This window comes from Streptomyces sp. NPDC005551 (genome assembly GCF_042871785.1).
Lineage (GTDB): Bacteria > Actinomycetota > Actinomycetes > Streptomycetales > Streptomycetaceae > Streptomyces.
This window is the reverse complement of the sequence record NZ_JBIAJE010000009.1, coordinates 57,447-284,354: the sequence shown is the minus strand read 5'-3', so window position 1 is coordinate 284,354 and position 226,908 is coordinate 57,447. Positions and strand designations below refer to the sequence as shown.

At 72.2% G+C, this 226,908-nt stretch carries 196 protein-coding genes, 4 tRNA genes, 5 pseudogenes and 1 riboswitch (3 of these 206 only partly in view); of the genes and pseudogenes, 114 read left to right on the top strand and 91 right to left on the bottom strand.

The window, feature by feature from the left end; translation table 11 throughout:
* Nucleotides 1-38: the 3' end of a Zn-ribbon domain-containing OB-fold protein gene (locus tag ACFYP4_RS26440; RefSeq protein ID WP_388788807.1), read on the top strand. The gene continues 466 nt to the left of window position 1, outside the view; 38 of the gene's 504 nt are visible here — the last part of the coding sequence; its start codon lies off the left edge, out of view; its stop codon occupies nt 36-38.
* Nucleotides 1-646, top strand: the 3' portion of a protein-coding gene (locus ACFYP4_RS26435; protein ID WP_388788569.1) for a GNAT family N-acetyltransferase. Its footprint begins 11 nt before the window's first position; 646 of the gene's 657 nt are visible here — the last part of the coding sequence; its start codon lies beyond the left edge, outside the window; the stop codon is at nt 644-646. Before ACFYP4_RS26440 ends, ACFYP4_RS26435 begins: the two co-directional genes overlap by 49 nt.
* Nucleotides 647-781: 135 nt before the next feature.
* On the opposite strand, the gene ACFYP4_RS26430 is transcribed toward ACFYP4_RS26435, so the two are convergent.
* Both ACFYP4_RS26430 and ACFYP4_RS26425 read right to left on the bottom strand, forming a co-directional pair.
* The gene (locus tag ACFYP4_RS26430) at nt 782-1,438 is read right to left on the bottom strand and encodes a pyridoxal 5'-phosphate synthase (protein WP_388788566.1); all 657 of its coding nucleotides are present in this window, start codon (nt 1,436-1,438) and stop codon (nt 782-784) included.
* Nucleotides 1,439-1,507: 69 nt separating this feature from the next.
* The gene (locus ACFYP4_RS26425; RefSeq protein ID WP_388788563.1) at nt 1,508-2,716 is read right to left on the bottom strand and encodes an acetyl-CoA acetyltransferase; all 1,209 of its coding nucleotides are present in this window, start codon (nt 2,714-2,716) and stop codon (nt 1,508-1,510) included.
* Nucleotides 2,717-2,985: 269 nt separating this feature from the next.
* Here ACFYP4_RS26425 and ACFYP4_RS26420 point away from each other — a divergent pair, with 269 nt between their 5' ends.
* Both ACFYP4_RS26420 and ACFYP4_RS26415 read left to right on the top strand, forming a co-directional pair.
* Nucleotides 2,986-4,248, top strand: a complete 1,263-nt coding sequence (locus ACFYP4_RS26420; RefSeq protein WP_358849961.1) for an acyl-CoA dehydrogenase family protein — start codon at nt 2,986-2,988, stop codon at nt 4,246-4,248.
* A 259-nt stretch (nt 4,249-4,507) separates the two neighbouring features.
* Entirely contained in the window at nt 4,508-4,969 is a 462-nt protein-coding gene (locus ACFYP4_RS26415; protein WP_388788560.1) for a nitroreductase family deazaflavin-dependent oxidoreductase, read from the top strand.
* A 147-nt stretch (nt 4,970-5,116) separates the two neighbouring features.
* On the opposite strand, the gene ACFYP4_RS26410 is transcribed toward ACFYP4_RS26415, so the two are convergent.
* A complete protein-coding gene (locus ACFYP4_RS26410) occupies nt 5,117-5,752 on the bottom strand; it encodes a TetR family transcriptional regulator (RefSeq protein ID WP_358850119.1) in 636 nt (211 codons plus the stop codon).
* Nucleotides 5,753-5,896: 144 nt separating this feature from the next.
* On the opposite strand from ACFYP4_RS26410, the gene ACFYP4_RS26405 reads away from it, so the two are divergent.
* Nucleotides 5,897-6,667, top strand: coding sequence for a VOC family protein (locus tag ACFYP4_RS26405; protein WP_358849963.1), 771 nt, complete (start codon nt 5,897-5,899; stop codon nt 6,665-6,667).
* 220 nt (nt 6,668-6,887) lie between these two features.
* On the top strand, nt 6,888-9,221 hold the full coding sequence (locus ACFYP4_RS26400) for a PQQ-binding-like beta-propeller repeat protein (RefSeq protein WP_388788557.1): 2,334 nt from the start codon (nt 6,888-6,890) through the stop codon (nt 9,219-9,221).
* Nucleotides 9,222-9,242: 21 nt separating this feature from the next.
* On the opposite strand, the gene ACFYP4_RS26395 is transcribed toward ACFYP4_RS26400, so the two are convergent.
* Nucleotides 9,243-10,037, bottom strand: a complete 795-nt coding sequence (locus ACFYP4_RS26395; RefSeq protein ID WP_388788554.1) for a hypothetical protein — start codon at nt 10,035-10,037, stop codon at nt 9,243-9,245.
* A gap of 131 nt (nt 10,038-10,168) precedes the next feature.
* On the opposite strand from ACFYP4_RS26395, the gene ACFYP4_RS26390 reads away from it, so the two are divergent.
* The gene (locus ACFYP4_RS26390; RefSeq protein ID WP_358849966.1) at nt 10,169-10,792 is read left to right on the top strand and encodes a hypothetical protein; all 624 of its coding nucleotides are present in this window, start codon (nt 10,169-10,171) and stop codon (nt 10,790-10,792) included.
* A gap of 79 nt (nt 10,793-10,871) precedes the next feature.
* On the opposite strand, the gene ACFYP4_RS26385 is transcribed toward ACFYP4_RS26390, so the two are convergent.
* The 3 genes from ACFYP4_RS26385 to ACFYP4_RS26375 are packed head-to-tail and all read right to left on the bottom strand — an operon-like array spanning nt 10,872 to nt 13,288.
* Entirely contained in the window at nt 10,872-11,651 is a 780-nt protein-coding gene (locus ACFYP4_RS26385; RefSeq protein WP_388788551.1) for an enoyl-CoA hydratase/isomerase family protein, read from the bottom strand.
* A complete protein-coding gene (locus ACFYP4_RS26380; RefSeq protein ID WP_358849968.1) occupies nt 11,648-12,106 on the bottom strand; it encodes an OB-fold domain-containing protein in 459 nt (152 codons plus the stop codon). Before ACFYP4_RS26380 ends, ACFYP4_RS26385 begins: the two co-directional genes overlap by 4 nt.
* Before the next feature lie 9 nt (nt 12,107-12,115).
* Nucleotides 12,116-13,288, bottom strand: a complete 1,173-nt coding sequence (locus ACFYP4_RS26375; RefSeq protein ID WP_388788548.1) for a lipid-transfer protein — start codon at nt 13,286-13,288, stop codon at nt 12,116-12,118.
* 112 nt (nt 13,289-13,400) lie between these two features.
* Here ACFYP4_RS26375 and ACFYP4_RS26370 point away from each other — a divergent pair, with 112 nt between their 5' ends.
* On the top strand, nt 13,401-15,068 hold the full coding sequence (locus tag ACFYP4_RS26370) for a FadD3 family acyl-CoA ligase (protein ID WP_388788545.1): 1,668 nt from the start codon (nt 13,401-13,403) through the stop codon (nt 15,066-15,068).
* Between the two features lie 97 nt (nt 15,069-15,165).
* Here ACFYP4_RS26370 and ACFYP4_RS26365 read toward each other — a convergent pair whose 3' ends face one another.
* Entirely contained in the window at nt 15,166-15,369 is a 204-nt protein-coding gene (locus ACFYP4_RS26365; RefSeq protein ID WP_358849971.1) for a hypothetical protein, read from the bottom strand.
* Between the two features lie 196 nt (nt 15,370-15,565).
* Nucleotides 15,566-18,517, bottom strand: coding sequence for a BTAD domain-containing putative transcriptional regulator (locus ACFYP4_RS26360; RefSeq protein ID WP_388788804.1), 2,952 nt, complete (start codon nt 18,515-18,517; stop codon nt 15,566-15,568).
* Nucleotides 18,518-18,740: 223 nt separating this feature from the next.
* Here ACFYP4_RS26360 and ACFYP4_RS26355 point away from each other — a divergent pair, with 223 nt between their 5' ends.
* From ACFYP4_RS26355 to ACFYP4_RS26330, 6 genes are all read left to right on the top strand, one after another.
* Nucleotides 18,741-19,988 (top strand): amidohydrolase family protein, encoded by a 1,248-nt coding sequence (locus ACFYP4_RS26355; protein ID WP_358849972.1) that lies wholly within the window; start codon nt 18,741-18,743, stop codon nt 19,986-19,988.
* 117 nt (nt 19,989-20,105) lie between these two features.
* The gene (locus ACFYP4_RS26350) at nt 20,106-21,050 is read left to right on the top strand and encodes an LLM class F420-dependent oxidoreductase (RefSeq protein ID WP_358850121.1); all 945 of its coding nucleotides are present in this window, start codon (nt 20,106-20,108) and stop codon (nt 21,048-21,050) included.
* Nucleotides 21,020-21,796: a glucose 1-dehydrogenase gene (locus ACFYP4_RS26345; RefSeq protein ID WP_358849973.1), complete on the top strand. Its 777-nt coding sequence runs from the start codon at nt 21,020-21,022 to the stop codon at nt 21,794-21,796. Before ACFYP4_RS26350 ends, ACFYP4_RS26345 begins: the two co-directional genes overlap by 31 nt.
* Nucleotides 21,797-21,930: 134 nt before the next feature.
* Complete coding sequence (locus ACFYP4_RS26340) at nt 21,931-23,049, top strand: LLM class flavin-dependent oxidoreductase (RefSeq protein ID WP_358849974.1); 1,119 nt, start codon at nt 21,931-21,933, stop codon at nt 23,047-23,049.
* 31 nt (nt 23,050-23,080) lie between these two features.
* The gene (locus ACFYP4_RS26335) at nt 23,081-24,811 is read left to right on the top strand and encodes a D-aminoacylase (RefSeq protein ID WP_358850122.1); all 1,731 of its coding nucleotides are present in this window, start codon (nt 23,081-23,083) and stop codon (nt 24,809-24,811) included.
* A 37-nt stretch (nt 24,812-24,848) separates the two neighbouring features.
* The gene (locus ACFYP4_RS26330) at nt 24,849-26,300 is read left to right on the top strand and encodes an aldehyde dehydrogenase family protein (protein ID WP_358849975.1); all 1,452 of its coding nucleotides are present in this window, start codon (nt 24,849-24,851) and stop codon (nt 26,298-26,300) included.
* Nucleotides 26,301-26,410: 110 nt separating this feature from the next.
* Here ACFYP4_RS26330 and ACFYP4_RS26325 read toward each other — a convergent pair whose 3' ends face one another.
* Nucleotides 26,411-26,806, bottom strand: a complete 396-nt coding sequence (locus tag ACFYP4_RS26325) for a nitroreductase/quinone reductase family protein (RefSeq protein WP_358849976.1) — start codon at nt 26,804-26,806, stop codon at nt 26,411-26,413.
* A gap of 158 nt (nt 26,807-26,964) precedes the next feature.
* Between ACFYP4_RS26325 and ACFYP4_RS26320 the strand changes: the two genes are divergently transcribed.
* Together ACFYP4_RS26320 and ACFYP4_RS26315 are read left to right on the top strand one after the other, a co-directional pair.
* Nucleotides 26,965-27,723 carry an SDR family oxidoreductase gene (locus tag ACFYP4_RS26320; protein WP_358849977.1) on the top strand — a complete coding sequence of 253 codons (759 nt, stop codon included), beginning with the start codon at nt 26,965-26,967 and terminating at the stop codon, nt 27,721-27,723.
* An 86-nt stretch (nt 27,724-27,809) separates the two neighbouring features.
* Complete coding sequence (locus ACFYP4_RS26315; protein WP_358849978.1) at nt 27,810-28,526, top strand: TetR/AcrR family transcriptional regulator; 717 nt, start codon at nt 27,810-27,812, stop codon at nt 28,524-28,526.
* 68 nt (nt 28,527-28,594) lie between these two features.
* On the opposite strand, the gene ACFYP4_RS26310 is transcribed toward ACFYP4_RS26315, so the two are convergent.
* Nucleotides 28,595-30,103: a CehA/McbA family metallohydrolase gene (locus ACFYP4_RS26310; RefSeq protein ID WP_358849979.1), complete on the bottom strand. Its 1,509-nt coding sequence runs from the start codon at nt 30,101-30,103 to the stop codon at nt 28,595-28,597.
* Nucleotides 30,104-30,414: 311 nt separating this feature from the next.
* Here ACFYP4_RS26310 and ACFYP4_RS26305 point away from each other — a divergent pair, with 311 nt between their 5' ends.
* Nucleotides 30,415-33,009: a bifunctional FO biosynthesis protein CofGH gene (locus ACFYP4_RS26305; protein ID WP_358849980.1), complete on the top strand. Its 2,595-nt coding sequence runs from the start codon at nt 30,415-30,417 to the stop codon at nt 33,007-33,009.
* 43 nt (nt 33,010-33,052) lie between these two features.
* Here ACFYP4_RS26305 and ACFYP4_RS26300 read toward each other — a convergent pair whose 3' ends face one another.
* The gene (locus ACFYP4_RS26300; protein ID WP_388788537.1) at nt 33,053-33,583 is read right to left on the bottom strand and encodes a DUF2165 domain-containing protein; all 531 of its coding nucleotides are present in this window, start codon (nt 33,581-33,583) and stop codon (nt 33,053-33,055) included.
* Between the two features lie 103 nt (nt 33,584-33,686).
* Here ACFYP4_RS26300 and ACFYP4_RS26295 point away from each other — a divergent pair, with 103 nt between their 5' ends.
* Nucleotides 33,687-36,344, top strand: a complete 2,658-nt coding sequence (locus ACFYP4_RS26295) for a tetratricopeptide repeat protein (RefSeq protein ID WP_388788534.1) — start codon at nt 33,687-33,689, stop codon at nt 36,342-36,344.
* 6 nt (nt 36,345-36,350) lie between these two features.
* Here the strand turns inward: ACFYP4_RS26295 and ACFYP4_RS26290 are convergent, their stop codons facing one another.
* Entirely contained in the window at nt 36,351-37,757 is a 1,407-nt protein-coding gene (locus tag ACFYP4_RS26290; RefSeq protein ID WP_388788531.1) for an FG-GAP-like repeat-containing protein, read from the bottom strand.
* Nucleotides 37,758-37,911: 154 nt separating this feature from the next.
* On the opposite strand from ACFYP4_RS26290, the gene ACFYP4_RS26285 reads away from it, so the two are divergent.
* Complete coding sequence (locus tag ACFYP4_RS26285; RefSeq protein WP_358849984.1) at nt 37,912-39,027, top strand: ADP-ribosylglycohydrolase family protein; 1,116 nt, start codon at nt 37,912-37,914, stop codon at nt 39,025-39,027.
* 32 nt (nt 39,028-39,059) lie between these two features.
* On the opposite strand, the gene ACFYP4_RS26280 is transcribed toward ACFYP4_RS26285, so the two are convergent.
* Both ACFYP4_RS26280 and ACFYP4_RS26275 read right to left on the bottom strand, forming a co-directional pair.
* Nucleotides 39,060-40,637: a sodium:solute symporter family protein gene (locus ACFYP4_RS26280; RefSeq protein ID WP_358849985.1), complete on the bottom strand. Its 1,578-nt coding sequence runs from the start codon at nt 40,635-40,637 to the stop codon at nt 39,060-39,062.
* A 364-nt stretch (nt 40,638-41,001) separates the two neighbouring features.
* On the bottom strand, nt 41,002-41,787 hold the full coding sequence (locus tag ACFYP4_RS26275) for an SDR family oxidoreductase (protein ID WP_358849986.1): 786 nt from the start codon (nt 41,785-41,787) through the stop codon (nt 41,002-41,004).
* 105 nt (nt 41,788-41,892) lie between these two features.
* Here ACFYP4_RS26275 and ACFYP4_RS26270 point away from each other — a divergent pair, with 105 nt between their 5' ends.
* Nucleotides 41,893-42,732, top strand: coding sequence for a hypothetical protein (locus ACFYP4_RS26270; protein ID WP_358849987.1), 840 nt, complete (start codon nt 41,893-41,895; stop codon nt 42,730-42,732).
* A gap of 143 nt (nt 42,733-42,875) precedes the next feature.
* Here ACFYP4_RS26270 and ACFYP4_RS26265 read toward each other — a convergent pair whose 3' ends face one another.
* From ACFYP4_RS26265 to ACFYP4_RS26255, 3 genes are all read right to left on the bottom strand, one after another.
* Nucleotides 42,876-43,085 carry a DUF397 domain-containing protein gene (locus ACFYP4_RS26265; protein WP_358849988.1) on the bottom strand — a complete coding sequence of 70 codons (210 nt, stop codon included), beginning with the start codon at nt 43,083-43,085 and terminating at the stop codon, nt 42,876-42,878.
* A 272-nt stretch (nt 43,086-43,357) separates the two neighbouring features.
* Nucleotides 43,358-44,215, bottom strand: a complete 858-nt coding sequence (locus tag ACFYP4_RS26260; RefSeq protein ID WP_388788525.1) for a helix-turn-helix domain-containing protein — start codon at nt 44,213-44,215, stop codon at nt 43,358-43,360.
* A gap of 318 nt (nt 44,216-44,533) precedes the next feature.
* Nucleotides 44,534-45,289: a GPP34 family phosphoprotein gene (locus tag ACFYP4_RS26255; protein WP_358849990.1), complete on the bottom strand. Its 756-nt coding sequence runs from the start codon at nt 45,287-45,289 to the stop codon at nt 44,534-44,536.
* Nucleotides 45,290-45,520: 231 nt separating this feature from the next.
* Here ACFYP4_RS26255 and ACFYP4_RS26250 point away from each other — a divergent pair, with 231 nt between their 5' ends.
* Complete coding sequence (locus ACFYP4_RS26250) at nt 45,521-48,325, top strand: serine hydrolase (protein WP_388788522.1); 2,805 nt, start codon at nt 45,521-45,523, stop codon at nt 48,323-48,325.
* Between the two features lie 368 nt (nt 48,326-48,693).
* Entirely contained in the window at nt 48,694-50,616 is a 1,923-nt protein-coding gene (locus ACFYP4_RS26245) for an MFS transporter (RefSeq protein WP_388788519.1), read from the top strand.
* A 264-nt stretch (nt 50,617-50,880) separates the two neighbouring features.
* Here ACFYP4_RS26245 and ACFYP4_RS26240 read toward each other — a convergent pair whose 3' ends face one another.
* The 3 genes from ACFYP4_RS26240 to ACFYP4_RS26230 form a co-directional block, all read right to left on the bottom strand.
* Nucleotides 50,881-51,729 (bottom strand): MerR family transcriptional regulator, encoded by an 849-nt coding sequence (locus ACFYP4_RS26240; protein WP_358849993.1) that lies wholly within the window; start codon nt 51,727-51,729, stop codon nt 50,881-50,883.
* A gap of 163 nt (nt 51,730-51,892) precedes the next feature.
* Nucleotides 51,893-52,399 carry a glutathione peroxidase gene (locus ACFYP4_RS26235; protein WP_358849994.1) on the bottom strand — a complete coding sequence of 169 codons (507 nt, stop codon included), beginning with the start codon at nt 52,397-52,399 and terminating at the stop codon, nt 51,893-51,895.
* Between the two features lie 117 nt (nt 52,400-52,516).
* Nucleotides 52,517-53,518, bottom strand: a complete 1,002-nt coding sequence (locus tag ACFYP4_RS26230) for an ArsR/SmtB family transcription factor (protein ID WP_388788515.1) — start codon at nt 53,516-53,518, stop codon at nt 52,517-52,519.
* 97 nt (nt 53,519-53,615) lie between these two features.
* Here ACFYP4_RS26230 and ACFYP4_RS26225 point away from each other — a divergent pair, with 97 nt between their 5' ends.
* Nucleotides 53,616-54,848, top strand: a complete 1,233-nt coding sequence (locus ACFYP4_RS26225; protein WP_388788512.1) for an MFS transporter — start codon at nt 53,616-53,618, stop codon at nt 54,846-54,848.
* Here ACFYP4_RS26225 and ACFYP4_RS26220 read toward each other — a convergent pair.
* Together ACFYP4_RS26220 and ACFYP4_RS26215 are read right to left on the bottom strand one after the other, a co-directional pair.
* A pseudogene (locus ACFYP4_RS26220) lies at nt 54,819-54,929 on the bottom strand (DUF397 domain-containing protein); the annotation flags it as partial. The gene ACFYP4_RS26225 and the pseudogene ACFYP4_RS26220 overlap by 30 nt on opposite strands.
* Nucleotides 54,926-55,750, bottom strand: a complete 825-nt coding sequence (locus tag ACFYP4_RS26215; protein ID WP_388788509.1) for a helix-turn-helix domain-containing protein — start codon at nt 55,748-55,750, stop codon at nt 54,926-54,928. The gene ACFYP4_RS26215 and the pseudogene ACFYP4_RS26220, both read right to left, overlap by 4 nt.
* An 85-nt stretch (nt 55,751-55,835) precedes the next feature.
* On the opposite strand from ACFYP4_RS26215, the gene ACFYP4_RS26210 reads away from it, so the two are divergent.
* The gene (locus ACFYP4_RS26210; protein ID WP_388788507.1) at nt 55,836-56,336 is read left to right on the top strand and encodes an ATP-binding protein; all 501 of its coding nucleotides are present in this window, start codon (nt 55,836-55,838) and stop codon (nt 56,334-56,336) included.
* 5 nt (nt 56,337-56,341) lie between these two features.
* Here ACFYP4_RS26210 and ACFYP4_RS26205 read toward each other — a convergent pair whose 3' ends face one another.
* Nucleotides 56,342-56,788, bottom strand: coding sequence for a hypothetical protein (locus ACFYP4_RS26205; RefSeq protein WP_388788504.1), 447 nt, complete (start codon nt 56,786-56,788; stop codon nt 56,342-56,344).
* Nucleotides 56,789-57,038: 250 nt separating this feature from the next.
* Here ACFYP4_RS26205 and ACFYP4_RS26200 point away from each other — a divergent pair, with 250 nt between their 5' ends.
* Nucleotides 57,039-57,848, top strand: coding sequence for a hypothetical protein (locus ACFYP4_RS26200; RefSeq protein WP_388788501.1), 810 nt, complete (start codon nt 57,039-57,041; stop codon nt 57,846-57,848).
* Between the two features lie 15 nt (nt 57,849-57,863).
* Here the strand turns inward: ACFYP4_RS26200 and ACFYP4_RS26195 are convergent, their stop codons facing one another.
* Complete coding sequence (locus ACFYP4_RS26195; RefSeq protein WP_388788799.1) at nt 57,864-58,409, bottom strand: GNAT family N-acetyltransferase; 546 nt, start codon at nt 58,407-58,409, stop codon at nt 57,864-57,866.
* Between the two features lie 396 nt (nt 58,410-58,805).
* Here ACFYP4_RS26195 and ACFYP4_RS26190 point away from each other — a divergent pair, with 396 nt between their 5' ends.
* On the top strand, nt 58,806-59,315 hold the full coding sequence (locus ACFYP4_RS26190) for a hypothetical protein (protein WP_388788498.1): 510 nt from the start codon (nt 58,806-58,808) through the stop codon (nt 59,313-59,315).
* Between the two features lie 136 nt (nt 59,316-59,451).
* Here ACFYP4_RS26190 and ACFYP4_RS26185 read toward each other — a convergent pair whose 3' ends face one another.
* The 3 genes from ACFYP4_RS26185 to ACFYP4_RS26175 all read right to left on the bottom strand — a co-directional run bounded on the left by ACFYP4_RS26185 (nt 59,452) and on the right by ACFYP4_RS26175 (nt 61,363).
* Entirely contained in the window at nt 59,452-59,916 is a 465-nt protein-coding gene (locus ACFYP4_RS26185) for a hypothetical protein (protein ID WP_388788495.1), read from the bottom strand.
* A 175-nt stretch (nt 59,917-60,091) separates the two neighbouring features.
* Nucleotides 60,092-60,763, bottom strand: a complete 672-nt coding sequence (locus ACFYP4_RS26180) for a class F sortase (protein WP_388788492.1) — start codon at nt 60,761-60,763, stop codon at nt 60,092-60,094.
* A gap of 99 nt (nt 60,764-60,862) precedes the next feature.
* Nucleotides 60,863-61,363: a sortase gene (locus ACFYP4_RS26175; protein ID WP_388788489.1), complete on the bottom strand. Its 501-nt coding sequence runs from the start codon at nt 61,361-61,363 to the stop codon at nt 60,863-60,865.
* Nucleotides 61,364-61,725: 362 nt separating this feature from the next.
* Between ACFYP4_RS26175 and ACFYP4_RS26170 the strand changes: the two genes are divergently transcribed.
* A complete protein-coding gene (locus tag ACFYP4_RS26170) occupies nt 61,726-62,292 on the top strand; it encodes a hypothetical protein (RefSeq protein WP_388788486.1) in 567 nt (188 codons plus the stop codon).
* 254 nt (nt 62,293-62,546) lie between these two features.
* On the opposite strand, the gene ACFYP4_RS26165 is transcribed toward ACFYP4_RS26170, so the two are convergent.
* Entirely contained in the window at nt 62,547-63,116 is a 570-nt protein-coding gene (locus ACFYP4_RS26165) for a DinB family protein (protein WP_358850006.1), read from the bottom strand.
* Between the two features lie 268 nt (nt 63,117-63,384).
* Here ACFYP4_RS26165 and ACFYP4_RS26160 point away from each other — a divergent pair.
* Both ACFYP4_RS26160 and ACFYP4_RS26155 read left to right on the top strand, forming a co-directional pair.
* Nucleotides 63,385-63,525: pseudogene (locus ACFYP4_RS26160) on the top strand (conjugal transfer protein TraS); the annotation flags it as partial.
* Nucleotides 63,523-63,705 (top strand): annotated as a pseudogene (locus ACFYP4_RS26155) (site-specific integrase); the annotation flags it as partial. The pseudogenes ACFYP4_RS26160 and ACFYP4_RS26155, both read left to right, overlap by 3 nt.
* 70 nt (nt 63,706-63,775) lie before the next feature.
* Here the strand turns inward: ACFYP4_RS26155 and ACFYP4_RS26150 are convergent.
* A tRNA-Arg gene (locus ACFYP4_RS26150) sits at nt 63,776-63,848 on the bottom strand.
* A 399-nt stretch (nt 63,849-64,247) separates the two neighbouring features.
* Between ACFYP4_RS26150 and ACFYP4_RS26145 the strand changes: the two genes are divergently transcribed.
* Complete coding sequence (locus ACFYP4_RS26145) at nt 64,248-65,117, top strand: TetR family transcriptional regulator (RefSeq protein WP_358850007.1); 870 nt, start codon at nt 64,248-64,250, stop codon at nt 65,115-65,117.
* Nucleotides 65,118-65,187: 70 nt separating this feature from the next.
* Here ACFYP4_RS26145 and ACFYP4_RS26140 read toward each other — a convergent pair whose 3' ends face one another.
* Complete coding sequence (locus tag ACFYP4_RS26140) at nt 65,188-67,113, bottom strand: IclR family transcriptional regulator C-terminal domain-containing protein (RefSeq protein WP_388788482.1); 1,926 nt, start codon at nt 67,111-67,113, stop codon at nt 65,188-65,190.
* A 117-nt stretch (nt 67,114-67,230) separates the two neighbouring features.
* Nucleotides 67,231-68,505: a M6 family metalloprotease domain-containing protein gene (locus tag ACFYP4_RS26135; RefSeq protein WP_358850009.1), complete on the bottom strand. Its 1,275-nt coding sequence runs from the start codon at nt 68,503-68,505 to the stop codon at nt 67,231-67,233.
* 557 nt (nt 68,506-69,062) lie between these two features.
* Between ACFYP4_RS26135 and ACFYP4_RS26130 the strand changes: the two genes are divergently transcribed.
* Complete coding sequence (locus ACFYP4_RS26130) at nt 69,063-69,707, top strand: helix-turn-helix domain-containing protein (RefSeq protein WP_358850010.1); 645 nt, start codon at nt 69,063-69,065, stop codon at nt 69,705-69,707.
* 185 nt (nt 69,708-69,892) lie between these two features.
* Entirely contained in the window at nt 69,893-71,440 is a 1,548-nt protein-coding gene (locus ACFYP4_RS26125; RefSeq protein ID WP_358850011.1) for an MFS transporter, read from the top strand.
* 246 nt (nt 71,441-71,686) lie between these two features.
* Here the strand turns inward: ACFYP4_RS26125 and ACFYP4_RS26120 are convergent, their stop codons facing one another.
* Nucleotides 71,687-72,190, bottom strand: coding sequence for a MarR family transcriptional regulator (locus tag ACFYP4_RS26120; RefSeq protein ID WP_358850012.1), 504 nt, complete (start codon nt 72,188-72,190; stop codon nt 71,687-71,689).
* A 161-nt stretch (nt 72,191-72,351) separates the two neighbouring features.
* Here ACFYP4_RS26120 and ACFYP4_RS26115 point away from each other — a divergent pair, with 161 nt between their 5' ends.
* Nucleotides 72,352-73,149 carry a class III extradiol ring-cleavage dioxygenase gene (locus tag ACFYP4_RS26115; protein WP_358850013.1) on the top strand — a complete coding sequence of 266 codons (798 nt, stop codon included), beginning with the start codon at nt 72,352-72,354 and terminating at the stop codon, nt 73,147-73,149.
* A 140-nt stretch (nt 73,150-73,289) separates the two neighbouring features.
* Here the strand turns inward: ACFYP4_RS26115 and ACFYP4_RS26110 are convergent, their stop codons facing one another.
* On the bottom strand, nt 73,290-73,808 hold the full coding sequence (locus ACFYP4_RS26110; protein ID WP_358850014.1) for an N-acetyltransferase family protein: 519 nt from the start codon (nt 73,806-73,808) through the stop codon (nt 73,290-73,292).
* Nucleotides 73,809-73,977: 169 nt separating this feature from the next.
* Between ACFYP4_RS26110 and ACFYP4_RS26105 the strand changes: the two genes are divergently transcribed.
* Nucleotides 73,978-74,976 (top strand): sigma-70 family RNA polymerase sigma factor, encoded by a 999-nt coding sequence (locus tag ACFYP4_RS26105; RefSeq protein ID WP_358850015.1) that lies wholly within the window; start codon nt 73,978-73,980, stop codon nt 74,974-74,976.
* Nucleotides 74,977-75,293: 317 nt separating this feature from the next.
* Here ACFYP4_RS26105 and ACFYP4_RS26100 read toward each other — a convergent pair whose 3' ends face one another.
* Nucleotides 75,294-76,286: a YafY family protein gene (locus ACFYP4_RS26100; protein ID WP_358850016.1), complete on the bottom strand. Its 993-nt coding sequence runs from the start codon at nt 76,284-76,286 to the stop codon at nt 75,294-75,296.
* Nucleotides 76,287-76,374: 88 nt separating this feature from the next.
* Here ACFYP4_RS26100 and ACFYP4_RS26095 point away from each other — a divergent pair, with 88 nt between their 5' ends.
* From ACFYP4_RS26095 to ACFYP4_RS26075, 5 genes are all read left to right on the top strand, one after another.
* Nucleotides 76,375-77,904 (top strand): MFS transporter, encoded by a 1,530-nt coding sequence (locus ACFYP4_RS26095; protein ID WP_388788475.1) that lies wholly within the window; start codon nt 76,375-76,377, stop codon nt 77,902-77,904.
* A 195-nt stretch (nt 77,905-78,099) separates the two neighbouring features.
* Nucleotides 78,100-78,861 carry a DeoR/GlpR family DNA-binding transcription regulator gene (locus ACFYP4_RS26090; RefSeq protein WP_358850018.1) on the top strand — a complete coding sequence of 254 codons (762 nt, stop codon included), beginning with the start codon at nt 78,100-78,102 and terminating at the stop codon, nt 78,859-78,861.
* 12 nt (nt 78,862-78,873) lie between these two features.
* A complete protein-coding gene (gene pfkB, locus ACFYP4_RS26085; protein ID WP_358850019.1) occupies nt 78,874-79,827 on the top strand; it encodes a 1-phosphofructokinase in 954 nt (317 codons plus the stop codon).
* A 169-nt stretch (nt 79,828-79,996) separates the two neighbouring features.
* Nucleotides 79,997-82,189 (top strand): fructose-specific PTS transporter subunit EIIC, encoded by a 2,193-nt coding sequence (locus tag ACFYP4_RS26080; RefSeq protein ID WP_358850020.1) that lies wholly within the window; start codon nt 79,997-79,999, stop codon nt 82,187-82,189.
* 130 nt (nt 82,190-82,319) lie between these two features.
* The gene (locus ACFYP4_RS26075; protein ID WP_358850021.1) at nt 82,320-82,577 is read left to right on the top strand and encodes a hypothetical protein; all 258 of its coding nucleotides are present in this window, start codon (nt 82,320-82,322) and stop codon (nt 82,575-82,577) included.
* 39 nt (nt 82,578-82,616) lie between these two features.
* Here ACFYP4_RS26075 and ACFYP4_RS26070 read toward each other — a convergent pair whose 3' ends face one another.
* Nucleotides 82,617-83,369: a DUF6227 family protein gene (locus ACFYP4_RS26070; RefSeq protein WP_358850022.1), complete on the bottom strand. Its 753-nt coding sequence runs from the start codon at nt 83,367-83,369 to the stop codon at nt 82,617-82,619.
* A 157-nt stretch (nt 83,370-83,526) separates the two neighbouring features.
* Nucleotides 83,527-84,747, bottom strand: coding sequence for an Ig-like domain-containing protein (locus ACFYP4_RS26065; RefSeq protein ID WP_358850023.1), 1,221 nt, complete (start codon nt 84,745-84,747; stop codon nt 83,527-83,529).
* Nucleotides 84,748-85,001: 254 nt separating this feature from the next.
* Here ACFYP4_RS26065 and ACFYP4_RS26060 point away from each other — a divergent pair, with 254 nt between their 5' ends.
* Nucleotides 85,002-85,343 carry a beta/gamma crystallin domain-containing protein gene (locus tag ACFYP4_RS26060; protein ID WP_358850024.1) on the top strand — a complete coding sequence of 114 codons (342 nt, stop codon included), beginning with the start codon at nt 85,002-85,004 and terminating at the stop codon, nt 85,341-85,343.
* Nucleotides 85,344-85,526: 183 nt separating this feature from the next.
* On the opposite strand, the gene ACFYP4_RS26055 is transcribed toward ACFYP4_RS26060, so the two are convergent.
* Nucleotides 85,527-86,555: a P1 family peptidase gene (locus ACFYP4_RS26055; RefSeq protein ID WP_358850025.1), complete on the bottom strand. Its 1,029-nt coding sequence runs from the start codon at nt 86,553-86,555 to the stop codon at nt 85,527-85,529.
* An 86-nt stretch (nt 86,556-86,641) separates the two neighbouring features.
* Complete coding sequence (locus tag ACFYP4_RS26050; RefSeq protein WP_388788468.1) at nt 86,642-87,964, bottom strand: low temperature requirement protein A; 1,323 nt, start codon at nt 87,962-87,964, stop codon at nt 86,642-86,644.
* A gap of 124 nt (nt 87,965-88,088) precedes the next feature.
* Between ACFYP4_RS26050 and ACFYP4_RS26045 the strand changes: the two genes are divergently transcribed.
* Nucleotides 88,089-88,271 carry a hypothetical protein gene (locus tag ACFYP4_RS26045; protein ID WP_358850027.1) on the top strand — a complete coding sequence of 61 codons (183 nt, stop codon included), beginning with the start codon at nt 88,089-88,091 and terminating at the stop codon, nt 88,269-88,271.
* Nucleotides 88,272-88,419: 148 nt separating this feature from the next.
* On the opposite strand, the gene ACFYP4_RS26040 is transcribed toward ACFYP4_RS26045, so the two are convergent.
* The 6 genes from ACFYP4_RS26040 to ACFYP4_RS26015 all read right to left on the bottom strand — a co-directional run bounded on the left by ACFYP4_RS26040 (nt 88,420) and on the right by ACFYP4_RS26015 (nt 94,345).
* Entirely contained in the window at nt 88,420-88,896 is a 477-nt protein-coding gene (locus ACFYP4_RS26040; protein ID WP_388788464.1) for an MscL family protein, read from the bottom strand.
* 150 nt (nt 88,897-89,046) lie between these two features.
* The gene (locus ACFYP4_RS26035; RefSeq protein WP_388788461.1) at nt 89,047-89,310 is read right to left on the bottom strand and encodes a hypothetical protein; all 264 of its coding nucleotides are present in this window, start codon (nt 89,308-89,310) and stop codon (nt 89,047-89,049) included.
* 551 nt (nt 89,311-89,861) lie between these two features.
* Nucleotides 89,862-90,767, bottom strand: coding sequence for an S-methyl-5'-thioadenosine phosphorylase (locus ACFYP4_RS26030; protein ID WP_358850030.1), 906 nt, complete (start codon nt 90,765-90,767; stop codon nt 89,862-89,864).
* A gap of 74 nt (nt 90,768-90,841) precedes the next feature.
* Nucleotides 90,842-91,186 (bottom strand): FmdB family zinc ribbon protein, encoded by a 345-nt coding sequence (locus ACFYP4_RS26025; protein ID WP_358850031.1) that lies wholly within the window; start codon nt 91,184-91,186, stop codon nt 90,842-90,844.
* Between the two features lie 68 nt (nt 91,187-91,254).
* The gene (locus tag ACFYP4_RS26020) at nt 91,255-92,523 is read right to left on the bottom strand and encodes an MFS transporter (RefSeq protein ID WP_358850032.1); all 1,269 of its coding nucleotides are present in this window, start codon (nt 92,521-92,523) and stop codon (nt 91,255-91,257) included.
* A gap of 304 nt (nt 92,524-92,827) precedes the next feature.
* A complete protein-coding gene (locus ACFYP4_RS26015; protein WP_358850124.1) occupies nt 92,828-94,345 on the bottom strand; it encodes a potassium/proton antiporter in 1,518 nt (505 codons plus the stop codon).
* A 245-nt stretch (nt 94,346-94,590) separates the two neighbouring features.
* On the opposite strand from ACFYP4_RS26015, the gene ACFYP4_RS26010 reads away from it, so the two are divergent.
* Nucleotides 94,591-97,356, top strand: a complete 2,766-nt coding sequence (locus ACFYP4_RS26010; protein ID WP_358850033.1) for a penicillin acylase family protein — start codon at nt 94,591-94,593, stop codon at nt 97,354-97,356.
* Between the two features lie 85 nt (nt 97,357-97,441).
* On the opposite strand, the gene ACFYP4_RS26005 is transcribed toward ACFYP4_RS26010, so the two are convergent.
* On the bottom strand, nt 97,442-98,056 hold the full coding sequence (locus ACFYP4_RS26005; protein ID WP_358850034.1) for a 5-formyltetrahydrofolate cyclo-ligase: 615 nt from the start codon (nt 98,054-98,056) through the stop codon (nt 97,442-97,444).
* Between the two features lie 94 nt (nt 98,057-98,150).
* Here ACFYP4_RS26005 and galU point away from each other — a divergent pair, with 94 nt between their 5' ends.
* From galU to ACFYP4_RS25970, 7 genes are all read left to right on the top strand, one after another.
* On the top strand, nt 98,151-99,053 hold the full coding sequence (galU, locus tag ACFYP4_RS26000; RefSeq protein WP_358850035.1) for a UTP--glucose-1-phosphate uridylyltransferase GalU: 903 nt from the start codon (nt 98,151-98,153) through the stop codon (nt 99,051-99,053).
* Nucleotides 99,054-99,057: 4 nt separating this feature from the next.
* Nucleotides 99,058-100,380: a gephyrin-like molybdotransferase Glp gene (gene glp, locus ACFYP4_RS25995; RefSeq protein ID WP_358850036.1), complete on the top strand. Its 1,323-nt coding sequence runs from the start codon at nt 99,058-99,060 to the stop codon at nt 100,378-100,380.
* Nucleotides 100,381-100,561: 181 nt separating this feature from the next.
* Nucleotides 100,562-101,041 (top strand): cyclic pyranopterin monophosphate synthase MoaC, encoded by a 480-nt coding sequence (moaC, locus tag ACFYP4_RS25990; RefSeq protein WP_358850037.1) that lies wholly within the window; start codon nt 100,562-100,564, stop codon nt 101,039-101,041.
* Entirely contained in the window at nt 101,038-101,550 is a 513-nt protein-coding gene (locus ACFYP4_RS25985) for a MogA/MoaB family molybdenum cofactor biosynthesis protein (protein WP_358850038.1), read from the top strand. Before moaC ends, ACFYP4_RS25985 begins: the two co-directional genes overlap by 4 nt.
* The gene (locus ACFYP4_RS25980) at nt 101,547-102,218 is read left to right on the top strand and encodes a GNAT family protein (protein ID WP_358850125.1); all 672 of its coding nucleotides are present in this window, start codon (nt 101,547-101,549) and stop codon (nt 102,216-102,218) included. Before ACFYP4_RS25985 ends, ACFYP4_RS25980 begins: the two co-directional genes overlap by 4 nt.
* A 225-nt stretch (nt 102,219-102,443) precedes the next feature.
* Nucleotides 102,444-103,742 (top strand): gephyrin-like molybdotransferase receptor GlpR, encoded by a 1,299-nt coding sequence (gene glpR, locus ACFYP4_RS25975; RefSeq protein ID WP_388788453.1) that lies wholly within the window; start codon nt 102,444-102,446, stop codon nt 103,740-103,742.
* A gap of 89 nt (nt 103,743-103,831) precedes the next feature.
* A tRNA-Ala gene (locus ACFYP4_RS25970) sits at nt 103,832-103,905 on the top strand.
* Between the two features lie 57 nt (nt 103,906-103,962).
* Here the strand turns inward: ACFYP4_RS25970 and ACFYP4_RS25965 are convergent.
* Entirely contained in the window at nt 103,963-104,439 is a 477-nt protein-coding gene (locus ACFYP4_RS25965; RefSeq protein ID WP_358850040.1) for a GNAT family N-acetyltransferase, read from the bottom strand.
* A gap of 58 nt (nt 104,440-104,497) precedes the next feature.
* On the opposite strand from ACFYP4_RS25965, the gene ACFYP4_RS25960 reads away from it, so the two are divergent.
* Nucleotides 104,498-105,298, top strand: a complete 801-nt coding sequence (locus tag ACFYP4_RS25960; protein WP_358850041.1) for an exodeoxyribonuclease III — start codon at nt 104,498-104,500, stop codon at nt 105,296-105,298.
* A gap of 27 nt (nt 105,299-105,325) precedes the next feature.
* On the opposite strand, the gene ACFYP4_RS25955 is transcribed toward ACFYP4_RS25960, so the two are convergent.
* Entirely contained in the window at nt 105,326-105,958 is a 633-nt protein-coding gene (locus ACFYP4_RS25955; RefSeq protein ID WP_388788796.1) for a MerR family transcriptional regulator, read from the bottom strand.
* A gap of 212 nt (nt 105,959-106,170) precedes the next feature.
* Here ACFYP4_RS25955 and ACFYP4_RS25950 point away from each other — a divergent pair, with 212 nt between their 5' ends.
* From ACFYP4_RS25950 to ACFYP4_RS25935, 4 genes are all read left to right on the top strand, one after another.
* The gene (locus ACFYP4_RS25950; RefSeq protein ID WP_388788449.1) at nt 106,171-107,688 is read left to right on the top strand and encodes a flavin-containing monooxygenase; all 1,518 of its coding nucleotides are present in this window, start codon (nt 106,171-106,173) and stop codon (nt 107,686-107,688) included.
* Nucleotides 107,685-108,641: an alpha/beta hydrolase gene (locus ACFYP4_RS25945; RefSeq protein WP_358850043.1), complete on the top strand. Its 957-nt coding sequence runs from the start codon at nt 107,685-107,687 to the stop codon at nt 108,639-108,641. Before ACFYP4_RS25950 ends, ACFYP4_RS25945 begins: the two co-directional genes overlap by 4 nt.
* Nucleotides 108,638-109,522 (top strand): SDR family oxidoreductase, encoded by an 885-nt coding sequence (locus ACFYP4_RS25940; RefSeq protein ID WP_358850044.1) that lies wholly within the window; start codon nt 108,638-108,640, stop codon nt 109,520-109,522. The genes ACFYP4_RS25945 and ACFYP4_RS25940 overlap by 4 nt, the downstream gene beginning before the upstream one ends.
* An 84-nt stretch (nt 109,523-109,606) precedes the next feature.
* Nucleotides 109,607-109,798 carry a hypothetical protein gene (locus ACFYP4_RS25935; protein ID WP_358850045.1) on the top strand — a complete coding sequence of 64 codons (192 nt, stop codon included), beginning with the start codon at nt 109,607-109,609 and terminating at the stop codon, nt 109,796-109,798.
* 183 nt (nt 109,799-109,981) lie between these two features.
* Here ACFYP4_RS25935 and ACFYP4_RS25930 read toward each other — a convergent pair whose 3' ends face one another.
* Nucleotides 109,982-113,302: a S41 family peptidase gene (locus ACFYP4_RS25930; RefSeq protein ID WP_388788444.1), complete on the bottom strand. Its 3,321-nt coding sequence runs from the start codon at nt 113,300-113,302 to the stop codon at nt 109,982-109,984.
* Nucleotides 113,303-113,480: 178 nt separating this feature from the next.
* On the opposite strand from ACFYP4_RS25930, the gene ACFYP4_RS25925 reads away from it, so the two are divergent.
* Both ACFYP4_RS25925 and ACFYP4_RS25920 read left to right on the top strand, forming a co-directional pair.
* Nucleotides 113,481-114,074, top strand: a complete 594-nt coding sequence (locus ACFYP4_RS25925; protein ID WP_358850047.1) for a TetR/AcrR family transcriptional regulator — start codon at nt 113,481-113,483, stop codon at nt 114,072-114,074.
* Nucleotides 114,075-114,254: 180 nt separating this feature from the next.
* Nucleotides 114,255-116,486 carry an MMPL family transporter gene (locus ACFYP4_RS25920; protein WP_358850048.1) on the top strand — a complete coding sequence of 744 codons (2,232 nt, stop codon included), beginning with the start codon at nt 114,255-114,257 and terminating at the stop codon, nt 116,484-116,486.
* Nucleotides 116,487-116,540: 54 nt separating this feature from the next.
* Here ACFYP4_RS25920 and ACFYP4_RS25915 read toward each other — a convergent pair whose 3' ends face one another.
* A complete protein-coding gene (locus tag ACFYP4_RS25915; RefSeq protein ID WP_358850049.1) occupies nt 116,541-117,008 on the bottom strand; it encodes an ATP-binding protein in 468 nt (155 codons plus the stop codon).
* A 138-nt stretch (nt 117,009-117,146) separates the two neighbouring features.
* Between ACFYP4_RS25915 and ACFYP4_RS25910 the strand changes: the two genes are divergently transcribed.
* The 3 genes from ACFYP4_RS25910 to ACFYP4_RS25900 are packed head-to-tail and all read left to right on the top strand — an operon-like array spanning nt 117,147 to nt 118,933.
* A complete protein-coding gene (locus ACFYP4_RS25910; RefSeq protein ID WP_388788439.1) occupies nt 117,147-118,052 on the top strand; it encodes a helix-turn-helix domain-containing protein in 906 nt (301 codons plus the stop codon).
* Nucleotides 118,049-118,258, top strand: a complete 210-nt coding sequence (locus ACFYP4_RS25905) for a DUF397 domain-containing protein (RefSeq protein ID WP_358850051.1) — start codon at nt 118,049-118,051, stop codon at nt 118,256-118,258. Before ACFYP4_RS25910 ends, ACFYP4_RS25905 begins: the two co-directional genes overlap by 4 nt.
* A gap of 42 nt (nt 118,259-118,300) precedes the next feature.
* Nucleotides 118,301-118,933 (top strand): hypothetical protein, encoded by a 633-nt coding sequence (locus tag ACFYP4_RS25900; protein WP_388788793.1) that lies wholly within the window; start codon nt 118,301-118,303, stop codon nt 118,931-118,933.
* A 215-nt stretch (nt 118,934-119,148) separates the two neighbouring features.
* Here the strand turns inward: ACFYP4_RS25900 and ACFYP4_RS25895 are convergent, their stop codons facing one another.
* Complete coding sequence (locus ACFYP4_RS25895) at nt 119,149-119,496, bottom strand: SsgA family sporulation/cell division regulator (RefSeq protein ID WP_358850052.1); 348 nt, start codon at nt 119,494-119,496, stop codon at nt 119,149-119,151.
* Nucleotides 119,497-119,679: 183 nt separating this feature from the next.
* Here ACFYP4_RS25895 and ACFYP4_RS25890 point away from each other — a divergent pair, with 183 nt between their 5' ends.
* The 6 genes from ACFYP4_RS25890 to ACFYP4_RS25865 all read left to right on the top strand — a co-directional run bounded on the left by ACFYP4_RS25890 (nt 119,680) and on the right by ACFYP4_RS25865 (nt 124,769).
* A complete protein-coding gene (locus ACFYP4_RS25890; RefSeq protein ID WP_388788435.1) occupies nt 119,680-120,732 on the top strand; it encodes an energy-coupling factor ABC transporter permease in 1,053 nt (350 codons plus the stop codon).
* Between the two features lies 1 nt (nt 120,733).
* Entirely contained in the window at nt 120,734-121,495 is a 762-nt protein-coding gene (cbiQ, locus tag ACFYP4_RS25885; protein ID WP_358850054.1) for a cobalt ECF transporter T component CbiQ, read from the top strand.
* Nucleotides 121,496-121,505: 10 nt separating this feature from the next.
* Nucleotides 121,506-122,279 carry an ABC transporter ATP-binding protein gene (locus ACFYP4_RS25880; RefSeq protein ID WP_358850055.1) on the top strand — a complete coding sequence of 258 codons (774 nt, stop codon included), beginning with the start codon at nt 121,506-121,508 and terminating at the stop codon, nt 122,277-122,279.
* A gap of 86 nt (nt 122,280-122,365) precedes the next feature.
* A complete protein-coding gene (locus ACFYP4_RS25875; RefSeq protein WP_358850128.1) occupies nt 122,366-122,800 on the top strand; it encodes a MarR family transcriptional regulator in 435 nt (144 codons plus the stop codon).
* Nucleotides 122,801-123,055: 255 nt separating this feature from the next.
* A complete protein-coding gene (locus ACFYP4_RS25870; RefSeq protein WP_358850056.1) occupies nt 123,056-123,502 on the top strand; it encodes an organic hydroperoxide resistance protein in 447 nt (148 codons plus the stop codon).
* Between the two features lie 103 nt (nt 123,503-123,605).
* Complete coding sequence (locus ACFYP4_RS25865) at nt 123,606-124,769, top strand: serine hydrolase domain-containing protein (RefSeq protein WP_388788430.1); 1,164 nt, start codon at nt 123,606-123,608, stop codon at nt 124,767-124,769.
* A 37-nt stretch (nt 124,770-124,806) separates the two neighbouring features.
* On the opposite strand, the gene ACFYP4_RS25860 is transcribed toward ACFYP4_RS25865, so the two are convergent.
* The 5 genes from ACFYP4_RS25860 to ACFYP4_RS25840 form a co-directional block, all read right to left on the bottom strand.
* Complete coding sequence (locus tag ACFYP4_RS25860; protein WP_358850058.1) at nt 124,807-125,652, bottom strand: EamA family transporter; 846 nt, start codon at nt 125,650-125,652, stop codon at nt 124,807-124,809.
* Nucleotides 125,649-126,251 (bottom strand): YbaK/EbsC family protein, encoded by a 603-nt coding sequence (locus ACFYP4_RS25855; protein ID WP_388788427.1) that lies wholly within the window; start codon nt 126,249-126,251, stop codon nt 125,649-125,651. The genes ACFYP4_RS25860 and ACFYP4_RS25855 overlap by 4 nt, the downstream gene beginning before the upstream one ends.
* Nucleotides 126,252-126,377: 126 nt before the next feature.
* The gene (locus tag ACFYP4_RS25850) at nt 126,378-128,039 is read right to left on the bottom strand and encodes a penicillin-binding transpeptidase domain-containing protein (protein ID WP_388788424.1); all 1,662 of its coding nucleotides are present in this window, start codon (nt 128,037-128,039) and stop codon (nt 126,378-126,380) included.
* A 93-nt stretch (nt 128,040-128,132) separates the two neighbouring features.
* Nucleotides 128,133-129,761, bottom strand: a complete 1,629-nt coding sequence (locus tag ACFYP4_RS25845) for a penicillin-binding transpeptidase domain-containing protein (RefSeq protein ID WP_388788421.1) — start codon at nt 129,759-129,761, stop codon at nt 128,133-128,135.
* Between the two features lie 73 nt (nt 129,762-129,834).
* The gene (locus tag ACFYP4_RS25840) at nt 129,835-131,574 is read right to left on the bottom strand and encodes a dolichyl-phosphate-mannose--protein mannosyltransferase (RefSeq protein WP_388788418.1); all 1,740 of its coding nucleotides are present in this window, start codon (nt 131,572-131,574) and stop codon (nt 129,835-129,837) included.
* A 62-nt stretch (nt 131,575-131,636) separates the two neighbouring features.
* Here ACFYP4_RS25840 and rsmI point away from each other — a divergent pair, with 62 nt between their 5' ends.
* The 10 genes from rsmI to ACFYP4_RS25790 all read left to right on the top strand — a co-directional run bounded on the left by rsmI (nt 131,637) and on the right by ACFYP4_RS25790 (nt 144,636).
* Nucleotides 131,637-132,494: a 16S rRNA (cytidine(1402)-2'-O)-methyltransferase gene (gene rsmI / locus ACFYP4_RS25835; protein ID WP_358850063.1), complete on the top strand. Its 858-nt coding sequence runs from the start codon at nt 131,637-131,639 to the stop codon at nt 132,492-132,494.
* 229 nt (nt 132,495-132,723) lie between these two features.
* On the top strand, nt 132,724-133,137 hold the full coding sequence (locus ACFYP4_RS25830) for a hypothetical protein (RefSeq protein WP_358850064.1): 414 nt from the start codon (nt 132,724-132,726) through the stop codon (nt 133,135-133,137).
* 103 nt (nt 133,138-133,240) lie between these two features.
* A complete protein-coding gene (locus ACFYP4_RS25825; RefSeq protein ID WP_358850065.1) occupies nt 133,241-134,113 on the top strand; it encodes a TatD family hydrolase in 873 nt (290 codons plus the stop codon).
* Nucleotides 134,114-134,245: 132 nt separating this feature from the next.
* The gene (locus ACFYP4_RS25820) at nt 134,246-135,826 is read left to right on the top strand and encodes a ubiquitin-like domain-containing protein (protein WP_388788413.1); all 1,581 of its coding nucleotides are present in this window, start codon (nt 134,246-134,248) and stop codon (nt 135,824-135,826) included.
* Between the two features lie 181 nt (nt 135,827-136,007).
* Nucleotides 136,008-136,919: a 16S rRNA (adenine(1518)-N(6)/adenine(1519)-N(6))-dimethyltransferase RsmA gene (rsmA, locus tag ACFYP4_RS25815; RefSeq protein WP_388788410.1), complete on the top strand. Its 912-nt coding sequence runs from the start codon at nt 136,008-136,010 to the stop codon at nt 136,917-136,919.
* On the top strand, nt 136,916-137,809 hold the full coding sequence (locus ACFYP4_RS25810; RefSeq protein ID WP_388788407.1) for a 4-(cytidine 5'-diphospho)-2-C-methyl-D-erythritol kinase: 894 nt from the start codon (nt 136,916-136,918) through the stop codon (nt 137,807-137,809). Before rsmA ends, ACFYP4_RS25810 begins: the two co-directional genes overlap by 4 nt.
* Nucleotides 137,810-137,879: 70 nt before the next feature.
* On the top strand, nt 137,880-139,685 hold the full coding sequence (locus ACFYP4_RS25805; RefSeq protein ID WP_388788404.1) for an ABC-F family ATP-binding cassette domain-containing protein: 1,806 nt from the start codon (nt 137,880-137,882) through the stop codon (nt 139,683-139,685).
* A 208-nt stretch (nt 139,686-139,893) separates the two neighbouring features.
* A complete protein-coding gene (locus ACFYP4_RS25800; RefSeq protein WP_388788401.1) occupies nt 139,894-141,723 on the top strand; it encodes a PQQ-binding-like beta-propeller repeat protein in 1,830 nt (609 codons plus the stop codon).
* Between the two features lie 86 nt (nt 141,724-141,809).
* On the top strand, nt 141,810-143,651 hold the full coding sequence (locus tag ACFYP4_RS25795; protein ID WP_358850071.1) for a PQQ-binding-like beta-propeller repeat protein: 1,842 nt from the start codon (nt 141,810-141,812) through the stop codon (nt 143,649-143,651).
* A gap of 280 nt (nt 143,652-143,931) precedes the next feature.
* Entirely contained in the window at nt 143,932-144,636 is a 705-nt protein-coding gene (locus tag ACFYP4_RS25790) for a LuxR C-terminal-related transcriptional regulator (RefSeq protein ID WP_358850072.1), read from the top strand.
* Nucleotides 144,637-144,689: 53 nt separating this feature from the next.
* Here the strand turns inward: ACFYP4_RS25790 and ACFYP4_RS25785 are convergent, their stop codons facing one another.
* Together ACFYP4_RS25785 and ACFYP4_RS25780 are read right to left on the bottom strand one after the other, a co-directional pair.
* Nucleotides 144,690-144,986: a hypothetical protein gene (locus ACFYP4_RS25785; protein WP_358850073.1), complete on the bottom strand. Its 297-nt coding sequence runs from the start codon at nt 144,984-144,986 to the stop codon at nt 144,690-144,692.
* Nucleotides 144,987-145,006: 20 nt separating this feature from the next.
* A complete protein-coding gene (locus ACFYP4_RS25780; protein WP_358850074.1) occupies nt 145,007-146,704 on the bottom strand; it encodes a sodium:solute symporter family protein in 1,698 nt (565 codons plus the stop codon).
* 170 nt (nt 146,705-146,874) lie between these two features.
* Here ACFYP4_RS25780 and galT point away from each other — a divergent pair, with 170 nt between their 5' ends.
* Genes galT through galK form a run of 3 tightly spaced genes read left to right on the top strand, consistent with a single transcriptional unit; the run spans nt 146,875 to nt 150,073 of the window.
* Nucleotides 146,875-147,963 (top strand): galactose-1-phosphate uridylyltransferase, encoded by a 1,089-nt coding sequence (gene galT, locus ACFYP4_RS25775; RefSeq protein WP_358850075.1) that lies wholly within the window; start codon nt 146,875-146,877, stop codon nt 147,961-147,963.
* Nucleotides 147,960-148,919: a UDP-glucose 4-epimerase GalE gene (gene galE / locus ACFYP4_RS25770; protein ID WP_358850076.1), complete on the top strand. Its 960-nt coding sequence runs from the start codon at nt 147,960-147,962 to the stop codon at nt 148,917-148,919. The genes galT and galE overlap by 4 nt, the downstream gene beginning before the upstream one ends.
* Nucleotides 148,920-148,930: 11 nt before the next feature.
* The gene (gene galK, locus ACFYP4_RS25765; protein ID WP_358850077.1) at nt 148,931-150,073 is read left to right on the top strand and encodes a galactokinase; all 1,143 of its coding nucleotides are present in this window, start codon (nt 148,931-148,933) and stop codon (nt 150,071-150,073) included.
* Between the two features lie 92 nt (nt 150,074-150,165).
* Here galK and ACFYP4_RS25760 read toward each other — a convergent pair whose 3' ends face one another.
* The gene (locus ACFYP4_RS25760) at nt 150,166-150,624 is read right to left on the bottom strand and encodes a GNAT family N-acetyltransferase (RefSeq protein WP_388788394.1); all 459 of its coding nucleotides are present in this window, start codon (nt 150,622-150,624) and stop codon (nt 150,166-150,168) included.
* 254 nt (nt 150,625-150,878) lie between these two features.
* On the opposite strand from ACFYP4_RS25760, the gene ACFYP4_RS25755 reads away from it, so the two are divergent.
* Nucleotides 150,879-151,646 (top strand): response regulator transcription factor, encoded by a 768-nt coding sequence (locus tag ACFYP4_RS25755; RefSeq protein ID WP_358850079.1) that lies wholly within the window; start codon nt 150,879-150,881, stop codon nt 151,644-151,646.
* On the opposite strand, the gene ACFYP4_RS25750 is transcribed toward ACFYP4_RS25755, so the two are convergent.
* Nucleotides 151,605-152,102, bottom strand: a complete 498-nt coding sequence (locus ACFYP4_RS25750) for a MarR family transcriptional regulator (RefSeq protein WP_358850080.1) — start codon at nt 152,100-152,102, stop codon at nt 151,605-151,607. The genes ACFYP4_RS25755 and ACFYP4_RS25750 overlap by 42 nt on opposite strands.
* Nucleotides 152,103-152,237: 135 nt before the next feature.
* Between ACFYP4_RS25750 and ACFYP4_RS25745 the strand changes: the two genes are divergently transcribed.
* Entirely contained in the window at nt 152,238-153,047 is an 810-nt protein-coding gene (locus ACFYP4_RS25745; protein ID WP_388788390.1) for a trans-aconitate 2-methyltransferase, read from the top strand.
* A 1-nt stretch (nt 153,048) separates the two neighbouring features.
* Nucleotides 153,049-153,426 carry a glyoxalase gene (locus tag ACFYP4_RS25740; protein WP_358850082.1) on the top strand — a complete coding sequence of 126 codons (378 nt, stop codon included), beginning with the start codon at nt 153,049-153,051 and terminating at the stop codon, nt 153,424-153,426.
* A 19-nt stretch (nt 153,427-153,445) separates the two neighbouring features.
* Here ACFYP4_RS25740 and ACFYP4_RS25735 read toward each other — a convergent pair whose 3' ends face one another.
* Nucleotides 153,446-154,120, bottom strand: a complete 675-nt coding sequence (locus ACFYP4_RS25735; RefSeq protein ID WP_355790251.1) for a TetR/AcrR family transcriptional regulator — start codon at nt 154,118-154,120, stop codon at nt 153,446-153,448.
* The gene (locus tag ACFYP4_RS25730; RefSeq protein WP_358850083.1) at nt 154,117-155,127 is read right to left on the bottom strand and encodes a fatty acid desaturase; all 1,011 of its coding nucleotides are present in this window, start codon (nt 155,125-155,127) and stop codon (nt 154,117-154,119) included. The genes ACFYP4_RS25735 and ACFYP4_RS25730 overlap by 4 nt, the downstream gene beginning before the upstream one ends.
* Nucleotides 155,128-155,452: 325 nt before the next feature.
* Between ACFYP4_RS25730 and ppc the strand changes: the two genes are divergently transcribed.
* The gene (ppc, locus tag ACFYP4_RS25725) at nt 155,453-158,185 is read left to right on the top strand and encodes a phosphoenolpyruvate carboxylase (RefSeq protein WP_358850084.1); all 2,733 of its coding nucleotides are present in this window, start codon (nt 155,453-155,455) and stop codon (nt 158,183-158,185) included.
* Between the two features lie 111 nt (nt 158,186-158,296).
* Here the strand turns inward: ppc and ACFYP4_RS25720 are convergent, their stop codons facing one another.
* From ACFYP4_RS25720 to ACFYP4_RS25690, 7 genes are all read right to left on the bottom strand, one after another.
* The gene (locus ACFYP4_RS25720) at nt 158,297-158,785 is read right to left on the bottom strand and encodes a hypothetical protein (RefSeq protein WP_358850085.1); all 489 of its coding nucleotides are present in this window, start codon (nt 158,783-158,785) and stop codon (nt 158,297-158,299) included.
* A 98-nt stretch (nt 158,786-158,883) separates the two neighbouring features.
* Nucleotides 158,884-159,495 (bottom strand): aminoacyl-tRNA hydrolase, encoded by a 612-nt coding sequence (gene pth, locus ACFYP4_RS25715; RefSeq protein WP_388788384.1) that lies wholly within the window; start codon nt 159,493-159,495, stop codon nt 158,884-158,886.
* A gap of 70 nt (nt 159,496-159,565) precedes the next feature.
* Nucleotides 159,566-160,159, bottom strand: coding sequence for a 50S ribosomal protein L25/general stress protein Ctc (locus tag ACFYP4_RS25710; RefSeq protein WP_358850087.1), 594 nt, complete (start codon nt 160,157-160,159; stop codon nt 159,566-159,568).
* A gap of 186 nt (nt 160,160-160,345) precedes the next feature.
* Nucleotides 160,346-161,320: a ribose-phosphate diphosphokinase gene (locus ACFYP4_RS25705; protein ID WP_121402468.1), complete on the bottom strand. Its 975-nt coding sequence runs from the start codon at nt 161,318-161,320 to the stop codon at nt 160,346-160,348.
* A gap of 110 nt (nt 161,321-161,430) precedes the next feature.
* A complete protein-coding gene (gene glmU / locus ACFYP4_RS25700) occupies nt 161,431-162,879 on the bottom strand; it encodes a bifunctional UDP-N-acetylglucosamine diphosphorylase/glucosamine-1-phosphate N-acetyltransferase GlmU (RefSeq protein WP_388788380.1) in 1,449 nt (482 codons plus the stop codon).
* Between the two features lie 115 nt (nt 162,880-162,994).
* A tRNA-Gln gene (locus tag ACFYP4_RS25695) sits at nt 162,995-163,066 on the bottom strand.
* 27 nt (nt 163,067-163,093) lie between these two features.
* Nucleotides 163,094-163,951, bottom strand: a complete 858-nt coding sequence (locus tag ACFYP4_RS25690) for a hypothetical protein (protein ID WP_388788377.1) — start codon at nt 163,949-163,951, stop codon at nt 163,094-163,096.
* 168 nt (nt 163,952-164,119) lie between these two features.
* Here ACFYP4_RS25690 and ACFYP4_RS25685 point away from each other — a divergent pair, with 168 nt between their 5' ends.
* A complete protein-coding gene (locus ACFYP4_RS25685) occupies nt 164,120-165,436 on the top strand; it encodes a histidine kinase (RefSeq protein WP_358850089.1) in 1,317 nt (438 codons plus the stop codon).
* Nucleotides 165,437-165,566: 130 nt separating this feature from the next.
* On the opposite strand, the gene ACFYP4_RS25680 is transcribed toward ACFYP4_RS25685, so the two are convergent.
* The gene (locus tag ACFYP4_RS25680) at nt 165,567-166,061 is read right to left on the bottom strand and encodes an SUKH-3 domain-containing protein (RefSeq protein WP_358850090.1); all 495 of its coding nucleotides are present in this window, start codon (nt 166,059-166,061) and stop codon (nt 165,567-165,569) included.
* Between the two features lie 53 nt (nt 166,062-166,114).
* Nucleotides 166,115-166,618, bottom strand: a complete 504-nt coding sequence (locus ACFYP4_RS25675; protein WP_388788372.1) for a YwqJ-related putative deaminase — start codon at nt 166,616-166,618, stop codon at nt 166,115-166,117.
* 256 nt (nt 166,619-166,874) lie between these two features.
* Between ACFYP4_RS25675 and ACFYP4_RS25670 the strand changes: the two genes are divergently transcribed.
* From ACFYP4_RS25670 to ACFYP4_RS25660, 3 genes are all read left to right on the top strand, one after another.
* A complete protein-coding gene (locus ACFYP4_RS25670; protein WP_358850092.1) occupies nt 166,875-167,861 on the top strand; it encodes an SMI1/KNR4 family protein in 987 nt (328 codons plus the stop codon).
* Nucleotides 167,862-167,868: 7 nt separating this feature from the next.
* Nucleotides 167,869-171,015, top strand: coding sequence for an SUKH-4 family immunity protein (locus ACFYP4_RS25665; protein WP_388788369.1), 3,147 nt, complete (start codon nt 167,869-167,871; stop codon nt 171,013-171,015).
* Nucleotides 171,016-171,210: 195 nt separating this feature from the next.
* The gene (locus ACFYP4_RS25660; RefSeq protein WP_388788366.1) at nt 171,211-172,095 is read left to right on the top strand and encodes a DivIVA domain-containing protein; all 885 of its coding nucleotides are present in this window, start codon (nt 171,211-171,213) and stop codon (nt 172,093-172,095) included.
* A 291-nt stretch (nt 172,096-172,386) separates the two neighbouring features.
* Here ACFYP4_RS25660 and ACFYP4_RS25655 read toward each other — a convergent pair whose 3' ends face one another.
* From ACFYP4_RS25655 to ACFYP4_RS25645, 3 genes are all read right to left on the bottom strand, one after another.
* Nucleotides 172,387-173,997 (bottom strand): cation acetate symporter, encoded by a 1,611-nt coding sequence (locus tag ACFYP4_RS25655; protein ID WP_358850095.1) that lies wholly within the window; start codon nt 173,995-173,997, stop codon nt 172,387-172,389.
* Nucleotides 173,994-174,446 carry a DUF485 domain-containing protein gene (locus ACFYP4_RS25650; RefSeq protein WP_358850096.1) on the bottom strand — a complete coding sequence of 151 codons (453 nt, stop codon included), beginning with the start codon at nt 174,444-174,446 and terminating at the stop codon, nt 173,994-173,996. The genes ACFYP4_RS25655 and ACFYP4_RS25650 overlap by 4 nt, the downstream gene beginning before the upstream one ends.
* A gap of 280 nt (nt 174,447-174,726) precedes the next feature.
* A complete protein-coding gene (locus ACFYP4_RS25645; protein WP_388788790.1) occupies nt 174,727-176,217 on the bottom strand; it encodes an MFS transporter in 1,491 nt (496 codons plus the stop codon).
* A 468-nt stretch (nt 176,218-176,685) separates the two neighbouring features.
* On the opposite strand from ACFYP4_RS25645, the gene ACFYP4_RS25640 reads away from it, so the two are divergent.
* The 3 genes from ACFYP4_RS25640 to mfd all read left to right on the top strand — a co-directional run bounded on the left by ACFYP4_RS25640 (nt 176,686) and on the right by mfd (nt 183,884).
* A complete protein-coding gene (locus tag ACFYP4_RS25640) occupies nt 176,686-177,474 on the top strand; it encodes an ABC transporter ATP-binding protein (RefSeq protein WP_358850097.1) in 789 nt (262 codons plus the stop codon).
* Complete coding sequence (locus tag ACFYP4_RS25635; RefSeq protein WP_388788361.1) at nt 177,471-180,035, top strand: ABC transporter permease; 2,565 nt, start codon at nt 177,471-177,473, stop codon at nt 180,033-180,035. The genes ACFYP4_RS25640 and ACFYP4_RS25635 overlap by 4 nt, the downstream gene beginning before the upstream one ends.
* 315 nt (nt 180,036-180,350) lie before the next feature.
* A complete protein-coding gene (mfd, locus tag ACFYP4_RS25630) occupies nt 180,351-183,884 on the top strand; it encodes a transcription-repair coupling factor (protein WP_388788358.1) in 3,534 nt (1,177 codons plus the stop codon).
* A gap of 188 nt (nt 183,885-184,072) precedes the next feature.
* On the opposite strand, the gene ACFYP4_RS25625 is transcribed toward mfd, so the two are convergent.
* Nucleotides 184,073-184,252, bottom strand: a complete 180-nt coding sequence (locus ACFYP4_RS25625; RefSeq protein WP_358850100.1) for an antitoxin — start codon at nt 184,250-184,252, stop codon at nt 184,073-184,075.
* A gap of 159 nt (nt 184,253-184,411) precedes the next feature.
* On the opposite strand from ACFYP4_RS25625, the gene ACFYP4_RS25620 reads away from it, so the two are divergent.
* Nucleotides 184,412-185,125: an HNH endonuclease family protein gene (locus ACFYP4_RS25620; RefSeq protein WP_388788354.1), complete on the top strand. Its 714-nt coding sequence runs from the start codon at nt 184,412-184,414 to the stop codon at nt 185,123-185,125.
* Nucleotides 185,126-185,215: 90 nt separating this feature from the next.
* On the opposite strand, the gene ACFYP4_RS25615 is transcribed toward ACFYP4_RS25620, so the two are convergent.
* Entirely contained in the window at nt 185,216-185,947 is a 732-nt protein-coding gene (locus tag ACFYP4_RS25615) for a hypothetical protein (RefSeq protein ID WP_388788351.1), read from the bottom strand.
* A 222-nt stretch (nt 185,948-186,169) separates the two neighbouring features.
* Between ACFYP4_RS25615 and ACFYP4_RS25610 the strand changes: the two genes are divergently transcribed.
* The 5 genes from ACFYP4_RS25610 (at nt 186,170) to ACFYP4_RS25590 (ending at nt 192,600) form a co-directional block, all read left to right on the top strand.
* Nucleotides 186,170-188,245, top strand: a complete 2,076-nt coding sequence (locus tag ACFYP4_RS25610; protein WP_358850103.1) for an N-6 DNA methylase — start codon at nt 186,170-186,172, stop codon at nt 188,243-188,245.
* A gap of 121 nt (nt 188,246-188,366) precedes the next feature.
* Entirely contained in the window at nt 188,367-188,966 is a 600-nt protein-coding gene (locus ACFYP4_RS25605) for a hypothetical protein (protein WP_388788348.1), read from the top strand.
* Nucleotides 188,963-190,495, top strand: a complete 1,533-nt coding sequence (locus tag ACFYP4_RS25600) for a serine/threonine-protein kinase (RefSeq protein WP_358850105.1) — start codon at nt 188,963-188,965, stop codon at nt 190,493-190,495. The genes ACFYP4_RS25605 and ACFYP4_RS25600 overlap by 4 nt, the downstream gene beginning before the upstream one ends.
* 236 nt (nt 190,496-190,731) lie before the next feature.
* Nucleotides 190,732-191,391, top strand: coding sequence for a SurA N-terminal domain-containing protein (locus ACFYP4_RS25595; protein ID WP_388788344.1), 660 nt, complete (start codon nt 190,732-190,734; stop codon nt 191,389-191,391).
* A gap of 129 nt (nt 191,392-191,520) precedes the next feature.
* Nucleotides 191,521-192,600, top strand: coding sequence for a nucleoside triphosphate pyrophosphohydrolase (locus ACFYP4_RS25590; RefSeq protein WP_388788342.1), 1,080 nt, complete (start codon nt 191,521-191,523; stop codon nt 192,598-192,600).
* 188 nt (nt 192,601-192,788) lie between these two features.
* Here the strand turns inward: ACFYP4_RS25590 and ACFYP4_RS25585 are convergent, their stop codons facing one another.
* On the bottom strand, nt 192,789-194,072 hold the full coding sequence (locus ACFYP4_RS25585; protein WP_358850108.1) for a globin domain-containing protein: 1,284 nt from the start codon (nt 194,070-194,072) through the stop codon (nt 192,789-192,791).
* 417 nt (nt 194,073-194,489) lie between these two features.
* On the opposite strand from ACFYP4_RS25585, the gene ACFYP4_RS25580 reads away from it, so the two are divergent.
* From ACFYP4_RS25580 to ACFYP4_RS25550, 7 genes are all read left to right on the top strand, one after another.
* Complete coding sequence (locus ACFYP4_RS25580; protein ID WP_358850130.1) at nt 194,490-195,773, top strand: cytochrome P450; 1,284 nt, start codon at nt 194,490-194,492, stop codon at nt 195,771-195,773.
* A 255-nt stretch (nt 195,774-196,028) separates the two neighbouring features.
* Entirely contained in the window at nt 196,029-197,039 is a 1,011-nt protein-coding gene (locus tag ACFYP4_RS25575; protein ID WP_358850109.1) for a transglycosylase family protein, read from the top strand.
* A 215-nt stretch (nt 197,040-197,254) separates the two neighbouring features.
* Nucleotides 197,255-197,425, top strand: a riboswitch (cyclic di-AMP (ydaO/yuaA leader).
* 4 nt (nt 197,426-197,429) lie between these two features.
* Nucleotides 197,430-198,155: a transglycosylase family protein gene (locus ACFYP4_RS25570; RefSeq protein ID WP_388788338.1), complete on the top strand. Its 726-nt coding sequence runs from the start codon at nt 197,430-197,432 to the stop codon at nt 198,153-198,155.
* 360 nt (nt 198,156-198,515) lie between these two features.
* Nucleotides 198,516-199,802 carry a phosphopyruvate hydratase gene (eno, locus tag ACFYP4_RS25565; protein WP_358850111.1) on the top strand — a complete coding sequence of 429 codons (1,287 nt, stop codon included), beginning with the start codon at nt 198,516-198,518 and terminating at the stop codon, nt 199,800-199,802.
* 97 nt (nt 199,803-199,899) lie between these two features.
* Nucleotides 199,900-200,376 carry a septum formation initiator family protein gene (locus ACFYP4_RS25560; RefSeq protein ID WP_358850112.1) on the top strand — a complete coding sequence of 159 codons (477 nt, stop codon included), beginning with the start codon at nt 199,900-199,902 and terminating at the stop codon, nt 200,374-200,376.
* A 26-nt stretch (nt 200,377-200,402) separates the two neighbouring features.
* Complete coding sequence (locus ACFYP4_RS25555) at nt 200,403-200,942, top strand: DUF501 domain-containing protein (protein ID WP_358850113.1); 540 nt, start codon at nt 200,403-200,405, stop codon at nt 200,940-200,942.
* A 262-nt stretch (nt 200,943-201,204) separates the two neighbouring features.
* Nucleotides 201,205-202,146: a Ppx/GppA phosphatase family protein gene (locus tag ACFYP4_RS25550; RefSeq protein WP_358850114.1), complete on the top strand. Its 942-nt coding sequence runs from the start codon at nt 201,205-201,207 to the stop codon at nt 202,144-202,146.
* 4 nt (nt 202,147-202,150) lie between these two features.
* On the opposite strand, the gene ACFYP4_RS25545 is transcribed toward ACFYP4_RS25550, so the two are convergent.
* A complete protein-coding gene (locus ACFYP4_RS25545; RefSeq protein ID WP_358850115.1) occupies nt 202,151-202,420 on the bottom strand; it encodes a type II toxin-antitoxin system RelE/ParE family toxin in 270 nt (89 codons plus the stop codon).
* Nucleotides 202,417-202,689, bottom strand: a complete 273-nt coding sequence (locus tag ACFYP4_RS25540; RefSeq protein WP_164409767.1) for a type II toxin-antitoxin system Phd/YefM family antitoxin — start codon at nt 202,687-202,689, stop codon at nt 202,417-202,419. Before ACFYP4_RS25540 ends, ACFYP4_RS25545 begins: the two co-directional genes overlap by 4 nt.
* A gap of 556 nt (nt 202,690-203,245) precedes the next feature.
* Between ACFYP4_RS25540 and ACFYP4_RS25535 the strand changes: the two genes are divergently transcribed.
* Complete coding sequence (locus ACFYP4_RS25535; RefSeq protein WP_358850116.1) at nt 203,246-204,652, top strand: NAD(P)/FAD-dependent oxidoreductase; 1,407 nt, start codon at nt 203,246-203,248, stop codon at nt 204,650-204,652.
* A gap of 269 nt (nt 204,653-204,921) precedes the next feature.
* Nucleotides 204,922-206,217 (top strand): class I SAM-dependent methyltransferase, encoded by a 1,296-nt coding sequence (locus ACFYP4_RS25530; RefSeq protein ID WP_388788332.1) that lies wholly within the window; start codon nt 204,922-204,924, stop codon nt 206,215-206,217.
* 66 nt (nt 206,218-206,283) lie between these two features.
* Here the strand turns inward: ACFYP4_RS25530 and ACFYP4_RS25525 are convergent.
* Both ACFYP4_RS25525 and ACFYP4_RS25520 read right to left on the bottom strand, forming a co-directional pair.
* Nucleotides 206,284-206,679, bottom strand: a pseudogene (locus ACFYP4_RS25525) (ABC transporter permease); the annotation flags it as partial.
* Nucleotides 206,679-207,257, bottom strand: a pseudogene (locus ACFYP4_RS25520) (ABC transporter ATP-binding protein); the annotation flags it as partial. The pseudogenes ACFYP4_RS25525 and ACFYP4_RS25520, both read right to left, overlap by 1 nt.
* Nucleotides 207,258-207,643: 386 nt before the next feature.
* On the opposite strand from ACFYP4_RS25520, the gene ACFYP4_RS25515 reads away from it, so the two are divergent.
* From ACFYP4_RS25515 to ACFYP4_RS25505, 3 genes are all read left to right on the top strand, one after another.
* Nucleotides 207,644-207,729: transfer RNA gene (locus tag ACFYP4_RS25515), tRNA-Leu, on the top strand.
* A gap of 606 nt (nt 207,730-208,335) precedes the next feature.
* Nucleotides 208,336-209,511 carry a 4-hydroxybenzoate 3-monooxygenase gene (locus tag ACFYP4_RS25510; RefSeq protein WP_388788329.1) on the top strand — a complete coding sequence of 392 codons (1,176 nt, stop codon included), beginning with the start codon at nt 208,336-208,338 and terminating at the stop codon, nt 209,509-209,511.
* 148 nt (nt 209,512-209,659) lie between these two features.
* Nucleotides 209,660-210,541 (top strand): Bax inhibitor-1/YccA family protein, encoded by an 882-nt coding sequence (locus ACFYP4_RS25505; RefSeq protein ID WP_388788326.1) that lies wholly within the window; start codon nt 209,660-209,662, stop codon nt 210,539-210,541.
* A gap of 127 nt (nt 210,542-210,668) precedes the next feature.
* Here ACFYP4_RS25505 and ACFYP4_RS25500 read toward each other — a convergent pair whose 3' ends face one another.
* Nucleotides 210,669-210,899, bottom strand: a complete 231-nt coding sequence (locus ACFYP4_RS25500; protein WP_358855383.1) for a DUF4287 domain-containing protein — start codon at nt 210,897-210,899, stop codon at nt 210,669-210,671.
* A gap of 101 nt (nt 210,900-211,000) precedes the next feature.
* Between ACFYP4_RS25500 and ACFYP4_RS25495 the strand changes: the two genes are divergently transcribed.
* On the top strand, nt 211,001-211,312 hold the full coding sequence (locus tag ACFYP4_RS25495) for a hypothetical protein (RefSeq protein WP_358855384.1): 312 nt from the start codon (nt 211,001-211,003) through the stop codon (nt 211,310-211,312).
* A 43-nt stretch (nt 211,313-211,355) separates the two neighbouring features.
* Here the strand turns inward: ACFYP4_RS25495 and ACFYP4_RS25490 are convergent, their stop codons facing one another.
* The 3 genes from ACFYP4_RS25490 to ACFYP4_RS25480 form a co-directional block, all read right to left on the bottom strand.
* Nucleotides 211,356-212,138, bottom strand: a complete 783-nt coding sequence (locus tag ACFYP4_RS25490; RefSeq protein ID WP_358855385.1) for a hypothetical protein — start codon at nt 212,136-212,138, stop codon at nt 211,356-211,358.
* Between the two features lie 356 nt (nt 212,139-212,494).
* A complete protein-coding gene (locus tag ACFYP4_RS25485; RefSeq protein ID WP_358855386.1) occupies nt 212,495-213,715 on the bottom strand; it encodes an acetyl-CoA C-acetyltransferase in 1,221 nt (406 codons plus the stop codon).
* 414 nt (nt 213,716-214,129) lie between these two features.
* Nucleotides 214,130-215,155, bottom strand: a complete 1,026-nt coding sequence (locus tag ACFYP4_RS25480) for an SGNH/GDSL hydrolase family protein (RefSeq protein ID WP_388788321.1) — start codon at nt 215,153-215,155, stop codon at nt 214,130-214,132.
* 171 nt (nt 215,156-215,326) lie between these two features.
* On the opposite strand from ACFYP4_RS25480, the gene ACFYP4_RS25475 reads away from it, so the two are divergent.
* Nucleotides 215,327-216,721 carry a cystathionine beta-synthase gene (locus ACFYP4_RS25475; RefSeq protein ID WP_358855388.1) on the top strand — a complete coding sequence of 465 codons (1,395 nt, stop codon included), beginning with the start codon at nt 215,327-215,329 and terminating at the stop codon, nt 216,719-216,721.
* 434 nt (nt 216,722-217,155) lie between these two features.
* On the opposite strand, the gene ACFYP4_RS25470 is transcribed toward ACFYP4_RS25475, so the two are convergent.
* The gene (locus tag ACFYP4_RS25470) at nt 217,156-217,584 is read right to left on the bottom strand and encodes a hypothetical protein (RefSeq protein ID WP_358855389.1); all 429 of its coding nucleotides are present in this window, start codon (nt 217,582-217,584) and stop codon (nt 217,156-217,158) included.
* 246 nt (nt 217,585-217,830) lie between these two features.
* Between ACFYP4_RS25470 and ACFYP4_RS25465 the strand changes: the two genes are divergently transcribed.
* The gene (locus tag ACFYP4_RS25465) at nt 217,831-218,673 is read left to right on the top strand and encodes a MurR/RpiR family transcriptional regulator (RefSeq protein ID WP_358855390.1); all 843 of its coding nucleotides are present in this window, start codon (nt 217,831-217,833) and stop codon (nt 218,671-218,673) included.
* A gap of 122 nt (nt 218,674-218,795) precedes the next feature.
* Nucleotides 218,796-219,380 carry a hypothetical protein gene (locus tag ACFYP4_RS25460; protein WP_358855391.1) on the top strand — a complete coding sequence of 195 codons (585 nt, stop codon included), beginning with the start codon at nt 218,796-218,798 and terminating at the stop codon, nt 219,378-219,380.
* A gap of 33 nt (nt 219,381-219,413) precedes the next feature.
* On the opposite strand, the gene ACFYP4_RS25455 is transcribed toward ACFYP4_RS25460, so the two are convergent.
* The 5 genes from ACFYP4_RS25455 to ACFYP4_RS25435 all read right to left on the bottom strand — a co-directional run bounded on the left by ACFYP4_RS25455 (nt 219,414) and on the right by ACFYP4_RS25435 (nt 223,393).
* A complete protein-coding gene (locus ACFYP4_RS25455; protein ID WP_358855392.1) occupies nt 219,414-219,788 on the bottom strand; it encodes a hypothetical protein in 375 nt (124 codons plus the stop codon).
* Nucleotides 219,789-219,804: 16 nt separating this feature from the next.
* The gene (locus tag ACFYP4_RS25450) at nt 219,805-220,362 is read right to left on the bottom strand and encodes a roadblock/LC7 domain-containing protein (RefSeq protein WP_388788316.1); all 558 of its coding nucleotides are present in this window, start codon (nt 220,360-220,362) and stop codon (nt 219,805-219,807) included.
* A gap of 56 nt (nt 220,363-220,418) precedes the next feature.
* Entirely contained in the window at nt 220,419-221,156 is a 738-nt protein-coding gene (locus ACFYP4_RS25445; protein WP_358855400.1) for a transcriptional regulator, read from the bottom strand.
* Nucleotides 221,157-221,275: 119 nt separating this feature from the next.
* Complete coding sequence (locus ACFYP4_RS25440) at nt 221,276-221,674, bottom strand: hypothetical protein (protein ID WP_388788313.1); 399 nt, start codon at nt 221,672-221,674, stop codon at nt 221,276-221,278.
* 297 nt (nt 221,675-221,971) lie between these two features.
* Entirely contained in the window at nt 221,972-223,393 is a 1,422-nt protein-coding gene (locus ACFYP4_RS25435) for a diaminopimelate decarboxylase (protein ID WP_388788310.1), read from the bottom strand.
* 143 nt (nt 223,394-223,536) lie between these two features.
* On the opposite strand from ACFYP4_RS25435, the gene hutU reads away from it, so the two are divergent.
* The 3 genes in view from hutU to ACFYP4_RS25420 are tightly spaced (each overlapping or abutting the next) and all read left to right on the top strand, a layout consistent with a single transcriptional unit that may run on beyond the window.
* Nucleotides 223,537-225,201, top strand: coding sequence for a urocanate hydratase (gene hutU, locus ACFYP4_RS25430; protein WP_358855396.1), 1,665 nt, complete (start codon nt 223,537-223,539; stop codon nt 225,199-225,201).
* Nucleotides 225,198-226,421 carry an allantoate amidohydrolase gene (locus ACFYP4_RS25425; protein ID WP_388788307.1) on the top strand — a complete coding sequence of 408 codons (1,224 nt, stop codon included), beginning with the start codon at nt 225,198-225,200 and terminating at the stop codon, nt 226,419-226,421. Before hutU ends, ACFYP4_RS25425 begins: the two co-directional genes overlap by 4 nt.
* A protein-coding gene (locus ACFYP4_RS25420; RefSeq protein WP_388788304.1) for a formimidoylglutamate deiminase crosses the window boundary here: on the top strand, nt 226,418-226,908 show its beginning. 844 nt of this gene lie beyond the right edge of the window; the window shows 491 of its 1,335 coding nt (coding positions 1-491); the start codon lies at nt 226,418-226,420; its stop codon lies beyond the right edge, outside the window. The genes ACFYP4_RS25425 and ACFYP4_RS25420 overlap by 4 nt, the downstream gene beginning before the upstream one ends.

Sequence of the window (226,908 nt, the reverse complement as noted above, 5' to 3'; positions counted from 1 at the left end):
GCACGAGCAGTACCCCGCCTACCCCTTCCGCGAGCTGACCGGTCACGGTCTGCGGCTGCGCCCCTGGAACGCCGCCTCGGACGCGGATGTCAGGGCCTGGCTGCACGGGCTGTCCGACCCGGAGTTCCAGCGGTGGAACACGCCGCTCACGGCGGTCCGGGACATCGACGCCGCGCGGGAGTCGCTCCGCACGCGGGCCGAGAGCGCGGTGGACGGTACCGCGGCCTCGTTCTGCGTCACGGACGCCGTGAGCGGGGAGATCCTCGGGCACATCGGGGTCAACGAGATCGACCACGTCATGAGCTGCGCCCGCGTCGGCTACTGGGTGCTGCCCGAGGCGCGCGGCCGCGGGGTCGCCACCCGCGCCCTCGCGACGACCGCCCGCTTCGCCTTCACCGACCTGGGCCTGCACCGGCTGGAGCTGGGGCACGCGCTCGGGCACGACGTCTCCTGCCGGGTCGCGGAGCGGTGCGGGTTCCGGTACGAGGGGACGCTGCGGGGCGCGATGTTCGAGGCGGGGCGGCAGGACGCGTTCCGGGACGTCCACCTGCACGCGCGGCTCGCCACGGACGCGGAGCCGGAACCGTGGCCGGACCCGGAACAGGGATCGCAGCCGGACCCGGAACCGCAGTCCGAGCCGACGTAACCCCGTCACCCCGAACGAGGCAACCCGGCAACGGGGCAGCTGGGCAACGGGGCAACCGGGCAACCCGGCAACCGGGTGGCCGCCCGTGGCCGTCGCTCAAGGCCGTTGCGGACGGCCGGTGCTCACGGCCGGTGCTCACGGCCAGAGCAGCTCCTTGAGCCAGCCGTCCGCCGTGCGGCGGTAGTTCAGCCGCACGTGCCGCCTGCGGGCGTCTCCCTGGAAGAACTCCACCTCGTCGGGACGGAGCCGGTACAGGGTCCAGGTCGGGGCGGGGGCCTCCGGCTCGCGCTCGGCGTGGGCCCAGGCCGACTCCGAGGCCCGCTCCAGCTCCTCCCGCGAGGGCAGGACCTCGCTCTGCCGGCCCACCAGGGCGGCGGCGAGCGCGCCGGTGGAACGGGCGTGCAGATCGGCCTGCCCCTCCTGCGCGGGAGCGACCGCGACGGGGCCGCGGAGGCGGATCTGACGGCCCTGGGCGGGCCAGTAGAAGCCGAGGGCGGCGTACGGGCGGGCGGCCAGCTGGCGGCCCTTGCGGCTGGTCGCGTGCGTGGCGAAGGACCAGCCGTCCGCGTCCGCGCCGTGCAGCATCACCGTGCGGGTGTCCGGCAGTCCGTCCGCGTCCGCCGTGGCTAGGGACATGGTGTGCGGCTCGGTCTGGCCCGCGGCCACCACCTCGGCGAACCAGCGCCCGAACAGCGTCAGCGGGTCCCCGGGTGCCTCGTCCGGCGTGAAGCCGGGCAGGTCGGTGTCCCACACCCGCAGCGATCGCAGCAGCTCATGAAGATCCGGTTCCATGAGGCGAGTATGTCCCGGGGCCCCGCCGGCGACCGCCCCGGCGCCACCGCGCGGCAGTCCCGGCGGCGGTCAGTCCCGCCCCAGCACCACCGTCCCCGAGGAGCAGAACCAGCCACCGGTCCCGGACGCCACCGCCAGACGCGGGAGCCCCCCGTCGGCCCTGCGCACCTGCCGCCCCTCGCCCGCCTCGCCGCGCAGCTGCCGTACCGCCTCGACGAGCAGGAACAGTCCGCGCATGCCCGGGTGCTGGGCCGAGAGGCCGCCCCCGTCGGTGTTGACCGGCAACTCCCCGCCCAGTGTCAGCCGGCCCCTCTCCACGAACGCGCCCCCCTCGCCCTTCCCGCAGAACCCGAGGTCCTCCAGCGTCAGGAGGGTCATGTAGGTGAAGGCGTCGTAGATCTCCGCGAGGTCCATCTCGTCCGGGCGCAGGCCGGCGCGCCCGAAGGCGAGGCGTCCGCTCACGGCGGCCGGGGACACGGTGAAGTCGGCCCACTCGGACATCGTCGTGTGCGAGACGTGCTCCCCGGTGCCGAGGATCCACACCGGTCCTGTGCGGCAGTCGCGTACGTACTCCTCGGCGGCGAGCAGCACGGCCGCGCCGCCGTCGGAGCGGATGCAGCAGTGCAGCTTGGTGAAGGGGTCCGCGATCATCGGGCCGGACAGGACGTCGTCGACCGTGATCGGGTCGCGGAACATCGCCTCCGGGTTGTGCGCGGCGTTCGCCCGGGCCTGGACGGCGACGGAGGCGAGCTGTTCGAGGGTGGTGCCGTACTGGTGCATGTGGCGGCGGGCGGCCATCGCGTACTTGGCGACGAGCGTGTGGCCGTACGGGACCTCGAACTGGAGCGGGCCCCGGGCGCCGAACGAGAGATCTCCGGTGCGGCGCCCCGCCCTGATGTCGGCGCGGGCGGTGGAGCCGTAGACCAGCAGGACCGCGTTCGCGTGGCCCGCCGCTATGGCGTCGGCCGCGTGGGCGGCCATCACCTCCCAGGTGGCCCCGCCGACCGAGGTGGAGTCGACCCACGTGGGCCTGAGCCCCAGGTATTCGGCGACTTCCGCGGGGGCGAGGATGCCGAGGCCCGCGGAGGCGAGGCCGTCGACGGCCTCGCGGCCCAGTCCCGAGTCGGCCAGTGCGCGGCGGGCCGCCTGGGCGTGCAGTGCGTACGGGGTCGCCGCCTCCACCCGGCCGCAGTCGGCGAGGGCGGCGCCCACGACGGCGACCCTGCGCCGGCCCGGGGCGCCGGCCGTCCGCTGCGCGACGGCGCTGCGTCGGGTCACGCCACCGCGTGCGGTCACGGCACTGCGTGGGGTGGCGGTGCTGCGTGCGGTCACGGCACTGCGTGGGGTGGCGGGCACATATCTGACGGTACATCAGATATGGCGGGACGCGGGAGGGTGCGGCGCCGCGCGACGCGGGAGGGTGCCGCGGCCCTGGGCTTCCGTCCGGCCCGGGCCTAACATGACGGTCCGTCAGATCCGGCAGCGGGAGATCGGGCCCGGGGGAGCAGCCCCCGGGCCGGGGACCGCCCCGGGGGAGGAGCCCGCCCATGGACGCCCGCTTCACCGCCGAGCAGGACGAGATCCGTCGTACGGTGCGGGAGTTGCTGAACAAGCGCTGTGGTCCCGAGGGGCTGCGGGCCGCCGTGCGGACCCCCGCCGGGCATGACGCGGCACTGTGGGAGACGCTTGCGCACCAGCTCGGACTGCCCGGCCTCGCCCTCCCCGAGGCGTACGGCGGCGTCGGCTGCTCGATGACCGAACTGGCTCTCGCCTGCGAGGAGTCGGGACGCTTCCTCGCCCCTTCGCCGCTGCTGGCCACGGCCGTGCTCGCCGCCCCGCTGATCCTGGCGCTCGGCACCGGTGCCCAGCGCGCCGGCCTGTTGCCCCGGATCGCCGCCGGGGAACTGACCGCGGCTCTCGCCGTGCCCGGTCCCGGCCTCGCCGCCGCCCTCGGTCTGGTCGGCGGCCACCGGGGGGACTGGGCCGGCGGCGGCCGGGCGGGCGGCGTGCAGGCCAGGCGCACCGACGGCGGGTGGCGTCTCTACGGTCAGGCGGCCCAGGTGCTCGACGGACACAGTGCGCGGCTTCTGGTGGTGGCCGCGCACACCGGGGGGTTCACGCGGTCGCGGACCCTGCTGTTCCTCGTCCGGCCCGCTCCCCGGAGGCGTACGGGCGAGGGGGCCGCGCCCGGGCCGGGCGGGGAGCTCGTGCGGGTGCGGCAGACCGCGCTGGACGGGACGCGGCCCCAGGCCAGGATCGAACTGCGCCACGTGGAAGCGGAGTTGCTCGGGGGTGAGGACGCCGACGTGCTCGGCCCGCTCGCCGCCGCCGGGGACGCGGCGGCCGCCGTACTCGCCGCGGAGGCCGTCGGAGCCGCGGACCGTGCGCTGGAGCGGACCGTGGAGTACGTCCGGCAGCGGCAGCAGTTCGGGCGGCCGATCGGGTCCTTCCAGGCGGTCAAGCACCGGCTCGCGGATGTCCACGTGCAGGTCCAGGCGGCGCGGTCGGCGGCGTACTACGCGGCCTGGGCGTGCGGCGCGGGCGGTGAGCGGGCGGGCGGGCTGGCGCTCGCGCAGGCGCTCGAGGCGTTGCGGACCGCCGCGTCCGAGGGCATCCAGCTGCACGGAGGCATCGGGTTCACCTGGGAGCACGAGGCGCACCTGTACTTCAAGCGGGCGGCGGGCGACGAGCTGCTGTTCGGGCCGGTACACCGCCTGCGGGCGCACGCGGCCGACGCGGCACGGATCTTCGACGGGGAGAGGCGGCGGTCTGATGGCTCGGCGACAGGGCAGAGGCGGCGGGCAGTCTGATGACGCCTCGGGACGTGGGAGAGGTGGCGGTCTGATGGCCCGGCGACGTGGGCGAGGTGGCGGTCTGATGGCCCGGCGACGTGGGCGAGGTGGCGGTCTGATGGCCCGGCGACGTGGGCGAGGTGGCGGTCTGATGGCCCGGTGGCAGGGGAGCGGCGGCGGTCCGACGGCCCCGGGACGCGGGAAGCGCGGCGGTCCGGTGGTGCCGCGAGGCCGGAGTGGGGGTGATCGGGTCGCCCCGGGCCTCCGGCTGGTGCGGATGGTGTCCTCGACCCGGGTCTTCGCCCGGATCGCGCCCCACGTGATCCCCGCCCTCGACCGCGCCGTGCACCGGCTGACGCGCGGCAGGGTGCTGCTCAGCGCGCGACTGCTGCCGGGCGTGATCCTGACGGCGCTCGGCGCCAGGAGCGGTCTGCCGCGGCGTACGCCCCTGGCCTGCATGCCGGAAGGCCGGTCCGGCGGCGCGCTGCCCGGCAGCTGGGTCCTCGTCGGATCCAACTTCGGCCGGACGGGACACCCCGCGTGGACCGCCAACCTGCTGGCCCACCCGGACGCCGAGATCAGCTGGCAGGGCCGGGACGTGCCCGTCACCGCCCGCCTCCTCCAGGGGGACGAGCGGGCGGCGGCATGGCAGGCGGCGCTCGCGTTCTGGCCGCCGTACGCCACGTACCAGCGGCGGGTCAGCCGGGAGATCCGCCTGTTCCGGATCGTGCCGCGTTAGGACCGGGCGCCGGCGCGGTGGCCGGACCCGCCCCGAGGGTCCCTCCGGCACGGTGCGGGACGGCCCCGCACAGCGCAGCGGGCGGCAGTCCACACCGGTGGACTGCCGCCCGCCTGACAGGAATTGTGCCGGGGGAAAGGAAGGGCGCTACTTCGTCGGCTTTTTGCCCGTGACGCCGAGGTGCACCAACATCGCCAGGTTCGGCTTGAGTTCAGCCTGCTTGACGCCCCACGTCTGGAAGCCCTTCTGGTGCGAGGCGACCGCGGCGAGCATGGCGACGATCGAACCGGCCATCGCCGCCGGATTCACGTCCTTGTCGACCTTGCCCTTGGACTGCAGCTCGGCGACCGTGTCCGTGAGGGAGTTGTTCACCGAGTTCAGGATCTTCATCCGGATCTTGTAGAACCGCTTGTCGCCCTCGGCGGCGCCCAGGTCGACGACGCGCAGGATCGCGTCGTTCCTGCGCCAGAACTCCAGGAATCCGTCCACGAGTTCCTGGGCGGTCTGCCATCCGGCCTTGCCGACCCAGGAGCGCCCTTCGAGCAGTTGGGTCAGCCCGGCGCCCTCCGCGGCCATGCGCTCGGCGATCTCCAGGACGGCGCCTTCGACGTCCGGAAAGTACTGGTAGAAAGTCGCCGGTGACGTGCCCGCCTTCCGGGCGACATCAATGACTTTGACGTCCCGGTAGGGCGAGGAGCTGAGCATTTCGCTGAGGCAGTCGAGCAGTTTCTGCCTGGTCGCCTGCCCACGCCGTCCGGCCACACGGCCGTCGACGGTACGCACTTGTCCTGTCATGCCGTCAGCTTACCGAGGGGTGATCGGAGCGCGATTCGGCCGACTGCAAATGGGGAGTACGGCCATTTCCGGGCCCCGGGACAGGGGTGCGCCCACCGTGCGCGGTGCGTGCGGGGCCGTTAGCTTGGCGGCATGGCCGAATCCACGGCATCTGCCGCATCCGCCGCGTTCGCGGAGGGCGTCCCCTGCTGGACGGACGCCCAGCTCTCCGACGTCGAGGCGGGCAAGCGCTTCTACGGCGAACTGTTCGGATGGACCTTCGAGGAGGCGTACGGCACCCCGCGCACCCCTCGTACCGCCTCCTCCCGTACCGCCTCCTCCGCGCCGCGCGGCACCTCCGTGTGGGCCCACCGGGACGGGCAGCCCGTCGCGGGCCTCACGCCCAAGCGGGACGGCCGGATGCCCACCGTGTGGACGGTGTACTTCGCCACCTCCGACGCGGCGGCCCTCGCCCGGCGGACCGGGGCGGCCGGCGGGCAGGTGATCACGGGCCCGCTGCCCGTGGACTCGCTCGGCACGACCGTGCTCGCCGCCGACCCCGAGGGCGCCGTCTTCGGCCTCTGGCAGGCCGAAGGACACCCCGGCTTCGGCCGCCGCCACCAGCAGGGCTCCTTCTGCTGGGCCGAGCTGTACGCCAGGGATCCGTCCGGCTCCTTCTACGAGGACCTCTTCGGCACCCCCGCCCAGCCCGACGTCGGCCGGGCCGCGGTGTCCGACATCTTCCCGGCCGAGATGCCCCCGCACTTCCTCGTCCACTTCGGCGTCCGGGACTGCGAGGACGCGCTGGAGACGGTCCGGCGGCTCGGCGGCCGGGTACAGGCACCCCCGTTCGACACCTCGTACGGACGGGTGGCGGTGGTCACGGACAATCAGGGGGCGTCGTTCGCGGTGATGCAGCGCTGACCGGGCCGCTGCCCGCGTTCCAGCATCCGGCCGCCGCTTTGCAGAAGCCGCCCGACATGGTTTTGTCCTGAGACACCCCGATCCGCACCCGGGTTCGCAACCGGTGGCCCGGACAGGAAGAATCGGGGTGCGTGCCGCTGTGGCGGTTCGGTGGTGAGACGCTGCACGGGGCCGCGTTCATACGTGGATGGCGCGGCCCGTACGGGGAGGTGGCAGGCAAGTGGTGGATCAGCTGACGCAGCACGATCCGCGGCGGATCGGGCCGTTCGAGGTGCTGGGACGGCTGGGTGCGGGCGGCATGGGGCTGGTCTATCTCGCGCGCTCGGCGTCCGGCCGGCGCGTGGCGATCAAGACGGTCAGGACGGAACTCGCGGAGGACCAGCTCTTCCGGGTCCGCTTCACCCGTGAGGTGGAGGCCGCGCGGGCCGTCTCCGGCTTCTACACGGCGGCCGTCGTCGACGCCGACCCGCGCGCGGCGGTGCCGTGGCTCGCCACCGCGTACGTCCCCGCGCCCTCGCTCGAGGAAATAGTGAACGAGTGCGGGCCGCTCCCGGCCCAGGCGGTGCGCTGGCTCGCTGCCGGTGTCGCCGAGGCCCTGCAGTCCATCCACGGCGCCGGGCTGGTCCACCGCGACCTGAAGCCCTCCAACGTCCTCGTCGTCGAGGACGGCCCCCGGGTGATCGACTTCGGCATCGCGTCCGGGGTCTCCAACACCCGGCTGACCATGACGAACGTCGCGGTCGGCACCCCCGCCTACATGTCGCCCGAGCAGGCCAAGGACTCGCGCAGCGTGACCGGCGCCAGCGACGTCTTCTCGCTCGGCTCGATGCTCGTCTTCGCCGCCACCGGCCACGCGCCCTTCCACGGCGCGAACCCGGTCGAGACCGTCTTCATGCTGCTCCGGGAGGGGCCGGACCTGGCGGGCCTCCCGGACGAGCTGCGGCCCCTCATCGAGTCCTGCATGCAGATGGACGCGACGGCCCGGCCCAACCCCGCCGACCTCCAGGCGCAGCTGGCACCGCACCTCTTCGGCTCCGGCTCCGACGACAGCGGTACGGCGTCGGCGTGGCTGCCCGAACGGGCGGTGGGCCTGATCGAGACGCGCCGCGGCGGCCGTCCCCCGGTGCAGCCTGCGCCCGGCCGCGGCGGCGGAGCCAGGGGCGGTGCCGCGCTGCCACCCGTCCCGCAGCACGCCCCTGCCCCGTCGGCCGTCGGCGCGCCCGACACCGGTCCCGTGCGGCTGGCCGGCGCCCGGGTGCCGATCGGGCCGGGACCGCGCGTCGCCGACGCCCGCGCCGCCGCGGTGAAGGCGCCTCCTCCCGAGGCGGGCCTCGCCGCGTCCTGGTCCCGGCCGCGCCCCGGCGTGAACGGCGCCGACCCGGCCCCCGTCGTCGCGCCGCCCGCCCGGGCCCCGGAGTCCCCGTCCGGCTGGCGCCCCTGGCGTTTCCGCATGTCGAACGACGTGTGGGGCACGCCCGCCGTCGCCGACGACCTCGTCTACGTCACCTCCTTCGAGGTCCACGCGCTGGACGTGGCCACCGGCCGGCGCCGCTTCAAGACCCGCGACGTCGCCTGGTCGATGGCGGTCGCGGACGGACGTATCCACGCCTCCGACGGCCCCACGCTGTTCGCCCTGGACTCCCGCGAGGGCGCGGACCTGTGGCGGCTGTCCACCGACGCCTGGGTCTACTCCCTGAAGGCCGACCGCGGCACCGTCGTCACCGGCACCCGCGGCGGCGGCGTCCAGGCCTGGGAGGCCGCGAACGGCCGCAAGCTCTGGGAGATCACCGGCGCGCAGACGGACTTCGAGACCCCCGAGGCCGGACCCGCGGTCCACGACGGCACGGTCTACGTGTGGAAGGACGCGCGGCTGCGCGCCCTGGACTCCCGGACCGGCGAGGAGCGCTGGTCGTACCCCATCGGCGACGCGGCCTCCTGCGGCGGCGTCCCGGTCCGGCTGACCCCGGCACCCGACGGATACGTGTACGTCTCCGCCGGCACCCGTGTCCTCGCCATCGACGTGACCAGCGGCCACGTCCGCTGGCACTTCGAGGCACCCGCGGTCTTCCTCTGCCCGCCCACGTTCGCCCCCGGCCCCGCCGTGACGGGCGGCGGCGTCTACCTGGCCGACTACCTCGGCACGGTGTACGCGCTCGACGCCACCGACAGCCGCGACCGCTGGCGCATCGCGACGGAGTCCCGCGCCTCCGCGGAGCCGGTCCTGGTCGTCGCGGGCCACGTCCACGTCGGCAGCGGCAAGGGCCTGTACACGCTCGACGCCGTCACCGGCACCCCGAAGTGGCGCTTCCAGGCGGGTGGCGACATCGTCGGCGCCCCCGCCGTCGCCGAGGGTCGCATCCACTTCGGCTCCACCGACCATCTCCTCTACACCCTGAAGGCCGACGACGGCCGTCTGCGCTGGAAGCTCGCCACCGGCGGCGAGATCACCGGCGCGCCCGTCGTCAAGGACGGCGTCGTCTACGCCTGCAGCAAGGACAGATGCGTCTACGCCCTGGACGCGGAGAAGGGCACGGGCACAGCGAGAACGACGTGAGGGGAACGTAAGGGGAAGGCGTCAGTACTGATCCGGCGGACGCCGCCACGTGGCCGTCGGCTCGTCCTCCGCCGCACCCGTGCCGCCGCGCCCCCGCGGCTGGGGCCGGTCCGGCGCCGGATCCGCCGGCCCGGACTGCCAGGAGCCGGGCTCCTCCTGGGGCGGGTACTGCGAGGACCGGGGCTCCCCGGCCGGCCCGGACTGCCACGACCCGGGTTCCTCCGGGGGCGCGGACTGCCGTGACCGGGACTCCTCTTCCGGTGGGGACTGCCAGGACCTGGGCTCCTCCTGACGCGGGGACTGCCAGGACCGGGGCTCCTCCTGGCGCTGGGACTGCCACGACCGGTGCTCCTCCGGGGGCGCGGACCGCTCGGACGGCGGCAGCGTCGCCATGCGCTCGCGCCGCCCCCGCATCACGGCCGCGCCGAGCAGCAGCAGCGCCCCACCGGCGAGGGCGGCCGCGACACCGGTGCCGAGGCCGTTACCGTCGCTGTCGACGGTCAGGCCGGACTCGGCCTGACCCACGCGCACCATCCACAGCACGGCAAAGCCGAGCACGACGACGCCCGCGAGCGCGACCAGCAGCCGCGAGCGCAGCAGCACCCCGATGACCGCCAGGACCGCCGCCGCGAGGAGGGGGAGGAAGAGCGAGGCGAACAGCCCGGCCCGGGCGTCGCCGACGCCGGCTCCGGAGAACAGGTCACCGACGCGGTAGTACCGGCCGTGACGACCGCCGTACCAGGCACGGAAAGGGCTCCAGACGGCGGCCGCCGCTCCGAGGAGGGCGAGCACCGACCCGAGAACGTTGCGGACCATCGCGGGCCTCCTCACTGCTCTCCCCACCGACGCTACGCCGCGAAGTGCGCACCTGCCATGCGGTGTGGAGAATGCGCGGCCGTCTCCGTCATGCGGTGTGACCGGGAGCGAGCGGTGAGTAGTCTGATCACATGCATACACGGGGGCGCAGTCTCAAATTCGCAGCGGTTCTGGTCATGGTGGTGCTCGCGTTGACCGGCTTCTCGTCGGGGCGCGGTCGCGGTGGCGGCAGCCACAGTGGTGGCGGGGGCGGCGGTTGCAGCAGTTCCAGCCAGAACCACGACAGTTCGTCGTCGTCGACGTCGGGCGGAGGGTCGTACAGCTCCGGCTCGACGAGTTCCGGCTCGACGAGTTCCAGCGACGACTACGACGATGACGACACGTACGGAAGCAGCAGCACCAGCGGCGGCAGCACCAGCGGCGGCTACCACCGGCGTCCGAACCACCGCTCCACCTCCTCCTCGGGCAGCGGCTCGAAGTCGCTGGAGGACGCGAAGGCGCGGCTGGTGAGCTGCGCGACGAAGAAGACTCCGTACGCGACCGTCGAGGTGTCCAACCCGAACGCCCGCAAGGGCACGTTCACGGTGGCGGTCGAGTTCCTCGACGAGAACGACATCTCCGTCACCTCCGGCTACGAGCGCGTCACGATCCCCGCGAGCGGCAAGGAGACCGTCCGCGTGAAGGTCGGCGGCTCGGGCCTCGTCGACTCGGTGGACCACTGCGAGGTCGACCCGGCGGCCCGGCCGGGAAGCTGACACCGGGCCGGCCGACCGAGCGGCCGGGGCGGACCGGCCGAGCGGCCGGGTCGGACCGGCCGAACAGCCGGGGGCGGGCTCACCGCATCCGGTACCCGTCCGGCCGCCGTGCGGCGAACAGTTCGGCCTGCCGCGGCGGCGGCAGATTGCCCAGCGCGATGAGGTGCGGCGCCTGCGCGAACGCGTGGGCGCGCGCCGCCTCCCGTGCCGCCCACAGGGCGCGGACGGTGCCCTGTACGGCCGCGGCCGGGTAGGAGGCCATGACGGCGGCACACCGCACGGCGGCCTCCAACGCCTCTCCGGGGGGCGTGAGTTCGGACACCAGGCCGATCTCGTACGCCCGGCGGGCCGAGAGCCGCTCGGCGGTTCCCATGAGCGCCGTCCGCGCGGCTTCCCCGTACGGCATCCGGTGCGCCATGTGGACGGCCTCGTACGCGCTGACCATGCCGTACGTCGTGTGCGGGTCGAAGAAGGCCGCCGTCCCGCCCGCGACGACGAACTCCGCCTCGCCCAGCAGGTAGAACGCGCCGCCGCAGGCCATCCCCTCGACCGCGGCGACCACCGGCTTCCACAGGTCGTTCGCCTTCGGGCCGACCGTGAGCAGCGGATCGTCCGTCATGTAGGGCGAGTCGGGCTGGGGTACGTCCACGCTCCGGTCGATCCCCGTGCAGAAGGCGCGGTCGCCCGCTCCGGTGAGGACGACGGCCCGTACGGAGTCGTCGAGCCGCAGCTCCCGCCAGGCGGCGGCGAGTTCGGCGGCGAGTGCGAGGTCGATCGCGTTGAGCTTGTCGGGCCGGTCGAGGGTGAGGACGGCGACGCCGGTGTCCTGGTCGGTGCTCGTGCGCAGGCCGCCGCTCACGGCCGCTCCAGTACCCAGCGGGGCACGGTCATGCCGGTCCCGGCCGGGTCGCCGGGCCCGGCGCCGGTGAAGACCACGTGCACCCGCGCCCCGATCCGGATGCGGCCGGGGTCGACGGAGTCGAGCCGTGCGTCCGGTGCGCTGACCAGGTTCCCGACGAGCCGGATCCGCGGCGCCTCCGCCAGCTCCACGACGATCGCGTTGTACGGGGCCTGCTCCGCGTAGGCCGGGAGCAGCGGCGGATGCGCGACGACGTAGGACCAGATCCGTCCGCGCCCGCTCGTCCTGCGCCACTCGGCGGCGAAGGAGTGGCAGTGCGGGCAGCAGGGGCGCGGCGGGAAGCGCGGCTCGCCGCAGCCGGGTCCGGCGCAGGTCTGGACGCGCAGTTCGCCTTGGGCGGCGTACCGCCAGAAGGGGGCGCCGTCGTCGTCGGGGACGGGGGGCAGCAGGGGCATGGCGGCTCCTCAGTTCCTGAGCAGGAGGGCGGAGGTCGGAACGCCTTCCCCGGCCGTGACCAGGCAGGTGGCGGCGCCGGGGACCTGGGCGGTGCTGGTGCCCCGCAGCTGCTTGACGCCCTCGTTGATGAGGTTGAAGCCGTGCACGTACGCCTCGGAGAGGCCGCCGCCGCCGGTGTTGAGGGGCAGCCGGCCGCCGGTCTCCAGCGCGCCGCCCTCGGTGAAGGCACCGCCCTCGCCCCGTCCGCAGAAGCCGTAGCCCTCGAGCGAGAGCGGTACGAGGGGGGTGAAGGCGTCGTAGATCTGGGCGACGTCGACGTCCTCGGGGGTGAGGTCGGCGTGCTTCCACAGATGCCGGGCGGCGGTCCAGGCGGGGCCGGTGAGGGGGTCGTCGTTCCAGTAGTTGACCATGCCGTGGTGCTGGGCGGGCAGGCCCTGGGCGGCGGAGTGGACGTAGACGGGCCGGTGGCGGCAGTCGCGCGCCCGCTCGGCCGGGACGACCACGCAGGCGAGCGCGCCGTCCGTCTCCAGGCAGTTGTCGAACAGGCAGAGGGGCTCGCTGATCCAGCGGGAGGTCATGTACATCTCGCGGGTCAGCGGGCGCTCGTACATCATGGCGGCCGGGTTCTGGTTGGCGCGGTTGCGGCAGGCGAGGGCGACGTTGAACAGGTGGTCGCGGGTGGCGCCGTACTCGTGCATGTAGCGGCGGGCCAGCATGGCGATCTCGTCGGCCGGTCTGAGCAGCCCGAAGGGCCGGGTCCACTGGGCAGGGGTGGGGAGCTGGACGGTGGTGTTCCGCCACGGGCGGGGCCCGCTGCCCCGTTTGCGTGAGCGCCAGGCGACGCCGACGGTGGCCTGTCCGGTGGCGACGGCGGCGGCGAGATGGGCGACGGTGGCGCACGAACCGCCGCCCCCGTAGCCCACTTTGCTGAAGTGGGTGAGGTCGCCGAACCCGACCGCCTTGGCGACCTCGACCTCGTCCGTCTCCTCCATGGTGTAGGAGGCGAGTCCGTCGACCTCGGCGGGTGCGATCCCGGCGTCGTCCAGGGCGGAAAGGATCGCCCGGCAGGCCAGCGTCTTCTCGGATTCGGCCAGTTCTTTCGCGAAGGCCGTCTGTCCGATGCCGACGACGGCGGTGGCGTCCTTGATTCCCGCCGGGCTTCCCGTCCCCTTGCCCGCCATGGGCACACCTCCGCGCGCGGTCACGGCTGCTGACAGAGCGTCAGGCTACAGCTAATCTGACGGACAGTCAGCCAGTGGTACGTCCGGTCGTCCGGTCATGGGGAGGCGTGCGATGCGCGGGGACCTGGAATGGGGCAGCGTCCCGGGGCTGGTGCGGGCCGCGGCCGACCGGTACGGCGACGCCGAGGCGGTCGTCGAGGGCCGTACGCGCCTCTCGTACGCGGAGCTGGGCGCGCGCGTGGAGCGGGCGGCGGCGGCCTGTCTGGCGAACGGGGTGCGGGCCGGCGACCGGGTGGCGGTCTGGGCGCCCAACACCCTGGACTGGATCGTCTCGGCCCTCGGCGCCGTGTGCGCCGGTGCGGTGCTGGTCCCGCTGAACACCCGGTTCAAGGGCGCGGAGGCGGCGTACGTGCTGTCCCGGAGCCGGGCCAGGCTGCTGTTCGTGACCGGCACGTTCCTCGGGACGTCGTACGTGGCGTCCCTGCGGCGGGCCGCGGGGCAGGGCGCGGGGCGGGGCCCGCTGCCGGGGCTGCCGCACCTGGAGCAGGTCGTGGTGCTCTCGGACGACGCCCCCGCCGACTTCCGTACCTTCGGGGACTTCCTGGCGAGCGGGCAGCAGGTCGGGGCGGCGGACGTCCGGGCGCGCGGGGACGCCCTCGACGGCTCCTCGCCCTCCGACCTCGTCTACACGTCCGGGACGACGGGCCGGCCCAGGGGCGTGGTGATCACCCACGCCCAGACGCTGCGCGCCTACGCCGTGTGGTGCGAGCTGTCCGGGCTGCGGGAGGGCGACCGCTATCTGATCGTGAACCCGTTCTTCCACACCTTCGGTTACAAGGCGGGCATCGTGGCATGCCTCATGCGGGGCGCGACGATGATCCCGCAGCCCGTCTTCGACGTGGACACGGTGCTGGCGAACGTCGCCGCTGAACGCGTCTCGGTCCTGCCCGGGCCGCCCACCCTCCTCCAGTCCCTCCTGGACCACCCGTTTCGGGACGCCCACGACCTCTCGGCGCTGCGGCTCGTGGTGACGGGAGCGGCGGTGGTCCCGCTGCGCCTGGTGGAGCGGCTGAGGACGGAGCTGAGGATCGACACGGTGCTGACTGCGTACGGGCTCTCGGAGGCGAGCGGGATCGTCACCATGTGCCGGCGCGGCGACGCGGCGGCGGTGATCGCCTCGACGTCGGGGCGGGCCGTCCCCGGCACGGAGGTACGGGTGGTGGACGCGTCCGGTGCCGGGGCGGCGGCCGGTTCCCCCGGCGAGGTCCTGGTCCGCGGCTTCAACGTCATGCGGGGCTACTTCGAGGACGCGCCCGCCACGGAGGCCGTGCTCACCCCGGACGGCTGGCTGCGCACCGGTGACGTCGGCGTCCTGGACCCCGACGGCAACCTCCGCATCACGGACCGCATCAAGGACATGTTCATCGTCGGCGGCTTCAACGCGTACCCGGCGGAGATCGAGCAACTGCTGGGCCTGCACCCCGACGTGGCCGACGTCGCCGTCGTCGGCGTCCCGGACGCCCGCCTCGGCGAGGTCGGCAAGGCCTACGTCGTGCGCCACCCGCACGCCACCCTGACCGCCGACGACCTGATCGCCTGGTCCCGCCGCGAGATGGCCAACTACAAGGTCCCACGCACGGTGGAATTCGTCCCGAGTCTCCCCCGCAACGCGAGCGGGAAGGTGGTGAAGGGGGAGTTGCGGGGGCGGGGAGAGGACACCCGCCCGCCGGCCCCCGTCCCCGCCGTCCGCAAGGCCAACCGGCCCGGCTCCAGGAGCTGAGCCGGGCCCGGTCCCCCGGACGTCCCCCGGACACGCCTCGGCCGCGACGGCGCCCCCTCCGCGCCGCCGCGGCCGATCCCCCTCGACGGGTGGCTTGTCAGGCCTTCACGTCGGTGATGTGCGTGTCGAGCGGCTTCACCGTGCCGGCGTCGGCATCGGTGATGTGCGTGTCGAGCGGCTTCACCGTGCCGGCGTCGGCATCGGTGATGTGCGTGTCCAGCGGCTTCACCGTGCCGGCGTCCGCGTCGGTGATGTGCGTGTCGAGCGGCTTGACGGTGCCGTCTGTCTTCTTCTGGGCCATCGTGTTCAACTCCCCGTTAAGTGTGGTGAGACAGCCCGCCCGGCGACTCCCCCGAGGCCGCCGGGCGGGCTGACAAGGCCGTTCACCATATGTGATGGGCCTCGTGGCGGTCCGTCTGCCCCCCGACGCGACGGATCGACGAACTCAGAGTGGCGCAGCGCGATAAACGAACGATGAACGTCCGTGCGGCAGGGACCTACGCGGCCGCCAGCGGTGAGAGCAGGCTCCGTACCTCCGCGGACTCGGGCGAGCCCAGGTCCTCGTAGATGGTAAGGGCCTCCCGCCAGCAGGCCTGGCCGCGGTCGGTCTGGCCGATCGCGCTGAGCGCCCGCCCGAGGACGGTCAGCACGTTCCCGCGTCGCCAGTCGCCGCCGATGCCCCGCAGCACGGCGAGCGACTGCTCGGCCAGCGCGGCGGCCAGCGCGGGCTTGCCCTGGGTCAGGCGGACCTCGGCCACGCGGAAGATGGACATGCCCTCCCACAGCCGCTGACGGCTGTCCCGGAAGACGTCGAGTGCCTCGGTCAGCTGGGCGACGGCCTTGCCGAGGTCGCCTGCCTGGGCGAGCGCGAGCCCGAGGGCGTAGCGTCCGTTGGCGCCGCGCAGGGTGTGCCCGAGCCGGTCGTAGACGCCGATGCCCTGCTCCGCGAGGGCGATCGCGCTGGCCGTCTGCCCCATCGCGAGGTGGGCGCGTGACAGGTTGCACAGGGCGCTGGCCTCACCCGCGAGATTGCCGTCGGCCCGGAAGCAGGTGATCGCCTGCTGGAGGTACGCGGCGCCCGCCCCGTGCTGCCCGCGGTAGACCGCGGTGACGCCGAGGTGGTTGGGCACCCAGCAGTTGAGGGCGGGGTCGTCGATCCGGCGGACGAGGGCCTCGGCGTGCTCCGCCTCCTCCGCCGCCCGGTCGAAGCGGCCGCCGGCCAGGTGCGCCTCGGTGAGGGCCGTGCGGGCCCGGGCCTCGGCGCGCGGATCGCCCGCGCGTTCGGCGGCGTCGCGCGCGAGGACGGCGTTGGTGCCGTAGTCACGGGCGTTCGCGCCGGACTCCGCGAGGTCCTTCGCGGCCCAGAGGAGATCCACGGCTCTGCTCAGCCTGTCGTCTCCGAGGGACTGGTGGACGCAGGCCAGCAGGCAGTTGGCCTCGGCGTACAGCCAGTCCAGGGCGGCGTGGCGGTCGGCGAACCGCACCCCCGGGTACTTGGTCGGCTCCAGGTGATCCACCAGCCGGTCCCCCGGCCGTTCGATCGCGTAGACGCCCGCCGCCGTCGCCAGGTAGAAGTCCAGGAGCCGCGACATCGCCGCGTCCCGCTCGGTCGGCGGGTGTTCGTCGCGTTCGGCGCAGGCACGCGCGTAGAGGCGGACCAGGTCGTGGTAGCGGTAGCGGCCGGGGGCGGCGGACTCCAGGAGGGACGTGTCGACGAGGGACTCCAGGAGGTCCTCCGTGTCCTCGGCCGGGAGGTCCAGCACCGCGGCGGCGGCCGCGAGCGAGATGTCGGGGCCGTCGGCGAGGCCCAGCAGCCGGAAGGCGCGGGCCTGGGCCGGCTCCAGCTGGCCGTAGCCGAGCTCGAAGGTGGCCTTCACCGCGAGGTCGCCGGCCTGGAGCTCGTCCAGGCGGCCGCGTTCGTCGGCGAGCTTCGCGGCCAGCACCGAGACGGTCCAGGTGCGCCGCGCGGCCAGCCGGGAGGCGGCGATCCGGATGGCGAGCGGGAGGAACCCGCAGGCGGCGACCACGTCCAGCGCGGCCTCCCGCTCCGACGTCACCCGCTCCGCGCCGACGATCCGCGTGAAGAGCTGGAGGGCCTCCTCGGGGGACATGACGTCCAGGTCCACCAAGTGCGCCCCGGCCAGGTCCACCATGCGCACCCGGGAGGTGACCAGCGCCGCGCACCCCTCCGTCCCGGGCAGCAGCGGACGTACCTGCGCGGCGTCGCGCGCGTTGTCCAGCAGCACCAGGACGCGGCGGCCGTCCAGGGCCGACCGGTACAGCGCGGCGCGCTCCTCCAGGGAGTCGGGGATGGCGGAGTCCGGGGTGCCGAGGGCGCGCAGGAACGCCCCCAGGACCGTTTCGGGCTCGGCCGCGCGTGCTCCGGCGCCCTGGAGGTCCACGTACAGCTGCCCGTCCGGGAAGGCGCCGCGTGTGCGGTGCGCGACGTGCACGGCCAGGGTCGTCTTGCCGACGCCGCCGATGCCCGCGAGCGCCGAGACCGCCATCACCCGGCCCTCGGCCGTCGACGCCGCGGCCAGCACGTCGCCCAGTTCCTGGACGAAGGACGCGCGGCCGGTGAAGTCGGTGACCGAGGCGGGAAGCTGGGCGGGACGGACGGGCGCCGGGGGAGGCTCCGCCGGCGAGGCGGAGGGTTCCGTGAGCCCGGGGTCGGCGCGGAGGATGCGCTGCTGGAGCTCCTGGAGGTCCGCCCGGGGGTCGACGCCGAGCTCGTCGGCGAGCAGGCGCCGGGTGTCGGCGAACACCGCGAGGGCCTCGGCCTGCCGCCCGGAGCGGTACAGCGCCAGCATGAGCAGTTCCCGCAGGCGTTCGCGCAGCGGGTGGGCGGCGGTCAGCGCGGTCAGCTCGGACACGGCCTCCGCGTGGCAGCCCTGCTCCAGGTCCATGTCGAGGCGGGTTTCGAGGAGTTGGAGCCGCCACTCCTCCAGCCGGGTCCGCTGGGTGTCGGCGTAGGGGCCGGGGACGCTCGCCAGCGGTTCCCCGTCCCACAGGCCGAGCGCCTCGTTGAGCAGGGCGCGGGCCCGGCACAGGTCCCCGGTGTGCTTGGCCTTCTCGGCGTCGGCGGCCAGCTGCTGGGCCCGGGCGAGGTCGAGTGCGCCGGGGTCCGGGAGGCGGACGGCGTAGCCGCCGGACTCGCTGACGAGCACCCCGGGGTTGAGGACCTTCCTGAGCCGGGAGGCGTAGGTGCGGACGGCGGCCAGGGCCTGGGGCGGGGACTTCTCGCCCCACAGCGCGTCGATGAGTTCGGGGGCCGTCGCCGTCCGTCCCTCGCGCAGCAACAGCGCGACGAGCAGCGCGCGTTGCTGCGGTGATCCCATGGGCAGGGGTTCCGGCCCGCGCCAGGCGCGCACCGGTCCGAGCACGCCGAAGCGCAGCGCCGCCGAATCCTCGGGGCTCCGCTGCTCCGGCACTCGCGGTACACCGTCCATCGCCGTCCCCCTGCCGACCGTCATGACAACGAGGCCAGTTTGCCTTGTTCATGGCGGATGCGTCAGCCGTGGGAGACAGCCATCACAGGGGGGCGCACGGTACGGCACAAGGTCCTCACACGCTCTCCTCACGGATCGGTGCGGAGCCGGCCGCGTCGAGCGGCGGTACGGCAGGCACGACAGGGAGCTGACGGGGCGTCAGATCGGCGCTACGGTGATTCGTATGGAGACCACGCGAAGCGCGGACAGCCCCTCGCCCCCCTTCCCCAGGATCATCTCGGTGGACGACCACACCGTGGAGCCGCCGGGCGTCTGGCAGGACCGGCTCCCGGCGAGGTACCGGGACCGCGGCCCGCGCGTCGTCCGGGCGCCGCTGAAGGAGATGACGTTCCTCGGCGGCAGGTTCGCGCCCGTCATGGGCGCTCCGGGCGACGACGGGCCCATCGGCGACTGGTGGGTGTACGAGGACCTGCGCCGCCCGCTCACCCGCCTCGACACCGCCGTCGGCTACGCACGCGACGAGATCAAGCTGGAGATCATCACCTACGAGCAGATGCGGCCCGGGTCGTACGACGTGGCGCACCGGCTGGCCGACATGGACGTCAACCACGTCCAGTCGGCGCTCTGTTTCCCCACCTTCCCGCGCTTTTGCGGTCAGACGTTCACCGAGGCCGAGGACCGCGAGCTGGGCCTGCTCGGGGTCAGGGCCTACAACGACTGGATGGTGGAGGAGTGGTGCGGTCCGGCCGCGGCGGGACGGCTGATACCGCTGACGCTCATCCCGCTCTGGGACGCGGAAGTCGCGGCCCGGGAGGTGCGCCGCAACGCGGCCCGCGGAGTCCGCGCCGTGGCCTTCTCCGAGATCCCGCCCCACCTCGGGCTCCCCTCCGTCCACACCGACGACTGGGACCCCTTCCTCGCCGCCTGCGACGAGACCGGCACGGTCATCGCCATGCACATCGGCTCCAGCAGCCGCATGCCCTCGACCTCCGCCGACGCCCCGCCCGCCGTCGGCTCCACCATCACCTTCGCCAACTGCTGCTTCTCGATGGTCGACTGGCTGATGAGCGGCAAGTTCGAGCGTTTCCCGAACCTGAAGGTGATGTACGCCGAGGGCCAGATCGGCTGGATCCCCTACATCCTCGAACGCGCCGACGTCGTGTGGGAGGAGAACCGCGCCTGGGGCGGCGTCGCCGACAAGGTCCACCGGCCGCCGTCCGAGCTCTTCGCGGAACACGTGTACGGCTGCTTCTTCGACGACGCCTTCGGCCTGCGGAACCTGGACGCGATCGGCGTCGGCAACGTCCTGTACGAGACCGACTACCCGCACTCCGACTCCACCTGGCCCAGGTCCCGCGAGGTCGGCGAGGCCCAGATGGGCCACCTCGGCCCGGACGTGGTCGACCGGATCGTGCGGCGCAACGCGATCGAGCTGCTGGGACTGACGGAGGACGGGCTCTGGGCCGCCTGAGACCCGGCCCGCACCGAGTCCGGTGAACCACCGGACGACACCACGAGCGCCCACATGACGGCACGTCGGGAAGGTTGTGCCTTGGAGAATCCGCCGCACGGGCGACCGGTCTACGGGATGCAGCTTCCCGTCCAGTCGCAGAGCACCCTCTACGCCGAGCCCTGGGAGGCGCACGCGGGCCCCGGCGACCTCGTCGAGATCGCCCGCGCCGCCGACCGCCACGGCTTCGCCTACCTCGCGAGCTGCGACCACGTGGCCATCCCGCGCCGTCTCGCGGACGCCATGGGCACCGTCTGGTACGACCCCGTCGCGACGCTGGCCTTCCTGGCGGGCGTGACCGAACGCGTCCGGCTGCTCAGCCACGTCGCCGTCGTCGGGCTGCGCCACCCCCTGGTCACCGCGAAGCAGTACGCGACCCTCGACCATCTGTCGGGCGGCCGGCTGATCCTCGGCGTCGGCGCCGGTCACGTACGGGAGGAGTTCGAGGCGCTGGGCGCGGACTTCGAGCGGCGCGGCCCGGTGCTCGACGAGTGCGTCGAGGCCCTGCGCGCCGCGCTCGGGCCCGACGAGTACCCCGCGCACCACGGCGAGGCGTACGACTTCGAGGGCCTCGGGCAGCGCCCCCGGCCCGCGCAGGACCGGGTCCCCGTCTGGATCGGCGGCTCCTCGCCCGCCGCGGTGCGCCGGGCGGCGCTCCGGGGTGACGGCTGGCTGCCGCAGGGCGATCCGCGCGGCCGGCTCCCGGAGCGGATCGCGAGAGTGCGCCGGCTCCGGGCGGACGCGGGCATCACCGGGCCCTTCGTCGTCGGGGCCATCACCGAGCCGCTGTACGTGGGCGAGCCCGTGTGGGACGTCGGGCGGCGGACGCTGAGCGGGACGCCGGAGGCGCTCGCCGAGTCGCTGCGGGCCTATCCCGCCATGGGGGTGCACCAGATCCAGGTGCGGTTCCGCTCCCGCGGCCGGAACGAACTCCTCGACCAGATGGCCGCTTTCGGCGCGGAGGTCGCGCCCCACCTCGACCAGGGAGAGCCATGGGCAAGCTGGACGGACGCGTCGTCCTGATCACCGGCGCCGCACGCGGGCAGGGCGAGCAGGAGGCGCGGCTCTTCGCCGGGGAGGGCGCCGAGGTGGTCCTCGCGGACGTGCTCGACGACCGGGGCGAGGCGCTCGCCGAGGAGATCGGGGCGCGCTACGTCCACCTCGACGTCGGCCGGGAGGGCGACTGGCGGGCCGCCGTCGAGGCCGCGAAGAACGCGTACGGACGGATCGACGGGCTGGTCAACAACGCCGGCATCCTGCGCTTCAACGAGCTGGTCAGCACCCCGCTGGAGGAGTTCCTGCAGGTGGTGCAGGTCAACCAGGTCGGTGTCTTCCTCGGGATCAGGACCGTCGCGCCGGAGCTGGCCGCGGCGGGCGGCGGGACGATCGTGAACACGGCCTCGTACGCGGGACTGACCGGGATGGCGTACGTCGGGGCCTACGCGGCGACCAAGCACGCCATCGTCGGGCTGACCCGGGTGGCCGCCCTTGAACTGGCCGCGAAGGGGATCCGCGTGAACGCCGTCTGCCCGGGCGCCGTCGACACGGCGATGAGCGACCCGTCCCAGCTGGACCCGGCCGCGGACAACGCGGTGAGTGCCAGGGCGCTGGAGGAGCTGTACGGCAGGCTCGTGCCGCTCGGCCGGATCGGCAGGCCGGAGGAGGTGGCACGGCTCGCCCTCTTCCTGACCTGCGAGGACTCCTCGTACATCACCGGGCAGCCGTTCGTGATCGACGGCGGCTGGCTGGCGGGCGTGAGCGTCGTGTGAGGTACCGGGTCGCGGGCCGTGGCTGACGCGTCGTCAGCTCTTGACGGTCCAGGGGTCCGGTGGAACAGTCGCACCCAACATATCTGACGGTGCGTCAGAAACACCGTCGTCAGTGACAGGGACGGTGAACCGCCGTGGAATTCGGGATCTTTGTACAGGGATACGTGGGCAAACGCGCCGAGACCGACCCCCTCGCGGAGCACAAGGCGCTGATGGAGGAGACCGAGTACGTCATCCAGGCGGACAAGTCCGGCTTCAAGTACGCCTGGGCGTCCGAGCACCACTTCCTGGAGGAGTACTCGCACCTCTCCGCCAACGACGTCTTCCTCGGCTACCTGGCCCACGCCACCGAGCGCATCCACCTCGGCTCCGGGATCTTCAACCCGCTGGCCCAGGTCAACCACCCGGTGAAGGTCGCCGAGAAGGTCGCCATGCTCGACCACCTCTCCGAAGGCCGCTTCGAGTTCGGGTCCGGCCGGGGCGCCGGCTCGCACGAGATCCTCGGCTTCATCCCCGGCGTCACCGACATGAATTACACGAAGGAGATCTGGGAGGAGACCATCGCCGAGTTCCCGAAGATGTGGCTCCAGGACGAGTACGCCGGGTTCCGGGGCAAGCACTGGCAGCTCCCGCCGCGCAAGATCCTTCCGAAGCCGTACGGGAAGTCGCACCCCGCCATGTGGTACGCCGCCGGGTCGCCGCCCTCGTACGCCATGGCCGCCCGCAAGGGCCTCGGCGTGCTCGGCTTCAGCGTGCAGAAGGTCTCCGACATGGAGTGGGTGCTGGAGCAGTACAAGACCGCGATCGTCGACGCGCGGCCCGTGGGGGACTTCGTCAACGACAACGTGATGGTGACCTCGACGGCCGTCTGCGCGCCCACGCACCAGGAGGCCGTGCGCATCGCCGCCGGCGGCGGGCTGCACTACCTCCAGTCCCTCGTCTTCCGCTACCACGACACCTTCCCGCGGCCCGAGGGCTTCCCCGTCTGGCCCGAGACGCTGCCCGAGTTCAACGAGGAGATCATCGAACTCCTCATCGCCGAGGAGCTGTTGATCTGCGGCGACCCCGACGAGGTGCTGACCCAGTGCAAGCGCTGGGAGCAGGCGGGCGCCGACCAGCTCTCCTTCGGACTGCCCATCGGCATCTCCTCCGAGGAGACGCTCCAGACGATCAGGCTGGTCGGCGAGCACGTCATTCCGAAGATCGACACGGATCCGGTGCACCGCACGACCCGGTTCCGCCGGTCCGCGTGAGACGGCACGGACGCGAGGAAGGGACGTGGCCATGCTCGACCACCTGATCAGGGGCGCGACCGTCGTGGACGGGACGGGCGCACCCGCGTACACCGCCGACGTCGGCGTCCGCGACGGCCGGATCGCCGCCGTCGGACGGATCACCGAGCGGGCGAGGACCGCCGAGGACGCGCACGGCCTCGTCCTCGCCCCCGGCTTCGTCGACCCGCACACCCACTACGACGCCCAGCTGTTCTGGGACCCCTACGCGACCCCGTCCCTGAACCACGGCGTGACGACCGTCGCGGGCGGCAACTGCGGCTTCACGCTCGCCCCGCTCCACCCGGACCGCCCCGAGGACGCCGACTACACCCGGCGCATGATGTCCAGGGTCGAGGGCATGTCCCTGGTCGCCCTGGAGGAGGGGGCACCCTGGAACTGGCACTCCTTCGGCGAGTACCTGGACGCTTTGGAGGGGCGGATCGCCGTCAACGCGGGCTTCATGGTCGGACACTGCGCGCTGCGCCGGTACGTCATGGGCCCGGACGCGGTGGGCGGGCAGCCGACCCCGGAACAGCTGGCCCGGATGCTCACCCTCTTCCACGAGGCGATGGAGGCGGGCGCCTGGGGCCTGTCGACCACCCAGTCGTCCACGCACTCGGACGGCGACGGGAAGCCGGTCGCCTCACGCCACGCCCGGCCCGCCGAACTCCTCGCGCTGGCCCGGGCGGTGGCGGACCACGAGGGCACCCAGATCGAGGCGATCGTGGCCGGCTGCCTCGACCGGTTCGACGACGACGAGATCGACCTGCTCGTGGGGATGAGCGCGGCGGCGGGACGGCCCCTGAACTGGAACGTCCTGACGATCGACGCCGCCGTGCCCGAGCGCGTCCCCCGCCAGCTGGAGGCGAGCGAACGCGCGCGCCGGGCCGGCGGCCGGATCGTCGCGCTGACCATGCCGATCCTCACCCCCATGAACATGTCGCTCGGCACCTTCTGCGCCCTGAACCTGATCCCCGGCTGGGGCGAGGTCCTCGGCCTGCCCGTGCCCGAGCGCATCGCGCGGCTGCGCGACCCCGGGGTCCGGGCGGAGCTGCTGCGGCGGGCGGACAGCAGGGAGGCCGGCGTCTTCCGCAGGCTCGCCCACTTCGGGCGGTACGTCATCGGGGACACCTACAGCCCCGCGAACGAGGGCCTCACCGGCCGGGTCGTGCGGGACATCGCGGCCGAACGCGGCCAGGAACCCTTCGAGTGCCTCGTCGAGATCTGCGCCCACGACGACCTGCGCACGGTGCTGTGGCCGATGCCGAGCGACAACGACCCGGACTCCTGGGCGCTGCGGGCGAAGACCTGGCAGCACCCGGACGTCCTGCTCGGCGGCTCCGACGCGGGCGCCCACCTGGACCGCATGTGCGGAGCGCCGTACACCACCCGCTTCCTCGGGGACTGCCTGCGCGGACGCAGGCTGGTGCCGCTGGAGCAGGCGGTGCGGATGCTCACGGACGACCCGGCGCGGCTCTTCGGGCTGCGCGGGCGCGGCCGGATCGAGGAGGGCTTCCACGCCGACCTGGTGCTCTTCGACCCGGCGCGGATCGACGCGGGCAAGGCCACGCTGGTGCACGACCTCCCGGGAGACGGCCCCCGGCTCGACTCGAGGGCGATCGGGATCACGGCCGTGTGGGTCAACGGAGTCGAGTCGATCCGCGACGACGTGGTGACCGGTGCCGTACCGGGCAGGGTGCTGCGCTCCGGGCGCGACACCCGGACGGTGAGCACCCGGTGAGCGCCCGCGGGCCACGGCCGCGCTCCGAGGGGGCCGGGTGAGCGAGGGGCAGCGGCTGTTCGTCGGGGGCTCGTGGGTCCCGCCCGACGACGGGTTCTACGAGGTGACCGACCCGGCGACCGAGGGAGTCGTCGGGCTGGCCCCGGAGGCGTCGCGGGAGCAGGTGTACGCGGCGGCGGCCGCCGCCCGCGAGGCCTTCGGCGCGTGGTCCCGCACGCCCGCCGAGGAGCGGGCCGCCGTTCTCGCCCGGGCCGCCGGGCTCATCCGGCGCGACCTCATGTCCTGCGCGGAGCTCGCGCAGGCGGAGAGCGGCGCCACGACGGGCACGGCGCGCGCCATGCAGGTGGGGGTCGCCGCGGCCCGTTTCCAGCGGTACGCGCGCGTGGAGCCGGTGGAGCAGCCGCTGTTGCCGCAGGTCAACGAGGCCGGGCCGTTCGGTCCTGCGGCGGTGATGGGTGCGCTGGCCGCGCGCCGGCCGGTCGGCGTGGTCAGCTGCGTCACCTCGTACAACAACCCCTGGGCGAACGCCGCTGGCAAGGTCGCGCCCGCCCTGGCCATGGGCAACACGGTGGTCGTGAAGCCCGCCCCGCAGGACCCGCTCTCGGTCTACCGGATGGCCGAGGCGCTGGAGGCGGCGGGCGTGCCGCCGGGGGTGGTGAACGTGGTCGGCGGCTCGCGGGCGGAGGCCGGGCAGGCGGCCGTGGACTCGCCCGAGGTGGACATGGTGAGCTTCACCGGCTCCACCGCCGTCGGGCAGCGCATCGCCGAGGTGTGCGGGCGCGGGATGAAACGGCAGCTGATGGAGCTGGGCGGCAAAGGGGCGGCGGTCGTCTTCGACGACGCGGACCTGGAGTCGGCGGTGGCCGGGATCGGCACGACGTTCTCGTTCTACAGCGGGCAGATCTGCACGGCGCCGACCCGGGTGCTGGTGCAGCGGTCCGTGCACGACCGGCTGGTCGAGCGTCTCGCCGCGTACGCCGGGCACTTGACGATCGGGGATCCGCGCGAGTCCGGCACGGTGGTCGGACCGGTGATCTCGGCGGCCCACCGGGACCGGGTCGAGTCGTACGTGGAACTGGGGCGCGAGGAGGGGGCGCGGGTCGTCACGGGAGGCCGCCGGCCGCCCCACGCACGCGGGTTCTACGTCGCCCCGACCCTGCTCGCCGACTGCACCCCCGGCATGCGGGTGGTCCGTGAGGAGATCTTCGGGCCGGTGGTCGTGGTGGTGCCCTTCGACGACGAGGACGAGGGGGTCGGGCTGGCCAACGACAGCGACTACGGCCTGATCGACTACGTCTGGTCCGGCGACGTGGCCCGGGCCTTCCGGGTGGCCCGCGGGCTGCGGGCGGGCGGCGTCGGCGTCAACACCGTGGGCCGCAACATGGAGGCGCCGTTCGGCGGCTTCAAGAAGAGCGGAGTGGGACGGGACGCGGGGTCGTACGCGCTGCACGCGTACAGCGAGGTGCAGTCGATCGTCTGGGCGGGGTGAGGGGCCGGATCCCGGGGAGCGCACCGGAGCGGGCTCCCGCCGGGCCGGCACCGGGCCGGGCGTCCGCTCGGGCACGCCGGACGGGCGAGCGGTCCGCGCCGGGGCCGCGCTCAGTCGGTCAGGTCGACGCGTACCGTCAGCAGACGCGTGCCGAGGGCGCGGACCGCGGTGCTGTTCAGGCGCGGCAGGGTCCTCAGCCGCGCCCGGGTGTCGTCCGCCGGCATCGGGTGGGCGACGCCGTGGTGCCAACGGCCGTGGATCCGGACTCTGACCCGCGGGTCCGCCCGGATGTTCCGTACGTACTGCGACTTCTCCCCGTATTCGGAGACGAGCCAGAACGTCCGCCCGGTCCTGCGCCCGCCGACCGGTGTCCGGCGCGGCAGGCCCGAGGTCCGTCCAGTGGTCTCCAGCAGCGTCTGGAACGGCAGCCGCCGCAGCAGCGGGTTGGCGACCCGCCGCTGGAAGGCCGTGACCGCCCGGAACTTGACCTCGTCGTACCGCGACATCCCGCGTCTCTCCCGTCCCCGGCTCCTTGCCGCCGAAGGTACTCCCCGTGCCGCCCGTAGCGTTGCTACGAGCGTAGGTAGCGTTGCTACGCATAAGGTGTTAGCGTTGCTTTCATCGGGGCGCCGCACCGCTGCCCCACCGAGACGAGGAGAGCGCCATGAGCGAGCAGCCCACCACCGCCACGGCCACCGGCACCCGCGTCGCGATCGTCACCGGCGGCTCGCGCGGGATCGGCCGGGAGACCGCCGAGCGCCTGGCCGCCGACGGATACGCCGTCGTCGTCAACTACGCGGGCAACCGGGCCGAGGCCGACAAGGCCGTCGCCGCCATCACCGGCAAGGGCGGCCGGGCCGTCGCCTTCCGCGCCGACGTGGCCGAGGAGACCGAGGTGGCGGCCCTCTTCGACGCCGCCGAAACCGCCTTCGGCGGCATCGACGTGGTCGTCCACGCGGCGGGCGTCATGACCCTCGCCCCGCTCGCCGACACCGACCTCGACGCCCTGGACCGGATGCACCGCACCAACATCCGCGGCACGTTCGTCGTCGACCAGCAGGCCGCGCGACGGCTGCGCGCGGGCGGCGCCCTCATCAACTTCTCCAGCTCGGTGGTGGGCCTCGCCCTCCCCGGCTACGCCGCGTACGCCGCCACCAAGGGCGCCGTCGAAGCCATGACCCTGATCCTGGCCCGCGAGCTGCGCGGGCGGGACATCACCGTCAACGCGGTGGCCCCCGGACCCACCGCCACCGCGCTGTTCCTGGACGGCAAGGACGAGGAGACCGTCGCACGGATGGCCGCCCAGGCACCGCTGGAGCGCCTCGGCACCCCGGGGGACATCGCCGAGGCCGTCGCCTTCCTCGCGGGCCCCGGACGCTGGGTGAACGGCCAGGTGCTGCGCGCCAACGGCGGCATCGTCTGAGCGCCGGGCCCCCGCCACCCCGGTCCGCCCTGATGAGAGGCGCTGCCGCGGGTAACGCCGCTACGGGGGCGGGTAGCGTCGCTCCCGTGAGTACCAGAGCGCGCATTCTCGAAGTGGCGGCCGCCCTCGTCGCCGAATCCCCGGACGGGGACGTCTCCACCCGCGCCGTGTGCGAGGCGGCCGGGGTCGGGGCGCCCGCGCTCTACCGGCACTTCGGGGACAAGGAGGGACTGCTCTCGGCCGTCGTCGACCACGGCTTCGGCCGGTACCTGGCGACCAAACGCGAGCGCACCCCCGGCACGGACCCCGTCGAGGACCTGCGCGACGGCTGGGACACCCACACCGACTTCGCGCTGCGCAACCCCAGCCTCTACCGGCTGATGAACTCCCCGGCGATGCGCACACCCCCGGCCGCCGCCCTGGAGTCCCACCGGATCCTCACCTCGGACCTGCGCCGGGCCGCCGAACAGGGCAAGCTGCGGCTCTCCCCGGAACTGGCCGCCCAGATGATCATGTCCGCCAACGTCGGGGTCTCCCTGATGCTGGTGTCCCGGCCGGCGACCTTCGACGACCCGGGCATCTCCCGGCGCGTCCGGGACGCCGTGCACGCGGCCGTCTTCACAGCCGAGGCCATGGCCGGCGCCCCCGCGGACGACCCCGGCGCCGACAGTGCCGCGGTCCCGTCCTCGGCGGCCCGGCTGGCCGCCGTCCTGCGCCGCGCCCCGAGCCCGTCGCTCACCCCGGCCGAGGGCGCCCTCCTCACCGAATGGCTGACCCGCCTGGCCGACGACCCGCAGACCTGACCCGCCTGGCCGACGACCCGCAGACCTGACCCCCGGCCCGCCGGGAACCCCCGCCGTCGGCCCGCCCCTCACCGCCGCCCCAGGAACACCGGATTGGTGAACGCGGCCAGGGCGCCCGGCAGGCCCGGTGCCGTAGGAGCGTGCCGGACCTCGGCCCGTACGTAGGCCGCGTAGGCCGGCGTCGTCCGCCACTCGGTGGTGCCGGAACCGGAGTCCGGCACGGCCGAGGTGAGCAGCACGCCCTGGTCGGTGACGAGGCGGACCGTGCAGCCCGCGGCGCCCGTCACCTCCAGCCGGACGGTCACCGGGGCGTCCCGGTCCACCCGCAGCCGCTCGCCGATCCCGGCGTGCTCGCCCCTCGGGCCGCTCGCCGTGAACGCGAGCGACACCGACCGGGACTCGGCGACGTAGCAGCGGCCGGCGCGGATGCCGTCCTGGACCGCCTCGCGGGTCAGGTCGTCGGCGAGGACGACGGTCTGCGGCAGGCCGACCCGGTCGGGGTCGCGGTGGGCGTCGCTGTTGCCCATCGCGGGGATCCAGGCGTCGCCCGCCCGCACGGAGGCGACCAGCATCGCGTCCCAGTCGGCCAGCGCGATCTCGTCGTCCGGCGTGTAGGGGCCGTTCCACACCTCGATCGCGTCCGCCTCGCCGAAGCCGAACTTCCAGCCGCAGCCGATGCACGTCGCGTGCGGGTGGGCGGGCACCACCAGGCCGCCGGCCCGCCGGATCCGCCGGGCGAATCTGCCGAAGCGGTTGTCGCGGGCCCGGTAGCGCCAGTCGACGAAGGTGCCCGGGTCGGTGCCGAGGGCCACCACGTGACCGTTGCGGGTCGTCACCTCCTCACCGAGCATGATCAGCAGGTCGTCGCCCGCCACGTCCGCCCAATGGGGGTGTGCGGCATGGGTGTTGTGGTCGGAGGAGTTGATGAAGTCCAGGCCCGCGGCACGCGCGAGCGCGGCGATCTCCGCCGGGGTGCGGCGGCCGTCCGAGTACCAGGAGTGCAGGTGGCAGTCGCCGCGGTACCAGGCCCTGCCGCGCCCCCTGGCACGGGCGGGCGGGTACACCGGTTTCACCGCGGCGCCCGGCTCGCCGTAGGTGAGCGTGACGGTGACCTCGTAGCGCAGGCCCTGCGGCGCCACCGTGTACGGGCCGAGGGCGATGTGCCAGGTGCCCTCGCGGACCGGCCCCGGGAGGTAGCCCGGTGTCGCGTCGTCCGCCCGGACGAAGAACTCCGAGCGGGCGCCGCCCGACCAGCCGCGGAAGCCCTCGCCGCCCAGCTCGGTGCCGCGCTCGTCGAACAGCCCGATGTCCAGGGCGTTGCCCGGAGTGCCGGCCGGCACCGACGGCTTCTCGTAGGTGTACGCGACCCTGAACTCCCGTACCCCCGACGGGACGTCGACCGGCAGATACACGAAATCGGGTGAGCCGGCGGGCAGGGTGCCCCGGACGGTCCTGGTCTCCTGACCGTCCGCCGCGTGGGCGCCGCTCGGGAACTCCACATTTCCCAGCGTGAGCGCGGCGGCGGCTCCCGCCACGAACAGCGCGCGTCTGCCGATGCCGTGGTCGTCGTCGCACATGCTGCTGCTCCCGGGGTGTGTTGAGGGACGGGGGTGGCGCGAACCACCGTGCTATTCACCCGTGAACTCCGGTGCAAGGGAAGGGGATACGCGGCCATCGGGCCGACGGCAGGCGTAGGTGACCGGCTCCGGACCCGCGGCGCCCGGCGACGCGCGTACGGCGCCCCGTCCCGGACCGGCGGCATCCGGTGCAACCCGGACCGGCGGCATCCGGTGCAACCCGGTCCGGCGGCATCCGGTGGAACCCGGTCCGGCGGCACGAATCGGACAGTCCCGGTTTCCGCTGATCACGCCGATCGTATGCTCGACGGATGACGACTTCCGCGACTTCCGAGGCCTCCGGAACCGGGCCGACCGCGAACTCCATGCGGCGCGCGCTCAAACGCGCGCGTGACGGCGTCGCGCTCGACGTCACCGAGGCGGCCGTCCTGCTCCGGGCCCGCGGCGCGGACCTGGACGACCTGGCCGCGTCCGCCGCCCGCGTGCGGGACGCCGGGCTCGCCGCGGCGGGCCGCCCGGGCGTCATCACGTACTCCAAGAGCGTCTTCGTCCCGCTGACCCGGCTGTGCCGCGACAAGTGCCACTACTGCACGTTCGTCACCGTGCCGGGCAAACTGCGCCGGGCCGGGCACGGCATGTTCATGTCCCCGGACGAGGTGCTGGACATCGCCCGCCGGGGCGCCGCACTCGGCTGCAAGGAAGCCCTGATCACCCTCGGCGACAAGCCCGAGGACCGCTGGCCCGAGGCCCGCGAGTGGCTGGACGCGCACGGCTACGACGACACGATCGCCTACGTACGGGCCGTCTCCGTCCGGATCCTGGAAGAGACGGGCCTGCTGCCGCACCTCAACCCGGGCGTGCTGTCGTGGACCGACTTCCAGCGGCTGAAGCCGGTCGCCCCGTCCATGGGGATGATGCTGGAGACCACCGCCACCCGGCTGTGGAGCGAGCCGGGCGGCCCCCACCACGGGTCGCCCGACAAGGAACCCGCCGTCCGGCTGCGGGTCCTGGAGGACGCGGGCCGCTCCTCGGTCCCCTTCACCAGCGGGCTGCTGATCGGAATCGGCGAGACGTACGAGGAGCGGGCCGACTCGCTGTTCGCGCTGCGCCGCGTCTCCCGCGCCTACCACGGCATCCAGGAGCTGATCATCCAGAACTTCCGCGCCAAGCCGGACACCGCGATGCGCGGGATGCCGGACGCGGAGCTGGACGAGCTGATCGCCACGGTCGCGGTCGCCCGGCACATCATGGGACCGTCCGCCTGCCTCCAGGCGCCGCCCAACCTGGTGGACTCCGAGTACGGGCGGCTGATCGGCGCCGGCATCGACGACTGGGGCGGGGTCTCACCGCTCACGATCGACCACGTCAACCCCGAGCGGCCGTGGCCGCGGATCGACGCGCTCGCCGAGCAGTCCGCGGCGGCGGGCTTCGAACTTTGCGAACGGCTGTGCGTCTACCCGGAGTTCGTGCGGCGCGGCGAACCGTGGCTGGACCCGCGGCTGCTGCCGCACGTACGGGCGCTGGCGGACCCGGAGACGGGTCTCGCCCGTACGGACGCGGTCGTCGAGGGGCACCCGTGGCAGGAGCCCGACGAGGCGTTCACGGCGACGGGCCGCACCGACCTGCACCGCACCATCGACACAGAGGGGCGCACCGGCGACCGGCGCGAGGACTTCGACCTCGTGTACGGCGACTGGGCGGAACTGCGGGAGGCGGCGGCGCCCGGGATGGTGCCGTCCCGCATCGACACCGACGTACGCCAGGCCCTCGCGACGGCCGCCGACGACCCGACGAGGCTCACCGACGACGAGGCCCTCGCCCTGCTGCACGCGGACGGCCCCGCCCTGGACGCGCTCTGCCGGATCGCGGACGACGTCCGCAGGTCCGCGGTCGGTGACGACGTCACGTACATCGTCACGCGGAACATCAACTTCACCAACGTCTGCTACACCGGCTGCCGCTTCTGCGCCTTCGCCCAGCGCCGCACGGACGCCGACGCGTACACGCTCTCGCTCGACCAGGTCGCCGACCGCGCCCAGCAGGCCTGGGAGGTGGGCGCCGTGGAGGTCTGCATGCAGGGCGGCATCCATCCCGACCTGCCCGGCACGGCCTACTTCGACATCGCCAGGGCGGTGAAGGAGCGCGTCCCCGGCATGCACGTCCACGCCTTCTCCCCGATGGAGGTGGTGAACGGTGCCACCCGCACCGGCCTGTCCGTCCGCGAGTGGCTGACGGCGGCCAGGGAGGCGGGGCTCGACTCCATCCCGGGCACCGCCGCGGAGATCCTCGACGACGAGGTCCGCTGGATCCTGACCAAGGGCAAGCTGCCCACGGCGACCTGGATCGACGTCGTCACCACCGCCCACGAGCTCGGCATCCGCTCGTCCTCCACGATGATGTACGGCCACGTGGACCAGCCCCGGCACTGGCTCGGCCACTTCCGCACGCTGTCCCGGATCCAGCAACAAACGGGCGGGTTCACGGAGTTCGTGACGCTCCCGTTCATCCACACCAACGCGCCGGTGTACCTGGCGGGCATCGCCCGGCCCGGCCCCACCGTCCGCGACAACCGCGCGGTGACCGCGATGGCGCGCCTGCTCCTGCACCCCCACATCCCCAACATCCAGACCAGCTGGGTGAAGCTGGGCACGGAAGGCGCCGCCGAGATGCTCCGCTCGGGCGCCAACGACGTCGGCGGCACCCTGATGGAGGAGACCATCTCCCGGATGGCCGGATCGAGTTACGGCTCCTACAAGTCCGTCAAGGACCTGATCGCGGTGGCCGAGGCGGCGGGCCGCCCGGCGAAGCCGCGCACGACGCTGTACGGCGAGGTCCCGCAGGAGCGGCAGCGGGCCGCCGCCGCCTCCGACGGCCACCTGCCCGAGCTGCTGCCCGTCCTGGAGTGAAAGCCGCGGGGCCGCCTCCCGCCGGAGGCGGCCCCGCGGTGCGCTAAGCCCCGCCGTCCGCCGACGAGGACGCCCGTCCGCCGAACGGCAGGTGCACGACCAGCAACACGACCCCGCTCAGCGTGAAGACGCGGGTCGCGGCGTCGAGCCCGTTCCAGGTGTCCGACTGCCACATCGCGAACCACTCGCCGCCGACCCCGATGAAACCGGCGCCGAACAGCAGCATCACCATCACCAGCCCGTACGTCGACCACCGCCGCGCCTCGGTGTTCCCGCGCCGCGCCCACAGCCAGGTGGCGGCGACCAGCACGAGCGCGGAGAGCGTCTCCCACACGATGATCGCCACATAGGCCGTGTCCTGCAGCGCCCTGGACTCGACGGCGTGCCACATCAGGTCGTCGTCCTTGAACGTGGTGTCCATCGCGAGGACATGCCGCACGAACTGCTGGTTGGTCCCGAAGTCGGTGATGTTCCCGAAGGCGACGAGCGCCATGTAGAGCGCGACGGTGGCGGTGAGGAGGGTGGCGGCGAGGGAGAGGGGCGAGAGAGCGCGAGAGGGGCGTGAGGCGGCCATGCTTCCACTATGTCGTCGGGGACGGGGTGACTCCCAGGCGTTTTCCGGCGCGTTGAGCCAGACTGGGGCCGTCTGACCGGCGGACGGGCGGAGGGAACGGCTAATGGCGCGGGCGCGGTCCTCGACGCAGCAGGTGATCAGCGAGCGCAGTCGGCGCGCGTTCGTCGGACGGGACGCCGAACGTGCGCTGTTCCGGGCCAACTTGGAGCACGGGCCGCAGGACGAACGGCACACGTTCCTGTTCCACGTGCACGGCAACGCGGGCGTCGGCAAGACCTGCCTGGTGCGGGAGTGGGAGCAGATCGCGCGGGAGTGCGGGGCGCTGACCGTGTACGCCGACGAGGCCGTGGGCAGTGTGCCGGAGGCGATGGCGGCCATCAGCGCCCGGTTCGCCCGCCAGGGGCACCGGACGAAGGACCTCGACCGGCTGCTGACCGCCCACCGCGAGCGCCGCCACGAGGCGGAGACGGCGGTCGCGGCGGCCCTCGGACCAGCGATCGGCGGGACCGGAGACCCGCAGGGACCGGACGCACCGGCCCAGCCGTCACAGCTCGCCCTCGCGGCGACCCGCGCCGGACTCGTGGGCCTCGGCCTCGTGCCCGGCGTCGGCGCCCTCGCCGGAGCCGTCGACCCGGTGCAACTCGCCCAGGGCGCCGACCGGTTGCGCGCCTCGGTCGGTACCCGCATGCGCAACCAGGAGGACCTGCGGCTGGTCCTCGCCCCCGAGGAGGTCCTCACCCCGGTGCTGCTGGACGAGCTGACCGGGATCGCCGCCGAGGTCCCCTGGATCGTCCTGTTCTTCGACACCTACGAGCGCACCGGGCCCTTCCTCGACGGCTGGCTGCACGACGTGCTGGGCACGGACCGCCACGGCGCGGCCCTCCCGGACAACGTCGTGGTCGTCACGGCCGGCCAGCGTCCCCTGGACACCGCACGCTGGGCCGGGTTCGCGGACTCCGTCACGGACGTGCCGCTTGGGCCCTTCACCGAGACCGAGGCGCGCCTGCTGCTCGCCCGCCGGGACGTCGTCGCCGAACCGGTCGTGCGGCAGGTGCTGCGGCTGACGGGCGGGCTGCCGGTGCTCGTCTCCACCCTGGCCGCGCACCGGCCCGCCGCACCGGACGAGGTGGGCGACCCCAGCGGCACCGCCGTGGACCGCTTCCTGAAGTGGGAGCAGGACCCCGTACGCCGGGCCGTGGTGCTGGCCTGCGCGCTGCCCCGGCGGCTGGACGCGGACGTGTTCCAGGCGGCCGCCCAGTGTGCGGACGAGGAGGCCGACGCGCTGTTCGCCTGGCTGCGGGAGCTGCCCTTCGTCGGTGACCGCGGGGACCGGGTGCAGTACCACGACGTCGTACGGGCACCGATGCTGCGCCTCCAGCGGCACCGTTCGCCGCGCGGCTGGACCGAGCGGCACACCCGCCTGGCGCGGACGTTCGCCCAGTGGCGCGGCGAGACGGAGACGGGCCCGGACGCCGGACGGCCGTGGGCCGACGCGCGGTGGCGGGAGCTGCGACTCGCGGAGTCCTACCACCTGCTGTGCGCCCGCCCGCGGGTCGCGCTGCCCGAGGTGCTGGCGGACGCGGTCCTCGCGTGCGACCTGGGCGAGGCCGTGGCCGGGCGGTGGGCGCGGGTCCTCGTCGACGCGGGCGAGGACGCGGACGCCGCGGACGTGGCGCGCTGGGGACACGAGCTGTCCGAGGCACTCGCCGGTACCGATGCGTCCGCCGGGAGCGGGGCGGACGCCGGAAGCGATGCGCCCGCCGGTACTCGTGTGCCCGCCGGCACCGGTGTGCCCGCCGGTACCAGTGCGCCCGCCGGTACCGATGCGCCCGCCGGGAGCAGGGCGGACGCCGGAAGCGGTGCGCATGCCCGTACCGATGTGCCCGCCGCGGGAGCGGGGAACGCCGGCGCGGGGGCTGCGGACACCGGCGTCGTCGCCGCGCTGGGCCTGCTGCTGAACCGGGCCGTGCTCGACCCGCCCCGGCAGGCCCTCGCCCGGACCGCCCGCGGCGCCGCCCTGCGGCGTGCGGGCGCCCACGCCAGGGCGCTGGCGGAGTACGACCGGGCACTCGCCCTCGATCCGGAACTGGCCCGCGCCCACCGGGGCAGGGCGATGAGCCGGGGCGAACTGGCCGACTACGAGGGCGCCCTCGCCGACCTGGACCGCGCCGTGACGCTGGCCCCCGACGACGGCCGGGCCTTCTCCGTGCGCGGGGAGTACCGGCGGATCCTGCGCGACTACGACGCCGCGATCCGGGACCTGGACCGGGGGATCGCCCTCGAACCTGCGCGGGCCTTCGCCTGGGCGTCCAGGGGGGCCACGCGGCTCAGCCGCGGCGAGCTCGACGCGGCCCTCGCGGATCTCGACCAGGCGCTGGAACTCAACCCGGAGTACGGGTGGGCGCTGGCCCGCCGGGCCCGCGTGTGGCGCGCCCGCGGCGAGCACGCCCGGCAGCTCGCCGACCTCGACCGGGCGGTGCGGGCCCAGCCGGACTGGGCGTGGGGCGCCTGCGAGCGCGGCGACGCCCTGCGCGTCGCCGGCCGGTACGAGGACGCTCTGGCCGACTACGACAGGGCCCTCGCGCTGGACGGCGCGTACGCGTCGGCGTACGCGAGCCGCGGCGCCTGCCTGAACGCCCTCGGCCGCCACGCCGACGCACTCGCGGACCTGAACCGCGCCCTGGAACTCAGGCCGGGCTACGCGTGGGCACTGGAGCAGCGGGCCGCCGTCCACGAACGGCGGGCCGAGGGCGGGGAGTGAGACGGCTCAGTGGGCGAGTTCGGTCCCGAAGAACGCCTCCTTCTCGGGGGCGCCGAGCGCACCCGGGCCGAAGGACGCGATGCGGGTCGTCGTCAGCCCCGTCTTCGAGCCGCGCAGCACCCAGGCCGCGCCGGAGTCCTGGTAGGTGCCGTCCTCGAAGGGGGCGGCGGCGACGAGGTCGGCCCGGTCGTTGGCGTTGACGTCCGCCAGCAGGACCGTACGGCCGAAGCCGTCGCTCGTCTCGGACGCGCCGGGGACACCGGCCGTCGACTGGTGGAAGGCTTGGGCGCCGGACCCGGTCAGGCCCCGCGGGCCGCCCTTCAGCAGGACCACCGCGCCCGCCTCGCGGACGGAGCCCACGTCCTCGCCGGGGACGCCGGCCGCGATGTCCGGGTAGCCGTCGCCGGTCACATCGCCCGCGGCCAGCGCGTAGCCGAACTGGTCGCCGAAGTCACGGCGGTTGTCGCCCGCCTCGTCCTTGCCGGGCACGCCCGCCGTGTTCTGGGTGATCTTCGCGGTACGGGTGGAGGGACCGTTCGCCGAGCCGTAGACGACGCGGACCGCGCCCGCCTCGAACTCGCTCATCTCGGACACCTGGCCGACCTGGCGGGCCACGAGGTCGCCGTAGCCGTCCTGGTCCACGTCGGCGACGACACCGCCCACCGTGTAGTAGCCGGTGCTCCTGTAGGTCGTGCCGAGGCCGGTCGACGTGCCCTTGTAGAAGCGGGACCGGTACTGCATCTCCTCGAACCCGTGGGTGGTGACGACGTCGTCCTTGCCGTCGCCGTCCATGTCGCCCACGGCCATCCGCTGCGGGCCGGACTCGTCCGCGATGACGAGCGTGTCGGTCCGGGCGGGGACGCCCGCCCGGGTGAACGGGCCGAAACGGACCTCCAGATTGCCGTTGCCGTTCGCGACGAGGTCGGCGTGGCCGTCGCCGTCGATGTCGCCCGCCGCCACACGGTGGGCGGCGTCGGCGAGCGGTGCGCCGCCGCTCAGGCCGTGGGCGGAGCCCCACAGGACCATGGGGGCGTAGTAGCTGCCGACGGCCAGGTCGGTGTAGCCGTCCCCGTCGAAGTCGCGGGCGGCGGTGCTGATGCCGAAGGTGCCGTACTCCATGAGATCGCCCGGCACGCCGTCGGTGGCCTGCGTGATCAGCTGAGGGTGCGCGCTGTCGGCGCCCGCGGCGGAGCCGTACACCACGGAGACCGAACCGGCCTGGTGGACGCCGGACACGGTGGCATGGGGGGCGCTGACCGCGAGGTCGGCGAAGCCGTCGCCGTCGAAGTCCACGACGGGGGTCGTCGGGGCGGCCGCGGCGGCCGGTCCCGCGGTCAGGACGAGGGGGGCGGCCAGCAGGGCGGCCAGCGCCGCGCACCGGGCGGCGCCGCGACGGCTCCTGGGATGAGGCATGGAGGTCTCCGAAAGTTGGGGCCGGGTACGTCGGTCGTTCAGCTGGACCCGCCGGGGGCGGAAACGGTTGTGGCGCAGGCGACCGATCGTGGCCCTGAACCGACCGTTCCCGTTCGATTACAGTGCTGAGCGACGCGGACCGGAGGAGGGCGTGGTGGGTGCGACATCCGGTGCCGTCTGGGGCCGCAGAGAGCAGCAGGACTTCCGCAGCCGGGTCCGCGGGACGCTGCTGGGCGCCGCCGCGGGCGACGCACTGGGCGCCCCGCTCGACGGGCTCACCCTGGCGGAGATCCGGGAGGCGCACGGCGCGGCCGGTCTCACCGACCTCACCACCGGGTCCGGCGGACGCGGCACCGTCTCCCACCTCACCCAGCTGACGCTCTTCACCTTCGACGGGCTGATCCGCGCGCAGGTGCGCCGGGACACCGGCGCCTGGCACCCGCCCACCGACCTCCACCGGGCCTACCGCCGCTGGGCCGCGACCCAGAGCGACTGGGGGCCCGACGAGCGCCGCAAGGACGACGGCTGGCTGGCCCGCGAGGAGTGGCTGTACGCCCGGCGCGCGCCGGCCCGCGCCTGCCTGCTCGGCCTCGGCGACGAGACCATGGGCACGCTCGACGCACCCAAGAACCCGGGTGAGCTGGGCGCCGAGGCCGCCGCCCGGTCGGCGCCCTTCGGGCTTCTGGTCGGCTGGGAGCCGCAGTTGGTGATGCAGCTCGCCGTGGAGTGCGCGGTGCAGACGCACGGGCACCCGCTGGCCTACCTGTCGGCGGGGGCGTACGCGGTGGTCGTGCACGCGCTGGCGCGCGGGGAAAGCCTCGACGGTGCCGTGCGGCGGGCGTTGGGGCTGCTGGCCGCGCGCCCGGGGCAGCAGCCCGTCACGGACGCGCTCCAGCACGCCCTGGGCGCCGTGCGGCAGGGGATGCCGACGCCTGCCCGGGTCGAGGAGCTGGCCGGGGAGGGCACGGCGGAGGGGCTGCTGGCGGCGGCCGTGTACTGCGCGCTGGTCGGCGAGGACGTACGGCACGGCCTGTCCCTCGCGGTGAACCACGGCGGGCCCTCGGGTGCGGCGGGCGCCCTCACCGGGGGACTGCTCGGCGCCCTGCACGGCGAGACGGCCCTCCCGCCGGCCTGGCTGGCCGAGCTGGAGGGCCGTCCCACGATGCTCGTCCTCGCGGACGACTTCGCGATGGAGATGACCCAGGGGCCCGCACTGCACGGGCCCGCCGGATCCTCGCCGGGCTGGCTCGCCCGGTACCCGCGCGCCTGACCGGCCGGGTGCGGCGGCCGGCCGGGCGCCGGTCAGTCCTTGACGGGCGTGCCCACCACCCCGTCCGCCGCCCGGGCCGGGCCGGGGAGCGTGGCCGCCGTCGGTCCGGAGCCGTCGTCGTCCGTGTTGATGATCTCGATGATCGCGTCGCGCTCCGGGGTGTCCTCGGGCTTGAGGAAGCCGATGAGGATGTACAGGACGAGGGAGATCGCCATCGGTACGGAGACCTGGTACTCCAGCTTCACGTCCGTGCGCTGCGCGAAGTCCAGGTGGTAGTTCATCAGGAAGAACGCCACCAGACCGCAGGCCCAGCTGGTGAGCGCCGCCGTCGGACCGGACTTACGGAACGGCCGGAGCAGGCCGAGGATGAACGGGATCGCGATCGGTCCCATGAGCCCCGCCACCCACTTGATGACGACGGTGATGATGTCCTTGAAGGTGGGGGAGTTGACCTGCGTGGCCACCGCCATGGAGAGGCCGAGGAAGGCGACGGTGGTGACGCGTCCGGCGATCAGCCCGGCCCGGGTGTCCCAGGCCCGCGCCGCCTTCGAGAGCACCGGCATGATGTCGCGGGTGAACACGGCGGCGATGGCGTTCGCGTCCGAGGAGCACATGGCCATCGTGTGGGAGAAGAACCCGACGACCACCAGGCCGAGCAGGCCGTGCGGCAGCAGCTGTTCGGTCATCAGCCCGTACGCGTCGGAGCCGTCGGGCTTCTTCGCCGTCACCAGGAGCGGGGACAGCCACATCGGGATGAAGAGGATGACCGGCCACACGAACCACAGCGTGGCGGACAGGAACGCGGACCGCGTGGCCTCCTTGGCGCTGCCCGTCGCCATGTAGCGCTGCGCCTGGTTCCACATGCCGCCGTTGTACTCGAACAGCTTGATGAAGAGGTACGCGATGAAGAAGACGGTCATGTACGGGCCCGCGAACCCGTCCGCGTGACCGTCCAGCTTCGGCGAGTCGAGCGCCTTGGACAGACCGCCCTGCTCGGAGATCTTGTTCAGGGCGATGACCAGCATCGCGACGCCGGCCAGCAACTGGATGACGAACTGGCCGAGTTCGGTCAGCGCGTCGGCCCAGAGCCCGCCGATCGTGCAGTACACGGCCGTGATGCCGCCGGTGATGAGGATGCCCTGGGTGAGCGAGACCCCGGTGAAGACGCTGAGCAGGGTGGCGATGGCGGCCCACTTGGCGCCGACGTCCACGATCTTCAGCAGGATGCCGGACCAGGCGAGCGCCTGCTGGGTCGGCAGGTTGTAGCGGTCCTTCAGGTATTCCAGCGGCGAGGCGACGTGCAGTCGCGAGCGCAGCCGGTTGAGCCGGGGCGCGAAGGCCTTGGCGCCGATCGCGATGCCGATGGCGATGGGCAGCGACCAGGTGACGTACGAGGTGATGCCGTAGGTGTACGCGATGCCGGCGTAGCCGGTGAACATCACCGCGCTGTAGCCCGACATGTGGTGCGAGATGCCGGACAGCCACCACGGCATCTTGCCGCCCGCGGTGAAGAAGTCGCTTACGTCGTCCACGCGCTTGTGGGACCAGATGCCGATCGCGGTCATCACGCCGAAGTACGCGACCAGGACGGCCCAGTCGAGACCGTTCATGTGCCCCCTCCAGGGGTCCGCCTTGTGAATGCAGGTACCGGAAGGCACTTCGCCAGTACGCCTGGGGTCCCCCTGCTCGGGCGGAGCCGAGAGCCCGGGGGAGGGCGGAGCCCCCGTGCGGGTGCGGGGACTTCCGGGATTGAACCGCCGGTTCGACCGGCCGGTCAAGACCCGCACGATCACGGATATGAACACAGATCAGAAAGCAGAACGATTTTACTTTCTCTTGACCTGCTGGGATGTTGTCGTGCTCGTGGCGTGAACCACACGATGAGCGGGCACTTCGCCAGACGGACCAGCGACAACGAGACAGGCGTACGGGATGCGGGTCCCGTGCGGCCCGGAAAGGAGGCGCCCGCCGCGACTAGCGCATGAGTTCGCCGGCGTTCACCAGCAGGGACTGCCCGGTGATCGCCCGCGCCCGGTCGGACGCCAGGAACACCACGGCGTCCGCCACATCCCCGTCCGTGGCCAGCTCGGGGAGCGCCATCCGTTCGGTGAGCCGCTCGCGCACGACCGCCTCCGGCACGCCCTCGGTGTGCGCCGTGAACCGGACGTACGCCTCGACGGGCGGACCCCACATCCAGCCCGGCAGCACGGTGTTGACCCGGATCCGGTACGGGCCCAGTTCCCGGGCCAGTGAGTACATCGCGCTGGTCAGCGCGCCCTTCGACGCCGCGTACGCCGCCTGCCGCACCTGCGAGGGGGCGGCCACCGACGACTGGGTGCCGATGACGACGACCGAGCCGCCGCCCTCCTTGAGGGCGGGCAGGCAGGCGCGGGTCATCCGCAGCGTGCCGAGCAGGTTCACATCGATGACCGACTGCCAGGTGGCGAAGTCGGCGTCCTCCAGACCGCCGAAGCAGCTGTCCAGGGCCGCGACATGGACGACGGCGTCGATCCCGCCGAACCGCTCCCGGGCGAGCGCCGCCAGCGCCTCGCACCGCCGCTCGTCGGTGATGTCCGTCGCCCGGTACGCCGAGTGGGCGCCGCCCGGGTCGACTTCGGCGGCCGACTTCGCGAGGTTCGCCTCCGTACGCGCGCCGAGCACCGCGTTGCCGCCGTCGCGCACGACGGCCGCCGCGACCCGGTGACCGAGCCCGGGACCGACCCCCGACACGACGACGGTCTTCCCCGCGAGCAGCGACATCGGAAACCCCCGGCTCTGGCGCATTGTCTGACGGGGCGTCAGAGTATGGGCTGCCGCCGCAGGAGGGAAGTCCCGCGCGGAGCCCGCACCGGAAGGGGGAGCGACATGAGCGAGGACACCCGCAGCGAGGTGTACGCCGAACTGGCCGCCCTCGGCCCGTACGGAGTGCACCCGGGCCATGCCCTGATCACCATGGTCGAGCCGCACCCGGGCCACGAGCACGCGTACAACCGCTGGTACGAGGACGACCACTACTACGCGGGCGCGATGGCGATGCCGTGGATGTTCGCCGGCCGCCGCTGGGTGGCCACCCGTGATCTCCAACTCCTGCGCTACCCCCAGGAGTCGGCCGTCGCCCGGCCCGTCACCGCGGGCTGCTACCTCTCCACGTACTGGGTCACCGAGGGCCGCTACGACGACCACATGCGGTGGACCGTCGGCATCAACAGGCGCCTGAACCGCGACCACCGCGTCCACCGGGAGCGCACACACGTCTTCACCGCGTTCCAGCACCACGAGACCACCGTCTACCGCGACGGCGCGGCCGGCCCCCGCGACTTCCACGCCCTCGACCACCCGTACGCGGGCCTGGTCCTGGAGGTCGTCGACGCCGACTCCACCGAGCGGCGCGCCGGGTTGCTGGAGTGGCTGCGCTCCCGTCATCTCCCCGGCCGGCTGACCGGCTCCCCGTCCGCCCTGGTCACCGTCTTCTCGCCGACCCCCCTGCCCGGTGACCGGATGACCTACGTCAAGCAGGTCGAGGGCGTCGGCACCCGGCTGACCCTGCTGTGGTTCCTGGAGACGGACCCGCGGGAGTGCTGGCAGGCGTGGTTCACGGGCTTGGACGAGGCGGTGGCGGCCTCGGGTCTCGGCCGCGTGGAACTGGTCGCCCCCTTCGTCCCGACGGTGCCCGGCACGGACACCTACGTGGACCGCCTCAGGTGACCGGGCGGCCGGGGGAGGAGGGATGGAGGCAAGGGCCGAGCCCCCTCGGCCAGGACGGCGGGCCGGACGAGAGGGCTCTGTCTGTGGTGCGTATGCGGTTGGTCGGTGCGGTTGTGGGTGAATCGGTGGAACGTTGCATCAGGTCAGGCGAGGTCGAGGGCTCCCCGGCCGACCTCGGCCACGAAGGTGTTCCACGAGCGTGCGGGGAACGCCAGCGTGGGACCCTCGGGGACCTTGGAGTCCCGGACGGCCATCGCCGCGAGAAGCGGGGACCTGACCTCGACGCACGCGCCGTTGCCGGTGGAGTACGAGGACTTCGTCCAGGTGTCCGTGGCGCCTTGCTGGATTGCCATTTTTGCTCCGGTAGCCAGTCGTTGAGTTGCTGTCACCGCGCCGCGGGTTCCTTCCGGAGCCCGCGGTACGGATTGCGCCACCGTTGTTGCTCGATGGCGTGATCGACGCTACTCGCCCGCACCGGTGGGCGAAGCGACTATTCACTCGACTGGATGGCATATTCCAGGAGGGTCTTCCATCCCGGTCCAACGAAGGTGTACTGTCCGCGCCTTCGCCTCGGGAAGCCGGTCTCAGGGTGCCTGCGCATCCCGCCGGGACCCCGGCGCGCGGCTCAGCGCGCGTACTCCTTCGCGATGTCCGCGATGAACTGACGGGACTGCTCCACGTTCAGTGCCTGCGCCCGCAGATGCTCGTACATCACGCTGTACTTCTGGACGTCGTTCGCCTTCTCCAGGTACAGGTCGCTCGTGACGCCCTCGATGTAGACGACGCTCGCGTCCGCCGCGTCCGGGAACTCCAGGATCGCGTACTGCCCGTTGAGACCGGGATGCGCGCCCATGTCGAAGGGGATCACCTGCACGGTGACGTGCGGCAGCTGGGACTGCCCGACCAGGTGCTCCAACTGGTCCCGCATCAGGGAGCGGTTGCCGACGGTGCGGCGCAGCGCCGCCTCGTCGAGCACCGTCCACAGGCGCAGCGGGTTCTCCGGGGCGGAGATTCGTTCCTGCCGGCGCAGGCGCACCTGCACGCGCTTGTCGATGTCGCCCGGGGCCGTCTCCGGCAGGGCGCCGGCGATCAGGGCCTCCGCGTACGGCCGGGTCTGGAGCAGGCCGGGGACGACCTGCGGATCGTAGACCCGCAGCGAGGCGGCGTCGGTCTCCAGGCCGATGTAGACGCTGTACGGGATGTCGCCGAACGAGTGCCACCAGCCCTGCTGGCGCGAGTCCTTGGCCATCTGCATCAGCGAGTCGACGATCCGGTGGTCCTCGACCTCGTAGACCCCGCACAGGTCGCGGACGTCGCGCTGGCTGATACTGCGCCGCCCGTTCTCCAGCCGGCTGATCTTCGACTGCGAGACCAGCAGCCGCTCGGCGACCTCTTCCGCGGTCATGCCCTTGAGTTCACGGAGCCGTCGCAGCTCCTGGCCCAGTCGGCGGCGCCGGACGGTGGGATTGACATTGGACGCCACGGGACGTGCACCTCCGGCTGCGTGCCTCTACTTTGCGTATCTGCTGCTGAGCAGACTGCCACCAAGGTGCTTGATACCGCTGGGAAACGGCGGATATGCGCTGCGTACACGACAGTTCGGGACTCGGCCGTACACGCGGCCGCGCGGGACGGCGGGGCCGTGCCGCCGTCCGGACGGACGTCGTACGGTCCCACCGCCCCGCGCGGACCAGCGGCTCCCGGACCGGGTCGTGGGGACTGCGGTGCGGCGCTGACGTGCTGGTGATGCGGTGGTGGTGCGGTGGTGGTGCGGGTCGTGCCGGTGCCGGGGTGCCGTCGATCAGTGGACCACGGCGCGCGCCATGGAACCGTGGCGCGGTTGCATCGGGACGCCGCCTGCGGCCTCCGGTGCGGACCTGACGCCGGCGGTGGCCGGACGGCCTGCCGGTGCCGGGCTGCGGCGCGGCTGAGCGGCCACGCCGTTCTGGACGTCCATGACCGCGTGCGCCACGAGGCCGCCCATGGGGTCGTGCCTGATCAGGTCCCGGAGCCTGGAGCGGGACGAACGTCCCTCATTCCCCGGGTAGAGGTGCTTGCCGAGACCGACCGCGTGGGCCAGCGCGGCGAGCGCCGCGGTCCGCGGGTCCGGCGGTACGCCGGTGCGGATCGCACTGTCCAGCCGGGCCCTGATCTCCCGGCTGATCTCCGTGTCCGTCGCCTGGTAGCGAGTCGTCGGAAGCACCCCGCACATCTGGCCGGCCACGGCATGGACCATGCCGCACCTCTCCAGATGCGAGAGGTAGGTCTGGCGCAGCCCCAGGCGGGGTCCGCCAATCCAGTTGACCGCGCGTACGGGTGCTCCGCGTCGGCGAAGCAGTTCCAACGCACAGTCCAGTGTCGGATCTCCTGTCGGCCGTGGTACCACCACGGCGATACGATCCCCGTCTGGGGCTATCCGTCCGGCCAGCGCCAGCTCCACTAGCTGTGCTCCGGCCAGACCGAGGTCGAGCGACTGCGGCTGTGCGGTGGTACCCGTGGTCGGGTCCAGCGCCAGCAACAGAAGCTCCTCCGGAATTGTTCTGCGGCTCCTGCCCATCCATGCCTCCCCGCGTGGATGAATGACAGGGTGACCCCTCTCACATTGGTCTGTCGAGGGCACGTGACCAGTTCGTAGTGGAACCGGTAGGTATGTCGTTCTCGTCTACCGCGGAGGGCAGGCCCGCACACAGGACACTGGTACATGGTTCGGACAGCGGTGTCCGGGCGGCGGTTTCGAGGGTTCACGGTTCGGTTGGGCGCCGCTGGGCGGCGCATGGAGGAGGCATCGGTGGCGGGCGAGTCCCCCGACAGGTCGAAGCAGCACGAGTCGTCGGCGTCGTCGGCAGAAGCGACGTCGGGGACCCCGGCCGCGGTTCCGGGGCCGACGCGGGGGTCGGCGTCGACCCCGGCCGACCCCCGGATGGCGGTGGCCCGGGAACGGGCCGCCACGGTACGGGTCGACCAGGCGACGGCGGTCTTCTCGACCCGGGCGCTGAAGGAGGCCGAGGGCTCCCCCGAGGCTGCCGGGAAGCCGGAGGCCGGCGCGGCTCCGTCGGAGAGCGCCGGGAAGGGCGCCCCGGGCGACGCGCGGCTGCGGGCCGCGGTCGCCGCGTGGGTGGCGACCGCGGACGACCCCGAGGACGCGGCACCGGACCCGGACGCCGCCTCATCCCCCGGCGAGGACAGCTCCGTCGAGGACACCCCGGGTACGGGCGCCTCGGGCGAGGACACCACCGGCACCCCCGTCAAGGGTGCCCCGGGCGAGTCCGTCCCCGGCGAGGGCACCACCGTTGAGGGCGGCTCCGACGCGAGCACCCCGGGTACGGCCGTCCCCGGCAAGGACAGCTCCGGTACGGGCGCGTCGCGCAAGGGCGCCGTGGGTTCGGCTGCCTCCGGCGAGACCGCCGTGCCCGCCCCCGGTGAGGGCGCTTCCCGCGAACGCGGCTCCGACGTGAGCACCCCGGCCGCGGATGCCCCCGGCAAGGGCATCCCGGGTACGGCCGCCAAGGGCGCGACCCCCGAGGACGCCGAGCCGTCGGCAGAGGCCAGGGCTGCCGCCCCCGAGGACGCCGAGCCCGCTCAGGCCGTCAAGGCCGCCGTGGACGCCAAGGCTCCCGAGGACGCGAAGCCGTCGGCGGACGCGACCCCCGAGGACGCCGGGCCCGCCCCGGCGGCCAAGCCCCCCGTGGGCGCGAAGGCCCCGCAGGACGCCGACCCGTCCGCGGACGCCGAGGCCTCCGTGGACGCGAAGGCGCCCGCGGACGCCAAGGGGGCCGCCGAGCCCGAGGACGCCGGGCGTCCCGTGGACCAGCCCACCGCCGTCTTCAAGGCCGTACCGCCCGCCGCCCCGCCGGTGGACCAGCCCACGACCATGCTCAAGCTGGGTGACGCCGGCAAGACCCCGGCCGACAAGACCCACGTCAGGCGGACTGCCGCTCCCGGCGCCAAGCCGCCCGTCGCACCCGGCGCCGGTCCGGCGACCAAGCCCGGCGCCGAGCCGGAGGCCGCCCCCGGCGCGAAGCCGACCGCCGCACCCGGCGCCAAGCCCGCCGGCACCCCCGGCGCCGAGCCGGGGAACGACACCCCCCGCGCCAAGCCGGAGCCGAACCGTGCCGGGGACGGCGACGAGTCCCCGGCGGAGCGGACCAGCAAGTTCGTCGCGCTGAAGCCGCTGGACGAGCCCCCGGCGAAACCACGCGCGACCACGCCGGCGACGGCGAAACCCCCGGTCCCGCCGGCCGAGGCCACCGCCGCCGTCCCGCAGGTCGGCCCCGAGCGGACCACCCAGCAGCCGCTGCCCCCGAAGCCCCCGCTGGACCTGCTCGCCGAGCTGACGAACACCCCGCCGCCCCCGGAGACCCCGGTCCGCACGCTCGTGCGGCGCTTCAAGATCTGGACCCCGCTGGTCCTGCTGCTCGCCGTCGTCTTTGCGGTGGCACAGGCCGTGCGACCGCTCCCGGAGCCGGGCCTCGCGCTCACCGCCGGCGAGACGTACACCTTCGACGGCGGCGACCTCGACCTGCCGTGGCCGGGCCAGGGCCAGTCGGCCATCGAGGTCGAGGGCGTCGGCAGCCTCGGCACCGACGGCAAGCAGAAGCCCGCCCCCATCGCGAGCGTCGCCAAGATCATGACGGCGTACGTCATCCTCGAGGAGCACCCCCTCAAGGGGAACGAGGGCGGCGAGAAGATCACCGTCGACCAGCGGGCCGAGGACGAGTCGAAGAACGAGGACGAGTCGACGGCCGCGCTCTCCAAGGGTCAGAAGTTCACCGAGCGGCAGATGCTCCAGATGCTGATGATCCCGTCCGGGAACAACGCGGCACGGCTGCTGGCCCGCTGGGACTCCGACGGCGAGACCTTCGTCGGCAAGATGAACGCCGCCGCGAAGAAGCTCGGCATGTCGAAGACGACGTACACGGACCCGAGCGGTCTCGAGAAGACGACCGTGAGCACTGCCACCGACCAGCTCAAGCTGGCCAAGGCGGTCATGCAGAAGGACGTCTTCCGGTCCATCGTGGGCATGGCCAGGGCCGACGTCCCCGGCCTGGACAAGCCGATCTACAACAACAACGACCTGCTGGTGAAGCAGGTCGGCGTGATCGGCCTCAAGACCGGTTCGTCGACCCCCGCGGGCGGCAACCTGGTGTGGGCGGCCACCAAGACGGTCGCCGGCAAGACGCAGACGGTCTACGGCGCGGTCCTGGGCCAGAACGCCGGCACGGGCCGGGTCTGGGACAGCCTCCAGCTCGCCCTCACCAACAGCCAGAAGCTGATCGACAAGGTCCAGCAGGGCCTGACCACCGCCACGGTGGTGAAGAAGGGTGACGTCGTCGGGTACGTGGACGACCGGCTCGGCGGCAAGACCCCCGTGGTCGCCACCGAGAACCTGAAGGCGGTCGGCTGGCCGGGTCTGCGGACGAAGCTGTCGATCGGCCCCGGCGACAAGACCGTCCCGCACTCCGCCAAGGCCGGCACGGTCGTCGGCGAGCTGACGGTGGGCGACGGTTCCGACCACGCCGTGGACATCCCGGTGGCGCTCCGGTCGGACCTCGGTGAGCCGGGCCTCGGCGCGAAGCTGACGCGCGTGAGCTGAGCGCGCGTGAGCTGAGCGCGCGTGAGCCGAAGCGCCGGCGCCGAGGCACGGGCGCCGATGTCCGTGCGGCTGCCGCACGGGGGCTGACGTACGTGGATCGACCCGCGAGCTGACCCGGTCGGCCGGCGCGGGGGAGCGGGCCCGGGCGTTCACCCGTCCGGGCCCGCCCGGCGTACGTGCCCTGAAGCGGGCGGGCGTACGCCGGGCCGAGGTCACCGGATGCCGCGAAGAGCGCCGTGCACCCCCTCGCCGGCGCCCCGCCCGGGCGCTCCCCGGCGGGGTGCGTGCTAGCGTCGCGAACCGGGGCGGGTCGTGGGCCGTGGGGCCCGGCGAGAACGCGAAACGGGACACACGGGGAGTACCGACAGGTGGCCACAGCGGAGCCGACACACGCCGACGACGCCATGCCGGATCCGGACTCCGGCCCGCGAATACGGCTGCCCGCCGACGCTCCGGCCCAGGCCGCGGGCAAGGCGGAATCGGCCCCGGACACGGCTCCCGTCACCCCGGGGACCACGACCGAGCCCGCGCCTGTCACCCCGCAGGCCACGGCTGAACCCGCGCCCGCCGCCGGCACCGGCGGTCGTCTCGACCCGCTGCTGCGTCATCCGGTCCTGCTCATCACCCTGCTCTCCGGAGTGCTCCACCTCGTCTGGTTCTTCACGTTCGCGAACAGTGGCGGGGACCTGGCGGCTCAGGACGCGTGGGCGGAGTTCGTGGGGCGGCACCCCGACTCGGCGTACAACCTGGCGTGGTACGGCGGGATGCACCCGGTGTCGTACAGCGTGGTGTCGCCGTATCTGATGTCCGTGCTCGGCGTGCGGACGACGATGATGATCGCGGGGACGGTCTCGGCCGGACTGCTGACGATGATCCTCATCCGCAGCCGGGTCGTACGGAATCCGCTGTGGCCCGCACTGGCGGGCGTGTTCGGGCTGCTGTGCAACGCGGCGTCGGGCCGGGTGACCTACGGCCTCGGCATGGTGTTCGGTCTTGGAGCCACCGCGGTGGTCTTCTGCTGGCCCCACCGCTGGCGCTACAAGCGCTGGGCGAAGGCTCTCTGCGCCGCCCCGCTCGCCGCCCTCGCGACCGCCGCCTCGCCCGTAGCCGGGCTCTTCGTCGGGCTGGTCGCCGTCGCCCTCTTCCTCCAGAAGCGGCGCCCGGGCGCGTGGGCGCTGGGCCTCGCCCCGGCCCTCGTCGTCGCGCTCTCCGCCTGGCTGTTCCCGTTCTCGGGGACCCAGCCGATGGGCTTCGGCTCGGTCGTGCTGCCGTTCCTGTCCGCCGTCGCGGTCTTCCTGCTGGTGCCCGGGGAGTGGAAGACGGTCCGGATCACGTCGGCGGTGTACGGGCTCTCCGTGCTTCTGGTGTGGCTGATCAGTTCCCAGATCGGTTCCAACATCACCCGGCTGGCGATGCTCTTCACCGGCGTCGTACTGATGGCGGCGCTGCCTTTCGCGGCGCCCCGCAGCCGCAAGTGGTACGCGACCGTCCTCTCCGTCGCGGTGTTCGTCGGCTGGATAGGGTTCAAGTCGGTCGACGACGTCGTGCACACCACCCCGACGGCGTCCTGGGCCCGCGAGCTGGCGCCCCTGGTGAACGAGCTCCAGGTGGTCGGCGCCGAGCGGGGCCGCGTCGAGGTGGTCCCGGCGCGCTCGCACCGCGAGGCCTCGGCGCTCGCCCCGTACGTGAACCTCGCCCGCGGCTGGAACCGGCAGGCGGACATGGAGCGCAACCCGCTCTTCTACGACGACACCCTCAACTCGGCGAACTACCACGAGTGGCTCCAGCGCTGGGCCGTGCACTACGTGGTGCTGCCCAAGGACGAGCCGGACGGCGACGGCGGGGAGCGGGAGCGCCAGCTCGTCCAGCGGGGCATGCCCTACCTGAAGCAGATCTGGGGCGACGCGAACTGGCAGCTGTTCGAGGTGACCGACCCGACGCCGCTCGCCGACCCGCCGGCCGTCGTGGACCGGGCCGAACAGGGTGAGCTGACGATCGAGGTCAAGAAGGCGGGGCGGGTACTCATCCGGATCCCGTACTCGCCTTGGCTGGGACTCGTCGACGCGGAGGGCAAGAGCGTCAAGGCCCCCCAGGAGACGGAGGAGTCCAAGCACCGCGAGGACGGTACGCCCAAGTCCTTCGACAACGTCAACGGCTGCCTCATGGAGGCCGAGGAGGACGCCTCCGGCGACAAGTGGACCGAACTCCTCGCCCCCGCCCCCGGCACCTACCGCCTGGCAGCCCCCTACCAACTCCCCCGAGGCACCCCGTGCCCGGACGAACTCCGGTGACGAGGGCATTCAGCCGAACAATTCAGCCCCTACGGCGGTTCGCAAAAATTCAGCCCCTCCGGCGTTTGAGGAGCGGGGTCCGGGGCGGAGCCCCGGGACGGGACGGGCAGGGGCGGAGGGGGCGAAACACCCCCAGCCCCCACCCACGCGGGTTCAACCTGCCCCCCGGCTCACCTGGGACACACCGCCCCGGGGAAACCGCCCCCGGGGGTTCAAAGCCCCCGGGTCACCCACCCAGGGGGATCCACCCCGCCCCGGGAAGACCTACCGCACCGGAAACGCCACGTCGCAGACGGGATCCGCGGGCCCCGCCGACTCCCAGTCGGCGAAGTACACCTCCCGGCAGGGACCGGCGTAGCCCAGCCCCTGCTCACCCATCCACGCCTCGACCGCCTCGAACGCCGCGAGGATCTGCGGATGGGCCACCTGCGCCTTGGTGATCCGGGTGTACGCCAGCCGCCGCGCGGGCTCGACCCGCACCCGCGTCTCCCACGCCCGCCCGTACCGCTCCGCCCACTCCCGCGCGGCCGCCCCGTCCCCGACGGGCACACAGGACTCGACGGGCCCGTCACTCTCCTGCGAGACCTCGGAGTGGTAGACGACGAACGGCGCCGCGACCACCCCGCCGCACAGCCGGGCCCCCTCCTCCAGACGCCCGAGGGACGCCCCGATCCAGGCCGGCAACTCGTCGGCGAGAGTGTGCCGCGTCTGTGTGAGCACCACCCGCTCGGGTACCTCGACCGTCTCCACGACGAACTTCCCGTACATCTCGGAACCCCTTCCCGAAAGCCGTCCACGGAGGTACTCGGCGAGCGTCCGCTGCGAGGCGAACCGCTCCTCGGCGTCCGCCCAGTACGCGGCGAGCCGCTCCGCCCCCAGGGCGCCCTCCGCCTCGACCACCTCCGCGATGCGCGCGAGCGGCATGTCGAGCCGGCGCAGCAGCGCGACCAGCCGGGCACGCTCGGCCTGGTCGGCGCGGTAGTAGCGGTAGCCGCTGGCCCCGTCGACGTGCGCCGGGGCCAGCAGTCCGAGCCGGTCGTACAGCCGAAGCGCCTTCGGCGAGAGCCGCGCGCGGGCGGCGAACGCACCGATGGTGAGCAGTTCCTGAGGCACGAGCCCATCCTCCGTCACCGGGCGCCCTCCGCCCGGCACCAGAACGGTCACCCCTGCCCCAGGGGCAAGGTCAACGCGCGGGCGCCGGGAGGGGAACACGGCGGCCGGGAAGGACAACGGGCCCCGTCGGTCCCGGGGGTCCGGGGCCTCGGCGGACCGAGGGTTACGGCAGGGCCTTCTCCACGGCCGCGACCAGCTCCGGCGCCTCCGGCTCCGTCTGCGGCGAGAAGCGCGCGAGCACGTCCCCGTCGGGCCCGATCAGGAACTTCTCGAAGTTCCAGCGGATGTCCCCGGTGTGGCCCTCGGCGTCCGCGGTGTCCACCAGGCGCGTGTACAGCGGGTGCCGGCCGTCGCCGTTCACCTCGGCCTTCTCGGTCATCGGGAAGGTCACGCCGTACGTGGCTGAGCAGAACTCGGCGATCTCCTCGGAGGTCCCGGGCTCCTGCCCGAGGAACTGGTTGCAGGGCACGCCGAGCACGGTGAAGCCCCGGTCCGCGTACTGCTCGTGGAGCCGCTCCAGACCCGCGTACTGCGGGGTGAGCCCGCACTTGGAGGCCACGTTCACGATCAGGACGGCCTTGCCCCGGTACTGCCCGAGGTCCGCGGAACCGCCCTGCAGCGCACCGATCTCTATGTCGAACACGGAACCGGAAGTGTCAGAAGTAGTCATCCCCGGATGCTAGCCCTGCCGGACGCCCCCTCGGCGTCCGCCGGGTGTCCGGCCGGCGGTCCGCCCGGCGACCGGCCCGGAACCCCGGCCGCCGCCCGGCCCACACCCGCGCCGGGGTCAGCCGTCCCGCTGCGCCCGGACGAGGACCTCGCCGGCGGGCGTCCGGTAGTACAGCACCGACCGCCCGGCCCGCCGCCGCTCCACCAGCCGGGCGTCCAGCAGCACCCGGAGATGGCGCCCCACCGAGCCGAGCCCCTGGCCGGTCACCGCCACCAGCTGGCTCGTGCTCATCGGGGAGCCGAGCAGGACGAGGACACCCGCCCGGGACGGCCCGAGCAGCGCGCCCAGGCTCTCCGGCACGGACTTCGGCCCGGTCCGCACGAGCGCCCCCGAGCACGGGTACACGACGGCGTACCGGTGCGGCTCCTCCCACGACACCCAGCCGTGCCGCTGGGACGTGATGGGCACGAAGAGCAGTTCGGCGCCGGAGATCTCCCGCGGCGGATACGCGTGAAGGTTGACCTGGAGCCGGTTCTCGCCGAGCCAGCGCGTCCCGGGCCGCAGGGTGTCCAGCGCCGCGGCCCAGCCGCCCTGGCCGAGCTGCGCGGTACGGGAGACCACGTCGGCTTCGAGGATGCGCCGACGCCGGGTCCAGTACGGGCGTACGGCCTCGGTCCATACGAAGGTGAGCAGGTCGGCGGCGCGCCGGGGGAGGTCGTCCCGCTCCAGGGCGGCGGGGAGCGGGCCGCGCAGCGAGACCCTGAGATGGGCGCGGGCCGCCCCGGGGGACGTTTCCCGCACCCGCGCGACCTCGTCCTCGAAATCCTCGAAGTCACCGGACCCTCCGGACCTTTCGGGGGCCCGCCCGCGAGGGGTCGGCGTCAGGAAGTCGGCGATCCACTCCCGGCCGAGCCCGGAGCGGATGAGCAGCGCGGTGACCGGGTCCCCGGCCAGCCGCCGCCGGTACGCCGGCAGGTGGGCGTCCAGCCAGGCCCGCTCGCCGGGGTGGGCGCCCGTCCCCGCCTGGAGGAGCTTCAGGGCCCCGAACGTCTCCGCGAGCGGCGACAGTACGAACCGGCTTCCCGCGAGGGTGTCCGCGTTGACCTGCCACCAGCCCATACGCCCCGCCCCGCCCCGTCGGTTCTGCCCGTCCCATTGGTTTCGCCCAGGCGCGAAACAATAACGACTGTCACGGGGCCCGCCGGAGACTCCGCCCATGCGCACCTACTCCGACCTCTTCCGCACCCCGGAGTTCACCCCGCTCTTCCTGGCCTCCGCACTCAGGTCGGCGGCCCAGACGATGAGCGGCCTGGCCCTCGGCACGCTGGTGTACGAGGCCACCGACTCGCCACTGCTCTCCGCCCTGAGCATGTTCGGTCCGTCCCTCGCCCAGGTGCTGGGCGCGACCACCCTGCTCTCGGCGGCGGACCGGCTGCGGCCCCGCGCCACCCTGACCGGCATCGCCCTCGCCTTCGCGGCCGGCACGGCGTTCCTCGCGCTCCCCGGGGTCCCGGTGTGGGGCGTCCTCGTGCTGGTCTTCGGCCTCGGTCTGATCGCCTCGCTGGGCGGCGGCGTCACCTGGGGCCTGCTGAACGAGCTGCTGACCAGAGACGGTTATCTGCTGGGCCGGTCGGTCTTCAACATGATGCACGGCATCACGCAGATCCTGGGCTTCGCGACCGGCGGCCTCCTGGTGGCCGCGCTGTCACCACGGCTCGGCCTCGTCGTCGCCGCCGCGCTGTACCTGGTCACGGCGGTGGTCTCCCGCTTCGGTCTGAGCCGCCGCGAGCCCAGGGCGGCGGGCCGGCCGTCCGTGGCGGAGACCTGGCGCACCAACGCACTGCTGTGGTCGTCCGGCCCCCGGCGCCGCGTCTATCTGCTCCTGTGGATCCCCAACGGCCTGGTCGTCGGCTGCGAATCCCTCTTCGTCCCGTACGCCCCGTCCCACGCGGGCCTGCTGTTCGCCTTCGGGGCGTTCGGCATGTTCGTGGGGGACGTGACGGTCGGCCGCTTCCTGCCGCCGCGGGTACGCGCGCGGCTCGGCGTCCCGTTCCTGCTGCTCCTCGCCACCCCGTACCTGTTCTTCGTCCTGCACCCGGGGACGGCCGTGGCGGCGGCCTGCGTGGCGGTGGCCTCCGTGGGCTTCGGCGCGAGCCTGATCCAGCAGGAACGGCTCATGGAACTCACCCCGGACGAACTGAGCGGCCACGCCCTCGGGCTGCACTCCTCGGGCATGGTCACGCTTCAGGGAGTGAGCGCGACGCTTGCCGGCACGGTCGCCCAACTGACGTCGGCGGCCACGGGAATGACGGTGATGGCCGCCGCGTCGGTCGCCGTGACGCTCGCGCTGTCAGCGACGGGCAAGCGTGAGGAACGCCGTCCAGGCGACCGGCGCGACACGGAAGACGGGGCCGTCGGGGGTCTTGGAGTCGCGAACGTGGACCGTTGAGGGAAGGGTGGCGACCTCTAGGCAGGCGCCGCCCTGTTCACTGCTGTAGCTGGACTTGAACCACTGCAGATCGATGCTCATTGCTCTCCTAGCAACCGGTTCAACAGGCTCTTGGTCTCCTGGGCGTTGAGCGCCTGGGTCCGCAGCATCGCATATTTGCGCTCCAGGGCGGACACCTCATCCGGCTCGGCGTTCAGCCAGCCTCTGCGCTGGCCCTTGATGTAGGCGACGCGCTGATGCTCGGGTGTCTCAAGGAGAATGAACGGCCCGGAAAGTCCTGCGTTGAACTCCCTTCCTACCGGCATGACCTGCAAGGTCACACCAGGCAGATCCGCGTGCTCAGCCAGGCGGCGAAGTTGCTCGAAGTAGATCTCGTCACCGCCGAGACGATCCATCAGGATGACCTCCGAGACGATGAAGCTGGCCGTCGGCGGCTCCCTGCGTCGGAGAATCCCCTGGCGTGCAATGCGAGCTGTGACACGCTGCGCCGCCTCGTCCTCGGTGAGCGGCGGAACCTCATTCTGAAACACCGCGTGGGCATACGCTTCGATCTGAAGCAGCCCGGGCAACACCTGGTTCTCGTACCAGGACAGGGCGATGGCCTCCCGTTCCAGGTCCATGTACTCCTCGGCCCAGCGGGGGAACAGATCCACCTCGGGCATGTGCTCCAGGGCCGCCGACAACACGCCCCTGGAGTCGAGGACTTGGTCCAGCAACGCGGCGAAGTCCTCCTTCAGCGGGCGTCTGCCCTGCTCGATGGAGGCGATGGTCTCCTCGTCCACGAGGGCCCGCTCGGCGAGCGAGCGCTGGGTGAACCCGGCGGCCCGCCGCAGGACGCCCAGCTGCGCGCCGACCATCTTCATCGCTGACGCGTTCTTGCGCGAACGCTTCCTGGAGGTCATACGGTCCAACTCCCCCTCACGGCTGGTAGGTCCACCGCGGGAAACCCGTACAAGAAATCTGTACGGGCCCACTCACTGCTCCATCATGACCACAGAGCGTGACTCTCGTCACGTGAACGACGAAACCACCCACAGCCCTCGTGAACGCTTCTACCGGCGCGAACGCCAGTCCGTCCCCGCCGCACGGGACTTCACGAGGGCCGCCCTGTCGGACTGGGGAGTGCCGCCGGGCGCGTACGACGACATCCTGCTGTGCGCCGGTGAGCTGACGACGAATGCCCTGCTGCACGGCGTACCGCCGGGCCGGGGTCTGCGGCTGCGCCTGATCCCGTGCGGCGACGTGCTGCGCGTCGAGGTGCACGACAGCGGCGGGGGCGAACCGAGGGTGACCGCGCCGGCGGGGGAGTCGGGGCGGGGACTGTTCCTGGTGGCGGAGCTGGCCGACAAGTGGGGGGTGGCGCACCGGGACCCGGGCAAGGTCGTGTGGTGCGAGTTCGGACTCACCCGGTGGTCACGCGGAAGTGGAGCACAGCAGAACGCCCCGGCCGGGGGACAGGGAACAGGCGACCCGGAGAGCCGTACGTGAGCGTCTCAGAGGGCGTCGATCCGCCAGGCGATCACGCCGGCCGCCCCAACGGCCCCTTCGGTGTCGATCCGCAGCGGCGCGCGCCCCTTGAACCTTCGCTGGACGACGGACTGGTCGCACGGCACCGTGCCGCCCGAGGTGCCGCTCTCCGGAGTGAACGTCAGCCGCGAACCGCCGGTCCCGAGGCACACCAGACTGAGCCGGTAGGTCTTCCCGTCCTTCAGCCCGGGCTCGGTGTGGATACCGTCGGCCACGCGCTCCGACCCGCTCTCGACAAACGTCCCACTGGCCACGGCGGCGAGCACGTCACGCGCCCGGTCACCGAGTTCTGTCTCGGACGCCCCGGCCGCGGTCCGCGAGACGCGCGGAGCGGAGGACGGGACGGAAGCACCGGCCCCCTCGCCACCGCCGCCGGTCGAGCACGAGGCGAGCAGCAGCCCCACCGTGCCCACCGCCCCCACCGAAGCTCCGGCAAACCGGACCCGTACGCGCATGAATGTCGCCCCCGTTGCTGTGTCGGGGCGCCCTGCCGTCGGCGCAGACCCGCTAGGCAGTGATTATCGACCAGGGCTCCTCCGACCGGGCGACCAGCCAAGTGCTGCTGGAGAAGGCCGACTTGCGCATCACCTCGGCGGGGGGCCGCCTGCTAAAGTCACGCTCTTCGCCGGGCCCGCCTGAGCGGAGTCCCACGGCAGGTCGCTGATGTCCGGTCTTCCCGTTCCCTGTCCCGATCCCGACCCGTACGCGAGGTGGCGGCAGGCGCTCGCCGAGGCGGACCGGGTCTTCGCGCCCCCTCCACCGCTCGACCGCCCGGTGGACGGCTGCACGTTCTGCTTCCCGGAGTCGGATCTGCGCCTCCTCGGCGGGGACCCCGCCGCCGTACCGGACGACCTCCTCGGCGCGTTCATGCGCGAAGTCACCAGCCACTGGGACAAGGACCAGTACGCGGTGATCTGGCGCCGCCTCATGCCCCGCGCCCTGCGCTACTGGGGACCCCATGGCCATGACGTGGATCCGGCCGGCGAACTGGGCCGTCTGGGCGCGGACGGAGCCGGGTTCCTGAACTGGCCGGCCCCGGAACGTGCCGCCGTCGAGCGCGCCTTCCGGGCCCTGCTGTCCATCGCGGTGACGGACGGCGGATGCGCCGGGGAGGTCACCGCGCTCCTGGAGGGAATCGCGCACGCGACGGACGACCTGAGGCGATGGCTGGAGGTCATCGCCGGTCTCACCGGCCCCGCGGCGGACGCCGGACTCGTACGCCTGGTCTTCGACTGGACGACCGATCTTCTCTGGGAGGATTTCGGGTTCTCCTGGTGGTACGACGGCGACCCGGGGACGATCGCGGCCTGGCTGCCCACCCAGCGTGCGCGCGTGGCCGCTTTCGCCGCACGGCACCCACGCTGCAAGACCGCGGCGGATGCCGTGTCGGCGCTGGACGCGCTCGCGGCAGGGGACCACAGCCCGTGGCTGTACCCGCACAGCTTCAAGGACTGTCTGCCGCTGGCGACGTGACCGAGGCCTTTGGGGTCAGGGGCGGTCAAGCCCCCACGTCTGCAGGGCGAAGGGGCGCCCCTTCTCCTCGCCGGTGATCAGCGGGACGTCGAGGAGACGGAAACCGGCCTTGGTGGCCACGGCGACGCTGGCGGCGTTCTCGGCCTCGAGTTCCAGGATCACCTGCTGGGAGCCGAGTCGCTCGAAGGCGTAGGCGGCCATCACCCGCACCGCGCGCACGGCCAGCCCCTGACCGCGGTGCGCCGGCCCGACGGCGTAACCGAGTTCCGTGCCTTCGGGTGCCCGCCGCAGCATCACCTCACCGAGGGGCGGACCACCGTCGACGGTGATGGCGAGCAGGAGGGCCGTACCCTCCGCACGCAACTGCCGGTCCTTCGCCAGCCGCGCACGGGCGGCGGCCTCGTCGAAGGGCGAGACGATCGGCGTCCAGTAGGCGATGTCGGGATGATCGAAAAGCCCCGGCATGGCCGCCAGGTCCCCCTCGGCCCAGTCACGAAGAACAAGCCCTTCCCCGACGAGCTCAACCCGCGAGGGAAAGGACGACACGGCACTGCTCACGATGAGGACCTCTCTGACCGGACCAGGACGAGGCAGGATAACCACCCCGCCCCCCATCCCTCACGCCGCCCGACGGCTCGGCAAGCAGGGGGGGTGTGCCGGGACCTCGGAAGCCCGACCAGGACGGGCGGCCGCGTTGCACACGTGCGCGAGACGATCGCACGACCCGACAAGCGAGTTGAAGAAGACAGGCTCGGGTGCGTACAACAACGAGAACAGGGCCTCTGGGAACCGCTCGGAACGGGGTCGCACCCCCGAGCTACCAGGAGGCCCTGCCTTCATGCACCGACCGCCGGAAGTCCACTCGACCAAGACTTTTTCGACCCTACGTTCCAAGATCGGTCGAGACGGCGTCTGGCAACCATCAGGGGGTTTGAAATGGGTGTTCCATGGGCGCTCTTGATATCCACCGCAGGTGGTGTCGCCGCCACCGTCGTGGGCGTCGTTGCAGGCGGGATCGTTGGGCGGCGCAGCGAGAATCGAAAATGGCTTCAGGAGACACAGACGTCCGCCTATGAGAGGTTCCTGCAGGCTTTCGGCGCTGTCGAGATGGAGCTGCGTGAGGCGTTCCTGGAACGGCGCAGACCCGCAGTCGCATGGGGACCGTTCAATGCCGCGATCCAGTCGCTGAGCCTGGTGGCGAATCCCGAGGCCGCCGCAGCGGCTCTCCAGCTCTGCGATGTCATCGAGGATTTCACTATTCTCTTCCACGATCGTCAGCCGGCGGATCTGGAGGAGCTCCGACCGATCCACACCGCCCTGGAACAGGGGCACTTGAAGTTCGTGAATGCGGCCCGACGCTCCCTTCATCCCTCGCAGGAACGTCTCGCCCAGGCACTCGGCGGTCCGTCGCCCTGGCGTGGTGTCGCCTTCGTAGGCCGGAGCGACGGCGCCGACGCGGCTGAATAGCACAGCACGTCTCTTCATCGTTGCTTCTCCGGGGTGAGGACGGCCTTGCTCACCGCTGGAAGATCACCCACGGCCCCCTGTTCGACCTGCACCTTCCAAGATCGGTTGAGATACGGCTTCTCGGCGTGCAGGTGCCTCAGAGGTGCTGCTTGGCTGCCCTGACCAGCTGGCTGATGCCGTCACGGGTCCGCACCCTGGCACCGTCGAGTTCCGTTCTGCTGTCCGTCTTGAACAGTGCCGTGATGTCTGCCAGCAAATTCTCCGCATTCCGGCTCAGCGTCTCGTCGTCGGTGAGCATCTGCACCCGGAACAGCGCCTCTTGTGCGTTGGAGCGTAGGTCGTAGGCGCGGATCCGCACCGTGTCGGGGTCCTCGGGCGGCGGTTGTTCGTGCTCGCAGAACCACAGGTGAACCAGGCAGCGGCGGTAGTTGACCAACGCGCCGGCGTAGGCGGAGTAGGCATCGAGTCGTTCCTGTCGGAGCTTCTCGCGTCGGGTGAGCTGGTGGGTTCTGTCGATGGTGCGCTGCTGGAACGCAAGGGTGATCCCCGAACCGAGCAGCGTCCCCAGGACGGCTATGCCGCTGGCGATGATGGTCTCCACGCCCCAAGCTGATCACGCACGGCCTCCTCGCGGGCCATAACGCAACTCGGGAGCCGGCAGGCTTCTCCCACCGCGGTGGTGGCCCGGGGCCGGGGGGCTGCCTGCTCACGGGCGTTCATGCGAGGCCGGTCGCTTGAGCGCATACCGAAGGAGGTGGGAACGGCACAGACGGTGGTCAAGTCACCGCGGTCATCGTCGCGTAGACCACGACATTGCCCCGGTAGCCGGTCTTCTCCGCGTACTCACCCCCGCAGGTGATCACGCGAAGTTCGGGCCGGGGGGAACTGCCGTAGACCTTCTCGTTCGGAAACGCCTCCTTGCTGTAGAGCTCCACGGCGTCGACCGTGAAGACGGCCGTTCGCCGGTCGGCCCGGGTGATCTCGACGGTGTCGCCCTTGGCCAGCGCCCCGAGCCGGTAAAAGACCCCGGGGCCGGCCCGCGTGTCGACGTGTCCCGTCGTGACGGCTGTCCCCACCGAGCCGGGAGCCGTGCCGCCGCCGTACCACCCGGCGAAGGCCGGCAGGTCTTCCGACGGTGGGCGCAGTGCCCCCGTCTCGTCGAGGGTCAGTTCCGTCATCGGGGCATTCACGCCGATGGAGGGGACCCGCAGCCGGACCGGATCGGACGGAGGCAGCGCCGGCACGGAGGGGCGGTGGGCCGAGGCGGTGCTGTTGGGACCGGGCCGCTGGGAGGGGGAGAGGGACTGCGCGGTCGAAGGTCGCGGAGGCTGTCCGTCGCGGAGCGCCGTGGACACCAGCAGCAAGCCCGCCAGCAGGGCGTAGGCGAGAAACTTGGTGGAGGGGGTGAACAGGGGAGAAGGATCGACGGACTCGTCGCCGGGTGCCATCGCTCTGGCGCCTCCGCTTCGCGGCCGAAATGAGTGAAGACGGATGCGGCTCCAGCCCCGGACCCGCACGGGCCCGGGGCTGGGCCGCTGGAGCGAACGTCAGGTGCGGGCCCCGGCCTGGCGGCGGCGCAGCTTGATCGCGCCTCCGGCGGCGGCCCCGGCGAGCAGCACCGCCCCCAGGGCGAGCTGTGTGCTCTTGTCGTTGGCCGTCCCGAAACCGGCATCGACGGCTCCGCTGGGGTGGCCGGTGCCGACCACGTACGTGCCCGTCACTTTGACGCGGGGCGGGCACTTCAGGGTGACCGTGTAGGCACCGGGCTCGGTTCCCATGGGCACCTCGAACTCGCCGGCCAGTTCGCCCTTGCGGTCGCCCGGGAGGATGTGGAACTTGCCTCCTGCCTCGGACTCGCCCTTCCCGTAGGTCTCCGACCCACAGGCTGTGGTGCTGACGCGGACGGTGGAGCCCGGGGCGGCGTTTCTGGAGCTGATGTGGATGCCGGGATCACCGTCGGGGCCGCTCGTGGCTGCCGCGGCTGGGCTCGACAGGGCGACGGCACCGAGAACCAGACCGATGCCGACGCCTGCACACTTGATACGCATGAAGTTCCTCCGAGAAAGCAGTGGCCGGCCGGGACGCGCGGCACCGTTGTCGTGCTCTTCTCCTGAGAAGACCGACAGACCGTCAGGGCCGCAACACGACATACGGACGGATGGGCCACCCGGCCACACCCGGCGACCGCACTCCTTTGATCATTTATGCAGGTGAGCGGCCCGGAGGACGAGATTGAAAGATCGCACCGCACAGGTGACGAGGGATCAGCGTCCGCCCGTCGGATGATCTTGAAAGGCCGGTGGGACGACCGGTCGCAATCTGCTCAGGCAGCCGACGGACCCGGACAACTGGCGTCCGGTGACGTCGATGCCCTCTGACCCCAAGCCCCGCCGAGAAAGGCCAGCACTACATGTCCGCCGACCAGACGTCCTGGGAAGCCGCGATACGCCACTTGTTCGAGGACGCGTACCCGTACGACGCCACGGGCCCGCGGCGCCACGAGGACTGGGTCCTCGACGTCCTCGCGCTGATGGCCCGGGCGGTCCCCGATCCCCGGGGCTGGGCCGGTCTCGACGATCCGGCGCAGACCTCGGATCACGACGGGTCGCCCACCTACCCGTTCGCCGTTCACCCTCCGGAGTACATCGCGCGGCGTCTCCACGAGATCGACCGGGCCAGTGCTGAAAACCTGCTGCTGGCCCTCACGGACGACTGCTGCACCTTGTCCAACCTGAGGCGCTTCACCGAGAGCGAGGAGGAACTGCGGACGATGGCACGCACGATCCTCGCGCGGTACGGCGACAAGGCCACCTATCACACCAACGTCAGCAGACCGGGCCCTGTCCCCGGCACACTCGACTTCACGACGTCGCACTGGGGATACGACCCGCTGAGCGACTTCTACTCGGAGGACTACGGCCTGGTCGTCGTCTCGGGCACGGAGGTGGGCATGTTCTGGAACTTCTCCGACTACTGACCCGTGGCATCCGCGTGGCATGAGTGGCACGGGCTGGCACGGCCTCAAACACGGCGAAGTGCCAGTTCGTGGGAAACCCCTCCTACGCCGGCGTCACTTACTGCTGGGCACCGGGTGGGTCAGAGCTGGCCGAGGTCGATCCTCACCGGGAATGCCGCCGCGACGCCGGGCAGCCGATCGAAGGCCATTTGACGGCGGGATCTGTGGGCGTACCACCCTCAGGCACGGGGCGATACGCCCTGCCGCGCCGCCGGCTAACCCATGGTCTTGGCGCCGTCCAGGGACTCACGGATGATGTCGGCGTGGCCGGCGTGCTGGGCGGTCTCGGTGAAGATGTGCATCAGTACCCGGCGGACCGACCATCGCGCGCCCGGCTCGGACCACGGAGCCTTCGGTAGTGGTTGTGTGGCGTCCAGGTCGGGGAGGGTGACGACCAGTTCGTCGGTTCGGCGGGCTACCTCGGCGTAGTCGGCGAGCACGCCTGTCAGCGTCTCGCCGGGCAGCATCCGGAACTCGTCGGCCCGTCGAGCCCAGTCGGCCTCGGTCATGGTGGTGAAGTCGGGCATCGCCGACGGGCCGTCCAGGATGAACTGCGCCCAGGCCCGCTCGACCGCGGTGACATGTTTGATCAGGCCGCCCAGGCACAGCTGGCTGGCGGTGGTCCGGCGCCCGGCCTGCTCGTCGGTGAGGTCACGGGTGGTGAATCGCAGGAAGTGCCGCTGCTTGGCCAGGGCCTCGAGCAAGTCGGTGCGCTCGCCGGTGGTGGTGAGCTCGTCGGCCGAGTCGTGGGTGGCCAGTTCGTCGACAGTCACGGTCTCGCTCATGGTCGCTCTGCCTTCCGTGGTTCGTGTTCCGCCGGGCAAGGAGGACGCTAGAGGGCATGGAGGTCAGATCCTGACCTAAGTAGCCCGGGGCGAGGGCGCTGTGGCTTGACCTGGTGCTCCACCTGTCGGGATGGCGGGTTTTGAACCCAGGACCTCCTCGGCCCGACCAACTTGAGCGGGTGCTGGCCCCTGGGATCGCCTTTAAGTTCCAGACCGGCACGCAGTGGGTTCACTGCCGGAGAAGTAGAGCAACTGGCGGGGTGTCCACAACCGGCTGCGGATGTGGGCCGTCGACGGCACCTGGAGCGGGTCTTCACCACCCTGGTGGTCCAGGCCGACGCGGACGAGGTTACGCCTGCGGCTCGCCCCGGGGCAGGAACCCGCCGACGTCGCCGCCTCGGCCGAGCGCCACGGCTGCGCCACCCTGGTGACGGCGGCCGGCGTCGCGCCAAGGGTCATCATGGAGATCCCTGGGCACAGCCAGATCAGCATCACGATGGACGTGTACACGCACGTCGTGCACGACACCCAGCGGGAGGCCATCAGTCACATGGATCGACTGCTCAAGCGCCGTCTGCCGGCCGCCTGAGGGGCGATTGCCGTCAACTCGCCGCCGTCAAAACGGCCCGGACCATATCGGTCCGGGCCGTTTTCCCTTGTGCCCCCGGCAGGATTCGAACCTGCGACACCCGCTTTAGGAGAGCGGTGCTCTATCCCCTGAGCTACGAAGGCGTGCGGATCTCTGTGGAGACCCGGCGACTAGCGTAGCGGATGGTGGCCTGGGGTGAAGTGGCCAGGCCGGGGTGGCCGTGGGCGGGCTGTCCCGGCGGTGAGGGAAGGCGCGGGCCGGGTCGGGGGCCGACGGTGGGGGTGAGACGAACAGGCCGCGCATGTCAGGGCCTTGGCGTTCTGCGGACGAGGTCGTGAGCGCTCTGAGGGTGTGCACCTCGGCGGTGACCACGCGTGTCGGTTCCTCGGCTCCCACCGTGTTTCTGTGGCTCAGCCCTGCCATTTTCCGCGGGCTCCAGTGAAAACCTACCGACCCTCCAGCGTGACTCGACGCAGAATCGCTAAACCGCATGGACGGTTTGTTACCCTCCTCGGAGTCTCCAGTGAGAATGGGAGCCCCCGATGGCCAAGCAGGAGCGCGCGGTCCGTACCCGCAACGCGTTGATCGAGTCCGCCGCCCAGCTCTTCGACCAAGAGGGCTTCGAGGTGGTCACCCTGGCCGCCATCAGCGCTCGGGCCGGAGTCAGCAATGGAGCATTGCACTTTCATTTCGCCAGCAAGGCGGCCCTGGCCGACGCGGTGGGCCGAGCTGCCGCCGAGCGGCTCGAGCGGATCACCGGAGTGGGCGAGGGCTCGGGCGGCGGGGGATCCCCCTCGGCGGCGGGGCCGCCCCGGAACGGAACGGTGGCGTCGGCCGGCGGTTCCCTTCAGGTCCTCGTCGACGCCTCCCACACCCTGCTTCACGGATTGAGTCATGACGTCGTGCTCCGGGCCGGTTTCGCGCTGACCGGAGGGGATGATTCCGGCCGCGTCGGTGATCAGTTGCATCGCCGGTGGCACGAGTACGTCATCGACGTCCTGGGCCGGGCCGACCGCGAGGGCGTGCTCGCGAATGGTGTGTCCGCGCGCGACGCGGCCTCCACCGTCGTGGCCGCCGTCGTCGGCTTCGAGACGCTCGGGGCGCGGGACGACCGGTGGCTCTCGCGGTCCACCCTCACCCGATTCTGGGCGCTGCTCCTGCCGCGGCTCGCCGCCGCGGACGTCGTCGGCGAGCTGGTCCCCGCAGGGCGGCACCTCGTAGGCACGCCCGGAGCGTCCGGCGCGTCGGGTGCACCCGCCACGTCCGGTGCACCCGCCACGTCCGGTCCACCCGGAGCCTCCGGCATCCCGGGCGATCCAGTCGGCCGCTCCTACCGCGCACCCGGCAGCGGACCCGGGCAGCGGAGCAACGGAACAGCGGAGCACCGGAACGGCGGAGCACCGGAACGGTAGAGCACCGGAACGGTAGAGGTGGAGGTACGGGCAGAGGGGACGCATCCCCATGCCCCCCACCCCCCACCCCTCACCCCCCAGGCACCCGCCGGAACCTCCCCGCCACCCGCAGATCCGTCTCGATCCGCGTCGCCGCCGCGTGCAGTTCGGGCAGGACCTCCGTCACGCACCGCTCCGCCGTACGGCGGCTGCTGTGCATGGCGACGTTCACCGCCGCCACGACCCGGCCGTCGCCGTCCCGCACCGGTACGGCGATGGAGCGCAGGCCCTCTTCCAGTTCCTCGTCGACCAGGGCGTACCCCTCCGCGCGTACCCGGTCCAGGGCCGCTCGCAGCCGCCCGGGGTCGGTGATCGTACGAGGGGTCAGCGGGGCCGGATCCGGAAGCCGCGGGTCTGGGAGGTCCGCCAGCATCACCCGGCCCAGCGAGGTCGCGTACGCCGGCAGCCGGGTGCCGACCGTGACGTTGACGCTCATCACGCCGCGCGTGGCGACCCGTGCCGTGTACTGGATGTCGTCGCCCGCCAGGATCGCCAGCGACGCCGAGTCCTGGAGCCGCTGGGAGAGCGTGGAGAGGTACGGGGTGGCGATCTGGGGGAGGGTCAGCCGGGACAACGGCGGGAAGCCGAGGCCGAGGACGCGGGGGGTCAGGCCGAAGACGCGGTCGCGGGCGGTGACGTAGCCGAGGTGCTCCAGGGTGATCAGGGCGCGGCGGGCCGTGGCCCGGGGGAGCCCCGTGGCCTGCGCGATGTCGGACAGGGTCAGTTCGGCGCGGCCCTCGTCGAACGCCGTGAACACCGTCAGACCGCGGGCCAGCGACTCGATGAACTCGCGGCCCAGTTCCTGCTTGGACGCGCCCGTCCATCCGGCGAGCCCCGAGCGGTCGGCCGGCTCGGCGGGCGGTGTCCGCCGCAGCTCCTCCTCCATCCCCGCCACGGCCGTCCGCAGCCGGGGCAGCAGCGTGTCCCGCAGGTCCGCGGCGGTGTGCCGGCTGGTGTGGCTGACCACGCTGACGACGCAGGCGACGCGGCCGGAACCCGGGTCGCGCACCGGTACCGAGAGGGCGACCAGCCCCTGCTCGATGAGCTGGTCGTCGAGTGCCCAGCCCGTCTCCCGGGCCTCGGCCGTACGCCGCTCGAAGTCGTCCCCGAGGGCGGGGCGGCGCCGGGGCGCGTCGGCGGCACCGCCCTCCGACGCGGCACCACCTACTCGCGCGGCACCGCCCACCGGCGCGGCACCGTACGACCGGCCCTCCCGCTGCCCCGCCGGGTCTCCGTACGGCTGCCCCGCCCCACCTCGGTGCGGCGACCCGGCGGCCCCCTCACCGTCCCGCCCGCCCCTCGACTCGTCGCTCTCCCCGGCAGCGTCGAACTCGGCATCGACAAGCCCGGCTTCGTCCAGCTCGGCTTCGTCGAACTCGGCGTAGTCGATCGGGCGGCTCCTGGCCGGTACCGCCGGGAAGCCCCGGTCCTCCGGGTCGGCGTCGCGGCGGGCGTGCCAGTGCGCCCACTCCGCGGGCCCCCACTCGGTGGCGAACAGCGGCCCCGGCGCGGTGCGCTCCGCCGGGAGCAGGTCGCCGATGCGGAAGCTGAGGGACATCGCACGCCGACGGGTGGCCTGGTGGATGAACCGGATGCCGTCGAGGTCGCCGACGGCGAGTGACACCGACTCGTCCAGCTCGTCGGCGAGCGCGTCGGCGTGCGGGGCGAGGAGCCGGGGCAGGCGCAGCGCGGCGAGGTAGGCGTTGCCGAGTTCCATGAGGCGGGGCGCGAGGACGGCGTCGCGGCCGTCCAGGCGTACGTACCCCATGCGCGCGAGCGTGGCGGTGATCCGGTCGACGGTGGACCGTGCGAGCCCGGTGGCCCGTTCCAGGCCGCTGAGGCTGGACACCCCGTCGGCATCGGTCAGCCGCCGCAGCACGGCGATGCCGCGCATCAGGGGGGCGACGGCCTCGTCGGGTACGGGGGTGTCGAGTGCCGGCGAGACGTTCGATGGCATGGGGCTCTCCGTAACGGATCTCGGTTGAGACACCGTAATGCGTGACCGCCCGCCCCAGCAGATCCGGACACCCGACCGGCCCAGCAGGTCAAGGGCACCCGGCACCCCCTGATGCCGTCACCGGCGTGTCACGTACACCCGGTAGTTCCCCGCCGGGTCCGCCCCGGCGACCGTGACGCGGACGCCCGTCTTCGGGTCCTGGAAGGACTCGCCGGGCGTGAAGGGCGCGTCGGAGAGTTCGGCGTGGACATTGGGGCTGCGGGTGCAGCCGCCGCTGTCGCGCTGGGAGTCCAGGACGTTGACGGGTCCGTTGCCGGTGTCCACGTCGGCGTCGACCTTGTAGATGAGGATGCCGGGGCGGCAGACGGTGTCGTCGTTGCCCGCGCGGGTGCGCAGTTCCAGCGCGTACCCGGTCTTCGTGCCGAGGGGGACGAAGACGAGTTTGGTGCCGTCGGGCTCGGCGAGCGGCGTCAGCAGGTACTCGCTGGTGCCGGGCGTGGCGGCGCAGCGGACCTGGGACTCGTCGAGCCAGCCGAGCTTCCACTTGTGCCAGCCGAGCAGGTCGTTGTCGGCGCCCCAGTCCTCGCTCATGATGTCCCAGTGGCCGACCGCGCCGCCGCCGTCCTGGGTGTAGAGGTCGGGCAGGCCGAAGGTGTGGCCGTTCTCGTGCGGCAGGACGCGGTAGCCGGTGTCGCCGTAGGAGCCGGAGCCGTCGTCCTGGCGGCTGTAGACGAAGGAGGCGTTGGCGACCGGGACGCCGTCGGCGACGGGGGCCTCCGCGTTTCCCGCGAAGGTCACCGACAGGACGGTGTCCAGGGCGGAGGGGCCCGCGTTCGGGGTGACCAGCACGTTCAGGATGTCGTACGAGCGGAAGTCCACCTTGGGGTCGGCGGCGGCCACGATGTCCTGGACCAGGCCGCGGTAGCCGGGCTCGAAGGGGGCGCCGCGTTCTATGCCGTACTCCTTGAAGGATCTCGGCATCCGCAGCCAGTCCCGGAGGGGGGCCTCCGGGCGGTAGTCGAGGCGGCCGTACGAACTCGTGCGGAACCAGTCCTGGGTCTTCGGGAAGAACTCCGCCAAGCGGTCGAGCGCGTTGCCCTGACCGGGCGCGTCGGAGAAGTCGACCATCAGGTTGAGGGCCCGCACGGTGCCGGTGGAGCGGGCGTAGCCGGGCGGGGTGGGTATGCCTTCCGACATCTGGACGCCGACGGCGCCGCTGATCATGCAGGGGCCGAGCGCCGTGGAGCGGGCCAGCGCGATGGAGCCCGACGCCGTCGGACCCGCCGTGAGGTGCCCGGTGCCGGCGGAGGTGCTGACCGCCAGCGTGAGGACGGTCACCGACGCGAAGGCGGCCGCACGCCGCGGGCGTATCCGACGGCTGGTCGGCTGCATGCATCGGCCCTTCGCTGCCCGGCAGCCGCCGGTCTCCGGCTGCACCCTTGCCCTCACCCTCGGACGGGGGGTGCGGGGGCGCTCGCTGGAAGAGACCGAACGTGGGTTTCCCGTCCCGAGATGGTGTGACGCAGGTCACATGCGATCGGGGAAATAACCGGGGACCCTTTCCCCGTTTAGCCCTGTGTCCGACCGAAACGGGGAAAAGGTCCCCGGATCGACCTCGGACCGGCCCGGCCGCGACGGAACCCCGCCGCGACGGACCGCCCGGACCGCGACGGAACCCCGCCGCACCGGGACCGCACCACCGCACGTCCGCAGAACCACCTGACCGCAGAACCACCCGACCGCGACGGAATCCCGCCGCACCGGGTACCCGCACCGTGACGGCGCCCCGTCACGACGGACCGCACGACCTCCGGAGCTTTCCGGAACGCACGCCCCGAAGTTGCTCCGGACCGCACGACGCCCGGAACCGGCTCCGGACCGCGGCTTCCGGAACCCGTCCGGAGCATCCGACCGCACTGACCGCATCCGACCCACCGAAGGAGTACGCCGTGGAGACCGCCACCCCCACGCAGCGCCGAGCGTCCAGGCCGCGCGCCGATGCCCTGCGCAACAGGGAGCGGATCGTCGGCGCGGCCCGTGAGATGTTCGTCGAGTTCGGCCCGGACGTGCCGTTCGACGAGATCGCCCGCCGGGCCGGTGTCGGCAACGCCACGGTGTACCGCAACTTCCCCGACCGCGACGCGCTGGTGCGGGAGGTCGTCTGCTCGGTCATGGACCGCACGTCGGAACAGATCGAGAGTGCCCTCGCCGAGGGCGGTGACGCGTTCGAAGCACTGAGCCGCTTCGTGCACGCCGCCGCCGACGAGCGCATCGGCGCCCTGTGCCCGATGCTCTCCGAGGGCTTCGACCAGGACCACCCGGACCTGGTCGCCGCCCGGGACCGCATCACGGAGCTGGTCGAGCTGCTCATGGAGCGCGCCCGCGCTGCCGGCCGGCTGCGCCCGGACGTCGAGTTCGGTGACCTGATGATCGCCCTGACCCAGCTCACCCGGCCGTTGCCCGGCACCGCGTGCCAGGGGATCGACCGGTTCGTGCACCGCCATCTGCAGCTGTTCCTGGACGGTATGCGGGCCCCGGCCCGTTCCGTACTGCCCGGGGTCGCCGCGACCGTGGAGGACCTGCGACGAGCCTGACCGACGAGTCCGGCGTCCGCCGCCGGTCCCTGCCCGTACGGCTCTTCCGGCCGGTCACCTACGACGAGCCGACTCTGCTGATCACGTCCAGGCCGTCACCGTCGACGACCTGACTCCTTTCTCCTGACTCTGACTTCTGACTTCTGATCCTTTTTCCGCTTCGAAGTACCGAAATGGGTACCCCCATGTCTGAAACAGTCCGGGCCACCGCCAAGGCGGATCTGGCCGACGCTCATTCCAACCGCTGGAAGGCGCTCAGCTTCATCGCGCTCGCCCAGCTGATGGTCGTCCTCGACGCGACCATCGTGAACATCGCGCTGCCCTCGGCCCAGCAGGACCTGGGGATATCGGACGGCAACCGGCAGTGGGTCATCACGGCCTACGCGCTGGCCTTCGGCGGTCTGCTGCTCTTCGGCGGCCGCATCGCCGACCTGTGGGGGCGCAAGCGCACCTTCGTCGCCGGCCTGATCGGCTTCGCCGGCGCGTCCGCCCTCGGCGGCGCCGCCACGAACGAGGCGATGATGCTCGGCGCCCGCGCCCTGCAGGGTGCGTTCGGCGCACTCCTCGCGCCCGCCGCGCTCTCCCTGCTCGCGGTGATGTTCACCGAGCCCAAGGAGCGCGCGAAGGCGTTCGGCATCTACGGTGCGATCGCCGGCGGCGGCGGAGCCGTGGGCTTCATCCTCGGCGGTGTCCTCACCGAGTACCTGGACTGGCGCTGGACGTTCTTCGTGAACATCCCGTTCGCGATCATCGCCGCCGCGGGCGCGTACTACGTCATCCGTGAGCCGGCCGGCGGCCGCAACCGCTCTCCGCTCGACATCCCGGGCGTCATCCTCTCCGTCCTCGGTCTGGTCACCCTCGTCTACGCCTTCACCCGCGCCGAGTCCGACGGCTGGGGCGACTCCGTGACCGTCGGCCTGTTCGTGGCCTCGGTGGTGCTGCTCGCCGCGTTCGTCGTCACCGAGTCCAGGGTCAAGGCCCCGCTGCTGCCGCTGCGCGTCATAACCGAGCGCAACCGCGGAGGCGTCTACCTCTCGCTCGGTCTCGCGATCATCGCGATGTTCGGCCTGTTCCTCTTCCTGACCTACTACCTGCAGATCGTGAAGGGCTACTCGCCGGTCAGGACCGGCTTCGCCTTCCTGCCGATGATCGGCGGCATGATGGTGGGCTCCACGCAGATCGGCACCCGCCTGATGACCCGGGTCGCGCCGCGCCTGCTGATGGGCCCCGGCTTCCTGGTCGCCGCGCTCGGCATGCTGCTGCTGACCCGGCTCGAGATCGGCTCCTCCTACACCAGCACGATCCTGCCGGCGATGGTGCTGCTCGGCCTCGGTATGGGTACGGCGTTCATGCCCGCCATGTCGCTGTCCACGCACGGCGTCGAGCCGCGTGACGCCGGTGTCGCCTCCGCGATGGTGAACACCTCGCAGCAGGTGGGCGGCGCGATCGGTACGGCCCTGCTGAACACGATCGCCGCTTCCGCGACGACCACGTACATCAAGGACCACGTCGCCGGTGCCACCACGCGGTCCCAGCAGCAGCTGGTCCAGCTCCAGGGCCAGGTGCACGGCTACACCAGCGCGATCTGGTTCGCCGTCGGCATCCTCGTGGTCGCCGCGGCGGTGGCCGTCACCTTCATCACCACCGGCCGCCCCGACATCACGGTGCTGTCCGGCGACGGAACGGGCGAGGGCGTCGAGGACGAGCTCAAGGTCCCGGTCATCGCCCACTGACACCCCGTACCCCCGTACCCCCGGGTGCCCAGGCGCCCGGGGGGCCAACGGTGCCTCGCGTGCGGGCGGGGGGTGGGGACGCCTCGCCCGTACGAGTCCCAGGGTCCGCCCCGGTTCCGAGCTCAGCGGAACCGGGGCGGACCCGCGTCCGGGACCGGGACCCGCGGTGGACCCGCGTCCAAACCGGACCCTCGGCGGACCCGTGGGCCGGGACCGTGGTCCGGGGGAGCGGGCGCCGGCCGGGCCCTACCGCAGCCAGGGCAGGTCCGCGCCCGCGTCCTGCGGCTGCAGCCCCTCGGCGAGTATGCGCATGATGTCGCCGAGGGACTTCTGCTGCTCCGGGGTGAGCCGGTCGAAGAGGGCCTGGCGGACGGCGGCGACATGGCCGGGGGCCGTGCGCCGCAGCACCTCGCGGCCCTCGTCCGTCAGTACCGCGAACTGTCCCCGCTTGTCGGAGGGGCAGTCCTCGCGCCGCACCCAGCCGCTCTTCTCCAGCCGCGCGACGGCGTGCGAGAGGCGGGAGCGGGTGATCTTCGCGTTCCTGGCCAGCTCGGTCATCCGCAGCTGTCCGCGCGGGGCCTCCGCGAGCTGCACGAGCAGGCCGTAGTAGATGTGGGGCATGCCCGCGTCACGCTGCAACTGTCGGTCGAGATGGTCCTCGAGCAGGGTCGTGGCGTGCATGTAGGCGCGCCAGATGCGCTGTTCCTCGTCGCTGAGCCAGCGCGGCTGTTCCGCGGGTGCCGTGTTCATGTACTCCACTGTACGAGGTCGCTTCTTGAAGGTTAAACAAACTGGGGGTACGCTACGAGTAGAGCTTTAGAGTTCAAGTATCCAGAATGCAGGCAGCCGCGTGCCCGGGGCGTCAGTGTCCGAGTCGAGGGTCGTCGGTCGTCAGTGAGGGAGCCGCCGTCATGTCCGCCACCGCCGAGGAGCGCGTCACGCGCGAGCGCATGCCCGCCCTCTACCTGAGCCACGGCGCACCGCCCCTCGCCGACGACCCCGTCTGGCCCGGCCAGCTCGCCGCCTGGTCCGCGGGACTGCCGCGGCCGAAGGCGATCCTGATGGTCTCCGCCCACTGGGAGGAGGCCCCGCTCGCCCTCGGCGCGGTGGAGACCGTGCCGCTGGTCCACGACTTCTGGGGCTTCCCCGAGCACTACTACCGGGTGCGGTACGCGGCCCCGGGCGCCCCGGAGCTCGCCGAGTCCGTGCGCAAGCTGCTGCGCGCCCCCGGCACACCGGTCCAGGACATCCCCGACCGCGGCCTGGACCACGGCGCGTACGTGCCGCTCGTGGAGATGTTCCCCGAAGCCGACATCCCCGTGCTCCAGATCTCCATGCCCACGCTCGACCCGGTCGCGCTGCTGGAGATCGGCCGCAAGCTGGCGCCGCTGCGCGACGAGGGCGTGCTGATCGTGGGCTCCGGGTTCTTCACGCACAACCTGCGGGCGCTCAGTCCCGAGGGCCGGGTGTCCTCGGTGATGGCCGAGTTCGACGACTGGGGACGGCGTGCCCTCGACGCGCGGGACCTGGACGCCCTGCTCGACTTCGAGAACAAGGCCCCGGCGGGCCGGCTGGCGCACCCCCGCACCGAGCACTTCGCACCCCTGTTCGTCACCCTGGGCGCGGCCCACGAGGAGCTGGACTCGCAGCGCACGGTGATCGACGGTTTCTGGCTGGGACTCGCCAAACGGTCGGTGCAGATCGGCTGACCGGGACGCCGAGCCGCCGACTGGCGCGCAGACCGGCTGACCGGGACACGGACCGGCCGACCGGGACGCGGATCGGCCGACCGGGACGCGGATCGGCTGACCGGGGCGTGGGGCGCCGGGACGGCCGGTCCGGCTCGGAGTCAGAGTTCCTTCTCGTACCAGGCGACGTCCCAGTAGCGGCCGAACTTGCGGCCCACCTCCCGGTACGTGCCGACGTGCCGGAACCCGAAGCGTTCGTGCAGCCGCACGGACGCCTCGTTGGGCTGGGCGACGCCCGCGAACGCGCGGTGTACATCCTCGCCGGCGAGGGACTCGAACAGCGTCTTGTAGAGAAGGGTGCCGATGCCGCGGCCGCCGGCGCCGGGGGCGAGGTAGACGGTCACCTCCACCGACGTGGCGTACGCGGGCTTGGGGCGGAAGGGGCTGGACGTGGCGTATCCCAGAATCCGCTGCGAGTCGGCGGCCGTGGCAACCATCAGGCGGTGCGGGCCGTCTACCGGGTGGGAGAGCAGCCAGGGGCGGCGCTCCTCCGCGGTGAAGGGGACGGTGTCGAAGGTGATCGGGGTTTCGCGTACGTAGTGGTTGTAGAGGTCGGTGAGGGCTTCGAGGTCCCGCTCGACTCCTGGTCTGACCTGCACCTCTGCGTGTTCCGACCCCATCCGGCCTCCCTTTGTGGCGGCACAGGGTACTGCATGATCACGAAAATCCAGGGGCCGCTCGGGAATTCTGTCCGGATTCCAGTCGTTGTTTCCATCGGATGCAGGGCACCCGGGAGGGTGAATCGAGTGTCCAGGACGACCGCCAGCCCACCACCGCAAGGGAGCACGCATGGCAACCCGTGCCGTCGCCCGTCGTAAGTCCGCCACCGGCGAGACCGACGCGGCAAGCAGTGTGCGCGCCGTAGGCGGCGAGATCGCCGATCGCGACCTGGTCGGCATGTATCTCGACGAGATCGCGCGCACGCCTCTGCTCGACGCCGCCAAGGAAGTCGAGCTGTCCCAGGTCATCGAGGCGGGCGTGTTCGCACAGCAGATCCTCCAGGGAGAGGTCGACGACGCCGGTGCGGACGCGACCCGTGAGGAGTTGGAGGCGCTGGTCGCCGACGCCGAGCGGGCCAAGGACGTCTTCATCCGTTCGAATCTGCGGCTGGTCGTCGCCGTGGCCCGGCGCTATCCGCGCAGCGGCCTCCCCCTGCTCGACCTGATCCAGGAGGGCAACGCGGGCCTGGTCCGCGCCGTCGAGAAGTTCGACTACCGCAAGGGCTTCAAGTTCTCGACGTACGCCACCTGGTGGATCCGCCAGGCGATCACGCGCTCGATCGCGGACCAGTCGCGCACGATCCGGCTGCCCGTCCACCTGGTCGAGGAGCTGGGCCGCATCCGCCGCGTGCAGCGCGAGTTCAACCGCGAGCACGGCCGCGAACCGGAGCCCACCGAGATCGCCGCCGAGCTCGGCTCGAACCCGGAGCGCGTCACCGACGTCCTCGACTGGGCCCGCGACCCGGTCTCGCTGAACATGGCGGTGGACGACGCGGGCGAGACCCAGTTCGGCGACCTGCTCGAGGACACCTCGGCGGTCTCGCCGGAGCAGTCCGTCCTCACCCTGCTGCGCAGCGAGGAGCTGGACGACCTGATCGGCCGTCTCGACCAGCGCACGGCCTCCATCATCAAGATGCGCTACGGAATCGAGGACGGCCGGGAGCGCACGCTCACCGAGGTCGGCAAGGAGCACGGCCTGACCCGTGAGCGGATCAGGCAGATCGAGAAGCACGCCCTGATGGAGCTGAAGAAGCTGGCGCGTGACACCGGTTTCGACGCGGCCGCGTGACGCCGCACACCCGTCCGGCGTACATGGCCTGGTAAGGCCGCTTCAAAAGGCCGAAGGCGGGGCACAAGACCTCAGGGCCCGGACATCGGGCCCGGGTCTCGCGGCCCGGGTCCCCAGGGGCCCGAGTCGCGGGGCGTCTCGCCCGGCGGTTCGTCCACCACCCACAAGCCGAGTCCCGACGCACTCCCCCCCGGCGCCGGGACTCGCCCGGGCCGAGCTCCGGCGCCTCCCCCCCCTGGCGCCGGGGCTCGGCTCTCTTGTGGGGACAGGGTGCGGTGAGGGCGACCGACCGTCCCGGCCAGGCGGAGACCACGGCGTCAGGGTGCGGCGAGGGTGTCGTCCTGGGCGCCGCCCGCCGCACGGGTCAGGCGTCCGCCCAGGTTCCGCAGGTATCCGACCAGCTCCGCCGGTTCCCGCACCGTGAACTCGCAGTCCACCATCGCGAGCCGCACAGCCAGCCACTCCACGGAGTCGCCGGCGCGGGCGCGCAGCCGGCAGCTGCGGTCGTCGATCGGCTCGGGCGCGCCCAGCCAGGCCGGCAGCCGCGCGGCGACGAACTCGGCGGGCGCGGCGAAGGTCACCTCGAACGCGTACGTCTCCTGCCGCCGGTACATGGACTGCCGCAGGTACTCCGCCGCGCTCCCCGTCGGCAGTTCGCGCGGGGTGAACCGCGCCCCCGTCGCGAGAGGCTCGGCGACCCGGTCGACGCGGAAGGTGCGCCAGTCCTCGCGGTCGAGGTCGTAGGCGACGAGGTACCAGCGGCGCCCGGTCGAGACGAGCCGGTACGGCTCGGTCAGGCGCCGGGAGGGAGTCCCGTCCCCGGAGCGGTACGCGAACCGCAGCCGCTCGCGGCCCGCCACCGTCGAGGCCATCACGGTCAGCGTCTCGGGCGCGATGGTCGCGCCGTCCCCGCTGGTCAGCGGCATGGTGGCCGTCTGGAGGACGGACACGCGGTGCCGCAGCCGCGACGGCAGCACCTGCTCCAGCTTGGCCAGGGCGCGTACGGAGGCCTCCTCCACGCCCTCGACGGCGTGCCCGGCCCCGGCCCGCAGGCCCACCGCGATGGCGACGGCCTCCTCGTCGTCGAGCACGAGGGGCGGCATCGCCTTCCCCGCGACCAGCCGGTACCCGCCGTCGGTGCCCTTGCTCGCCCGCACGGGATAGCCCAGCTCGCGGAGCCGGTCGATGTCGCGGCGGACGGTACGACGGGACACCCCGAGCCGGTCGGACAGTTCGCCGCCCGGCCACTCGCGCGGCGTCTGGAGGAGCGAGAGGAGCTGCAGGAGCCGCGCCGGGGTGTCGGTCGTCATGGTGTCTCCTCGGTCCGGGGCGTCATGTCCTCCAGACTGCCGCAGATCTAGGACACGATCTGACCTAGTGAGGTCATAGCTTTGTCGCATGACCTCCACCGAGACCCCTCTCAGCAATCCGGCTCCCGGAGCCGACCGGCGGCGCTGGTTCGCCCTCGCGATCGTGATGACCGCGGCCTTCATGGATCTGGTCGACGTGACGATCGTCAACATCGCGATCCCGTCGATCCAGCGGGACGAGGGCGCGACGTTCAGCCAGATCCAGTGGATCACCGCGGGCTACGCGCTGGCCTTCGCCGCGGGGCTCATCACCGGGGGGCGGCTCGGTGACATCCACGGGCGCAAGCAAATCTTCCTCCTCGGCATCGGCGGCTTCACGCTGGCCTCCGCGCTGTGCGGCTTCGCCGCGAACCCGGAGATGCTCGTCGCCTCGCGGATCCTGCAGGGCGCGATGGCCGCGCTGATGGTGCCGCAGGTGCTGTCGATCGTCCACGCGACCTTCCCGGCGCACGAGCGGGGCAAGGTGTTCGGGCTCTTCGGCGCGGTCGTGGGCCTGGGTGCCGTGTCCGGTCCGATTCTCGGCGCGCTGCTCACGGAGTGGAACCTGTTCGGTCTGGAGTGGCGGCCGATCTTCCTCATCAACCTGCCGGTCGGCGTGGCCGGGCTGATCCTGGGCCGGAAGTTCATCACCGAGTCCAAGGCCCCGCGGGCGCTGCGGCTCGACCTGGTCGGCGTGGCCCTGGTGACGCTGGGCCTGCTGATGCTCCTCTACCCGCTCACCCGGGGCCGCGAGCTGGGCTGGCCGCTGTGGGGTTACGTCTCGATGGCGGGCGCGTTCGGTGTCTTCGCGGCGCTGGTGGCGTACGAGAGGCGCAAGGCGCAGCAGGACGGTTCGCCGCTGGTCGAGCTGTCGCTGTTCAAGGTGAAGAGCTTCGCCGCGGGCATCGCCGTGCAGACCGTCTTCGGGGTGGCCCTCGGCATCTTCTTCCTGGTGTGGACGCTGTACATGCAGGTCGGGCTGGGCTGGAGCGCACTGCGGGCGGGTCTGACCGGGGTGCCGTTCTCCATCGCGGTGTCGGCGGCGGCCGGGATGTCGGTGCAGCTGCTGGTCCCGCGCTTCGGACGCAAGGTGCTCCAGGGCGGCGCGCTGATCATGGGGCTCGGCGTGCTGCTCTACATCTGGGAGTCCGAGCGGTACGGCGCCTCCATCGCCTCCTGGCAGATGGCGCTGCCGCTCGTGGTGATGGGTGCGGGGATGGGCTTCATCGTGGCCCCGCTGACGGACGCGGTGCTGTCGGAGGTCCCGCGCGAGCACGCGGGGTCGGCGTCCGGGCTCATCAACACCGTGCAGCAGATGGGCAACGCGCTCGGTCTCGGGCTGGTGTCCGTGGTCTTCTTCGGCACGATGAGCGACCGGCTGGCCCCGGCGGAGGTGGGACCGGCGTTCGTGAACGGCTTCCAGCACGCGCTGGTGTGGGTCGCCGCGGTGATGGGCGCCATCTTCCTGCTGATGTTCGCGCTGCCCAAGCGGCCCGCGCAGCATGTGGAGGGGGCTGCCGAGACGGCCGGGACGAGCGGCGCGGCCGGGACGGAGCGGGAGCCGGTGCTGGTTCCGTGAGCCACGGATGAGCGGAGAGGGGGCCCGGCACCTCAGGTGCGGGCCCCTTCTCCGTGCCCCGGACCCGCGTCGGCCCACACCCTCGTGAGTCCGTTCATGCCCGAATGGGGCCCGAACCTGTTTACATTCTCGGAAATCGGTCGTAGCCTCCCCTCAAGAACAACAAGTTCGGGCATCAGGCGGAGGCGAACGGATATGTACGCACCGGAACGGCAGCAGGAGATCCTGCGGCTCGCCCGTGACGGCGGCCGGGTCGACGTCCCGTCACTGGCCGAGGAGTTCCAGGTCACCGCGGAGACCATCCGCCGGGACCTCAAGGCCCTCGACCGCGCGGGACTGCTGCGCCGGGTGCACGGCGGCGCGATCCCGGCGGGCCGCCTCGACTTCGAGCCCGACCTCGCCGAACGCGAGTCCACCGCCGCCGACGAGAAGGACCGCATCGCCCGCGCGGCGCTGGCCGAACTGCCGGGCGAGGGCACGATGATCCTCGACGCGGGCAGCACGGTCGCCCGGCTCGCCGGCAGCCTCCCGCTGGAGTCGACGCTCACCGCCGTCACACACAGCCTGCCGATCGCGGCCCGCCTCGCGGACCACCCCGGCATCCAGCTCCACCTCGTCGGAGGCCGCGTGCGGCACCGGACCCGCGCCGCCGTCGACGCCTGGGCGCTGCGGGCGTACGGCGAGATCCGCGCCGACGTCGTGTTCATCGCGGCCAACGGCTTCTCGCCCGAGCACGGACTCACCACTCCCGACCTCGCCGAGGCCGCCGTCAAGCGCGCGGCCGTCCGCGCCGCGCGCCGGGTGGTGCTGCTCGCCGACTCCTCCAAGCACGGCCAGGAGCACTTCGCGCGGTTCGGTGACCTCGGCGACGTGGACCTGCTGATCACCGACAGCGGGCTGAGCCCGGAAGACGTCGCCGCCGTCGAGCGCGGCGGCACCGAAGTGCAGTGTGTCTAGAAACGAGCGGGCATGATCCTCACCGTCACCCCCAACCCCTCCCTCGACCGTACGTACGAGGTTCCGTCCCTCGACCGCGGTGAGGTCATCCGGGCCACCGGCGAGCGGATGGACCCGGGCGGCAAGGGGGTCAACGTGTCGCGCGCGGTCGCCGCGGCCGGGCGGCGCACCGTGGCCGTGCTGCCCCTCGGCGGAGCACCCGGCGCCCTCGTCGCCCACCTGCTCGACGCCCAGGGCATCGACGTCGCGCCCGTCCCGGTGGCCGGCGCGACCCGCTCCAACATCTCGGTCGCCGAACCGGACGGCACCCTCACGAAGATCAACGCACCCGGACCCGAACTCTCGCCCGCCGAGGCCGAGTCGCTCCTGGACACCGTCCGCGAGCAGTACCGCCCCGGCGAGACGGACTGGATCACCTGCTGCGGCAGCCTGCCGCGCGGACTGGGCCCTTCCTGGTACGCCGACCTCGTCGCCCGCGCCCACGCGGCCGGCGCCCGCATCGCGCTGGACACCTCGGGGCCGGCGCTGCTCGCGGCGCTGCGCGAGCGGCCCGACGTCGTGAAACCGAACGCCGCGGAGCTCGCGGAGGCCGTCGGGCGCCCGCTGGCCACCGTCGGCGACGCGGTCAAGGCCGCCGAGGAACTGCGCGAGCTGGGCGCCGGTGCCGTCCTGGCCAGCCTCGGCGCGGACGGGCAACTGCTCGTGGACGCGTCGGGTGCCTGGTTCGCCAGCGCGCACGTCGACGCCGTACGCAGCAACGTGGGCGCCGGTGACTCCTCGCTGGCGGGCTTCCTGATCGCCGGCGGCAGCGGACCCGACGCACTCGCCTCCGCCGTCGCCCACGGCGCCGCCGCCGTGCGGCTGCCCGGCAGCGTCATGCCGGGCCCCGCCGACCTCGACCCCTCCGCCGTGACCGTCACGACGGAGGTCCCCGTGGACCGCGTACTGACGGAGCCGGTGTCATGACGCCCGCTCCCGCAACCGTCCCCTCGGGGCAGGCACTGACGCGGCGGGGCCTCCCCCTCCCCGCCGCAGCCGCCCCCGCCTGCCCCGCCCTCCTCCCCGAGGGCGGCATCCCCGTCCCCACCCCCGCCCTCCGTTCCCCACGGGCGATACGCGTGCGAAGGAGCCCGCGATGAGCGAGATGATCACCGCGGACCTGGTCGACCTCGACCTGTCCGCCGATACCAAAGAGGCGGCGGCCCGCGCCCTCGCCGAGCGCATGGTGACCCTCGGCCGGGTCACCGACCTCGACGGCTTCCTCGCCGACGTGGCGGCCCGCGAGGCGCAGATGCCGACCGGCCTCGACGGCGGCATCGGCATCCCGCACTGCCGGAGCGCGCACGTCACCGAGCCGACGCTGGCCTTCGGGCGCAGCACCGCGGGGATCGACTTCGGCGCCCCGGACGGGCCCGCCGACCTGATCTTCCTGATCGCCGCCCCGGCGGGCGCGGACGACGCCCACCTCGCGATCCTGTCCTCACTGGCCCGCCGGCTGATGAACGAGGAGTTCACGTCCGCGCTGCGCGCCGCGACCGACGCCGGGGCCGCGGCCGCGCTCGTCGGCGGGGCCGAGCCCCCGGCGGCCACTCCCGCCACCCCCGCTCCGGACGACTCCCCGGCGGCGTCGAACGCGGCGGCCACCTCCGCCACTCCCGCCACCCCCGTCCCCCACGACTCCGCGGCGGCGTCGAACGCGGCGGCCTCCGCCGACGCCGCCGCGGGCGGTCCGGCCCCGGTGCCGGGTGCGACCGTCCAGGACGGACCCGCCCCGGCACCGGGCGCCCCCCGCGACGAGGGCCCCGGAAGGACCGAGGCGGCGCGGCCGTTCCGGATCGTCGCCGTCACCTCCTGCCCCACGGGCATCGCGCACACCTACATGGCGGCCGAGTCGCTGGAGAACGCGGGACGCGCGGCGGGCGACGTCGAGATCACCGTCGAGACCCAGGGCTCGGCCGGGTTCACCCGGCTCGACCCGGCGGTCGTCGCGGCGGCGGACGGCGTGATCTTCGCGCACGACGTGCCCGTACGCGACAAGGACCGGTTCGCCGGGAAACCGACCGTCGACGTCGGCGTGAAGGCGGGCATCAACCGGCCCGCCGAGCTGATCTCCGAGGTCCGCGGCAAGGCCGCACGCGGCGAGGTCACCGCGGGCTCCGCCCCCGGTACGCCGGTGGACCGCGCCGGCGATTCCGGCGAGGGCTACGGCACCAGGCTGCGCAAGTGGCTGATGAGCGGCGTGAGTTACATGGTGCCGTTCGTCGCCGCGGGTGGTCTGCTGATCGCCCTCGGATTCGCGATCGGTGGCTACAAGGTCAACAAGGCACCTTCCGTCATGGACCACTTCATGTGGATGCAGGCGGACAGCTGGGGCGCGCTGTTCTTCCAGATCGGCGCCGTGGCCTTCGGCTTCCTCGTCCCGGTGCTGGCCGGCTACATCGCGTACGGCATGGCGGACCGGCCCGGACTCGTCCCCGGCTTCGTCGGCGGCGCGATCTCGCTCACCATCAACGCGGGCTTCCTCGGCGGTCTGGCCGCCGGTCTCATCGCCGGTGGCGTGGTGATCGGCATCCAGCGGGTGCGGATCCCCGCGGCGCTGCGCGGCATCATGCCGGTGGTGGTGATCCCGCTGATCTCCTCGGCGATCGTCGGGTTCCTGATGTTCGTGGTGATCGGCAAGCCCATCGCCTCGGCCCAGAAGGGCATGACCGACTGGCTGAACGGGCTCACCGGCACCAACGCCGTCCTGCTCGGCGCGCTCCTCGGCCTGATGATGTGCTTCGACCTCGGCGGCCCCGTCAACAAGGTCGCCTACACCTTCGCCACCGCCGGTATCGCGGTCGCGAGCCCCGGCGACTCCGCCATGAAGATCATGGCCGCGGTGATGGCGGCCGGCATGGTCCCGCCGCTGGCGATGGCACTCGCGACGACCGTGCGCGGCAAGCTGTTCACGCCGACCGAGCGGGAGAACGGCAAGGCGGCCTGGGTGCTCGGTGCCTCCTTCATCTCCGAGGGCGCCATCCCCTTCGCCGCGGCGGACCCGCTGCGCGTCATCCCGGCCTCGATGGCGGGAGGCGCGGTCACCGGTGCCCTGTCGATGGCCTTCGGCGCCACGCTGCGCGCCCCGCACGGCGGCATCTTCGTCGTCCCGCTGATCGGCAACCCGTTCCTCTACCTCGTCGCCATCGCCGCGGGCGTGTGCGTCACCACCGCCGTCGTGGTCGTCCTCAAGGGCCTGCGCCGGCAGACGCCCGAGGGCGGGGGAGCGGAGGCGACCGGCACCGCCGCCCCGGCCGGGGCCGGCACCAAGGAGCCGGTCGCGGCCTGAGCCGCCGAACCTGGGGCGAACCGGGGCCGCGTACATGCCCCTTTAGGGCGGCTGTGAGCCGTTCACCGCATCTGCGAGATGCGTCACGGTCCGGGACCAACGTCCCGGACCGTGGTGTCTACTGGAACGCATGCCTGAGCATGTGTCGATCCTTCAGCTGACCGGCGCGAGCGTCCTCGCCCTGGCGACCGTCATCCGGGTCGTCGGCCTCGTGCGCCTGCTGCGCCGGAGCCGTCCCGGGGCGGCGGTGCGGCAACCGGGCAGCACACTCGGTGCGGTGCCCTGCCAGCGGCAGTCCGGCCCGGGCACGGACTCCGTGGAACTGACCCCGCAGGAGCGCGCCGCGTTCGCCTGCCTGGCACGGCAGTTCAGCGACACCCGGTCTTGAGGCTGCCCGTCTCGTCGGGGTGGGCCGGTGTGGTCGGCGTCAGCCGAGACGGGCCGCGCGGCGCTCCATCGCCTCGCGGGCCGCGGCCTCCGTCGCGTACACCTCGCACATGTGCCGCCGGTCCGGCGTCGCCGTGTGCTCGACCTCCCAGAGGGAGATCTCGCGCCCGTCGCGCAACAGGAACGCGTGCTCGTAGAGCGAGAAGCACAGCCCAGGCGTCCGGCCCGCGCGGCCGGGGCGCCCGAAGGCCTGGATGATCTGGTGCGCGCAGGCCTCGCGCAGCAGCAGCCCGGTCAGGTCGGCGTCCGGCCCGTCCGCGTTCTCCGCGCGCCGCAGGAGCCGGCGCGCGTGATCCGCCGAGTCGTCGGGGACGTACGTGTGGCCCGGATCGAGAACCGGTGACAGCTGCACCAGCACGGGCAGTTCGAAGTCCGGCGCGTCCGCCGGCAGCGGTAACCGGGACGTCGCCGCCCGCAGCTCCTCCTCGTCCGCGTACACCTCGTGCTGGGCCTCGCTGCCCGGGGTGGGGTTGTGGACCAGCTCCCACAGGGTGACCGCCGACCCGTCGGCGAGCAGCCACGTGTGCCGGTACGTCTCCCGGTGCAGCCCCGCGCTGTGATGCGCGGAGTGCAGTGAGCTGTCGTGCGCCAGGGCGCAGTCGAGCTGCCGTATCACCTCGTCCGGCAACTCGAAGGAGTTGAGAGCACGGCCGAGCAGTCGCGCGAGATGCTCCTCCGGAGACTCGGGCGACTCGGCTGGCTCGTACGCTGCTGCCTCGTACGGAACGCTCAAGGCTTCTCCCGGCGTTGCTGCATGTCACCTTGTGGGTGCATACCGTAGCCCCTCGGTCGGACATCATGTCCGCGAACCGAGAAAACCTACGGACAGAAAACGCGCGGGCCGCGCGGGGTGTTCCCGCGCGGCCCTCACCAGGGTCAAAACCCCCTCGTCAGACGGCACTTCCGGCGGTCCACTCGCTCCACGCCATGTTCCAGCCGTTGAGTCCGTTGTCCGGCGCGACCTCCTTGTCGGGCGAGTTCACGACCTTCACGACGTCCCCCACGAGCGAGTTGTCGAAGAACCACTTGGCGACCGTGTCGCCCTGCGCCCCCCGCTCGTCCGCGAGACCGACGCAACCGTGACTCGTGCCCTGCCGGCCGAAGGGCGGATTGCCGCGGTTGTACCAGTAGTTTCCGTGGATGAACGTCCCCGACGTCGTCAGCCGCATCGCGTTCGGCACGTCCGAGATGTCGTACTCCCCGCCGTGACCGACCGTCGCCCCGTTCATCCGCGTCTGCCGGAACTTCTCGGAGATCACCATCTGGCCGTTGTACGTGGTGGTTTGCGGGCTGCCCGACGAGATCGGAATCGTCTTGAGGGTCTTGCCGTCGCGCACCACCGTCATCCTCTGCGTCGCGACGTCCACCGTGGAGACCTGTGAGCGGCCAACCGTGAAGGTGACGGTCTTGTCCTGCACGCCGTAGACGCCGTTCGCGCCCTCCACGCCGTCCAGGTCGATCTTCATGGTGACCTTGGAGCCGGCCTTCCAGTACTCCTCAGGCCGGAAGTCCAGCCGCTGCGCCCCGAACCAGTGCCCCACGACCCGCTGCCCGCTGGAGGACCGCACCGTGATGTGCGACTGCACGGCCTTCCTGTCGCTGATCGCCTTGTCGAAGGTGAAGGAGACCGGCATGCCGGCCCCGACCGTGGCACCGCCGTCGGGCGTGTACGTGCCGATGAAGCTGTTGTCCGTGGAGACGGTGGTGAAGATGGAATTGGCCGCCGCCGTACGGCCGTTGCCGTCCTTCGCCTTCGCGGAGATCCGGTACTTCGTCCCGCGCTCCAGCTGTTCCTTCGGCTTCCACGCCTTGCCGCTGCCGGAGAGCGAGCCGGGGACCGCGGTCCCGGTCCCGGCCACCGTCATCTTCACGTCGGTCAGCCTGCCGTCGCTGACCTTGACCCCGGTCGCGTTGATCGACGCGCTCGTCGAACCGTCCTTGGCCGAGATGACGATCTTCGCCGTGGACGATTTCGCCGAACTCCCGCCGTTCTTGCCGTCCTTGTTGTCCGCGTTGGCGTTTCCACCGCAGGCGGTGAGGGTGAGGGCGCCGACCATCAGGGCGGCACAGGCCCCCGCTGCGCGCCGCGTCGATATGTCGGGCGTTGTCACGGGCTGCTCCAGGTTCGTGGGATGTGGGTGGTCCGCTCCGTTGCGTGGAGAAAGAGCGCCGCACGCCGCGATGGGTTCCCGCCGACCGCGCTCGGGGCCATCACGTGACAGAACCAAGACAATGAGCGCCTCTTTGGTGAACCGGAGCGCCCCTCCCCACGTTGCGGTCAGTGGACGCGCGTGCGTCCCTGCGATGCCGCCGTGCGCTGTGGCCCCCGGCGGCACCACACCACCGTGGAAGGAACAACTCACCAGTGAAGCGCTTCATCACACGCCTCGCGGTAGTCGCGGCGGCCGGAGCCCTGGCCGTTGTGCTGCCTGCTTCGTCGGCGTCCGCCATCAACCGCGTCAGTTGCACGGAATCGGGCTACCTGACGTTCCACAACGCGGGCGGCTCCCTCTGCTTCGCCAACGCGGGCGTGGAAAGCGTGGCGATCTACGGCGTTGACCAGATCTGGACCGGTAACAACAAGCTCACGCTGGAGTACGTGCCGAGGCTGGGCGCGCCGGCGACCAGCGCGACCCTTGAGAAGTGGAGCTACTGGAAGGCCACCGGCGAGCCCATCCACAAGATCACGAAGATCAGGGTCTGGTAGCACCCGCCGCCGCGAACGAGGTGACGGCGGGTCCTCTTCAGCGAGGGCGCAGGCACGCAGTTCCCCAACCCACCGTGTCGCGGAGGTAGGGGCGCGGCCGGACGCAGCCGCAGTTGCCCACACGGCTGTATGACGTCACCCGCCAGCCGCCTCCCGCCTCCCGCCAGCCGCCAGCCGCCTTCGCTACCGGTCCCCGTAGAGTTCCCCGTACGACGGCCACGCCCCGCCCGGCCCGTCCACCGGCCCTGCCGCACGCACCGCACGGACGATCGCCCGCGTGACCACGTCCGCCCCCGCCGCCAGCACCTCGTTCAGCGCGAGGGGCTGTCCGGCGGCGAGCGGCCTCTCTCCCGTGGCCAGCGCGAAGACCGTGTCCCCGTCGTTGAGCAGATGCACCGGCCGGACGGCGCGCGCGATGCCGTCATGCGCGGTGCCCGCCAGCTTCTGGGCCTGCGCGCGCGTCAGTCCGGCGTCGGTGGCCACGACGGCCAGGGTCGTGTTCAGCGGGGGAGGGGCGTTCCTCGCGGCGGCCTCGGCCAGGCGCAGCGAGGCCGCCGCGTGCACCTCGGCCGGCGGGTACGCCGCACGTCCGGTCAGCAACTCCCCGTACAGCGCCCCCGTCTCCGGCTCCACGGCTGAACCTGCCGCGTTGGCCACGACCAGCGCGGCCACCGTGATGCCCGAGGGGAGCACGGTGCTCGCCGTGCCGACGCCGCCCTTGACCGGACCGACCGTCGTCCCCGTCCCGGCGCCCACGCAGCCCTCCCGCACCGGGGCCCCCGGCCCGCTCGCCGCGGCGGCCTCCACCGCGGCCCGCCCGGTGGCCGCGTCCGGCCGCGCCCCGAAGTCACCACCGCGGCCCAGGTCGAAGACGCAGGCGGCGGGCACGACCGGCACCACGTGCGCCGGGTCGGGACCGACACGCACCCCGCGCCCCTGTTCCTCCAGCCAGGCCATCACGCCCGACGCGGAGTCCAGTCCGTACGCGCTGCCGCCGGTCAGCACGATCGCCTCGACCTTCTGCACCACGTTGCGCGGGTCCAGGGCGTCGGTCTCCTTGGTGCCGGGTCCGCCGCCGCGCACGTCCACGGCCGCGACCGCACCTCCCGGCGGAGCGAGTACCACCGTCGTGCCGGTGAGTCTTCCGTCGCCGGTGAGAGTCGCGTGGCCCACCCGCAGACCCGCGACATCCGTCAGAGCGTCAAGTGTCATGCCCCCAGTTTTCCTTCAGTGCCCTTCAGTGCCCTTCGGCGCACCTCGGTGCCCTCCGGCATTCCTCAGGTGCCCTCCGGCATTCCTCAGGTGCCTCCCGGTGTTCCTTCAGCGCCCTTCGACGTACCTTCCGTGCCGTCAGCCGTTCCTTCGGAGTCCCTCGACGTGTCTGCTGCCCGCTGCTCCGCTTCGGCCGTGGCCCTTTCCCGGCCGGCCGTCCGGACCATCAGCGCCACCCCGACCGCCACCGTCAGCGCCGTCACGATGCCCGCCGCGAGCACCGCCCAGTGGCCGAGGAACGTGCACATGATGACGAGCAGCGCGGAGACGGGCAGGACGAGCTGCTGGGCGATGCCCACCTTGAAGTGGCGGGCGTGCAGGGCCCACACCGTCAGGAGGAACAGCGCCGTGGGCAGCGTCACCGCCGCGGACGCGGACAGCGTCGAGATGTGCGCCTCGCCGACCGCTTGCTCGACGGCGACCTCCAGACCCGCGCCGATCGCGGCGGCGGACGCGAAGATGAGGTAGTGGCCGTATCCCCACACGAACGCCTGGGCGCTGGTCCGCAGATGGCCGTGGATCGGCACCACGAAGTAGACCCACCACGCGGCGAACACCACCAGCAGTCCGCCCACCGCGATCGGCAGCAGCTCACCCAGGGCCTCGTGCTCGTCGACGGCCGACTTGACGGCGACGGTGGCCGCGGCGATCGTCTCGCCGAGCACGATGATGGTGAACAGGCCGTACCGCTCGGAGATGTGGCGCGGATGCCAGGACGTGCTGACTTCCCTCTCCGCGTAGAGCGGGACGCACAGTTCGGCGATGGCCATCACCAGGAACACCCAGGGCCGGGCCGGCTCCGGCAGGACCAGCAGCCCCAGCCAGCCGACCTGGCACAGCAGCACACCGCCCGCGTACCGCAGCGCCATGGTTCTCTCGGGGCCCCGGGCCGAGCGCGCAGCGCGCAGCCATTGCGTGGTCATCGCGACCCGCATGATCGCGTAACCGAGCCAGACGAGCAGGAAGTCGTGGTCGTCGAACGCCTTGGACACCCCGGCCGCGAGCACCAGGACACCGGCAATCTGGACCAGCGTGACGACCCGGTAGAGCACGTCGTCGTTGTCGTAAGCCGAGGCGAACCAGGAGAAGTTCATCCAGGCCCACCAGATCGCGAAGAAGATCATCGCGTAGTTCAGGAGGCCTTCGCCCGCGTGCCCCTCGGCCACCGCGTGGACCAGCTGGATGCCTGCCTGGGCGATGGCCACCACGAAGCACAGGTCGAAGAAGAGTTCCAGGGGCGACGCGACCCGGTGCGACTCGTCGCGGCCCCGGGCGGTCATTCTGCGCAGCGGCCGGTGGGCTGCTGGTCGTGCCGCCCGGCCGGATGCGGGAGTGGTGCTGGTGTTCATGGGGCCAAGCACAGCAGAAACGCGCCGAGAATTCTTGTGAAAGCGTTCACGAGCGCTCGGTCCGCCGTCGTCCCGAGCCGCGCGACCCAGGGACCGGCGTGCCCGGGGCACGTACTCTGGAGGCATGAGTAACCGCCCCGCACCCGAGCCGCGCGACCCCAAGGCCGCGCTGGTCTTCGACGATCCCCTGGACCGGCAGTCCTCGGACGACACGGACCGCGGGTGGGGCGAACGCCCCAGTGGCGGCGGCGACAGCGCGGCGGACCTGAAACGCTTCCTCGACGAGAAGCCCCCGCACCACATCTGAGCCGCCGCCCCGAGTCCCGCGTGTCCCACGCCTGCCTGCGGTCCCGGGCCTGGTCCTGGTACCGGTCCCGGGTTTGGTCCTGTTGCTGCTGCCTCCGGTTCCGCCTCCGCCTCTGCCCCTGCCCCTGCCTCTGCTCCTGCCCCCGGTCCTAGGCCCGGTCGGGGCCCGGGCCGCGCTGTGCCACCAGCGCGTCGCGGATCTCCTTGAGCACCTCCAGCTCGGTCACTTCCATGACCTCGTGCGTGTCCTCCCTCGCCTTCCGGCGGGCCTCCTGCCGGGCCAGGTACTTGGACATGGGCAGGACCATCAGGAAGTACACGACGGCTCCGGTGATCACGAAGCTGAGCGTCGCGCTGAGCACCGTGCCCCACAGGATGGGGATGCCGCTCGTGACAGTGCCGTCCTCGGCCGTCGCGCAGGGCGACTTCAGGCACGAGTGGTACCTGTCGAGGTCCTTCGTACCGAAGGCGCCCACCAGTGGGTTGATGACTCCCTTCACCACCGGATTGACGACGTTGGTGAAGGCGGCGCCGATGACGACCGCGACGGCCAGGTCGATGACGTTCCCCCGCATCAGAAAGGCCTTGAAGCCCTCCAGAACGCCGGGCTTCTTCTTCTCGCTCACCGAGCGGCCCCTCTGCACATGGTGTGGAACAAACAGCTCCGCAACCTACGTCAGGGTGCGCCGGGCCTGCCCACTGCGGTAGCTCGATCGTGGGACCTGGCGCGGTGGAGCAGGTCGGAACCCCTGCTCCGGGGAGCGCCTTCCCGCCGGTCAGCACAGCGTCACCGCCAGCCGGTCGGTCGTGCCGGCACCCGCCAGCCGGGTGGCCGTGGCTCGCGGGACCGACAGGACGACCAGTGCCCCGGCCTCGGTGGCCTCGGCGTCCGGCACCTCGGTGACGCGCGCCCCGGCCGCCACGACCCGCGCCCGGCCGCCGCTGTCCGCCGCGACCACGTCGACCCGGTCGCCCGGACGCAGCAGCCGCACCGTGGCCCCGTCGGCGATCCGCACCGGGGCCGTGACCCGCGCGGTCACGGGCCGCACGCGTAACGGAGCGGACGCCGGCGCGGGTGGGGAGGCCGCCATCGGATGCCCCCGGGGGCGCTCGGCGTCATGGGGGCCGGTCGTCACGAGAGCGACCGCCGTGACCGCGAGGCCCGCGGCCACGGCCCGCTTCCGGTGCCGAAACAGACGCCGTACCCGCGGGCGGACGCCGCCGACACGCACGGGGGCGAAGAGCGGCACCTCGCACGGGGGAGGCGTGTCCGTGCCCGACGGGCGGGAGAGAGGGGAGAGCTGGGCCATGGGTGCCACCACCTGCCACGAGGGATCGGTTTGCGATCCCCACGATGACGCCTCCCGGCGAAGCCCGCCGGAGCCCGTGGACTACCGACGGGTTGTGGACAACTCCCTCACCCGAACGACCAGTTCCACGGGCGCCCCCTCACCCGAACGACCAGTTCCGCAGGCATCCCCGCAAAATGCAGGCGTCCCCGCAAACGATCAGTTCCGCAGGCATCGCCCCTCGCAGAGGAGAACCCACAGCGCGGCCGAGCAGGCGCGGGAGTGGCCCGCCCCGCCCCCGCTCAGGGCAGCTCGAACCCCGGATCCATCCCGCCCAGTGCCGTCGTGCACAGGCAGTCCCGCGTCTCGTTCGCCGGCAGTGCCGCGACCGCGTCGAAGAGCACACCGCGCAGCCGGTCCACGTTCGCCGCGAAGACCTTCAGGACGTCCTCGTGCGAGACGCCCTCCCCTGTCTCGGCACCCGCGTCCAGGTCCGTGACCAGGGTCAAGGACGTGTAGCAGAGCTCCAGTTCACGGGCGAGCGCGGCTTCGGGGTGGCCGGTCATGCCCACCACCGACCAGCCCTGCGCCCGGTGCCAGAGGGACTCGGCCCGGGTCGAGAACCGCGGCCCCTCGACGACCACGAGCGTGCCCCCGTCCACCGCCTCCCAGTCCCGCCCGCGTGCGGCGGTCAGCGCGGCCTCTCGTCCGACGGGGCAGTACGGGTCGGCCAGCGACACGTGCACGACGTTCGGCACGTCGCCCCCGGGCAGCGGCAGCCCGTCGAAGTACGTCTGCGCCCGGGTCTTCGTGCGGTCGGCCAGCTGATCGGGCACGAGCAGGGTCCCCGGCCCGTACTCGGGGCGCAGCCCGCCGACCGCACAGGGACCGAGCACCTGGCGCACCCCGACGGAGCGCAGGGCCCAGAGGTTGGCGCGGTAGTTGATGCGGTGCGGCGGCAGATGGTGGCCGCGCCCGTGACGCGGGAGGAACGCGACCCGCCGGCCGGCCACCTCGCCGAGGAAGAGCGAGTCGCTGGGCGGCCCGTACGGAGTGTCGACCTGTATCTCGGTCACGTCGTCGAGGAACGAGTAGAGACCCGAGCCGCCGATGACGCCGATCTCGGCCGTGCGGGGCGGCCGTTTCCGTGCCGGGCGCCGCACCGCCACCGGGTTCTGTGCGTTCGCCGTGTTCGCCGTGTTCGCCATGACGGCACCCTAACCGGGTCCGGACAGGCCGAAGACCCTGCCGTCGACGACGACAGGGTCCTGCGGGAAAGGCCTCAGGCCGCGGTGCTGCCGGCCGACGAGGAACCGCTCGACGAGGAGCTCGACGCGGAGCCGGACGACGAGGAACTCGACGACGACTTCGAGTCCGACGAGGACGTCGACTTCGCGTCGGACGACGAGCTCGACGTCTTCGCAGGCGCCGGGCTGCTGCTCGACGAGGAACCGCGGCTGTCATTGCGGTAGAACCCGGAGCCCTTGAAGACGATACCGACCGCGGAGAACACCTTCTTCAGGCGTCCATCGCAGTTGGGGCAGACGGTCAGGGCATCGTCGGTGAACTTCTGCACCGCCTCGAGGCCCTCGCCGCACTCGGTGCACTGGTACTGGTAGGTCGGCACTTGTCTTCCTCCTGGCACTCTCACTCAATGAGTGCTAACGACGGTCCATAGTGACGCATTCCTCGGGTTCAGTCCACCGTCACCGGCGTGCGGTGACCGACGCCACGTGCGACCGTGCGGCTGCGGGGCCGCTGGGACAGGCGTGAACGCAGTGCCAGCAGGGTCACCAGAGCCAGTACGGTTCCGGCCATCGGCACCAGGAAACCGGCGCCGTCCCAGAGGCGGTCCTCCAGTTGCCCGGCGACCGTGACGGCCGCGGCCTGGCCGAGCGCGACGGCGCCGGTGAGCCAGGTGAACGCCTCGGTGCGGGCACCCGCCGGCACCAGTCCCTCGACCAGCGTGTAGCCGGTGATCAGGGCGGGCGCGATGCACATGCCGACCAGCAGGCCGAGTCCGGCGAGGACGACCACCGACTGGGCGGCCCACAGGCCGGAGGCGGTCAGCGCGAGGGCCGCGTAGCCGAGGAGCAGACGCCGTTGCGGGGTGATCTTCCAGACGACGGCGCCGCACACGACACCGGAGAGCATGTTGCCCGCGGCGAAGACCCCGTACAGGACGCCGTTCAGGCCGGGCTCGCCGATCGACTCGCTGAACGCGGCGAGCGAGACCTGCATGCCGCCGAAGACGGAGCCGATGCCGAGGAAGGCCACGATCAGGACGCGCACTCCGGGGATGCCCAGCGCGGAGACGTGCTGCACGCGCGGGTGCCCCTCGCCGTGGGCGGCGACGGCGGGCTGGGTGCTCTTCTGAGCCGCGAACAGCAGTCCGCCGATCAGGGTGAGGGCGGCCTCGGTCAGCAGGCCCGCAGCGGGGTTCACGGCGGTGCACAGGGCGGTCGCGAGCAGCGGTCCGAGGACGAAGGTCAGCTCGTCCGTGACGGACTCGAAGGCCGCCGCGGTCGTCATCAGGGGGGAGTCCTGGAGCTTCACGCCCCAGCGGGCCCGCACCATGGGGCCGACCTGGGGCACCGAGGCGCCGGTCGGCACGGCCGCCACGAACAGCGCCCACAGGGGTGCGTCAGTCAGGGCGAGCGCCGTGAGGGACAGGCCCGACAGTGTGTGCAGGAGGACGCCGGGCAGCAGCACGGCGCGCTGGCCGTAGCGGTCGGCGAGGCGGCCGCTGTAGGGCGCGAACAGCGCCATGGAGACGCCGGTGGCCGCCGCGACGGCGCCCGCCGCCCCGTACGAGCCGGTGGTGTGCTGGACGAGCAGCACGATGGAGAGGGTGAGCATCGCGAACGGCTGGCGCGCGGCGAAGCCGGGGAGCAGGAACGTCCAGGCGCCGCGGGTGCGCAGCAGCTGTCCGTATCCGGGGCGGGAGGTGACCGTGGATGCCACGGCCCGTGCCTTTCTGCCGCCTGGTAGCGCGGCCCCCCTGGTGGGCGACGGCGCCGAGAGCTGTCCTCTTGCGCGGAACTGCGGTAGATACCGGCGTCCCCGGCTGAAGGACGTCACGGCCGCCATACGGTCGCGCCAGCTCTGCGTCAGGCAGAGTTGGTTCGATCAAGGTGTGCCTTCATCGTACAGGGGTGCAGGCCTGTGGCGCCTGTGAAAACGAGCACCGTCCTGGCACCGGCCTGCGAATGCGAGACGTCCTCTTTGTGGCGGACTGCCCGTTCCCGCCGTACGGGAAGGGGTGTCCTCAGTGCCCCCCGCGGTGTTCCGTTCCCTCGGCGGCCGTGCCCAGCCACCCCGCCAGCTTGCCGCCCTGCGCCACCGCGCGCAGCCGCCGCTCGGCCGCGTCGCGGACCGGGTCCGTGGCCACCACGAGCAGTTCGTCGCCGTACCGCAGGGTGGTCGTGGGCAGGGGCACGAAGGAGGTGCCCTCGCGCACCACGAGGGTGACCGCGGCGCCCGGCGGCAGCCTCAGCTCGTTGATCTCCACGCCGTGCATCCGGGACCGCGGGGGGATCGCCACGGACAGCAGATGCCCGCGCAGCCGCTCCAAAGGGGCCGACTCGATCCCGAGGTCGGCGGCCTCGGTGGAGGCGCCCAGGCGCAGCTTCCGGGCGAGCCACGGCAGCGTGGGGCCCTGGATGAGGGTGTAGACGACGACCAGGACGAAGACGATGTTGAAGATGCGGCGGCTCTCCTCGATGCCGCTCACCATCGGGATCGTCGCCAGGATGATCGGCACGGCGCCGCGCAGCCCGGCCCAGGCGATCAGCGTCTGCTCCTGCCACGGCATGCGGAACGGCAGCAGGCTGGCGAAGACGCTGAGCGGGCGGGCCACCGCGGTGAGCACCAGGCCTATGACGAGCGCCGGCCAGATGTCGTCGCCCATCTCGTGCGGGGTGACCAGCAGGCCGAGCAGCACGAACATGCCGATCTGGGCGATCCAGCCGAGCCCTTCGGCGAAGCCGCGTGTGGCGGGCCAGTGCGGCAGCTTGGCGTTGCCGAGCAGCATGGACGCGAGATACACGGCGAGGAAGCCGCTGCCGTGGGCGAGCGCGCCGGCCGCGTACGCCGTGACCGCGATCGCCATGACGGCGATCGGGTACAGGCCGGAGGCCGGCAGGGCCACGTGCCGCAGGCCCCAGGCGCCCAGCCAGCCGACCGCGAGACCGACGGCGGCGCCGATGGTCAGTTCGAGGGCTATCTCGCCGAGGAGCGCGTACCAGTGCTCCACCGGGCCGGCCGTGGAGAAGGCGACGACCAGGATGACCACCGGGGCGTCGTTGAACCCGGACTCCGCCTCCAGGACGCCCGTCACGCGCGCGGGGAGGGGAATTTTGCGCAGGACCGAGAAGACCGCCGCCGCGTCCGTCGAGGACACCACCGCCCCGACGATGAGCGCCTGCCGCCACTCCAGGTCGATCAGGTAGTGGGCGGCCGCGGCCGTGACTCCCACGCTGACCGCGACGCCGCCCAGGGCCAGTGAGGAGGCGGCCGGGAGAACCGGTCCGACCTCCTTCCACTTCGTGCCGAGGCCGCCCTCGGCCAGGATCACGACGAGCGCCGCGTATCCGATGACCTGGGTCAGTTCGGCGTTGTTGAAGTGGATGCCGCCGATGCCGTCCTGGCCCATGGCGACGCCGATGCCGAGGTAGACGAGCAGGCTGGGGAGCCCGCTGCGCGACGAGATGCGAACCGCTGCCACCGCGATGAGCAGAACGAGCGAGCAGACGAGCAGGAGCTGGTTGAGGTGGTGGACAGTCAGCGGCCGTTCCCTTCTTTGGCCCGCGCGCTCGGGCGCGGGCTCACGTACTACGGACCCAAGTACTTCATTACCTTACCTAATTCTTGACTTTCTCTTGACACTTCTACGGGCAAGATCGAACCCCTGTGCTCTCGGGTTCCCGACTCCGCGTCAAGGCGCGGCGGGCCCTGCGCCTATGGTTGCTCCTGCGCTCAGTCAAAAGCACAGCCCGCCCTGCCGCTCGCGTTAGGACAGCAAGGACAGCGATGCCCCCCAACACCACCGCCTCTTCCGGCCAAAAGCCCGGCAAGTCCGGCAGGAAGAAGGGGCGCAGAGCCCGTCTGATGCTCATCGTTCTGGTTCTGGCCCTCGTCGGAGGCGTCGCCTACGGCGCGTACTGGAGCATCAGCACCGTCCGGGCCTCCTTCCCGCAGACCAAGGGATCGATCCACCTCGACGGACTGTCGGGCCCCGTGGACGTCAAGCGGGACGGCTACGGCATCCCGCAGGTCTACGCCTCCTCGGACGAGGACCTGTTCATGGCGCAGGGGTACGTCCAGGCGCAGGACCGGTTCTACGAGATGGACGTGCGCCGTCACATGACCTCGGGGCGCCTGTCCGAGATGTTCGGCAAGGGCCAGGTCGAGAACGACGAGTTCCTGCGCACCCTCGGCTGGGACCGGGTGGCGAAGAAGGAGTACGACACCAAGCTGTCAGCCGGCACGAAGAAGTACCTCCGTGCCTACGCCAAGGGGGTCAACGCCTACCTGAAGGGCAAGGACGGCGCGGACCTCTCCCTGGAGTACGCGGCCCTGGGATTCGAGAACGACTACAAGCCGCAGGAGTGGACGCCGGTCGACTCGGTGGCCTGGCTCAAGGCGATGGCCTGGGACCTGCGCGGCAACATGCAGGACGAGATCGACCGCTCCCTGATGACCAGCCGGCTCGGTCCCAAGCAGATCGCCGACCTGTACCCGGACTACCCGTACAGCCGGAACAAGGCGATCGTCCAGGAGGGCCAGTACGACGCGATCACCAAGACGTACGGCCAGGGCGGGGCTAGCGCCGGCACCGGCACCGGCACGGCGGGTTCCGCTGCGGGCTCCGGGCTGGCCGGGGACACCACGGCGCCCGGCGGCCTGCAGAGCCAGCTGTCGGGGCTCTACGACGTGCTGGAGGACGTCCCCACGGCCGTCGGTGTGAACGGCAACGGCATCGGCTCCAACTCGTGGGTCGTCGCCGGGGACCACACCATCACCGGCAAGCCCCTGCTCGCCAACGACCCGCACCTGTCGGCCTCGCTGCCGTCGGTCTGGTACCAGATGGGCCTGCACTGCCGCAGCGTCGGAGAGAAGTGCCAGTACGACGTCTCCGGCTACACGTTCGCGGGGATGCCCGGCGTCGTCATCGGCCACAACCGGGACATCGCCTGGGGCATGACCAACTCCGGTGTGGACGTCACCGACCTCTACCTGGAGAAGCTCACCGGGGACGGCTACCAGTACGACGGCAAGGTGGTGCCCTTCGCGACCCGCAAGGAGCGGATCGCGGTGGCGGGCGGGCCGGACAAGACGATCGTCGTCCGGTCGACCAACAACGGCCCCCTGCTGTCCGACCGCAACGACGAACTCGTCAAGGTCGGCAGGAAGGCCACCGTCGACAGCGCGGCGCCCGACCGCGGTGACGGCTACGGCGTCTCGCTGCGCTGGACCGCGCTGCAGCCGGGCAACTCCATGGACGCCGTCTTCGAGATGGACAAGGCCGCCGACTGGAGCAGCTTCCGCAAGGCGTCGCAGTCCTTCGACGTGCCCTCGCAGAACCTGGTCTACGCCGACACCGAGGGCAACATCGGCTACCAGCTGCCCGGCAAGATCCCGACGCGCGGTGCGGGCGACGGCTCGCTGCCCGCGCCGGGCTGGGAGGCCAAGTACCGCTGGACGGGCTTCATCGAGCAGTCCGAACTGCCCTTCGAGTACAACCCGAAGCGCGGCTACATCGTGACGGCGAACCAGGCCGTCGTCGACGAGGACAAGTACCCCTACACGCTCACCACGGACTGGGGCTACGGCTCGCGCAGCCAGCGCATCACCGACCTGATCGAGTCGAAGATCAAGGGCGGCGGCAAGATCTCGACCGACGACATGCGCCAGATGCAGCTGGACAACAGCAGCGAGATCGCCAAGCTGCTGGTGCCCAGGCTGCTCAAGATCGACGTCGCGGACAAGGACGTGCGCGAGGCCCAGAAGCTCCTGGAGGGCTGGGACTACACCCAGGACGCCGACTCGGCGGCCGCCGCCTACTTCAACGCGACCTGGCGCAACATCCTCAAGCTCGCCTTCGGCAACAAGCTGCCCAAGGAACTGCGGGTCAAGGGCCAGTGCCTGTACGTCGACCGGGTCGACACGACCGGTCCCGCCGACGGGGACCAGACGGTGCGCGAGTGCGGCCAGCGCGACGCGGACCAGGCGCAGCCGGACGGCGGCGACCGCTGGTTCGAGGTGATCCGCAAGATCATCGACGACGAGGACAACGACTGGTGGTCGGCGCCCAGGACGCGCCTGGACAAGGGGACCGACACCCGGGACGAACTGTTCGCGCGGGCCCTTCAGGACGCCCGCTGGGAGCTGACCGCCAAGCTCGGCAAGGACATCGACACCTGGAGCTGGGGCCGGCTGCACCGCCTGTTCCTGAAGAACCAGACCCTCGGCACCGAAGGCCCCCGCGTCGTGCAGTACGTGCTCAACCGGGGCCCGTGGAAGCTCAGCGGCGGCGAGGCGACGGTGAACGCCACGGGCTGGAACGCGGCCGGCGGCTACGGAGTCGTCTGGGTCCCGTCGATGCGGATGGTGGTGAACCTCGGGGACCTCGACAAGTCCAAGTGGATCAACCTGTCCGGTGCCTCGGGGCACGCCTACAGCGCCCACTACACCGACCAGACGGGCAAGTGGGTCAAGGGCGAGCTGCTGCCCTGGTCCTTCTCGGACAAGGCGGTCCGCAGGAGCACGAGCGACACGCTGCTGCTCAAGCCCTGACACCGCCGCAGATCACGGAACGGCCCTCCACGCACGCGTGGGGGGCCGTTCCGTCTCCCCGGGCGGGGACGACCCGTGGCGGGCGTCAGCGGAAGCGCCGCACCGCCGAGGGGGTCACCACCGCGTGCACCGGCCGGTCGTGGGGCTCCTCGGGCACCCGCTCGACGACCTCCGTGTCGTACAGGAGCACCACCAGCGCCGGATCGGCCCCCGCACGCTCCAGGCGGGCCAGCACGCGGTCGTACGAGCCGCCGCCGCGCCCCAGGCGCATCCCGCGCCCGTCGACCGCCAGGCCGGGCAGCAGGACGGCTTCCGCCTCGCGGACGGCGTCCGGGCCGAGCCGCTCGCCCGCCGGTTCCAGCAGGGCCATCCGTCCGCCGTGCCGGACGCGGACGAGCGTGTCCTCTCCGGTGTACTCCCCCCAGTCGAGGTCGTTGTCGGGCAGCAGGACCGGCAGGAGCACGCGCGCCCCCCGCGCGCGGAGCGCGTCGAGGAGTGCGGGAGTGCCCGGCTCACTCCCCACGGAGACGTACGCCGCCACCGTGCCGGCGTGCGCCAGCTCCGGCAGTTCCAGTGCCCGGGCCGCGAGAGCCGCGGCTGTCTCCCGCACGTCATCCGCCGTCAACCCCCTTCTCACCGAGAGGAGCTCTTGCCGCAACTTCCGTTTGGCAGGCTCGGCTTCGCGTCCCAGGTGGCTCACAGGTGGCTCCCGTACCCTTCGTAATGTGCTCATATGAGAACGAATTAACCGGAGCCACAGATAGCGCACATAGCCACCGGATATGGTTGCGGGCATGACTGAGTCGCACCGCAGGATCACCAAGGCTGTCATCCCCGCAGCAGGCCTCGGCACCCGGTTCCTGCCGGCCACCAAGGCCACTCCCAAGGAGATGCTGCCGGTCGTCGACAAGCCCGCGATCCAGTACGTGGTCGAGGAGGCCGTGTCGGCGGGGCTGGACGACGTCCTCATGATCACGGGCCGCAACAAGCGCCCCCTCGAGGACCACTTCGACCGCAACTACGAACTGGAGTCGGCCCTCCAGAAGAAGGGCGACGCCGGACGGCTCGCCAAGGTCCAGGAGTCCAGCGACCTGGCGACGATGCACTACGTGCGCCAGGGCGACCCCAAGGGACTCGGCCACGCCGTCCTGTGCGCGGCGCCGCACGTCGGCCACGAGCCCTTCGCCGTCCTGCTCGGCGACGACCTGATCGACCCGCGCGACCCGCTCCTCGCGCGCATGGTCGAGGTCCAGGAGCAGCACGGCGGCAGCGTCATCGCGCTCATGGAGGTCGCGCCCGAGCAGATCCACCTCTACGGCTGCGCCGCCGTCGAGCCTACCGGCGAGAGCGACCTGGTCGAGGTGACCGGCCTGGTCGAGAAGCCCGACCGCGCGGAGGCCCCCAGCAATTACGCGGTCATCGGCCGCTACGTCCTCGACCCGCACATCTTCGGCATACTGCGCAAGACCGAGCCGGGCCGCGGCGGCGAGATCCAGCTCACCGACGCCCTCCAGCAGCTGGCCACGGACGAGAAGGTCGGCGGCCCGGTGCACGGCGTGGTCTTCAAGGGCCGCCGCTATGACACCGGGGACCGCGGCGACTATCTGCGTGCCATTGTCAGACTCGCATGCGAACGTGAGGATCTGGGACCGGACTTCCGGGCCTGGCTCCGCAGTTATGTAGCCGAGGAGATGTGACGACGTGAGCAGCGCCGCGACCCGTGCCACCGGCCAGGACCACCTCTGGTCGGTGACGGAGCACCTGGAGGACATCCTCGCGACCGTCCGCCCGCTGGAGCCCATCGAGCTGCAACTGCTCGACGCCCAGGGCTGCGTCCTGGTCGAGGACGTCACGGTGCCCGTCTCGCTGCCGCCCTTCGACAACAGCTCGATGGACGGGTACGCGGTCCGGGTCGCCGATGTCGCGGGCGCGAGCGAGGAGTTCCCGGCCGCGCTGACGGTCGTCGGTGACGTGGCCGCAGGACAGGCCCGGCAGCTGTACGTGGGTCCCGGTGAGGCCGCCCGCATCATGACCGGCGCCCCGCTGCCGCCCGGTGCCGAGACGGTCGTCCCGGTGGAGTGGACCGACGGCGGTCTCGGCGAGGGCGCCGTCTCCGGGATGCGCGCCCACAGTTCGGCACCCGAGGGCGCGGGCGGCCAGGTGCACGTCCACCGCCCGGCCCCGGCCCGCGCGCACGTGCGCGCCCAGGGCAGTGACGTACGGGCGGGCGACCGGGCCCTGGAGGCGGGCACGATCCTGGGCCCGCCGCAGATCGCCCTGCTCGCCGCGATCGGCCGGGGCACGGTGCGGGTGCGCCCGCGTCCCCGCGTGGTCGTCCTGTCCACCGGAAGCGAACTGGTCCAGCCCGGCGAGGAACTGGGCAGCGGTCAGATCTACGACTCCAACAGCTTCGCCCTGTGCGCCGCGGCCCGGGACGCCGGGGCGATCGCCTACCGCGTGGGCGCGGTCGCCGACGACGCCGAGACGCTCCGCACCACGATCGAGGACCAGCTCATCCGGGCGGACCTGGTGGTCACGACGGGCGGCGTCAGCGTCGGCGCGTACGACGTCGTCAAGGAAGCCCTGTCCTCGGTCGGCGACGAGGACGAGGAGGGGGGCGGGATCGACTTCCGCAAGCTCGCCATGCAGCCGGGCAAACCGCAGGGCTTCGGTTCCATCGGCCCCGAGCACACCCCGCTGCTCGCGCTGCCGGGCAACCCCGTGTCGTCGTACGTCTCCTTCGAGGTGTTCGCCCGCCCCGCGATCCGCACCCTGATGGGCCTGAAGGACATCCACCGCCCGACCGCCAGGGCCGTCCTCGACACGGACAAGGCACTCACCTCCCCGGAGGGCCGCCGCCAGTTCCTGCGCGGGGCGTACGCGGACGGGAAGGTGAAGCCCGTCGGCGGTGCCGGATCCCACCTGGTCGCCGCCCTCGCGCACGCGGACGCGCTGATCGTCGTCCCCGAGGACACCACCTCGGTCGAGCCCGGCGCCGACGTCGAGGTCGTCCTGCTGGGCTGAGCGCCGGACCGGCGGGGTCCTGCGCACGCGCGCGGCGGGGCCGGGGAGGGCCCCGCGCGCACGGGCGGCCCCGCCCGGGAGGGTCCGCTTCCGCCCGGCACCCCGGGTTGGCGGTACCGTGTCGCGCACAACAGGCCACGCGCCGCACCGCGAAGGGCCCTGACCGGGAGCGCCACAGCAGATGAGTACGCAGGACCGACTGACGCACATCGACGAGGCGGGCGCCGCCCGCATGGTCGACGTATCCGGGAAGGACGTGACCGCGCGCACCGCCCGCGCCAGCGGCCGCGTCCTGGTCTCGCCCCGGGTGGTCGAGCTGCTGCGCGGCGAGGGGGTCCCCAAGGGCGACGCCCTCGCGACCGCGCGCATCGCCGGCATCATGGGCGCCAAACGCACCCCGGACCTGATCCCGCTCTGCCACCCGCTGGCGGTGTCGGGGGTCGAGCTCGACCTGTCCGTCGCGGACGACGCCGTGGAGATCCTCGCCACGGTGCGGACCACGGACCGTACGGGTGTCGAGATGGAAGCGCTGACCGCGGTCAGCGTGGCGGCGCTCACCGTGGTCGACATGGTCAAGGCGGTCGACAAGGGAGCGGTCATCACGGACGTGCGCGTCGAGGTGAAGACGGGCGGCAAGTCGGGCGACTGGAGCCGGGCATGACCCCTCAGCCGTACCGCGCGCTCGTCGTCACCGCCTCCAACCGGGCCGCCGCCGGGGTCTACGAGGACCGGGGCGGCCCGCTGATCGCCGAGGCGCTCGCCTCGTCCGGTTTCCGGGTGGACGGTCCGCGGGTCGTCCCGGACGGGGACCCCGTCGAGGCCGCCCTGCGCAGCGCCGTCGAGGCCGGGTACGACCTCGTCGTCACCACCGGCGGCACGGGCATCTCGCCCACCGACCGGACCCCCGAGGCCACCCGGCGCGTCCTCGACCGCGAGATCCCGGGCATTCCGGAGGCCATCAGAGCGTTCGGAAGACAGAAGGTGCCGACGGCGGCGCTGTCCCGGGGGCTCGCGGGAGTCGCGGGACGGACGCTGATCGTCAACCTGCCGGGCTCCACCGGCGGGGTCCGGGACGGCCTGGCCGTACTGGAGCCCCTTCTGGCCCACGCCGTCGACCAGATCCGCGGCGGCGACCACCCGGGACCCAGCGGCAGTGGGGGTGTGAGCTGAACAGCCCATCCTGGCCCGTCGAGCTGCGGGACGGCGATGTCGTCCTGCGGCCGATAAAGCTGCGCGACCAGCGGGCCTGGCGCGAGGTCAACCGGCGCAACCGCGACTGGCTGCGGCCCTGGGAGGCGACCATCCCGCCCCCCACGCCGAGCGGTCCGACGGCGCTCCGTCCGACGTACCGGCAGATGGTCCGGCACCTGCGGGCCGAGGCCAACGCGGGCCGGATGCTGCCCTTCGTGATCGAGTACCAGGGACGCCTCGTCGGGCAGCTGACGGTCGCCGGGATCACCTGGGGCTCCATGTGTTCCGGGCACGTGGGGTACTGGGTGGACGAGGCGGTCGCGGGACGCGGGGTGATGCCGACAGCCGTCGCTCTGGCGTCCGACCACTGCTTCCGAACGGTCGGACTGCACCGCATCGAAGTCTGTATTCGCCCGGAGAACGGGCCGAGCCGCAGGGTCGTGGAGAAACTCGGATTCCGTGCGGAAGGCCTCCGGCCGCGTTATCTCCACATCGACGGGGCCTGGCGCGACCACCTCGTCTTCGCCCTCACCGCCGAGGAGGCGTCCGAGGGGCTGCTCGCCCGCTGGCAGCGCAGACGTGCGCACCAGCCACGTCAGAACACCCCGGGGGACCAGTCCTCGCACACGCCGCGGAACACGACGTGACGCGGTGAAAGCGGACCTGGCCGGTTCACCGCCGGGCGCCCACGGAAAATGAAATAGGTGTTCGAAATTGATCGGCGGGCGATCACCTGAGAGCGGTAATTCGGCGCTGTCGGCGGGCTGCTGATCGGATCGGTCACAAAAAAAGCTCGAAATATCAGCCGGATCGTGCGACACACCGGCGCAATTGGCAGATGGCCTCACGCAAACCCCTCTACCGTGTGAGGCGTGAGCAGCAGCGGCCTCATCTACGCAGTCATTGTCGGGGCCTGGGCCGCCTACTTGGTGCCGATGTGGCTCCGTAGGCAGGACGAGCTGAACGAGGCCCGTCCGACGGAACGCTTCAGCACCGCCATCCGGCTGCTGTCCGGACGGGCGGCGATGGAGCGCCGGTACGCCAGGGACCTGCAGGCGCGCTCCGCCGACGAGGAGGAGCCCAGCGCCGGACCGGACGGTGTCACCGAATCGGTGGACGTCCGGGCCTTCGCCGTGCCGCCGACCGAGCCGCAGGCTCCGGCGCAGCCGCGGTCCCGGGCCCAGGAGCAGCAGCGTCCCCAGGCACAGGCCCAGGTCCCGGCGGAGTCCCCGGACCGGCACGAGACGGCGGCGTCGTCCGCCGACGGATCCCCGGGCCGCGCGGCCGACAGACCCGCGTCCCGCCCCGCCGACAGACCCGTGCCCCGGCAGTCCGCCAGGTCCGGTCACTCCGGCCGGCCCGCCCACGCCTCCTCCGGCGAGTCCGCTCCGGCGGAGCAGTCCGGGACGGCCGCGCGGCGCGCCGCATCTGCGGAGGCCGCAGCGCGTGCCCGGCGCACGAAGGTGCTCGCGCGCCGGCGGCGTACGACCGTCGTGCTCTTCCTCGCGTTCACCCTCGGGACGATCGTCGCGGCGGTCGGCGGGCTGGCCTTCCTGTGGGCGCCCGGAGTGCCCGCGGTGCTGCTGAGCGGATACATCGCCTACCTGCGGGCGCAGGAGCGGCGGCGGTTCACGTACACGATGGACCGGCAGCTGGCCGAGGCGGCGGCGCGGCGGCTGCGCGAGCGGCAGCCCCGGGGGCGGGCTCCCGTGGATCCCGGCGCCGACGAGCCGGACGACTCACCCGAACCGGAGGCCGACCCCGGCTTGTCCGCCCTCGCGGCCGACCGCCGCGCCCTGGTGGAGCAGACCGACCACGCGGAGTGGGTCGACCAGCAGCGCGAGCGGCAGCGGCGGCCCGGACACGGTGACAGCTGGGATCCGGTGCCGGTCCCGCTCCCGACGTACGTCACGGCGCCGGTCGCCCCGCGGGCCACGCCCAGTGTCGACCTCGGCGCTCCGGACGCGTGGAGCTCGGCGCGGTCCAGCGCCGCGGAGCCGAGCGCGCCGGAGGCGGAGCCCGCCGCCGAGGAGCGGCCCGACGCGGCCGACGACGACGGCCGCTGCGACGCCCGCCGGGCCGCGTCCGCCCGCCGTGCCCGCGAGCGGGGGCGCACCCCGCTCTTCGACCAGTACGAGCACGGCGACCGGCCGCGGGCGGCCAACGAGTGACGAGCGCCGGCCGTCGGGGGCCCTGGTGACCAGCCAGGAACGGATTTCCAAGCACCCGGACGGGGATGCTAGAGTTTCACTCGTTGCAAGGGCCTGTGGCGCAGTCCGGTAGCGCACCTCGTTCGCATCGAGGGGGCCAGGGGTTCAAATCCCCTCAGGTCCACTGCAATTGAGAACCCCGTCGGATTCGTCCGGCGGGGTTCTCGCGCGTTCCGTGGCCCTACAGCGGCTTGGCGAAGCAGCGGCTCAGGGGCTCGTGGCGGTACAGGCCGAACTTGGCGCAGGGCTCGTAGCCGCTGGAGGTGTAGAGGGCGATGGCCTCCGGCTGCTTGGTGCCGGTCTCCAGGACCATGCGGGTGCGGCCCGCCGCGCGGGCGTCGTCCTCCAGCTCCGACAGGATGCGCCGGGCGAGGCCGAGGCCGCGGGCCTCCGCGACCACGTACATCCGCTTCAGCTCGGCGTCGCCGTCCGAGTAGCCCTCGTCGTTCTCGTCCTGGGTGCGCCAGCCGCCCGTGGCCACCGGCCGGTCCCGCTCGTCGTACGCGACCAGGTACAGGCCGGACGGCGGCTGGAACATCGACGGGTCGAGCGGGGTGACGTCGCCCCCGTCCCCGTAGCGCTCGGCGTATTCGAGCTGCACCTGGTCGTTGAGCTTCACGGCGTCGGGGTGGTCGTACGGGACCGGGCGGATATGCATGCGGAGTATCGTACATTCATGCGTCGGGACGGAGTGACGGATTAAGTATCGTGCCCGGGTGCTGACTGTTACCTCTGTGAACGTGAACGGGCTCCGCGCCGCCGCCAAAAAGGGCTTCGTGGAGTGGCTCGCCGGGACCTCCGCCGACGTCGTGTGCCTCCAGGAGGTGCGGGCCGAGCCGGCGCAGCTCCCCGACGCCGTACGGGCGCCCGAGGGGTGGCACGTCGTGCACGCGCCCGCCGCCGCCAAGGGGCGGGCCGGGGTCTCCCTCTACACGCGGCGTGAGCCCGACCGGGTGCGGACCGGGTTCGGGTCCGCGGAGTTCGACTCCAGCGGCCGCTACGTCGAGGCCGACCTGCCCGGTGTCACCGTGGCCAGCCTCTATCTGCCCTCCGGCGAGGTCGGGACCGAACGGCAGGACGAGAAGATTCGGTTCATGGGGGAGTTCCTCGGCCACCTGGCGGGGCTGCGCGAGCGGGCCGCCGCCGACGGGCGCGAGGTCCTCGTCTGCGGCGACTGGAACATCGCCCACCAGGAGGCCGACCTGAAGAACTGGCGCGGCAACCGCAAGAACTCCGGGTTCCTGCCGGAGGAGCGGGAGTGGCTCGGCCGGGTCCTCGGTGACGGTGCGGGGTACGTCGACGTGGTGCGCGCGCTGCACCCGGACGTGGCGGGGCCCTACACGTGGTGGTCGTACCGGGGGCGGGCCTTCGACAACGACACGGGGTGGCGGATCGATCTCCAGGTCGCGACGCCGGGGCTCGCCGGCAAGGCCGTCAAGGGCTTCGTGGAGCGGGCGGCGACCCACGAGGAGCGCTGGTCGGACCACGCTCCCGTCACCGTGGTCTACGACCTGTAGGCGCGACCGGGGCGCGTCAGGGGCGCGTCAGGGCGCCTCGCCCGGGTGTCGCAGGCGGCGGTCCAGGGCCATGGACAGTTCCGCCTCCACCACGCTCTTCGCCAGGGGGCGCAGTCGCTGGAGGTCCTCCGGCGTGCGGTCCTCGGTCAGGACGAGCTCGGTGAACAGGCGGGCCAGCGCCTCGGTGTGCTCCCGTACGCGGCGGCCGGCGGCCAGCACGTCCGCGAGCGGGACTCCCTCGCGGACCAGGGCCGCGGACACGTCCAGGAGCCGCCGGCTGATGTGCACGATGTCCGTGCCGTCGGTGCCGAGATAGCCGAGGTCCAGGGCGGCGGCGAGGTTCTCCGGGGTGGCCTGGCCGGCGAAGACGTCGGCCAGCTCCTCGGGGGAGAGGCGGACCGGGGTCTCCTCGCTGGGTTCGCCGAGGCCCAGCAGCTCGCCGACGTCCCGGCCGTTGTCGAAGGCCTCCGCCAGCTCGGCGATGCCGTTCAGGGTGTGACCGCGCTCCAGCAGCGCCGAGATCGTGCGCAGCCGGGCCAGGTGGGACTCGTCGTACCAGGCGATGCGGCCCTCGCGGCGCGGTGGCGGGATCAGCTTGCGCTCGCGGTAGAAACGCAGGGTGCGCACGGTGATGCCGGCCCGCTCCGCCAGCTCCTCCATGCGGTACTCGCGCCGGCCCGGTTCGGGTGCGCCGGCCCGCGCCGGTGTCCCGAGGTCCCGTTTCCCTGATCCGTCAGCCACGACGGCACCCTATGTCGTACCCGCGGTAACTTTCCCGGCCCGGACCCCTACCCATGAGTACGAAGCTCCTCTAGTCTCCCCATTGCGCCAGTGTTCACTGGCATGGTCGCGCGGAGCAGGGAGGCGTCGGGATGACCGAGCACGAGCATGTACGGGTGGCGGTGGTCGGCTCCGGGTTCGGAGGTCTCGGAGCCGCCGTGCGGCTGCGCCGTGAGGGCGTGACCGACTTCGTCGTCCTGGAGCGGGCCGGCAGCGTCGGCGGCACCTGGCGGGACAACAGCTACCCCGGGTGCGCGTGCGACGTACCGTCCCACCTCTACTCGTTCTCCTTCGCGCCCAACCCCGAGTGGCCGCGCACCTTCTCCGGCCAGGACCACATCCGCGCCTACCTGGAGCACGTCACCGACCTCTTCGGCCTGCGCCCCCATCTGCGCTTCGACTCCGAGGTGAAGGTGATGCGCTGGGACGCCGAGAAGCTGCACTGGGAGATCGAGACGGCCAGCGGGACCCTCACCGCCGATCTCGTGGTCTCCGCCACCGGGCCGCTGTCCGACCCGAAGATCCCGGACGTGCCCGGCATCGACACCTTCCCCGGCAAAATCTTCCACTCCGCCCGCTGGGACCACGACTACGAGCTGCGCGGCAAGCGCGTCGCCATGATCGGCACGGGCGCCTCGGCCATCCAGATCGTGCCGGCCATCCAGCCCGAGGTGGAGCGGCTGACCCTCTTCCAGCGCACCCCGCCGTGGGTGATGCCGCGGATGGACCGGGCGATCAGCGGGGCAGAGCGCTGGCTGCACCGGCAGCTGCCGTTCACCACGAAGGCCCGGCGCGGACTGCTGTGGGGCATCCGGGAGCTGCAGGTCCAGGCCTTCACCAAGCGGCCCGAGGAACTGGGCCTGGTCGAGCGGCTCGCCAAGCGGAACATCGCCCGCGCCGTCAAGGACCCGGAGCTGCGGGCCAGGCTGACCCCCGACTACCGCATCGGCTGCAAGCGCATCCTGCTCTCCAACACCTACTACCCGGCGCTCACCCGGCCCAACGTGGACGTGGTGGCCTCCGGTCTGGCCCGCATCGAAGGCTCCACCCTGGTGGCCGCCGACGGCACCACCGCCGAGGCGGACGCGATCGTCTTCGGCACCGGGTTCCACGTCACGGACATGCCGATCGCCGAGCGGGTCGTCGGCGCGGACGGCCGCACGCTCGCCGAGACCTGGAAGGGCGGCATGCAGTCGCTGCGCGGCGCCACCGCGGCCGGCTTCCCCAACTGGATGACGATCATCGGCCCCAACACCGGCCTCGGGAACTCGAGCATGATCCTGATGATCGAGTCCCAGCTGAACTACCTGGCCGACTTCGTACGCCAGTTGGACGTCCTCGGCGGCCGGGTGGCGCTCGACGCCCGCCCCGGCGCGGTCGACGCCTGGAACCACCGGGTCCAGGAACGCATGCGGCGCACCGTCTGGAACACCGGCGGCTGCAACAGCTGGTACCTCGACGCGAACGGCCGCAACACCACCATCTGGCCCGGTACGACGACCGAGTTCCGCAGCGCGACGCGGCGCGTCGACCTCGCCGAGTACGAGGTGCTGCGGGCCCCGGCCCCCGGCCTGTCCCCCGCACCCGAGAAGACCGAGGTACAGGCGTGAGCCGTCTGATGCACGTGGCCACTGGGCCCTACGCGCCGCCCGTGCCCGCGCGGGTGCCGACCGTGGACTCCGCCGACGGCGCCCGGCTGCACGTCGAGGTGCACGGACCCGAGGGCGCGCCCGCCGTCGTCCTGGTGCACGGCTGGACCTGCTCGACCGCCTTCTGGGCCGCGCAGATACGCGACCTCGCGGTCGACCACCGGGTCATCGCCTACGACCAGCGCGGCCACGGGCGCAGCCCCGCGAGCCCCGCGTGCAGCGTCGACGGGCTCGCCGACGACCTGGAGGCGGTGATCGCGGCGACGCTCGCACCCGGCGAGAAGGCCGTGTTCGCGGGCCACTCCATGGGCGGGATGACCCTGATGGCGGCCTCGCGGCGCGCCGCCTTCCGGGCACACGCGGCGGCCGCCCTGCTGTGCAGCACGGGCAGTTCGCGGCTGGTCGCGGAGTCGCTGCTGATCCCGATGCGCGCCGGACGGCTGCGGACCCGGCTCACCAAGTCGGTACTCGGCTCGCGGGCACCGCTCGGCCCGGTCTCGCCGCTCGCGAGGCGCATCCTCAAGTACGTGACCATGGGCCCCGGTGCGTCGCCGCAAATGGTCGAGGCGTGCGCGCGGATCGTGCACGCGTGTCCGCGCCGGGTGCGGCACTCCTGGTCGCAGGTGCTCGACCTGCTCGATCTCGACCACGGCGTACGGGAGTTGCGGGTGCCCACCGCGGTCCTGGTCGGCACGGCGGACCGGCTGACGCCCGCCGTGCACGCGCGCGCCCTGGTGGCCGCGCTGCCCGAGTGCGTCGGCGTCACGGAGCTTCCCGGGCTCGGGCACATGACCCCCATCGAGGCCCCGGATCTGGTGACCGCGCGGATCCGGGAGCTGGTCACCACGTACGGGCAGCCCGGGGAACGGGAACAGGTGCCCGGTCACGACGAGTTGAAGGAGGCGGGCGCATGAGCAGGACCAGCCTGGAAGGACAGGTCGCGGTCGTCACGGGAGCCGCGCGGGGCGTCGGGGAACTCCTCGCCCGCAAACTCTCCGCACGCGGCGCGAAGATCGCACTCGTCGGCCTGGAGGCGGACGCGCTCAAGCAGGTCTCGGAGCGGCTGCACAGCGACAGCGACCACTGGTACGCGGACGTCACCGACCACGAGGCCATGGCCCGCGTCGCCGAGGAGGTCAAGCAGCGCTTCGGGAAGGTCGACATCGTCGTCGCCAACGCCGGTGTCGCGACGGGCGGCCCGTTCGTGGACTCCGACCCCGTCGCCTGGCGGCGCGTCATCGAGGTCAACCTGATCGGCTCGGCGGTCACGGCGCGGGCCTTCCTGCCGGTGCTGACGCAGAGCCGCGGCTATCTGCTCCAGATAGCGTCCCTGGCCGCCATCACCCCCGCGCCCATGATGTCCGCGTACTGCGCGTCCAAGTCGGGTGTGGAGGCGTACGCGCACTGCCTGCGCGCCGAGGTCGGCCACAAGGGCGTCCGCGTCGGGGTGGGCTACCTCTCGTGGACCGACACGGACATGGTGCGGGGCGCCGACCAGGACGACGTGATGCGCGAGCTGCGCCAGCGGCTGCCGTGGCCCTCCAACAAGACGTATCCGCTGGGCCCCGCGGTGGACCGGCTCGTCTCCGGTATCGAGCGGCGGTCCAGCCATGTGTACGCGCAGTGGTGGCTGCGGGGCATGCAGGGCATCCGCGGGTATCTCCCGGCCGTCATCGGGACCGTGGGGCAGCGGGAGATGCGGCGCTTCGAACCGCGGCTGACCAGCGTCTCCAAGGGCCTCGTGGGCGCGGGCGGCGCGGCGGACGAGGACGAACGCCGGACCACCTCACGGTGAGTAACTGATCGAAATGCGCGCTGTGTTCCGGCGTGCAACTCTGGTCGTGCCCCGATCCCCTCACCCACTACGGGAGTGAATTCCATGGGCATGAAGGACCAGTTCCAGGACAAGTCCGAGCAGCTGCAGCAGCAGGCGAAGAAGAAGTTCGGCGAGCGGCGCGACGAGGCGAGCGAGCGTTCGCCGCAGGAGCGCGACCGGGCCCCACAGGGTCCCGAGCGTGAGCGCACTCCGCAGGACGCACGGGAGCGCCTCGACGACGACTACGACATCTGACGCTGCGCCCGGCCTTGGCCGGAATCGGGTGCCCTCCGTACAGGGGGCACCCTTTCGGCGCGTGCACCACGGACAGGTGGCGCCCTTTCGGCGTGTGCACCACGGCTTGAACGGGCCGGAGACCGCGACTGGGTGTGAGCCACCGTCGGCTCCTGTCGGCCCCTCCGCCGCGCGGGGGCAACCTCATTCCGTGCCGCGCGGGGGCAATGGGGGCCGTGCGCGGTCCGGGACGTCCGAGAGGTCGGGCGGGGACGCGGCCGGGCGGCCGGCCAGCAGCTCCAGGGCCAGCTGCACAGCGTCGTCCAGCTGGGCGTGCCGGCCCTCGGCCCAGTCCAGCGGCGTCCGCGGGATCTCCAGGTCCGGACGGACACCGTGGTTCTCGACCGACCAGCCGTAGGCGTCGAACCAGGCGGCGTTCATCGGGACCGTGATGACCGTGCCGTCGCCGAGACGGTGCCGGCCGGTCATGCCGACGACTCCGCCCCAGGTGCGCTCGCCGACGACCGGACCCAGCTTCAGCAGCTTGAAGGCCGCCGTGATCATGTCGCCGTCCGAGGAGGTGGCCTCGTCCGCGAGGGCCACCACGGGCCCCCGCGGCGCGTTCGACGCGTACGAGACCGGCCGGGCGTCGCGGGTGAGGTCCCAGCCGAGGATCCTGCGGGTCAGCGTCTCGACGACCAGTTCACTGATGTGGCCGCCCGCGTTGCCGCGCACGTCGACGATGAGCGCGGGGCGCGACACCTCCATGCGCAGGTCGCGGTTGAACTGGGCCCAGCCCGAGCCGCCCATGTCCGGGATGTGCAGATAGCCGCAGCGGCCGCCGCCGGCCTCCCGCACCACCTCGCGCCGTTTGGCCACCCAGTCCTGGTAGCGCAGCGGCCGTTCGTCGGTGAGCGGGACCACCGCCACCCGGCGCGGACGCCCGCCGCCCTCCGCCGGGGTGAACGTCAGCTCCACCGTCGTCCCGCCCGCTCCCGCCAGCAGCGGATACGGGCCCGCCACCGGGTCCACCGGGCGGCCGTCCACATGGGTGAGCACCGCGCCCTCCCGGATGCCCGAACCGGCCAGCGGCGAGCGGGCCTTGGAGTCGGAGGAGTCGCCGGGCAGGATCCGCTTGAGGATCCACCGGCCCTCCCGGCGGACGAAGTTGGCGCCCAGCAGGCCCTGCCTGCGCTGGTAGTGCGCCGGGCCCTCGTTGCGGCGGGCGGCGGTGACGTAGGCGTGCGAGGTGGCCAGCTCGCCGAGCACCTCGCGCAGCAGGTCGGCGAACTCGTCGGGGGAGGCGACCCGTTCGACCAGGGGCCGGTACTGCGCGAGGACCGCGTCCCAGTCGATGCCGCACATGCCGGGGTCCCAGAAGTAGGCGCGGATGATGCGGCCCGCCTCCGCGTACGCCTGGCGCCATTCGGCGGGCGGGTCCACCTCGTGCAGGATCCGGCGCAGGTCGATCCAGACCGTGGAGTCGGCGTCGCCGGACTCGGTGGCCGGGACGGCCCGCAGGTCGTCCTCGTCGGCGACGACGAGACGGGTGCCGTCGCCGCTGACCGCGAAGAAGTCCAGGTGGCCGACGAGTTCGGACTTCTTCGCCTTGGCGATGCTGAAGTGCTCCAGGGTGGGCCGCCCGGTGGTGTCGTCCGGGTTGGCGAAGGTCTCGCCGAGCGCCCCGGAGATCGGCCAGCGCAGCCAGACCAGGCCGCCGCCCGCGACCGGGTGCAGCGCCGAGTACTTGGAGGCGGTGACCGGGAAGGGGGTGACCCGGCTCTCCAGCCCCTCGATCTCCACGGTCACCGTGCCGCCGTCGTCGGGACCGTCCCCGACCGGGTCGAGACCGCCGGCGACCGGGCGTCCGTCCGGGTTCAGGGCGAAGGGGGAGGGGGTCGCGGAGGAGAGGGGCACGAGGTAGGGGCGGCAGCCCAGCGGGAAGGACAGGTCGCCGGTGTGCACGTCGTAGACCGGGTCGAAGCCGCGCCAGGACAGGAACGCCAGATAGCGGCCGTCCCGGGTGAACACCGGGTTCTCGTCCTCGAAGCGGCCGTTGGTCACGTCGACGACCAGGCCGTCCTTGATCCGCGCCAGCTTGATCTGCCGCAGCGACCGGCCGATGCCCGGGTGCGACCAGGTCAGCCAGCACCCGTCCGGCGAGAACGCCAGGTCCCGCACGGGTCCGTTGTCGGACCTGACCAGTTCGACGACCCCGCTCGCCCCGGTCGCGGCGGTGTCCCCGGCCTCCTCGGGCTCCTCCGTCGCGTCGATCAGCAGCACCCGCCCGTCGTGCGAGGCGACGGCGAGGCGTTCGCCCCGCGGGTCCGACACCAGTTCCAGTACGCGGCCCAGGTCGCCGGTGGCGGGTCGGCGCGGTGCCCGGTCGCCGGTGGCGCGCGGCAGGTGGGCGATCTCGACGGCGTCCTCGCCGTCCGCGTCGGTGACGTAGGCGACCTGGCCGCCGGAGCCGAGCATCTCGGGGAGCCGGACGCGTACCCCCGGGGTGTCCGCGATGGTGCGCGCGGGCCCGTCGCGGTGGGTGAGCCAGTACAGGCTGCCGCGTACGACGACGGCGCCGGCGCGGCCCGTCTCGTCCACGGAGATGCCGTCGACGTGCTGGGCCGCGGGCACCTGGTACCTGCGCCGGCCCGCGCGCGGCCCGCCGAGGCGGACGTCGAGCCGGCGCGGCACCGAGCCGGCGCCGAGGTCGTCGACGAGCCACAGGTCGCCCGCGCACTGGTAGACGACCCGGGTGCCGTCGCTCGCCGCGTGCCGGGCGTAGAACGCGTCGTGGTCGGTGTGCCGGCGCAGGCCGGAGCCGTCGTACGCGCAGGAGTAGAGGTTGCCGATGCCCTCGTGGTCGGAGAGGAAGGCGATGCGTCCGCCGACGAACATCGGGGAGTGCAGGTGCCCCCCGAGGCCGGCGAGGATCCGCTGCCCGTGCAGCCACAGCCGCCCGGTCGCGCCGCCCCGGTAGCGCTTCCACGCGGCCGGTTCGTGCGGCGGGGTGCCGGTGAGCAGCAGGGTCCTGCGCTCGCCGTCGAGGTCGGCGACCTGGATGTCGGAGACCGGGCCCCAGGGCAGCCGCCCGCCCGGGTCGCCGTCGGTGGGGACGCTGTAGGCCCAGGTGAAGTACGAGAAGGGCTGGCCGTGCGAGGCGACGGCGAGGACGTGGCAGTTGCCGTCCTTGTCGGGCGGCGCCCAGCCGCAGACCCGGGTGTCCGCGCTGCCCCAGTAGGTGAGCCGTCGGCCGGGGCCGCCGCCGACCGGTGCCAGATGGATCTCGGGGACGAGACTGCGCCAGCTCGTGTACGCAATGTGGCGGCCGTCGGGGGAGAAGCGCGGGTGGCCGACCTTGGTGCGGTCGACGGTGAGCCGCCAGGCGCGTGCGGACCCTTCGAGGGGGGCCACCCACAGGTCGTCCTCGGCGGCGAAGCACAGCAGGTCACCGCTGAGGTGCGGGAATCGCAGGTAGCCGGGGGCGGTCTCGTCGGCGGTCGCCTTCTCGTACGCGTCGCTCACCTCCCCATGTTTTGCCGCCTCCGGGGCACCGGCAAGTCGGGTGCGCGTCCGATACGGTGACCCATGGCACGTACGAAACGGTTTCGTTTCGCTGCGTCCCGGGGTATCTTCGAAGGCGTACGAAACCGGTGTCGTCCGCAGCGGATCTCCGCCGGCGCAGCAGGAGAAGGTGAGCGGGATGGCCGAAGCCGCAACGGCGCGTCGCAGCCGGATCACGCCCGAGCGCGAGGCCGAGCTGTACGCGGCCGTGCTCGATCTGCTCCGGGAGGTCGGTTACGACGCCCTGACGATGGACGCCGTCGCCGCCCGCACCCGGTCCAGCAAGGCCACCCTCTACCGTCAGTGGGGCGGCAAGGCCGAGCTGGTCGTGAAGGCGATACGGCATCAGAAGCCGCCGCTCGCGCCCGCCGGCCTGGACACCGGCTCCCTGCGCGGTGACTTCCACGCGCTCGCCGCCCGGCAGGACGACTGCCGGATGGAGCAGGACTCCGCACTCATGCGGGGCCTGGCCATGGCGGCGCACGGGAACCCGGAACTCCTCAAGGCGTTCCGCGAGTATCTCGTCGAACCCGAGATGGAGGACATGCGCAGGGTGCTGCGGCGTGCCGTCGACCGCGGGGAGGTCCGTCCGGACAACCCCGCGATGGACTACGTGATGCACATGCTGATCGGCGCCTTCGCGGCGCGCACCATGATCGACGAGCTGCCGCCCACGCAGGCCTTCATCACCTCGTACATCGACGCCGTGGTCCTCCCCGCCCTCGGCGCCTGACCCCTCGACCCCCACTCGAGTCCCCGCTGTTCCCCGGCACCTGTTACACCTGTCCCACCCGTCCCACCTGACGCGAACCGCTCACGTCGTCGGGCTGATCCGCCCCGCCGTTCCCCGTGCCCCCACCGGGCGAGCGCACCAGCCCTCTGTCGTCCACGACCTGACCGGGAGTACGCCTTCGTGGCCACGTTCCTCTACAAACTCGGCCGTCTCGCCTTCCGGCGACGGCACTTCGTCGCCCTGATATGGGTGGCCCTGCTCACGCTCGCCGGTGTCGGCGCCGCCTCGGCGCCCACGGCGGGCTCCAGTTCCTTCTCCATCCCGGGCACGGAGGCGCAGAAGGCCTTCGACCTGCTGGAGGATCGTTTCCCCGGAATGAGTGCCGACGGGGCGACCGCACGCGTCGTCTTCAAGGCACCCGACGGCGAGAAGATGGCGGACCCGGCGAACAAGGCCGCCGTCAAGGAGGCCGTCCGGGAACTCGGCGACGGCTCCGAGGTCACCTCCGTCACCGACCCGTTCAAGGCCAAGGCCGTCAGCAAGGACGGCACCGTCGCGTACACGCAGGTGTCGTACGAGGTCTCCGGCATGGAACTGAAGGACGCCTCCAAGGACGCCCTGAAGGACGCCGCGAAGGACGCGCGGGCATCCGGGCTCACCGTCGAGGTCGGCGGTGACGCACTCCAGGCCGTGCCCGAGACCGGCTCCACCGAGATCATCGGCATCGCGATCGCCGCGGTCGTACTGGTGATCACCTTCGGGTCGCTGATCGCGGCCGGGCTGCCGCTGCTCACCGCGCTCATCGGCGTCGGCATCGGCGTCTCCACCATCGCCGCGCTCGCCAAGGCCCTCGACCTCGGCTCCACCACCTCCACGCTCGCGATGATGATCGGCCTCGCCGTCGGCATCGACTACGCCCTCTTCATCGTCTCCCGCTACCGCGCCGAACTCGCCGAGGGCCGGGAACGCGAGGAGGCCGCCGGGCGGGCCGTCGGCACCGCGGGCTCGGCCGTCGTCTTCGCCGGCCTCACCGTCGTCATCGCCCTCGTGGGCCTCGCCGTCGTCAACATCCCGATGCTCACCAAGATGGGCGTCGCCGCGGCCGGCACGGTCGCCGTCGCCGTCCTCATCGCCCTCACCATGATCCCGGCGCTGCTCGGCTACGCGGGCCGCAGGGTGCAGCCCGCCGGACAGAAGAGCAGGCTGCTGGGCGGCGGCCGGCAGAAGGCCCGGGACGCCGCGGTCGGCGAGCGGCCCAACATGGGCACCCGCTGGGCACGCTTCGTCGTACGCCGCCCCCTCACCGTCCTGCTCCTCGGCGTCGTCGGCCTCGGTGCCGCCGCCGTCCCCGCGGCCTCGCTGGAACTGGGCCTGCCGGACGACGGCTCGCAGCCGACGTCCACCACGCAGCGCCGCGCCTACGACCTGCTGTCCGAGGGCTTCGGCCCCGGCTTCAACGGCCCGCTGATGGTCGTGGTCGACGCCAGGTCGAGCGACGACCCCAAGGGCGCCGTCAGCACGGTGTCCGGCACCGTGAAGAAGCTCGACGACGTCGTCTCCGTCACCCCGGCGACCTTCAACAAGGCCGGCGACACGGCCATGATCAGCGTCATCCCGGACTCCAAGCCGTCCTCCGTGCGCACCGAGGACCTGGTCCACGAGATCCGCGACGCGGGCGGTTCCATCAAGGCCGACTCCGGCGCGACCGTCCTGGTCACCGGCTCCACGGCCATGAACATCGACTTCTCGCAGAAGCTCAACGACGCGCTGGTCCCGTACCTGGCCCTGGTGGTCGGCCTGGCCTTCCTGCTGCTGATCGTGGTGTTCCGCTCGATCCTGGTCCCGCTGAAGGCGGCCCTCGGCTTCCTGCTCTCGGTGATGGCCGCGCTCGGCGCCGTCGTCGCGGTCTTCCAGTGGGGCTGGCTGGCCGGTCTGATCGGCGTCGAGGAGACCGGCCCGATCATGTCGATGATGCCGATCTTCATGGTCGGCGTGGTCTTCGGCCTCGCGATGGACTACGAGGTCTTCCTCGTGACCCGGATGCGTGAGGCGTACGTCCACGGGGAGCGGCCCGGCCAGGCGATCGTGACCGGGTTCCGGCACGGCGCCCGGGTGGTCACCGCCGCGGCCGTCATCATGATCGCCGTCTTCTCCGGCTTCATCGGCTCCAGCGAGGCGATGATCAAGATGATCGGCTTCGGCCTCGCCATCGCGGTCTTCTTCGACGCGTTCGTGGTCCGCATGGCGATCGTCCCGGCCGTGCTCGCCCTGCTCGGCAAGCGGGCCTGGTGGCTGCCGGCGTGGCTGGACCGGGCGCTCCCGAACGTCGACGTCGAGGGCGAGGGGCTGCGCGCCCACGACGCCGGCCGCCCGAAGGACGGCGACGAGGACAGGGAGCTGGTACGGGTCTGAGCCGACCCGCCGCTCCGCCGACCGGCCGCCGGTGAGGCCCCTCACGGGGTGCCCTCACCGGCGGCCGTCGTCGTTGCCGGGGAGCACGTCCGCTCCGGCGAGAGGGATTTCCGCCCAGACGGTCTTGCGCGGGGGCGGGCCCGCCGTGACACCCCAGCGGTCGGCGAGCGCGTCCACCAGGAGCAGGCCGCGGCCCGACTCGGCGTCCGCGGGGACCTCTCGGGGGAGCACGGGGAGACGGTCACCGCGCGTGTCCGTCACCTCGATACGGAGCGTGCCGCCCACCACGAGGAGGGTCAGCCGGAAGTCACGGCCCGGGACCCGGCCGTGGCGCACGGCGTTGGCCGCCAGCTCCGCGACGATGTGACCCGCCGCCTCCAACGGCACCCCCCAGATCCGCAGTTGCTCCACCGCGAGCAGCCGGGCCAGGCGGGCGCCACGGGGTGTGGGGGACAGCAGCACGCTGAAGGTGCGGAAATGGCGGGCAAGTTGCGGCCGGGGCCCGCTGGTCTCTTGATTCACGTCACTCAGCGTGGCGGACGCTGGCTACGCTGAGCGGTGATCGCACCCGTACGTACGGTGACTGTCCGGCCGCTGTCCCGGTCTGTCCCGGCTGTCCCGCGGATGTACGGGTACGGCTGCGCGTGGAAGGCGGTGGTCATGAGCGGCGAGGGTGTGGACGAACCCGGGTGGGATGTGGGTCCGGAGGACGAGATCGCCCCGGTGGTGGAGGCGGCGGGGCGCCAGATCAGACTCTGGCGCGAGGCGGCGGGCCTGCGGGCGGCCGAGTTGGGAGAGGCCGTCGGATACGGCGAGGACCTGGTCCGCAAAGTGGAACGCGGGGCGCGCATTCCCCGCCCGGAGTTCCTGGACCGCGCCGACGAGGTCCTGAACGCGGGCGGCCGCATCAGGGCGTTCCGCGAGGACATGGAGAAGGCGCGGTACCCGAAGAAGGTACGGGAACTGAAGATGCTGGAGGAGCGGGCGGTCGAGCTGCTGCTCTACGGCACCCACAACATCCATGGGCTGTTGCAGACGCCGGAGTACTCCGGTGCGCTGTTCGGGACCCGCCGACCGGCTGCTGAAGACGGTCGGCACCCTGCGGGCGTCCGGCCGGCCGGACCGTGGCGCCCGACCCTCTCGCCCGACGAGCTGGAACGGGCGGTGGCCGCGCGCATGGCGCGGCAGTCCATCTACGGCCGAGCACCCGCGCCTGAGATCAGTTTCGTACAGGAGGAGGTGACGCTGCGCCGTCCGGTCGGAGGGACAGCGGTGCTACGTCGACAGCTGGAACACATGCTGGAGATCGCCCGGTTGCCGCACGTCGAACTCCAGGTGATGCCGACCTGCCGCGCTGATCATCCCGGGCCTGCCGGGCGGATCCAGGTGCTGAAGTTCGGGGACGGTACCGCAGTGGGGCGCACCGACGACGAGTTCGGTGGGCGGCCCGTCTCGGAACCTCGCCAGCTTCGGATCCTCGAACTGCGGTATGGCATCATCCGGGCCCAGGCTCTCTCGCCGAGGGAGTCGCTGGCCTTCATCGAGCAACTGCTGGGAGAGACATGACCCGCAAACCCCTGGCAGGGGATGCCTCTGGCCTCGCGTGGGTCAAGAGCAGCTACAGCGACAGCAGCAACCCCAGCGACTGCGTCGAGATAGCCGCGACCCCGGGGACGATCCACATCCGCGACTCGAAGAACCCCCCGGGACCCCGTCTCACGGTGGACCCGGGGGCCTGGGCGGAGTTCGTCGGATACGTGGTCGGCAAATGAGTTGGGTGACCGGACCCGGGTAAGGATCACCGTGACGTGTTGATGCGTGCACCGAGGAATTGCGGTTCCTGGTTCTGGGATTTCGACGGGATCGCCGCACCCGGTCTGGAGTCGGCGCTGGCGACGGCCGCGAGCATGAGTGAAGTGTTGGGCCGCCTGGAGTTACTCACCCCGGCCAGCCTCGAATACCGGTGGTACGTCATGGACGTCGGTGCCATCGGCGTCACGAGCACTCTGGAACTCCCGACGCGCCTGAGTGATCCGACCCTTGCGGAGCGGCTGCGCGGAAGTCGCCCGGTCGCCTTTCCCGAAGCAGAGATCGACATCGTCCATGTCGTCGGCTCGGGCATCTGGATCGATGCCGCAGGGAAGAGGCGCGAGGAACCCGGGCTGATCGAACTGTCCGTCTCTCCCGCTCCCACGGGTCTCTCGGCCGAGCTGACCGTCCATCACGACATCTGGGCCTGGTACGACTTCTCCGGCCGTCCGCATCCCGACGTCCATCGACGCAACGCACCGCGCCTCGCGACCGCCCTGAAGGAACTCACCGCGGTATCGGGTGTGTCTCCGGAACTGGGGGACCCGACTTATTTCGGCGTGGCCACGGCCAACGGCCTCGCCACTCCGGACGCCTACGAAGACGGTCTGGGCCCGGACCTGACCGGCAGGCTCTGAGCGGTGCCCAAGCCGATGAGTGAGCATCGATCGGACATCGGAGCCATGGGCGCTCTTCGCCCTGAGGACGGGGAACCTCGTGACACACGACGTCATCGCTCTCACGCCAAGCATTGCCGGATCTGCGCATGTCGCTAACCGGGTCCGTCGGCGGGGGTGCGGACTGAGCGGCGGTTCGAGCGCGCGTGTCGGACGGGCGGCGGGGCGATCCGACGTCAGTGCGCCACCGGCGTGGCCGTCGCCGCATACGTGCGGCGGAGGAAGCGCGTGAGGGTCTTCGTGTCGAACTGGACCACCGCCGTGCCCCACGCGGAATGGAACTCCATGATCGCCTGGACCCGGCCGCAGGGCCAGATCTCCACGTCGCCGCTGCGGACCGGCGTGCGCAGGCCGCGTTCCAGCAGGTCGCGGGAGAACTGCCACTCATGGGGGCCGGGGAGGCCGATCCGGACGACACGGGGGTCGGTATCGGGGTCGTAGCGCAGGACGACCGGGACGGCGTTCTCGCCCTCCTGGGACTCCGTGACGATGTGGACTCGCGCGTACTGTTCGACGACGGACATCGGACGGCTCCTCACGCTGCGTGACCCGAGCAGGAAACGGCACACCCGCGTCGTGGATCCGCTTCCCCTCCAATGTCGCATATTTCCCGGAAACCGGCCTGGGAGCGGTTCCCTGCCGCACCGGACTATTCATGACGCACTCGCTCTTGCAAGCGGTTCGCAACAAGGCGCTATCCTCGAACGGTGCATGTGCCAGACGGATTCATCAACGCCCCGGTCTCCGCGGTCACCGGCGTCATCGCCGCCGGTGCCATCGCCGTGAGTCTCAAGGGGGCCCGCCGCGAGCTGGACGAGAAGACGGCACCGCTCGCCGGTCTCGTCGCCGCGTTCATCTTCGCCGTACAGATGCTGAACTTCCCGGTCGCCGCCGGAACCAGCGGACATCTGCTCGGCGGCGCACTGGCGGCGATACTCGTCGGCCCCTTCACCGGGGTCCTCTGTGTCTCCGTCGTGCTGCTCATGCAGGGCATCCTCTTCGCGGACGGCGGCCTGACCGCGCTCGGCGTGAACATCACCGACATGGCGATCGTCACCACGGTGGTGGCGTACGCCGTCTTTCGGGGGCTGGTGAAGGTGCTCCCGCGCAAGCGGCGCTCCATCACCGTCTCCGCCTTCGTCGCCGCGCTGCTGTCCGTCCCCGGCGCCGCCGTCGCCTTCACCTTCATCTACGCACTCGGCGGCACCACCGACGTCTCGATCACCAAGGTCGCCACCGCCATGGTCGGCGTCCACCTCCTCATCGGCGTCGGTGAGGCGGCGATCACCGCGCTGACCGTCGGCGCCGTGATCGCCGTACGGCCCGACCTCGTGTACGGGGCGCGCGGCCTCCAGCAGCGCCTCAAGCTGCGCGTGAACGGCGAGCTGGTCGACGCCCCCGGCACCGCCCCCGTCCCGGTGGCCGCCCGGACCTCCCGGCGCGCGGTGTGGGCCGCCGGTCTGGCCGCCTCCGTCGTGCTCGCCGGGTTCGTCAGCTTCTACGCCTCCGCCAGCCCCGACGGCCTGGAGAAGATCGCCCACGACCAGGGCATCGACAAGAAGGCCGAGGAGCACGCCGCGTCCGACTCTCCGCTGGCCGACTACGGGGTCAAGGACGTCTCCGACGCCCGCGTCTCGGGCGGCCTCGCGGGCGTGATCGGCGTCGGTGTCACCGTCGTCGCGGGCACCGGTGTCTTCTGGGCGGTCCGCAGGCGCCGTACGGACGACACCTCGCCCGTCTCACTCCCCGAAGGGGTCTGAGGTGGGTGCGGGGCATGCCCACAGGCTGTACCGGCACGGGCACTCGGCCGTGCACGCCCTGCCGCCGCACACCAAGCTCGCCGCGGCCTTCGGCTTCGTGGTCGTCGTGGTCTCGACCCCGCGCGAGGCGATGTGGGCGTTCGCGCTCTACGCCGTGCTCCTCGCGGGCGTCGCGTACCAGGCCCGCGTCCCCGCGCCGTTCCTGCTGAAGCGGCTGCTGATCGAGGTCCCGTTCGTCGCCTTCGCCGTGCTCATGCCGTTCGTGGCGGAGGGCGAACGCGTGGACGTGCTCGGCCTGTCCCTGAGCGTCAACGGCCTCTGGGGCGCCTGGAACGTGCTCGCCAAGGGAACCCTGGGCGTCGCCGCCTCCGTACTCCTCGCCTCCACCACCGAGCTGCGCGAGCTGCTCCTCGGACTCCAGCGCCTGAAGCTGCCGCCGCTGCTCGTGCAGATCGCGTCCTTCATGATCCGCTACGGCGACGTCATCACCGACGAGATGCGACGGATGCGCATCGCCCGCGAGTCACGCGGTTTCGAGGCCCGCGGTGTCCGGCAGTGGGGCGTCCTCGCCAAGTCGGCGGGCGCGCTCTTCATCCGCTCCTACGAGCGCGGGGAGCGCGTCCACCTCGCCATGGTCAGCCGGGGGTACGCCGGATCGATGCCGGTGATCGACGAGGTGACCGCGTCCCGGGCGCAGTGGACGTACGCCCTCACCCTCCCGCTCGCCGCCCTCGTCGTCTGTCTGCTGGGATGGACCCTGTGACCCTGTCTGGATGGACCCCGTGACCCCCTCCGCCGTGCCGCCCTCCCTGGACGTGGCCGGGCTGGCCTTCGCCTACCCCGACGGCCACCAGGCCCTCTTCGGCGTCGACTTCACCATCGGGCGCGGTGAGCGCGTGGCGCTGCTCGGGCCGAACGGCGCCGGCAAGACCACCCTCGTGCTGCACCTGAACGGCATCCTGTCCGGCGGCGCCGGGACCGTCACGGTCGCCGGACTCCCGGTCGGCAGGAAGCACATGGCGGAGATCCGGCGCAAGGTCGGCATCGTCTTCCAGGATCCCGACGACCAGCTGTTCATGCCGACCGTGCGCGAGGACGTGGCCTTCGGACCCGCCGCGGCCGGGCTCAAGGGGGACGCCCTCGAGGCGCGGGTACGGACGGCCCTGGAACGGGTCGGCATGGAGTCCTTCGCCGACCGCCCGCCGCACCACCTCTCCTTCGGCCAGCGCCGCCGGGTGGCCGTGGCGACGGTCCTCGCGATGGAGCCGGAGATCCTCGTCCTGGACGAGCCCTCGTCCAACCTGGACCCGGCCTCCCGGCGCGAACTCGCCGACATCCTGCGGTCGTTGGACGTGACCGTGTTCATGGTCACGCACGACCTGCCCTACGCCCTGGAGCTGTGCCCCCGGGCCCTGATCCTCAGCGACGGTGTCATCGCGGCCGACGGGAAGACCGGCGAACTGCTCTCCGACGACGAACTGATGCGTGGCCACCGGCTGGAGCTTCCCTTCGGCTTCGACCCCCGCTCCGTGACAATGGGCGCGTGACGAACGACGAGACGGGCCTCCCGGACGCTCCGCACACCCCGGACGCGCCGGACGTCCCGTGCGCCCCGGACACGCGGACGGGGTCGCTGCTGCTCGACGAGCAGCTGTGCTTCGCGCTGTACGCGGCCCAGCGCGCGGTGACCGCCGCGTACCGCCCGCTCCTGGAGGCTCTCGGCCTCACCTATCCGCAGTACCTCGTCATGCTGGTCCTCTGGGAGCGCGGCGAGACGACGGTGAAGGAACTCGCGGGCGCCCTGCGGCTCGACTACGGCACGGTGTCACCGCTCCTCAAGCGCCTGGAGACGGCCGGGCTGCTGCGCCGTGAGCGCTCGGCCCGCGACGAGCGGACCGTGCTCGTCGCGCCGACCGGGCGGGGCGAGGAGCTGCGCGAGCGCGCGGAGAGCGTGCCGCAGGCGCTGCTGGCCGCGACCGGGGTGAACGGGGACGAGGTGGCCCGGCTGCGGGAGGAGCTGTGGCGGCTCGCCGAGCGGGCGGAGGGCGCGGGGGAGCGCGGGCGCTGAGGCGGCCCGGAGTTCCGGCCCGTGGTTCCGGCTCGTGGTTCCGCCGGGGGCTGCGGTCGGGGGACCGGAGCCGGGACTGCGCCGGGAGCCCGCAAGGACTCCGGCCGGCACTGAGCCAGGAGCTCGCCGGGACTCCGGTCGTGACCCGCGCCCGGGTTACCGGCGGTCGCCACCCCCGGGTCCTGGGGGCTCCGCCCCGATGGATACCTTGTGCACAATGTACTTGCGCACACCTGTTTCCCTGGAGGGCCGGCCATGACGGACGGGGCCGCTGTCGACACACGTCCGACGAAGATCATGTACGTCGCCGAGGCCACGGCGCACGGCGGCCGGGACGGCTGGGTGACCAGCCAGGACGGCCGGCTGGAGCTGCGGGTGGCGATGCCGCCCGCGCTCGGCGGGGACGGCGCCGGCACCAACCCGGAGCAGCTGTTCGCGGCCGGGTTCAGCGCCTGCTTCCACAACGCGCTCGTGCTCGTCGGCCGGCGCGCGGGATACGACCTGTCCGGCTCCACGGTCGCCGCGAAGGTCGGCATCGGCCCCAACGCGCACCAGGGTTACGGCCTCGCCGTCGCCCTGAGCGTCTCCCTGCCCGTCGTCGACCGGGAACTCGCCGCGCGTCTCGTGGACGAGGCCCACCAGGTCTGCCCGTACTCCAACGCCACCCGGGGCAACATCGAGGTCACGATCCTGCTCGGATAGCGCGGGCACGGGAATCGCGGGCACAGGAATCGGGGACAGGCAACAGCTGTTGCATCGACGGGTGTTCCGGTGTCTGCTCGGTGAACGGACGGGAGTGGCGGGCGTGGACGTGAACGGCACGGTGGCCGACGGTTTCGAGCCGGTCAGGGAGGCGTTCGTACGCAACTTCGACGTGCTCGGCGAGCGGGGCGCCGCGGTGGCCGTGTACCGCCACGGGCGCAAGGTCGTCGACCTGTGGGGCGGCACGCGGGACGTGGACGGCACCGAGCCCTGGGAGCAGGGCACCGCGCACGTCGTGCACTCCGCGACGAAGGGCGTCGCCGCCGCCGTACTCCTGCTGCTGCACCAGCGCGGGCAGCTGGACCTCGACGCTCCGGTCGGCGCGTACTGGCCCGGGTTCAAGGCCAGGGGCAAGGAGGCGGTGCTCGTCCGGCACGTGCTGTCGCACCGGGCGGGCGTGCCGGTGGTCGACCGCCCGCTGACGCCCGCGGAGGCCGCGGATCCGGGCCGTACGGCCGCGGCGGTCGCCGCGCAGGCCCCCGCGTGGGAGCCCGGGACGGACCACGGCTATCACGCCCACACCTACGGCTGGCTGGTCGCCGAGCTGGTGCGCAGGATCACCGGGCGGGGCGTCGGCGAGTGGATCGCCGACGAGATCGCCGGACCGCTCGGCGCCGACCTGTGGGTCGGGCTGCCGGACGCGCAGCGGCACCGCGTCGGGCGCTCGGGGAAGGTGACACCCCCGCAGACGGCGAGCACTCCGCGGCTGCGCCCGAAGCGGTCCGTCACCGAGGCGTACGCCGACCCGTCCTCCCTGACCAGCCGCACCTTCGCGGCGATCAGCCCGCCCCCCGACGACAACGACCCGGCGTACCGGGCGGCCGCGCTGCCCGCGTCCAACGGGATCGCCACGGCGGAGGCGCTGGCCCGCTTCTACGCCTCCCTCATCGGTGAAGTGGACGGCCGGGCGCGGCTGTTCACGCCGGAAACCGTCGAACTGGCCCGCGCGCAGGAGTCCGCGGGGCCGGACCGCGTGCTGGTGGTCAACACCCGTTTCGGGCTCGGCTGCATGCTGCACGGGACGGCGTCCCCGCTGCTCGGCGCCGGTTCCTTCGGCCATCCCGGCCGGGGCGGCCCCCTCGGCTTCACCGACCCCGAGTCCGGCATCGCCTTCGGCTATGTCACGAACGGCTTCCGCAAGACGGTGACGGCGGATCCGCGGGCACAGGCGCTGGTACGGGGGGTGCGGGCGGCGATCTCCGGCTGACGCCGGAAAGCTGTTTCCCCTCCGGGGAGGTGTCTCCTCAACTCGCGTGCAGCATCAGGCCGATGCCCGCCACCAGCAGGCCCGCCGCCGCCACGCGGGGCGCTCCGAAACGCTCCTTGAAGAAGATCGCGCCGATGGCCGCGCCGACGATGACCGAGGACTCCCGCAGCGCCGCGATCGGCGCCAGGGCCGCCCGGGTCTGGGCCCACAGGACCAGTCCGTACGCCGAGACGGACAGCGCGGCGCCGAACAGGCCGACGGCCGCGCAGGGGCGCAGCAACGCGACCGTCCCGCCCCGCCAGCGGTACACCGCGTACGCCGGTATCGCCCAGCCCTCCACGGCCATCAGCCAGGCGGTGTAGCCGAGGGAGGAGCCGGAGGCGCGGACCCCGAGCCCGTCGACGACGCTGTACGCGGCGATCGACAGGCCGGTGGCCAGCGCGGCCCCGATGGCCGCCCAGTCGGGCCGCCGCCCGTGCAGACCCCACAGGGCGACGCCCATCAGCCCCGCGCAGGACAGGGCGATGCCCGCCGTCGCCCACCGGTCCGGGACCTCGTGGGCGAAGACGGCCGCCAGCACGGTCACTACGAGCGGGGCGGACCCACGGGCGATCGGGTACGCCTGACCGAAGTCACCGAGCCGGAACGAGCGCATCAGCAGCACGTAGTACACGACGTGGATGGCGGCCGAGGCGATCAGGAACGGCCAGGCACCGGCGGCCGGGAACGGGACGAACGGGGTCGCGGCCAGGCCGAGGAGCGTCCCGCCGCCAGCGATCAGGGTGAAGCCGACCAGCTTGTCCGTGATGCGGTGGGCGAGCGCGTTCCAGCCGGCGTGCGTCACGGCGGCGAGCAGGACGGCCGCGGCGACGAGCGGCGTCACAGAGCCCGCTCACCCACGCCCGCCGCGGGGGCGTCACCGCCCGCACTCCGTTCGGGCACGTCCCGTTCGGGCCCGTCCTGGTCACGCGCGTCCTGCGCCTGGGTGTCCTGCTCCCGCACGTCCACCAGCCTGGCGCCCGCGTGGGCGACGAGGTCCTCGGGGGACATCGGGAAGACGGCGTACGGCGTGCCGGCCGCGGCCCACACCGTGTCGTGGCCGAGAAGGGAACGGTCCGCCAGCACCCGGGTCTTCGTACGGTGGCCGAAGGGCGGGACCCCGCCGATCGCGTACCCCGTCGTCTCCCGCACCGCGTCCGCCCGCGCCCGGGTGACCTTCCGCGCGCCCAGTTCCCGCCGCACGAGCTCCAGGTCCACCCGCGACGCGCCGTCCATCAGCACCAGGACCGGGACCCCGTCCGCCGCGAAGATCAGCGACTTGCAGATCTGGCTCAGCTCGCAGCCGATCGCGGCGGCGGCCTCGGCCGCGGTGCGGGTCGCTTCGGGGAACCTGCGGACCCGCGGCAGCAGGTCCCCGAGGCCCGTCCCCCGCAGGGCCTCGGCGAATCGGGGGTGGGCGGCGTGCTCCTCGGCGGCAGTCATGGACGGCACCGTAGTGGCCGGTGTACGGGACACGCGACCCGTTTCCGGGGAGCGGACGTCAGTCGGCGCGGCCGGCTTTCGGGAGCGGACGCCAGCCGGCGCGACCCGCCTCCGGGGACGCGGACGTCAGCTTCCGGCGCGCAGCAGGGCCGCCACGACCGGTCCCGCGGAGTCGCCGCCGTGACCGCCCGCCTGCACCACGCCGGCGGCCGCCAGGTCGCCCTTCCAGGCCGTGAACCAGCCGTTGGGCTTCTTCTGGCCGTCGACCTCGGCGGAGCCGGTCTTGGCGCCGAAGTCGGGTCCGAGCCCGGACATGGCCTCGGCGGCGGTGCCGGCGGCGGCCGTGTAGCGCAGCAGCTCGCGCAGCTGGGCCCGGGTGCCGGGGGACAGTGAGCGGGAGGCCTTCGCCAGGGTGCGGCCGTCCACCGAGGGGGACACCAGGTACGGCTGGTGGAAGGTGCCCGTCCTGGCGGTGGCGACCACGGAAGCCATGTTGAGCGGGTTCATGCGCACCCCGCCCTGGCCGATCAGCGAGGCCGCCAGGGAGGCGGCGCTCTGCACCGGCACCGAGCCGTCGAAGGACGGTACGCCGATGGACCAGTTGTCCATGCCGAGCCCGAAGACCTGCTGGGCCTGCCGGGCCAGGTCGTCGGCGTCCAGCTTCTTCGCCTGCGAGATGAAGGCGGTGTTGCAGGACCGCGCGAAGCTCGCCTTGAACGTGCCGTTCTTGATCTGGAACTTGTCGTCGTTCTGGAACTTCCAGCCGCCGTACGTCACGTACTTGGGGCACGGGTGCCGCTTCTCGGCCGACGCCAGGCCCTTGTCGATCAGCAGCGACGACGTGATGATCTTCATCGTGGAGCCGGGGGCCAGCGAGCCCTGGAAGGCCGTGTTGAAGCCGTGGCCCGAGTTCGCGACGGCCAGGATCTCACCCGTAGAGGGGCGCACCACCACCGCCGACGCCCGGGACCTCTTCGCCACCTGCTGCTCGGCGACGGCCTGGAGGGCCGGGTTCAGCGTCGTGCGCACCGTCCCCGGCGTGCCCTCGCTCAGCGCCACCAGCGTCTTGTCGGGGTCCTTGTCGGCGCCCTTCTTCGCCGCCTTGCGAACCACCCTCAGCTCGACGCCCGCCCGGCCGCCGGCCTTCTTGCCGTACTTCTCGCGCAGTCCGTCCAGCACCGAGCCGAGCGACGGGTACTTCGCGGCGGTCAGCTCGCCGCCGTCCGCGTCGAGCGCCCTGACCGGGGGCGTGCCGGACTCGCCGGTGACCAGCCGGTCGCCGTCCCGCAGATCCGGGTGCACGACATAGGGCCGCCAGCGGACGAGCGGGACACCGTCCTCGGCCCGCCGGACGACGGTCAGCTTGGAGTCGTACGCGAGCGGTTTGCTCTTCCCCTTGTGGGTCACGGTGGCCCGGACGGAGAACGGGACGGTGGTGCCCGTCCGCCTGCCGGGCGTCAGCGTCACGCCGGTGATGCGGGCGTCCTCGCGGTAGCCGGTGAGGGCGGCCTTCGCGGCGGCGGTGTCGTCGGTGACGGCGGCGGCCTTCGCGGGCCGGCCCTGCTGCCAGGCGGTGAGGAACCGTGTGGCGGCCGTGCGCACTTCGGCCGCCGACAGGGGACCCGTCTTCACGGGTTTCGGGTCGGCGGTCGTGGACCCGCCGTCCCCGTCCGGGCCGAAGAGGCTGTAGGCGCCGAACCCCCCGCCCGCGACGACCACGGCGATCAGCCCGCCGATCACGGCGGGCCTCGTCCTGCCGCGCTCGGCGGCGCGCCCTCTCTTGCCCACAGCTGCAGTTCCTTTGCTGGTTCCCCTGGCCCCGGTGCCACGCGTGCCCGGCGAAGGGCACCACCCCGGGTTCCCGGTGCGGCCGGGGTGACGTCAGCCGCTCGTTCTTAGCACATCCGCGACGATCGGACCGGCCGCGTCCCCTCCGTGGCCGCCGCCCTCGGTCATCGCGGCGGCCGCCATGTCGCCCCGGAAGCCGGTGAACCAGCTGTTGGCCTTCGACTGGCCGTCGACCTCGGCGGAACCGGTCTTGGCCCCGATGTCCCCGCCGAGGTTCGCCATCGCGCGGGCGCCCGTGCCCTGGGTCGCGGTGAGCCGCATCATCTGCTTCAGCTGCGCCGCGGTCCCGCTCCGCAGCCCGCGGGCGGTGGCGATCGGGCGGTCGTCGAGCTTCGGCGACACCAGGTAGGGCTGGCGGAAGGTGCCGGTGACGGCGGTCGCGGTGACCGACGCCATGCCCAGCGGGCTCATCTGGACGTCGCCCTGGCCGATCGCGTTGGCCGCGCGGTCCGGGCCGCCGGACGCGGGGATCCTGCCGTCGAAGGAGGTGATCCCCGTCTTCCAGTTGTCCCGGCCGAGCCCGAACCGTTCCTCGGCCTCGGCGGTCAGCGACGCGTCGGTGAGCGGTTTCTCGTCGACGAGCTTCACGAAGGCGGTGTTGCACGACCGCATGAAGCTGTTGGCGAGCGTGGCCTTCTCGTTGGGCGCCATGCCCGTGAGGTTGTGGAAGGTCTGGCTCTGCCAGACCGCGGTGTCCGTGCACGGCGCCGGGCCGTTCATCGAGGTCACGCCGTTGTCGATGAGCATCGCCGCGGTGACGATCTTCATGGTGGAGCCGGGGGCGAGCCGGCCCTCGAACGCCGCGTTGAAGGCGTCCTTGCGGTGGTTCGCGACCGCCAGCACCTCACCCGTGCTGGGCTTCACCGCGACGACGGACGACTCGGGGTACCGCTGGACGGCCCGCTCGGCCGCCGCCTGCGCGCTCGCGCTGAGCGTGGTGCGCAGCCGGCCCGCCCTGCCCTTGGCGAGGGTCACCAGCGTCCGGGCTCCCGCGTCGCCGTCCGCGTGGCGGACCGACAGCTCGATGCCGGGCGTACCTCCCGCCTTGTCGCCGTACCTGCCGCGCAGGGCGTCCAGGATCGGGCCGAGGGACGGGTACCGGGCCTTGGTCAGGACGACGTTGTTCCGGTCCACGGCCTGGATCGGCGGGCTGGCCGCCTCTCCCGTCACCAGCGTGTCGCCCTCCACCAGGCCGGGATGGACGACGGACGGCTTCCAGCCGACGAGTGCCCTGCCGGTCGTCACCCCGCGCACGACGGTCAGCTCCGAGTCGTACGACAGGGGCTTGCTCCTGCCCCGGTACGACACCGTCGCCCGGACCGAGTACGGGACGGTGGTCCCGGACGGCGTGCCCGGCGTGATCCGCACCTTGGTGAGGTGGGCGTCGTCGCGGTAGGCGGCCAGCAGCGGCTCGGCGCCGCCTGCGTCGTTCGTGTACCGCGCCGCCTCGGACGCGTCGCCCTTCTCCCAGGCGGCGAAGAACTTCCGCGTGGTCTCCTCGACCTCGTCCCCGCTCGGCTTCCCGGTCTGCACGGGCGCGGGCCCGCCCACACCGCCGTCCCCGCTGACGGCGGTCACCACGTTGTAGGCGCCGTACCCGGCGCCCCCCACCATCACCGCGAACACACCGCCGACGACGGCAGCCTTGACCCCCTTGCGCATGGCGCGCTCCTCCCCGTAAGCGGTTGCACTCTAAGCCGGGGGAGCGACGGGTGGGGAGGGTGTTTCCCGTTCGTTAGACCCAGGTATCCAGCCACATCCGTGAACGCCAGTCGTCGATCGGGATGGCGGTGCCGGTGTAGATCGGCCAGAAGTAGATGAAGTTCCAGGCGATCAGCAGGACCAGGACGCCCGCCGCGGCGGCGCCCGCGACGCGGCGGCGTTCACTGGATCCCGGGGGGCCGAGGAGCGCGCCGATCAGCATGGCGACGGCCAGGCAGAGGAACGGCACGAAGACGACGGCGTAGAAGAAGAAGATCGTGCGTTCCTGGTACATGAACCAGGGGAGGTACCCGGCGGCGACGGCGCAGGCGATCGCGCCCGCCCGCCAGTCGCGGCGGAACGCCCAGCGCCACAGCACGTACAGGACCGCGAAGCACGCCGCCCACCACAGCAGCGGGGTGCCCAGCGCGAGGACCTCGCGGGCGCACTTCCCGCCGGCGTCAACCGGGCAGCCGTCCTTGCCGGGCGCCGGGGACTCGTAGAAGTACGAGACGGGACGGCCGGTGACCAGCCAGCTCCACGGATTCGACTGGTAGGTGTGCGGCGACGAGAGGCCCACGTGGAACCTGTAGACCTCGTGCTCGTAGTGCCACAGGCTGCGCAGCCAGTCCGGCAGCACCGTCCAGTTGCCGCCCTTGCCGTCGGTCGCGGCCCAGTTGCGGAAGTAGCCGCCGCTGCCGTCGGCGGGGGAGAGGATCCAGCCGGTCCAGGAGGCCAGGTAGACGACGACGGCGACCGGCACCGTGGCCAGGAAGGTGATACCGGTGTCGTGCCTGAGGACGGCCGAGTACGGATGGCGGGCGCCCGCGACGCGACGCGAGCCGACGTCCCACAGGACGGCCAGCACGCAGAACGCGGCCAGCACGTAGAGGCCGTTCCACTTCGTGCCGATGGCCAGCCCCAGCAGCACGCCGGCCCCCCAGCGCCAGGGACGCAGGCCGAGGCGGACGGACTCGGCCGTGTGCTGGTCGGGGCGCACGACACCGTCCTGGTCGGCGGGGAGCGCCGCGGCCAGCCGCGTGCGCGCCTTGTCCCGGTCGACCACCAGACAGCCGAAGGCCGCCAGCACGAAGAACATCAGCACGCCGTCCAGCAGCGACGTACGGCTCATCACGAAGTGCAGCCCGTCCACCGCCAGCAGCGCGCCCGCGAGGCACCCGAGGAACGTGGAGCGGAAGATCCGGCGGCCGATCCGGCACACCAGCAGCACGGACAGCGTGCCGAGCAGCGCCGTCATGAAGCGCCAGCCGAACGGGTCGAAGCCGAACATCATCTCGCCGAGCCCGATGACGTACTTGCCGACCGGCGGGTGCACCACGTACGCGGCGTCCGTGGGGACGGACACGTGGCCGTTGCCCTGGAGGATCAGGTCGTTGGCGTCCTTGGCCCAGTTGACCTCGTACCCGCGGTGGACCAGTGCCCAGGCGTCCTTGGCGTAGTACGTCTCGTCGAATATCACCGCCCTCGGGCCGCCCAGGTTCCAGAACCGCATCAGCCCGGCCAACAGGGTCACGAGCAGCGGACCGCCCCACCCCGACCAGCGCGTGACGCGTTCGGCGACCTCGTGGCGCAGCCCGAACGCGGCCCAGACGCGCGGGCTGGGCGCCGCGTACGGCGGCACGAGGCGGTCGCGGACATCACTTCGGGGCTTCGCCGAATAGCCGAAGCGCCGCAGCCGCTGCTGCCACGACGGCCGCTGCTCTTCGGTGGCCCGGCCCTGCCGGGTGTCCGTGGAGGACGCGGTACTGGTCACCGCGCCATCGTAGGGAACGTCTCTGTGGGAGTCCCGTCCCCGGGCCCTGCGAGGATGGAAACGTGACAGGAACCCTTGTACTGGCAGGCACTCCCATCGGCGACGTGAGCGACGCTCCGCCCCGGCTCGCGAAGGAGCTGGCGACCGCGGACGTCGTGGCCGCCGAGGACACGCGACGGCTGCGCAGGCTCGCGCAGGCCCTGGACGCGCTGCCGACGGGGCGGGTGGTCTCGTACTTCGAGGGGAACGAGGCGGCCCGCACCCCGGAGCTGGTCGAGGCGCTGGTCGGCGGGGCCAGGGTGCTGCTGGTGACCGACGCCGGGATGCCGTCCGTCTCCGACCCGGGCTACCGCCTGGTCGCCGCCGCTGTCGAGAAGGACATCAAGGTCACCGCCGTGCCGGGCCCGTCCGCGGTGCTCACCGCGCTCGCGCTGTCCGGGCTGCCCGTCGACCGGTTCTGCTTCGAGGGGTTCCTGCCGCGGAAGGCGGGCGAACGCCTGTCGCGGCTGCGGGAGGTCGCCGAGGAGCGCCGCACCCTCGTGTACTTCGAGGCGCCGCACCGGCTCGACGACACCCTCGCCGCGATGGCGGAGGTGTTCGGCGAGGGCCGCCGGGCCGCCGTCTGCCGTGAACTGACGAAGACGTACGAGGAGGTCAAGCGCGGCCCGCTGGGCGAGTTGGCCGCCTGGGCCGCCGAGGGGGTGCGCGGCGAGATCACCGTGGTCGTCGAGGGCGCCCCCGAGAAGGGCACCGGGGACCTGGACGCCGGCGAACTGGTGCTCAGGGTGCGGGTGCGCGAGGAGGCGGGGGAGCGGCGCAAGGAGGCGATCGCCGCCGTGGCCGCCGAGGCGGGGATTCCCAAGCGGGAGGTCTTCGACGCCGTCGTGGCGGCGAAGAACGCGGCCCGCGGCGCCCCATAGGCGGGCAAAGGACGGCCGGGAAAGGCAAAGCCCGGCCGGGCTCCGGGGGCGCTGCGGCAAGGAAGGGCCAAGACGGATCCAACACTCGGCAGATCTGCTGCGTCCGCGCCGGGGGAGGCGTCCACTGGTCGCGGGGGCGCACCCGCCCCTCGCCTTCGGGGGGCGCAGTGGGGAGTCGGCTCCCCCTCCCGCGACGGAGGCGCTTGTCCGGCGGACAAGAGGAGCTGGCATGAGTGAGATCGCAGGGCGGACCGGCCGGGGCACCCCGGCGGCCGACGTCGTCCACGAGTCGTATTCCTTCGCCTGCATGCGCTGCGGGCACGGCTGGGAGCAGTCGTACGAGATCGAGCACCACCGCGACGCCGAGGGCACCGCGTTCGTGACCTACCTCGCCGACGGCCTGGTGGTGCCGTCGCCGCTGAGCCGTCCCACCTGCCTGAACTGCGACAACCACCTGGTGCGCATCATGCGCGCCGGACAGGTGTCCTCGGCGCTGAACTCCCTGCGGCGGCAGCCGCCCGCGCTGCCCCGGCAGGCCTCGGCGGAACCCGCCGGCCCGGACCACGCGCCCGGGCCCGAGGAGCGGCACCACTGGCACTTCTCGGACCTGCTGCACCCCTTCCACCACCGCAGGGCGAGCTGATCCCCTCCGTGACGGCGGGCGGGCCGGCGCCCTTGCGTCGCCGGCGAACTGATCCGCCGACCGTGACGACAGGCCGGGCGTGCCCCCTTCGTAGGATCGGGGCATGCCTTCCAACGCCGAAGCCCCGCCCCTGCCGGAACCGCTGCGCGTCGCCGTCGCCGACTCGCACACCCACCTCGACATGCAGTCCGGCACGGTCGAGGAAGGCCTCGCCAAGGCCGCGTCGGTCGGCGTGACCACGGTCGTCCAGGTCGGCTGCGACGTCAACGGCTCCCGGTGGGCGGCGCAGACCGCCCTGGAGCACGACGCCGTCCACGCGGCCGTCGCGCTGCACCCCAACGAGGCGCCCCGCATCGTGCACGGCGATCCCGGCGGAGGAGGGTCCCGCCAGGGCGCACGCGCCGCGGGCGGTGACGCCGCCCTGGACGAGGCCCTCGCCGAGATCGACCGGCTGGCCGCCCTGCCCCAGGTCAAGGGCGTCGGCGAGACCGGACTCGACTACTTCCGCACCGGCCCCGAGGGCAAGGCGGCCCAGGAGCGCTCCTTCCGCGCCCACATCGAGATCGCCAAGCGGCACGGCAAGGCCCTGGTCATCCACGACCGCGAGGCCCACGCCGACGTGCTGCGCGTCCTCAAGGAGGAGGGCGCCCCGGAGCGGACCGTCTTCCACTGCTACTCGGGCGACGCGGCGATGGCCGAGGTCTGCGCCCGCGCCGGGTACTTCATGTCCTTCGCCGGCAACATGACCTTCAAGAACGCCCAGCCGCTGCGCGACGCGCTCGCCGCCGCCCCGCTGGAACTGGTCCTGGTGGAGACCGACGCGCCGTTCCTGACCCCGGTGCCGTACCGCGGACGGCCCAACGCCCCGTACCTCGTGCCGGTCACGGTCCGTGCGATGGCGGCCGTGCGGGGCATCGGCGAGGACGCGATGGCGACGGCGCTGGCCGCCAACACGGCCCGCGCGTTCGATTACTGACCCATAACGCTTCCACGGGTTTCCCGGGTCCCGCCCCCGGGAGAGTGTCGCCACGCTGTGTAGCCGCGTTGCTTGGGAGAGTGACGACCGCTCCGCTAGGTTCTGGTCGCCCGATCCCCCTGGAGCGTCGTCGTGAGCAACTCGCAGTACGAGACGTACGAGACGTACGGCCCGGCCGGCCGGTGCGGCCCGGCCGTCTTCGACCCGCCGGCGCCCTGCGACGTCCTCGCCCCGCACAGCGCGCCGACGCTGCCCCACCAGTTCCTCGACCCGCACAGCGCGCCGACGCTGCCCCACGAGTTCCTCGACCCGCACAGCGCGCCGACGCTGCCCCACCAGTTCCTCGACCCGCACAGCGCGCCGACGCTGCCCCACCAGTCTCTCGACCCGCACCAGGCGCCGACGCTGCCCTACGACGTCCGCGCCGCGCCCGGGGCCGCCAAGGACACCCGCCGGCCCGCCCACGAGGAGCCGACGCCGGCGCGGCGGACCGTCCCGGACGGCGGGCTCCCCGGCTACGGCGCCGCACCCGCGGCCGGCGGTGCGCTCTCCGGGGGGCCGCTCTCCGGCGGGCGCGCCGGAGCCCGCCGCGCCGCCCGCCGCAGACGCACCGCCGTACGGCAGGACCCCCTGCGCCGGCTGCTGCCGCAGGCGCTGGTCGTGGCGTTCCTGGCGGGCGGCACCACCGCGTTCGTCGCCGAGGACAAGGCGGTCGAGCTGACCGTCGACGGCAGGCCGCGCACGCTGCACACCTTCGCGGACGACGTGACCGAGCTGCTCGCGGACGAGGGCGTTCAGGTCGGCGCCCACGACCTCGTGGCGCCCGCCCCCGGCACGCCCCTGGCCAGCGGGGACGAGGTCGCCGTCCGCTACGGGCGCCCCGTGCGCCTCACCCTCGACGGCGAGCGGCGCGAGGTGTGGACGACGGCGCACACCGTGGAGGAGGCGCTCCGGCAGCTCGGGGTGCGGGCGGAGGGCGCGTACGTGTCCACCTCCCCCACCCGGCGGATCGGCCGGCAGGGGCTGACGCTCCACGTCCGCACGGAGCGCACCGTCACGGTCATGGCGGACGGGCGGGCGCGGACGATCCGCACGAACGCCGCGACCGTCCTGGAGGCCGTCGGCGAGGCCGGCATCACCCTGCACGGCCAGGACACGACCTCCGTGCCGCCCGGCAGCTTCCCGCGGGACGGGCAGACCGTCACCGTCATGCGGATCACCGGGACCAGGGAGGTCCGCGAGGAGCTGATCCCGTTCGCGGAGGAGCGGACACGGGACGCGACGCTGTTCCGGGGCACGGAGGTGGTCGAACGGGCCGGGCGGCCCGGCACCCGGCGGGTCACGTACCTGGTGCGCACCGTGAACGGCGTCAGACAAAGACCCCGGCGGGTGCGGGCCGAGGTGGTGCGCGAGCCGCAGACGCAGGTGGTGAAGGTCGGCACGAAGACGCCGCCGGCGTCGGTCGCCGGGGCCGACCACCTCGACTGGGCCGGGCTCGCCGCGTGCGAGTCGGGCGGCCGGCCGGCGGCGGTGGATCCCTCCGGGACGTACGGCGGGCTCTACCAGTTCGACACGCGCACCTGGCAGAGCCTCGGGGGTTCGGGCCGGCCGCAGGACGCGCCGGCGGCGGAGCAGACGTTCCGGGCGAAGAAGCTGTACGTACAGCGGGGCGCGAGCCCCTGGCCCCACTGCGGCACCCGCCTCCACGGCTGACGGCCCCCGGGGGATCCGCACTGCGGCACCCGCGCGCCACGGCTGACGGCCCCCGGGGGATCCGCCGCCGTACCCCCGTGACCGCCTGAACGGCAGCGTCCTCGAACGCCGCAGGGGCGGAAAACTCCCCGGCGCCGCAGGGGCGCGAGAAGTGGCCGTCGCCCACCCGTACCCTTGGTGCGTGAGCAGCCCCACCCCCGACGCCCTCCTGGGCCCCGCCGACGTCCGCGAACTCGCGGCCGTCCTCGGCGTGCGGCCCACCAAGCAGCGCGGCCAGAACTTTGTGATCGACGCGAACACCGTGCGGCGGATCGTGCGGACCGCCGGTGTGCGCTCCGACGACGTGGTCGTCGAGGTCGGACCCGGCCTCGGGTCGCTGACCCTGGGTCTGCTGGAGGCCGCCGACCGGGTCGTCGCCGTCGAGATCGACGACGTGCTCGCGGGAGCGCTGCCCGCGACCATCGAGGCGCGGATGCCGCAGCGGGCCGGGCGGTTCTCGCTCGTGCACTCCGACGCGATGCACGTGACCGAGCTGCCGGGCCCCGCGCCCACCGCGCTCGTCGCGAACCTGCCGTACAACGTGGCTGTGCCGGTGCTGCTGCACATGCTGGAGGCCTTCCCGACCATCGAGCGGACGCTCGTGATGGTGCAGGCGGAGGTGGCCGACCGGCTCGCGGCGGCGCCCGGCTCCAAGGTGTACGGGGTGCCGTCCGTGAAGGCCAACTGGTACGCCGAGGTGAAGCGCGCCGGCGCCATCGGGCGGAACGTGTTCTGGCCCGCGCCGAACGTGGACAGCGGCCTGGTGTCGCTGGTGCGCCGGGCCGAGCCCCTGAAGACCACGGCCTCGCGGCGCGAGGTCTTCGCCGTCGTGGACGCCGCGTTCGCGCAGCGCCGCAAGACCCTGCGGGCGGCGCTCGCCGGATGGGCGGGGTCCGCCGCGGACGCCGAGGCCGCGCTCGTCGCCGCGGGGGTCTCGCCGCAGGCCCGCGGGGAGGCGCTGACGGTCGAGGAGTTCGTCCGCATCGCGGAGAACCGCGCCGAACGGCCCGCGGACGCCGGGCACGCCGGACACAAGGGGTCGAGGGCATCGTGACGGTGACGGTACGCGTCCCGGCCAAGGTCAACGTCCAGCTCGCGGTGGGCCCCGCCCGCCCCGACGGCTTCCACGACCTGGCCAACGTCTTCCTGGCGGTCGGGCTGTACGACGAGGTGACGGCCACCCCGGCGGAGGGGCTGCGGATCACCTGCGCGGGCCCGGACGCCGGACAGGTGCCCCTGGACCGTACGAACCTGGCGGCCCGCGCGGCTCTCGCGCTCGCCGGACGCCACGGCCGCACGCCCGACGTCCACCTCCACATCGCCAAGGACATCCCCGTCGCGGGCGGCATGGCCGGCGGCAGCGCGGACGCGGCCGGCGCGCTGGTCGCCTGCGACACGCTGTGGGGCACGAACGCCTCGCGCGAGGAACTCCTCGACATCTGCGCCGAGTTGGGCAGCGACGTGCCGTTCAGCCTGGTGGGCGGGGCGGCTCTGGGCACCGGGCGCGGCGAGCTGCTGCGCCCGCTGGAGGTCGGCGGGAGTTTCCACTGGGTCTTCGCCGTCGCCGACGGCGGGCTGTCGACACCGGCCGTGTACGCGGAGTTCGACCGCCTCACCTCGCACGTCACCGTTCCCGGACCGGCCGTGTCCCAGGACCTCCTCGACGCCCTGGCGAAGGGAGACCCGGCGGCCCTCGCGGCGGCCGTCTCCAACGACCTCCAGCCCGCGGCACTCTCCCTGTTCCCGAAGCTGACGGACACCCTGGCCGCAGGACGCTCCGCGGGCTCCCTCGCCGCGCTGGTCTCCGGGTCGGGGCCCACGACGGCCTTCCTCGTGCGGGACGCGGAGTCCGCGCGCGAGGTCGCCGGCGCGCTGCGCGCCTCGGGCACCTGCCGGGCGGTACGGGTCACCGAGGGTCCCGCGCCCGGCGCGACCCTGCTCTGAGACCGCGGCCCGGGCCACGGCGGGCGCGGACTACCCTTGAGGGTCGATCGTCCCCCTCGTCAGGAGAGAAATGGCCGTCAATCTGGTCAATGTCGAGTCCGTCAGCAAGGTGTACGGAACCCGTGCCCTGCTCGACGGTGTCTCCCTCGGCGTGTCCGAAGGGGACCGGATCGGCGTGGTCGGCCGCAACGGCGACGGCAAGACCACCCTGATCCGCATGCTCGCCAAGCTGGAGGAGGCGGACACCGGCCGGGTCACGCACTCCGGCGGTCTGCACCTCGGGGTGCTGACGCAGCACGACTCGCTGGACCCGGCGGCGACCGTCCGGCACGAGGTCATCCGGGACCTCGCCGACCACGAGTGGGCGGGCAACGCCAAGATCCGCGACGTGCTGACGGGTCTCTTCGGCGGCCTGGACCTGCCCGGTTTCCCGCAGGGCCTCGACACCGTGATCGGACCGCTGTCCGGCGGTGAGCGGCGGCGCATCGCGCTGGCCAAGCTGCTCATCGACGAGCAGGACCTGATCATCCTCGACGAGCCCACCAACCACCTGGACGTGGAGGGCATCGCCTGGCTGGCCCGGCATCTGCGCGAGCGGCGGTCGGCGCTGGTGTGCGTCACCCACGACCGGTGGTTCCTCGACCAGGTCTGCACCCGCATGTGGGACGTGCAGAAGGGCGACGTCTACGAGTACGAGGGCGGCTACACCGACTACGTCTTCGCCCGCGCCGAGCGGGAGCGGATCGCCGCGACCGAGGAGGTCAAGCGGCAGAACCTGGTCCGCAAGGAGCTGGCGTGGCTGCGCCGGGGCGCACCCGCCCGCACGTCCAAGCCGCGCTTCCGGGTGGAGGCCGCCAACGAGCTGATCGCGGACGTACCGCCGCCGCGGGACACGAGCGAGCTGATGAAGTTCGCCTCGTCGCGGCTCGGCAAGACCGTCTTCGACCTGAAGGACGTGACCGTCCAGGCCGGGCCCAAGCTGCTGCTCAAGCACCTGACCTGGCAGCTCGGTCCGGGCGACCGGATCGGTCTGGTCGGGGTGAACGGCGCGGGCAAGACCTCGCTCCTGCGGGCCATGACCGACGCCGCCCGCAGCGACGGCGAGCAGCAGCCCGCGGCCGGCCGGATCGTCACGGGCAAGACCGTCAAGCTCGCCTACCTGTCCCAGGAGGTCGCCGAACTCGACCCCACCTGGCGGGTGCTGCAGGCCGTGCAGGCCGTGCGGGACCGGGTCGACCTCGGCAAGGGGCGCGAGATGACCGCGGGGCAGCTCTGCGAGACGTTCGGCTTCAGCAAGGAGAAGCAGTGGACGCCCGTCGGCGACCTGTCCGGCGGTGAGCGCCGCCGGCTCCAGCTGCTGCGGCTGCTGATGGACGAGCCCAACGTCCTCTTCCTCGACGAGCCCACCAACGACCTGGACATCGAGACCCTCACGCAGTTGGAGGACGTGCTCGACGGGTGGCCCGGGTCGATGGTCGTGATCTCCCACGACCGGTTCTTCATCGAGCGGACCACCGACAAGGTGTACGCGCTCCTCGGGGACGCCACCCTGCGGATGCTGCCGCGCGGCATCGACGAGTACCTGGAGCGGCGCCACCGTATGGAGGAGGCCGCCGCGGCCGCCGTCCTCGCCGCCGCCCCCGCCCCGGCCAGGTCCGCGTCGGCCGCGGACGCCCGCGCCGCGAAGAAGGAACTCCAGAAGATCGAGCGGCAGTTGGACAAGGTCTCCGACAAGGAGACCAGGCTGCACGCCCAGATCGCCGCCAACGCGACGGACTTCGCGAAGGTGGCCGAACTGGACGCCGAACTGCGGGAGTTGGCCGGCGAGCGCGAGGAGCTCGAACTGCGGTGGCTGGAGCTCGCCGAGGACGCGTAGGACGCGCAGGACGCGGCCGGGTGGGGTGAAGGGCGCGTGAAGGCGCGTAACAAGGGCATCACGGGCCGGTCCTCCCTTGGGAACAGGGGGAGGACCGGCCCCTTGTTCGAGGGCTGCGCAGTGATACAAAGGGCCGTCTGAAGACAGTCTGAGAACCACTCCAGCGCGACCGTGGGTGGCTAAAAATCAGTGAAGAGGGGGAGCGCTGATGACTCAGCCGCCCAACCAGCCGCCCACGGGCGGCCCGGGAACACCGCACGACCAGCCGACCCAGCACGCCTCCGGGGCACCGCGGGACCCGCGGCAGGGCGCCACGCCCCCGCCGCCCCAGGCCCCGCCGGGCCCGCCCGCCGGCGGCCCCCCGCAGGCGCCGCCGCCCGGCTACGGATACCCGCAGCAGCCCGGCCCGTACGCCCAGCCGGGCCCGTACACCCCGCCGCAGCAGCCGGGTCCGTACGGCCGGCCGCCGCAGGCCGGTCCCTACGGCCAGCCCCAGCAGCCGGGCCCCTACGGCCAGCCGGGTCCCTACGGGCAGCCGCCGCAGGCCGGTTACGGCCATCCGCAGGGCCAGTTCCCCGGCGGCCCGGTGCCTCCGCCGCCCGGCGGCGGGTCGAGGAACCCGTTCCGGGGCAAGCCCGCGATGATCATCGGCGCGGCGGTCGCCGCGCTGCTCGTCATAGGCGGCACCGTGCTGGCGGTCTCCAACGGCGATGACGGCGACAAGAAGCCGGTCGCGAAGAAGAGCCAGGACGACAAGCCGACCCAGTCCGCCCCGGTCGACGAGGGCGACGGCAGCGGTGACGGCGGCGAGGACCCGGACAACCTCAACGAGGGCCGCCAGGACGGCGAGGCGAAGGTGCTCTGGTACAAGGAGGCGCCCGACGCCCCCGGTTCCGGCGCCGACGCCCCCGGCATGTGGATCACCGGCAGGACGGCGGTGAAGGCGGCCTACAAGCAGCTCTTCGCCTACGACGTCGGTGACGGCAAGCCCACCTGGGACGCCATCACGTTCCCGCAGAAGATCTGCGCGGCCTCCCGGCAGAAGACGTCCGACGACAAGATCGTCATCGCGTACAAGGCCGGTGCCACGGACGGCGCCAAGTGCAACCAGATCCAGCAGATCGACCTCGCCACCGGCAAGAAGGGCTGGAGCGCGAAGGTCGCCGACGGCGGCCTCTTCGACAGCGCCCTGTCCGTCGAACTGACCATCTCCGGCGACACGTTGATGGTGGGCCGCTCGCAGTCCGGCACCGCGTACGACATGTCCTCGGGCAAGAAGCTGTGGGACAAGAAGAAGTACGGCACGGCCTGCTTCCCGACCGCGTTCGCCGGCGGCAGCAAGCTGATCTCCGTCTCCTCCTGCGGCGCCGGCAGCTCGAACGCGCACGACGAGGTGCAGGAGCTGGACCCGGCGACCGGCAGGACCAGGTGGACGCAGAAGGTCGTCAAGGGCTGGCAGGTCGCGCGGACGTACTCGGTCGACCCGGTCGTCCTGTACCTCACCAACAAGGACAAGAGGCAGTGGAACATCTCCACGCTGAAGAACGACGGCACGATCCGCTCGCAGGTCGACGTCGACGAGTCGTTCGCACCGGAGTGCGGCTGGGCCATCCTCACCCGTGAACTCCAGGGCTGCACGGGGGTCGCGGCCGACGCCAACACCCTCTACCTGCCCACCGAGGCGAAGAGCGGCCCGAACGAGATCGTCGCGATCAGCCTGGAGAGCGGCAAGGAGAAGTGGCGCACCAAGTCGCCCACGGACCAGACGATGCTGCCGCTGAAGCTCGACGGCGGCGACCTCATCGCGTACGTCGAGCCGTCCTACGACGCGGGCGGCCGGATCGTGTCCGTCCCGACCGGGGGCGGCGGCCACAAGACGACGAAGCTGCTGCAGAACCCGCAGGGCACCGCGGAGATCGAGAACGGCTTCTACTCCAAGGCACTCGACTACGTGGACGGACGCTTCTACCTGTCCACGACCCGGCTGACGGGCAACGACGAGTCGAAGGAGAAGCTGATGCTGGCCTACGGCAAGTGACCGCCGGCCCGCCGACAGCGCCCCTTCCCGTCACCCCCGCGCCCCGCGCGTCCTTCGCACTCCGAACACCCCGAGGTAGAGACGTCATGAGCCAGCCGCCGCCCCCGCCGCCGCCCAACCAGCCCCCGCAGCAGGGAGGGTTCGGCGCCCCGCAGGACCCGCCGCCGGGCGGTTTCGGTGCCCCGCAGGACCCGCCGCCGGGCGGTTTCGGCGCGCCCCAGACCCCGCCGCCGGCCCCCGGTTACGGCTACCCGCAGACCCCCCAGCCCCCGCAGACGCCCCCGCCCGCCCCGCCGCAGGGCGCGCCCCCGCAGCCGCCGCAGGGCCCGGGCTACGGCTACCCGCACACCCCGCAGTCGCCGCCGCCCGGACAGCCCGGGTACGGGTATCCGGGCCAGCAGCCCCAGCCGCCGTACGGCTATCCGCAGCCGCAGACCTTCCCGATGCAGCCGCAGGTGCCCCACCAGGGCGGCGGCCGGAAGTTCAGCCCCCAGATGATCATCATCGTCGCGGCCGTCCTCGTCATCGCCCTCATCATCGGCGGCGGTGTCTGGTACAAGTCGACCTCCGGCAAGGACGACAACAGCAAGGACACCTCCGCGGGACCGGGCGGCAACTCCGGCGGCACGGACGCGAAGGGCGGCGGCACCTCCGGCACCTCCGGTGGCGGCGGCGCCAAGGAGAAGGCCCCCTCCGACCCGGCGGCCGAGGTCCTCTTCCAGGTGCCCGCGCACGAGGTCAAGGACGAGCGGATCGACAGCGTCATCGGCTCCTGGCTCACCGACGCGGTGTACGCCAAGGCGGGCGTCAACAAGATCGTGGGCTACGAGCCCGACAGCGGCTCCGAGAAGTGGACTCTCGACCTGCCCGGCCAGACCTGTGCGGGCTCGCGTGAGATCACCGAGGACGGCGTCGCCGCGGTGGTGACCGAGGAGGCCGAGCGCAGCGGCAAGAACGACCGCCACCCCTGCACGAAGGTCGTCGCCTTCGACATGGACAGCGGCAAGGAGCTGTGGACCAAGACGGCCGCCATCAGCGGGACGGACATCGCGTTCGGCGAGGTCACCATCAGCGGCAGCACCGTCGCGGTCGGCGGCGGCTACTCCGGCGGCGCCGCGTTCGACGCGAAGACGGGCAAGGTCCTGTGGCAGCCGAAGGTCAGCTCCTGCAAGGACGTCGGCTACGCCGGCGGCGAGCAGCTCGTCGCGGTCCGCAAGTGCGGTGACTACGGCAACGAGAAGTACCAGGTGCAGTTGCTCGACCCGAAGAGCGGCAGCGTCAGGTGGACGTACAAGCTCCCGGCCGGCATCGACAACGCCAAGGTGATCTCCACCAAGCCGGTGGTCTTCGGCGTCGACTCCGGTGACATCACCGCCTCCGGTGTCACGGACGCGTTCTCGCTCGACGAGAGCGGCAAGCTGCGCACCAAGATCACGCTGGCGGACGGCAAGTACGAGCACGACTGCGGCGTCAACAAGGTGCACGACTGCCACGGCATCGCGGTCGGCAACGACAAGCTGTACGTGCCGACCAAGGAGCACGAGGGAACCGCCCAGTACAGCCGGACCAACGAGATCATCTCGTTCTCGCTGGCCACCGGGAAGACGACCGGCGACCGGATCGACGCGGGCGACGGCTACTCGATGTTCCCCGTCCGGATGGACGGCGCCGACGTCATCGCGTACAAGGACGGCCCGTACGACAAGGGCGCTCAGGTCGTCTCGGTGGACGGCAAGTCGCTGAAGCAGACGAAGCTCCTGGAGACCCCGGCCTCCGAGTCCGTGCTGCGCGCGATCAGCAGCATGGTCCCGAGCTCCTGCGAGCTGCTGTACACCTCCGGCCGCCTGTTCATGGGCAAGGAGCTGATCAGCAAGCCGTACTCGAAGGACGAGAAGGAGTACACGGCTCTCGGGTTCGGCGCCAAGTAGCGCGCGCGGCGCCAGGGAGCGCGCCGCGCGCCAGGACGCGCCGGGTACCGCGCGCGGTACCGCACCCGTGGCCGACGGCCCCGTCCCTGCTCAGGGGCGGGGCCGTCCGCATGGCCCGCATCATGCGCGAGGGAGGGGATTTCGCTGTTCCGGGTCGCTTCTCCCCGGTAGGGGAAGCGCAACGTCGAACAAGCGTGTAGCTTCCGGGGGATGGAGAGCCGGGGGGCTCGTTACCACGGGGAACCAGTGGGGATGCTCAGGGGGACTGGGGGGTTGCTCGATGGGAGTTCGCCTCATGGTGGTCGACGACCACCGACTGCTCGCCGAGGCACTGGCCTCGGCGCTGAAACTGCGCGGGCACCGGGTGCTCGCCGCCGCCGCGCCCGCCGCGGGGGCGGCCGAGCTGGTGATCGCCCGGGCACCCGAGGTGTGCCTGATCGGCACGGCGACACCGGCCGAGCCGGGGATCTTCGACCCGGTGGTGAAGATCAAGCGGGAGCGCCCGCAGGTGGCGGTCCTGGTGCTCGGGCCGGTGCCGAACCCGCGCGGGATCGCCGCCGCCTTCGCCTCCGGTGCCTCCGGGTACGTGCGGCACGACGAGCGGATCGAGGGCGTCGAGCGCGCGATCATGAAGGCGAGGGCCGGGGAGGTCGCCGTGGCCCCGCAGTTGCTTCAGGGCGCGTTCGGCGAGCTGCTCAATCCGGCCGCGCAGCCCGACGACGAGGGCCAGCGGCTGCTCCAGATGCTCACCCCGCGCGAGGTGGAGGTGCTGGTGCGGGTCGCCGACGGTGAGGACACCCGGCTGATCGCGGCGGGGATGGGCATCGCGCCCAGCACCGCGCGCACCCATGTCCAGCGGGTGCTGATGAAACTGGGCGTGGGTTCGCGTCTGGAGGCGGCGGCGCTGGCCGCGCGGACCGGGCTGCTCGACCGGGCGGGTCCGGTGCCGCACCTCCCCGCCGAGACGGGTGCGGGGCCGGAGTGAACTCCGGCCCCGCCTGCCGCGGGCACCGACCGGAACGGCCGGGCCCGGGTGCGTCACGCGTGCTCGTCGGGCGCCCCGGTCTCGGCCGGCGTCGCCGGGGCGATGGGGCGGAGCTTCAGCCACACCAGGAAGAACAGCCCCAGGGCGAGCATGGCGAGGCCCGTCCAGAGATTGATGTTGACGTCCTGGGCCTTCTTCAGGTCGGCGTCGGACGGGTTGATCCCGGCGATCGTGACGATGACGCCGTAGACCACGAACAGGCCGCCGATGATCCGCCGGATGTCGAAGAGACGGGCGGCGGTCGCGGACTTGCTCTCCAGTTCGGAGACTTCGCGCTGCAGTTCGGACATGGTCAGTGCCTCCGATCGGGTCAGAAGGAGTACGGGACGTAGCACAGCGCGGCCAGGGCGATCGCGCTCCAGCCCAGCAGCGCCGGCTTGCGGTACCAGGCGTCGTCGCCCGTGGCGGGCGGTTCCGCGAGCCCCGGGGAGGTCGTTCCGTAAACCAGTCCCGCCAGTTCGGCCTCCGGCTTCGGAGCGGTGAACAGGGTGACGGCGACCATGACGACCGCGCCCGCGACGAAACCGACGATCGCCGAAACGAAGTTGGCGCCCTGGTCGCTCGGGATGCTGATGACACCCTGCTTGTAGATCCAGAAGTAGTTCACCATCGCGGCCGTGGTGCCCGCGACCAGGCCCCAGACACCGGACTTCATCGAGGCGCGCTTCCAGAACATGCCGATGATGAAGACCACGAACATCGGCACGTTGAAGAAGGAGAAGAGCGTCTGGAGGTAGCTCATGATGTTGGAGAAGCTGGAGGCGATGAACGCCGTGCCGATGGAGGCCAGCACACCGATCGCGGTGATCAGCCGGCCGAACTTGACGTAGTAGCCGTCCTCGCGGTCCGTGACCACGTACCGCTGCCAGATGTCGGTGGTGAACACGGTGTTGAAGGACGACACGTTCGCCGCCATGCCCGCCATGAACGCGGCGAGCAGCCCGGTCACCGCGATACCGAGGACGCCGTTGGGCAGCAGCTCCTGCATCAGGTACGGGATGGCGTCGTTGTACTGGAGGTCCGAGCCGCCGGTGCCGATCTTCGGGACGAGGACGGCGGCGACCAGGCCCGGGATCATCACCAGGAACACGATGAAGATCTTCGGGAACGCGGCGATCAGCGGGGTGCGCTGGGCGGCGGAGAGGTTCTTCGCGGACAGCGCGCGCTGCACCTCGGCGAAGTTCGTCGTCCAGTAGCCGAAGGAGAGCACGAAGCCGAGACCGAGGACGATCGTCAGCCAGTTCGCGCCGAGCGGGTTGGCGTCACCGATGCCCGTACCGCCCCAGGCGGACAGGAAGTTGTCGCCGTGGCTCTTGCTGAGCGAGTCGGTCAGGCCGTCCCAGCCGCCGACCTTCTTCAGGCCGAGGACGGAGAGCGGGATGAGCGCGGCGAGGATCACGAAGAACTGCAGGACCTCGTTGTAGATCGCCGAGGACAGACCGCCGAAGGTGATGTACGCGAGGACGAAGAAGCCCGCGACGACGATCGCCACCCACTGCGGCCAGCCCAGCAGCGCCTCGACGACGATCGCCAGCGCGTAGAGGTTCACGCCCGCGATCAGCACGGCGGCGAAGGCGAACAGGACCGAGCTGAGCAGGTGTGCGGACCTGTCGAACCGCTGGAGCAGGAACTCCGGCACCGAGCGGACCTTGGAGCCGTAGTAGAACGGCATCATCACCAGGCCCAGGAAGACCATGGCGGGGATGGCGCCGATCCAGTACCAGTGGACGACGGCCACGCCGTACTGCGCGCCGGTCGCGGCCATGCCGAGGATCTCGGTGGCGCCCAGGTTGGCCGCGACGAACGCGAGGCCCGTGACCCAGGCCGGCAGGGAGCGCCCGGACAGGAAGAAGTCGAGGCTCGTCTTCACCGAGCGGCGCGCGGCGAAGCCGATGCCCAGCACCACGACGAAGTAGATCGCCAGGATCGCGTAGTCGAGCCCGTTCGTGGGGAGTCGGAGCCCTTCGGCGAGATAGGTGCCGTGGGGCAGGGAGGTGGGGGACTGCATAGGAACTCGCTTCGTTGCGTGAACGTATCCGACCGGAACCTACGCCTCCGCGTTCAGAAAATGAACACTTCAGTTGATGTTCTTTGTTTGATTGTGATGTTGACGCCCGTGGGGACTTGTGGTTTGTTGTGTTCGGTTCTGTTTGATGGGTGGGACAGGGGAGTCCGGCAGTGAAGAAGACCTCGACCCGGCTGGCGGACGGCCGTGAGCTCGTCTACTACGACTCGCGGGACGACACGGTGCGCGACGCCGTGGACCGGCGTCCGCTGGAGCCGACCGTCACCACCTCCGAGGTCCGCCGGGACCCGCTGCTCGGCGACTCGGTGGCCGTCGCCTCGCACCGACAGGGCCGCACCTACCACCCGCCGGCCGACGAGTGCCCGCTGTGCCCCTCCCGGGGCGAGCGGCTGAGCGAGATCCCGGACTCCTCGTACGACGTGGTGGTCTTCGAGAACCGTTTCCCCTCGCTGGCCGGTGACTCCGGCCGCTGCGAGGTCGTCTGCTTCACCTCCGACCACGACGCGTCCTTCGCCGACCTCACCGAGGAGCAGGCGGGCCTGGTCCTGGAGGCGTGGACCGACCGCACCGCCGAACTGTCCCATCTCCCCTCCGTCGAACAGGTCTTCTGCTTCGAGAACCGCGGTGCCGAGATCGGCGTCACCCTCGGCCACCCGCACGGCCAGATCTACGCCTACCCCTTCACCACCCCGCGCACCGCCCTGATGCTGCGCTCGCTCGCCGCCCACAAGCAGGCAACCGACGGCGGCAACCTCTTCGACGAGGTCGTGGCACGCGAACTCGCCGAGGGCGAGCGGATCGTCCTGGAGACCGAGCACTGGGCGGCCTTCGTGCCGTACGCGGCGCACTGGCCCTACGAGGTGCACCTCTACCCCAAGCGCCGGGTCCCCGACCTGCTCGGCCTCGACGACGGCGCGCGCACAGAGTTCCCCCAGGTCTATCTGGAACTCTTGAGGCGCTTCGACCGGATCTTCGACCGGCGGGACGGAGGGAAAGAGGGCGAGGGCGAGCCCGCGACGCCGTACATCGCCGCCTGGCACCAGGCGCCGTTCGGCACGCTGGAGGAGTTCGAGGGCGTCGACCGCGACGACTTCGCACTCCACCTCGAGCTTTTCACCATTCGCCGCACTTCCGGCAAGCTGAAGTTTCTCGCGGGTTCCGAGTCCGGCATGAACGTGTTCATCAACGACGTGCCGCCGGAGACCGCGGCTCAGCGACTGCGAGAGGTAGCGAGTTCATGAGTGGGAAGTACCTGGTCACCGGCGGCGCAGGCTATGTCGGCAGCGTGGTCGCGCGGCATCTGCTGGAGGCGGGCCACGAGGTCACCGTCCTCGACAACCTCTCGACCGGCTTCCGCGAAGGAGTCCCGGCGGGCGCCGCGTTCATCGAGGGCGACATCCGCGACGCCACCAAATGGCTGGACTCCTCCTACGACGCGGTCCTGCACTTCGCCGCCTTCTCCCAGGTCGGCGAGTCCGTCGTCAAGCCCGAGAAGTACTGGGACAACAACGTCGGCGGCACCATGGCGCTGCTCGCCGCGATGCGCTCCGCGGGCGTGCGCACACTCGTCTTCTCCTCCACCGCCGCGACCTACGGCGAGCCCGAGGTCACCCCGATCGTGGAGAGCGCGCCGACCGCCCCGACGAACCCCTACGGCGCCTCCAAGCTCGCCGTCGACCACATGATCAGCGGCGAGGCGGCGGCCCACGGACTCGCCGCGGTGTCCCTGCGCTACTTCAACGTGGCCGGCGCCTACGGGGACTGCGGCGAGCGGCACGACCCCGAGTCGCACCTCATCCCGCTGGTCCTCCAGGTCGCCCAGGGCCGCCGCGAGGCGATCTCGGTCTACGGGGACGACTACCCGACCCCGGACGGCACCTGCGTCCGCGACTACATCCACGTCGCCGACCTCGCCGAGGCGCACCTGCTGGCGCTGACCGCGGCCCGCCCGGGCGAGCACCTCATCTGCAACCTCGGCAACGGCAACGGCTTCTCCGTCCGCGAGGTCATCGAGACCGTCCGGCAGGTGACCGGGCACCCGATCCCCGAGGTGGCGGCGCCGCGCCGCGCCGGCGACCCGGCCGTCCTGGTCGCCTCCGCCGCCACCGCGCGCGAGCGGCTCGGCTGGAACCCGTCCCGCGCGGATCTCGCGGGGATCGTCGCGGACGCGTGGGCGTTCGCACAGAACAGGGACTGAGGGAGTACCAGGTGGGGGTTCGCGAAGGATTCCAGGAGCTGTACGGGGCCGCGCCGGAAGGCGTCTGGGCGGCCCCCGGCCGGGTCAACCTGATCGGTGAGTACACGGACTTCAACGAGGGGTTCGTGATGCCGCTCGCCCTGCCGCACACCGCGGTGGCGGCGGTCTCCCGGCGCGACGACGGCGTCCTGCGGCTCCACTCGGCCGACGTCGAGGGCCCCGTCGTCGAACTGCACGTCGACTCGCTCGAGCCGCTGACCAACACCAGCTGGGCCGCGTACCCGGCCGGCGTGGTGTGGGCCCTGCGCGCCGCCGGGCACGCCGTGACCGGCGCCGACGTGCACCTGGCGTCCACCGTGCCGACCGGCGCGGGCCTCTCCTCCTCCGCCGCCCTCGAAGTCGTCACGGCGCTGGCCCTGAACGACCTGTACGAACTCGGCCTCACCCGGCCCGAACTGGCCCGCCTGGCCCAGCGCGCCGAGAACGACTTCGTCGGCGTGCCCTGCGGGATCATGGACCAGACGGCGTCCGCGTGCTGCACCGAGGGGCACGCCCTGCACCTCGACTGCCGCGACCTGTCGATCCGCCAGGTCCCCTTCGACCTCGCCGCACAGGGCCTCGAACTGCTCGTCGTCGACACCCGCGTGAAGCACGCCCTCGGCGACGGCGCCTACGCCGAGCGGCGCCGGGGATGCGAGGAGGGCGCCCGGCAGCTCGGCGTCTCCCACCTGCGCGACGTCGCCCACCAGGACCTCGACGCGGCCCTGGCCCGGCTCTCCGACGAGCGCGTGCGCCGCTACGTACGGCACGTGGTCTCCGACGACCACCGGGTGGAGCGGGTCATCGGCCTGCTGGACGCGGGAGACGTGCGCGGTATCGGGCCCGTCCTCACCGAGGGGCACGCCTCCCTCCGCGACGACCTGCGCATCTCCTGCCCCGAGCTGGACCTCGTGGTCTCCGCGGCCAACGCGGCCGGGGCGCTCGGCGCGCGGATGACCGGCGGGGGCTTCGGCGGTTCGGCCGTCGTCCTGGTGGAGTCCGCCGACGTCGACACCGTCACCAAGGCGGTGACGGAGGCGTTCACCGCGGCCGGCCACACCGCCCCCCGCGTCTTCCCGGCGGTGCCCGCGGCGGGCGCCCACCGGGTGGGCTGAGCGCCGGTCTCCTCAGCCCGTCCGGGCGGTCCGCTGCGCAGCGGCGCACGAGAAGCGGGCCGGGCGTCCGTGTGCCGCGAGGACCACGTCGCTCAGCGGGTCAGACGCTTCGTCAGCGTGTACTCGGTGATCCCCGGCGGATAGCCGGGGATCACGCACACCACCTCGTAGCCCTGCTTCTCGTAGAACCCGGGCGCCTGGAAGTCCCAGGTCTCCAGCCGGGCACTGCGGCACCCGTGGTCGTCCCGCGCCGCCCGCTCCGCCCGGGCGAGCAACCGCGCCCCGAGCCCGGCCCCCCGGTGCCGCTCGTCCACCCAGAGATACGTGACGTGGAGCCAGGTCGCCCACGCGTGCCCGACCAGACCCCCCGCGAGGGCGCCCGTCCCGTCCAGCGCCCAGACATGGAGCGGAACCGCCCGTTCGCCGGAGGTTCCGCGCAGGGAGCGGAGCACCGGGGAGGCCCGCGTGTTGGCGTCCCGCAGCCGCCTGCGCAGCAGATCCCGTCGCTCCCGGTCCACTTCTGTCTCAAGACGGAACATACGGCTCACCATAAACGCGCTGGCCGACCAGTTCTGCAAATCGCCTTCCGCTCCCCGCTCCCGGCCCTACCCTGATGAACAGTGCCGGTGGGGGCCGGCGCTGATCAGGGGGCGAGACAGCCGGGTACGACGCCCGGAGTGGGGGTAGCAGTTCCAGCACGGCGGCGGCCGTGCGGCTGCGTCGCCCCACCCCGGGTCCTGGCGGCCAGGGGGATCATTCCGGGCGCCGTACCTGCGCAGGCCGTCCTCCGACAGTGGGGGTTTCAGTGGTTCGCATCCGTGTCCTGGTCGTCGACGACCACCGCATCTTCGCCGAGTCGCTCGCCGCCGCCCTGGCCGCCGAGCCCGACGTCGACGTGTCCGCGGCGGGCAGTGGCCCCGCCGCACTGCGCTGCCTGGAGCGGGGCGCCGCCGAAGGACGCAGATTCGACGTACTGCTCGTCGACGCGGACCTGGGCGGCAACGTGCCGGGCACGCGTCCGGCCGTCCCCGTGCAGGAGAGCAACGAGGACGGGCTCGTCGACGGGATCTCGCTCGTCGCCGGCGTCCGCTCCGGTCAGCCCCACGTCCGCACGGTGGTGCTCGCCGAGAGGGACGACCCGCGCCGCGCGGCCCTCGCCCTGCAGGCCGGCGCCTCGGGCTGGGTCGCCAAGGACTGCTCGCTGTCCAGGCTGCTGACCGTCATCCGGGGAGTCCTGCGGGACGAGACGCATCTGCCGCCCGCCCTGCTCACCGGCGTGCTGCGGGAGCTGACCGCCGCCCGCAAGCACCGCACCGAGAGCGAGCGGCTGGTGGAGTCCCTCACGCCGCGGGAGCGGGAAGTGCTGCGGTGCATGGTCGCCGGCCTCGGGCGCAAGGCCGTCGCCGAGCGGCTGTTCCTCTCGCCGCACACCGTGCGGACCCACATGCAGAACGTCCTCGGCAAGCTCGGGGTGCACTCCACGCTCGCCGCGGTCGCGCTCGCGCGCCGGGCCGGCGTCGGACCCGCCGACCTAACCGGGGATGTTGTCGAACGGGGCGGTCAACTGGCGTAGCAGCGCGGCCAGTTCGCCGCGCTGTCCGCGGCTGAGCTCCGCGAGGATCGCGCGCTCCTGCTCCAGGAGTCCGGCCAGTGCCTGGTCGGCGCGGTCCTGGCCCTCCTCCGTGAGCCGCACCAGCACGCCGCGCCGGTCGCTGGGGTCGGGCAGCCGCTCCACCAGCCCCTTCTTGGCGAGCCGGTCGATGCGGTTCGTCATCGTGCCCGAGGTGACCAGGGTCTGGGTGAGGAGCTGGCCGGGGGAGAGCTGGTAGGGGGCGCCCGCACGCCGCAGCGACGTCAGGACGTCGAACTCCCAGGGCTCCAGACCGTGCTCGGCGAACGCCAGTCGGCGCGCCCGGTCCAGGTGCCGGGCCAGCCTGCTCACGCGGCTGAGCACCTCGAGCGGTTCCACGTCGAGGTCAGGGCGCTCCCGGCGCCACGCTGCGACCAGCCGATCGACCTCGTCCTCCATGACGATCAGTGTAGTGGTTGTGTCGACGTGAAGTCTCTTGACGTCAAGATACTTGGGGTGTGAGGGTGGAGATCGCCCAGGACACCTCACCCAGGTCACGTCCCCCGCCGGACGCGCCCCTCCAGGAGGCCCGCCATGCCCGCCGCCGCTCCCCGCTGGGACCCCAGCCAGTACCTGCGCCACGCCGACCACCGCGCCCGCCCCTTCGCCGACCTCCTGGCCCGCGTGCCGGCCCTGCCGCGGGAGCCGGCCCGCATCGCCGACCTCGGCTGCGGCCCCGGCAACGCCACCGCCCTGCTCGCCGAACGCTGGCCCACCGCACACATCACCGGCTACGACAACTCCCCGCAGATGCTGCGACGCGCCCGCACCGACCACGCGGGCCCCACCCCGGGCGGCGGCCGCCTCGACTTCGCCGCCGCCGACGCCCGCACCTGGACACCCGCGGAGCCGTACGACCTGATCATCAGCAACGCCACCCTGCAGTGGGTGCCCGGGCACCCCGCGTCCTTCCCCGCCTGGGTCGAGGGCCTCACCCCCGGCGGCACCCTCGCCCTCCAGGTCCCCGGCAACTTCGACTCGCCCAGCCACCGCCTCATGCGCGAGATCGCCCGCTCCCCGCGCTGGCGGGACCGCCTCCGCGAGACGCTGCGCCACGACGGGGCGATCCTCACCCCCGCCGGCTACCTGGACCGCCTCGTCGCCCTCGGCTGCCGGGCCGACGTCTGGGAGACGACGTACCTGCATCTCCTCCCGGGCGAGGACCCGGTGCTGGACTGGGTGAAGGGGACGGGTCTGCGGCCCGTCCTCACCGAGCTGGGCCCGGACGCGGACGCCTTCGTCGACGAGTACCGCGAGGCCCTGCGCACCGCTTACCCGGCCGGCGGACACGGCACGGTGTTCCCGTTCCGCCGCGTCTTCGCCGTCGCCCGGAAGGCGGACTGAGGTGCTGACCGCCGTCGACCACGTCCAGCTCGCCGCCCCGCCCGGCTCGGAGGACGCCCTGCGCGCGTACTACACGCACGCCCTCGGCATGACCGAGGTCCCCAAGCCGCCCGCCCTCGCCGCCCGCGGCGGCTGCTGGTTCGCCGCGGGAACGGTGCGGCTGCACCTCGGGATCGAAAAGGACTTCCGGGCCGCGAAGAAGGCCCACCCCGGCCTGCGCGTCCGTGGCATCGAGGCGTACGCCGAGCGGCTCACCGCCCACCGCGCCCCCGTCACCTGGGACGACGGCCTGCCCGGCCACCGCCGCTTCTACTCCGAGGACCCGGTCGGCAACCGACTCGAATTCCTGGAACCGGTCGCCGACCTCCAGCTCCCGTGAGGCGCGGCTTCACCGGCCGCTACGCCTTGCGGTGGCCTATCAGGCGCGGCTTCGCCTCCAGGCCGTCCAGCCCGTGCCACGCCAGATTCACCAGATGCGCGGCCACCTCGGCCTTCTTCGGCCGCCGCACGTCCAGCCACCACTGACCCGTCAGCGCCACCATGCCCACCAGCGCCTGCGCGTACAGGGGCGCCAGCTTCGGATCGAAGCCACGGCTCTTGAACTCGCGGCCCAGGATGTCCTCCACCTGGGTGGCGATGTCCGAGATCAGCGACGCGAAGGAACCCGTCGACTGCGGGATCGGGGAGTCACGGACCAGGATCCGGAAACCGTCCGTGTACTCCTCGATGTAGTCCAGGAGCGCGAACGCCGCCTGCTCGCACAGCTCACGAGGGTGGCCGGCCGTCAGCGAGCTGGTCACCATGTCCAGCAGCCGGCGCATCTCCCGGTCCACCACCACCGCGTACAGGCCCTCCTTGCCACCGAAGTGCTCGTACACCACCGGCTTGGAGACCCCGGCCTTCGCCGCGATCTCCTCCACCGACGTGGCCTCGAAACCCTTCGCGGCGAACAGCGTGCGACCGATCTCGAGCAGCTGCTGACGTCTCTCCGCACCGGTCATACGGGTGCGGCGCGGACGCCGCTGCTTGTCGTTGCCGGATGTGCTCGAGTCGGTCGCCACGCCGTCCATCATGCCGCTTCGGCGGTCTCCGGCCTGCGGCGGGCGCCCGTCCCGTCCGGGTTCCGGCGCGAATCGATACGCGAGCGTGACGGCCAGCGCACGTCGTACGCCCAGCCCAGCCGCTCGCACCAGCGGATGATCCGCGCCGAGGAATCCAGCTGACCGCGCTCCACCCCGTGCCGCGCCGACGTCGGGTCCGCATGGTGCAGGTTGTGCCAGGACTCACCGCACGACAGCACGGCCAGCCACCACACGTTGCCCGAACGGTCACGCGACTTGAAGGGCCGCTTGCCCACCGCATGACAGATCGAGTTGATCGACCACGTCACGTGGTGCAGCAGCGCCACCCGCACCAGCGAACCCCAGAAGAAACCGGTGAACGCGCCCCACCAGGACATCGTCACCAGACCACCGATCAGAGCCGGCAGCGCCAGCGACAGCGCCGTCCAGGCGAGGAACTGCCGCGAGATCGCCCGGATCGCCGGGTCCTTGATCAGATCAGGCGCGTACTTCTCCTGCGAGGTCCGCTCCTCGTCGAACATCCAGCCGATGTGCGCCCACCACAGGCCCTTCATCAGCGCCGGGAGCGTCTCACCGAAACGCCACGGCGAATGCGGGTCGCCCTCCGCGTCCGAGTACTTGTGATGCTTGCGGTGATCGGCGACCCAGCGCACCACCGGACCCTCCACCGCCATCGAACCCGCGATCGCCAGCGCGATCCGCAGCGGCCGCTTGGCCTTGAAGGAACCGTGCGTGAAGTACCGGTGGAAACCGATCGTGATGCCGTGGCAGCCCAGGTAGTAGAAGAACACCAGCAGGCCGAGATCCAGCCAGCTCACCCCCCAGCCCCAGGCCAGCGGCACCGCGGCCAGCAGGGCGAGGAAGGGGAAGACGATGAAGAGGAGCAGCGCGAACTGTTCCACCGAACGCTTCCGCTCACCGCCCAGCGTGGCGGGCGGCAACGAGCCGTCGTCGTCCGCCCGGGGAGCGTCTTCGAACACGTCGGAGCTTGCGGTCATGGGCGTCCCCTTGTGGGGTCGAGGGCCAGGAGTCAGAAAATGCCGGAAGCAGGGACCCGACAGACATCCCTGGAGCTGACGGGTATCCCTACGGTTCCGTAACCTACGGCATCGTAAGTATGGCAGCGCGAAAGCCGACGGCAACAGCCCGACAGTCTGCGCGTCCGCATGGACACCTATCCTTGGAGTCGGTCGGACAGCGCGGTCCGTTCTGAAATCTTCCCGGGCGCCACGTCCCTGAGCGGCACCCCGCCGCGCGGTCACCACCCGGGTTCCCCGCCAGACGAGCTTCAGACGAGCTTCAACACTGCAAGGAGCCGCACCTGTGAGCAGTGCCGACGAACAGACCACGACGACCAGCAGCGAGCTGCGCGCCGACATCCGCCGCCTGGGCGACCTGCTGGGAGAAACCCTCGTACGCCAGGAGGGCCCCGAACTCCTGGAACTCGTCGAGAAGGTCCGCAGCCTGACCCGCGAGGACGGCGAAGCCGCCGCCGAGCTGCTCCGCGGCACCGAACTGGAGACCGCGGCCAAGCTGGTCCGCGCCTTCTCCACGTACTTCCACCTGGCGAACGTCACCGAACAGGTGCACCGCGGCCGCGAACTGCGCGCCAAGCGCGCCGCCGAAGGCGGCCTCCTCGCCCGCACGGCCGACCGCCTCAAGGACGCCGACCCCGACCACCTGCGCGACACCGTCCGCAACCTCAACGTGCGCCCCGTCTTCACCGCACACCCCACCGAAGCCGCCCGCCGCTCCGTCCTCAACAAGCTGCGCCGCATCGCCGCCCTCCTCGAAACCCCCGTCACCGAGGCCGACCGACGCCGCTACGACACCCGACTGGCCGAGAACATCGACCTCGTCTGGCAGACCGACGAACTGCGCGTCGTCCGCCCCGAGCCCGCCGACGAGGCCCGCAACGCCATCTACTACCTCGACGAACTGCACGCCGGCGCCGTCGGCGACGTCCTCGAGGACCTCACCGCCGAACTCGAACGCGTCGGCGTCGTCCTCCCCGAGGACACCCGCCCCCTCACCTTCGGCACCTGGATCGGCGGCGACCGCGACGGCAACCCCAACGTCACCCCCCAGGTCACCTGGGACGTCCTGATCCTCCAGCACGAACACGGCATCAACGACGCCCTGGACATGATCGACGAGCTCCGCGGCTTCCTGTCGAACTCCATCCGATACACCGGCGCCACCGAAGAACTGCTCACCTCCCTCCAGACCGACCTCGAGCAGCTCCCCGAGATCAGCCCCCGCTACAAGCGGCTCAACGCCGAAGAGCCCTACCGGCTCAAGGCCACCTGCATCCGCCAGAAGCTCGAGAACACCAAGCAGCGCCTCGCCAACGGCACCCCCCACCAGGACGGCCGCGACTACCTCGGCACCGGCGAACTGCTCGCCGACCTCACCCTCATCCAGAGCTCCCTGCGCGAACACCGCGGCGCCCTCTTCGCCGACGGCCGGATGAACCGCACCATCCGCACCCTCGCCGCCTTCGGCCTCCAGCTCGCCACCATGGACGTCCGCGAACACGCCGACGCCCACCACCACGCCCTCGGCCAGCTCTTCGACCGCCTCGGCGAGGAATCCTGGCGCTACGCCGACATGCCCCGCGACTACCGCGGCAAGCTCCTCGCCAAGGAACTGCGCTCCCGGCGCCCCCTCGCCCCCAGCCCCGCCCCCGTCGACGCCGCGGGCGAGAAGACCCTCGGCGTCTTCCAGACCGTCAAGAAGGCCCTCGAAGTCTTCGGACCCGAGGTCATCGAGTCGTACATCATCTCCATGTGCCAGGGCGCCGACGACGTCTTCGCCGCCGCCGTCCTCGCCCGCGAGGCCGGACTCATCGACCTGCACGCCGGCTGGGCCAGGATCGGCATCGTGCCGCTGCTGGAGACCACCGACGAACTGCGCGCCGCCGACGTCATCCTCGACGACATGCTCGCCGACCCCTCCTACCGGCGCCTGGTCGCCCTGCGCGGCGACGTCCAGGAGGTCATGCTCGGCTACTCCGACTCCTCCAAGTTCGGCGGCATCACCACCTCCCAGTGGGAGATCCACCGCGCCCAGCGCCGCCTGCGCGACGTCGCCCACCGCTACGGCGTCCGCCTGCGCCTCTTCCACGGCCGCGGCGGCACCGTCGGCCGCGGCGGCGGCCCCTCCCACGACGCGATCCTCGCCCAGCCGTGGGGCACCCTCGAAGGCGAGATCAAGGTGACCGAACAGGGCGAGGTCATCTCCGACAAGTACCTCGTACCGTCACTCGCCCGCGAGAACCTCGAACTGACCGTCGCCGCCACCCTCCAGGCATCCGCCCTGCACACCGCCCCCCGCCAGTCCGACGAGTCACTCGCCCGGTGGGACGCCGCGATGGACGTCGTCTCCGACGCCGCCCACGCCGCCTACCGCCGGCTCGTCGAGGACCCCGACCTGCCGACCTACTTCCTCGCCTCCACGCCGGTCGACCAGCTCGCCGACCTGCACCTCGGCTCACGGCCCTCCCGCCGCCCCGGCTCGGGCGTCTCCCTGGACGGACTGCGCGCCATCCCGTGGGTCTTCGGCTGGACCCAGTCCCGGCAGATCGTGCCCGGCTGGTTCGGCGTCGGCTCCGGCCTCAAGGCCCTGCGCGAGACCGGCCTCGACAGCGTCCTCGACGAGATGCACGAGCAGTGGCACTTCTTCCGCAACTTCCTCTCCAACGTCGAGATGACGCTGGCCAAGACGGACCTCAGGATCGCCGGCCACTACGTCGAGACCCTCGTCCCCGACGAGCTCAAGCACGTCTTCGACACCATCAAGGCCGAACACGAACTCACCGTCCGCGAGGTGCTGCGCGTCACCGGCGGCGAACGACTGCTCGACAACCACCCCGTCCTCCAGCAGACCTTCGCCATCCGCGACGCCTACCTGGACCCCATCTCCTACCTCCAGGTCGCCCTCCTCAAGCGCCAGCGCGACGAGGCCGCAGCGGGCTCCGAACCCGACCCGCTGCTCTCCAGGGCCCTGCTCCTCACCGTCAACGGCGTCGCCGCCGGACTGCGCAACACCGGCTGACCCCCCGGCACACACAAGTGGCCCCCGCCCTCGCACCACGAGGACGGGGGCCACACCCCGTTCACAGCATGAAGAACGCCACCGGCTCACAGCACCAGGAACGTCGCCGGCTCACAGCACCAGGAACGTCGCCGTCAGGAACGTGACACCCGCCCCCGCCATCAACCACGCCACCCGCGTCAGCCGCAGACCACCCGCCACCACCACCGCAGCCAGCAACAACGCACCCGCCAGCGGAACCCACGCATACAACAGCCCCGCAGGCCCCGTACGCACCACACGACCACTGCCCGGCTTCACCGCCACGGAGTACGTCCGCCCCGCCTCCACCGCCACCGACCGCTCGATGACCACCCGGCCCCGCGCCTGCGACCCCACCGACGTCGGCCGGAACGGCCCCCAGCAGGCATCGTCCGCACAGGACGTCACCCGCATCGTCCCCTGCTCCCGCCCCTTGGTCAGCATCACGTGCTGCGCCGTACCCCAGGAACCCCACACCCCCGCGACCAGGATCAACGCCGCGACCACACCCATCGCCGCGAGTCGCCCGAACCGCAGCGCCGCATACGCGCTCTGACTGGAGGACGCCCGGGGACACATGGCCGCGATCCTTGGCCATGGCACTGCACCCGGTCAACCCGGCCGGGCGACAAGTCGCCGTCGTCCCCCTGCGAACGGGCCGGACAGCACCCGGCCCCTCACGAGTTGTACGTCGACTGCGCCCGCTCAAGACCCTCGATCACCAGGGCCTCCACCGCGTCCGCCGCCCGGTCCACGAAGTACCCCAGCTCCTTGCGCTCCGCCGACGAGAAGTCCTTCAGCACGAAATCCGCCACCTGCATCCGCCCCGGCGGACGCCCGATACCGAAACGCACCCGGTGATAGTCCGGACCCATCACCTTCGTCATCGACTTCAGCCCGTTGTGCCCGTTGTCGCCCCCGCCCAGCTTCAACCGCAGCACCCCGTGATCGATGTCCAACTCGTCATGCACCGCCACCACATGACCCACCGGCACCTTGTAGAAATCCCGCAGCGCGTTCACCGGGCCACCCGACAGGTTCATGTACGACATCGGCTTCGCCAGAATCACCCGCCGGTTGGCAGAACCCGGCGGACCGATCCGCCCCTCGATCACCTGGGCCTGCGCCTTCCCGGCCCGCTTGAACTTCCCGCCGACCCGCTCCGCCAGCAGATCGGCCACCATGAAGCCCACGTTGTGCCGGTTCATCGCATACTCCGGCCCCGGATTGCCGAGCCCCACGATCAGCCAGGGCGCATTGGCGTCGGTCGTCACGTCCGTGTCTCCCATGTGTGCTGGATACGCGCCAGCCGCCGCTCCGGAACGGAACGGCGGCTGACAACAGAAGAAATCCGGGGGATCAGGCCTCGGCGGCCTCGTCGCCCGCACCCTCGGCCTCCGGAGAGGCCTCCTCGGCCTGCGCGGCCAGGACCTGCAGGACGACCGCGTCCTCGTCGATCGCCAGCTTCGTGCCCGACGGCAGCGGGATGTCCTTCGCGAGAATGGCGGCACCGGCCTCCAGACCCTCGATGGACACGGTGACCGACTCGGGGATGTGCGTGGCCTCGGCCTCGACCGTCAGCGTGCTCAGCACGTGCTCGAGCAGGTAGGCACCCGGAGCCAGCTCGCCCTCGGTGTGGACGTAGACCTCGACCGTGACCTTCTCGCCACTGCGGACGAGCAGCAGGTCGACGTGCTCGAGGAAGCCCTTGATCGCGTCACGCTGCACGGCCTTCGGGATGGCCAGCTGCGACTTGCCGTCGAGCTCCAGGGACAGCAGCACGTTCGGCGTACGCAGGGCGAGCAGCAGCTCGTGACCCGGAAGCGTCACGTGCACCGGGTCGGCACCGTGGCCGTACACGACACCGGGAACCTTGCTGTCACGACGGATACGACGCGCGGCACCCTTGCCGAACTCGGTGCGGGTCTCAGCGGCGATCTTGACCTCGGACATGTCACTCCTCGTAGTACGTGGGGAAAGTGGTCACCCGGCCACGAACGGCCTGCTACGAAGAGCGCGTCGATAACGGACAGCCATACCCCGAGAACGCGGTACGGCCTCCCTCGCCGAGCAACTGTCACAGCTTACTCGGCGCGAAGGCCGTACCAGAAATCGATCTTCAGCAAGCCCGCGGACGGCTCACTGCTCCTCGAACAGGCTCGTCACCGAACCGTCCTCGAACACCTCACGCACCGCGTTCGCGATCGTCGGCGCGATGGACAGGACCGTGATCTTGTCCAGCTCCAGCTCACCCGGCGTCGGCAGCGTGTCCGTGAACACGAACTCGCTCACCTTCGAGTTCTTCAGCCGGTCCGCCGCAGGACCCGACAGCACACCGTGCGTCGCCGTCACGATGACATCCTCCGCACCGTGCGCGAACAGGGCGTCCGCCGCCGCACAGATCGTGCCACCCGTGTCGATCATGTCGTCGACCAGGACACAGACCCGGCCCTTCACATCGCCCACGACCTCGTGCACGGTCACCTGATTGGCGACGTCCTTGTCACGACGCTTGTGCACGATCGCCAGCGGCGCGTCCAGCCGGTCGCACCAGCGGTCCGCGACCCGCACCCGGCCGGCGTCCGGAGACACCACCGTCAGCTTGCTCCGGTCCACCTTCGCACCCACGTAGTCCGCCAGGATCGGCAGCGCGAACAGATGGTCCACCGGACCGTCGAAGAAGCCCTGGATCTGATCCGTGTGCAGATCCACCGTCAGGATCCGGTGCGCACCCGCCGTCTTCATCAGGTCCGCGATCAGACGCGCCGAGATCGGTTCACGCCCACGGTGCTTCTTGTCCTGCCGCGCGTAACCGTAGAACGGCACGATCACGGTGATGCTCCGGGCGGAAGCCCGCTTCAGAGCATCGATCATGATCAACTGCTCCATGATCCACTTGTTGATCGGAGCCGTGTGGCTCTGCATCAGGAAGCAGTCGGCGCCACGAGCCGACTCCTGATAACGGATGTAGATCTCACCGTTCGCGAAGTCGAAGGCCTTCGTCGGGACAACCCCGACACCCAGCTTGTGGGCGACCTCCTCGGCAAGCTCGGGGTGGGCGCGGCCGGAGAAGAACATCATCTTCTTCTCGCCGGTCGTCTTGATCCCGGTCACAGCACTGTCTCCTCAGAGGTGTCTCAGCTGGGCGTTGAGAAGTGATCTCAGCTGGGGGTGCGAGTTGTGCACCTATCACGGTACGCCGTGTCCGACGTGCCGGTTTCCGGTCAGCCTTCGCCGTCCAACTCCCGGGAAGCCGCCTCCGCCGCCTTCGCGGCCGCGCTCCCCGGACGCTTACGAGCCACCCAACCCTCGATATTCCGCTGCTGGCCACGGGCCACGGCCAGCGAACCGGGCGGCACATCCTTCGTGATCACCGAGCCCGCCGCGGTGTACGCGCCGTCCCCGACCGTGACAGGAGCCACAAACATGTTGTCCGAACCCGTACGGCAATGCGAACCCACCGTCGTGTGGTGCTTGTCCTGCCCGTCGTAGTTCACGAACACGCTCGCCGCACCGATGTTGGAGTACTCACCGATCGTCGCATCACCCACATACGACAGATGCGGCACCTTCGTCCCCTCACCGATCGTCGCGTTCTTCGTCTCCACGTACGTACCCACCTTGGACTTCAGCCCCAGACGCGTACCCGGACGCAGATACGCGAACGGCCCCACACTCGCCTGAGGACCCACCTCCGCGCCGTCCGCCACCGTGTTGTCCACCCGGGCCCCCGCACCCACCGAGGTGTCCTTCAGACGCGAATGCGGACCCACCTCCGCACCCTCACCCAGATGCGTCGCGCCCAGCAGCTGCGTCCCCGGCAGCACCACCGCGTCCCGCTCGAACGTCACCGTCACATCCACCCACGTCGACGCCGGATCCACCACGGTCACCCCCGCGAGCATCGCCCGCTCCAGCAACCGGTCGTTCAGGATCCGCCGCGCCTGAGCCAACTGCACCCGGTTGTTGATACCGGCGATCTCCCGGTGATCGGCCGCCACCGACGCCCCCACCCGGTGACCCGCCTCCCGCAGGATCCCGAGCACGTCCGTGAGGTACTCCTCACCCTGGCTGTTGTCGGTACGCACCTTGCCCAGCGCCTCCGCCAGCAGCCGCCCGTCGAACGCGAACACCCCGGAATTGATCTCCCGGACGGCACGCTGCGACTCGCTCGCGTCCTTGTGCTCCACGATCGCCGTCACCGCGCCGCTCGCGCCGTCCCGCACGATGCGGCCGTACCCCGTCGCGTCCGGCACCTCGGCGGTCAGCACCGTGACCGCGTTGCCGTCCTCGGCGTGCGTGGCCGCGAGCCGCTCCAGGGTCGCGCCCGTCAGCAGCGGCGTGTCGCCGCACACCACCACGACGGTCCCGTCGACGGCTCCGCCCAGCTCCTCCAGGCCCATCCGGACGGCGTGCCCGGTCCCGTTCTGCTCGGCCTGCACGGCCGTGCGTACGCCCGGGTCGGTGCCGGCGAGGTGCGCGGTGACCTGCTCACGGGCGTGCCCCACGACGACGACCAGGTTCTCGGGGTCCAACTCGCGCGCGGCGGCGAGCACATGGCCCACCAGGGAGCGTCCGCAGAGTTCGTGCAGGACCTTCGGTGTGGCCGACTTCATACGGGTGCCCTCACCCGCTGCAAGGACGACGACGGCTGCCGGGCGGTTGGCGCTCACGGGGATGCCCTTCGGCTACGGATGGCGGGGTGGACATCCGCAGGATACCGGGGCGTTTCGGGGGCGACATGAGAGCGGGCCCTGACGGAGCTGTCAGGGCCCGAACCGTGCTGGGCTCCCCCGCCAGGACTCGAACCCGGACAGATGGCACCAAAAGCCACAGTGCTGCCAATTACACCACGGGGGAACAATCACGGCTAAACCGGACATTCGGTCAGGTCGCCGAGTTGGCATCCAACACTATGCCGTACCAGGCGCCTTCGATGCGACGGTACAGATCGGCACTCTGGCGGACGTAGATGACAAGGCACCCGCGATAGGTGTCGCCGACGTTCTTGCGCACGGTTTTCGGATTGTGCTTCTTCAGTGTGGTCCGGTTGAAGCAGGCATCGCCGGGCCCGACGTGGTCCGCCCAGAAGCGCTCAGCGGCTGTCACGTCCGCGGACTCGTGGATCATCACGCGGAAGCGCAGGCGGCTGCGGTCGACCTCGAGGAGGTCGAGCCAGGCGAGGAACACGGAGATCATCCCCGGGTCGCTGTTGACGAAGAGGACCTGCTCGCGGCGGCTGTAGGGCTTGTCCTTCGCGCCCTCGGCCCAGTACAGGCCCACGCCCACGAGGAACAGCTCGCGGGCGGAGAGCCGCCCGACCTCCGAGGTCGCCGTCCGCTTGGTCGCCTCGCGTGCGAGGTCCTGAGAAGCCCGCAGTCGTGCCAGTCCCGCGTTCATCCGCGCCCGCTGTTCCTCCGGGGTGCAGCGGGGTTCCGGGCGGGGCAGATCCCGCACCCACAGCGACACCGAGCTCTTCGAGCAGCCCAGCTCCGTCTGGATCTCGTTGTACGTCCAGCCGCGGCGACGCAGCTCGCGGGCCCTGTCCCGCAGGTGGTCCTTCGCGTTCGGCCGTTTCGTCCACTCCGGGGGCGGCTCGCCCGCGACGAGACGCTGGAGGACCTCCTTGTTGCGGACCTGGAGCTCGTCCTTGATCTGCCGAAGGCTGAGCCCCTCCCGTCGCAGCGCGACCGCCCGTTCCCGCAGGGTTTCGAAGTCGGTGTATTTGCCGTGTGCGTATGCCATGGGCACAGGCTTCGGGCGGAATGCGGGCGTCCGGGGGCGAACAATGTGCGATTCAGCAGTTCTAGGGATACCGGCAGGTTTCGCTTCTGTTCGATTGCGGAGTGTGGTGGGGGTCGGTCGCGGAAACTCACCGGAAACCGCCCGGGGTGCGCCCGTAGGCTGGGAGGCATGACCACGACGGGGGAAGACCACACCGCGGCCGGGAGAGGGCCGTGGTGGTGGACGAAGTGGCGCAGTGCGGTGCTGGACGTCGGCCTGGCGCTGGCGTCGGCGATCGAGTGCGCGGCGGAGGGGGTGCCGTTCGCGCGGGACGCGGGTCTGCCGCTCGCGGCGGGCATCGTGTTCGGTCTTGTGGCCGGCTCGGTGCTGGTGCTGCGGCGGAGGTGGCCGATCGCGGTGGTGCTCGTCGCGCTCGCGATCACACCGGCGCAGATGGGTTTCCTGATGGGTGTCGTCGGGCTGTACACGCTCGCCGCGTCCGAGCTGCCGCGCCGGATCATCGGGGCGCTGGCGGGCATGTCCCTGGTGGGGACGCTGATCGTGACGTTCGTGCGGGCGCGCCAGGACGTGGTGCGCGGGGATCTGACGATGGGGGACTGGTTCGTCCCGTTCCTGTCGATCACGACGTCGCTCGGGATGACGGCGCCACCGGTGCTGCTGGGGCTGTATGTGGGGGCGCGGCGCCGGTTGATGGAGAGTCTGCGGGAGCGGGCGGATTCGCTGGAGCGGGAGTTGCAGCTGCTTGCGGAGCGGGCGGAGGAGCGTGCGGAGTGGGCGCGCAACGAGGAGCGGACGCGGATCGCGCGTGAGATGCACGACGTGGTGGCGCACCGGGTGAGTCTGATGGTGGTGCACGCGGCGGCGTTGCAGGCGGTGGCGCGGAAGGATCCGGAGAAGGCGGTGCGCAATGCGGCGCTGGTGGGGGACATGGGCCGGCAGGCGTTGACGGAGTTGCGGGAGATGCTGGGGGTGCTGCGGACGGGGGAGGTGGCGGGTTCCCGGGCGGGGCGGGGTCCGGCGGTGCCGTTGGTGGCGGTGGGGGTGGCGGCCGCGGTGGCGGCGTCGCGGGCGGTGGACGAGGCGGCGGACGGGCCGTGTCTGGCGGAGCTGGACGAGTTGGTGGGGCAGTCGGCGGCGGCGGGGATGGTGGTGGCTCTGTCGGTGGAGGGGGAGGTGCGGTCGTATGCGCCGGAGGTGGAGCAGACGGCGTACCGGGTGGTGCAGGAGGCGTTGACGAACGTGCACAAGCATGCGGCGGGGGCGAAGACGTATGTGCGGCTGGCGCATCGTTCGTCGGAGATCGCGATGCAGGTGGAGAACGAGCCGCCGCCGGAGCCGGGTTCGGCGTCGTCGGCTCGGCTGCCGAGTGGTGGCAACGGGCTGCTGGGGATGAAGGAGCGGGTGACGGCGCTCGGGGGTGTGTTCGTCTCGGGGCCGACGGATGCGGGAGGTTACCGGGTGTCGGCGGTGTTGCCGGCGGCCTGAGGGCGCGGGTGCGTGTCGGGGCTGTGTGGGCGCGGGCGCGTGTCAGGTTGTGCGGGCGCGGGTGGGCGTCAGGCGTGGTGCGGGTGTCCGTCGGGGTGTGGGTCCGCGGGTGTCCCGGGGTCGGGGTGGGTCAGACGGCGGTGAGGCGGACCGGTTCGAGGCCGGTGAGGAGTGTGGCGAGGGCCTGGTCGAGGTCGTGGCCGAGGTACCAGTCGCCGGTGTGGTCGAGGGCGTAGACGCGGCCTTCGGTGTCGATGGCGAGGGCGGCGCCGGTGTCGGTCTCCTCGCCGAGGGGGCAGACCTCGGTGTTGAGGGCGCGGCCGAGGTCGCCGAGGGTGCGGGCCATGTGGAGGCCGTGCAGCGGGTCGAGGTGGAGGTTGGCGGGGGCGACGCGGCGGCCGGGTCCCTGTGGGGTGATGCGCAGGCCGCCGAATTCGGCCCAGGCTTCCACGGCGGCGGGGAAGACGGTGTGGCGGTGTCCTGCGGGTGAGGTGTGTCCGCGCAGTGTGTCGGCCCAGTATTCGGCCTGCTTTATGTCCCAGCGTCCCGGCTGCCAGCCCGCGTCCCGCAGCGCGGCGTCGACGGGGACGGGGAAGCGTGTGGTGGAGGTGCGGTCGGCGTGCATCTGCCCTTGGTTCGTCGAGTGTCGTGGTCCGGCGTGGTGGGGGGTGGGGGAGGTCAGTCGTCCTGTGCTGTGGGGTCGACGACGCGTACGCCGAAGTGGGCGCTGAGCGCGGTGCAGGAGCGGCAGGGTGCGGCGAAGCTGCCGTGGAGGGGGTCGCCGTCCTCGCGGATGCGGCGGGCGGTGAGTTTGGCGTGCTTGAGGGCTTTGCGGGCTTCGCCGTTGGTCATGGGTCTGCGGGCGGCTCGTCTGCTGCGGGTGGCGTCGGCGGAGGTGATGTGGCGGGAGATGAGGATGGTCTCGGCGCAGCGTCCGGTGAAGCGGTCGCGCTGGGCGCTGGTGAGGGTGTCGAGGAAGTCCTGCACGAGGGGGTGGAGGGCGGGGGGTTGGTCGCCGCGGGCGGCTGTTCCGGTGAGGGTGGCGCCGCGTACGGAGAGGGCGGCGGCGACGGTGGGGAGTATGCCGTCGCGGCGGTGGAGGAGTGTGGGGGTGGGGGGTGTTCCGGTGCTGCTCCAGCCGACGCGTGGATCGCCGGACGTGCCCGTCTGTGTCGCGTTCATGGTTTGCCATCCCCTCCCGGCCCGTGGTGGCGGCCGCTGATGTGACCGCCGCCGGTGGGGACACAGACTGCCAAACGGCGTGGCTGGTGGGGAAGCTGGGGCGCCGCGACACGCCCGGTCTTCGGCGGACGGTCACGGCGGGGTGACGGCTGGTCACGGAACTGGAGGCCCGGTGACCTGTGTCGTCGTACCGCATAGGCTGTCGACATCCGGGATCCATACCGCCGTACGAAGAACGCCGCAGGGGGCAATCGCCATGACGACAGGTCGGCTCGGGCAGCAAGCCGCGCCGCCGAACGCGGCATACGCGGGGCAGGTCGTGCATTTTCCGGATCCGGTCCGGGCCGCGCGTCATCCCGGAGGTGTGCGGGTGGACGAGCACGGCTATCCCGACTTCTCGCCGTATGCGCGTGCCGCCGCGGAGATCGCCGAGCCGCCGGAGGGTTTCGGGGTCGATGAGCTGCGGCTGACGGACTACGTGTCGGCGAATGCCGCGCTGGCCGCGACCGGGCACGACCTGTGGGACACGATTCCGTCGGTGGCGACGCCGCACGGGTGGACGTGGCATCACGTGCCGGGGTCGCGGCGGCTGGAGTTGGTGCCGGTCGAGGTGAAGGCGTTGTTGCGGCATCACGGTGGTCTGGCGACGGCCGCGGTGGATCAGGACAAGAGGGGCACGCGGCCGTTGCAGGAGACGCGGCCGGCGCATTTCGGGTTGCCGAAGTCGTCGGTGGCGGTGTCGGAGCAGCAGGTGCTGGGGGTCGAGGAGGACCTGGGGTACCGGCTTCCGGGTGCCTACCGGTCGTTCCTGAAGGCGGCGGGCGGGTGTGCGCCGGTGGGTGCGGCGCTCGACGCGGAGCTGGGGTTGCTGGTGGACCAGCCGTTCTTCACGGTGCGCGACGAGGCGGCGGTCAATGATCTCGTCTATATCAACAAGTGTCTGCGTGATCATCTGACGAAGGACTATCTGTGCGTCGGGTTCGTGCAGGGTGGTCTGCTCGCGGTGAAGGTGAAGGGTGACGCGGTCGGGTCGGTGTGGTTCTGCGCGTACGACGACGCGCGTGACCGGGACGCGTGGCCGCCGGCCGAGCGGGTGGAGCGGTTGTTGCTGCCGTGCGGGGACGACTTCGACGCGTTCCTGTCCCGGCTGGCGGGCAGTCCGCCGGAGTTGGAGACGGTGGCGAATCTGATGGTGGACGGTGGCTTCGCGTACGCCGTGCCCGTCTCTTCGGTGGGGGAGTGAGCGTCCGATGGTGACCTTCGCGCAGGCGCAGGAGCGCGCGGAAGAGTGGATCAACGGGGACGTGGCCTCGTATCAGCACCGGGAGGTGCGGGTGCGGGAGTTCGATCTCGGGTTCGTGGTGTGGGCGGAGGACCGTGCCGACGGTCCGCGTTCGGACGGTGGGGCGCAGCGGCTCGTCATCGCGCGGGACAGTGGTGAGGCGACGTTGTGGCCGGCGTTGCCGGTGGGTGAGGTCGTTCGCCGGTACGAGGAGGAGTACGGGGTGTCGGACGTGCCGGCGGGTCCGGTGCCTGCGGCGCGGGTGGATCTGAATCAGACGTCGTTCCTGTTGAGTCCTCCGGAGTGGCTTCAGGAGGCGGCGGACCGGATGGGGATTCCGGACCGCCGGGCGGGTGAGTCGGACGGGGCGGGGTCGCGTCCGCCGGCTGCGGGGGTGTCCGGCGACGGGGCTTCCGCGGGCGGGGGCCCGGGGGGCGCCGGGGTGTCGGACGGTGAGGGTGTCCGGGTGTCCTCGGGGTCCTCGGGTGCCGGTGTCGCGGCCGCTCCGGAGGGGGCGACGGCGTGGCCGGCCGCCGCGTCCGACGACGAGGTGCGGGAGGCGCCGCCGCAGGACCGGGCGCCGTCGGGTGTGCCCGCGGGGGCGACGCCGTGGGCCGGGACGGACACCAATGGCGATGGGGGCGAGGACCGTTCGGTGCCGTTGCCCGCGACGGTGTTCGCGCCGCCGCTGAGCGACTTCGACGAGGTGGCGCCGCCGCCGGCTGTGACGCCGGATGCGAAGACGGCCCTGATGTCGGGTGGCAGTGCCCTTCCGCGTACGACGCTGGCGCCCGCGCTGGACGACCCCGGTACGCCGTCGCCGTCGCGTTCCCCGCAGGACGCGGGTGCGCCGGGCTCCGGTGGGGTTCCGTCCGGGTCCGTGCCCGCCGGTTCCGCGTACGGCTGTCCGCAGGGCCCGGGCGGCGGCCCGGGTACGCCGCCTCCGGGCGCGCCGGTTTCCGGTGGTCCTGGTACGCCGCCTCCGGGCACGCCGGTTTCCGGTGGTCCTGGTACGCCGCCTCCGGGCACGCCGGTTTCCGGTGGTCCTGGTACGCCGCCTCCGGGTGTGCCGGTTCCCGGTGGTCCTGGTGTGGCGCCTCCCGGGGCTCCTGGAGCTCCCGGCACCGCGGGCGCGGCTGTTCCCGGTGGCCCCGGCACCCCGCCCCCCGGCACGCCACCTCCGGGCGCAACCGCCCCCGGCGCTCCGGGTGTTCCGGCGCCGGGTGCCCATGCCCCCGGCGGTCCCGGCACGCCGCCTCCCGGCGTGCCCGTCCCCGGTGGTCCGCAGGGCACGCCTCCGCCGGGTGCCCCGTCCTACGGCTACCCGCAGGGTCCCGGTGGTCCCGGCGCGCCGCAGCCGCCCGCCGGTCCGGCATCCGCCGGGCGCCCGCTGCCGCCGAACGCCGGTGACATCGCGGACGCCGCGACCAGCAAGGCGCAGCGGCCGGCGCGCGGTGCGCGGGGTGGCGGGGCGGCGACGCCTCCGCCGCCGGGTGCTCCCGGGATGCCGGGCGCACGCCCGGGGAGCACGCCCCCGCCCGGTCCCGGTGCGCCGGGCGCACCCGCGGGCGGTTACGTGCCGACGCAGCTGATGTCCCAGCTGGGTCCGGACGGGCCCGAGGGCCTGCCGGGCGCGGGAGCGCCGTCCGCACCGCAGGCCCCGGGCACGCCCGGTGGTACGCCTGCGGGTGACGCCCACCACGCGGCGACGATGCTGGCCGGCCCCGCGGTCGGCGGCCCGGGCGCGCCCCCGCCCCCGAGCCCTCCGGGTGCCCCGCATGCTCCAGGTGCGCCGAACCCGCCCGGTGGTACGCCTGCGGGTGACGCCCACCACGCGGCGACGATGCTGGCGGGTCCCGTCGTCGGCGGTCCGAGGCCGCCAGGCGCGCCAGGAGTGCCCGGCGCCCCGGCGACGCCCGGTGCGCCGGGGGTGCCCGGCACCCCGGGTGCCGTGCATCACGCGGCGACGATGCTGGCCGGCCCCGCGGTCGGCGGCCCGGCCGCGCCTCCGCCGCCGCAGGCACCCGGCATGCCCCCGGGCGGGCCGCGGCCGATGCCGGGTCACCCGATGCCCGGCGGGCCCGTGCCCGGTCAGCCGATGCCCGGTCAGCCTCCGGCGTACGGCTATCCGCAGGGCGGTCAGCCGACCGTGGGTCCCGGTTACCAGGCCGTGCTGCGTTACCGCGCCCAGGACGGGTCGGAGCAGCAGCTGATCCGGCGTTCCGCGCCGGGCACGCCGCATCCGGAGTGGCAGATCCTGCACGAGCTGCGTGCGATGAACGTGCCGCCGCAGCAGGTGCTGGAGCTGCACACGGAGTTGGAGTCCTGCGAGCTGCCGGGTGCGTACTGCGCGCGGATGATCCGGGAGACGTGGCCCCAGGCGCGGATCACCAGCATCGCCCCGTACGGCACGGATCACGCGAGCCGTCAGCAGGGGATGCATCAACTGCTGGCGCATCAGGGCGAGTTGCATCAGGTGGCGGACGGCCCTGCGCGGCCCGCCCCGGTGCGGGCCCCGATCCCGCCGGTGCAGCCCGCGCCGCCGGTCCCGCCGGAGGGCGTCGCGCACGAGCTGGCGGCGGCGTTCGGGCCGGGTGTCTTCCGCTTCGACCATGCGGCGGTCTCCCGGCAGGGGGTGCCGCCGATCGTGGCGCACACCCTGGTGGTGGCCGGACTGCCGGTCGACATGGGCCCGTTCTTCTGGGCGCAGGCGCAGCCGGGCCGCCCGGTGCCGACGCTCGCCGAGCTGGCGCAGGAGCGGGGTGTGCAGCCGGCCCCGGACGCGGGTTCGTACCTGGTGATGGGTACCGACTTCGGCCGCGCGGTCTGTGTCCAGTACGGCACGGCGAACATCGTGGCCGTGCCGGTGGAGGCGGGTCCCGGCGGCGGGTCGGTGCCGCCGCAGTTCGTGAACACGGGCCTGCCCGAGTTCGCGCGCTGTCTGGCGCTGCTGGGCCGGATGTGGCGGCTGCGGTACGGCCTCAACCAGGAGCAGGCGGGACGCTGGACCGTCGACTTCCAGGCGCAGCTGGCCGCCCTCGACCCGGCGGCCCTGGGGTCGCCGGAGAGCTGGTGGTCGGTGCTGCTGGAGCAGATGTGGGACGGGCTGTTGTGAGGCGCCGCTGAGCCGTGGTGCTCGGCGCCGAAGGGGCGGTTCCGGTCGTGCGACCGGGACCGCCCCTTTTCGTCATGGACCCTGACCGGAACGGTCAAGCGGAGTGTCGCGTTATGAACACTTCCGTGTGATCCGTCACGATATGCGCGAAATCATTCGTCAGTTCGTGTGTGTTCGGCGGAGAGGGGTTACCGGATGAGCAGCGCTTCGGTGTCGCCGCACGGCTTCGTGGCCGTACGGCGCGGTTACCGTCCCGAGCAGGTCGACGCGTTCGCCGCGGCCCTCTCGCGGGACCGTGACGCCGCCTGGGAGCGGGCCGCCCGGCTGACCGTGCTGGCCAGGCAGATGGAGGCCGACGCGGAGGACCTGCGCGAGGTGGTCGCCGGGCTGGCCCCGCAGACGTACGAGAGTCTCGGTGAGAGTGCGCGACGGCTCTTCGCGCTCGCCGGGGAGGAGGCCGACGGGGTGCGCGAGGGCGCCCGGCGGCAGGCGCGGCAGCTCGTCGAGGACGCGGAGGCGGCGGGCCGGCGCCTGCGGGAGGACGCGCAGGCGTACGCCGACGAGGTGCGCGCCGCGACCGACGAGCACGTGGGACAGCGGCTGCGGGTGGCCCGTGCCGAGGCCGACGAGCTGCGGATCTCGGCCCGCCGCGCGGTGAAGGCGGGCCGCAGCGAGGCGCTGGCCGTGCTGCGGGAGGCGCGGCGGCGCAGCGGGGAACTGCTCGCCGGGCAGGAGAGGGAGCACGCGACGCGCTGGGAGGAGGCCGAGCGGGCGGCCGTGGAGCGGGCGGCGGCGCTCGACGCCCACCACGAGGAACTGATGGCCCGCGCCGAGGCCGGCCTGGCCGCGGCGGGGCGGGAGCTGGCGCGGGCCGAGGAGTCGGTGCGGCACACCCAGGAGGCCGCGGAGGCGCGCGCCGCGGAGGTGGTCGCCGCAGCCAGGGTCCGTGCGGACGACATCGCGCGGGAGACCGAGGGCGTCCTGCGAGAGCACGGTGAACGCTGGGACGAGGTACGGGCCCAGATGGACCAGGTACGCGGCAAACTGACGGCGCTGACGGGCCGGGCCCCGGCGGAGTGACCGCGCCCACCGCCCACGCTACGGAGTGACCCCGGTACTGCACCGGCCGCAGTGGACCCGGCCGGGCACCCCCGCCGTGCGTCCCGCCGGGGCGCCCCGGGTCTGCACCCGCCTGCATCGCAGGGGTGTCCCGAGCCGGCGCCCGCCGGCCGTGATGGTTCCCCCTGCCGGCCCCGCAGTCCACCCGTCGGGGTGGCTCCCCCGGCCGACTCCGCCGTCCACCGGCCGGGGTTGCTCCCCCGGCCGGTGGACGGTGTTCGCCCGGCCGGGTGGCTTCCGGCGGGCCGTGGCTCAGTCGGTGCGGCGGACCGCGCCGGCCAGGATCCAGCCCTCCACCGCCTCGTACTGGCGGCGCTGCTCCCCGGCCTTCCGGCGTCCGGAGGCCACCGTGCCGAGCCAGCCGTAGGCGAAGCCGAGCGGGATGGAGAGGATGCCGGTCGTGGTGAACGGGAACCAGTTGAAGTCCGCCTCGGGGAAGGCGGAGGCGGGGGAGCCGGACACGAGGTTGGTGCCGGTCATCAGCACGAGGACCGTGAGCGAGCCGCCGATGAGGGTGCACATCAGGCCCGCCCGGGTGTAGCGGCGCCAGAAGAGGCTGTAGACCAGCGCGGGCGCGATGGCGGAGGCGCCCAGGCAGAACGACAGGGTGACCAGCGGCTGCAGGCTGTGGTGCTGGACGAGCGTGGCCAGCAGGATCGCCGGTGCCCCGACCGCGAGCGCGGAGAGCCGGGCGACGGTCATCTCGCGGCGCGGTGTCATCTCCCGCACGCGCGCCGCGAACACGTCGTGCGCGAGGGAGTTGGCGCAGGCCAGGATCATCCCGGCGACCGAGGCGAGCACGGTCAGGAAGATCGCCGTGGTGACGGTCGTGAACAGCAGGGTCTCCGCCGTCGAGACGTTCGTCCCGAACGCGGCCCGGGCGCCCAGCAGATAGGCCGTGTTGCCCTGCGGGTCGGCGGCGGAGATCGCCCCGCGTCCGACCAGGGCCGTCGCGCCGAACCCGACGACCGAGATGACCAGCACGAACAGGGCCACGCACGGCACCGCCCAGGACAGCGAACGGCGGACCTGGCGGGCGCTGTTGGCGGTGTACATGCGCATGGTGATGTGGGGCAGACACGCCCCGCCGAGTACGACGGTCAGCTCCGCGCTGATCATGTCCAGGCGTGGACTGGGGCCACCCGCGAACTGGAGTCCCGACCGCAGGAAGGCCGGACCGGCCCCGCTGCCCTGCGCGGCGGCGTCCAGCAGGGCGCCCGGACTCCAGTCGAACCTGCTCATGATGAGGACGGCGACCACGGTGCCGGAGCCCAGCAGCATCACGATCTTCATGATCTGGATGAGTGCGGTGCCCTTCATGCCGCCGATCGCCGCGTAGCTGATCATCAGCACGCCGAGCCCGATCACGCAGCCGGTCTTCAGGGAGTCGCTGGAGAATCCGAGGAGGAACGCCAGCAGGTCGCCGGTTCCGGCGAGTTGCACCAGCATCAGCGGGAGCAGCGCGGTGATGGTCGCGGCGCACGCGGTGATGCGGACCGCGCGCCCCGGCATCCGCCGGGCGAGCGCGTCGCCCATGGTGAACCGGCCGGCGTTGCGCAGCGGTTCGGCCAGCAGGAACATCAGCAGCATCAGGGACAGCGCCGTACTCAGGGCGAGGACGACCCCGTCGTACCCGGCGAGCGCGATGACTCCGCCGGTGCCGAGGACGGTCGCCGCGGAGATGTAGTCCCCGGCGACGGCCAGGCCGTTGCGCAGGGGGGAGAGCGACCCGTACCCGGTGTAGAACTCGTCGATGTCGTCCCGGTCGGGGCCGGTCATCACGCACAGCAGCAGTGTGATGGTGGCGACGGCGGTGAAGGCGACCAGGGACATGGCCTGCGCGGAACTGCTGAAGCCGGTCATCGGGAGGCCTCCCGTCGGACGTCCAGTTCGGACTGTCTGCGGATGCGGTCGGCGATGGGGTCGACACGGCGGCGGGCCGTGTACTCGTACAGCCAGATCGCCAGGCAGGTGACCGGGACCTGGAGGACTCCGAGCAGCAGTCCCAGGGACAGTCCGCCGGAGACGGGGCCGGCCATCAGGGAGGGGGCGAACGCGGAGAGGAGGAGGAAGAGCACGAAGTAGCCGAGCGCGGTGAGGGTGGCCACCCGGCGCTGCCGGCGGTAGGCGCTGCGCAGCAGGCGGATGTCGCTGTGCTGCCCGAGCGCGTGATGGCGTGGGCGGCGTGGTCTCGGAGGCTCGGCCGGCGGCGGCTCCCAGGGGTAGGTGGCGTAGGAGGGGGACGAGTTGTGGGGTGACTGCCGGTTCGGTTGATACGGCTGGTGTGCGGGGAACGAGAACGCGTCTGGCATCCCGTTTCTCCTTGCGCGGCTCGGGTCCGTGGGGACCGCGGGGAGTGGGGGGTGAGCGAGGCACGTTACTCGCAAGTAGCCGACGGGAGGAGGGGTTTCTCCGAACTGAGTGTCGGTGCGCGGCTACTTCGGTGACCTGCGGTGTTACCCGGCGCCAGCCTGTCGCTTCGTTGTGCGTGGGCCGGGTGGGGCGTGTGGCGGAGGTGTGAGGAGCGGCCCGCGGATCTCCCCCCGGCGGGGAGCGTCGGGTGCCCCGGACTCCGGTCCGGGGCAGGCCCGTTCAGTCCCCCGGATTCGCCGGTTCCGGGAACCGTGGGGCCATCAGCAGCAGGACCAGGAAGGCCAGGGCCGCCGCGCCGGCCGCGCCCAGGTAGACGGCGTGCACCGCGGCGGCGACCGCTCGGCTCAGGTGTTCACCGGCGTGGCCGGAGTCCAGGGCCCGGGTCACCGAGTCGAGATCCCCCGCGCCGCCCAGACGCGCGGCGAGCACCCCGTTGGCGACGGCGCCGAACAGGGCCGCCCCGACCGTCTGCCCGGTCTGGCGGCAGAAGAGGACGGACGCGGTGGTCGTGCCGCGTTCCTCCCAGCCGACGGTCGACTGCACCCCGATCAGCAGCGGCAGTTGGAAGAGGCCGAGCGCGCCGCCGAGCAGCAGCATCAGCAGGGCGGGCTGCCACGGCTCACCCGGATAGGGGAGGAAGGGGAACGCCAGCAGCAGCAGGGCCGCCGTGCCGATGCCGAGCATCGCGGTGGCGCGAAAGCCGATCCGCCGGTACACGTGCTGGCTGAGTGCCGCCGACACCGGCCAGCTCAACGTCCATACGGACAGGACGAATCCGGCGGCGACGGGCGCGAGGCCGAGCACCGCCTGGGCGTACGTCGGCAGGAAGACCGTCGGGGCGACCATGAGCAGCCCGAGGGCGCCGAGCGCCAGATTCACCGCGGCGATGGTGCGCCGCCGCCACACCCAGCCCGGGATGACCGGCTCGGCCGCGCGCCGTTCGACGATGACGACGACGGCCACCAGGGCGAGTCCCGTGCCGAACAGGGCGAGGGAGGGCGCCGACAGCCAGGCCCAGGCGACCCCGCCCTGCACCAGCGCCATCAACAGGACGCCCCCGCAGGCGAAGACGGCGAGCGCGCCCGCCCAGTCGATCCGGGGCCGGTCCCGGCGGGCGACGCGCTGCCCCTCGTGGAGGTGGCGGACGATCAGCCACAGGGCGAGCGCGCCGATCGGCAGGTTGATGAGGAAGATCCAGCGCCAGTCCGCGTACGTCGCGAGGAGCCCGCCCAGCGCGGGCCCGGCGACCGCCGACGTCGCCCACACGGTGGACAGCCGCGCCTGGATCTTCGGGCGTTCCGCGAGCGGGTACAGGTCGGCGGCGAGCGTCTGGACCGTCCCCTGGAGGGCGCCGCCGCCCAGGCCCTGCACGACCCGGAAGGCGATGAGCGCGGCCATGTTCCAGGCGCCGGCGCAGAGCAGGGAACCGAGGAGGAACAGCACGGCGCCGGCGATCAGCACCGGCTTGCGGCCGAACGTGTCCGAGAGCTTGCCGTACACGGGCAGGGTCACGGTCACGGCCAGCAGGTAGCCCGAGAACAGCCAGGAGAAGACCGAGAAGCCGCCGAGGTCGCCGACGATCTGCGGCACGGCGGTCGACACGATGGTGGCGTCGAGCGCGGCGAGCGCCATCGCGAGCATGAGCGCCGCGACGACCGCGCGGCGCCGGCGGGCCTCGGCCCGTGCGCCGGCCGGTGCGCCGGTCCGCACGGCCGGTGTCTCCGTCTGCTCCTGGTCCACCGGATTCCTTCCCCCTGCACCTATCTGCCGCCGACACCCTCTCACTTGACCCTCACGCAGCGGCAGGGTGGACGCTGCATGGGCCCGCGGGTGGAGGCAACCCCGAGAACTACTCCACCGAAGGGTGGAGTGCCCCTAGGGGTACCTCCCCACCAGGGCTCGGGGAGGGTTCGTCCCGGCGGAGGACGAGAGGGGACGGTGATCGTCCTTAACCTGGCTTTATGCCGCTGGGGAGCGGGCCGGGACCCGCTCGGGTCGGGCGGGCCGCACCCCCGGGGGTGGGGTTTTCCCCAGGTGAAGAGTGCGCTGCGCACCAGCGCGCCCGACCCCCTGCCGCCACCAGACTGATCCACGTACCGAGCAGCACGATCCACCCGCGGTACCGGGATGCGACCACGGCATCTCTTCGCTCACCGCTGACCGACATAGGAGACTTACGTGACAACGGCTGTGACCATTCCCAGGCACGGGGGCACTGGAGGGCGTACGGCCGTTGCCGCCCGGGCGCGGCAGGTCGTGAAGGCGTACGGGTCCGGGGAGACCCGCGTCGTCGCCCTGGACCACGTCGACGTCGACATCGAGCGGAGCCGGTTCACCGCGATCATGGGCCCCTCGGGGTCCGGCAAGTCGACGCTGATGCACTGCCTCGCCGGACTCGACACCGTCACCTCCGGGCAGATCTTCCTGGACGAGACGGAGATCACCGGCCTCAAGGACAAGAAGCTCACCCAGCTGCGCCGGGACCGGATCGGCTTCATCTTCCAGGCGTTCAACCTGCTGCCGACGCTGAACGCGATAGAGAACATCACGCTGCCGATGGACATCGCAGGCCGCAAGCCCGACAAGGCGTGGCTGAGCCAGGTCGTCGACACGGTCGGTCTCGGCGACCGCCTCAAGCACCGGCCGACCCAGCTCTCCGGCGGGCAGCAGCAGCGCGTCGCGGTCGCCCGGGCCCTCGCCGCCCGCCCCGAGATCATCTTCGGTGACGAGCCGACCGGAAACCTCGACTCCCGGGCCGGCGCCGAGGTGCTGGGCTTCCTGCGCCGCTCCGTCGACGAGCTGGGCCAGACCATCGTGATGGTCACCCACGACCCGGTGGCGGCGTCGTACGCGGACCGGGTGCTGTACCTCGCCGACGGCCGCATCGTCGACGAGATGCAGCGGCCCACCGCGGAAGCCGTGCTGGACCGCATGAAGGACTTCGACGCGCGGGGGCGTACGTCATGACCGTCGTCAAGACCTCGATGCGCAACTTCTTCGCGCACAAGGGCCGCATGGCCCTGTCGGCCGTCGCGGTGCTGCTGTCGGTGGCGTTCGTCTGCGGCACGCTCGTGTTCACCGACACGATGAACACGACCTTCGACAAGCTGTTCGCGGCCACCTCCTCCGACGTCACCGTCACCCCGAAGGAGGCGAAGACCAACGACACCCCGCAGAACGGCAAGCCGGAGTCGATGCCCGCCTCCGCGCTGGCCGAGGCGGCGAAGGTGCGGGGCGTCAAGTCCGCCGAGGGTGCCGTCAGTTCGCTGAACGTGACCGTCGTCGACAGCGACAACGAGAACATGGGGTCCACCAACGGCGGGCCCACCATCGCGGGCAACTGGACGAAGAACGACCTGCGTTCGATGGAGATCACCGAGGGGCACGCGCCGCGCGGGCCCACCGAGGTGATGGTCGACTCCGACACCGCCGACAAGCACCACCTGAAGCTCGGCGACGAACTGCGCACCATCGCGGTCACCGGTGACTTCAAGGCGAGGATCGTCGGTATCGCCGCCTTCACCGTCACCAACCCCGGTGCCTCCGTCGTCTACTTCGACACCGCCACCGCGCAGCGCGAACTGCTCGGTGAGAGCGGCCGGTTCACGCACATCAACCTGATGGCCGACGCCGGTGTCACCGACGCCCGGCTGAAGAAGAACGTCGCCGCCGCACTCGACGGCACCTACAAGGTGCAGACGCAGAAGGAGAGCGCGGACGAGAACCGCTCGGACGTCGACTCCTTCATGGGTGTCATCAAGTACGCCATGCTCGGCTTCGCCGGCATCGCGTTCCTGGTCGGCATCTTCCTGATCATCAACACCTTCTCGATGCTGGTCGCGCAGCGCACCCGCGAGATCGGCCTGATGCGGGCGATCGGTTCCTCCCGCAAGCAGGTCAACCGTTCCGTGCTCGTCGAGGCGCTGCTGCTCGGCGTGGTCGGTTCGATCCTCGGCGTCGGCGCGGGCGTCGGTATCGCGATCGGCCTGATGAAGCTCATGTCGTCCATGGGCATGAACCTCTCCACCTCCGACCTGACGGTGAAGGCCACGACCCCCGTGGCCGGACTGCTCCTCGGCGTCGTCGTCACGGTCTTCGCCGCCTACCTCCCCGCCCGCCGCGCGGGCAAGGTGTCCCCGATGGCCGCCCTGCGCGACGCCGGGACGCCGTCCGACGGCAAGGCCGGTCTCGTACGCGGTCTGATCGGCCTGGTCCTCACCGGCGCCGGAACGGTCGCCCTCTACGCCGCGGGCACCGCGGACAAGGCGAGCGAGGGCTCCCTGGTCCTCGGCGCGGGCGTGGTGCTCACCCTCATCGGGTTCGTGATCATCGGCCCGCTGCTCGCGGGCGGCGTGGTCCGGGTCATCAGCGCGGTCCTGCTGCGGGCCTTCGGCCCCGTCGGGCGGATGGCCGAGCGCAACGCGCTGCGCAACCCGCGCCGCACCGGCGCCACCGGCGCGGCCCTGATGATCGGCCTCGCCCTGGTCGCCTGCCTGTCCGTGGTCGGCTCCTCCATGGTGGCCTCGGCGACCCAGGAACTCGACAAGACGGTCGGCGCGGACTTCATCGTCCAGGGCAACCAGCGCATCGTGCCCCAGGCAGAGAAGGCCATGCAGTCCACGCCGGGCCTCGAGCACGTCACCCGCTACAAGACGCTCGAAGCCACCCTGACCTCCCCGGACGGCAAGAGCGACGACGACGGCGTGACCGCCGCCGACCCCTCGTACGCCGACGATCTGCGCCGCGAGACGACCTCCGGCACGCTGAAGGACGCCTACGGCAAGGACGCCATGTCGGTCGGCTCCGACTACGCGACCAAGCACCACGTGAAGGTCGGTGACACCGTCAGCGTCGCCTTCAAGGGCGGCGAGACCGCCAGGCTGAAGGTCGCCGCCATCACCGACGACGACACCTCCATCGACCAGGGCGCCCACTACCTGAGCCTTGCGACCATGAAGAAGTACGTCCCCGCGGACCGGATCCCGCCCAACGAGATCATGTTCGCCTCCGCCAGGGCCGGCCAGGAGGAGCAGGCGTACGCGGCGCTCAAGAAGGCCATGAAGCCGTACCCGCAGTACCAGGTCCGCGACCAGACGGACTTCAAGCAGGAACTGAAGGACCAGGTCGGCCAGCTCCTCAACATGGTCTACGGCCTGCTCGCCCTCGCGATCATCGTCGCCGTCCTCGGCGTGGTGAACACGCTGGCCCTCTCGGTCGTCGAGCGCACCCGCGAGATCGGCCTGATGCGCGCCATCGGTCTCTCCCGCCGCCAGCTGCGCCGCATGATCCGCCTGGAGTCCGTCGTCATCGCCCTCTTCGGCGCCCTGCTGGGCCTCGGCCTCGGCATGGGCTGGGGTGCCACCGCCCAGAAGCTCCTCGCCCTGGAGGGCCTCAACGTCCTGGACATCCCCTGGCCGACGATCATCGGCGTCTTCATCGGCTCCGCCTTCGTGGGCCTGTTCGCCGCGATGATCCCGGCGTTCCGCGCGGGCCGCATGAACGTCCTGAACGCCATCGCCACCGAATAGCCCCCGCGGACGGGGGTCACGGGGATCAGGCCCGGTCCCGGAGAGCCACCAGGCTCTCCGGGACCGGGCTTTCCAGGTCGTGGTTTTCAGCCCGTCCGGCGTTCGAGGACGAGCGCGGAGCGCGAAGGGGGTCTGGGGGCGCAGCCCCCAGGGACGCACGCCCCCACCGGGCGCGGCCGGGACCCCAGGCGAGCCGGGCGTGGCCGTCGTCCACAGGCACGGCGCCGCCGCCCACACCGACGTACGCTGGAGGCCCCCGGCCAGACTTCGCGCCGGGCGCTTCGCGTTGCCCACCCCCGGACGGGATTGCCTTTCATGAGCCTGCACGGTCTGCTCGACGCCGTCGTCAAGGACGCCGCCCTCGCGGAAGCGGTGAAGGCCGCAGCCGACGGAAACCGCATGCACGTCGACCTGGTCGGCCCCCCCGCGGCCCGCCCCTTCGCGGTGGCGGCCCTGGCCCGCGAGACCGGCCGCCCCGTGCTCGCGGTGACGGCGACCGGCCGCGAGGCGGAGGACCTGGCCGCCGCGCTGCGCTCCCTCCTGCCGCCCGACGGCGTCGTGGACTACCCGTCCTGGGAGACGCTCCCGCACGAGCGGCTCTCCCCGCGCAGCGACACCGTGGGCCGCCGCCTGGCCGTGCTGCGCCGCCTCGCGCACCCGCGGCAGGACGACCCGGAGACCGGCCCGGTCTCCGTCGTCGTCGCCCCCATCCGCTCCGTGCTCCAGCCGCAGGTCAAGGGCTTGGGCGACCTGGAGCCCGTCGCGCTGCGCAGCGGCGAGAGCGCCGACCTCGGCGAGGTCGTCCACGCGCTGGCGGCAGCCGCGTACTCCCGGGTCGAGCTCGTCGAGAAGCGCGGCGAGTTCGCGGTCCGCGGCGGCATCCTGGACGTCTTCCCGCCCACCGAGGAGCACCCGCTCCGCGTGGAGTTCTGGGGCGACGACATCGAGGAGATCCGCTACTTCAAGGTCGCCGACCAGCGTTCCCTGGAGGTCGCCGACCACGGGCTGTGGGCCCCGCCCTGCCGCGAGCTGCTGCTCACCGACGACGTACGGCAGCGGGCCGCGGCCCTCGCCGTGGACCACCCGGAACTGGTCGAACTGCTCGGCAAGATCGCCGAGGGCATCGCCGTCGAGGGCATGGAGTCCCTGGCGCCGGTGCTGGTCGACGACATGGAGCTGCTGCTCGACGTCCTTCCGAAGGGCTCGATGGCCGTGGTGTGCGACCCGGAGCGGGTGCGGACGCGCGCCTCGGACCTGGTTGCGACGTCGCAGGAGTTCCTCCAGGCGTCCTGGGCGGCGACCGCCGGCGGCGGTGAGGCCCCCATCGACCTCGACGCGGCCTCGCTCCGCTCCATCGCGGACGTCCGCGAGCGGGCCCGCGAGCTCGGCATGATGTGGTGGTCGGTGAGCCCCTTCGCCGCTGACGAGGAACTCGACGCGGCCGCCACCCTCAAGCTCGGCATGCACGCCCCCGAGACCTACCGCGGCGACACCGCCCGCGCCCTCGCCGACGCCAAGGGCTGGATCTCGGACGGGTGGCGCACGGTGTTCGTCACCGAGGGCCACGGCCCCGCCGCCCGCACCGTCGAGGTCCTCGGCGGTGAGGGCGTCGCCGCCCGCCTCGACACGGACCTGGCCGACCTCAGCCCCTCCGTCGTCCATGTGTCCTGCGGTTCGATCGACCACGGCTTCGTGGACCCGCGGCTGAAGCTGGCCGTCCTGACCGAGACCGACCTGTCCGGCCAGCGTTCGGCGACCAGGGACGGCGCGCGCATGCCGGCCCGCCGCCGCAAGACCATCGACCCGCTCACGCTGGAGACGGGCGACTACATCGTCCACGAGCAGCACGGCGTCGGCCGCTACATCGAGATGGTGCAGCGCACCGTCCAGGGCGCGACCCGCGAGTACCTCGTCGTGGAGTACGCGCCCGCCAAGCGCGGCCAGCCCGGGGACCGGCTCTACATCCCCACCGACCAGCTGGAGCAGATCACCAAGTACGTCGGCGGGGAGGCGCCCACGCTGCACCGCCTGGGCGGCGCCGACTGGACGAAGACCAAGGCGCGCGCCAAGAAGGCCGTCAAGGAGATCGCCGCCGACCTGATCAAGCTGTACTCGGCCCGGATGGCGGCCCCCGGCCACGCCTTCGGTCCCGACACGCCCTGGCAGCGCGAGCTGGAGGACGCGTTCCCGTACGCGGAGACCCCGGACCAGCTCACCACGATCGCCGAGGTCAAGGAGGACATGGAGAAGACGGTCCCGATGGACCGCCTGGTCTGCGGTGACGTGGGGTACGGCAAGACCGAGATCGCGGTGCGGGCCGCCTTCAAGGCGGTGCAGGACGGCAAGCAGGTGGCCGTGCTCGTCCCGACGACACTGCTCGTCCAGCAGCACTTCGGGACGTTCTCCGAACGGTACGCGCAGTTCCCGGTGAACGTGCGCGCCCTGTCCCGTTTCCAGACGGACAGCGAGGCGAAGGCGGTCCTCGAGGGCCTGCGGGACGGTTCGGTGGACATCGTCATCGGCACCCACCGGCTGTTCTCCTCCGAGACCAGGTTCAAGGACCTGGGCCTGGTCATCGTCGACGAGGAGCAGCGGTTCGGTGTCGAGCACAAGGAGCAGCTGAAGAAGCTCCGTGCGAACGTCGACGTCCTGACGATGTCCGCCACCCCCATCCCCCGCACGCTGGAGATGGCCGTCACGGGCATCCGCGAGATGTCGACGATCACCACCCCGCCGGAGGAGCGCCACCCGGTGCTGACCTTCGTCGGCCCGTACGAGGAGAAGCAGATCGGCGCGGCCGTCCGTCGCGAACTGCTGCGCGAGGGCCAGGTCTTCTACATCCACAACCGGGTCGAGTCCATCGACCGGGCCGCCGCCCGGCTGCGGGAGATCGTCCCCGAGGCGCGCATCGCGACGGCGCACGGCCAGATGGGGGAGCAGGCGCTGGAGCAGGTCGTCGTCGACTTCTGGGAGAAGAGGTTCGACGTGCTGGTGTCGACGACGATCGTCGAGTCCGGCATCGACATCTCGAACGCGAACACGCTGATCGTGGAGCGCGGCGACAACTTCGGCCTGTCGCAGCTGCACCAGCTGCGCGGCCGGGTGGGCCGCGGCCGGGAGCGCGGCTACGCCTACTTCCTGTACCCGCCGGAGAAGCCGCTCACCGAGACCGCGCACGAGCGCCTCGCCACCATCGCCCAGCACACGGAGATGGGCGCGGGCATGTACGTGGCGATGAAGGACCTGGAGATCCGGGGCGCCGGAAACCTGCTCGGCGGCGAGCAGTCGGGCCACATCGCGGGCGTCGGCTTCGACCTGTACATCCGCATGGTGGGCGAGGCGGTGGCGGACTACCGCGCCGCTCTCGAAGGCGGAGTGGAGGAGGAGCCCCCGCTGGAGGTCAGGATCGAGCTCCCGGTCGACGCCCACGTCCCGCACGACTACGCGCCCGGCGAGCGGCTGCGCCTGCAGGCGTACCGCGCCATCGCCTCCGCGAACACGGAGGAGGACATCAAGGCGGTCCGTGAGGAACTCGTCGACCGCTACGGCAAGTTGCCCGAGCCGGTGGAGAACCTGCTGCTGGTCGCGGGCCTGCGGATGCTCGCGCGCGCGTGCGGTGTCGGCGAGATCGTCCTCCAGGGGACGAACATCCGTTTCGCGCCGGTGGAGTTGCGCGAGTCGCAGGAGCTGCGCCTCAAGCGGCTCTATCCGGGCACGGTCATCAAGCCGACCGCCCACCAGCTTCTGGTGCCCCGCCCGAAGACGGCGAAGGTGGGCGGGAAGCCGCTGGTCGGCAGGGATCTGCTCGGCTGGACCGGCGAGTTCCTGACGACGGTCCTCGGGTCGTAGACCCCCGCCGGGGTGCCCCGGAATCCCGGCCGAGCGCACCACCACGCCGCGCGCGGCGAGGCCGCCCGGGGGAGGGGATCTCCCGGGCGGCCTCTGGGCTCACGGTGGTTCCGTCCGTGGGCCGGTGCGTCATGGGGCCGGGTCCGTGCATCGGATCGACCGGCGGGCGGTACGGGCGGTGCGGCCGGCTACGGCCGGTCGGGGTTGTCGCGATGCATCCGCATGCGGTCCTCGGCCTGTTGCTGGGCCTTGTCGACCTGGTCCGTGTACTTGTCGCCGGTCCGCTTGTTGATTTCCCGCTCCGCGGCGTCCGACATGTCCGGACTCTTGTCCCGCGTGTGGCTCTTGAACCTGTCGAAGATGCCCATCCAGAGCTCCTTCCATAGGTGACTCACCCTCGACGATACGCCCGGCACGGGGTGATTGCCCGTTGAGGTGGGATAGGGCCGGGACTCCGTGGCCGCTACGGTGTGTCCAGGGAGAACCGCCTGCTCCAGGCGGTACCGCAGGGCAAGGGGAGGGGCGTCGTGGTGCGTCTGAGGGGTGGGGTGACCGCCGCTGTTCTGGTGCTGTTCGCCGTCAGCGGCTGCAAGGAGCAGGCGACGGGCGTCGCGGGGCCCGAGGACACGGCGGTCGGCGGTGCCGCCCTCACCGCCGTGGACTCGCTGACCGTGAAGGGGCGCGCGCCCAGGACCGGGTTCGACCGGGAGCGGTTCGGCACGGCCTGGGCCGACACGGACTCCAACCGCTGTGACACCCGGGACGACATCCTCAAACGGGACCTGAAGGACGTGAAGTTCAGCGACGGCACGTGCAAGGTGTCCTCGGGGACGCTCGACCCGGATCCGTACACCGGCAAGGAGGTGACGTTCGCGCGCGGACGGAGCCAGGTGGACATAGATCACCTGGTGGCGCTCTCCGACGCCTGGCAGAAGGGCGCCCAGAAGTGGGACGCGAGCAAGCGCATCGCCCTGGCCAACGACCCGCTCAACCTCCTCGCGGTCGACGCCGGGCGCAACCGCAGCAAGGGGGACGGCGACACGGCGACCTGGCTTCCGCCGAACAAGCGTTACCGCTGCACGTATGTCGCCGCCCAGGTGGCCGTGAAGAAGAAGTACGGGCTCTGGGTCACCGGCGCCGAGAAGGCCGCCATGAAGCGGGTCCTGTCGGGCTGTCCCGGCCAGAAACTCCCCGCGGGCGGCAGTCCCACGCGGGCACCGGAGCGCTTCCACGCGGGCTGACCGCCCGCGGTGCGGTCATGGGCCGGCCGTCCTGGGTGACCGGGGTGACGAGGGTGACGCCTTTGCGGCCGGCGTCCTGCGGGCGGGCGCTCAGCCGCCCATCTTGTCCAGGTCCATGACCTTGCCCTTGGGGGCCTCGGCGGGGACCGGCTTGTTGTAGTCGCTGAAGGTCAGCGTGCCCGGGTCCTTGGCGGACTTGCTGTCGACCTTCAGGAGGTAGGGCTTGCCCTTGGTCGCCACGTAGATGGTGGCGCGGTCCTTGCCGTCCTTCTCGTGCAGGACGATCGCCGGAGTGCCGTCGACGGACGACGTCTTGCCCCGGGTGGCGTCGGAGTTCACGTCACCGGCCTCGGAGAGCACCGTGTCGAGGTCGCAGAGGCTCTGGATCTCCTTGGCGTCCCCGCCGGCCGCGGACATCTTGGTCCACTTGCCCGCCATCATCTCGACGACGCTGTCGGTCTCGTCCTTCGGCTCGCCTTTGCTCTGCTCGCGCAGGAAGGTCTCGTCGTACCGCATGTAGAGGGTGTCGCCGGACTTGATGAGGTCGGCCTCGCCCTCGCCGCCGGCGCTCATCGTGCCGGCGCAGTTGCCCTTCTTGTCCAGCGCGATGTCGATCCGGATGGTGCCGCCGCTCTCCTCGTCGGCGACGTCCCCCTTCATGCGGAGCGACGTGGCGCCCTTCGTCGCCTTCACGGCCCGGTCGGCTATCTCGCCGCCGGAGAGTCCGGCGAACGGGCCGTCCGCCTTGTCCTCGCCGCAGCCGGTGAGGCTGACGGTGGCCGCGGCGGCGAGGCAGAGAGCGGCAAGTGCGGTTCGGCGCATGGGAGTTCCTCGGAGTGAGAGCGGCATGGGTGGCATCGGGACCGACTGACGCGCTGCGTGGGAGCACCGCGGCGGCGGGCCGTGCATAGGTCAATCACAGCAGAGGTTGTGAACCGAGTCAACACGGTTCACGGGTGTCCTTGTGTACACGCTCGTGAACCGGTAGATCTTGCATACGTCGGTATGCTCGACGCCACACACCAGGTAGAGGGGAGCCGGGCGGTGCAGGAGAACGGGACAGAGGTGACCGCCGCCGGTATCGCGCGGCTCGCCGGGGTCGGCCGCGCGGCCGTCAGCAACTGGCGCCGCCGCCACGCCGACTTCCCCAGGCCGGTCGGCGGCACCGAGACCAGCCCCTCCTTCGCGCTCGCCGAGGTCGAGGAGTGGCTGCGCGCCCAGGGCAAACTCGCCGAGGTCCCGCTGCGGGAGCGCGTGTGGCAGCACCTGGCGGGCCACCCCGGAGGCCCGGTCACCGCCCTGGTGCACGCGGGGTGCGCCCTCCTGCTCATCCACGACCGCCCCCCGGTGTGGCTCGAACTCGGCGCCACCTCCGACGAACACCTCGCCGAGCAGCTCCCCGCCGCGCTCGAACAGGTGCTCACCCCGCGCTTCGGCACCGCCCGCGCACGCGCCGTGCCCACCCCGTCCACCGCCGAACTCCTCCCGTCGGCGCCCCTCCTGCGCGGCGCCGCCGAACTCGCGGCCGAGCTGGGTGCCCGGCAGACGTACGAGTTCCTGCTCGGACGGCACCTCGACGCCAACCCGAGGCAGTACACGCTCACGCCCGGCGACCTCGCCGCCCTCATGGCCGAACTCGCCGGCCCCGCCCGGACCGTGCTGGACCCGGCCTGCGGCACCGGCGCCCTCCTGAGAGCCGTCGCCCCGGCACCCGGCCAGCAGCTGTACGGCCAGGACAGCGCCCCCGAACTCGCCGCGCTGAGCGCCATCCGCCTCGCCCTGCACACCCGGGCCACCGTCCGCACCGCCGTCGACGACAGCCTGCGCGCGGATGCCCACCAGACGCTGCGCGCCGACGTCGTGCTGTGCCACCCGCCGTTCAACGAACGCAACTGGGGCCACGACGAACTCGCCTACGACGCCCGCTGGGAGTACGGCTTCCCGGCCCGCACCGAGTCCGAGCTGGCCTGGGTCCAGCACGCGCTCGCCCGCCTCGGGGAGGGCGGCACCGCCGTCCTGCTCATGCCGCCCGCCGTCGCCTCCCGCCGCTCCGGCCGCCGGATCCGCGCCGACCTGCTCCGCCGGGGAGCCCTGCGCGCGGTGATCGCCCTGCCGGCCGGCGCGGCACCCCCGTACAACATCCCGCTGCACCTGTGGGTGCTGCGCCGCCCCGGGAAGGCGCCCGCCCACCCCGAGGTGCTGCTCGCCGACACCGCCGCGCACGCCGAGGGAGCCGGTTCCGGGGCGGAGCGGGTCCGGGAGACCGGGGGAGGCCGGGCCGGCTTCGACTGGCAGACCGTGCGCACCGCCGTCCTCGACGCCTGGCGACCCTTCGAACGCACCGGCACGGCACCCGAGCGCCCCGGACTCAGCCGCTCCGTCCCCGTCATCGACCTCCTCGACGACGACGTGGACCTGGCCCCCGCCCGTCATCTGCCGCCGCCCGCCGAGGCCGGGGGCGCCGAACGGCTCGCGACGGTACGCGAACGCCTCGGCGAGACCCTCCGGCTCACCGCCGACCTCGCCCCGCGGCCCGACACCGACGCGGACCCGGCGCGCTGGCCGCTCACCACCGTCGGCGAACTGGCGCGCGGCGGCGCCCTGTTGCTGCGCACCGGCGGAAGCAGCGCCCCCGCGCGCGTGCCCGTGCTCACCGACCACGACGTCGTCGCCGGGACCGCCCCCTCCGGTGTCCTGCCCGAGGGGGAGGAGGAAGCCGTGCTGGTGGCGGCGGGTGACGTCGTCGTCCCCGTGCTCGGCGGCGGCGCGGTCGCGCGCGTGATCGACGAGGAGACCGCCGGAGCCGCCCTCGGGCGCAATCTCACGCTGCTGCGCCCCGACCCGGCCGCGCTCGACCCGTGGTTCCTGGCCGGGTTCCTGCGCGGCACCGCCAACACCCGGCAGGCCAGCAGCTACGCGTCCACCGCCACCCGGCTCGACGTGCGCCGCCTCCAGCTGCCCCGGCTGCCGTTCGACCAGCAGCGCCGCTACGGCGAACGGTTCCGGGCACTCGCCGAGTTCGAGGACGCCCTCAGGCTCGCGGGCCGCCTGGGCGAGCAACTCGTGCGGGGCATGTACGACGGGCTGACGGACGGGACGGTCGCGCCCGAGTCCCCTTGAGGCGGACGAAGTGATCAGCACGACAACGGTTCGGTACAACCCGGGACCGGTAGTGCTTGTCGGCCTATACGCTCGGACTTCCAGCTCACCCGTCCACCCCACCAGGCATTCAGGAGCAGCCATGCACGGCCACGGCTACGCGCCGCCTCCGCCGAAGCGGCCCTCGACCGGGACGCTGGTCGTGCTGCGCGTCATCTTCGCGGCAGTGCCCCTGCTGACGATCGGGTTCCTGGCGTGGGTCTCGCCGCTGCGGGTCGCGATCGTCACCCGCCGCGCCGCGCACTGGTGGATGTTCGTCGGGTCCCTCGTGGTCCTCGGCATCAGCTTCGCGTTCCTCAGCACCGACCACACCGACGACTTCAGCAGCCCGAACGGCAACACCGGCATGATCATCCTGCTGCTCAACGCCGCCGCCTGCACCGCCTGGTTCCTGTTCGCCGACATCCGGCACCACCAGCGGCCGAGCCCCGTCGGGTACCTGCCGCCGCAGCCCCACACCCCGCACTACGGCTACCCGCAGCCCGCGTCGCCGTACTCCGTCGCGCACCGGCCGACCCCCGTGCCCCAGGCCCCCCTGCCGCACACGCCCGTCCCGGCGACTCCCGTGCCGCAGCCGCCCACGCGTCCCGCGCCCGCCCGCATCGACCAGGTCCGTGCCGAACTCGACGAGCTCAGCGACTACCTGCGCAAGCACGACGGCACCCACGAGGACGGCAGATGAGCGTGGCGACGGGGCGCGTGGTCGGCGACCGCTACGAACTGTCCACGCTGATCGGGCAGGGCGGCATGGGCCAGGTCTGGACGGCCTACGACCAGCGCCTGGACCGGCGCGTCGCCGTCAAACTGCTGCGCCCCGACAAGGTCGCGGGCCAGGAGGCCGACGAGCTGCGCCGCCGCTTCGTGCGCGAGTGCCGGGTCACCGCCCAGGTCGACCACCCGGGCCTGGTCACCGTCCACGACGCGGGCAGCGAGGGCGAGGAGCTGTTCCTCGTCATGCAGTACGTCGACGGCGCCGACCTCTCCGACCACCTCGCCGAACACGACCCCTACCCGTGGCCGTGGGCGGTCGCGGTCGCGGCGCAGCTGTGCGCGGTGCTCTCCGCCGTGCACGCCGTGCCGATCGTCCACCGCGACCTGAAGCCGCGGAACGTGATGGTCAAGCAGGACGGCACGGTCACCGTCCTCGACCTCGGCGTGGCCTCCGTGATGGACACCGACACCACCCGGCTCACCCACACCGGTTCGCCCATCGGCAGCCCCGCCTACATGGCCCCCGAGCAGGCGATGGGCGGCGCGGTCGGCCCGTACACCGACCTGTACGCGCTCGGTGTGCTGCTGCACGAACTCCTCAGCGGGGACGTGCCGTTCTCCGGGTCCACCGCCCTCGGCGTCCTGCACCGCCACCTCTACGAGCCGCCGCTCCCGGTGCGCCGGCTGCGGCCCGAGGTCCCCGAGGCCCTGGAGCGCCTGGTGCTGCGCCTGCTGGCCAAGGACCCGCAGCACCGCCCGGACTCCGCGCAGGAGACGTACGAGCAGCTCCTCCCGCTGCTGCCGGCGCGCGGCATGCCGTCGGGTGCCCCGCTCGACCCCACGCGCCCCTTCCTGCGTCCGCACGCCCCCTGGCCGGACCGCGCCCGCATCCCGGCGCCCCAGCCGACCGTGACGGCCTCCACCCCCGCCGCCGAGAAGCCCGATGTCGCCGGCGCCGTCGACGAGGTCAAGCGGCTGCTCGGCGAGGGGCGCATCACCCAGGCCGTCGACATCCTCGGCGCGATCCTCCCGGCCGCCGCCGCCCAGCACGGCGAGCACTCACCCGTCGTACGCACCCTGCGCAAGCAGTACGCGGCCACCCTCATGGACGACGGTCAGTACCGCCGCGCCCTGCCCGAGCTGCGCCGTCTCGCCGACGAGCGGGCCGCGGAGGCCGGACAGGCCGACACCCAGTCGCTGCGCTTCCGCTACGAGGCCGCCCAGTGCCTCGAACAGCTCGGCGAACCGGCCGCCGCGCTCGCGGAGTACCGCGCCCTGCTCCCGTACTACGAGAACCAGTACGTCGCGGGTGATCCCGAGCTCTCCCTCGAAGTGCGCCGCCGCATCGGGCACTTGCTGCTCGCGCTCGGTGACCGCCCCGCCGCCCACGACACGCTGGCCCGGCTGCTGCACGACGTGGAACGGCTGCGGGGGCCCGGGCATCCGATGGCGGCCGAGGTCCGCCGGACGCTGCAGTGGCTGGGGCAGGTCCGCGGCTGAGCGGGACACCGTCCCGGCGCTCCGCGGGCCTGCCCGCCGGCCGGCGGCGTACGTGCCGGTGCGGAGGGGGTGCCCGAAGTCCTCGCGAATCGTTGGTCGAATGGGTGGCCGAGAGCTGAGCCACTGCCTAACATCGATCACCGCAAGACCTTGTGCGCCCGCCCGTCACCCGGCCACCACCCATAACGAGACGCCGCGTGTCGCACCTGTCTTCACCATCTCCTCGGGAGGCCTCCTTGCACCGCCGCCGTCGTCGTTCCGCGCTCGTTCTCTCCGCCGCGCTCATCGCCGCGGCTCCTCTTCTCACCGCCTGCGGAAGCGACGCGCACCCCGGCGCCGCGGCCGTCGTGGACGGCCGGCGGATCACCGTCGGCCAGCTGGAGAACCGGGTGAACGAGGTACGCGTGGCACAGCGCGCCGCCACCAAGGACGACGCGCAGTACGAGCAGGCGATCGCCAAGACCGGCAGCCTGACCCGCGACACCCTGCACAGCCTCGTCCTGGACCAGGTCCTGGCGCGTGCGGCGAAGGACGCGGGCGTGAGCGTCAGCCGCAAGGACACCCAGCGGATGCGGGCGGGACTGGAGCAGCAGGCGGGCGGCGCCAAGGCGCTGGAGACGGCCTGGCTCCAGCAGTACGGCGTGGCCCCCCAGCGCCTCGACGACAGCCTCCGCACCGAGATCGAGGCGCAGAAGCTCGCCGCCGCGCTCGGCGCCGACATGAACACCGAGGCGGGCAAGGCCACGTTCTGGAAGGCCCTGTCCGACGCCTCCAAGAAGCTCCACGTCGACCTGAACCCGCGCTACGGCACCTGGGACGTCGAGAAGAGCAGCCGCGCCGACGCGAAGACCCCGTGGCTGCGCGAGGTCACGGCGGAGGCCGCGAAGCCCGCGTAGGTCGGTGCGGCCACCGGCCCGCCGGGCTCTGGACAAACGGTTCAGCCGGTTGCCCGCGGTCACGGCGGACGGCCCGCTGACCTGTGGACAACCGGCGGGGGCGCCGGCCCGGTGGGTTACGTTCGAGGGGTGAACGCAACCAGCCTCGACGGCGACCCGAACGCGCGCGGCTCCGATGCCGGCGCACCCGGCCGTGACACCCCCGTGCCCGGGGGGGACGCCCCGGCGTCCGGCCGTATCGTCCTGCTCACCACCAGCCACCGCGTCGCCCCCGGGCTGCTGTCCTGGCCCGCCTGGCAGGCGCTGCACGCGGCCGACCGAGTCCTGTGCGCGGACGGCACCCACCCGCAGCTGCCGTACCTGCGCGAAGCGGGCATCACGGTCGACGAGGCCTCACCGGCCGCCGAGGACCTGCTCGACCAGTGCTCCGGCGGCCGCACGGTGGTCGTCGTCGCCACCGGCGAGGGCGAGCCGCGGCTGACCGACGGACTCGCCCGGCTCGCCGGATCCGGCCGCGTACAGATGCCGGAGCTGGAGCTGCTCCCCGCGTCGTACGACCTTCCCGGCGCCCGCCTCCTCGACCTCGTCCAGGTCATGGACCGTATCCGCGTCGAGTGCCCCTGGTCGTCCCGGCAGACCCACGAGGGCCTGGCGAAGTACGGCCTCGAGGAGGCGTACGAGCTGGTGGAGGCCATCGAGGAGGGCGACCGGGACGAGCTGCGGGAGGAACTCGGCGACGTGCTGCTCCAGGTCGTCTTCCACGCGCGGATCGCCGAGGAGGGACGCCCCGGGGACGGCACCGAGCCCTTCTCGATCGACGACGTGGCGGGCGGCATCGTCACCAAGCTCATCCACCGCCACCCCCACGTCTTCGGCGACGAGTGCGCCTCGACCCCCGAGGAGGTCAAGGCGCACTGGCTGCGCACGAAGGCGCAGGAGAAGCGTCGGACGTCCGTGACGGAGGGAATCCCCCTCGGGCAGCCGGGCCTGGCCCTGGCGGCGAAGCTCGCCTCACGTGTGCGCACGGCCGGCCTCGACGTCCCGATACCCCGGGGGGAGGGCGTCGGCTACGAGCTGCTGGCCGCCGCCGCGCGCGCGGAGGCGGCGGGCGTCGACCCGGAGACGGCCCTGCGGGCGGCGGCGCGGGCCTACCGGGACGCGATCCGGGCGACGGAGGCGGCGGAGGCCGGGGGCACGGCCGAGCGCTGAGGGCCGTGTGCCGACGGGCGCAGAGCTCTGCGGGCACCGGGGGGCGAGGCCGGACGGAAGGGCACCGAGCCTGTCCGGCGGCTTCACGGGCGGCGTGCAGGCGGTGGTGCTGCGGCCGGCCGCCCAGGGGTGTGGTCCGCGGGTGCCGTGTCCGGTCGCCCGGTGTCGTTCCCGGGTGCCGGGGCCGGTCAGTGGCCGGGTTCGCGGCTCGCCGGGTTGTGCCAGCTCGGCCGGTGCCGGGCCAGGAACCACTCGGCGGGGCCCGACGGCCGGATGCCGCACTCCCCGGCGGACGGCAGGAGATCGTGGAAGATCCGCTCGGGCGCGGTGCCGAGCGCGGGAAGCGCGTCGCCGACCTCCTCGACGAGCTTGGCCGGTCCGGCGAGATAGACGTCGTGCTGGGCCCAGTTGGCCCGGTTGCCGAGGGCCGTGAGCAGCCGCTCGGTGGCCTGCGCCCTGGGCCGGCCCGGCGCGGGCGTGATGAAGGTGACGACCAGCCGGGGGAGCCGGGCCCGTAACTTCTCGATGGCGGAGCGGTCGTAGACGTGGGCGAGATCGCGGGCGACGACGAAGAGCCGGGAGTCGTAGGGCGCCCCGTCCCGGCCCGCGGTCCCGGCCCGCGCGATCCGCCCGGTGTGCTCGGTGCGCTCGGGCCGTTCGAGCCGCACCAGCTGTTCCAGGAGCGCCTTGACGGGCGCCCAGCCGGTCCCGGCTGCGATGAAGGTGACGGGCCGGTCCTCCGGGGGCCGCAGGGTGAGCCCGCCGCTCGGCGCGCCGAGCCGGAGCAGGTCCCCGACCCGGGTCCGCCGCACCAGGGCCGTGGACAGCAGCCCCTCCTCGACGCGGCTGACGTGGAGGTCGAGGGTGTGGTCGGGCCGGGGTGCGTTGCCGACCGAGTAGGGACGCCATATGCCCGGTAAGCAGGGGACGCTGACGCTGACGTACTGGCCCGGAAGATGGGCGAGCGGCCGGACCGGCCGCAGGGTCAGCACGACGACGTCCTGACCGAAGCACCGGCGTGCGAGGACCTCGGCGTCCCACCACGGCGGCTCCCCGTCGTCCTCGGCCCGCGAGGCGCCCCGGAGCATCGCGTCCGCGATCGTCTCGTACGCCTCGCCCCAGGCCTTCTCGACCTCCGCGTTCCAGGCCGGCCCCGCGACGGCGGCGAACGCGGCGAGCAGGCTCGTCCCCACGGCCGCGTAGTGCCGCGGCTGAGCCAGGTACTTCCGGTGGTCCCGTCCGAGCTCGCCCAGGTATGCCGCGAGCGCCGGGTCCTCCAGCCGCCCCACGACATGGGTGAGCGCCGCGAAGAGCCGGTCCCGCTGCCGCTCCATGTCCTCCGGGAAGTCCAGCGGGAACAGCTCGCGGACGTCCGGATGGTGACGGAACAGGTGAGAGTAGAAGTACTTGACCGCGAACTCGGCCCGTCTCTCGACGACCGCGAAGCTGGATCTGAGTATCTCGGGGTCCACGGGCGGAATGTAGGGAGTTCCCGATCCGCCAAGTCAAGTCACGGCCGATTTACGGACGGTCCGGGGCAAAGCGTCCTTGCGGGCGGTGGAGCTGTCCGGTCTCCGCCTCCCGGACAGCTCTTGCCGTCTCCCGGCACCCCCGCCGTCTTCCGGCACTCCCGCCGTCTCCCGGCGCCCCCGCCGTCTCCTGGCACCCCGCCGTCTCCCGGCGCCCCCGCCGTCCCCCGGCGCCCCCGCCGTCTCTCGAACAGCCCCCAGCCCCGGCCGCTCCTGGACCCCGGCCGTTCTCGGCCCCCCGGCCGCCTCCCGCCGCCCCGCCGCTCCTCCCGCCGCCCCGGATACCGTCGACGTGTGACCGACAATCCCGCACACCCCGCCGGCCGAAGCGCCGACCGGAGCACCACCCCCACCGGTCCCGTGCCCGCGAGCGGCACCCCGGACGGCAGCGCTCCCGCCCCGGCCCCCGAGCTCTTCACCTGGGAGTTCGCCACCGACCCCTACCCCGCGTACGCCTGGCTCCGTGAGCACGCGCCCGTGCACCGGACGCGGCTGCCGAGCGGTGTGGAGGCCTGGCTGGTCACCCGGTACGCGGACGCCAGGCAGGCCCTCGCGGACGGCCGGCTCAGCAAGAACCCGGCGCACCACGACGAGCCGGCGCACGCCAAGGGGAAGACCGGCATTCCGGGCGAGCGCAAGGCCGAGCTGATGACGCATCTGCTGAACATCGACCCGCCGGACCACACGCGGCTGCGCCGGCTGGTCAGCAAGGCGTTCACGCCCCGGCGGGTGGCGGAGTTCGCGCCGCGGGTCCAGGAACTCACCGACCACCTCATCGACGGGTTCGCCGACCGGGGCAGCGCCGACCTCATCCACGACTTCGCCTTCCCGCTCCCCATCTACGCCATCTGCGACCTCCTCGGCGTTCCCCGCGAGGACCAGGACGACTTCCGGGACTGGGCCGGGATGATGATCCGGCACGGAGGCGGGCCGCGGGGCGGGGTCGCCCGGTCCGTGAAGAAGATGCGCGGCTACCTCGCCGAGCTGATCCACCGGAAACGGGCCGCACTCCCGGACCGCCCCGGACCGGGCGAGGACCTCATCTCCGGGCTGATCCGCGCCTCCGACCACGGTGAGCACCTCACCGAGAACGAGGCCGCGGCGATGGCCTTCATCCTGCTCTTCGCCGGTTTCGAGACGACCGTGAATCTCATCGGCAACGGGACCTACGCCCTCCTCACCCACCCCGAGCAGCGGCAGCGGCTGCAGACCTCGCTCGCCGCGAAGGAGACCGCGCTGCTGGAGACCGGCGTCGAGGAACTCCTCCGGTTCGACGGGCCCGTGGAGCTCGCCACCTGGCGGTTCGCGACCGAGCCCGTCCGGATCGGCGGTCAGGACATCGCCGCGGGCGATCCCGTCCTGGTCGTGCTCGCGGCCGCCGACCGCGACCCCGAGCGCTTCGGGCAGCCGGACACGCTGGACCTCTCCCGGCGCGACAACCAGCACCTCGGCTACGGGCACGGCATCCACTACTGCCTCGGCGCGCCCCTCGCCCGGCTGGAGGGGCAGACCGCCCTCGCGACGCTCCTCACCCGCCTGCCGGACCTGCGCCTCAAGGGCGATCCGGCGGACCTGCGCTGGCGCGGCGGTCTCATCATGCGCGGACTGCGGACGCTCCCGGTGGAGTTCACCCCTTCGCGGTAGGCAAGGCCGGCGGACCCTCGGCGGGCCCGCGACGGAGGGGCGCATTGCGCTCGCAACAGGCGCACACCGGTGGAGTTCACGCCCGGCGGTACGCGGGCGCGGACCCGTCAAACATGACGCACCGTCAATACTGTGATCTTCACGTGATCTGCGCTGCATCGACTTGTGACAAGCGTTCGACTGCCGATACGTTCACGCATCAACGCGATGGATCTTCCGTCGCGCCTGTCATCGCTGTCTTCGAAAGGCCACCGCATGCTCTCCGGGAACGGTCGTCACCGTCGCCCCCGCCAGGCTCCGGCGCTCATCGTCGCGGCAGGAGTCACCGGATCGGCCATCGCGATCCCGTTGCTCGGTGCCACCGGCGCGAGTGCCGCGGACGGCACCACCTGGGACCGGGTCGCGGAGTGCGAGAGCGGCGGTTCGTGGAGTGCCGACAACGCCAACGGCTACTACGGCGGCCTGCAGATGACCCAGGAGAACTGGGACAAGTACGGCGGCCTCGCGTACGCGCCGAGCCCCGACGAGGCCAGTCGCTCGCAGCAGATAGCCGTCGCCGAGAAGGTTCTCGACGGGCAGGGCCTGGCCGCCTGGCCCACCTGCGGACCGCTCTCGGGCCTCAGCAAGAACTCGGCGTCCGTCGAGGTCGACACCGGCGTCGCCGAGGACTCCTCCGCGTCGTCGGCCTCCCCCTCGCCCGATTCGTCCCCGTCGAGCGACTCGCCCGTTTCGGGCGGCTTGTCGACCGGCGGCTCCACCGTCAAGCCCTCCCCGGCGGCGTCCGGCAAGGCGGCGGCCTCCGGGACGCCGTCGAAGGCCGACGAGGATGCCACCGCCTCCCCCGAGTCCGGCAGCAAGGACGGCGGCAAGGGCGACGGCAAGGCTGCCGGGAAGGGTGCCGGGAAGGCAAAGGCTGACGACTCGGACAAGTCCGGGCAGACCGCTGGCTCTTCGGAGGCCACCGCCGCGTCCGGGAGCGAGGGCACCGGCACCGGCCGGCACCGCGGCCCCAGTGCCGACGCCGACGCGTCCGCCGGAGGCGAGGAGACCCCCTCCGGCCGTCACGCCTCGCGCGGCTCCGCCGCTCCCGGCGACGCCGCGGAGGGCTCGTACACCGTCCGCCTCGGCGACAGTCTCACGAGCATCGCCGACTCCCTTGCCGTGCAGGGCGGATGGAACGAGCTCTACACGGAGAACGAGAAGACGGTCGGCGCCGACCCGGATGTCATCCTTCCCGGTCAGAGCCTTGAGGTCGCAGGAGACTAAGCGGGCGTCAGATGGCGAATCAGGTACAAAACAACGCCAGTTCGCGTCATGTTTCGCACCGCAATGTCCGGTTTGACGGAGTGAGACATGGGTCTCAGAAACCCTGATCATCTTTGAAATTCCGGCGGCCGCGTGTCTACGGTCGTGATCGCTCGCTACAGCGGGCCCCGACGGTCGCAACGCCGAATCCTGCCAGTGGCCGTCCGGGAACAGTCGTCGCGCAAGCGCCGTAGGCAGGAGCGGGGGACCCAAGGTAAGTGCCGGGCCCGGGAGTCGAGAGACACCCGGGAACGGCTTGGGGTGGAGTCGGACGCCAGAGGCGGACGACCGGGCACTCACCCGCCCGAACCCGACAGCTCACCTCGCAGGCGTCGGTGAGGGGATCACTTCATGCTGCGTAACAACAAGGCCAAGCACCGCCGCCCGTCCAAGGCCACCCGTGTCGCCGCGCTCGCCGGTGTCACCGGTGTCGCCATCGCCGCTCCGCTGATGGCGGCCGGCAGCGCCTCCGCCGCCAGCACCTCCGAATGGGACGCCGTCGCCCAGTGCGAGTCCGGCGGCAACTGGTCGATCAACACCGGCAACGGTTACTACGGCGGCCTGCAGTTCTCCGCCTCCACCTGGTCCGCCTACGGCGGCTCGGCCTACGCCTCCACCGCCGACAAGGCCTCCAAGGCCCAGCAGATCGCCGTCGGCGAGAAGGTGCTCGCCGCGCAGGGCAAGGGTGCCTGGCCGACCTGCGGCACCGGCCTGTCCGGCGCCTCGACCGGCGGCGCGTCGACCGACACCGGCTCCGGTTCCAACTCTGCCTCCGGCTCCGGCTCGCAGAGCACGGCCCAGCCGGCCCAGCCGCAGCAGCAGGCCCCGCAGGCGCAGGACCAGCGTGCCTCGCGCTCCTCGGAGCGGGAGACGGCCAAGAAGACCGTCGAGACCCCGACCGGCAAGAAGGTCGAGAAGGGTGACGGCGAGTACAAGGTCGTCAAGGGCGACACCCTCAGCTCGATCGCCGCGGACAAGAAGGTCAAGGGCGGCTGGCAGAAGCTGTTCAAGCTGAACAAGGACATCATCGACGATGCCGACTTCATCTTCCCGGGCCAGCAGCTCCACCTCAGCTGACCCCGGCCGGCAACGGGCTCACAGCTGAACCACGGCCCTCCCTCATCCGGGGACTCCACCATGGAGTCCCCGTGCGGGCCACCCCCGCCCCCACGGGCTCCCCGCTCCGGTGCGTGTTCCCCCGTACGCACCGGAGCGGGGTTTTTCATGGACGTGCCGCGGGCCGCTCAGAAGCGGTTGCCTGTACGGGGCAGGTTTTTGTTCCGTTCGGAAACAATTTACTCTCGGTTCTGTCCATGGGGTGGTCGACCGGCTGGCCGATCCCCCGGAGCCGGTTAGGCTCATGTCGCGGAGCCGACCGCGGCTCCGTGCAGTTGGGGCCAAGGAGCTCCGCGTACCCGCGTCACATCCCAGAAGGAGATGCTCGTGCCGTCCATCGACGTCGTCGTAGCCCGGGAAATCCTCGACTCGCGAGGGAACCCCACCGTCGAGGTCGAGGTCGGCCTCGACGACGGCAGCACGGGTCGTGCCGCCGTCCCGTCCGGCGCCTCCACCGGTGCCTTCGAGGCCATCGAGCTGCGCGACGGTGACCCCAACCGCTACCACGGCAAGGGTGTCGAGAAGGCCGTCCTCGCGGTCATCGAGCAGATCGGCCCGGAGCTCGTCGGCTACGACGCCACCGAGCAGCGCCTGATCGACCAGGCGATGTTCGACCTGGACGCCACCGACAACAAGGGCTCGCTGGGCGCCAACGCCATCCTCGGCGTCTCCCTGGCCGTCGCGCACGCCGCCTCCGAGGCCAGCGACCTGCCGCTGTTCCGCTACCTGGGCGGCCCGAACGCGCACCTGCTGCCCGTCCCGATGATGAACATCCTGAACGGCGGCTCGCACGCCGACTCGAACGTCGACATCCAGGAGTTCATGATCGCGCCGATCGGCGCGGAGTCCTTCTCCGAGGCGCTGCGCTGGGGCGCCGAGGTCTACCACACCCTCAAGAAGGTGCTGAAGACCAAGGGCCTGTCCACCGGCCTCGGCGACGAGGGCGGCTTCGCCCCGAACCTGGAGTCCAACCGCGCCGCGCTCGACCTCATCATCGAGGCCATCAAGCAGGCCGGTTACGTCCCCGGTGAGCAGATCGCGCTCGCGCTCGACGTCGCCGCGTCCGAGTTCTACAAGGACGGCGCGTACGAGTTCGAGGGCAAGTCCCGCTCGGCCGCCGAGATGACCGAGTACTACGAGGAGCTCGTCTCCGCGTACCCGCTGGTCTCCATCGAGGACCCGCTGTACGAGGACGACTGGGCCGGCTGGAAGGTCATCACCGACAAGCTGGGCGACAAGGTCCAGATCGTCGGCGACGACCTCTTCGTCACCAACCCGGAGCGCCTGGCCCGCGGCATCGAGGAGGGCTCCGCCAACGCCCTGCTCGTCAAGGTCAACCAGATCGGCTCGCTGACCGAGACGCTGGACGCCGTCGAGCTGGCCCAGCGCAACGGCTTCAAGTGCATGATGTCCCACCGCTCCGGCGAGACCGAGGACGTCACCATCGCCGACCTCGCCGTCGCGGTGAACTGCGGCCAGATCAAGACCGGCGCCCCGGCCCGCTCGGACCGCGTCGCCAAGTACAACCAGCTGCTGCGCATCGAGGAGATCCTCGACGACGCCGCGGTGTACGCCGGCCGCTCGGCGTTCCCCCGCTTCAAGGGCTGACCCGCAGGAAGCGTCGTACGTACGTCCCCGTACTCGGTCCCGTACCGTGTGCGGGGACGTACGCACGTGACGGGCTTGTGCCGGGGAGGCGGGATTCATGGCCGTGAAGGACCGGGACCGGTTCTCCACCACGACCAGGCTGCGCCTGCTCGGTGAGCAGACGGCGGCCCGGGTCTACCGCTCCCAGACCAAACGGCAGGCCCGCCGCTCCCGCCTGACGGGCCGTGCGGCGCTGCTCGCGCTGGTCCTGTGCTCGCTGATCGTGGCCCTCGCGTACCCGATGAGGCAGTACGTGTCCCAGCGCGCCGAGGTCGCCGAGCTGGAGCGGGAGCAGGAGCAGGCCCGGCAGCGGGTCGAGCAGCTGCGCGACCTCAAGGCCCGCTGGCAGGACGACGCGTACGCCGAGCAGCAGATCCGCCAACGGCTGCACTACGTGATGCCGGGCGAGACGGGTTACATCGTGATCGACCCGGACGCGGTGAAGAAGTCCCGCACCGACCAGGGAGCGGCCGACCGCCCCTGGTACACCAACGTCTGGGACGGCGTGGACAAGTCCGACCGCTCCGCCCAGTAATGGACCAGAAAGACAGAACACACGGCATGGAAACGCCCCCGCCGCCCACTCCGCGCACCGAGCCGACCGACGCCGACGTCGAGGCCTTCAGGCAGCAGCTCGGCCGTCCGCCGCGCGGGCTGCGCGCGATCGCGCACCGCTGCCCCTGCGGTCAGCCCGACGTGGTGGAGACGGCGCCCCGCCTCCCCGACGGCACGCCGTTCCCGACGACGTACTACCTGACGTGTCCGCGGGCGGCGTCCGCGATCGGGACGCTCGAGGCGAACGGCGTCATGAAGGAGATGACGGACCGTCTGGCCACGGACCCCGAGCTGGCCGCGGCCTACCGGGCCGCCCACGAGGACTACATCGCCCGCCGGGATGCCATGGAGGTCCTGGAGGGCTTCCCCAGCGCGGGAGGCATGCCGGACCGGGTGAAGTGCCTGCACGTGCTCGTGGCGCACTCGCTGGCCGCGGGGCCCGGGGTGAACCCGCTCGGGGACGAGGCGATCGCCATGCTGCCGGAGTGGTGGCGCAAGGGGGCGTGCGTGGTCCCCGCGGGCGAGGCCGCCCTTCCAGAGGGCTGACGGTCCCCCCGGGCCGCTCTTCCCGAGGGCTGACCTTTCCCCGGGGTGCCGTTCCCGGGGGCTGCCGCCCCCGGACCCCCGCTTCGGCCTGGACGGCCTCGTCCTCAAGCGCCGGACGGGCTTGGATCTCCCCGGGGCTCCGGCCTTCCGGCACCCCGCTCCGGCCCGGGCGGGCCTCGTCCTCGAACGCCGGACGGGCTGGAAACCCCCGGGCCCGGGCTTGTTCCGATCCGAAGTGTCCTCACGACAGGAGACCGCACGCATGACCAGGGTCGCCGCCATCGACTGCGGTACCAACTCGATCCGTCTGCTCGTGGCGGACGCGGACCCGGCGACGGGTGAACTCGTCGACCTGGACCGCCGGATGACCATCGTCCGCCTCGGCCAGGGCGTCGACCGGACGGGACGGCTCGCCCCCGAGGCGCTGGAGCGCACGTTCGCGGCCTGCCGCGAGTACGCGGCCGTCATCAAGGAACACGGCGCGGAACGCCTGCGCTTCGTGGCGACGTCCGCCTCCCGCGACGCCGAGAACCGCGACGAGTTCGTCCGCGGGGTGCTGGACATCCTCGGGGTCGAGCCGGAGGTCATCACGGGCGACCAGGAGGCGGAGTTCTCCTTCACCGGCGCGACCAGGGAGCTGACGGGGCGGGACGACCTGGCGAAGCCGTACCTGGTGGTGGACATCGGCGGCGGCTCCACGGAGCTGGTGGTCGGCGAGGACCGGGTCCGTGCCGCGCGCTCGGTGGACATCGGCTGCGTACGGATGACCGAGCGGCACCTCGTGCACGACGGAGCCGTCACCGACCCGCCGACGCCCGCTCAGATCGCGGCGATCCGGGCGGACATCGAGGCCGCGCTGGACCTCGCCGAGCGGACCGTCCCGCTGGGCGAGGCCCGCACCCTGGTCGGCCTGGCGGGCTCGGTCACCACGGTCTCGGCGATCGCGCAGGACCTCCCGGAGTACGACTCCACGGCGATCCACCACTCCCGGATCCCGCACGCCGCCGTCCGCGAGATCACCGGGCGGCTGCTGTCCTCGACGCACGCGGAACGCGCGGCGATCCCCTCGATGCACCCCGGCCGGGTCGACGTCATCGCCGCCGGCGCCCTCGTCCTGCTCGCGATCATGGAGCGCATCGGCGCCGACGAGGTCGTCGTCAGCGAGCACGACATCCTCGACGGCATCGGCTGGTCTTTGGCCTGACCGCCTACAGGTTGCGGTACACGTCCCGCCGGTCGCCCACCTTGACGACGAGGACGACGAGTTCACCGTCGTTGATCTGGTAGGCGACCCGGTAGCTTCCGACCCGCAGCCGGTAGAGCCCCGACGGGCCGGTGAGCTTCTCGACGTCGGCGTCCTCGCGATACGGGTCGTCGTCGAGAGCGGTCAGCGCGGTGAGGATGCGCATGGCGTCGAGCCGGGCGATGTGCCTCAGCTGCCGCTGCGCCGCCGTGGTGAACCGGAACGCGTACTTCACGCGGCGCCTTCACCGTGTTCGGTGAACAGATCTGCCAGCAGCTCGGCCATGGTCACGGTGGGGCCGTTCTCGGCCAGGACCGCTTCGGCCTCTCGGGCCAACATGACGTCGGCCGCCTCTTCCAGGGCTTCGAAGTCCGCGATCGGAACCACGGCCGCCACCGGAGTGCCGTTGCGAGTGATGACCGTCGGGGTGCCTTCCTCGGCCAGGTTGATGCGCTCCGCGAGATGGGCGCGGGCTTCCCGTATCGTCACGGTGTCCTCGGTCATGACGCCAGTGTACGCACGTATGTGTACACACGCCCGGGCGAGTCGCCTTCGTGCGCGATCCTCGACGGCATCGCGTGGTCCGTCGCGTGACGAGGTCCTCCCCGCGGGGCGGGGCCACCCGTGAGGGAGTCTTTACTACTCGTCGGTAGCCTCGGCTGAGCAGGTCGGATAACGTATGAGCGCGATCGAGGGGCGCGGAAGAACCCCTCGATGACGCGCCGTCGGGAAAGTTCGTGAAGTTCTTCACAAGGAATTCGGGCCTCGGGGATACGGGCGGGGTCCGGTTGGCCCTTCCGTGGGGCTCGCGGGGCGCGGGAGCGCGCTCACGGGAGTGATTCCGGGGCATGGCGACCGCGTGGAACGAGAGGCTGGTTCAGCGGCCCGCTGGCTCGGATTGGCTGCTCAGGCGGTGTTGACAACGCTCCGCGGGGTGCGGTGGTTCCCCCGTGGTGACATGACTTGGGTCACGTGAGCCGCGCAGTGTAGCAGAGGCCCCGCCCATGCTTGTGAAGGGGCGCACGAGCGACCCCCCTGAGGCGGGTGGATACTCGATGGCATGAGCACCACGGAGCGTCCCAGGATCCTCGTAGTAGGCGGTGGGTACGTAGGCCTGTACGCAGCTCGGCGCATCCTCAAGAAGATGCGCTACGGCGAGGCGACCGTCACGGTCGTCGACCCCCGGTCGTACATGACCTACCAGCCCTTCCTTCCCGAAGCCGCCGCCGGCAGCATTTCGCCTCGGCACGTCGTCGTCCCGCTGCGACGCGTCCTGCCGAAGGCGGAAGTCCTCACCGGCCGGGTCACCACCATCGACCAGGACCGCAAGGTCGCCACGATCGCCCCCCTCGTGGGCGAGGCGTACGAGCTGCCCTTCGACTACCTCGTCATCGCGATGGGCGCGGTCTCGCGCACCTTCCCGATCCCCGGCCTCGCCGAGCAGGGCATCGGCATGAAGGGCATCGAGGAGGCCATCGGCCTGCGCAACCACGTCCTCGAGCAGCTCGACAAGGCCGACTCCACGACCGACGAGGACGTCCGCCGCAAGGCGTTGACCTTCGTCTTCGTGGGCGGTGGCTTCGCGGGCGCGGAGACCATAGGCGAGGTCGAGGACATGGCCCGCGACGCGGCCAAGTACTACAACAACGTGTCCCGTGAGGACATGCGCTTCATCCTCGTCGACGCCGCGGACAAGATCCTTCCCGAGGTCGGCCCGAAGCTCGGCGCGTACGGCAAGGAGCACCTGGAGAGCCGCGGGGTCGAGGTCTACCTCTCCACCTCGATGGACTCCTGTGTCGACGGGCACGTGGTCCTGAAGAACGGCCTCGAGGTCGACTCCAGCACCATCGTGTGGACGGCCGGCGTCAAGCCGAACCCCGTTCTCTCCCGCTTCGGTCTCCCGCTCGGCCCGCGCGGTCACGTGGACACCCGGCCCACCCTCCAGGTGCAGGGCACGGACTACATCTGGGCCGCGGGCGACAACGCGCAGGTGCCGGACATCGCCGCCCGCAAGGCCGGCGTGGAGAACGCCTGGTGCCCGCCGAACGCGCAGCACGCGCTGCGTCAGGCGAAGGTCCTCGGCGACAACGTGGTCTCCGGCATGCGGGGCTTCCCGCAGAAGGAGTACGCGCACTCGAACAAGGGCGCGGTGGCCGGTCTCGGCCTCCACAAGGGCGTCGCGATGATCGTCATGGGCAAGATGAAGATCAAGCTCAAGGGCCGGCTGGCGTGGTACATGCACCGCGGCTACCACGGCCTGGCGATGCCGACCTGGAACCGGAAGATCCGCGTCTTCGCGGACTGGACCCTGGCGATGTTCCTCAAGCGCGAGGTCGTCTCCCTCGGCGCCATCGAGACCCCGCGCGAGGAGTTCTACGAGGCCGCGAAGCCGGCGCCCGCCGTCGCGCAGGCCGCGGAGGCCAAGCTCCCGCAGGCGAAGACCGAGGAGAAGGCCAAGGCCTCCTGACCTCCGGTCACTGATCGACCGGAAGGGGCCTCCCGCCATCCGTGGTGCGGGAGGCCCCTTCGGCGTTCCGCGGTGGGGCGGGAGGTTCCCGCCGGCCCGTCCGACGTCCTCGTACGGCGCGGCCCGGCATCCCGAAGAACATGCCCACTGCACCTGTTTCTGCACCCGTTTTTGCCCCTCCATGACACGGGTGGGGGACTGTGCGCGGGGGCGGTTGGTGTTTACGTGGTGTCGGACGTTTCGGGATCCGTTGTCACGGAGGTGTGGCCATGCCCGATGCCGCGCTGCGGCTGGAGAGCCTGTTCGAGCAGTTGCTGGGAGCCCCGCTCCCGATGCGCATGCGTGCCTGGGACGGCTCGGAGGCGGGGCCGCCGGGCGGTCCCACCCTGGTGATCAGGAATCGCCGGGCCCTGCGCCGGCTGATCTGGAAGCCGGGCGAGCTGGGGCTCGCCCGGGCCTGGGTCGCCGGGGACCTCGGGGTGGAGGGGGACCTCTACGCGGCCCTGAGGGCGATGGCCGGACTCGTGTGGGAGCGCTCGGCGGGGGCCAGGGGCCTCGGCGAGGCCCTGCGGGATCCCGACGTGCGCGCGGCCGTCCGGGGCCTGCTGCGGATGGGCGGGCCGCTGGGTCCGCCCGCCCCGCCCGCGGAGGAGGTCCGCAGACGCCGCCGCCTGCACACCAGACGCAGCGACAAGCGCGCCGTCAGCCACCACTACGACGTGGGCAACGACTTCTACGAGATCGTCCTCGGGCCGTCCATGGTGTACTCCTGCGCCTACTGGGAGGATGCCGGCACCCTCGAGGACGCCCAGCGCGACAAGCTCGAACTCGTCTGCCGCAAGCTGGACCTGCGGCCCGGCGGACGGCTGCTGGACGTCGGCTGCGGCTGGGGCTCCATGGCCATCCACGCCGCCCGCGAGCACGGCGTGAGCGTCGTGGGCGTCACGCTGTCGCAGGAGCAGGCCGCCTACGCCCGCAAGCGGGTGGCGGACGAGGGGCTGACCGACCGGGTCGAGATCCGGGTCCAGGACTACCGGGACGTCACCGACGGTCCGTACGACGCCATCTCCTCCATCGGCATGGCCGAACACGTCGGAGCCGAGCGCTATCTGGAGTACGCGCGCGTGCTGCACGCCCTGCTCAAGCCGGGCGGGCGCCTGCTCAACCACCAGATCGCCCGCCGCCCGGCGAACGACGAGTCGAAGCACCGCGCCGACGAGTTCATCGACGCCTACGTCTTCCCCGACGGCGAACTCGCGCCGGTCGGCACCACCGTGACGCAGCTGGAGCGGGCGGGGTTCGAGGTACGTGACGTCGAATCCCTGCGCGAGCACTACGCCCTGACGCTGCGCCAGTGGGTCGCCAACCTGGAGGCGCAGTGGGCGTCGGCGGTGCGGCTCACCGGCCCGGGACGCGCCCGCGTCTGGCGCCTCTACATGGCGGCCAGCGCCCTCGCGTTCGAACGCAACCGCATCGGCGTCAACCAGGTGCTCGCGGTGCGGACCCCCGTACGGGGCACCTCCGGGATGCCGCTGCGGGCCCGCACCTGGAACGCGCGGACGTAGCGGCGGCGAAAGCGGGAGGGGCCCCCGTCCGGATCCGGACGGGGGCCCAACTGCCGCACCGCACCACTACTCCGACTTGATCGCCGTCAGCATGTTCAGGCGGGCCGCGCGGCGGGCCGGCCACAGCGCCGCCAGGACACCGACGGCCGCGGCCAGCAGCAGGAAGACGGCCATCCGGCTCCAGGGCAGCACCAGTTCGTACGTCGCCATTTTCGTGCTGAGCAGTTCACCGGCGGCCCAGCCGAAGAACACGCCGAGGCCGATGCCCAGCACCCCGCCGAACAGCGAGATCACCAGCGACTCCAGCCGGACCATCCGCTTGATGCCCTTGCAGTCCAGGCCGATGGCACGCAGCATGCCGATCTCCTGGGAGCGCTCGAAGACCGACATGGCCAGGGTGTTGATGACCCCGAGGACCGCGACGATCACCGCCATCGCGAGCAGGCCGTAGAGCATGTTCAGCCCAGCACCTCGGCGCCGGCCCGGGAGTCGAGGTTTCCGGTCGGCTCGTCACCGAAGATGACGTCGGGCCGCGAGGCGAGCGCGCGGGCCACGGCGACACGCTGCTGCTGGCCGCCGGACAGTTCGGAGGGGCGGTGGCCGAGGCGGTCGGCGAGACCCACCATGCCGATCACGGTGTCCAGCCACTCCTTGTCCGGCTTGCGGCCCGCGATGTCCATCGGGAGCGTGATGTTCTCCAGGGCGGTGAGGGTCGGCAGCAGGTTGAACGCCTGGAAGATGAAGCCGATCTTGTCCCGGCGCAGCTTGGTGAGCTGCTTGTCCTTGAGTGACCCGAGTTCCGTCTCGCCGGTGCGCACGGAACCCGAGGAGAAGGTGTCCAGGCCGGCCACGCAGTGCATCAGCGTGGACTTGCCGGAGCCGGAGGGGCCCATGATCGCGGTGAACTCGGCCTGACGGAAGTCGACGGTGACCTGGTCCAGGGCGACCACCTGGGTCTCGCCCTGTCCGTAGACCTTCGAGAGTTCCGTGGCGCGGGCGGCCACCGCGGTGGTCCGGCCGGCGAGGGGGGTGGTGGTCACGGGAGGGTGCTCCTGACGGGACGTCATTAGGGGGGACGTTTCCATCCTCACGGTCCTGGGGTGCCGTGTAGTCACCCCCTGTTCCGGTTCCCGGGGCGGCTCCGGTCGGACCGTGGGCGGTCGTGTCATACCTGGGGATGACGGTCGTCCCTGAGGGGCCATCAGGCCCGCGGACCGCGGACACCGTCACCGGGGCGGTGAAATTCCGTCATTCCGTATACGCGGCCGGGCGCGGCCCGAAAGGCTATTGGCAAGTGCGGATGGCCCGTACCAGGTGCTGATGCACCCTCAGACGCCAATAAAATAAGACAAGATCGGGCCACGCACCCCTAGTTAGGGGGATGCGTCCCGATAGGCTCGGATCCTCGATGCGGAGCCCATGGCCTGCCCGGATGGTGGAATGCAGACACGGCGAGCTTAAACCTCGCTGCCCCTCGCGGGCGTACCGGTTCAAGTCCGGTTCCGGGCACCACCGCGCTCACGGAGCGTGATCACCGCAAACGTTCGGTGCGCGCTTCCGTACTCGTCCTCCTTGTCGGCGGCGCGGTAGTGAGCCTCCTGTCTGGCAACTTCCCCGATGCCGTCGACGGACACGGCGGCGGTGGGGGCCGGGTTGGGTAAAAGGGACAAGGCCTACTTCGTCGACGGTGTAGACGACGAGTCGAAGTGCCGCTCGCACTCCCGGCATTCGGTGAGTGCGACCCCTGCTCGACCCGACGTGCATTTCTCCAGTGCGCCGCCTGAAGCGGGCGAGGTCTCGCAATGCCGATCGGGACCAGGACGGTCGCGCTTCACCGAGCTGCCCCCGGCCGGTCCGGCGACCTGGCCGCGTGAGGAACGTGAGTAGCGTGCGGGGCGTGCAGTGCGTCGCGTGCGGGTGGGCGGGGCGCCGTAGACGGCGGAGGTGCTGCCGTCTGACCCATTGACAGTTGTCGTGGCTCGGCAGAGACTCACCACGGAGATTGGTGAAAGAAATTTCACCACGCGAACAACGATGCGGTCGGCGACCGTGGACAGACAGACAGACAGACAGACAGACAGAACAGACAGAGCAAGGCGAGCGCGAAGGGGCGGGCCGATGCGGACCACCGTCGGGATCATCGGGGCCGGACCGGCCGGACTACTGCTGGCGCGCCTGCTGCACAACGCGGGCATCGGCTCGGTCGTCCTGGAGAGCCGCGACCGCGCCTACGTGGAGCAGCGGCAGCGGGCCGGAATCCTGGAGCAGGGCACGGTCGACGTGCTGCGCGCGGCCGGGGCCGGGGAGCGCATGGACCGCGAGGGACTGCGGCACGACGGCATCGAACTGCGGTTCGCACGTGAGCGCCACCGCGTCGACTTCCCCGCACTCACCGGCGGCAGCTCGGTGACGGTGTACGCGCAGACCGAGGTGTGCAAGGACCTCATCGCGCTCCAGCTCAAGGAGGGCGGACCGCTGCTCTTCGACGCCGAGGCACTGGCCGTCGAGGACGCGGACAGCGAGCACCCGCGCGTGCGCTTCCGTCACGAGGGGCGCGAGGACGTCCTGGAGTGCGACTACGTCGTCGGCTGCGACGGCTTCTGGGGCGTCGCCCGCAAGGCGGTCCCCGCCGGGCTCTCCCGGGTCTTCGAGCGGACCTACCCCTTCGGCTGGCTCGGCGTCCTCGCCGACGTGCCCCCCTCGCACGACGAACTCGTGTACGCCCGTCACGACCGCGGCTTCGCCCTGCTCAGCATGCGGTCGCCCACCGTCTCCCGCCTCTACCTCCAGGTACCCGAGGGCACGGACGCCGGGAGCTGGCGCGACGAGGACATCTGGGACGAGCTCGACCGGCGCCTGGAGACCGACGACGACTGGCGGCTGGAGCGGGGCCCCGTCACCGCGAAGTCGGTGACCCCGATGCGCAGCTTCGTCCACGAGCCCATGCGGCACGGCCGGCTGTTCCTCGCCGGCGACGCGGCGCACATCGTGCCCCCCACCGGCGCGAAAGGGCTGAACCTCGCGGTCGGGGACGTCGTCACCTTCGCCCGCGCGCTGGTCCACCTGCGGGCCACCGGATCGGCCGAACGGCTCGACGCGTACTCCGAGACCTGCCTGCGCCGCGTCTGGCAGGCCGAGCGGTTCTCCTACGACATGACGACCCTGCTGCACCGCGCCCCCGACGCCCCGCCCTTCGAGGACCGCATCCAGCTGGCCCGGCTGCGCCGGATCGCCGCCTCGCGGGCCGCCGAGACGGACCTGGCCGAGGCGTACACCGGGTTCCCGTTCGAGTGAACCGGTCCAGGCGCGCCGGGAATCACCCGCCCGCGTAGCGTGTTGCGCACGAGGACGAGGGAAAGATCCTCCCCAAGCAGTAGGTTCTTTCCTTTGCCTACCTATTACTCTTGAGCCAAGGCCCACACCGTGGCCATGGAGGAGTGAAATGAGGAGCAGCAACCCGGTCTTCTCGCGACGGGGGTTCAGCCGCGACAACGGCCACGCGGGCTTCAACACCGCGCCGCAAGCCGGGGGAGCAGCTGTCGGCACGCAGGGCAACCCGTACGCCCAGCAGGGCGGCAACCCCTACGCGCAGAACCCGTACGCCCAGCAGGACCTTCAGCACGGTGCGCCGCCGCAGGCGCCCGTCTCCACGGGCCGGATGACGATGGACGACGTCGTCATGCGCTCGGCCATGACGCTCGGCACGGTCGCCGTCGGCGCCGTCCTCGCCTGGGCGCTGCTGCCGGTGACGAGCAGCAGCTTCGGCCTGGCGATCGGCTCCGCGCTCGTCGCCTTCGTCCTGGCGATGGTGCAGTCCTTCAAGCGCAAGGCCTCGCCCGCGCTGATCCTCGGCTATGCCGCCTTCGAGGGCGTCTTCCTCGGGGTCATCAGCGAGATGTACAACAGCCAGTGGTCGGGCGCGCCCTTCCAGGCGGTGCTCGGCACCATGGCGGTCTCCGGCGCGACCCTGCTCGTCTACCGGGCGGGCTGGATCCGGGTGACCGCGCGGTACGCGCGCATCGGCATGGCCATCGCCATCGCGTTCGTCCTGGTCATGGCGGTCAATCTGCTGCTGGTCGTCTTCGGTGTCGCCGAGGACGGCGGACTGCGCAGCACGGGCCCGCTCGGCGTGATCGTCGGCATCATCGCGATCGTCCTCGGCGCGTTCTTCCTCACCCTCGACTTCAAGCAGATCGAGGACGGCATCGCGTACGGCGCTCCCCGCGAGGAGGCCTGGCTGGCCGCGTTCGGCCTGACCATGACCCTCGTGTGGATCTACGTCGAGATGCTGCGGCTGGTCGCCATCTTCAGCAGCAGCGACTAGTAGCGACTGGTAGCGACTGGTACGGCCTCCGAAGCCGTGCCGCCGGTCCGCCGGCGGACCCGAAGGGCCCGCGAACTCCGGTTCGCGGGCCCTTCGCCGTATGCGGTGCCGTTCCGCCGGTGCGCGCTCAGAGCAGTTTGCGCGCCGCCCTCCTCAGGTCGTACTCGTGAATGATCGCCTTGGCGTGGCCGTACGCGAGATCGTGTTCCGCGCGGAGCCAGCTGACCTTCTCCTCGAAGCGGAAGAGGGCGGGGCCTTCGTCGACGGTGCGAAGCCAGTCGGAGATCTCACGACCGGTGCAGTGCGGGATTCGGGCGAGCAGGTTGCGGTGGGTCTCATCGGAGAAGACCTGGGACATCGGCGCCTCCGGACGCTGGGATGTAGGCCGGTCCTTCACGCCACCGTGCCTGAGCGTCCGGGCGTTGGCAACAGTCCCGCCGCGGCGCGTAGTCTCGCGGCGTGCTTGATACGACGCCGTTGACCCGAGCCGTGGACCACTTCGCCGACCGGTTGCGGGCCGCGCCGCAGAGCCGCCTGCAGCGGGGTGCGGCGGCCGAGGCGCTGGGCGTGGCCAGGGAGCTGGCCCGGCGTGCGCAGCGGCTGGAGGATCCCGCCGCCGAGCCCCGGGAGATGCCGGACGTGGGCATGTTCGCCGCCGCCGACCAGATCACCGTGGCCGGGCACGACCTGGCGCTCGCCCTGACGGACGAGGCGGAGCTGGCGGAGGCGATGACGCTCGTCGAGGAGGCGCAGAAACGCGCCGGAGTCTGACCCAGAGGGCCGGCTCCGACGCATGGCCTTTCGGCGATGGTGCCTACAAGGACGCTATGACGCGGTCCGCAAGGATGTAGACGTTCTCCTCGCCGCACTCGAACGTCAGGGCGTACGCGCCCGAGACGCCGGAGCCGCCCAGCAGCACCGGGGTGCGGCCGGCGCGCAGGGCCGCGGCCAGGCGCTCCGCGGTCTCGCGGTGGCCCGGGGTCATGCACAGCGTGGTCCCGTCCGCGAAGACGTAGACGTCGAGGGTGCCCAGCGGGCCCGGGCGGACGTCGGCCAGTTCGGTGCGGGACTCCGCGAGCTCCTCGAGACACGCCACCGTGCGCTCGTGATCGTTGACGACGGGTGACTGGACCGGCACGAAGTCCGGGTGCGAGGGATGGCGGCGGCGGGCCGCGGCCAGTTCCGGGGACTCCCCGGCGAACTCCTCGACGTCGAGGCCCGGCTCGGTGACCGGCTCCAGGTGCTCCAGACCGGCGAAGTCCGACTGGCGCGGCAGGAACAGCTCGCTGTCGGGCAGGCCCAGCAGCATGGGCCCGTCGGAGACGTCGCGCGCCTCCTGGGCGGCCCAGAACGCGCGCGCCTCGGCCAGCTCCCGCTCCCGCTCCTCGGCGAGCGCCTCGGCGACCGCGGCGCGTATGTCCTCGGTGTCGGCGGCCGGGCGGGCGGCGGGCACCAGACCGCGGACGGCCTCGGCGCGGCTCTGGGCGAGTTCGGTGTGCAGGGCCCGCACCTGCCCGCGCAGCCCGTGCACGGCACGCAGGACGGCGACGCCCACGGCGGCTGATGCCGCCGTGGTGAGCAGCAGAGCTAGAGGCATGGTGCTCACTGACGTACTCCCGGTTCAAAGTCGACCCCCGACTTCCTACAACAGCTTGAAGGGTGGACTGACCGGCTGTCAGTGCGTAACGTCACGAAAGGGGCAGGACCTTGGGCCTTGGGTCTCCCGGCAGAACGGCTCTGACCTGCGAAAATGCCCTCCGGGAGCGAGATAGGTCACATCCTGGGGGAGATTGGGTCACGAATCGGCCCGGAGCCCCGGGGTTTCCGGGGGGCTCCGGGCCGGCCTGTCACGCTGTGTCCAACTGCCGTGACGGATATGGAATTACGCGTTCCGATCCGCGCGGGACGGACGCAACGGATCCGTCCGCGCGGAGCGGGCGGCGTCGGACAGGCCTAGCTGAGGCGCTCGATCACCATCGCCATGCCCTGGCCGCCGCCCACGCACATGGTCTCCAGGCCGAACTGCTTGTCGTGGAACTGGAGGCTGTTGATGAGCGTGCCCGTGATGCGGGCGCCCGTCATGCCGAAGGGGTGGCCGACGGCGATGGCGCCGCCGTTCACGTTCAGCTTCTCCAGCGGGATGTTCAGGTCGCGGTAGGAGGGGATCACCTGGGCCGCGAAGGCCTCGTTGATCTCGAACAGGTCGATGTCGTCGACGGTCAGCCCCGCGCGCTTGAGGGCCTGCTTCGACGCCTCCACCGGGCCGAGGCCCATGATCTCGGGGGAGAGCCCGGTGACGCCGGTCGACACGATGCGGGCGAGCGGGGTCAGGCCCAGCTCGCGGGCCTTCGTGTCGCTCATGATGACGAGCGCGGCGGCGCCGTCGTTCAGGGGGCAGCAGTTGGCGGCGGTGACCAGGCCGTCGGGGCGGAAGACCGGCTTCAGCCCCTGGACGCCGTCCAGGGTGACGCCGGCGCGGGGGCCGTCGTCCTTGGCGACGACCGTGCCGTCGGGCGTCGTGACCGGGGTGATCTCGCGCTCCCAGAAGCCGTTCTTGATGGCTTCCTCGGCGAGGTTCTGCGAGCGGACGCCGAACTCGTCCATGTCCTGGCGGGTGACGCCCTTGATGCGGGCCAGGTTCTCGGCGGTCTGGCCCATCGCGATGTACGCGTCCGGCAGTACGCCGTCCTCGCGCGGGTCGTGCCAGGACGCGCCCTCGCTCTGCGCGACGGCCGCGGTGCGGGCCTCCGCCTCGGCGAAGAGCGGGTTGTGGGTGTCGGGGAGGCTGTCGCTGTTGCCCTTGGTGCTGCGGGACACCATCTCGACACCGGCCGAGATGAAGACGTCGCCCTCGCCGGCCTTTATGGCGTGCAGGGCCATGCGGGAGGTCTGCAGCGAGGAGGAACAGTAGCGGGTGACGGTGCAGCCCGGCAGGTGGTCCATGCCCATCTGCACGGCGACGATGCGGCCCATGTTGTGGCCCTGCTCGCCGCCGGGCAGACCGCAGCCGAGCATCAGGTCGTCGATGTCCCTCGGGTCCAGCTCGGGGACCTTGGCGAGGGCGGCCTCGATGATCGTGGCGGTCAGGTCGTCGGGGCGTACGTCCTTCAGGGAGCCCTTGAAGGCGCGGCCGATCGGGGAGCGGGCGGCTGAGACGATCACGGCTTCTGGCATCACGGCTCCATTGGGCGAGCGGGGGTGGGGCAGGGCTGTCTCGGAAGTTACCCGTACGTACCCGCCCGGTCACGGGTGTGGGGGTGTGACTCAGGCCGCACTTTTCTAAGCGCTTGCTTTTTTCTGGCGGGGGCGCCTTGACCGGTTCGGCTCGCGGGGGCGCCCGCCTCGGGGCTCCGCCCCCGGCCCCGCCCTGGTGGAGGTGCCGCCTCGGGGCTCTGCCCCGGACCCCGCTCCTCAAGCGCCGGAGGGGCTGAATTTTCTCCCGCGCCGCCCGCCGTAGTTTCAGCCCGTCCGGCGTTTGAGGGCGAGCGCGTCAGCGCGATGGGGGGCAGGGGGCGGGCTTCGCTCTGCAAGCAGCGGAGAGGTGAATCGGCGCTCCTCGGCTGCTTGCCCTCGGGTCGCCCCCCGGGGCTAGTTGAGGGGGGCCGGGGTCGTTGTCGTGTCCGTGGTGGGGAGGCGCCGGCGGCGGCGGCGCTTGAGGAGGGCCCAGGGACCGCGCGGCCCCGTGGGCATCGCGGCCGTGACCTCCGTACCCGGCTCGGACGCCGCCTCCGCGGCGGCCCGCGCCACCGGCAGGAAGCCCTCGCGGCGCGAGACGTCCGGCCGCTCCTCGTCCGCCGGCCACAGGCCGAGCGCGGCGCAGACCGTGGGAAGGACCGCCATCGCCGCCGTGGCGTAGCCCTCCGCCGAGGGGTGGTAGTTGTCGGGGCCGAACAGCTCCCGCGGGTTCTCCTCGAACTCGGGGCCCAGCAGGTCGCCCAGCGACACCGTGCGCCCGCCCTGCTCCACCGTGCCGATGGTCTGGGCCGCCGCCAGCTGCCGCGAGACACGCCGGGCCAGCCAGCGCAGCGGCTGCTGGACCGGCTCGATGGTGCCCAGGTCGGGGCAGGTGCCGACGACCACCTCCGCACCCGCGGTCCGCAGCCGCCGTACCGCCGAGGCGAGGTGACGGACCGAGCGGGTGGGCGGCATCCGGTGCGTCACGTCGTTCGCACCGATCATGATCACGCACACGTCGGGCACCCGGGCGGGATCCGCGAGGGTGAGCGCCACCTGCCGGTCCAGATCGTCCGACTGGGCTCCGGGCAGCGCCACGTTGCTGAGCTCGACCGGACGCTCGGCCACCGCCGCGAGACCGGCGGCCAGCAGGGCTCCCGGGGTCTGCCGGGCGCGGTGCACGCCCTGGCCGGCGGCCGTCGAGTCACCGAGTACGGTCAGCCGCAGAGGCGGCTCGTCGGCACCGGCGTACGCGTGTCCGTACAGTCCGTCCGCCCGGGGCGCGTACGCGCTCCCGTTCCCCACCTGGCGCTTCGCCAGCCGCACCTCGGCCAGCACGACGCCGACCGCGGCCGCCCCCACCAGACCGATCCCGCCGCCGCCGTACGCCGCACCCGCCGCGATGCGGCGGGCGACCCTTGCCCTCGACAGACTCGACATGCGTAGCCGCCACCTCCTCGTAGCCGTACACCCACTGCTTGCCCCGTGGAGCAGGTCGGCCAATCTCAACCGCGGGTACGGCACCTTCCGGAGGCGACTCTCCGCCCCGGTCCCACGTGGGGCCTTAGGCTGACAGGACCATCCCTCAGATACACAGCTCCGGAGACAACGGTGCAATTCCACGACTCGATGATCAGTCTCGTCGGCAACACCCCGCTGGTGAGGCTCAACAACGTGACCGCGGGCATTCAGGCGACGGTCCTGGCCAAGGTTGAGTACTTCAACCCCGGCGGATCCGTGAAGGACCGCATCGCGCTGCGCATGATCGAGGCCGCGGAGGAGAGCGGCGCACTCAAGCCCGGCGGCACCATCGTCGAGCCGACCAGCGGAAACACTGGTGTCGGGCTCGCCATCGTGGCGCAGCAGAAGGGGTACAAGTGCATCTTCGTGTGCCCCGACAAGGTGAGCACCGACAAGATCAACGTGTTGCGGGCCTACGGCGCCGAGGTCGTCGTCTGCCCGACGGCCGTGGACCCGGAGCACCCCGACTCGTACTACAACGTCTCCGACCGGCTCGTCCGGGAGACGCCCGGTGCCTGGAAGCCCGACCAGTACTCGAACCCGCACAACCCGCTCTCGCACTATCACTCCACCGGCCCCGAGCTGTGGGAGCAGACGGAGGGGCGGATCACCCACTTCGTGACGGGCGTGGGCACGGGCGGCACCATCTCCGGGACCGGCCGGTACCTGAAGGACGTCAGTGAAGGGCGGGTCCGGGTCGTGGGCGCCGACCCCGAGGGGTCCGTGTACTCCGGCGGGTCGGGACGGCCGTACCTCGTCGAGGGCGTGGGCGAGGACTTCTGGCCGACCGCGTACGACCGGACCGTCGCCGACGAGATCGTCGCCGTGTCCGACAAGGACTCCTTCCAGATGACCCGCCGCCTGGCCAAGGAGGAGGGGCTGCTGGTCGGCGGCTCCTGCGGGATGGCCGTCGTCGCCGCGCTGCGCGTCGCCGAGCGGCTCGGCCCGGACGACGTCGTGGTGGTGCTGCTGCCGGACAGCGGACGCGGATACCTCAGCAAGATCTTCAACGACGAGTGGATGGCCGACTACGGCTTCCTCGAGGACTCGGGGCCGAGCGCCCGCGTCGCCGACGTGCTCAGCGACAAGGCCGGCGGTTCCATCCCCTCGCTCGTCCACATGCACCCGGACGAGACGGTCGGCGAGGCCATCGAGGTGCTGCGCGAGTACGGCGTCTCGCAGATGCCGATCGTGAAGCCCGGCGCGGGCCACCCGGACGTCATGGCGGCCGAGGTCGTGGGCTCCGTGGTCGAACGGGAGCTGCTGGACGCCCTGTTCACCAAGCAGGCCTCGCTGGAGGACCCGCTGGAGAAGCACATGTCGGCGCCGCTGCCGCAGGTCGGCTCGGGCGAGCCGGTCGGGGACCTGATGTCCGTGCTCGGCACCGCCGACGCCGCGATCGTGCTGGTCGAGGGCAAGCCGACCGGGGTCGTCAGCCGCCAGGACCTGCTGTCCTTCCTCGCCAAGGGCGGCACCAGGCAGTAGGGGCTCCGCGCGTAGAGCCCCGCGCGGAGCACCGGAAATCGCCTGAAGTGCCCTGTTGGGAGGAAATCTTCCGGCTGTCCGGGCGGGGAACTTCGCGGAAGTGGTACGAGCGCGACACGTTCGCGCAGCACCCGCTTAACACGGGTCCGGCACATTGGTGGATGTCGGCAAGGGCGAAGGAAACACCTCCAAGGCGCTACGCACGGGGGAAGGTTCCCCGCCCGGGCCGGCACCGGAACGGCGTCAAGGACAACCGGAGCGGCTCCCGGGCCTCCATGGACGCCACGGACGCGCAAGCCCGGCCCTGACCCGGCCCGCGTCCCTCGCGGGGACCGCCGTCGTCCCGCCCCCCGGCAACGGGGGTGCGGCGGTCCCCGCGCACAGTCCTGTGCGCGGAAAGATCCGCGGAAGATCCCCGGGAAGACCCGCGGGGCTCAGTCCTCCCACTCCGAGGACGGCTTGTCCGGGTCCCGGCGCACCGGCAGCCTGTGGCGCAGGACCTGCACCGCGTTGACGCCCACGATGCCCGCCCAGGCGACCATCAGGCCCGGCAGATGCGCGACACCGCCGCCGATGCCGGACAGCGGGACCGCCAGCACGAGCGAGACGATCCCGAACCCGAAGCGCTCGCCCCAGGAGTCCGGCGACTGCGGTGAGCGGGTGCCCCGGGCCACCACCATCTGCTGTTCCGCGAGGTGTCGGCGCACCCGGCGCTCGACCGTCCCGTCGAGGCGCTGCTCGATCTTCTCCAGGAACGAGTCGACGAGAGCCGGCTCGTACTCCTCGCCCAGTTCCCTGCGCGCCCGCAGCGTGGCGTCGAGTTCCTTCTTGAGGTCGGCTTCGCCGGCGTCCATACCCGTCATGACGTCCACGCTAGGCAGCGGACATCGCCGCGGCACTGGGGTTAGCCCCCCTTTCCGCGCTGTGCTCCACCCCCGCACCGGACGACGGGCTCACAGGGCGCCGCTTGCCCGGCCTGTATATCGTCATGCAGAGTTCTTACCGTCTGCATAGGCCCCCGCCCGGCCACGCTGTACTCTCCCGTGGCGTCGAGGAGCCGTCGGCCGCACCGCTCGACCGGTTCACGGACATTGGAGGGGGACCACGTCATGGGCGTGACCGACAGCCCTGCCGCGCGGCTGCAGGCGCTCTTCGAGGGGCACCGGCTGACACCGACCCAGCGGCGCATCGCGCACAGTATGGTGCGGCGCGCCGCGGACGTGCCGTTCCTGTCGAGCGTCGAACTCGCCGAACTCGCCGGCGTCAGCCAGCCGTCCGTCACCCGCTTCGCGGTCGCGCTCGGCTTCGACGGCTATCCCGCGCTGCGCAGGCACCTGCGGGAGGTCGCCCCCGCGGAACCGGTCGCCGACACCGCCTCGTACAACGAGTACCAGCAGGCCGTCGAGGCCGAGATCGAGAACCTGAGACACCTTGCGGAGGTGCTGGCCGACCCGCGACCGGTGGAACGCGCGGGCCGGCTGCTCGCCGCGTCCCGGCCGCTGCCGGTGCTCGGTCTGCGGGCCGCCGCCTCCCAGGCGTACGGCTTCGCGTACTTCGCCGCGAAGGTCCACCCCGACGTGCGGCTGCTGCACGAGGGCGGCACCATGCTCCACGACCGGGTCGACGCCGCCGTGCACGCGGGTGCCACGGCGCTGCTGTGCTTCGCGCTGCCGCGGCATCCGCGCGAGGTGGTGGACTCGCTCGCGTACGCGAAGGCGGCCGGGCTGACCGTCGTCACCGTCGCGGACTCGGCGTTCGCGCCGGTCGCGAAGGTGTCGGACCTGCTGCTGCCCGCCGCCGTCGGCACCGGCCTCGCCTTCGACACGGCCTGCGCCCCGATGCTCCTCGGCCGGGTCCTGCTGGAGGCGATGTGCGACGGGCTGCCCGACGCGCAGGTGCGGCTGGAGGAGTTCGACGCGCGGGCCGCCGCACGGGGGCTGTTCGTGGAGTAGGGGCTCCCCGCAAAGGCCCCGGGAAGTCCTCCGGAAGGACTCGCGTTTCTCAGACTCGTCTCACCTTCACTCGCTAGTCTGCACCTCCGAAAAAGGCCGGGACGGGAGACGGGAGGCGGGACGTGGCACGCGGAGGGCAGGGGCTGGCTCGGGTGGCGGTCGTCGTGAGGGCCGGGGCCGCACCGCTGTGGTGGGCGGGAGCCGTGGCGGCGGGCGTCGGTCTGCTGCCGCCCGGAGTGACCGGCCGCCGTATCGGGGTCATGGCCGGGGCGGTGCTCTTCGTCGTCGCGGCGGCCGTGGTGGCGTACGTGCGCAGGGGGCGGTACGCGGAACTGTCCCGCTCCGCCGCCCGCGCGGGCAAGCACGACGTGCTCCAGGACCGGGCCGTGTCCGTCCGCAACTGGCGCCGGGGGCACCGCTGGTGGCTGCTGCTCGCCTTCCTCGCCGCGCTGGGCAGCTCGTTCGCGGTGCCCGCGGCGGGCGGTCTGCTGCTGGCCGGGACCGGCGCCGGCCTGCGGCTGAAGGCCGCCTGGCTCGGCCGTCTCGAACGGGACGGCGACGCCCTGCTGTGGGTGCGCGTCGACTGGCTCGGCCCGCGGGCCGGCGCGCCCGCGGGCAAGGCCGTCAGGTCCTACCGCGGCACGGGCATCGCCGCGGGCGACGCGGCCCCGGGCGGGGCGCGCCGCCGCGTCGACGCTCTGGTGTAGGAGCCCTGGTGCAGGAGCCCTGGCGCAGGCGCCCTACACCTCCAGCTCGGTCTCGATCTTCTTCAACTGGTAGCGGGCCATCGCCAGGTTGGACCGTTTGGAGTCGAGGACGAGATACAGGAAGAGCCCGTTGCCGCCGCGTCCCTGCATCAGGCGGATCAGGTGGTACTGGTCGCTCAGGGTGATCAGGATGTCCTCGATCTCGCCCTTGAGGCCGAGGTGCTCCATGGTGCGGAGCTTGGCGCGGACGACATCGGTGTTCCCGGCCGCGGCGACGGTGAGGTCGAACCCCTTGCTGCCGCCGATCGTGCCCAGCGCCATACCGGTGGTGTAGTCGACGAGGGCGGCGCCGGTGGCGCCTTCGATGGAGGCGAGCGCCTCTTTCAGTGCGGTGTCCGTGTTGGCCATGGTGCTGCGCTTCCCTTCAGCTTTCGGTGGTGGTCGGGGTCTTGGTGGTCGGGGTCCTGACCGGCAGGGCCTGCTCGGCGGGCGCCCGGGCCGCAGGCGGGTCGGTGAGCGCCGGGGCGCGCGGCGTCCGGGTGCGCGGGACGACGGGCCGGGCGGCGGGCTTCGCGGGGGCCCGGGCGGGGGCGGCCGGCTCGCCGCGCGCCGTCGCTGCGTCCACGAGCTCGCCGATCCGCGTCCCGGCGCGCCGCCCCTCCAGGTGCAGCCGGCCGACGTTGACCCGGTCCTGGGCCAGCAGTGTCAGCACGGCGGAGGTGCCGGCGGCGTACGTCGCCACATAGCCGTACACACCGCGGACGAGCAGTTCGCGGAAGTCGCCCTGGCCGGTGGCGTCCGTCAGCCGCAGGGCGACGCCCAGTGCCGCCGCGGTGAGCGCGGCCACGCCCTCCGGTTCGACTCCCGGGGTGTCGTGAGCGAGCACGAGGCCGTCGACGCTGGCCGCGAGCGCGCCGGTCACCTGGGGCACTCGTGCCCTCAGCCGATGGATCTCGTCGAGGACTTCGGCCTCCGCGGCCATCAGCAGTCTCCTTTCGGCACGCTGTCGGATTTCGGCACGCTGTCGGAGCGCGCGGATCACAGGGCCTCCAGGGCGTCTCTGAGCCGGCGCAGCAGGGCGACGTCCGGGTCGTCGGACGTCCGGTCGAGCACGGCGGCCACGGCGGCGGACGGTGCCCGCTCCGGGGCGCGTACCGTCGCCACGGCTCCGTCGGCCGCCAGCCGGCGCAGGTCGACCAGGGTGTGGAACGCGGGCCGGCCCAGGGCGAGCGAGATGTCCGCAGCGGTGCGTACGCCGTTCACCCGGCCGAGCACGGCACGCCGGCGCGGGGTGAGCGAGGACCCGGCGCCCCAGCAGCGGACGAGGGGTGCCGTGTCCGTCGCGGGGTCGGGCCAGATGCGGTGCAGCAGTTCGCGGCGGCGCAGCGTCTCGCGCTCCAGCGCGGCCACCGGGACCGGGCGCAGGGCGCCGAGCCAGTGCGCCGCCCCGTACCGGAAGCGGGCGGGGGCGCTGCTCGGGCCGAGCACGAAGTACGCGGCGTCGTACAGCGCCCCGAGGTGGCACAGCTCCAGCGCGCCCTCGGCTATCCGGCCGCTGTCGACCAGGAACCGTCCCACCCGGCGCCGGGCCCCGGCCTCGGAGACGGCCCGGTGCCAGACGTCGGTGTGCAGGGCGCCGGGGACGGTGAGCAGCACGTCGAGACCCGGGGTCGCCGGGCTCTCGGCGTGCACCACCTGCCCGTCGCAGAGGTAGAGCGTTCCGCACTCGCGCATGAGGACACCGGTCGCCCGTTCCTCGGCGAGCCGGCTGAGCATGGGTGACAGGGCGCCGGCCGGGCCGGGGTGCCGGTCCCGGTCCCGGTCACGGGACTCCGGCCCGGCGTCCCGGACGGGGAGCGGCGGTGCGGTGGGTGCGGTGGGTGTTCCTGCCGTGGTCATCCCAGCACCAGCCGTCCGGCCATCTCGCCGAGTCTGATCCGGGCGAGCGCGAGGTTGCCCTCCTCGCGGCCCAGCCACAGGTGCAGGACGACGCTGCTGTCGAACGTCGTCCGCACGAACCGCAGGACGTGGTAGCTGTCGCGGTTGCTGATGATCAGGTCCTCGACCGGTGGCTCCGCCTCGGACCAGTCGGAGCCGTCGGCCGGGGCGAACGCGTGGTGTTCCGCGGCGAGCCGGGCCAGTTCGGCAGCCTCCGCAGCGGTCGTCTCGTGGTCGCCACCCGGTGCGTCCCCGACGGTGCCCAGCGCCAGACCACTGGTCCAGTCGACCACCGCGGCGCCTCGCGCACCGGGCAGTCGCATGGCTTCCAACAGGCACTCGTCGATCCCTGGCACCCCGTGTCCCCTCCCCTTCGGGTCGGATGAGTGACGCCGAGGCTACGCAACGTGTGCGCTACGGGTGAGGGTTCCGGCATTTTCCAGTGGAACATGCGCGGAATGACTAAGGTAGGTCAACTGGCCTCATTCGGCGGCAAGTTGACCATGGCCCGAAAGGGTGCGGGGAGGGGGCTGAGCTGCTCTCCCGCACGGTCGCCGGTCGCCGGTCGCCGGTCGGACGTAGCCGGTCGCCGGTCGGACGTAGCTGGTCGGTGGTCGCCGGTCGGAGGCGGCTGGTCGGTGGTCGCAGGTCGGCTAGAGCGCGGTGAGCGCCGAGGTGTGGGCCCCGCCCGACTCCGCGACGATCTCGGCGGGCGTCTGCGGCTCCCGTACGACCGCGAAGCGCACCCCGCCGTTCCCGTCGGGCGCGAAGCCGTGGATTCCCGGACGCGCCAGGGAGTTGTACGCGTAGTGGTGGGCGAAGCAGTAGGCGCCGGTGTCCAGCACCGCGGCGTGATCGCCCGGTTCGAGCCGTGGCAGCGGGCGCCCCTCGGCGAGCAGGTCGCCCGCGAAACAGGCGGGACCCGCGATGTCCTGCACCACGTCGGGCCCGGACTTGGGCCGCCCCTCCGCGTCATGAGCGGCGATCCGCAGCGGCCAGGAGGCGGGCGCGTAGACCGTGCGAACCGCGATCTGCACCCCGGCGTGGGTGACCGCGACGGACCTGCCCCCGGCGCTCTTCGTGTACTCGACCCGCGCGAGCACCGTGCCGTGCTTGGCGAGCAGCGACCGCCCGAACTCGGTGACCAGTCCGTAGCGCCCGGCGAACAGGCCGGGGACGGCCTCGGCGAGCAGCCGCGCGTACTGCGCGTACGTCGGCGTCGTGACGTCCGAGCCGAAGTTCACCGGCAGTCCGCCGCCGATGTCGAGGGTGTCGATCTGCCGGCGTCCGGCCCGCCCGTTGATCTCCTCGGCGAGCGCGTACGTCTCGGCCACGCCCCGGGCCATCAGCGAGAGCGGGACGCCCTGCGATCCGGAGTGCGCGTGCAGGCGCGTCAGCCAGGGCCGGTCCAGGTACGCCCGGACGATCCAGGCGCGGGCCCCTTCGTCCCGCAGCGCGACGCCGAACTTGGAGGTGGCCGTCGCGGTAGACAGCGCCTCGATCGAACCCCCGCCGATCTGGGGGTTCACCCGGAGTCCAAGGGGTGAGCGGGTGACGGTGGAGCACACCAGGCCGTCGATGCGCGCCAGCTCCTGCGGGTTGTCGGCGTTGACGGCGATGCCGAGGGCCAGTGCCTCCCGCAGCTCGGCCGCCGTCTTGGCGGGGGAGTCCAGGACGGTGCGGTCCGGCGGCACCCCGGCGGCGCGGGCGAGCGCGAGCTCTCCCGGGCTCGCCACCTCGGCGCCGATGCCCGCCTCGTGCAGCAGCCGCAGCACCGGCACGAGCGGGCACGCCTTCACCGCGAAGGCGTGCAGCACCGGGGTGCCGGGAGGGGTCACCGCGTCGAAGGCGGCCCGCAGCGCTCGCGCGGAGTCCCGGATCCCGGTGACGTCGAGGAGTGCCGCGAGCGGGGCGGCGGGCCCGAGGAGTCCCTGCTCCACGGCGGCCCGCACGGCTGCGTGGCGCCGCGCGACCCGGTCCGCGTCCGGCCCGTCCGGCACACCGGCCCGGGGGAGTGCGGCCCCGCCCGCCCTGTCGCCCGCCGGATCTTCCGCGGTGTCCCTGTGCGCGCCCATGCCTCCCAGCCAAACACCGACGGCGCGCCCGCGCTGACGTACGAGCGTATTGACTAGCCCTATTCATGAGTCCAGGATGTGAATAACGAGTGCAACAATCCGCATGCCGCAGCCGCGTGCAGCAGCCCACCAGGAGGCAGACCATGTCAGGACCACGCCCCGTTCGATCACCGCGCGGTACGGAACTGAGCGCCCTGGGATGGCAGCAGGAAGCCGCACTGCGGATGCTGCAGAACAACCTCGACCCCGAGGTCGCCGAGCACCCCGACAAGCTCGTCGTCTACGGCGGCACCGGCAAGGCCGCCCGCGACTGGCGCTCCTTCGACGCCATGGTGCGCACGCTGCGGACCCTGAAGCAGGACGAGACGATGCTCGTCCAGTCCGGCCGCCCCGTCGGCGTCATGCAGACCCACGAGTGGGCCCCGCGCGTCCTGATCGCCAACTCCAACCTGGTCGGCGACTGGGCGAACTGGGAGGAGTTCCGCCGTCTGGAACAGCTCGGCCTGACCATGTACGGGCAGATGACGGCCGGTTCGTGGATCTACATCGGCACCCAGGGCATCCTCCAGGGCACCTACGAGACCTTCGCCGCCGTGGCCGCGAAGAAGTTCGGCGGCACCCTGGCGGGCACGATCACCCTCACCGCCGGACTCGGCGGCATGGGCGGCGCCCAGCCGCTCGCCGTCACGATGAACGACGGCGTCGCCATCTGCATCGACTGCGACCCCCGCGCCATCGAGCGCCGCATCGAGCACCGCTATCTGGACGTGCGGGCCGACTCCCTGGAGCACGCACTCCAGCTGGCCACCGAGGCCCGCGACGCCCGCCGCCCCCTGTCCATCGGCCTGCTCGGCAACGCGGCCGACCTGCTGCCCCGCATGCTCGCCGAGGGCGCGCCCGTCGACATCGTCACCGACCAGACCTCGGCCCACGACCCGCTGTCCTACCTCCCGGCCGGCGTCGACTTCGACGACATGGCCGCGTACGCGGCAAAGGACCCGGCCGGCTTCACCACCCGCGCCCGCGAGTCCATGGCCCGGCACGTCGAGGCCATGGTCGGCTTCATGGACGCCGGTGCCGAGGTCTTCGACTACGGCAACTCCATCCGCGGCGAGGCCCGCCTCGCCGGGTACGACCGCGCGTTCGCCTTCCCCGGATTCGTGCCCGCCTACATCCGCCCCCTGTTCTGCGAGGGCAAGGGCCCCTTCCGCTGGGCCGCCCTGTCCGGCGAGGCGTCCGACATCGCCAAGACCGACAAGGCGATGCTCGAACTGTTCCCGGAGAACGAGTCGCTGCACCGCTGGATCAAGCTGGCCGGCGAGCGCGTCCACTTCCAGGGCCTGCCCGCCCGCATCTGCTGGCTCGGCTACGGCGAGCGCGACCGGGCCGGCGAGCGCTTCAACGACATGGTGGCCTCCGGCGAACTGGCCGCCCCGCTCGCCATCGGCCGCGACCACCTCGACTGCGGTTCCGTCGCCTCCCCCTACCGCGAGACCGAGGCCATGCTCGACGGCTCCGACGCGATCGCCGACTGGCCGCTGCTGAACGCCATGGTGAACGTGGCGTCCGGCGCCTCCTGGGTCTCCATCCACCACGGCGGCGGCGTCGGCATGGGCCGCTCCATCCACGCCGGACAGGTCTCCGTCGCCGACGGCACCAAGCTCGCCGGCGAGAAGATCCGCCGCGTCCTCACCAACGACCCCGGCATGGGCGTCGTCCGGCACGTGGACGCCGGGTACGACATCGCGGAGACCGTGGCCGACGAGCGCGGTGTGCGGGTCCCGATGCGTGAGGGTGACCTGGCGTGACCTTCCACAGCATGTGGGCGGAGCTGCTGCCGATCGGCCGCAGCTCCGCCTCCGGCGGCTACCGCCGCTTCGCCTGGACCGGGGCCGACACCGACTGCCGCGCCTGGTTCCGCGCCCAGGCCGAGGCGCGCGGACTGACCTACGAGCGGGACCGCAACGGCAACCAGTGGGCGTGGCTCGGCGACCCCGCCGCGGGCGACGCCGTCGTCACCGGCTCGCACCTGGACTCGGTGCCCGACGGCGGCGCCTTCGACGGGCCCCTCGGAGTCGTCTCCTCCTTCGCGGCCCTGGACGAACTCCGCAACCGGGGCACGGAACTCGCCAAGCCGCTCGCCGTCGTCAACTTCGGTGACGAGGAGGGCGCCCGCTTCGGACTCGCCTGCGTCGGGTCCCGGCTCACCGCCGGCGAGCTCACCGTCGAGCAGGCGCACCGGCTCACCGACGCGGACGGCGTCACCCTGCCGCGGGCCATGGAGCGGGCCGGGTACGACCCGGACGCCATCGGCCCGGACCCGGAGCGGCTCGCCGGCATCGGTGCCTTCGTCGAACTGCACGTCGAGCAGGGACGCGCCCTCGACCTGAGCGGCGACCGGGTGGGCATCGCAAGCGCCATCTGGCCGCACGGCCGCTGGCGCTTCGACTTCCGGGGCGAGGCCAACCACGCGGGCACCACCCGCCTGGCCGACCGCCGGGACCCCATGCTGCCGTACGCGCAGACCGTGCTCGCGGCCCGCCGCGAGGCCGAACTCGCGGGCGCCGTCGCCACGTTCGGCAAGATCGCCGTCGAACCGAACGGCGTGAACGCCATCCCGTCCCTCGTCCGCGGCTGGCTCGACTCCCGCGCCGCCGACCAGTCGGCCCTCGACACCGTCGTCACCGGCGTCGAGAAGGCCGCCCGGGAGTACGCGCAGGCGCACGGCATCGCACTCGACGTCGTCCGCGAGTCCTTCACGCCCGTCGTCGAGTTCGAGCACGCCCTGCGGGACGAGCTCGCCCGCATCCTGGGCAAGGACCGGGACGCGGGCATCCGGGTCCCCGTGCTGGGGACCGGCGCGGGACACGACGCCGGAATCCTCTCCGGGAGGATCCCGACCGCCATGCTGTTCGTGCGCAACCCCACCGGTGTCTCGCACTCCCCGGCCGAGCAGGCCGCCGAGGACGACTGCGAGGCCGGGGTGACCGCACTCGCCGACGTACTCGAAGGGCTGGCCCGCAGGTGACGCAGACGTACTGGCTGGAGCACGCCTGGCTCGACACCCACGTCGAGCCGGGCGTCGCCGTCGAGGTCGCCGACGGACGGATCACCGCCGTCCGCACGGACACCGCGGCCCCGCCGCCGGGCGCCCAGATCCTCCGCGGCCTCACCCTGCCCGGCCTCGCGAACGCGCACTCGCACGCCTTCCACCGGGCACTGCGCGGCACCGTCCAGGTCGGCTCCGGCACCTTCTGGACCTGGCGCGAGGTCATGTACTCCGTCGCCGACCGGCTGACCCCGGACACCTACCACGCCCTCGCCCGCGCCGTGTACGCCGAGATGGCGCTCGCCGGGATCACGGCCGTCGGCGAGTTCCACTACGTCCACCACGCCCCCGGCGGCACCCCCTACGCCGACCCCAACGCCATGGGCGAGGCGCTCGTCGCCGCCGCGGGCGACGCGGGCATCCGCATCACCCTCCTCGACACCGCGTACCTGTCGGCCGGCTTCGG

Bases quoted from the DNA above. Each gene is read 5' to 3' on its own strand.
- ACFYP4_RS26430 (WP_388788566.1), bottom strand. From the start codon at position 1,438: ATGGAACCGGATCTTCATGAGCTGCTGCGATCGCTGCGGGTGTGGGAC.
- ACFYP4_RS26420 (WP_358849961.1), top strand. From the start codon at position 2,986: ATGGACGCCCGCTTCACCGCCGAGCAGGACGAGATCCGTCGTACGGTG.
- ACFYP4_RS26415 (WP_388788560.1), top strand. From the start codon at position 4,508: ATGGTGTCCTCGACCCGGGTCTTCGCCCGGATCGCGCCCCACGTGATC.
- ACFYP4_RS26405 (WP_358849963.1), top strand. From the start codon at position 5,897: ATGGCCGAATCCACGGCATCTGCCGCATCCGCCGCGTTCGCGGAGGGC.
- ACFYP4_RS26395 (WP_388788554.1), bottom strand. From the start codon at position 10,037: ATGGTCCGCAACGTTCTCGGGTCGGTGCTCGCCCTCCTCGGAGCGGCG.
- ACFYP4_RS26390 (WP_358849966.1), top strand. From the start codon at position 10,169: ATGCATACACGGGGGCGCAGTCTCAAATTCGCAGCGGTTCTGGTCATG.
- ACFYP4_RS26380 (WP_358849968.1), bottom strand. From the start codon at position 12,106: ATGCCCCTGCTGCCCCCCGTCCCCGACGACGACGGCGCCCCCTTCTGG.
- ACFYP4_RS26375 (WP_388788548.1), bottom strand. From the start codon at position 13,288: ATGGCGGGCAAGGGGACGGGAAGCCCGGCGGGAATCAAGGACGCCACC.
- ACFYP4_RS26370 (WP_388788545.1), top strand. From the start codon at position 13,401: ATGCGCGGGGACCTGGAATGGGGCAGCGTCCCGGGGCTGGTGCGGGCC.
- ACFYP4_RS26365 (WP_358849971.1), bottom strand. From the start codon at position 15,369: ATGGCCCAGAAGAAGACAGACGGCACCGTCAAGCCGCTCGACACGCAC.
- ACFYP4_RS26360 (WP_388788804.1), bottom strand. From the start codon at position 18,517: ATGGACGGTGTACCGCGAGTGCCGGAGCAGCGGAGCCCCGAGGATTCG.
- ACFYP4_RS26355 (WP_358849972.1), top strand. From the start codon at position 18,741: ATGGAGACCACGCGAAGCGCGGACAGCCCCTCGCCCCCCTTCCCCAGG.
- ACFYP4_RS26350 (WP_358850121.1), top strand. From the start codon at position 20,106: ATGCAGCTTCCCGTCCAGTCGCAGAGCACCCTCTACGCCGAGCCCTGG.
- ACFYP4_RS26345 (WP_358849973.1), top strand. From the start codon at position 21,020: ATGGGCAAGCTGGACGGACGCGTCGTCCTGATCACCGGCGCCGCACGC.
- ACFYP4_RS26335 (WP_358850122.1), top strand. From the start codon at position 23,081: ATGCTCGACCACCTGATCAGGGGCGCGACCGTCGTGGACGGGACGGGC.
- ACFYP4_RS26325 (WP_358849976.1), bottom strand. From the start codon at position 26,806: ATGTCGCGGTACGACGAGGTCAAGTTCCGGGCGGTCACGGCCTTCCAG.
- ACFYP4_RS26320 (WP_358849977.1), top strand. From the start codon at position 26,965: ATGAGCGAGCAGCCCACCACCGCCACGGCCACCGGCACCCGCGTCGCG.
- ACFYP4_RS26310 (WP_358849979.1), bottom strand. From the start codon at position 30,103: ATGTGCGACGACGACCACGGCATCGGCAGACGCGCGCTGTTCGTGGCG.
- ACFYP4_RS26305 (WP_358849980.1), top strand. From the start codon at position 30,415: ATGACGACTTCCGCGACTTCCGAGGCCTCCGGAACCGGGCCGACCGCG.
- ACFYP4_RS26300 (WP_388788537.1), bottom strand. From the start codon at position 33,583: ATGGCCGCCTCACGCCCCTCTCGCGCTCTCTCGCCCCTCTCCCTCGCC.
- ACFYP4_RS26295 (WP_388788534.1), top strand. From the start codon at position 33,687: ATGGCGCGGGCGCGGTCCTCGACGCAGCAGGTGATCAGCGAGCGCAGT.
- ACFYP4_RS26290 (WP_388788531.1), bottom strand. From the start codon at position 37,757: ATGCCTCATCCCAGGAGCCGTCGCGGCGCCGCCCGGTGCGCGGCGCTG.
- ACFYP4_RS26280 (WP_358849985.1), bottom strand. From the start codon at position 40,637: ATGAACGGTCTCGACTGGGCCGTCCTGGTCGCGTACTTCGGCGTGATG.
- ACFYP4_RS26275 (WP_358849986.1), bottom strand. From the start codon at position 41,787: ATGTCGCTGCTCGCGGGGAAGACCGTCGTCGTGTCGGGGGTCGGTCCC.
- ACFYP4_RS26270 (WP_358849987.1), top strand. From the start codon at position 41,893: ATGAGCGAGGACACCCGCAGCGAGGTGTACGCCGAACTGGCCGCCCTC.
- ACFYP4_RS26265 (WP_358849988.1), bottom strand. From the start codon at position 43,085: ATGGCAATCCAGCAAGGCGCCACGGACACCTGGACGAAGTCCTCGTAC.
- ACFYP4_RS26255 (WP_358849990.1), bottom strand. From the start codon at position 45,289: ATGGGCAGGAGCCGCAGAACAATTCCGGAGGAGCTTCTGTTGCTGGCG.
- ACFYP4_RS26235 (WP_358849994.1), bottom strand. From the start codon at position 52,399: ATGACTACTTCTGACACTTCCGGTTCCGTGTTCGACATAGAGATCGGT.
- ACFYP4_RS26230 (WP_388788515.1), bottom strand. From the start codon at position 53,518: ATGGGCTGGTGGCAGGTCAACGCGGACACCCTCGCGGGAAGCCGGTTC.
- ACFYP4_RS26225 (WP_388788512.1), top strand. From the start codon at position 53,616: ATGCGCACCTACTCCGACCTCTTCCGCACCCCGGAGTTCACCCCGCTC.
- ACFYP4_RS26215 (WP_388788509.1), bottom strand. From the start codon at position 55,750: ATGACCTCCAGGAAGCGTTCGCGCAAGAACGCGTCAGCGATGAAGATG.
- ACFYP4_RS26210 (WP_388788507.1), top strand. From the start codon at position 55,836: ATGACCACAGAGCGTGACTCTCGTCACGTGAACGACGAAACCACCCAC.
- ACFYP4_RS26200 (WP_388788501.1), top strand. From the start codon at position 57,039: ATGTCCGGTCTTCCCGTTCCCTGTCCCGATCCCGACCCGTACGCGAGG.
- ACFYP4_RS26180 (WP_388788492.1), bottom strand. From the start codon at position 60,763: ATGGCACCCGGCGACGAGTCCGTCGATCCTTCTCCCCTGTTCACCCCC.
- ACFYP4_RS26175 (WP_388788489.1), bottom strand. From the start codon at position 61,363: ATGCGTATCAAGTGTGCAGGCGTCGGCATCGGTCTGGTTCTCGGTGCC.
- ACFYP4_RS26170 (WP_388788486.1), top strand. From the start codon at position 61,726: ATGTCCGCCGACCAGACGTCCTGGGAAGCCGCGATACGCCACTTGTTC.
- ACFYP4_RS26165 (WP_358850006.1), bottom strand. From the start codon at position 63,116: ATGAGCGAGACCGTGACTGTCGACGAACTGGCCACCCACGACTCGGCC.
- ACFYP4_RS26145 (WP_358850007.1), top strand. From the start codon at position 64,248: ATGGCCAAGCAGGAGCGCGCGGTCCGTACCCGCAACGCGTTGATCGAG.
- ACFYP4_RS26140 (WP_388788482.1), bottom strand. From the start codon at position 67,113: ATGCCATCGAACGTCTCGCCGGCACTCGACACCCCCGTACCCGACGAG.
- ACFYP4_RS26135 (WP_358850009.1), bottom strand. From the start codon at position 68,505: ATGCAGCCGACCAGCCGTCGGATACGCCCGCGGCGTGCGGCCGCCTTC.
- ACFYP4_RS26125 (WP_358850011.1), top strand. From the start codon at position 69,893: ATGTCTGAAACAGTCCGGGCCACCGCCAAGGCGGATCTGGCCGACGCT.
- ACFYP4_RS26120 (WP_358850012.1), bottom strand. From the start codon at position 72,190: ATGAACACGGCACCCGCGGAACAGCCGCGCTGGCTCAGCGACGAGGAA.
- ACFYP4_RS26115 (WP_358850013.1), top strand. From the start codon at position 72,352: ATGTCCGCCACCGCCGAGGAGCGCGTCACGCGCGAGCGCATGCCCGCC.
- ACFYP4_RS26110 (WP_358850014.1), bottom strand. From the start codon at position 73,808: ATGGGGTCGGAACACGCAGAGGTGCAGGTCAGACCAGGAGTCGAGCGG.
- ACFYP4_RS26105 (WP_358850015.1), top strand. From the start codon at position 73,978: ATGGCAACCCGTGCCGTCGCCCGTCGTAAGTCCGCCACCGGCGAGACC.
- ACFYP4_RS26100 (WP_358850016.1), bottom strand. From the start codon at position 76,286: ATGACGACCGACACCCCGGCGCGGCTCCTGCAGCTCCTCTCGCTCCTC.
- ACFYP4_RS26095 (WP_388788475.1), top strand. From the start codon at position 76,375: ATGACCTCCACCGAGACCCCTCTCAGCAATCCGGCTCCCGGAGCCGAC.
- ACFYP4_RS26090 (WP_358850018.1), top strand. From the start codon at position 78,100: ATGTACGCACCGGAACGGCAGCAGGAGATCCTGCGGCTCGCCCGTGAC.
- pfkB (WP_358850019.1), top strand. From the start codon at position 78,874: ATGATCCTCACCGTCACCCCCAACCCCTCCCTCGACCGTACGTACGAG.
- ACFYP4_RS26080 (WP_358850020.1), top strand. From the start codon at position 79,997: ATGAGCGAGATGATCACCGCGGACCTGGTCGACCTCGACCTGTCCGCC.
- ACFYP4_RS26075 (WP_358850021.1), top strand. From the start codon at position 82,320: ATGCCTGAGCATGTGTCGATCCTTCAGCTGACCGGCGCGAGCGTCCTC.
- ACFYP4_RS26055 (WP_358850025.1), bottom strand. From the start codon at position 86,555: ATGACACTTGACGCTCTGACGGATGTCGCGGGTCTGCGGGTGGGCCAC.
- ACFYP4_RS26050 (WP_388788468.1), bottom strand. From the start codon at position 87,964: ATGAACACCAGCACCACTCCCGCATCCGGCCGGGCGGCACGACCAGCA.
- ACFYP4_RS26045 (WP_358850027.1), top strand. From the start codon at position 88,089: ATGAGTAACCGCCCCGCACCCGAGCCGCGCGACCCCAAGGCCGCGCTG.
- ACFYP4_RS26030 (WP_358850030.1), bottom strand. From the start codon at position 90,767: ATGGCGAACACGGCGAACACGGCGAACGCACAGAACCCGGTGGCGGTG.
- ACFYP4_RS26010 (WP_358850033.1), top strand. From the start codon at position 94,591: ATGCCCCCCAACACCACCGCCTCTTCCGGCCAAAAGCCCGGCAAGTCC.
- galU (WP_358850035.1), top strand. From the start codon at position 98,151: ATGACTGAGTCGCACCGCAGGATCACCAAGGCTGTCATCCCCGCAGCA.
- moaC (WP_358850037.1), top strand. From the start codon at position 100,562: ATGAGTACGCAGGACCGACTGACGCACATCGACGAGGCGGGCGCCGCC.
- ACFYP4_RS25985 (WP_358850038.1), top strand. From the start codon at position 101,038: ATGACCCCTCAGCCGTACCGCGCGCTCGTCGTCACCGCCTCCAACCGG.
- ACFYP4_RS25965 (WP_358850040.1), bottom strand. From the start codon at position 104,439: ATGCATATCCGCCCGGTCCCGTACGACCACCCCGACGCCGTGAAGCTC.
- ACFYP4_RS25955 (WP_388788796.1), bottom strand. From the start codon at position 105,958: ATGGAGGAGCTGGCGGAGCGGGCCGGCATCACCGTGCGCACCCTGCGT.
- ACFYP4_RS25950 (WP_388788449.1), top strand. From the start codon at position 106,171: ATGACCGAGCACGAGCATGTACGGGTGGCGGTGGTCGGCTCCGGGTTC.
- ACFYP4_RS25940 (WP_358850044.1), top strand. From the start codon at position 108,638: ATGAGCAGGACCAGCCTGGAAGGACAGGTCGCGGTCGTCACGGGAGCC.
- ACFYP4_RS25935 (WP_358850045.1), top strand. From the start codon at position 109,607: ATGGGCATGAAGGACCAGTTCCAGGACAAGTCCGAGCAGCTGCAGCAG.
- ACFYP4_RS25925 (WP_358850047.1), top strand. From the start codon at position 113,481: ATGGCCGAAGCCGCAACGGCGCGTCGCAGCCGGATCACGCCCGAGCGC.
- ACFYP4_RS25910 (WP_388788439.1), top strand. From the start codon at position 117,147: ATGAGCGGCGAGGGTGTGGACGAACCCGGGTGGGATGTGGGTCCGGAG.
- ACFYP4_RS25905 (WP_358850051.1), top strand. From the start codon at position 118,049: ATGACCCGCAAACCCCTGGCAGGGGATGCCTCTGGCCTCGCGTGGGTC.
- ACFYP4_RS25900 (WP_388788793.1), top strand. From the start codon at position 118,301: ATGCGTGCACCGAGGAATTGCGGTTCCTGGTTCTGGGATTTCGACGGG.
- ACFYP4_RS25895 (WP_358850052.1), bottom strand. From the start codon at position 119,496: ATGTCCGTCGTCGAACAGTACGCGCGAGTCCACATCGTCACGGAGTCC.
- ACFYP4_RS25880 (WP_358850055.1), top strand. From the start codon at position 121,506: ATGGACCCCGTGACCCCCTCCGCCGTGCCGCCCTCCCTGGACGTGGCC.
- ACFYP4_RS25870 (WP_358850056.1), top strand. From the start codon at position 123,056: ATGACGGACGGGGCCGCTGTCGACACACGTCCGACGAAGATCATGTAC.
- ACFYP4_RS25855 (WP_388788427.1), bottom strand. From the start codon at position 126,251: ATGACTGCCGCCGAGGAGCACGCCGCCCACCCCCGATTCGCCGAGGCC.
- ACFYP4_RS25845 (WP_388788421.1), bottom strand. From the start codon at position 129,761: ATGCGCAAGGGGGTCAAGGCTGCCGTCGTCGGCGGTGTGTTCGCGGTG.
- ACFYP4_RS25830 (WP_358850064.1), top strand. From the start codon at position 132,724: ATGAGTGAGATCGCAGGGCGGACCGGCCGGGGCACCCCGGCGGCCGAC.
- ACFYP4_RS25825 (WP_358850065.1), top strand. From the start codon at position 133,241: ATGCCTTCCAACGCCGAAGCCCCGCCCCTGCCGGAACCGCTGCGCGTC.
- ACFYP4_RS25805 (WP_388788404.1), top strand. From the start codon at position 137,880: ATGGCCGTCAATCTGGTCAATGTCGAGTCCGTCAGCAAGGTGTACGGA.
- ACFYP4_RS25800 (WP_388788401.1), top strand. From the start codon at position 139,894: ATGACTCAGCCGCCCAACCAGCCGCCCACGGGCGGCCCGGGAACACCG.
- ACFYP4_RS25795 (WP_358850071.1), top strand. From the start codon at position 141,810: ATGAGCCAGCCGCCGCCCCCGCCGCCGCCCAACCAGCCCCCGCAGCAG.
- ACFYP4_RS25790 (WP_358850072.1), top strand. From the start codon at position 143,932: ATGGGAGTTCGCCTCATGGTGGTCGACGACCACCGACTGCTCGCCGAG.
- ACFYP4_RS25785 (WP_358850073.1), bottom strand. From the start codon at position 144,986: ATGTCCGAACTGCAGCGCGAAGTCTCCGAACTGGAGAGCAAGTCCGCG.
- ACFYP4_RS25780 (WP_358850074.1), bottom strand. From the start codon at position 146,704: ATGCAGTCCCCCACCTCCCTGCCCCACGGCACCTATCTCGCCGAAGGG.
- galE (WP_358850076.1), top strand. From the start codon at position 147,960: ATGAGTGGGAAGTACCTGGTCACCGGCGGCGCAGGCTATGTCGGCAGC.
- ACFYP4_RS25760 (WP_388788394.1), bottom strand. From the start codon at position 150,624: ATGGTGAGCCGTATGTTCCGTCTTGAGACAGAAGTGGACCGGGAGCGA.
- ACFYP4_RS25750 (WP_358850080.1), bottom strand. From the start codon at position 152,102: ATGGAGGACGAGGTCGATCGGCTGGTCGCAGCGTGGCGCCGGGAGCGC.
- ACFYP4_RS25745 (WP_388788390.1), top strand. From the start codon at position 152,238: ATGCCCGCCGCCGCTCCCCGCTGGGACCCCAGCCAGTACCTGCGCCAC.
- ACFYP4_RS25735 (WP_355790251.1), bottom strand. From the start codon at position 154,120: ATGATGGACGGCGTGGCGACCGACTCGAGCACATCCGGCAACGACAAG.
- ACFYP4_RS25730 (WP_358850083.1), bottom strand. From the start codon at position 155,127: ATGACCGCAAGCTCCGACGTGTTCGAAGACGCTCCCCGGGCGGACGAC.
- ACFYP4_RS25720 (WP_358850085.1), bottom strand. From the start codon at position 158,785: ATGTGTCCCCGGGCGTCCTCCAGTCAGAGCGCGTATGCGGCGCTGCGG.
- pth (WP_388788384.1), bottom strand. From the start codon at position 159,495: ATGGGAGACACGGACGTGACGACCGACGCCAATGCGCCCTGGCTGATC.
- ACFYP4_RS25710 (WP_358850087.1), bottom strand. From the start codon at position 160,159: ATGTCCGAGGTCAAGATCGCCGCTGAGACCCGCACCGAGTTCGGCAAG.
- ACFYP4_RS25690 (WP_388788377.1), bottom strand. From the start codon at position 163,951: ATGGCATACGCACACGGCAAATACACCGACTTCGAAACCCTGCGGGAA.
- ACFYP4_RS25685 (WP_358850089.1), top strand. From the start codon at position 164,120: ATGACCACGACGGGGGAAGACCACACCGCGGCCGGGAGAGGGCCGTGG.
- ACFYP4_RS25680 (WP_358850090.1), bottom strand. From the start codon at position 166,061: ATGCACGCCGACCGCACCTCCACCACACGCTTCCCCGTCCCCGTCGAC.
- ACFYP4_RS25675 (WP_388788372.1), bottom strand. From the start codon at position 166,618: ATGAACGCGACACAGACGGGCACGTCCGGCGATCCACGCGTCGGCTGG.
- ACFYP4_RS25670 (WP_358850092.1), top strand. From the start codon at position 166,875: ATGACGACAGGTCGGCTCGGGCAGCAAGCCGCGCCGCCGAACGCGGCA.
- ACFYP4_RS25665 (WP_388788369.1), top strand. From the start codon at position 167,869: ATGGTGACCTTCGCGCAGGCGCAGGAGCGCGCGGAAGAGTGGATCAAC.
- ACFYP4_RS25660 (WP_388788366.1), top strand. From the start codon at position 171,211: ATGAGCAGCGCTTCGGTGTCGCCGCACGGCTTCGTGGCCGTACGGCGC.
- ACFYP4_RS25655 (WP_358850095.1), bottom strand. From the start codon at position 173,997: ATGACCGGCTTCAGCAGTTCCGCGCAGGCCATGTCCCTGGTCGCCTTC.
- ACFYP4_RS25650 (WP_358850096.1), bottom strand. From the start codon at position 174,446: ATGCCAGACGCGTTCTCGTTCCCCGCACACCAGCCGTATCAACCGAAC.
- ACFYP4_RS25635 (WP_388788361.1), top strand. From the start codon at position 177,471: ATGACCGTCGTCAAGACCTCGATGCGCAACTTCTTCGCGCACAAGGGC.
- mfd (WP_388788358.1), top strand. From the start codon at position 180,351: ATGAGCCTGCACGGTCTGCTCGACGCCGTCGTCAAGGACGCCGCCCTC.
- ACFYP4_RS25625 (WP_358850100.1), bottom strand. From the start codon at position 184,252: ATGGGCATCTTCGACAGGTTCAAGAGCCACACGCGGGACAAGAGTCCG.
- ACFYP4_RS25615 (WP_388788351.1), bottom strand. From the start codon at position 185,947: ATGCGCCGAACCGCACTTGCCGCTCTCTGCCTCGCCGCCGCGGCCACC.
- ACFYP4_RS25605 (WP_388788348.1), top strand. From the start codon at position 188,367: ATGCACGGCCACGGCTACGCGCCGCCTCCGCCGAAGCGGCCCTCGACC.
- ACFYP4_RS25600 (WP_358850105.1), top strand. From the start codon at position 188,963: ATGAGCGTGGCGACGGGGCGCGTGGTCGGCGACCGCTACGAACTGTCC.
- ACFYP4_RS25575 (WP_358850109.1), top strand. From the start codon at position 196,029: ATGCTCTCCGGGAACGGTCGTCACCGTCGCCCCCGCCAGGCTCCGGCG.
- ACFYP4_RS25570 (WP_388788338.1), top strand. From the start codon at position 197,430: ATGCTGCGTAACAACAAGGCCAAGCACCGCCGCCCGTCCAAGGCCACC.
- eno (WP_358850111.1), top strand. From the start codon at position 198,516: ATGCTCGTGCCGTCCATCGACGTCGTCGTAGCCCGGGAAATCCTCGAC.
- ACFYP4_RS25560 (WP_358850112.1), top strand. From the start codon at position 199,900: ATGGCCGTGAAGGACCGGGACCGGTTCTCCACCACGACCAGGCTGCGC.
- ACFYP4_RS25555 (WP_358850113.1), top strand. From the start codon at position 200,403: ATGGAAACGCCCCCGCCGCCCACTCCGCGCACCGAGCCGACCGACGCC.
- ACFYP4_RS25550 (WP_358850114.1), top strand. From the start codon at position 201,205: ATGACCAGGGTCGCCGCCATCGACTGCGGTACCAACTCGATCCGTCTG.
- ACFYP4_RS25540 (WP_164409767.1), bottom strand. From the start codon at position 202,689: ATGACCGAGGACACCGTGACGATACGGGAAGCCCGCGCCCATCTCGCG.
- ACFYP4_RS25535 (WP_358850116.1), top strand. From the start codon at position 203,246: ATGAGCACCACGGAGCGTCCCAGGATCCTCGTAGTAGGCGGTGGGTAC.
- ACFYP4_RS25530 (WP_388788332.1), top strand. From the start codon at position 204,922: ATGCCCGATGCCGCGCTGCGGCTGGAGAGCCTGTTCGAGCAGTTGCTG.
- ACFYP4_RS25510 (WP_388788329.1), top strand. From the start codon at position 208,336: ATGCGGACCACCGTCGGGATCATCGGGGCCGGACCGGCCGGACTACTG.
- ACFYP4_RS25505 (WP_388788326.1), top strand. From the start codon at position 209,660: ATGAGGAGCAGCAACCCGGTCTTCTCGCGACGGGGGTTCAGCCGCGAC.
- ACFYP4_RS25500 (WP_358855383.1), bottom strand. From the start codon at position 210,899: ATGTCCCAGGTCTTCTCCGATGAGACCCACCGCAACCTGCTCGCCCGA.
- ACFYP4_RS25490 (WP_358855385.1), bottom strand. From the start codon at position 212,138: ATGCCTCTAGCTCTGCTGCTCACCACGGCGGCATCAGCCGCCGTGGGC.
- ACFYP4_RS25485 (WP_358855386.1), bottom strand. From the start codon at position 213,715: ATGCCAGAAGCCGTGATCGTCTCAGCCGCCCGCTCCCCGATCGGCCGC.
- ACFYP4_RS25480 (WP_388788321.1), bottom strand. From the start codon at position 215,155: ATGTCGAGTCTGTCGAGGGCAAGGGTCGCCCGCCGCATCGCGGCGGGT.
- ACFYP4_RS25470 (WP_358855389.1), bottom strand. From the start codon at position 217,584: ATGACGGGTATGGACGCCGGCGAAGCCGACCTCAAGAAGGAACTCGAC.
- ACFYP4_RS25465 (WP_358855390.1), top strand. From the start codon at position 217,831: ATGGGCGTGACCGACAGCCCTGCCGCGCGGCTGCAGGCGCTCTTCGAG.
- ACFYP4_RS25455 (WP_358855392.1), bottom strand. From the start codon at position 219,788: ATGGCCAACACGGACACCGCACTGAAAGAGGCGCTCGCCTCCATCGAA.
- ACFYP4_RS25450 (WP_388788316.1), bottom strand. From the start codon at position 220,362: ATGGCCGCGGAGGCCGAAGTCCTCGACGAGATCCATCGGCTGAGGGCA.
- ACFYP4_RS25445 (WP_358855400.1), bottom strand. From the start codon at position 221,156: ATGCTCAGCCGGCTCGCCGAGGAACGGGCGACCGGTGTCCTCATGCGC.
- ACFYP4_RS25435 (WP_388788310.1), bottom strand. From the start codon at position 223,393: ATGGGCGCGCACAGGGACACCGCGGAAGATCCGGCGGGCGACAGGGCG.
- hutU (WP_358855396.1), top strand. From the start codon at position 223,537: ATGTCAGGACCACGCCCCGTTCGATCACCGCGCGGTACGGAACTGAGC.